Origin of the sequence: Pantoea sp. USHLN298 (assembly GCF_037149395.1) — a bacterium.
Classification (GTDB): domain Bacteria; phylum Pseudomonadota; class Gammaproteobacteria; order Enterobacterales; family Enterobacteriaceae; genus Pantoea; species Pantoea astica.
The window spans coordinates 230,686-461,371 of the sequence record NZ_JBBCRO010000004.1; the positions used below are offsets into that span (position 1 = coordinate 230,686).

General features: G+C 56.2%; 199 protein-coding genes and 7 tRNA genes (2 of these 206 running past the window's edge). 95 read left to right on the plus strand and 111 right to left on the minus strand.

Annotated elements, in window-relative coordinates; genetic code table 11:
- Window positions 1–229, minus strand: the 5' portion of a protein-coding gene (locus WFK59_RS12055; protein WP_336755877.1) for a LysR family transcriptional regulator. It extends 668 nt beyond the left edge of the window; the window shows 229 of its 897 coding nt (coding positions 1–229); the start codon lies at window positions 227–229; its stop codon lies beyond the left edge, outside the window.
- Window positions 230–324: 95 nt separating this feature from the next.
- On the opposite strand from WFK59_RS12055, the gene WFK59_RS12060 reads away from it, so the two are divergent.
- The gene (locus WFK59_RS12060; protein WP_336755878.1) at window positions 325–1,326 is read left to right on the plus strand and encodes a zinc-binding alcohol dehydrogenase family protein; all 1,002 of its coding nucleotides are present in this window, start codon (window positions 325–327) and stop codon (window positions 1,324–1,326) included.
- Window positions 1,327–1,361: 35 nt separating this feature from the next.
- Here WFK59_RS12060 and nadR read toward each other — a convergent pair whose 3' ends face one another.
- The 3 genes from nadR to serB all read right to left on the minus strand — a co-directional run bounded on the left by nadR (window position 1,362) and on the right by serB (window position 5,061).
- Window positions 1,362–2,603 carry a multifunctional transcriptional regulator/nicotinamide-nucleotide adenylyltransferase/ribosylnicotinamide kinase NadR gene (nadR, locus tag WFK59_RS12065; protein ID WP_336755879.1) on the minus strand — a complete coding sequence of 414 codons (1,242 nt, stop codon included), beginning with the start codon at window positions 2,601–2,603 and terminating at the stop codon, window positions 1,362–1,364.
- Window positions 2,604–2,687: 84 nt separating this feature from the next.
- On the minus strand, window positions 2,688–4,070 hold the full coding sequence (radA, locus tag WFK59_RS12070) for a DNA repair protein RadA (protein ID WP_031376046.1): 1,383 nt from the start codon (window positions 4,068–4,070) through the stop codon (window positions 2,688–2,690).
- A gap of 13 nt (window positions 4,071–4,083) precedes the next feature.
- On the minus strand, window positions 4,084–5,061 hold the full coding sequence (serB, locus tag WFK59_RS12075; RefSeq protein ID WP_233985369.1) for a phosphoserine phosphatase: 978 nt from the start codon (window positions 5,059–5,061) through the stop codon (window positions 4,084–4,086).
- Between the two features lie 107 nt (window positions 5,062–5,168).
- Between serB and WFK59_RS12080 the strand changes: the two genes are divergently transcribed.
- Window positions 5,169–5,819, plus strand: coding sequence for a YtjB family periplasmic protein (locus tag WFK59_RS12080; protein WP_094119192.1), 651 nt, complete (start codon window positions 5,169–5,171; stop codon window positions 5,817–5,819).
- Window positions 5,820–5,918: 99 nt separating this feature from the next.
- Here the strand turns inward: WFK59_RS12080 and yjjG are convergent, their stop codons facing one another.
- Genes yjjG through WFK59_RS12095 form a run of 3 tightly spaced genes read right to left on the minus strand, consistent with a single transcriptional unit; the run spans window position 5,919 to window position 7,440 of the window.
- On the minus strand, window positions 5,919–6,599 hold the full coding sequence (gene yjjG / locus WFK59_RS12085) for a pyrimidine 5'-nucleotidase (protein ID WP_233985370.1): 681 nt from the start codon (window positions 6,597–6,599) through the stop codon (window positions 5,919–5,921).
- Window positions 6,600–6,617: 18 nt separating this feature from the next.
- Window positions 6,618–7,058 carry a ribosomal protein S18-alanine N-acetyltransferase gene (rimI, locus tag WFK59_RS12090; RefSeq protein ID WP_336755880.1) on the minus strand — a complete coding sequence of 147 codons (441 nt, stop codon included), beginning with the start codon at window positions 7,056–7,058 and terminating at the stop codon, window positions 6,618–6,620.
- Window positions 7,030–7,440, minus strand: coding sequence for a DNA polymerase III subunit psi (locus WFK59_RS12095; protein ID WP_233985372.1), 411 nt, complete (start codon window positions 7,438–7,440; stop codon window positions 7,030–7,032). Before WFK59_RS12095 ends, rimI begins: the two co-directional genes overlap by 29 nt.
- Window positions 7,441–7,546: 106 nt before the next feature.
- Here WFK59_RS12095 and rsmC point away from each other — a divergent pair, with 106 nt between their 5' ends.
- The 4 genes from rsmC to WFK59_RS12115 all read left to right on the plus strand — a co-directional run bounded on the left by rsmC (window position 7,547) and on the right by WFK59_RS12115 (window position 9,048).
- The gene (rsmC, locus tag WFK59_RS12100) at window positions 7,547–8,578 is read left to right on the plus strand and encodes a 16S rRNA (guanine(1207)-N(2))-methyltransferase RsmC (protein WP_233985373.1); all 1,032 of its coding nucleotides are present in this window, start codon (window positions 7,547–7,549) and stop codon (window positions 8,576–8,578) included.
- Between the two features lie 151 nt (window positions 8,579–8,729).
- Window positions 8,730–8,816: transfer RNA gene (locus tag WFK59_RS12105), tRNA-Leu, on the plus strand.
- A gap of 30 nt (window positions 8,817–8,846) precedes the next feature.
- A tRNA-Leu gene (locus tag WFK59_RS12110) sits at window positions 8,847–8,933 on the plus strand.
- 28 nt (window positions 8,934–8,961) lie between these two features.
- Window positions 8,962–9,048: transfer RNA gene (locus tag WFK59_RS12115), tRNA-Leu, on the plus strand.
- Window positions 9,049–9,121: 73 nt separating this feature from the next.
- Here the strand turns inward: WFK59_RS12115 and WFK59_RS12120 are convergent.
- The gene (locus tag WFK59_RS12120) at window positions 9,122–9,406 is read right to left on the minus strand and encodes a DUF1435 domain-containing protein (RefSeq protein ID WP_233985374.1); all 285 of its coding nucleotides are present in this window, start codon (window positions 9,404–9,406) and stop codon (window positions 9,122–9,124) included.
- A gap of 221 nt (window positions 9,407–9,627) precedes the next feature.
- On the opposite strand from WFK59_RS12120, the gene WFK59_RS12125 reads away from it, so the two are divergent.
- The 3 genes from WFK59_RS12125 (at window position 9,628) to WFK59_RS12135 (ending at window position 12,261) form a co-directional block, all read left to right on the plus strand.
- Complete coding sequence (locus WFK59_RS12125; RefSeq protein ID WP_233985375.1) at window positions 9,628–10,716, plus strand: GGDEF domain-containing protein; 1,089 nt, start codon at window positions 9,628–9,630, stop codon at window positions 10,714–10,716.
- A 192-nt stretch (window positions 10,717–10,908) separates the two neighbouring features.
- Entirely contained in the window at window positions 10,909–11,700 is a 792-nt protein-coding gene (gene fhuF, locus WFK59_RS12130) for a siderophore-iron reductase FhuF (protein WP_336755881.1), read from the plus strand.
- A 96-nt stretch (window positions 11,701–11,796) separates the two neighbouring features.
- A complete protein-coding gene (locus WFK59_RS12135) occupies window positions 11,797–12,261 on the plus strand; it encodes a YbaK/EbsC family protein (protein ID WP_233985377.1) in 465 nt (154 codons plus the stop codon).
- Here the strand turns inward: WFK59_RS12135 and WFK59_RS12140 are convergent.
- From WFK59_RS12140 to WFK59_RS12155, 4 genes are all read right to left on the minus strand, one after another.
- Window positions 12,258–13,478, minus strand: coding sequence for an MFS transporter (locus tag WFK59_RS12140; RefSeq protein ID WP_336755882.1), 1,221 nt, complete (start codon window positions 13,476–13,478; stop codon window positions 12,258–12,260). The two genes, WFK59_RS12135 and WFK59_RS12140, sit on opposite strands and share 4 nt — an antisense overlap.
- Before the next feature lie 208 nt (window positions 13,479–13,686).
- Window positions 13,687–14,673: a nucleoside hydrolase gene (locus WFK59_RS12145; protein ID WP_233985379.1), complete on the minus strand. Its 987-nt coding sequence runs from the start codon at window positions 14,671–14,673 to the stop codon at window positions 13,687–13,689.
- Window positions 14,674–14,685: 12 nt separating this feature from the next.
- A complete protein-coding gene (locus WFK59_RS12150; protein ID WP_233985380.1) occupies window positions 14,686–15,708 on the minus strand; it encodes a LacI family DNA-binding transcriptional regulator in 1,023 nt (340 codons plus the stop codon).
- 66 nt (window positions 15,709–15,774) lie between these two features.
- Window positions 15,775–17,166: an MFS transporter gene (locus WFK59_RS12155; protein WP_233985381.1), complete on the minus strand. Its 1,392-nt coding sequence runs from the start codon at window positions 17,164–17,166 to the stop codon at window positions 15,775–15,777.
- Between the two features lie 589 nt (window positions 17,167–17,755).
- Between WFK59_RS12155 and WFK59_RS12160 the strand changes: the two genes are divergently transcribed.
- Complete coding sequence (locus tag WFK59_RS12160) at window positions 17,756–18,310, plus strand: histidine phosphatase family protein (RefSeq protein ID WP_233985382.1); 555 nt, start codon at window positions 17,756–17,758, stop codon at window positions 18,308–18,310.
- On the opposite strand, the gene WFK59_RS12165 is transcribed toward WFK59_RS12160, so the two are convergent.
- Complete coding sequence (locus WFK59_RS12165) at window positions 18,292–19,257, minus strand: WD40 repeat domain-containing protein (protein WP_233985383.1); 966 nt, start codon at window positions 19,255–19,257, stop codon at window positions 18,292–18,294. The genes WFK59_RS12160 and WFK59_RS12165 overlap by 19 nt on opposite strands.
- Window positions 19,258–19,760: 503 nt before the next feature.
- Here WFK59_RS12165 and WFK59_RS12170 point away from each other — a divergent pair.
- Window positions 19,761–20,774 carry a capsular polysaccharide synthesis protein gene (locus WFK59_RS12170; protein ID WP_293001897.1) on the plus strand — a complete coding sequence of 338 codons (1,014 nt, stop codon included), beginning with the start codon at window positions 19,761–19,763 and terminating at the stop codon, window positions 20,772–20,774.
- Here WFK59_RS12170 and WFK59_RS12175 read toward each other — a convergent pair.
- Window positions 20,751–21,668, minus strand: coding sequence for a LysR family transcriptional regulator (locus tag WFK59_RS12175; RefSeq protein WP_336755883.1), 918 nt, complete (start codon window positions 21,666–21,668; stop codon window positions 20,751–20,753). The two genes, WFK59_RS12170 and WFK59_RS12175, sit on opposite strands and share 24 nt — an antisense overlap.
- A gap of 111 nt (window positions 21,669–21,779) precedes the next feature.
- Here WFK59_RS12175 and WFK59_RS12180 point away from each other — a divergent pair, with 111 nt between their 5' ends.
- From WFK59_RS12180 to WFK59_RS12190, 3 genes are all read left to right on the plus strand, one after another.
- Window positions 21,780–22,169 (plus strand): tautomerase family protein, encoded by a 390-nt coding sequence (locus WFK59_RS12180; RefSeq protein WP_031376341.1) that lies wholly within the window; start codon window positions 21,780–21,782, stop codon window positions 22,167–22,169.
- Between the two features lie 223 nt (window positions 22,170–22,392).
- Window positions 22,393–24,684: a phosphatidylglycerol--membrane-oligosaccharide glycerophosphotransferase gene (gene opgB / locus WFK59_RS12185; protein WP_233985387.1), complete on the plus strand. Its 2,292-nt coding sequence runs from the start codon at window positions 22,393–22,395 to the stop codon at window positions 24,682–24,684.
- A 218-nt stretch (window positions 24,685–24,902) separates the two neighbouring features.
- Window positions 24,903–25,478, plus strand: a complete 576-nt coding sequence (locus tag WFK59_RS12190; protein ID WP_336755884.1) for a hypothetical protein — start codon at window positions 24,903–24,905, stop codon at window positions 25,476–25,478.
- Between the two features lie 15 nt (window positions 25,479–25,493).
- Here the strand turns inward: WFK59_RS12190 and WFK59_RS12195 are convergent, their stop codons facing one another.
- Window positions 25,494–26,207 (minus strand): GNAT family N-acetyltransferase, encoded by a 714-nt coding sequence (locus tag WFK59_RS12195; RefSeq protein WP_336755885.1) that lies wholly within the window; start codon window positions 26,205–26,207, stop codon window positions 25,494–25,496.
- Between the two features lie 100 nt (window positions 26,208–26,307).
- On the opposite strand from WFK59_RS12195, the gene pdxR reads away from it, so the two are divergent.
- Window positions 26,308–27,756 carry a MocR-like pyridoxine biosynthesis transcription factor PdxR gene (gene pdxR / locus WFK59_RS12200; RefSeq protein WP_336755886.1) on the plus strand — a complete coding sequence of 483 codons (1,449 nt, stop codon included), beginning with the start codon at window positions 26,308–26,310 and terminating at the stop codon, window positions 27,754–27,756.
- On the opposite strand, the gene WFK59_RS12205 is transcribed toward pdxR, so the two are convergent.
- Window positions 27,753–28,847: a LacI family DNA-binding transcriptional regulator gene (locus tag WFK59_RS12205; protein WP_336755887.1), complete on the minus strand. Its 1,095-nt coding sequence runs from the start codon at window positions 28,845–28,847 to the stop codon at window positions 27,753–27,755. The two genes, pdxR and WFK59_RS12205, sit on opposite strands and share 4 nt — an antisense overlap.
- A gap of 230 nt (window positions 28,848–29,077) precedes the next feature.
- Between WFK59_RS12205 and WFK59_RS12210 the strand changes: the two genes are divergently transcribed.
- The 4 genes from WFK59_RS12210 to WFK59_RS12225 all read left to right on the plus strand — a co-directional run bounded on the left by WFK59_RS12210 (window position 29,078) and on the right by WFK59_RS12225 (window position 32,638).
- Entirely contained in the window at window positions 29,078–29,890 is an 813-nt protein-coding gene (locus WFK59_RS12210; protein WP_336755985.1) for an ABC transporter substrate-binding protein, read from the plus strand.
- Window positions 29,891–29,951: 61 nt separating this feature from the next.
- Window positions 29,952–30,758, plus strand: a complete 807-nt coding sequence (locus WFK59_RS12215) for an amino acid ABC transporter permease (RefSeq protein ID WP_069728476.1) — start codon at window positions 29,952–29,954, stop codon at window positions 30,756–30,758.
- On the plus strand, window positions 30,751–31,506 hold the full coding sequence (locus WFK59_RS12220; protein ID WP_336755888.1) for an amino acid ABC transporter ATP-binding protein: 756 nt from the start codon (window positions 30,751–30,753) through the stop codon (window positions 31,504–31,506). Before WFK59_RS12215 ends, WFK59_RS12220 begins: the two co-directional genes overlap by 8 nt.
- A gap of 19 nt (window positions 31,507–31,525) precedes the next feature.
- Window positions 31,526–32,638, plus strand: a complete 1,113-nt coding sequence (locus tag WFK59_RS12225) for an NAD(P)/FAD-dependent oxidoreductase (protein WP_336755889.1) — start codon at window positions 31,526–31,528, stop codon at window positions 32,636–32,638.
- Window positions 32,639–32,682: 44 nt separating this feature from the next.
- Here the strand turns inward: WFK59_RS12225 and WFK59_RS12230 are convergent, their stop codons facing one another.
- Complete coding sequence (locus WFK59_RS12230; RefSeq protein WP_233985393.1) at window positions 32,683–33,186, minus strand: RcnB family protein; 504 nt, start codon at window positions 33,184–33,186, stop codon at window positions 32,683–32,685.
- An 867-nt stretch (window positions 33,187–34,053) separates the two neighbouring features.
- Here WFK59_RS12230 and WFK59_RS12240 point away from each other — a divergent pair.
- The 7 genes from WFK59_RS12240 (at window position 34,054) to WFK59_RS12270 (ending at window position 41,964) form a co-directional block, all read left to right on the plus strand.
- On the plus strand, window positions 34,054–34,722 hold the full coding sequence (locus WFK59_RS12240) for a YecA/YgfB family protein (RefSeq protein WP_336755890.1): 669 nt from the start codon (window positions 34,054–34,056) through the stop codon (window positions 34,720–34,722).
- Window positions 34,723–34,912: 190 nt separating this feature from the next.
- A complete protein-coding gene (gene uhpA / locus WFK59_RS12245; protein WP_336755891.1) occupies window positions 34,913–35,506 on the plus strand; it encodes a transcriptional regulator UhpA in 594 nt (197 codons plus the stop codon).
- A complete protein-coding gene (gene uhpB, locus WFK59_RS12250; protein WP_336755892.1) occupies window positions 35,503–37,002 on the plus strand; it encodes a signal transduction histidine-protein kinase/phosphatase UhpB in 1,500 nt (499 codons plus the stop codon). The genes uhpA and uhpB overlap by 4 nt, the downstream gene beginning before the upstream one ends.
- Window positions 37,003–37,011: 9 nt before the next feature.
- Complete coding sequence (locus WFK59_RS12255) at window positions 37,012–38,340, plus strand: MFS transporter (RefSeq protein ID WP_336755893.1); 1,329 nt, start codon at window positions 37,012–37,014, stop codon at window positions 38,338–38,340.
- A gap of 152 nt (window positions 38,341–38,492) precedes the next feature.
- Entirely contained in the window at window positions 38,493–39,884 is a 1,392-nt protein-coding gene (uhpT, locus tag WFK59_RS12260; protein ID WP_233985398.1) for a hexose-6-phosphate:phosphate antiporter, read from the plus strand.
- Window positions 39,885–40,568: 684 nt separating this feature from the next.
- Window positions 40,569–41,711, plus strand: a complete 1,143-nt coding sequence (locus WFK59_RS12265) for a PAAR domain-containing protein (RefSeq protein ID WP_336755894.1) — start codon at window positions 40,569–40,571, stop codon at window positions 41,709–41,711.
- Window positions 41,701–41,964 (plus strand): hypothetical protein, encoded by a 264-nt coding sequence (locus WFK59_RS12270; protein ID WP_336755895.1) that lies wholly within the window; start codon window positions 41,701–41,703, stop codon window positions 41,962–41,964. Before WFK59_RS12265 ends, WFK59_RS12270 begins: the two co-directional genes overlap by 11 nt.
- Window positions 41,965–42,628: 664 nt before the next feature.
- On the opposite strand, the gene WFK59_RS12275 is transcribed toward WFK59_RS12270, so the two are convergent.
- The 6 genes from WFK59_RS12275 to WFK59_RS12300 all read right to left on the minus strand — a co-directional run bounded on the left by WFK59_RS12275 (window position 42,629) and on the right by WFK59_RS12300 (window position 53,874).
- A complete protein-coding gene (locus tag WFK59_RS12275; RefSeq protein WP_336755896.1) occupies window positions 42,629–43,426 on the minus strand; it encodes a helix-turn-helix transcriptional regulator in 798 nt (265 codons plus the stop codon).
- A 439-nt stretch (window positions 43,427–43,865) separates the two neighbouring features.
- Window positions 43,866–45,953 (minus strand): GmrSD restriction endonuclease domain-containing protein, encoded by a 2,088-nt coding sequence (locus tag WFK59_RS12280; protein ID WP_336755897.1) that lies wholly within the window; start codon window positions 45,951–45,953, stop codon window positions 43,866–43,868.
- 137 nt (window positions 45,954–46,090) lie between these two features.
- Window positions 46,091–49,342, minus strand: coding sequence for a type I restriction endonuclease subunit R (locus WFK59_RS12285; protein ID WP_336755898.1), 3,252 nt, complete (start codon window positions 49,340–49,342; stop codon window positions 46,091–46,093).
- Window positions 49,339–50,724 carry a restriction endonuclease subunit S gene (locus WFK59_RS12290; protein ID WP_336755899.1) on the minus strand — a complete coding sequence of 462 codons (1,386 nt, stop codon included), beginning with the start codon at window positions 50,722–50,724 and terminating at the stop codon, window positions 49,339–49,341. Before WFK59_RS12290 ends, WFK59_RS12285 begins: the two co-directional genes overlap by 4 nt.
- Entirely contained in the window at window positions 50,724–53,090 is a 2,367-nt protein-coding gene (locus WFK59_RS12295; protein WP_336755900.1) for a type I restriction-modification system subunit M, read from the minus strand. Before WFK59_RS12295 ends, WFK59_RS12290 begins: the two co-directional genes overlap by 1 nt.
- Before the next feature lie 699 nt (window positions 53,091–53,789).
- Window positions 53,790–53,874 (minus strand) — tRNA-Leu (locus tag WFK59_RS12300).
- Window positions 53,875–55,277: 1,403 nt separating this feature from the next.
- Here WFK59_RS12300 and WFK59_RS12305 point away from each other — a divergent pair.
- A complete protein-coding gene (locus WFK59_RS12305; RefSeq protein ID WP_336755901.1) occupies window positions 55,278–58,589 on the plus strand; it encodes a DEAD/DEAH box helicase in 3,312 nt (1,103 codons plus the stop codon).
- Window positions 58,590–58,696: 107 nt separating this feature from the next.
- On the opposite strand, the gene WFK59_RS12310 is transcribed toward WFK59_RS12305, so the two are convergent.
- The 4 genes from WFK59_RS12310 to WFK59_RS12325 all read right to left on the minus strand — a co-directional run bounded on the left by WFK59_RS12310 (window position 58,697) and on the right by WFK59_RS12325 (window position 62,343).
- Window positions 58,697–59,185, minus strand: coding sequence for a hypothetical protein (locus WFK59_RS12310; RefSeq protein WP_336755902.1), 489 nt, complete (start codon window positions 59,183–59,185; stop codon window positions 58,697–58,699).
- 180 nt (window positions 59,186–59,365) lie between these two features.
- Window positions 59,366–60,295, minus strand: a complete 930-nt coding sequence (locus tag WFK59_RS12315) for a hypothetical protein (RefSeq protein ID WP_336755903.1) — start codon at window positions 60,293–60,295, stop codon at window positions 59,366–59,368.
- 22 nt (window positions 60,296–60,317) lie between these two features.
- On the minus strand, window positions 60,318–61,115 hold the full coding sequence (locus WFK59_RS12320; RefSeq protein ID WP_336755904.1) for a nucleotidyltransferase domain-containing protein: 798 nt from the start codon (window positions 61,113–61,115) through the stop codon (window positions 60,318–60,320).
- A gap of 4 nt (window positions 61,116–61,119) precedes the next feature.
- Entirely contained in the window at window positions 61,120–62,343 is a 1,224-nt protein-coding gene (locus tag WFK59_RS12325; RefSeq protein WP_336755905.1) for an RtcB family protein, read from the minus strand.
- Window positions 62,344–62,528: 185 nt separating this feature from the next.
- On the opposite strand from WFK59_RS12325, the gene rtcR reads away from it, so the two are divergent.
- A complete protein-coding gene (rtcR, locus tag WFK59_RS12330; RefSeq protein ID WP_336755906.1) occupies window positions 62,529–64,109 on the plus strand; it encodes an RNA repair transcriptional activator RtcR in 1,581 nt (526 codons plus the stop codon).
- Window positions 64,110–64,114: 5 nt separating this feature from the next.
- Here rtcR and WFK59_RS12335 read toward each other — a convergent pair whose 3' ends face one another.
- A complete protein-coding gene (locus tag WFK59_RS12335; RefSeq protein ID WP_336755907.1) occupies window positions 64,115–65,836 on the minus strand; it encodes a DUF4153 domain-containing protein in 1,722 nt (573 codons plus the stop codon).
- Between the two features lie 945 nt (window positions 65,837–66,781).
- On the opposite strand from WFK59_RS12335, the gene WFK59_RS12340 reads away from it, so the two are divergent.
- Window positions 66,782–67,795: an HNH endonuclease gene (locus WFK59_RS12340; RefSeq protein WP_336755908.1), complete on the plus strand. Its 1,014-nt coding sequence runs from the start codon at window positions 66,782–66,784 to the stop codon at window positions 67,793–67,795.
- Window positions 67,795–68,469 (plus strand): class I SAM-dependent methyltransferase, encoded by a 675-nt coding sequence (locus tag WFK59_RS12345; RefSeq protein WP_336755986.1) that lies wholly within the window; start codon window positions 67,795–67,797, stop codon window positions 68,467–68,469. Before WFK59_RS12340 ends, WFK59_RS12345 begins: the two co-directional genes overlap by 1 nt.
- 378 nt (window positions 68,470–68,847) lie before the next feature.
- Here WFK59_RS12345 and WFK59_RS12350 read toward each other — a convergent pair whose 3' ends face one another.
- Window positions 68,848–69,876 carry a YsnF/AvaK domain-containing protein gene (locus WFK59_RS12350; protein ID WP_336755909.1) on the minus strand — a complete coding sequence of 343 codons (1,029 nt, stop codon included), beginning with the start codon at window positions 69,874–69,876 and terminating at the stop codon, window positions 68,848–68,850.
- 28 nt (window positions 69,877–69,904) lie between these two features.
- Window positions 69,905–70,300, minus strand: coding sequence for a DUF2382 domain-containing protein (locus WFK59_RS12355; RefSeq protein WP_233985412.1), 396 nt, complete (start codon window positions 70,298–70,300; stop codon window positions 69,905–69,907).
- A 560-nt stretch (window positions 70,301–70,860) separates the two neighbouring features.
- On the opposite strand from WFK59_RS12355, the gene WFK59_RS12360 reads away from it, so the two are divergent.
- From WFK59_RS12360 to WFK59_RS12370, 3 genes are all read left to right on the plus strand, one after another.
- A complete protein-coding gene (locus WFK59_RS12360) occupies window positions 70,861–71,382 on the plus strand; it encodes a DUF2501 domain-containing protein (RefSeq protein ID WP_336755910.1) in 522 nt (173 codons plus the stop codon).
- A 156-nt stretch (window positions 71,383–71,538) separates the two neighbouring features.
- Window positions 71,539–72,174 carry a hypothetical protein gene (locus WFK59_RS12365; RefSeq protein WP_233985414.1) on the plus strand — a complete coding sequence of 212 codons (636 nt, stop codon included), beginning with the start codon at window positions 71,539–71,541 and terminating at the stop codon, window positions 72,172–72,174.
- Window positions 72,175–72,195: 21 nt separating this feature from the next.
- Window positions 72,196–72,864: a MarC family NAAT transporter gene (locus WFK59_RS12370; protein ID WP_233985415.1), complete on the plus strand. Its 669-nt coding sequence runs from the start codon at window positions 72,196–72,198 to the stop codon at window positions 72,862–72,864.
- Window positions 72,865–72,922: 58 nt separating this feature from the next.
- Here WFK59_RS12370 and WFK59_RS12375 read toward each other — a convergent pair whose 3' ends face one another.
- The 3 genes from WFK59_RS12375 to WFK59_RS12385 are packed head-to-tail and all read right to left on the minus strand — an operon-like array spanning window position 72,923 to window position 76,725.
- The gene (locus WFK59_RS12375; protein ID WP_336755911.1) at window positions 72,923–74,185 is read right to left on the minus strand and encodes a c-type cytochrome; all 1,263 of its coding nucleotides are present in this window, start codon (window positions 74,183–74,185) and stop codon (window positions 72,923–72,925) included.
- Window positions 74,186–74,189: 4 nt separating this feature from the next.
- Window positions 74,190–75,959, minus strand: coding sequence for a GMC family oxidoreductase (locus WFK59_RS12380; protein WP_233985417.1), 1,770 nt, complete (start codon window positions 75,957–75,959; stop codon window positions 74,190–74,192).
- Window positions 75,960–75,996: 37 nt separating this feature from the next.
- The gene (locus WFK59_RS12385) at window positions 75,997–76,725 is read right to left on the minus strand and encodes a gluconate 2-dehydrogenase subunit 3 family protein (RefSeq protein ID WP_233985418.1); all 729 of its coding nucleotides are present in this window, start codon (window positions 76,723–76,725) and stop codon (window positions 75,997–75,999) included.
- A gap of 703 nt (window positions 76,726–77,428) precedes the next feature.
- Between WFK59_RS12385 and WFK59_RS12390 the strand changes: the two genes are divergently transcribed.
- The 3 genes from WFK59_RS12390 to WFK59_RS12400 all read left to right on the plus strand — a co-directional run bounded on the left by WFK59_RS12390 (window position 77,429) and on the right by WFK59_RS12400 (window position 81,954).
- The gene (locus tag WFK59_RS12390; RefSeq protein ID WP_336755912.1) at window positions 77,429–79,000 is read left to right on the plus strand and encodes an ABC transporter substrate-binding protein; all 1,572 of its coding nucleotides are present in this window, start codon (window positions 77,429–77,431) and stop codon (window positions 78,998–79,000) included.
- 114 nt (window positions 79,001–79,114) lie between these two features.
- Window positions 79,115–80,617 carry a helicase HerA-like C-terminal domain-containing protein gene (locus WFK59_RS12395; protein WP_336755913.1) on the plus strand — a complete coding sequence of 501 codons (1,503 nt, stop codon included), beginning with the start codon at window positions 79,115–79,117 and terminating at the stop codon, window positions 80,615–80,617.
- Window positions 80,618–80,643: 26 nt separating this feature from the next.
- Window positions 80,644–81,954 (plus strand): DUF445 domain-containing protein, encoded by a 1,311-nt coding sequence (locus WFK59_RS12400; RefSeq protein ID WP_233985421.1) that lies wholly within the window; start codon window positions 80,644–80,646, stop codon window positions 81,952–81,954.
- Window positions 81,955–82,147: 193 nt separating this feature from the next.
- On the opposite strand, the gene lptG is transcribed toward WFK59_RS12400, so the two are convergent.
- On the minus strand, window positions 82,148–83,224 hold the full coding sequence (lptG, locus tag WFK59_RS12405; RefSeq protein ID WP_336755914.1) for an LPS export ABC transporter permease LptG: 1,077 nt from the start codon (window positions 83,222–83,224) through the stop codon (window positions 82,148–82,150).
- Window positions 83,224–84,324 (minus strand): LPS export ABC transporter permease LptF, encoded by a 1,101-nt coding sequence (gene lptF, locus WFK59_RS12410; RefSeq protein ID WP_336755915.1) that lies wholly within the window; start codon window positions 84,322–84,324, stop codon window positions 83,224–83,226. The genes lptG and lptF overlap by 1 nt, the downstream gene beginning before the upstream one ends.
- A 268-nt stretch (window positions 84,325–84,592) precedes the next feature.
- Here lptF and pepA point away from each other — a divergent pair, with 268 nt between their 5' ends.
- The 3 genes from pepA to WFK59_RS12425 all read left to right on the plus strand — a co-directional run bounded on the left by pepA (window position 84,593) and on the right by WFK59_RS12425 (window position 89,488).
- Entirely contained in the window at window positions 84,593–86,104 is a 1,512-nt protein-coding gene (pepA, locus tag WFK59_RS12415) for a leucyl aminopeptidase (protein ID WP_031375817.1), read from the plus strand.
- A 64-nt stretch (window positions 86,105–86,168) separates the two neighbouring features.
- Window positions 86,169–86,627 (plus strand): DNA polymerase III subunit chi, encoded by a 459-nt coding sequence (locus WFK59_RS12420; protein WP_031375818.1) that lies wholly within the window; start codon window positions 86,169–86,171, stop codon window positions 86,625–86,627.
- 5 nt (window positions 86,628–86,632) lie between these two features.
- Window positions 86,633–89,488 carry a valine--tRNA ligase gene (locus WFK59_RS12425; protein WP_336755916.1) on the plus strand — a complete coding sequence of 952 codons (2,856 nt, stop codon included), beginning with the start codon at window positions 86,633–86,635 and terminating at the stop codon, window positions 89,486–89,488.
- A 253-nt stretch (window positions 89,489–89,741) separates the two neighbouring features.
- Here the strand turns inward: WFK59_RS12425 and WFK59_RS12430 are convergent, their stop codons facing one another.
- Genes WFK59_RS12430 through WFK59_RS12440 form a run of 3 tightly spaced genes read right to left on the minus strand, consistent with a single transcriptional unit; the run spans window position 89,742 to window position 91,153 of the window.
- Window positions 89,742–90,263, minus strand: a complete 522-nt coding sequence (locus WFK59_RS12430; protein ID WP_233985425.1) for a hypothetical protein — start codon at window positions 90,261–90,263, stop codon at window positions 89,742–89,744.
- On the minus strand, window positions 90,260–90,622 hold the full coding sequence (locus WFK59_RS12435; RefSeq protein ID WP_233985426.1) for a tlde1 domain-containing protein: 363 nt from the start codon (window positions 90,620–90,622) through the stop codon (window positions 90,260–90,262). The genes WFK59_RS12430 and WFK59_RS12435 overlap by 4 nt, the downstream gene beginning before the upstream one ends.
- Window positions 90,623–90,673: 51 nt before the next feature.
- Window positions 90,674–91,153 (minus strand): Hcp family type VI secretion system effector, encoded by a 480-nt coding sequence (locus WFK59_RS12440; protein WP_233985427.1) that lies wholly within the window; start codon window positions 91,151–91,153, stop codon window positions 90,674–90,676.
- 301 nt (window positions 91,154–91,454) lie between these two features.
- Between WFK59_RS12440 and WFK59_RS12445 the strand changes: the two genes are divergently transcribed.
- A complete protein-coding gene (locus WFK59_RS12445; protein ID WP_336755917.1) occupies window positions 91,455–91,955 on the plus strand; it encodes a GNAT family N-acetyltransferase in 501 nt (166 codons plus the stop codon).
- Between the two features lie 54 nt (window positions 91,956–92,009).
- Here WFK59_RS12445 and miaE read toward each other — a convergent pair whose 3' ends face one another.
- Both miaE and rraB read right to left on the minus strand, forming a co-directional pair.
- Window positions 92,010–92,771, minus strand: coding sequence for a tRNA isopentenyl-2-thiomethyl-A-37 hydroxylase MiaE (gene miaE / locus WFK59_RS12450; RefSeq protein ID WP_336755918.1), 762 nt, complete (start codon window positions 92,769–92,771; stop codon window positions 92,010–92,012).
- 57 nt (window positions 92,772–92,828) lie between these two features.
- Window positions 92,829–93,248 carry a ribonuclease E inhibitor RraB gene (gene rraB / locus WFK59_RS12455; RefSeq protein WP_069728807.1) on the minus strand — a complete coding sequence of 140 codons (420 nt, stop codon included), beginning with the start codon at window positions 93,246–93,248 and terminating at the stop codon, window positions 92,829–92,831.
- Window positions 93,249–93,408: 160 nt separating this feature from the next.
- Between rraB and argF the strand changes: the two genes are divergently transcribed.
- The 4 genes from argF (at window position 93,409) to ridA (ending at window position 96,588) form a co-directional block, all read left to right on the plus strand.
- A complete protein-coding gene (argF, locus tag WFK59_RS12460) occupies window positions 93,409–94,416 on the plus strand; it encodes an ornithine carbamoyltransferase (RefSeq protein WP_336755919.1) in 1,008 nt (335 codons plus the stop codon).
- Between the two features lie 300 nt (window positions 94,417–94,716).
- Window positions 94,717–95,652: an aspartate carbamoyltransferase gene (gene pyrB, locus WFK59_RS12465; RefSeq protein ID WP_233985431.1), complete on the plus strand. Its 936-nt coding sequence runs from the start codon at window positions 94,717–94,719 to the stop codon at window positions 95,650–95,652.
- Between the two features lie 12 nt (window positions 95,653–95,664).
- Window positions 95,665–96,129: an aspartate carbamoyltransferase regulatory subunit gene (pyrI, locus tag WFK59_RS12470; protein WP_336755920.1), complete on the plus strand. Its 465-nt coding sequence runs from the start codon at window positions 95,665–95,667 to the stop codon at window positions 96,127–96,129.
- A 72-nt stretch (window positions 96,130–96,201) separates the two neighbouring features.
- Entirely contained in the window at window positions 96,202–96,588 is a 387-nt protein-coding gene (gene ridA / locus WFK59_RS12475; RefSeq protein ID WP_233985432.1) for a 2-iminobutanoate/2-iminopropanoate deaminase, read from the plus strand.
- 57 nt (window positions 96,589–96,645) lie between these two features.
- On the opposite strand, the gene lplT is transcribed toward ridA, so the two are convergent.
- The 8 genes from lplT to WFK59_RS12515 all read right to left on the minus strand — a co-directional run bounded on the left by lplT (window position 96,646) and on the right by WFK59_RS12515 (window position 113,733).
- Window positions 96,646–97,836: a lysophospholipid transporter LplT gene (lplT, locus tag WFK59_RS12480; protein WP_336755921.1), complete on the minus strand. Its 1,191-nt coding sequence runs from the start codon at window positions 97,834–97,836 to the stop codon at window positions 96,646–96,648.
- Complete coding sequence (gene aas / locus WFK59_RS12485) at window positions 97,833–99,983, minus strand: bifunctional acyl-ACP--phospholipid O-acyltransferase/long-chain-fatty-acid--ACP ligase (protein ID WP_336755922.1); 2,151 nt, start codon at window positions 99,981–99,983, stop codon at window positions 97,833–97,835. Before aas ends, lplT begins: the two co-directional genes overlap by 4 nt.
- A gap of 81 nt (window positions 99,984–100,064) precedes the next feature.
- A complete protein-coding gene (locus WFK59_RS12490) occupies window positions 100,065–101,453 on the minus strand; it encodes an efflux transporter outer membrane subunit (RefSeq protein WP_336755923.1) in 1,389 nt (462 codons plus the stop codon).
- Window positions 101,454–101,456: 3 nt separating this feature from the next.
- The gene (locus WFK59_RS12495) at window positions 101,457–104,558 is read right to left on the minus strand and encodes a multidrug efflux RND transporter permease subunit (RefSeq protein WP_336755924.1); all 3,102 of its coding nucleotides are present in this window, start codon (window positions 104,556–104,558) and stop codon (window positions 101,457–101,459) included.
- Window positions 104,555–107,743, minus strand: a complete 3,189-nt coding sequence (locus WFK59_RS12500; RefSeq protein WP_336755925.1) for an efflux RND transporter permease subunit — start codon at window positions 107,741–107,743, stop codon at window positions 104,555–104,557. The genes WFK59_RS12495 and WFK59_RS12500 overlap by 4 nt, the downstream gene beginning before the upstream one ends.
- Window positions 107,740–108,975 (minus strand): efflux RND transporter periplasmic adaptor subunit, encoded by a 1,236-nt coding sequence (locus WFK59_RS12505; protein ID WP_336755926.1) that lies wholly within the window; start codon window positions 108,973–108,975, stop codon window positions 107,740–107,742. Before WFK59_RS12505 ends, WFK59_RS12500 begins: the two co-directional genes overlap by 4 nt.
- Window positions 108,976–109,452: 477 nt before the next feature.
- Window positions 109,453–111,180: a penicillin-binding transpeptidase domain-containing protein gene (locus tag WFK59_RS12510; protein WP_233985439.1), complete on the minus strand. Its 1,728-nt coding sequence runs from the start codon at window positions 111,178–111,180 to the stop codon at window positions 109,453–109,455.
- Between the two features lie 279 nt (window positions 111,181–111,459).
- Window positions 111,460–113,733: a molybdopterin guanine dinucleotide-containing S/N-oxide reductase gene (locus WFK59_RS12515; protein WP_336755927.1), complete on the minus strand. Its 2,274-nt coding sequence runs from the start codon at window positions 113,731–113,733 to the stop codon at window positions 111,460–111,462.
- 192 nt (window positions 113,734–113,925) lie between these two features.
- On the opposite strand from WFK59_RS12515, the gene galR reads away from it, so the two are divergent.
- Window positions 113,926–114,930: an HTH-type transcriptional regulator GalR gene (gene galR, locus WFK59_RS12520; protein ID WP_094122292.1), complete on the plus strand. Its 1,005-nt coding sequence runs from the start codon at window positions 113,926–113,928 to the stop codon at window positions 114,928–114,930.
- 30 nt (window positions 114,931–114,960) lie between these two features.
- On the opposite strand, the gene WFK59_RS12525 is transcribed toward galR, so the two are convergent.
- Window positions 114,961–117,360, minus strand: a complete 2,400-nt coding sequence (locus WFK59_RS12525; RefSeq protein WP_336755928.1) for a beta-N-acetylhexosaminidase — start codon at window positions 117,358–117,360, stop codon at window positions 114,961–114,963.
- A 250-nt stretch (window positions 117,361–117,610) separates the two neighbouring features.
- On the opposite strand from WFK59_RS12525, the gene nrdD reads away from it, so the two are divergent.
- Together nrdD and nrdG are read left to right on the plus strand one after the other, a co-directional pair.
- A complete protein-coding gene (gene nrdD / locus WFK59_RS12530) occupies window positions 117,611–119,746 on the plus strand; it encodes an anaerobic ribonucleoside-triphosphate reductase (RefSeq protein ID WP_336755929.1) in 2,136 nt (711 codons plus the stop codon).
- Window positions 119,743–120,210: an anaerobic ribonucleoside-triphosphate reductase-activating protein gene (gene nrdG, locus WFK59_RS12535; protein WP_233985444.1), complete on the plus strand. Its 468-nt coding sequence runs from the start codon at window positions 119,743–119,745 to the stop codon at window positions 120,208–120,210. The genes nrdD and nrdG overlap by 4 nt, the downstream gene beginning before the upstream one ends.
- Here nrdG and WFK59_RS12540 read toward each other — a convergent pair.
- Window positions 120,202–120,837 (minus strand): NAD-dependent epimerase/dehydratase family protein, encoded by a 636-nt coding sequence (locus tag WFK59_RS12540; RefSeq protein ID WP_336755930.1) that lies wholly within the window; start codon window positions 120,835–120,837, stop codon window positions 120,202–120,204. The two genes, nrdG and WFK59_RS12540, sit on opposite strands and share 9 nt — an antisense overlap.
- Before the next feature lie 144 nt (window positions 120,838–120,981).
- Between WFK59_RS12540 and WFK59_RS12545 the strand changes: the two genes are divergently transcribed.
- Entirely contained in the window at window positions 120,982–121,503 is a 522-nt protein-coding gene (locus WFK59_RS12545) for a type 1 glutamine amidotransferase domain-containing protein (protein ID WP_233985446.1), read from the plus strand.
- A 34-nt stretch (window positions 121,504–121,537) separates the two neighbouring features.
- On the opposite strand, the gene WFK59_RS12550 is transcribed toward WFK59_RS12545, so the two are convergent.
- Entirely contained in the window at window positions 121,538–121,966 is a 429-nt protein-coding gene (locus WFK59_RS12550; protein WP_233988227.1) for a YhbP family protein, read from the minus strand.
- 85 nt (window positions 121,967–122,051) lie between these two features.
- Here WFK59_RS12550 and WFK59_RS12555 point away from each other — a divergent pair, with 85 nt between their 5' ends.
- Window positions 122,052–122,351, plus strand: a complete 300-nt coding sequence (locus WFK59_RS12555; protein ID WP_233985447.1) for a GIY-YIG nuclease family protein — start codon at window positions 122,052–122,054, stop codon at window positions 122,349–122,351.
- Here the strand turns inward: WFK59_RS12555 and WFK59_RS12560 are convergent.
- Both WFK59_RS12560 and ubiT read right to left on the minus strand, forming a co-directional pair.
- The gene (locus WFK59_RS12560; protein WP_233985448.1) at window positions 122,335–122,841 is read right to left on the minus strand and encodes a GNAT family N-acetyltransferase; all 507 of its coding nucleotides are present in this window, start codon (window positions 122,839–122,841) and stop codon (window positions 122,335–122,337) included. The genes WFK59_RS12555 and WFK59_RS12560 overlap by 17 nt on opposite strands.
- Window positions 122,835–123,359, minus strand: coding sequence for a ubiquinone anaerobic biosynthesis accessory factor UbiT (ubiT, locus tag WFK59_RS12565; protein WP_233985449.1), 525 nt, complete (start codon window positions 123,357–123,359; stop codon window positions 122,835–122,837). The genes WFK59_RS12560 and ubiT overlap by 7 nt, the downstream gene beginning before the upstream one ends.
- Window positions 123,360–123,563: 204 nt before the next feature.
- Here ubiT and ubiU point away from each other — a divergent pair, with 204 nt between their 5' ends.
- From ubiU to WFK59_RS12580, 3 genes are all read left to right on the plus strand, one after another.
- Entirely contained in the window at window positions 123,564–124,559 is a 996-nt protein-coding gene (gene ubiU / locus WFK59_RS12570; RefSeq protein ID WP_094122284.1) for a ubiquinone anaerobic biosynthesis protein UbiU, read from the plus strand.
- A gap of 9 nt (window positions 124,560–124,568) precedes the next feature.
- A complete protein-coding gene (locus WFK59_RS12575) occupies window positions 124,569–125,447 on the plus strand; it encodes a U32 family peptidase (RefSeq protein WP_233988228.1) in 879 nt (292 codons plus the stop codon).
- 116 nt (window positions 125,448–125,563) lie between these two features.
- Window positions 125,564–126,574, plus strand: coding sequence for a luciferase-like monooxygenase (locus WFK59_RS12580; RefSeq protein ID WP_094122282.1), 1,011 nt, complete (start codon window positions 125,564–125,566; stop codon window positions 126,572–126,574).
- On the opposite strand, the gene WFK59_RS12585 is transcribed toward WFK59_RS12580, so the two are convergent.
- The gene (locus WFK59_RS12585) at window positions 126,536–127,495 is read right to left on the minus strand and encodes an AraC family transcriptional regulator (protein ID WP_336755931.1); all 960 of its coding nucleotides are present in this window, start codon (window positions 127,493–127,495) and stop codon (window positions 126,536–126,538) included. The two genes, WFK59_RS12580 and WFK59_RS12585, sit on opposite strands and share 39 nt — an antisense overlap.
- Window positions 127,496–127,680: 185 nt before the next feature.
- On the opposite strand from WFK59_RS12585, the gene WFK59_RS12590 reads away from it, so the two are divergent.
- Complete coding sequence (locus tag WFK59_RS12590) at window positions 127,681–128,427, plus strand: SDR family NAD(P)-dependent oxidoreductase (RefSeq protein WP_233985452.1); 747 nt, start codon at window positions 127,681–127,683, stop codon at window positions 128,425–128,427.
- A 57-nt stretch (window positions 128,428–128,484) separates the two neighbouring features.
- Here the strand turns inward: WFK59_RS12590 and WFK59_RS12595 are convergent, their stop codons facing one another.
- From WFK59_RS12595 to rlmE, 17 genes are all read right to left on the minus strand, one after another.
- Entirely contained in the window at window positions 128,485–130,401 is a 1,917-nt protein-coding gene (locus WFK59_RS12595) for a DEAD/DEAH family ATP-dependent RNA helicase (RefSeq protein ID WP_233985453.1), read from the minus strand.
- Between the two features lie 16 nt (window positions 130,402–130,417).
- Window positions 130,418–130,474 (minus strand): protein YrbN, encoded by a 57-nt coding sequence (gene yrbN, locus WFK59_RS22120; RefSeq protein ID WP_098053093.1) that lies wholly within the window; start codon window positions 130,472–130,474, stop codon window positions 130,418–130,420.
- A 105-nt stretch (window positions 130,475–130,579) separates the two neighbouring features.
- Window positions 130,580–131,464 (minus strand): lipoprotein NlpI, encoded by an 885-nt coding sequence (gene nlpI / locus WFK59_RS12600; protein ID WP_233985454.1) that lies wholly within the window; start codon window positions 131,462–131,464, stop codon window positions 130,580–130,582.
- 129 nt (window positions 131,465–131,593) lie between these two features.
- Window positions 131,594–133,729 carry a polyribonucleotide nucleotidyltransferase gene (gene pnp, locus WFK59_RS12605; RefSeq protein ID WP_094122277.1) on the minus strand — a complete coding sequence of 712 codons (2,136 nt, stop codon included), beginning with the start codon at window positions 133,727–133,729 and terminating at the stop codon, window positions 131,594–131,596.
- Between the two features lie 311 nt (window positions 133,730–134,040).
- The gene (gene rpsO / locus WFK59_RS12610; protein WP_003851063.1) at window positions 134,041–134,310 is read right to left on the minus strand and encodes a 30S ribosomal protein S15; all 270 of its coding nucleotides are present in this window, start codon (window positions 134,308–134,310) and stop codon (window positions 134,041–134,043) included.
- Window positions 134,311–134,441: 131 nt separating this feature from the next.
- On the minus strand, window positions 134,442–135,386 hold the full coding sequence (gene truB / locus WFK59_RS12615) for a tRNA pseudouridine(55) synthase TruB (protein ID WP_336755932.1): 945 nt from the start codon (window positions 135,384–135,386) through the stop codon (window positions 134,442–134,444).
- Entirely contained in the window at window positions 135,386–135,793 is a 408-nt protein-coding gene (gene rbfA / locus WFK59_RS12620) for a 30S ribosome-binding factor RbfA (protein ID WP_233988229.1), read from the minus strand. Before rbfA ends, truB begins: the two co-directional genes overlap by 1 nt.
- Window positions 135,794–135,858: 65 nt before the next feature.
- Window positions 135,859–138,552, minus strand: coding sequence for a translation initiation factor IF-2 (gene infB / locus WFK59_RS12625; RefSeq protein ID WP_233985456.1), 2,694 nt, complete (start codon window positions 138,550–138,552; stop codon window positions 135,859–135,861).
- Between the two features lie 17 nt (window positions 138,553–138,569).
- The gene (nusA, locus tag WFK59_RS12630) at window positions 138,570–140,057 is read right to left on the minus strand and encodes a transcription termination factor NusA (protein WP_031375412.1); all 1,488 of its coding nucleotides are present in this window, start codon (window positions 140,055–140,057) and stop codon (window positions 138,570–138,572) included.
- Window positions 140,058–140,081: 24 nt separating this feature from the next.
- Complete coding sequence (gene rimP / locus WFK59_RS12635; RefSeq protein WP_031375413.1) at window positions 140,082–140,534, minus strand: ribosome maturation factor RimP; 453 nt, start codon at window positions 140,532–140,534, stop codon at window positions 140,082–140,084.
- A gap of 211 nt (window positions 140,535–140,745) precedes the next feature.
- Window positions 140,746–140,822, minus strand: a tRNA-Met gene (locus WFK59_RS12640).
- A 59-nt stretch (window positions 140,823–140,881) separates the two neighbouring features.
- Window positions 140,882–140,968: transfer RNA gene (locus tag WFK59_RS12645), tRNA-Leu, on the minus strand.
- A gap of 49 nt (window positions 140,969–141,017) precedes the next feature.
- The gene (gene secG / locus WFK59_RS12650) at window positions 141,018–141,356 is read right to left on the minus strand and encodes a preprotein translocase subunit SecG (protein ID WP_233985457.1); all 339 of its coding nucleotides are present in this window, start codon (window positions 141,354–141,356) and stop codon (window positions 141,018–141,020) included.
- A 217-nt stretch (window positions 141,357–141,573) separates the two neighbouring features.
- Window positions 141,574–142,908 (minus strand): phosphoglucosamine mutase, encoded by a 1,335-nt coding sequence (gene glmM / locus WFK59_RS12655; RefSeq protein WP_336755933.1) that lies wholly within the window; start codon window positions 142,906–142,908, stop codon window positions 141,574–141,576.
- The gene (gene folP, locus WFK59_RS12660; RefSeq protein ID WP_336755934.1) at window positions 142,905–143,744 is read right to left on the minus strand and encodes a dihydropteroate synthase; all 840 of its coding nucleotides are present in this window, start codon (window positions 143,742–143,744) and stop codon (window positions 142,905–142,907) included. Before folP ends, glmM begins: the two co-directional genes overlap by 4 nt.
- Before the next feature lie 80 nt (window positions 143,745–143,824).
- On the minus strand, window positions 143,825–145,753 hold the full coding sequence (gene ftsH, locus WFK59_RS12665; protein ID WP_094122268.1) for an ATP-dependent zinc metalloprotease FtsH: 1,929 nt from the start codon (window positions 145,751–145,753) through the stop codon (window positions 143,825–143,827).
- A gap of 113 nt (window positions 145,754–145,866) precedes the next feature.
- On the minus strand, window positions 145,867–146,496 hold the full coding sequence (gene rlmE / locus WFK59_RS12670; RefSeq protein ID WP_031375418.1) for a 23S rRNA (uridine(2552)-2'-O)-methyltransferase RlmE: 630 nt from the start codon (window positions 146,494–146,496) through the stop codon (window positions 145,867–145,869).
- 127 nt (window positions 146,497–146,623) lie between these two features.
- Between rlmE and yhbY the strand changes: the two genes are divergently transcribed.
- Entirely contained in the window at window positions 146,624–146,917 is a 294-nt protein-coding gene (gene yhbY, locus WFK59_RS12675; RefSeq protein ID WP_008925418.1) for a ribosome assembly RNA-binding protein YhbY, read from the plus strand.
- Between the two features lie 106 nt (window positions 146,918–147,023).
- On the opposite strand, the gene greA is transcribed toward yhbY, so the two are convergent.
- Window positions 147,024–147,500 carry a transcription elongation factor GreA gene (greA, locus tag WFK59_RS12680; protein WP_094122267.1) on the minus strand — a complete coding sequence of 159 codons (477 nt, stop codon included), beginning with the start codon at window positions 147,498–147,500 and terminating at the stop codon, window positions 147,024–147,026.
- Between the two features lie 248 nt (window positions 147,501–147,748).
- Here greA and dacB point away from each other — a divergent pair, with 248 nt between their 5' ends.
- Window positions 147,749–149,182, plus strand: a complete 1,434-nt coding sequence (gene dacB / locus WFK59_RS12685) for a serine-type D-Ala-D-Ala carboxypeptidase (protein ID WP_233985460.1) — start codon at window positions 147,749–147,751, stop codon at window positions 149,180–149,182.
- Window positions 149,183–149,421: 239 nt separating this feature from the next.
- Here the strand turns inward: dacB and WFK59_RS12690 are convergent, their stop codons facing one another.
- Window positions 149,422–151,677, minus strand: coding sequence for a TonB-dependent siderophore receptor (locus WFK59_RS12690; RefSeq protein ID WP_233985461.1), 2,256 nt, complete (start codon window positions 151,675–151,677; stop codon window positions 149,422–149,424).
- 252 nt (window positions 151,678–151,929) lie between these two features.
- On the opposite strand from WFK59_RS12690, the gene fes reads away from it, so the two are divergent.
- The 3 genes from fes to WFK59_RS12705 all read left to right on the plus strand — a co-directional run bounded on the left by fes (window position 151,930) and on the right by WFK59_RS12705 (window position 157,378).
- Window positions 151,930–153,147 carry an enterochelin esterase gene (gene fes / locus WFK59_RS12695; RefSeq protein WP_336755935.1) on the plus strand — a complete coding sequence of 406 codons (1,218 nt, stop codon included), beginning with the start codon at window positions 151,930–151,932 and terminating at the stop codon, window positions 153,145–153,147.
- Between the two features lie 102 nt (window positions 153,148–153,249).
- Window positions 153,250–153,459: an MbtH family protein gene (locus WFK59_RS12700; RefSeq protein WP_336755936.1), complete on the plus strand. Its 210-nt coding sequence runs from the start codon at window positions 153,250–153,252 to the stop codon at window positions 153,457–153,459.
- Window positions 153,452–157,378: an enterobactin synthase subunit F gene (locus WFK59_RS12705; RefSeq protein ID WP_336755937.1), complete on the plus strand. Its 3,927-nt coding sequence runs from the start codon at window positions 153,452–153,454 to the stop codon at window positions 157,376–157,378. Before WFK59_RS12700 ends, WFK59_RS12705 begins: the two co-directional genes overlap by 8 nt.
- Before the next feature lie 53 nt (window positions 157,379–157,431).
- Here WFK59_RS12705 and WFK59_RS12710 read toward each other — a convergent pair whose 3' ends face one another.
- The 3 genes from WFK59_RS12710 to fepD are packed head-to-tail and all read right to left on the minus strand — an operon-like array spanning window position 157,432 to window position 160,192.
- Complete coding sequence (locus WFK59_RS12710) at window positions 157,432–158,229, minus strand: ATP-binding cassette domain-containing protein (RefSeq protein WP_233985465.1); 798 nt, start codon at window positions 158,227–158,229, stop codon at window positions 157,432–157,434.
- Window positions 158,226–159,206, minus strand: a complete 981-nt coding sequence (gene fepG / locus WFK59_RS12715; protein ID WP_233985466.1) for an iron-enterobactin ABC transporter permease — start codon at window positions 159,204–159,206, stop codon at window positions 158,226–158,228. The genes WFK59_RS12710 and fepG overlap by 4 nt, the downstream gene beginning before the upstream one ends.
- Window positions 159,203–160,192 carry a Fe(3+)-siderophore ABC transporter permease gene (fepD, locus tag WFK59_RS12720; protein WP_336755938.1) on the minus strand — a complete coding sequence of 330 codons (990 nt, stop codon included), beginning with the start codon at window positions 160,190–160,192 and terminating at the stop codon, window positions 159,203–159,205. The genes fepG and fepD overlap by 4 nt, the downstream gene beginning before the upstream one ends.
- 145 nt (window positions 160,193–160,337) lie before the next feature.
- On the opposite strand from fepD, the gene entS reads away from it, so the two are divergent.
- Window positions 160,338–161,588, plus strand: coding sequence for an enterobactin transporter EntS (gene entS, locus WFK59_RS12725; protein ID WP_336755939.1), 1,251 nt, complete (start codon window positions 160,338–160,340; stop codon window positions 161,586–161,588).
- A gap of 30 nt (window positions 161,589–161,618) precedes the next feature.
- Here the strand turns inward: entS and fepB are convergent, their stop codons facing one another.
- Window positions 161,619–162,578, minus strand: a complete 960-nt coding sequence (gene fepB, locus WFK59_RS12730; protein ID WP_336755940.1) for a Fe2+-enterobactin ABC transporter substrate-binding protein — start codon at window positions 162,576–162,578, stop codon at window positions 161,619–161,621.
- A gap of 177 nt (window positions 162,579–162,755) precedes the next feature.
- Between fepB and WFK59_RS12735 the strand changes: the two genes are divergently transcribed.
- The 5 genes from WFK59_RS12735 to WFK59_RS12755 are packed head-to-tail and all read left to right on the plus strand — an operon-like array spanning window position 162,756 to window position 167,612.
- The gene (locus WFK59_RS12735) at window positions 162,756–163,934 is read left to right on the plus strand and encodes an isochorismate synthase (protein WP_336755941.1); all 1,179 of its coding nucleotides are present in this window, start codon (window positions 162,756–162,758) and stop codon (window positions 163,932–163,934) included.
- Window positions 163,935–163,944: 10 nt separating this feature from the next.
- Complete coding sequence (locus WFK59_RS12740; protein WP_336755942.1) at window positions 163,945–165,561, plus strand: (2,3-dihydroxybenzoyl)adenylate synthase; 1,617 nt, start codon at window positions 163,945–163,947, stop codon at window positions 165,559–165,561.
- A gap of 19 nt (window positions 165,562–165,580) precedes the next feature.
- Window positions 165,581–166,435, plus strand: coding sequence for an isochorismatase family protein (locus WFK59_RS12745; protein ID WP_094122259.1), 855 nt, complete (start codon window positions 165,581–165,583; stop codon window positions 166,433–166,435).
- The gene (gene dhbA, locus WFK59_RS12750) at window positions 166,432–167,190 is read left to right on the plus strand and encodes a 2,3-dihydro-2,3-dihydroxybenzoate dehydrogenase (RefSeq protein ID WP_233985472.1); all 759 of its coding nucleotides are present in this window, start codon (window positions 166,432–166,434) and stop codon (window positions 167,188–167,190) included. Before WFK59_RS12745 ends, dhbA begins: the two co-directional genes overlap by 4 nt.
- A gap of 2 nt (window positions 167,191–167,192) precedes the next feature.
- Window positions 167,193–167,612, plus strand: coding sequence for a hotdog fold thioesterase (locus WFK59_RS12755; RefSeq protein ID WP_233985473.1), 420 nt, complete (start codon window positions 167,193–167,195; stop codon window positions 167,610–167,612).
- Window positions 167,613–167,690: 78 nt separating this feature from the next.
- On the opposite strand, the gene cgtA is transcribed toward WFK59_RS12755, so the two are convergent.
- From cgtA to rplU, 3 genes are all read right to left on the minus strand, one after another.
- Window positions 167,691–168,863, minus strand: coding sequence for an Obg family GTPase CgtA (gene cgtA / locus WFK59_RS12760; protein ID WP_233985474.1), 1,173 nt, complete (start codon window positions 168,861–168,863; stop codon window positions 167,691–167,693).
- A gap of 242 nt (window positions 168,864–169,105) precedes the next feature.
- Window positions 169,106–169,363, minus strand: coding sequence for a 50S ribosomal protein L27 (rpmA, locus tag WFK59_RS12765; protein ID WP_031375434.1), 258 nt, complete (start codon window positions 169,361–169,363; stop codon window positions 169,106–169,108).
- A 15-nt stretch (window positions 169,364–169,378) separates the two neighbouring features.
- Window positions 169,379–169,690 carry a 50S ribosomal protein L21 gene (rplU, locus tag WFK59_RS12770; protein WP_031375435.1) on the minus strand — a complete coding sequence of 104 codons (312 nt, stop codon included), beginning with the start codon at window positions 169,688–169,690 and terminating at the stop codon, window positions 169,379–169,381.
- A gap of 256 nt (window positions 169,691–169,946) precedes the next feature.
- On the opposite strand from rplU, the gene ispB reads away from it, so the two are divergent.
- Window positions 169,947–170,918 (plus strand): octaprenyl diphosphate synthase, encoded by a 972-nt coding sequence (gene ispB, locus WFK59_RS12775; RefSeq protein WP_233985475.1) that lies wholly within the window; start codon window positions 169,947–169,949, stop codon window positions 170,916–170,918.
- A gap of 240 nt (window positions 170,919–171,158) precedes the next feature.
- Entirely contained in the window at window positions 171,159–171,452 is a 294-nt protein-coding gene (locus WFK59_RS12780) for a helix-turn-helix domain-containing protein (RefSeq protein ID WP_233985476.1), read from the plus strand.
- A 65-nt stretch (window positions 171,453–171,517) separates the two neighbouring features.
- Here WFK59_RS12780 and murA read toward each other — a convergent pair whose 3' ends face one another.
- From murA to mlaF, 7 genes are all read right to left on the minus strand, one after another.
- A complete protein-coding gene (gene murA, locus WFK59_RS12785) occupies window positions 171,518–172,780 on the minus strand; it encodes a UDP-N-acetylglucosamine 1-carboxyvinyltransferase (RefSeq protein ID WP_233985477.1) in 1,263 nt (420 codons plus the stop codon).
- Between the two features lie 67 nt (window positions 172,781–172,847).
- The gene (gene ibaG, locus WFK59_RS12790) at window positions 172,848–173,105 is read right to left on the minus strand and encodes a BolA family iron metabolism protein IbaG (RefSeq protein WP_010251880.1); all 258 of its coding nucleotides are present in this window, start codon (window positions 173,103–173,105) and stop codon (window positions 172,848–172,850) included.
- A gap of 113 nt (window positions 173,106–173,218) precedes the next feature.
- On the minus strand, window positions 173,219–173,524 hold the full coding sequence (gene mlaB, locus WFK59_RS12795) for a lipid asymmetry maintenance protein MlaB (RefSeq protein ID WP_233985478.1): 306 nt from the start codon (window positions 173,522–173,524) through the stop codon (window positions 173,219–173,221).
- Window positions 173,524–174,159 (minus strand): phospholipid-binding protein MlaC, encoded by a 636-nt coding sequence (gene mlaC / locus WFK59_RS12800; RefSeq protein WP_233985479.1) that lies wholly within the window; start codon window positions 174,157–174,159, stop codon window positions 173,524–173,526. The genes mlaB and mlaC overlap by 1 nt, the downstream gene beginning before the upstream one ends.
- A 15-nt stretch (window positions 174,160–174,174) precedes the next feature.
- Entirely contained in the window at window positions 174,175–174,720 is a 546-nt protein-coding gene (gene mlaD, locus WFK59_RS12805) for an outer membrane lipid asymmetry maintenance protein MlaD (RefSeq protein ID WP_233985480.1), read from the minus strand.
- A gap of 4 nt (window positions 174,721–174,724) precedes the next feature.
- On the minus strand, window positions 174,725–175,507 hold the full coding sequence (gene mlaE / locus WFK59_RS12810) for a lipid asymmetry maintenance ABC transporter permease subunit MlaE (RefSeq protein ID WP_233985481.1): 783 nt from the start codon (window positions 175,505–175,507) through the stop codon (window positions 174,725–174,727).
- Between the two features lie 4 nt (window positions 175,508–175,511).
- Window positions 175,512–176,327, minus strand: coding sequence for a phospholipid ABC transporter ATP-binding protein MlaF (gene mlaF, locus WFK59_RS12815; protein WP_233985482.1), 816 nt, complete (start codon window positions 176,325–176,327; stop codon window positions 175,512–175,514).
- Window positions 176,328–176,554: 227 nt separating this feature from the next.
- On the opposite strand from mlaF, the gene WFK59_RS12820 reads away from it, so the two are divergent.
- The 11 genes from WFK59_RS12820 (at window position 176,555) to npr (ending at window position 184,531) form a co-directional block, all read left to right on the plus strand.
- Window positions 176,555–177,535 carry a calcium/sodium antiporter gene (locus WFK59_RS12820; RefSeq protein WP_336755943.1) on the plus strand — a complete coding sequence of 327 codons (981 nt, stop codon included), beginning with the start codon at window positions 176,555–176,557 and terminating at the stop codon, window positions 177,533–177,535.
- Between the two features lie 16 nt (window positions 177,536–177,551).
- A complete protein-coding gene (gene kdsD / locus WFK59_RS12825) occupies window positions 177,552–178,535 on the plus strand; it encodes an arabinose-5-phosphate isomerase KdsD (protein ID WP_233985484.1) in 984 nt (327 codons plus the stop codon).
- Window positions 178,536–178,548: 13 nt separating this feature from the next.
- Window positions 178,549–179,115: a 3-deoxy-manno-octulosonate-8-phosphatase KdsC gene (kdsC, locus tag WFK59_RS12830; protein ID WP_233985485.1), complete on the plus strand. Its 567-nt coding sequence runs from the start codon at window positions 178,549–178,551 to the stop codon at window positions 179,113–179,115.
- Window positions 179,112–179,681, plus strand: a complete 570-nt coding sequence (lptC, locus tag WFK59_RS12835; protein ID WP_233985486.1) for an LPS export ABC transporter periplasmic protein LptC — start codon at window positions 179,112–179,114, stop codon at window positions 179,679–179,681. The genes kdsC and lptC overlap by 4 nt, the downstream gene beginning before the upstream one ends.
- Window positions 179,656–180,207 carry a lipopolysaccharide ABC transporter substrate-binding protein LptA gene (gene lptA / locus WFK59_RS12840; protein ID WP_233985487.1) on the plus strand — a complete coding sequence of 184 codons (552 nt, stop codon included), beginning with the start codon at window positions 179,656–179,658 and terminating at the stop codon, window positions 180,205–180,207. Before lptC ends, lptA begins: the two co-directional genes overlap by 26 nt.
- A 5-nt stretch (window positions 180,208–180,212) precedes the next feature.
- Window positions 180,213–180,938, plus strand: a complete 726-nt coding sequence (gene lptB / locus WFK59_RS12845; protein ID WP_031375449.1) for an LPS export ABC transporter ATP-binding protein — start codon at window positions 180,213–180,215, stop codon at window positions 180,936–180,938.
- A gap of 48 nt (window positions 180,939–180,986) precedes the next feature.
- Window positions 180,987–182,420, plus strand: a complete 1,434-nt coding sequence (gene rpoN, locus WFK59_RS12850; RefSeq protein WP_233985488.1) for an RNA polymerase factor sigma-54 — start codon at window positions 180,987–180,989, stop codon at window positions 182,418–182,420.
- 21 nt (window positions 182,421–182,441) lie between these two features.
- On the plus strand, window positions 182,442–182,729 hold the full coding sequence (gene hpf / locus WFK59_RS12855; RefSeq protein ID WP_031375450.1) for a ribosome hibernation promoting factor: 288 nt from the start codon (window positions 182,442–182,444) through the stop codon (window positions 182,727–182,729).
- 151 nt (window positions 182,730–182,880) lie between these two features.
- Complete coding sequence (gene ptsN, locus WFK59_RS12860) at window positions 182,881–183,360, plus strand: PTS IIA-like nitrogen regulatory protein PtsN (RefSeq protein WP_031375451.1); 480 nt, start codon at window positions 182,881–182,883, stop codon at window positions 183,358–183,360.
- A 47-nt stretch (window positions 183,361–183,407) separates the two neighbouring features.
- Window positions 183,408–184,262, plus strand: a complete 855-nt coding sequence (gene rapZ / locus WFK59_RS12865) for an RNase adapter RapZ (RefSeq protein ID WP_094122240.1) — start codon at window positions 183,408–183,410, stop codon at window positions 184,260–184,262.
- Entirely contained in the window at window positions 184,259–184,531 is a 273-nt protein-coding gene (gene npr / locus WFK59_RS12870; protein ID WP_094122239.1) for a PTS phosphocarrier protein NPr, read from the plus strand. Before rapZ ends, npr begins: the two co-directional genes overlap by 4 nt.
- Window positions 184,532–184,534: 3 nt before the next feature.
- On the opposite strand, the gene mtgA is transcribed toward npr, so the two are convergent.
- Together mtgA and arcB are read right to left on the minus strand one after the other, a co-directional pair.
- Window positions 184,535–185,254 (minus strand): monofunctional biosynthetic peptidoglycan transglycosylase, encoded by a 720-nt coding sequence (mtgA, locus tag WFK59_RS12875; RefSeq protein ID WP_336755944.1) that lies wholly within the window; start codon window positions 185,252–185,254, stop codon window positions 184,535–184,537.
- Window positions 185,255–186,124: 870 nt separating this feature from the next.
- Window positions 186,125–188,476 carry an aerobic respiration two-component sensor histidine kinase ArcB gene (gene arcB, locus WFK59_RS12880; RefSeq protein ID WP_336755945.1) on the minus strand — a complete coding sequence of 784 codons (2,352 nt, stop codon included), beginning with the start codon at window positions 188,474–188,476 and terminating at the stop codon, window positions 186,125–186,127.
- An 891-nt stretch (window positions 188,477–189,367) separates the two neighbouring features.
- Between arcB and WFK59_RS12885 the strand changes: the two genes are divergently transcribed.
- A complete protein-coding gene (locus WFK59_RS12885; protein ID WP_336755946.1) occupies window positions 189,368–194,899 on the plus strand; it encodes a glutamate synthase-related protein in 5,532 nt (1,843 codons plus the stop codon).
- 182 nt (window positions 194,900–195,081) lie between these two features.
- The gene (locus tag WFK59_RS12890; RefSeq protein ID WP_233985492.1) at window positions 195,082–196,839 is read left to right on the plus strand and encodes a sulfite reductase subunit alpha; all 1,758 of its coding nucleotides are present in this window, start codon (window positions 195,082–195,084) and stop codon (window positions 196,837–196,839) included.
- 109 nt (window positions 196,840–196,948) lie between these two features.
- Here WFK59_RS12890 and sspB read toward each other — a convergent pair whose 3' ends face one another.
- The 5 genes from sspB to zapE form a co-directional block, all read right to left on the minus strand.
- The gene (sspB, locus tag WFK59_RS12895) at window positions 196,949–197,434 is read right to left on the minus strand and encodes a ClpXP protease specificity-enhancing factor (RefSeq protein ID WP_233985493.1); all 486 of its coding nucleotides are present in this window, start codon (window positions 197,432–197,434) and stop codon (window positions 196,949–196,951) included.
- A 3-nt stretch (window positions 197,435–197,437) separates the two neighbouring features.
- Window positions 197,438–198,079 carry a stringent starvation protein SspA gene (sspA, locus tag WFK59_RS12900; protein WP_031375458.1) on the minus strand — a complete coding sequence of 214 codons (642 nt, stop codon included), beginning with the start codon at window positions 198,077–198,079 and terminating at the stop codon, window positions 197,438–197,440.
- A gap of 330 nt (window positions 198,080–198,409) precedes the next feature.
- Window positions 198,410–198,802, minus strand: coding sequence for a 30S ribosomal protein S9 (gene rpsI / locus WFK59_RS12905; protein ID WP_031375459.1), 393 nt, complete (start codon window positions 198,800–198,802; stop codon window positions 198,410–198,412).
- A 15-nt stretch (window positions 198,803–198,817) separates the two neighbouring features.
- Window positions 198,818–199,246 (minus strand): 50S ribosomal protein L13, encoded by a 429-nt coding sequence (gene rplM, locus WFK59_RS12910; RefSeq protein WP_008925400.1) that lies wholly within the window; start codon window positions 199,244–199,246, stop codon window positions 198,818–198,820.
- Between the two features lie 227 nt (window positions 199,247–199,473).
- Window positions 199,474–200,601, minus strand: a complete 1,128-nt coding sequence (gene zapE, locus WFK59_RS12915) for a cell division protein ZapE (RefSeq protein ID WP_336755947.1) — start codon at window positions 200,599–200,601, stop codon at window positions 199,474–199,476.
- Window positions 200,602–200,779: 178 nt separating this feature from the next.
- On the opposite strand from zapE, the gene zapG reads away from it, so the two are divergent.
- The 3 genes from zapG to degS all read left to right on the plus strand — a co-directional run bounded on the left by zapG (window position 200,780) and on the right by degS (window position 203,816).
- Complete coding sequence (zapG, locus tag WFK59_RS12920) at window positions 200,780–201,181, plus strand: Z-ring associated protein ZapG (RefSeq protein ID WP_233985495.1); 402 nt, start codon at window positions 200,780–200,782, stop codon at window positions 201,179–201,181.
- A 110-nt stretch (window positions 201,182–201,291) separates the two neighbouring features.
- Complete coding sequence (gene degQ / locus WFK59_RS12925) at window positions 201,292–202,665, plus strand: serine endoprotease DegQ (protein WP_233985496.1); 1,374 nt, start codon at window positions 201,292–201,294, stop codon at window positions 202,663–202,665.
- Window positions 202,666–202,754: 89 nt separating this feature from the next.
- Complete coding sequence (gene degS / locus WFK59_RS12930) at window positions 202,755–203,816, plus strand: outer membrane-stress sensor serine endopeptidase DegS (protein WP_233985497.1); 1,062 nt, start codon at window positions 202,755–202,757, stop codon at window positions 203,814–203,816.
- Between the two features lie 170 nt (window positions 203,817–203,986).
- On the opposite strand, the gene epmA is transcribed toward degS, so the two are convergent.
- Complete coding sequence (epmA, locus tag WFK59_RS12935; protein ID WP_233985498.1) at window positions 203,987–204,964, minus strand: elongation factor P--(R)-beta-lysine ligase; 978 nt, start codon at window positions 204,962–204,964, stop codon at window positions 203,987–203,989.
- 135 nt (window positions 204,965–205,099) lie between these two features.
- Between epmA and WFK59_RS12940 the strand changes: the two genes are divergently transcribed.
- The gene (locus WFK59_RS12940) at window positions 205,100–205,624 is read left to right on the plus strand and encodes a lipocalin family protein (protein ID WP_336755948.1); all 525 of its coding nucleotides are present in this window, start codon (window positions 205,100–205,102) and stop codon (window positions 205,622–205,624) included.
- 54 nt (window positions 205,625–205,678) lie between these two features.
- On the opposite strand, the gene WFK59_RS12945 is transcribed toward WFK59_RS12940, so the two are convergent.
- The 3 genes from WFK59_RS12945 to efp form a co-directional block, all read right to left on the minus strand.
- Complete coding sequence (locus WFK59_RS12945) at window positions 205,679–205,813, minus strand: entericidin A/B family lipoprotein (protein WP_233985500.1); 135 nt, start codon at window positions 205,811–205,813, stop codon at window positions 205,679–205,681.
- Between the two features lie 103 nt (window positions 205,814–205,916).
- Window positions 205,917–206,048 carry an entericidin A/B family lipoprotein gene (locus WFK59_RS12950; RefSeq protein ID WP_031375467.1) on the minus strand — a complete coding sequence of 44 codons (132 nt, stop codon included), beginning with the start codon at window positions 206,046–206,048 and terminating at the stop codon, window positions 205,917–205,919.
- A 50-nt stretch (window positions 206,049–206,098) separates the two neighbouring features.
- Window positions 206,099–206,665, minus strand: coding sequence for an elongation factor P (gene efp / locus WFK59_RS12955; RefSeq protein ID WP_233985501.1), 567 nt, complete (start codon window positions 206,663–206,665; stop codon window positions 206,099–206,101).
- A gap of 43 nt (window positions 206,666–206,708) precedes the next feature.
- On the opposite strand from efp, the gene epmB reads away from it, so the two are divergent.
- Window positions 206,709–207,737, plus strand: a complete 1,029-nt coding sequence (gene epmB / locus WFK59_RS12960; RefSeq protein WP_336755949.1) for an EF-P beta-lysylation protein EpmB — start codon at window positions 206,709–206,711, stop codon at window positions 207,735–207,737.
- A gap of 53 nt (window positions 207,738–207,790) precedes the next feature.
- Here epmB and WFK59_RS12965 read toward each other — a convergent pair whose 3' ends face one another.
- From WFK59_RS12965 to WFK59_RS12980, 4 genes are all read right to left on the minus strand, one after another.
- Complete coding sequence (locus WFK59_RS12965; RefSeq protein ID WP_233985503.1) at window positions 207,791–208,138, minus strand: DUF4156 domain-containing protein; 348 nt, start codon at window positions 208,136–208,138, stop codon at window positions 207,791–207,793.
- Between the two features lie 312 nt (window positions 208,139–208,450).
- Window positions 208,451–210,100 (minus strand): chaperonin GroEL, encoded by a 1,650-nt coding sequence (gene groL / locus WFK59_RS12970; protein ID WP_094122227.1) that lies wholly within the window; start codon window positions 210,098–210,100, stop codon window positions 208,451–208,453.
- 48 nt (window positions 210,101–210,148) lie between these two features.
- On the minus strand, window positions 210,149–210,442 hold the full coding sequence (locus WFK59_RS12975) for a co-chaperone GroES (RefSeq protein WP_003848316.1): 294 nt from the start codon (window positions 210,440–210,442) through the stop codon (window positions 210,149–210,151).
- Between the two features lie 240 nt (window positions 210,443–210,682).
- Window positions 210,683–211,144 (minus strand): FxsA family protein, encoded by a 462-nt coding sequence (locus WFK59_RS12980; RefSeq protein WP_233985505.1) that lies wholly within the window; start codon window positions 211,142–211,144, stop codon window positions 210,683–210,685.
- A gap of 328 nt (window positions 211,145–211,472) precedes the next feature.
- On the opposite strand from WFK59_RS12980, the gene aspA reads away from it, so the two are divergent.
- The 6 genes from aspA (at window position 211,473) to WFK59_RS13010 (ending at window position 217,204) form a co-directional block, all read left to right on the plus strand.
- Entirely contained in the window at window positions 211,473–212,909 is a 1,437-nt protein-coding gene (aspA, locus tag WFK59_RS12985) for an aspartate ammonia-lyase (protein ID WP_233985506.1), read from the plus strand.
- A gap of 111 nt (window positions 212,910–213,020) precedes the next feature.
- Entirely contained in the window at window positions 213,021–214,322 is a 1,302-nt protein-coding gene (locus WFK59_RS12990; RefSeq protein ID WP_233985507.1) for an anaerobic C4-dicarboxylate transporter, read from the plus strand.
- Between the two features lie 64 nt (window positions 214,323–214,386).
- The gene (gene cutA, locus WFK59_RS12995; protein ID WP_233985508.1) at window positions 214,387–214,701 is read left to right on the plus strand and encodes a divalent cation tolerance protein CutA; all 315 of its coding nucleotides are present in this window, start codon (window positions 214,387–214,389) and stop codon (window positions 214,699–214,701) included.
- Entirely contained in the window at window positions 214,677–216,377 is a 1,701-nt protein-coding gene (locus WFK59_RS13000) for a protein-disulfide reductase DsbD (protein ID WP_336755950.1), read from the plus strand. Before cutA ends, WFK59_RS13000 begins: the two co-directional genes overlap by 25 nt.
- Window positions 216,378–216,442: 65 nt before the next feature.
- Window positions 216,443–217,021, plus strand: coding sequence for a division control transcriptional repressor DicD (dicD, locus tag WFK59_RS13005; RefSeq protein WP_233985510.1), 579 nt, complete (start codon window positions 216,443–216,445; stop codon window positions 217,019–217,021).
- Window positions 217,022–217,128: 107 nt separating this feature from the next.
- Window positions 217,129–217,204 (plus strand) — tRNA-Phe (locus tag WFK59_RS13010).
- 3 nt (window positions 217,205–217,207) lie between these two features.
- On the opposite strand, the gene WFK59_RS13015 is transcribed toward WFK59_RS13010, so the two are convergent.
- The 4 genes from WFK59_RS13015 to WFK59_RS13030 all read right to left on the minus strand — a co-directional run bounded on the left by WFK59_RS13015 (window position 217,208) and on the right by WFK59_RS13030 (window position 220,729).
- A complete protein-coding gene (locus WFK59_RS13015; RefSeq protein ID WP_336755951.1) occupies window positions 217,208–217,441 on the minus strand; it encodes a hypothetical protein in 234 nt (77 codons plus the stop codon).
- An 8-nt stretch (window positions 217,442–217,449) separates the two neighbouring features.
- Window positions 217,450–218,619, minus strand: coding sequence for a Gfo/Idh/MocA family protein (locus WFK59_RS13020; RefSeq protein WP_233985515.1), 1,170 nt, complete (start codon window positions 218,617–218,619; stop codon window positions 217,450–217,452).
- A gap of 10 nt (window positions 218,620–218,629) precedes the next feature.
- On the minus strand, window positions 218,630–219,553 hold the full coding sequence (locus tag WFK59_RS13025) for a TIM barrel protein (RefSeq protein ID WP_336755952.1): 924 nt from the start codon (window positions 219,551–219,553) through the stop codon (window positions 218,630–218,632).
- Between the two features lie 150 nt (window positions 219,554–219,703).
- On the minus strand, window positions 219,704–220,729 hold the full coding sequence (locus WFK59_RS13030; protein WP_233985517.1) for a LacI family DNA-binding transcriptional regulator: 1,026 nt from the start codon (window positions 220,727–220,729) through the stop codon (window positions 219,704–219,706).
- Between the two features lie 335 nt (window positions 220,730–221,064).
- Here WFK59_RS13030 and WFK59_RS13035 point away from each other — a divergent pair, with 335 nt between their 5' ends.
- The 4 genes from WFK59_RS13035 (at window position 221,065) to WFK59_RS13050 (ending at window position 224,397) form a co-directional block, all read left to right on the plus strand.
- Window positions 221,065–222,108: a Gfo/Idh/MocA family protein gene (locus WFK59_RS13035; protein ID WP_336755953.1), complete on the plus strand. Its 1,044-nt coding sequence runs from the start codon at window positions 221,065–221,067 to the stop codon at window positions 222,106–222,108.
- An 18-nt stretch (window positions 222,109–222,126) separates the two neighbouring features.
- On the plus strand, window positions 222,127–223,011 hold the full coding sequence (locus tag WFK59_RS13040) for a sugar phosphate isomerase/epimerase family protein (protein ID WP_233985519.1): 885 nt from the start codon (window positions 222,127–222,129) through the stop codon (window positions 223,009–223,011).
- A gap of 217 nt (window positions 223,012–223,228) precedes the next feature.
- Window positions 223,229–224,092: a glutathione-dependent disulfide-bond oxidoreductase gene (yghU, locus tag WFK59_RS13045; RefSeq protein ID WP_233985520.1), complete on the plus strand. Its 864-nt coding sequence runs from the start codon at window positions 223,229–223,231 to the stop codon at window positions 224,090–224,092.
- A gap of 11 nt (window positions 224,093–224,103) precedes the next feature.
- Window positions 224,104–224,397 carry a DUF1330 domain-containing protein gene (locus tag WFK59_RS13050; protein ID WP_233985521.1) on the plus strand — a complete coding sequence of 98 codons (294 nt, stop codon included), beginning with the start codon at window positions 224,104–224,106 and terminating at the stop codon, window positions 224,395–224,397.
- 58 nt (window positions 224,398–224,455) lie between these two features.
- Here the strand turns inward: WFK59_RS13050 and WFK59_RS13055 are convergent, their stop codons facing one another.
- A complete protein-coding gene (locus tag WFK59_RS13055) occupies window positions 224,456–225,550 on the minus strand; it encodes a YncE family protein (protein WP_336755954.1) in 1,095 nt (364 codons plus the stop codon).
- A 175-nt stretch (window positions 225,551–225,725) separates the two neighbouring features.
- Window positions 225,726–226,667, minus strand: coding sequence for a LysR family transcriptional regulator (locus WFK59_RS13060; RefSeq protein ID WP_233985523.1), 942 nt, complete (start codon window positions 226,665–226,667; stop codon window positions 225,726–225,728).
- Window positions 226,668–226,731: 64 nt separating this feature from the next.
- On the opposite strand from WFK59_RS13060, the gene WFK59_RS13065 reads away from it, so the two are divergent.
- Entirely contained in the window at window positions 226,732–227,802 is a 1,071-nt protein-coding gene (locus WFK59_RS13065; protein ID WP_262287796.1) for a tartrate dehydrogenase, read from the plus strand.
- Between the two features lies 1 nt (window position 227,803).
- On the opposite strand, the gene WFK59_RS13070 is transcribed toward WFK59_RS13065, so the two are convergent.
- The 3 genes from WFK59_RS13070 to WFK59_RS13080 form a co-directional block, all read right to left on the minus strand.
- Window positions 227,804–229,135 (minus strand): glycoside hydrolase family 28 protein, encoded by a 1,332-nt coding sequence (locus tag WFK59_RS13070; RefSeq protein WP_233988231.1) that lies wholly within the window; start codon window positions 229,133–229,135, stop codon window positions 227,804–227,806.
- 103 nt (window positions 229,136–229,238) lie between these two features.
- On the minus strand, window positions 229,239–230,054 hold the full coding sequence (locus WFK59_RS13075) for a carbohydrate ABC transporter permease (protein WP_094122209.1): 816 nt from the start codon (window positions 230,052–230,054) through the stop codon (window positions 229,239–229,241).
- Window positions 230,054–230,686, minus strand: the 3' portion of a protein-coding gene (locus WFK59_RS13080) for a carbohydrate ABC transporter permease (protein ID WP_094122208.1). 240 nt of this gene lie beyond the right edge of the window; only the last 633 of its 873 coding nucleotides appear in the window; its start codon lies off the right edge, out of view; it ends in the stop codon at window positions 230,054–230,056. Before WFK59_RS13080 ends, WFK59_RS13075 begins: the two co-directional genes overlap by 1 nt.

Sequence of the window (230,686 nt, forward strand, 5' to 3'; positions counted from 1 at the left end):
CCTGCATCATCTCCTGACAGTGCAGCAGATAGCGTTCTCCGGCAAAGGTCAGATTAAGCTGGCGAGTGGTACGGTTCAGCAGCCGGATGCCAAGCCGCTGCTCCAGCTGGCTGATGCGCTGACTGACGCTCGATTTTGGCAACCCCGCGCGTTCCGCCGCAGCAGTAAAACTGCCACACTCCGCCACCAGCGCAAAAAGCGCCATGTCCTGCCACTGACGAAACGCCATTGTTCACCTCAGACGAACACTCTATGAAAGATTGTCCATCTTATCACCGCTAAATCCAGGTTCTACACTTAGCGTAATCACACAGGAGAATCACTATGTCTATTCGCGCTATTGCTATTAATCCAGAGAGTCCTGAAAACTTTATTGAAATCTTTCCTGAAACCCCAACGCCAGGCGAGTATGACCTGCGGGTTGAGGTTAAAGCCGCCTCGGTGAATCCGGTTGATACCAAGGTTCACAAAGGCGCGGTCAAAAACGGGCTGCAGGTGCCCCGTATTCTCGGCTGGGATGCCAGCGGCGTGGTGCTGGAAGTCGGCAGCAAAGTCAGCAATTTTAAGCCGGGCGATGAAGTCTACTATGCTGGCGATCTGACCCGTCCCGGCAGTAACAGCACCGAGCAGCTGATCGACGCACGCATTACCGGCCACAAGCCGAAGAGCCTCGACTGGGCGCAGTCGGCGGCGATCCCCCTGACGGCGCTGACCGCCTGGGAAGGACTGTTTGAGCGGCTGAATCTGACCGCTGCCCGCCAAGATCAAACGCTGCTGATCGTCGGTGGCGCAGGCGGTGTCGGATCGCTGGCGATCCCGCTGGCGAAGCTGCACAGCAAGGTAAAAGTCATTGCTACCGCCTCCCGGGAAGATTCGGCGCAGTGGTGCCGCGATCGCGGTGCCGATCTGGTGATCAACTATAAAGATATGCCGGGTGAACTGGAAAAACAGGGGATCAAGCAGGTCGATTATATCTTCTGCCTCAACGATACCGACGGTCACTGGGAAACCATGGCGAAGCTGATCGCGCCGCAGGGCCATATCTGCACCATCGTGGAGAACGAGCATCCGCTGTCGATGGATCAGCTGAAGCTGAAAAGCGCAGCACTGCACTTTGAGCTGATGTATACCCGCAGCATGTTTAATACGCCGGATATGGCGCGTCAGGGTGAAATTCTGGATGCCGTGGCGGCACTGCTGGATGAAGGTAAGCTGCAAACCACCCTGAGCGAGACGCTGCAGGGATTAAGCGTTGAGACGCTGAAAGCGGCCCATCAGCGGGTACTGGAAGGCCACATGTGTGGCAAAGTAGTGATGGTTTATTAATTGGCAAGGGGACCCGCCACGGTCCCCTTTTCGCTTCAGGGCTGGGCGTTCTTCTCGCCCAGCATCCCTTTCACCACTTCAATGCAGCGCAGGAAACGGGTGTCGTAGTCATCTTCCCGCACATGAACGAAATCGATATTGTTTTCACGCAGCATCGTCACCAGCATCGACTGAAATTCGCGGCGGTCGACGGAGCTGCCGAGACTGCGCAATCCGTCTGCCACCCACGGCACATTATTTTCCAGCAAAATCACTAAATCGAAGCGATATTCGTCGATCAGGGCCTGAACGAAAGGATGTTCGTGCCCTTCGTACTTCAGGCAAAACGCCTGAGTTGTGACAAAATCGGTGTCGATAAACGCCACCTTGTTGGCATATTTGACCGCAAAGTCGATGTACTGCGCCTGACCCAGTGCAATCTTGTCGTAGTCAGAATATTGCAGCGCCATTTCGTCACCACCGAGGTGCGAAAAGACATAGTCGCGGCCATATTCCCAGGCACTGGTGGTGTTGAAAATATTGGCGAGCTTATTCACCAGCGTCGATTTACCACTCGACTCGCCGCCGAGGATCGCCACGGTACGCACGAAAAACGGCTTCACTTCGGTCGGAATGTATTCCCAGAAACGGAACGGGTCCTGGCGGATCTGTGCGCCGCTGATGCTCATAAAGGATCGGTTGGGATCGACCAGTATCGTCTGAATCCCCAGATGCTGCTGATACATCTCCGCATCGGGCGCTTCACTGGTATAAATGCAATCCGGGGTGATGCCGTGCTCGTTCAGGAAGCCGCTGACGCCTTCACTCCAGACATCCCAGCCGTGCGGATAGGGCTCTATTCCCTCTTCATTGAAGGCGTGGATGCGGATGTTTTTCTGGTATTTGAAGGTTTGCAGTAGCCAGCGCAGCCGATCACTGACCGTCGGCTGCTGCGACATGGCGCTGTTATCAAACAGCTCACGATCGCGCGGCTCGTCATAGCCCATGATGATATGCAGCTCATCCACCTGGCTACAGGCGCGCTGGATCAGATAGATATGCCCGGTGTGCAGCGGATAAAACTTGCCAAACACCACGCCAACCGTTTTATCACGACGCGGAAATTCCAGCCCGAGAAAGCGATGCAGCGCTTCCAGCTTTTGCGCGCTGGGGCTTTTGATTTTGGCATTGAGCAACTGGCTCAGATAGCCTTTGGTCATGCCGCTGGCGTCAGCGACCTGTTGCAGCGTGTGACCCTGCTGGCGAATGGCCGTTTTCAGATAATCAAACGACGACATGTCGTGCCTCCTGCGTGAATGCGGTTAAGGTTGAACGCGTCTCCTCGCCCGCTGACGGCACGCCATCAGCGGGCGTCAGGCGCATTACAGGTCGTCCAGAATCGCCAGCGCATCCGCCAGCTTCTTCGCGCTGAAAACCTGCATTCCATCAATCGGTTTTTTCGGTGCATTGCCAGCCGGCACAATGGCCCGTTTAAAGCCATGCTTTGCCGCTTCGGAGATACGTTCCTGACCGCTGGGGACCGGCCGGATTTCGCCTGCCAGCCCCACTTCGCCGAAGATCACCAGATCCTGCGGCAGCGGGCGATCGCGCAGGCTCGACACCATCGACAGCATCAGTGCCAGGTCAGCACTGGTTTCGGTGACTTTGACGCCGCCGACCACGTTAACGAACACATCCTGGTCCGCCATCTGCAGCCCGCCATGACGGTGCAGCACCGCCAGCAGAATCGCCAGGCGGTTCTGTTCCAGCCCCACCGCCACGCGCCGCGGATTGCCCATCATCGAATGGTCCACCAGCGCCTGAATCTCCACCAGCAGCGGACGCGTTCCTTCCCACAGCACCATGACCGAGCTGCCGGAAGTGACCTCTTCGCCACGCGACAGGAAGATGGCCGACGGGTTGCTGACTTCACGCATCCCCTGCTCGGTCATGGCAAACACGCCTAATTCATTCACCGCGCCAAACCGGTTTTTATGGCTGCGCAGGGTGCGGAAGCGGGAATCGGCATCGCCATCCAGCAGCACTGAACAGTCGATACAGTGCTCCAGCACTTTGGGACCGGCCAGCGAACCATCTTTGGTGACGTGACCGACCATGATGATCGCCACGCCGCGCGTTTTGGCGAAGCGCGTCAGGTAGGCGGCGGTTTCTCGCACCTGCGCCACGCTGCCCGGCGAAGACTGGATCTCCGCCATGTGCATTACCTGGATCGAGTCAATCACCATCAGCTGTGGCTGCTCCTGCTCGGCGATCAGGCAGATCTGCTCGATGCTGGTTTCCGACAGCATATTGACGTTTTCGGTCGGTAATCCCAGACGATGGGCGCGCATCGCTACCTGTTGCAGCGACTCTTCCCCGGTGACGTACAGGGTTTTCATCCCTTCCGACAGGCGACACATGACCTGCAGCAGCAGCGTCGATTTACCGGCTCCCGGACTGCCGCCGATCAGTATGGCGCTGCCCGGCACTACGCCGCCGCCGAGCACCCGGTCAAACTCTTTGAAGCTGGTCGAGAAGCGCGGTAACGCCTCCAGACTGATTTCAGACAGCTTCTGTACCCGACTGGTACCGGCGCTGCCCGCGTAACCGCTCAGACGCTCGTTACGCGCCGCAGCAGGCGAGGCGGCGATCCGCACCTCGGTGATGGTGTTCCAGGCGTGACAGGCGCTGCACTGCCCCTGCCAGCGTGGATAGTCTGCGCCGCATTCGTTACAGACAAATGCGCGTTTTGCCGCTTTGGCCAAATCAATACCTCAGTTAACGCTCTTCGTGGATCAGGCTGCCGGTGAGGATGCAGAACACCCCCATTAAATCGGCATGGCGAATGGTGACCGCAGTCTGCTCATTCACCTTAGGTTTCGCATGGTAGGCAATGCCCAGCGCTGAGGCTTTAATCATCAGCAGGTCATTGGCCCCATCGCCAACCGCCACGGTCTGTTCCGGCGCGATGTCAAAACGCTGCGCCAGCTTTTTCAGCGTGTCGGCTTTGTATTGTGCGTCGACAATCGGTCCCAGCAGGTTGCCGGTGAGTTTGCCGTCGCGGATTTCCAGTTCATTGGCGACTACCGCTGAAAGATGCAGCTTGTCGCGCAGGTATTCGGCGTAATAGGTAAAGCCGCCCGAGGCGATCGCGACCTGCCAGCCCAGCGCCTGCAGTTTTTGCGTCAGCGTGGTCAGGCCCGGCATCAGCGGCAGCGCATCGCGCACCTGCTTCAGAATATTAGCATCGGCCCCTTGCAGGGTCGCCACCCGCTCACGCAGGCTGGCGGTGAAGTCGAGTTCGCCGCGCATTGCGCGTTCGGTGACGTCTGCCACCCGCTCGCCACTGCCGGCCAGTTTTGCAATCTCGTCGATGCACTCGATCTGAATCGCGGTGGAGTCCATATCCATCAGCAACAGGCCCGGCGTTTTCAGGTGCGGAATTTTACCCAGCGGCGCCACGTCCATCCCGGCATCATGCGCCAGTTTGCTGGCGAACGGCGTTAGCGAGCCCGCCAGGCGAATCACCTGATACTCATCGACGTTCCAGGCGCTGACGATCACCATCGCGGCACCCAGCTGATGCTGGTAGTCGGTCAGCCGTTGCTTATCCAGCCCGCGGCCGTACAGTAGCCAGCCAGTCCGGCCAGCGCGATAATCCAGCGGCATCACTTCATCACCGCTAAGGGAAAGGGGCAAACCCGGCCAGAGAGAGACATCGGCGGGCAGATCGCACCAGGTTAAACGATTTGGCATCACAGCTCCTGTAGGGACAACAAAACCACGCAAGAGGCTACCTTGTCTGCGCCGCTTCTGGCAACATAATCTCCAGGCTTTCTGTTGTGACGTGACACGGATTATTGATGGCTAAAACCGCACTAAAATTTCGCTTACATCGCACGGTGATTGTGCTGATCTCAATGGCGCTGCTGGTGGTCCTGATGCAGGGCGCTTCCTGGTTCAGTCTCGGCCATCAAATGGCGCGTTCCGAACAGGTCGAGGAGCTGGCGCATACCCTGACCAATCAGGTGGCGTTCAGCCTGAAGCCGTTGATGGATAACAGCGAAAATAACCGCAACCAGATTGAAGCCATTCTCAATCAGATGACCGCCAACAGCCGCATCCTCGACGCCTCGGTGTATGACGGCGACGGCAGCTTAGTGGCGCACAGCGGTGAAAATATCAATGTGCGCGACCGGCTGGCGCTGGATGGCAAACGCGCCGGCAGCTATTTCAATCATCAGATTGTCCAGCCGCTGGCCGGTAATGATGGCCCGCTCGGCTTTTTGCGCGTCACGCTCGATACCCACGTACTGGTCACCGAATCGCGCCAGGTGGATAACACCACCAACATTCTGCGCCTGATGATGCTGCTGGCGCTGGCGATCGGCATTATTCTCTCCCGCACCCTGCTGCGCCATCGCCGGACCCGCTGGCAGCAGTCGCCGTTTCTGCTCACCGCCAGTACGCCGGTGAAAGAAGATCGCGATGAGGAAGACGAGAAAAAAGAGTAGCGCCTCGTCGCTGATCCCACCGCGCGATAATACAACTGAAAAGGCCCGTCAGACGGGCCTTTTTAGCAATCAGCGTGCGGCTTTGCGAGGCATCCCGCATTAACCGGCCAGCAGGGCTTCCAGTTCACTCAGCGATTTGACCTGCCAGGTCGGATGAATATGTTCCGGCAGCGGACGGGTACCGTGATCGAGCCAGCAGGTTTTCAGACCGGCATTCATCCCGCCGAGAATGTCCGACTCCGGAGTATCCCCCACCATCAGCACCCGCTGACGATCCGGGTTGCCCATCTGCTTCAGCGCATAATCAAAGATCTCTGCGGCCGGTTTCGGCACGCCCACCTGTTCCGAGATCACCAGCGCCGAGAAGTAATCACGAAAACCGGTACGCTCCAGCCGCGTCTGTTGCAGCGCGGTGAAACCGTTGGTGATGATGCCCATCTTCACCCGGCCATGCAGCCGGTTCATCAGGCTGACCGCGCCCGGCAGCGGCGTGCAGATCTCGCCCATCGCCGTAAGAAAGCCGCTGTTGAGGATCTCCGGTGCCACGCTGAGTTTTTCGCTCCAGTGATTAAAGCGCTGGGTCTGCAGCTGTAGCGCCGAAATAGTGCCGTTCTGATAATCGACCCACAGCGGCTTATTAATCGCCTGATAATCGGCGTAATCCTGGTCGGAAAACTGCACGTCGTAGCCAGCAAACAGTCGCTGTAATCCGGCATAGGCGTCGAAATGAAAAAGGGTATCGTCAGCATCAAACAGGATGCAATCCCAGTTATCTAACATCAAAGCTCCTTAACACCACTACAGCGTCAGCGCCATGATGATGGCGTCTTCGCGACCGCTGGCGGTGGGATAATAGTTGGGACGGCGGCTGACCTGGTTAAACTGCAGTTGCTCATAGAGCGCAATTGCCGGCAGATTTGAGGCCCGCACTTCCAGCCACAGCGTCAGCACGTCGCGTTTAATCAGTTCATCAATCAGATGCTGTAACAATTGACGGCCAAATCCCCGGCGCTGCCAGGCGGGATCGACCGCAATGTTGAACAGCGAGGCTTCATCCAGTACCACCTGAGTGATAGCGAAGGCGGCCATTTGACCGTCCACATCGAGTCGCAGATTGAGAAAGCGTTCGCCCTGGTTACTGGCAAACGTCTGTTCACTCCAGGGAAAGGCGTAACTACGACGCTCAATGGCAAAGGCCTGCGCCCGATCGTCAGGGGTGAGAAAAGAGATGGCTGTCATGGTTACACATCTGTTGCCAGAGCGCGCGTTTGGCGGCGCCGCTGCTGATCAGTTCATTGAAGGAGGCGCTGGTTAATGCCACGCCGTTAAAGGTCTGTTCGCTCTCGACCCCAAGCAACCAGCCTGCGCAATTGAGCGTTTCCGGCAGCATTTGCAGCTGGTCCGGCGTCACGGTCATTACCTGAGTGGGTTGCAGATTCAGCGTATGCAGCACGTCGCGCATCAGCGGTTCGTGCAGGCCGGGCGGTGTGTCAGCCACGATAATCAGCTGCGTGTCCGGTGCCAGCGTGACCGCAATTTCGCCCTGAAGCACGCGCGGGCGGCGCAGCTGATACTGCGTAATTCCCATTTGCTGTAAAAGCCAGTCGCGCCTGGACGTCATGGTGTTACCTGTTCTGCTGCCTGAATGCGACGCTATGCTAGCAAACCCATCGAACATGCGCCAACAAACCACTATAATCGCCGCTCAGATCTTACAGGAGCCCTACATGTCTGCTTTTACCCCGGCCAGCGAAGTCATTCTGCGCCACAGTGATGAATTTACCGCCCGCCACGTTTTGTTTGCTGGCGATCTGCAGGATGACCTGCCCGCTCAGCTGGAGACCGCCTCTTCGCGCGTTCATACCCAGCAATATCATCACTGGCAAAACCTGAGCCACCGCATGGGCGAACAGGCGCGTTATGGACTGGTTGCGCAGGCGGAGGATGTGCAGGGTTGCGATACGCTGGTCTATTTCTGGACCAAGAACAAACCCGAAGTGCAGTTCCAGCTGCAGAACCTGCTGTCATTGCTGCCGGTGGGCTGCGATGTCTTTGTGGTGGGTGAAAACCGCAGCGGCGTGCGCAGCGCTGAAGGGATGCTGGAAGAGTGGGTCACGCTGGAGAAGATCGACAGCGCACGCCGCTGTGGCCTTTACCACGGTCGCCTCGACAAACAGCCTGAGTTTGATGCCAGCACCTTTGGTCATACTTATCAGCTCAACGATCTGACCATTCATACTCTGCCTGGCGTATTCAGCCGTGACGGTCTGGATAGCGGCAGTGCGCTGTTGCTGTCGACCTTTACCGCACATACCAAAGGTAAAGTGCTGGATATCGGTTGCGGTGCGGGTGTGCTTGCCGCGTCGCTGCCGGCGCGTTCGCCAAAAGTGCGTCTGTGGCTGTGCGACGTCCACGCCGCGGCGATTGAAGCGAGTAAAGCCACGCTGGCTGCCAACGGTCTGGAAGGCGAAGTGTTCGCCAGCAACGTCTTCTCTGATGTGACCGGTCGCTTCGACATGATCATCTCGAATCCGCCGTTCCATGAAGGCACTCAGACCAGCCTTGACGCCGCACAGGCGCTGATTCGTGGCGCAGTGAAGCATCTCAACACCGGCGGTGAACTGCGTATCGTTGCTAACACCTTCCTGCCCTATCCACAGGTGCTGGATGAAACGTTCGGCAGCCATGAAGTGATCGCACAAACCGGCCGCTTTAAAGTGTATCGCGCCGTCTATGGTCGCGGAGCGAAAACGCGCTAAGGCCTTTTCCCGCCGTTAACCGCTTTGCCGGGCTGAAAACGTTGCTTTTTACAGCGATCGTTTCAGCCCGACGAAATAGTTGTTGACGCAAAGAGTAAAATCTCTAGAATGCGCCTCCGTGGTTGTAACATTCTCAACGTGTTACGGGTATGCGAAGGTGGCGGAATTGGTAGACGCGCTAGCTTCAGGTGTTAGTGTCTTAACGGACGTGAGGGTTCAAGTCCCTCTCTTCGCACCAAAATCACAAGTTTCATATCGCGAGCACTGCGCGAAGGTGGCGGAATTGGTAGACGCGCTAGCTTCAGGTGTTAGTGTCTTAACGGACGTGAGGGTTCAAGTCCCTCTCTTCGCACCATTGCGGTGATATGAACAGACAACTCGATGCGAAGGTGGCGGAATTGGTAGACGCGCTAGCTTCAGGTGTTAGTGTCTTAACGGACGTGAGGGTTCAAGTCCCTCTCTTCGCACCAACGTTGTCATCTTCCTGCTGTAATCCTTTCTGTTCTGTCCATCCTGTACGCATTCTTTCGCCATTTCCTGTCGTTAATTCAGGTGAAAATTCACCGATACCGCCGCCAGTCCGCCCGCTAATGCCAGACATGATGGCAGCAGCAGATAGTGGCGTAAGCGTTGATTAAACAGCATCACAATCGTCATCAGTAGCGCAACAACCATCACCAGCCGCCACTGGCTGAAGCTCGGCCCCCACAAGGCAAATAATGGCATGGCGGCGCATGGCAGCAGCACGCCCCAGGCACTGTCCAGTTTTTTCCCCATCACCCAGCTAAATCCCCACAGGCCGCAGGCGGCAATGATAGCCATCCCCATGATCCACACCTCAAATGATAAGCATTCCCATTATCATATGACACTTCTGTGCCTTGTGCAGCCTGTTTTTGTCGGGTCCGGTCCGGAAGATGACAGACCAGTTGGAAAATGCTAGATTGCGGCCGATAACACTTTTAATAACAGCAATAATTTGCTCACCGTCCGGTAAAAGTTTTGCCGGCTTGCGCTTTGATATTTCAGGGCCGTAACGAGTATTTATAATGAAATTACACTCTTATGAAGAGCTGAAACACAGCAAATATCGACTTTCGCTCATGCTTTTGTTGTTCCTTAACGCTGTTATCTCGCTATTTTGTCTGACGCCGATAAAGCAGAGTGAAATGACGTTACCGGTAATATTGGTGGCTATCTTTAGCAGCGCCATTTTATGCCTTTGCTTAATTCGCCCTAAAGTACAATTACCGCTATTAAATCCGGTTGCCTTTATACTGGGCGTACTGTGGGCCTGGCACATTAACTATCGCTTTAATCAAATCTTTTATTTTGATGGCGGTTTTCTGATTATCAGTTTGCTCAGCGTCTTTTTTATCAGCGCCATTGCCCTCAGCGATCATCTGCTGGCCTTTTGCCTGCATATCACGCCGCCGGTGTTAACCGTGTTGCTGCTGGACAAGGGTGAACATCTGCCGCTGATCCTGCTCAACATCGCGCTGCCGCTGATCGGTTTCTCGCTCCAGCACCTGATGCGCCGCCGCGCCGATAACTTTACCCTGCGCCTGATGCACCAGCTCTATCAGGAGAAAGAGGCCTTCAGCGACCTCAGTATGCTCGATCCGCTCACCGGCCTGTATAACCGCCGCGGGCTGAAAAACCGGCTCGACAATATTCTGGAAAACCATGCAGGCAGTCATTATGTGCTGCTGCTGGATATCGATCATTTTAAAGCCTACAACGATAATTATGGTCATGCGATGGGTGACCAGGCGCTGGCGCGGGTCTCGGTGGCGATTCGTGATGCGGTGCGTTCGCGTGATGTGGTGACCCGCTATGGCGGCGAAGAGTTTCTGGTATTAATGACCAACGTTAACAGTTCCATTGCGATGAAACTGGCAGAGCGGATTCGTCAGTATGTGGTTGATTTAGAAATCCCTCATCGCTTTAACGAAAAAGTCTCGACCCATGTCACCATCAGCGCCGGTATTGCGCCTATTTATGATAATGAATTTGACCAGGCGGTGGCGAATGCGGACCGCGCATTATATGTGGCCAAAAATCAGGGAAGAAATACCATTCTGGCCTGGGAAGATTTGCCTAAAGCTCAACACCTGCCGTCCACTGAACGGGCGTAATATTCTGCGCCGGAACCGGCTATTATCGTGTCGGCGCAACGACCCGCCATTTTTCATTCTATTAGTTCTTATTCCTGACTTAATTTTTACTCCCTGTTACCGGCTATCACTTGCTGTTGTTTTGCACAGCTTGTAGAGTGAATCAATAACGATTATCATTTGCTTTCTTATCTACCCTTTTCGCGAGTCGACATGGCAACCGTAACCGCACAGGAAAATCGCTTTAGCACGCAGTCGATAATCTTCCGGCAACACGATGGTTCGCTGGCGGAAAGTTTGCAGCAGCGGCTATTACAGCAGCCCGACTACCTGCAGCAGTCGATTAAGCTCGATCGGCCTGCCCCGTCCGATTGCCTGACGCTCGCCGAATGGTCACAAACCGCCACCTTCACCCCACTGATTCAGCGCTACAGCGACTATCTCTATCGCGATCATCCTGATGCGGTGCGGGAAGCAAAGCCGGTGCTGTCACTGTGGGCGCAGTGGTATTTTGGCCTGTTGCTGCCGCCGCTGATGATAGCCTTACTGCAGGAGTCGCGCGCGCTCGACTGCTCGCCTGAACAGATCCGGGTTGAGTTTCAGCAGGGTCATCCCGCCGCGTTCTGGATTGCGGTACAGGAAGATGACGATGCGCACTATCTTAATGCGCAGCAGCGCCTCGATCGGCTGATTCAGCAGCATCTGATTCCGGTGGTCAACAGCATCACCCGCCACGGCGACATCAATGCCAGACTGATCTGGAACAACATGGGTTTTTCGTTTCAGTGGTTCCTCGGTGAGCTGAAAAGTCAGATTGGCGAGCAGCAGGTGGCGCAGCTGGAACAGGCGCTGTTCTTCAACCAGCGGCTGCTGGATGGCAGTGATAATCCGCTCTACCGCACCATGATCCCCCGCAACGGCGAACTGGTTCGTCGCAGCTGCTGCCAGCGTTATCGCATTCCCGATGTGGCGCAGTGCGGCAACTGCACATTAAGCAGCAGCTGATCGCGACGCATTCTGTCACGGAATCTCCGCTAATCTCGTTTACAGGCCCGAAGGCTTGTGGCAATTTCTACGCCTTCGATCAGCCTGGAGAGAAAGATGAGCCTGGAGTCAGTCCGCCAGTTCTTTGCCGAACACGCCCCTGAAATTGAAATTATTGAGTTGGCCGAAAGCACCGCGACGGTTGAGCTGGCCGCCCGCGCCCACGGCGTCACGCCGGGTCAGATCGCCAAAACCCTGTCGTTAAAGGTGAAAGATGAAGTGGTGCTAATCGTGACCCGCGGTGACGCCCGGCTGGATAACCGCAAGCTGAAAGCGGCGCTGGGCGCCAAAGCGCGGATGCTCAGCGTCGATGAGGTGATTAACTGGACCGGCCATCCGGTCGGCGGCGTCTGCCCGTTCGGGCTGGAAAATCCGCTGACCGTTTACTGCGATGTATCGCTGCGCAGTTTTGACGAGGTGCTGCCCGCGGCAGGCGCCATCCATAGCGCGGTGCGCATCAGCCCGCAACAGATGGCTGAACTGACCGCCGCCCGATGGATTGACGTCTGCGAGGCGCGTTAATCGGGCTGTCGGGCCACCGCGCCGGAAATTTCGATGCCGCGTGTTTCGCGGCCGAATGCCACTAACAGGCAGATCAGCACCGCCACCGTACCCGCCACCATCGCCATGCCGAGTCCGTAATTGCCGCCGTGCGCTTCTGCAATGCGCGACTGCAGCGTGGCGTTGACGGAGGCGATCAGATTCCCCAGCTGATAAACAAAGCCTGGCAACACGGCGCGCGCGTTAGCGGGTACCAGTTCGGTCAGGTAGGTCGGTACCACGCCCCACGCGCCCTGCACCATAAACTGCATCAGGAAAGCGCCAATGCCGATTGCCCAGGAGCCGCTGGAAAAAGCCCACAGCGGTAAAATCGGCAATGTCAGCAGTGACGCCAGAATAATCGCCTTTTTACGGCCGATACGTTCCGACAGTGAGCCGAAGCAGATGCCGCCCAGCATCGCCGCGATGTTGTAGCCGATGGCGATAATGCTGACGGTATGGGCATCAAACTGGTGCTGCACTTTAAGGAACGTAGGATAGAGATCCTGGGTACCGTGGCTGAAAAAGTTAAAGCAGGCCATCAGCAGCACCATGTAGAGACAGATTTTCCAGTGCTGGCGAATGATCGGCATCAGCGCCGAGCTGGTTTTACTTTGCCGTGCCGCCAGCCAGACTGGCGATTCCGGCACCTTAAAGTAGATAAACGGCAGCAGCAGAATCGGCACCGCGCCAATCAGGAACATTCCCCGCCAGCCAACGGTAGCGAAGAACAGGCCAAAGACGATCGACGCCAGCAGATAGCCACAGGGATAACCCGCCTGGAAAATGCCGGACATCAGCCCGCGAGAGCGATCCGGAATGGTTTCCATCGCCAGCGAAGAGGCCACGCCCCAGATCCCGCCCATCGCCACGCCGTAAATCACCCGGAATGCCAGAAACGCGCCAAAGGTCGGTGACCAGGCGGAGAGCAGTTCGAACAGTGAAAACAGCACAATATTCAGCATCAGAATCGGCTTACGGCCATAGCGCTCCGCCAGGCGACCAAACAGCAGCGCCCCGATTGGCCGTACCGCCAGCGTCAGCATAATTGCCAGCGAGACCTCGGAAACCGAGGTGTGAAAATAGTGCGCCAGATCGCTGAGCACAAAAACCAGAATAAAGAAGTCGAAAGCATCCAGCGTCCAGCTGGCAAAACTGGCAAAGGCCACGTTTCGCTGGGTCGGGGTCCAGTTAAGCATGTCACTATCCTGTCTGAGCGGCTTCGGCACAGTGGCCGGAAAGGGGTTAGCGCAACCCGCAGCATGGTTGCGAATTTGTTAACCACTTGTATATATCATGTCAGAAAGGTTAGCGTGCTACGCAATTGTCAGCCGCTGCTTCAGGCTGTAAATAAGCGTGTCAGAAAGGGGGTTCAGTAGCATTACGGGGCGGGTTTCGCCCCGATTTTCAGGCTGTCAGGCGATGAAACGCCTGCTCGATGATCGAGAGCAGCTGCGCGTTATCAACGCGATGCAGTACATGGACTAACGCACCACAGTTTTCCGGGATGCCGGTCGTCACGCGCAGCGGCTGACGGTAACGCCAGCTTTTGCCGCGCGTCGGCCCGGCCCGCAGTTCGATATCGACCCGATAATCGATGCCGGAGGCCACCCGCTGATTCAGCAGCCAGGCGATCACCAGTGCATCATGAATCCAGCAGCCGGCCAGATGACGGGTCTGCATCGAATAGTCGATCCACGGCCGCAGCGTGTCGCGCACAAAGTGGGTCAGCGGATGATCTACGGCGGTCAGGCGGGTCAGATCCTGCTGAGTCAGCAGAGTCTGGGTCGTGACATCCATCGGCACCAGCGTCAGGGTTGCGCCGCTGTGCAACACCTGATGCGCCGCTTCCGGATCGAGACCAAAATTGGTGTCTTTGATGTAATCATCCAGCGCGAATACCCCGCCCATGATCACAATCTCCGCCACCGATTCCGCCATTGCCGGATAACGCTGCATCGCCAGTGCCACATTGGTCAGCGGACCAATCGCCACCAGCGTAATCTCGCCTGGATTGTCGCAAATCAGTTTGCCGATGGCGTCAGCCGCCTCGCCCGCCTCTGCCGGTAGATCGGCCGGCTGACGCACATCCTGCCACAGCGCGCTGAGACCAGACGCGGTGACCCGATCATCCAGCACCTCCCGCCACGGCACCGGATCTTCCAGCAGGGCGCGCGGCGCGCCCTGAACCACCGGAATGGGCAATCCCAGCCGGGTGACCAGATCTTTGGCGACGCGCGTCCCCACCTCACAGGGCGTATTACCCGCCACGGTGGTGATCAACTCCAGCGACAGTGCAGGAGAGGCCAGAGCCAGCGCAATCGCCAGCCCGTCATCGGTGTTAGCACCCGCGATGCCGTTGCCGGGATCGCAGTCAATAATGATTCTTTTCATGGATTTGTCAGGTTAACTCTGGCTTTGCGGCTTACAGCCGCAGGATTCACCGATTTCAAGATAGTGTGGAAACTCTTCCAGTTGTGCTTCGTCATGCCCCTCTTTCAGCATCCGGATAGCGCAACGCGCCATCTCACGCAGCGGCTGGCGCACCGTGGTTAATGTCGGAACGTGAAAGGCAGCGTGTTCAGTGCCGTTGAAGCAGACCAGCGCCACATCCTGCGGGACGCGGATCTGATGTTCGGAGAAGGCGCGCAGTGCGCCCAGGGCCTGACCTTCATTACTGGTAAACAGCGCACGCGGTACGCAACGGCGTGCAATCATGGTCTGAGCCGCGGCGTAACCGCCCTGACGGCTATAGCTGGCCGGAAAGATCAGCGCTTCATCAATCGCCAGGCCGCGATCCTGCATCGCGTCACGCCAGCCCTGAATCCGATCCTGCGCATTGAGCATCTCTGTCGGGCCGCTGATCATTCCCACCTGCTGATAACCGTGGCTCAACAGGTGTGAGGTCACCTGCCAGGCGGCCTGACGCTCATTGACCCGCAGCATACTGACGCCCGGCTGCGGCTCTACCCGTTCCAGCATCACCAGCGGCGTACCGCTGGCTGTGATCATCTCAATGTAGGGATGACGATCGACGCTGTTATAAAACAGCCCATCGACCTGCCGGTTCAGCAACCCCTGAATCAACTCCAGCTCGCGCTTGCGGTCATCGCCCGCATCGCCCAGCAGCATCACATGACCGTGATTAAGTGACTCCTGAAGCAGGACGTGGGCCATCGAGGCCACAAACGGGTTGCTGATGTTGGGAACCACCAGACCAAAGGTTTTGGTATTTCCGGAGGCCAGTGCGCGCGCTGCGGCATTGGGCCGGTATCCGGTCGCCTGAATCGCAGCCAGCACCCGCTGACGTGTCGCATCGGCAACCGGACGTGGACCGTTATTAATCACATAACTGACCACCGCCACCGAGGTGCCTGCCGCTTTCGCGACCTCACTGCGGGTGACTTTTCCTGTTAACGACTTAGCCACATCCCTTTCCTCCCTAAACAAAGCAGGCCGTATTACACGGCCTGCTGCACTTTTTTATTGTCCCGGCTATATCGCATCATCGGGCAGATTGAGATCCCGCCCTCGCGTCTCTGGCGCCACAAAGGTGGTGAAGAACCCGATGGCGGCCATCACCGAGAAGTAGACCGCAATCGGCCACCAGTGACCGCTGTAGGAGAGCATCGCTGCCGCCACCAGCGGCGCGGTGCCGCCAGAGAGAATCGAACCCAGCTCTTTAGCGAACGCCATTTTGGTGTAGCGATGATGGACACCGAACATCTCTACGCCCCACGCCGCCTGCACGCCATAAATGCCCAGTGACGCCAGCGCCATCCCGACCACAATCACCGGAATGATCAAGGCCGGTTCGCGGCTATCCAGCAGCGTAAAGGCAGGCCAGGCATAGACCATCAGCAGCAGGCAGAACATGCGATAGACTATCCGACGGCCAAAACGGTCCGACAGCCAGCCTGCACAGGGGATAATGATAAAGCCTAGCAGCGACGCCAGAAAAACGGCGGTGGTCGGTACCGATTTATCCACCATCAACACCTTAGCGACGTAGCCAACAATAAATCCCTGCGCCAGATAAGAAGGGCCATTTTCGCCGATACGCAGGCCGACCATGGTCCAGAAGGCGCGGGTGCGCTGAAAGAAAGGACGCGAGTCGACCGCGGGCTGAGCCGCCATCACGCCCGCACGCTCCGCCGCCATCTGCGCTTTTTTACGCTCAAAGACCGGGGTTTCACGCAGGTTACGCCGAATCCACAGTGCCACCAGCGCAATCAGGGCACTGCTGAGGAACGGGATACGCCAGCCCCACTCCAGCAGGCTTTGCTGATCCATCTGCACCACCACCAGCCAGACCAGCGAGGCCAGCAGCGTACCGCTGTTGGAACCGAGCGCGATCACCGACGAGATCAGGCCGCGACGTTCTACCGGCGCATATTCGCCCAGCATTACGGTACCGCCCGAGAGTTCAGCACCTGCACCAAAGCCCTGCGTGAAGCGCAGCAGCACCAGACAGGCGGGTGCCCAGACGCCAATCGACGCATAGCTGGGGATTAAACCGATAAAGGTGGTAGAGACGCCCATCAGGATGATAGTGGCAATCATCACCACCTTTCGCCCTTTGCGGTCGCCGAGCCAGCCGAAGAACAGCGCACCAATCGGCCGGGCAATAAAGCCGACCGACCAGGTCGCGAAGCTGGAGAGCAGCGCCATCGCCGGGGTCGATTCCGGGAAGAAAACGTCACCAAAAATAATGCCGGCGGCAAGGCCATAGAGCGCGAAATCCGCGTACTCCATTGCCGTACCTAACCAGCATGAGAAAGTGGCGCGCCAGAAATCTTTGCGGCCTGAAGGGGTATTAAACCGCTCGTCGGCGGCTGAAGTGGAAGGCTGTGATGCCTGCTGCTTAACGGTGCTGTGTGCCGTCATAACCCGGTCCCTGAATGAGTATGCAGATCGATAAACGCCCGTCCATGGGTCGGTTCCCGGATTGTAAGCGGAACTCCCCCGGTGGCGACGTTCGGATGACTAACCATGATGAAAGGTTAAGGGATTCCCTGGTGTTGGAATCTTGTCCTCGCTCGTTTTCGCCGATCTTTTTTTGACCGGTCGCTTTAATAGAGCGAATGTAACTTCACAATCAATGGCGCCTGCCGTGCATCATGCACCGTGAGCAATCACTGGGCACATAGTGTATCTACGCGCGTAGATAAATCAATAGATCTTCAGCTAATTTGTTAGCTAAATTTCATTATCACGTTGCGTCACCAGGCATTTTTATCGCAAATTCAGCCAGTTGCACTAAACACCCTGCGCAAAAAAAAGACACCACAACCAGTAAAGTAGCATTTTCTCTTATCATTAAGCTAAATCGATAAGCGATCCCTTTCATCGCGTCCTGTTGTCGCACGGCGCTGTTACCTGAGTATGACAACCTGAGCATTCTCTTAAAAAAGTGGCGGGGATTGGCAAACGCAGGCAATGCTTTACCCTGAGGTGAAGAGAGAGAAGGAAGGTTATGACGATTATTTTAATGCGACACGGTAAGCCCGACCATCCGCCTGGCCCACGGCACAACGTGCAGGCGCTGGCGGACTGGTGCGAAGCCTACGATCTGTCACAGGTCAGCGACGGTCCACCGCCGCGTAGCCTCTCCATCGCGCGTCAGGCAACGGTGGTGGTTTGCAGCCCGTTGCCCCGCGCCCGCTCGTCACTGAGCCAGCTCGGTTTGCAGCCGCATGAGGTTGATGCGTTATTCAGTGAGGTCGCGGTGCCGCTATTACCTGGCAGCCAGCTCCAGTTGCCGACGCTGCTCTGGCTGGCGCTGCTGCGGGTTTTGTGGCTGTGTGGCTACGCCGGTCAGTCGGAATCGCTGCGGCATGCACGCCATCGCGCCTCGCTGGCCGCCGATCGCTTAATAGAACATGCCCGACAGGGAACCGTATTGCTGCTGGGGCACGGCATCATGAATAAGATGATCGCCCGCGAGCTGCGCAAACGCGGCTGGCAGGCGGAAAAACATGCCAGCAGCCGCCACTGGAGCTCGGCGATTTATCATCGGCCGTTTATCTGATCGCGCGAAAAATAGCTCAGCACTTCACACCCGGTCCCTACCCGCGGCGTGGCAATCACTTTCCGCTGTGCCAGATCGATCACGCTTAGCGTGCCATCGCCCTGGTTAGCAATCAGTAACAGCTGCTTGTCAGGGCTGAAGCAGCCATCCATCGGCGTACTGCCAACCGCAATATCGCCGAGCGGATTGAGCAGATCGTCAAACAGGGTCACCACCGGCTCACCCTCACCTATCGCCACCAGCAGTTCACCATCGGCGCTGAACCGCACCACCTGACATGAACGCTGATGACCCGGCAGCGCCAGCCGCTGACGAATCCGATGGCTCTGCCGATCGATAACGTAGAGCAGCGGCGCATCGGCGGCACTGGCTACCAGGTAAGGATGTTTGGGTGACGCGGCGATACCGGCAATCGGCCCCGGCAGCAGAATGGTATCGATGATCCGCCCTTCCGCTTCGCACAGATCGACCACCGTGATGGTCGCGTCCTCTTCGTTATCGGTGAATAATTTGCGACCGCTGGGCGACAGCGTCAGGCGATGCGCCTGATGGGAAGGGATCGGAATCACTTTTTCCAGCTGGTCAGTGATGGGATCGATCACCGCCACCGCGGCACTCTCCTCACAGCAGAGATAAACTTTGCCATCGCGGCCCAGCTGACCGCTGTGCGGTGCCCGCAGCGGCGACAGGTCAATGAAGCCGCTGATCTCCCGGCGCTGTAAATCAATAATCGCCACTTTATGGCCCGGATGCGGATTGTTACCGTGAACGCCATCGCCGTAAATCGGGACATAGGCTTTGCCCCACGCCGTTAACATCACCAGTTCGTGCGGCCGCGGCGGAAAGGCATTAAGTTCCCGCTGTACCGCAAAGGTCTCCGGGTTGAGAAACAGGACGCGGTTGCCCTGTTTATCCACCGCCAGTAAACCGTGAGATTCACTCTGCATGCGCGCTCCTTTCTCAGTAAGGTCCTTTTAAGCGTAGACAATCGTCAACGCGCGACACGCTGTGAGCGATTGATGAGCAGAGCTAACGCAGCCGTTTAAGCGCAATCCGGCAGCGGAAAGGCAACCTGGCCACGGCACAGGCTATTCCCCGGCGGCGTGATTCAGAATTTCCTTATCAGGCAATGCAGGCGAGGCGAAATAAATGATAAAGGCGGGTTAACCTATTAAATTCATCAGCTGACCGGATTATTTCCGTATTATCCGAAAGTCGAAAAAAGACATAGCTTATAGCTAAATAATGTTTTATTAAAAAGGTGCAGTGCAATTTAAAACAGCCGTGAGGAAACTATCGCGCGCTTTTTCACTGCGCCGCCATCAGGGAAACCCTTTAATAATTCCCGCACTGATTGAAATTGCAGCCAGGCTGCAACGCCCCGCTATCGCATTAATTACCGGGCGCGCTTTCTGCAATATGACGGGAAAATAAAAACAACAGGTGCACCATGAGTTTACATCGCCAACGCCCTGCGCATAAGATCTGGCGCAACTGGAAAAGAATATCATTCAGTAGTCAGATGTTATGGAATAAAAAGCGACACGGCCTCTTTAGCGCTCCGGAATATGATCCGGGCCAGGAAGAGAATGTGGTGCTGATATCGCAGCAGAAAAGCCTGCCGGAGATTCCAAAGATTGTCTGGATGTACTGGCATAACGATCAGCTGCCCACCTCAATGGCGCTGAATATCAGTAAAATCCGTCGGGATAATCCCGATCACCAGGTTTATCTGATTACCCGGCATACCCTGCCGCAGTGGCTGCCCGATCTCGACTTTATCACTGCCGATCTGACGCTGGCCCATAAAAGTGAAATTATTCGTCTTGAACTGATCCACCGCTACGGCGGCATCGGCATTGATTGCAGTACCCTGCTGTTTGAAGATCTCGGCTGGGTGCATCGTGTTCATCAGGAGCGGTCGATGGATGTGATCGGTTATTACCGCGAACAATCGACCCTGAACTTCCTCGCGCCGGTGCTCGAAAGCTGGTTTGTCGCCGCTGCGCCACAAAACCTGTTTATCCGCGAGTGGCTGAAACAGCTGGCGCCGGTTAAAAATGTCGGCATCCAGAACTATTTTCAGGATCTGAAGAAGCGCGATGATTTCCCGATGATTGTGCAGAATATGGATAATCCGTCGCGTCAGCTGCTGTCGCTGGCACAGCAGGTGGCGATGCGCGAATACCGTCGCGCCAATCTCTACCTGCGTAAAGGCGAGGCCAACGCCTACTATTATCAACGTCTTCATGCCGACAGCAGCAGCGCCTTCGCCCATTCCGTGCTGTTTCAGCAACGACCGCAAACGCCACCCCCGATCATTAAACTGACCGGTAACGAGCGGCTGCATCTCGACTTTAATCTGCGGCTGGGATTGTATAATCGCCGCAGCCTGATGGGTGAGATGATGCAGCAGACCGCACCGGCGCTGACGCTGCCGCTAAGCGTCAAAGCGCGCGCGTAACCAGTGAGCAAAGGTGGTGACGGCGCGCGGCACCTGTGCCGCCCAGGGCCGCACTATCCACAGGCGGGCGGCGAATGCCTCGACCGCCTGCCATTCTGGCAGCACCTGTTGCAGTGAACCGTCCTTCAGCGCCGCGCTGGCGCTGAAGTCGGGCAGCATCGCAATGCCTAATCCCTGTAGCGCCGCATCACGGATCGACTCACTGTTATTGGTGGCAAAACAGCCCTGAATCCGCACCTGAATCCGCTCATCATCACCGTCGCTCACAAAGCTCCAGCGTGGCGATTCCACCCCGCGTGGATAGTACAGGCAGTTATGCCGGGCCAGATCCTGTGGCACCACCGGCAGCCCGTGCGCGGCCAGATAGGCCGGTGAGGCCACCAGCAGCGTGCGTGTATCACACAGCGGCAGCGCCACATGGGTTTCCGGCAGCCGGTCGCTGTGGCGTATCGCCAGATCAAACCCTTCACTGCTCAGCGACACAATGCGATCGGTGACGTCCAGCTGCAGGCGAACCTGCGGATAGTCACGCAGAAACTCGCCGATAAGCGGCACCAGTTGCTGACGGGCAAAGGCGACCGGCGCGGTGACCCGTACCCGTCCACGCACCGGACCGGCGGTGTCACGTACGCTGAAAAAGCTCTGCTCGATGCGGGCAAACGGCTCGCGCAGCTCCTCCACCAGCTTTTCACCCGCCGCGGTCAGCCGCACGCTGCGGGTGGTGCGCTGAACCAGCAGCACGCCCGCCATCTGCTCCAGCTCTTTGATTTTCTGACTCATCGCCGCTTTGCTGACGTCAAGGCGCTCTGCAGCACGGGTAAAGCTGCCCTGCTCCGCCAGCACCGTCAGCCAGTGCAGGTGATCCCACAGCGCATCGGTCTTCATCTCTTTCATTTTCATTGTTCAATATAGTGAATAATCAGTTCAGGCTACGCGCTTTTTCCCGGCGGATAAAGCGGTCACTATAGTCGCAACAGATATCCTTTTTACCGTGAGGAACCGCCAATGCCACTGCTGCAATTTGATGTTATTCAGGGTCGTTCAGAGTCAGAACTGCGTACGCTGCTGGATGCGGCACACCGTGCCGTCCTCACTGCCTTTCAGGTGCCTGAGCGCGATCGCTACCAGATTGTTCAGGAAAACAAGCGTCATCAGATGGTGTTTCAGGACACCGGACTGGGGTTCAGCCGCAGCGATAATCTGGTGATGGTGCGGGTCTACACCAGCCCGCGCAGCAGCGAACAGAAACAGCATTTTATGGCCGAACTGGCGCGTGAACTGCGGGAGAGCTGCGGCGTGCAGGGCAACGATTTAATGATCAGCTTTATCACCAATGACAAAGGCGACTGGAGCTTCGCCGACGGTGAGGCACAATACCTGACCGGCAAACTCTGAAATTGCGCTCCCGCCAGTACGACTGACGGTGTGCGCCAGCCGCCGTCAGGCCTGATAAATGCCCCTCTGATCCCCTCTCTCATCAATATGATCCTCACCGCACAAATCTGGCTGGATGTGTTGCAGCCGGGTTACAGCCAATATAGATTGTCGAAAAACCATCCCCCCGAAGGTGGCCGGCAGTCTGAAGCGCCGCGTACTCATATCAAGAGAGGATTTGCCGTTGTCCGAATTAGCGTCACTTGGGCTGTTTCTGGCCGCTATTGCTATCTATTCCTGTAAAGCCGGGCGTAACAAATTTTGGTTCTTCGTGGTGCTAATCCTGCTGGTGTTGTTTGTGGTGCTGAATGCGACGCTCTACGCCAGCAACTACTTCACCGGCGACGGCATCAATGATGCGGTGCTCTATACCCTGACCAACAGCCTGACCGGCGCAGGGGTCAGTAAATATGTGGTGCCGGGCATCGGGCTGATCATCGTGCTTTTTCTGCTATTCTGCCTGCTGTCGTGGATACTGCGACGGCGTGAACGGCCACACCATATCGGCTGGTCGCTGCTGGCGGTCGTCTGCGCGCTGGGTTCAGTGCAGACCACGCCTGCGTTTCGTCAGGTGACGTCGCTGATCGTATCGCATACCCAACTGGCTGACTCCGACTTCGACGCCTTTTATAAGGTGCCGCGTAACCGCATTGATCAGCCTCACCTCAACGTGGTTTACATCTACGGCGAAAGTCTGGAGCGCACCTATTTTGACCAGCACGCCTTTCCCGGCCTGGCACCTGAACTCAGCCGCCTGAAAGAGCAGAGCATCGACTTCAGCCAGACCGAGCAGCTGCCGGGTACCGACTACACCATCGCCGGTATGGTCGCCTCAATGTGCGGCATTCCGCTGTTTGCGCCGTTTGACGGCAATGCCTCAGCCTCACTCTCCAGCTTCTATCCGCAGAACGTCTGCCTGGGCGACATCCTGAAAAACTCCGGTTATCAGAACTGGTTTATTCAGGGCGCTGACCTGCGTTTCGCCGGTAAAGATGTGTTTCTGAAATCGCACGGCTTCGATCCGGCCAACCTGTATGGTGCGCAGGAGCTGAAAAGCCGCGTTGCCGATCCGACCTATCGCAATAACTGGGGTTACTATGACGATACGGTGATGGATGAAGTGTTTGAAAAGTATCAGGAACTGTCACAGGCCAATAAACCTTTTGCGCTGTTTACCCTGACGGTCGATACCCATCATCCCGACGGTTTTATCTCCCGCAGTTGTGAACGTAAGAGCTACAGTTTCGACGGTAAACCGAACCAGTCATTCAGCGCGGTCGCCTGTTCGCAGGAGCACGTCGCGCGGCTGATTGAGCGGATCAAAGCCTCGCCGTGGTTTAAGCAGACGGTGATTGTGGTCACCTCCGATCACCTGGCGATGAATAACACCGCCCATCAGTATCTGATTAAGCAGCCGCGTCACGATCTCTTTATGGTGATCCGCGGCGATAAACCGCAGGCGGAAGTGATTGATGCGCGCCGCAGTACGCTGGATAACGGCGCGACGCTGCTGGATATTCTCGGCGGCGACAACGCCATTGGCCTGGGTCGCAGCAGCCTGAGCAGCGTCTCGCTCTCGACCCAGTTTGACGATATGAAAACAAAGGTGACGAGCTGGAAGCCCGACATCATCCAGCTGTGGAATTTCCCGAAGATGATGGACAGCTTTACCGTTGATCAGACGAAGCATACCTTCAGCTTCTCGGGCACCACCTTTAAATTACCGATCCTGTTCCGCATCAGCGATAAGCACGTCGAGCCGATGCCGGAAGGCGAATATTCAGCGCCGCTGCGCTATCAGCTGGCCGATTTCACCTCGACCGATAAGTTTCTCTGGGTCGATCGCTGCTTCAAAATGGCGCGCCTGTGGCAGCCATCGCTGGCGCTGTCAGGGGATTTCTGTGTGGCCATGGGCCAGCTCGGCGCAACGCCCACGGTGACGCTTATCGATCAGCCACAGTGGAAAGGCAACGTGAAATTCCCGACCGCAGCCACCAGCGATGCGGCTTATCAGCGTAATCTGGCGCAGATCCGCATTGAGGATAATGACATTCGTTACAGCGCCGACAGCTTCAGGCTCGACGTGCCGGGTGCTCCCCAGAGCATCAAACGTTTTAGCGGCATCTCCCGACCGGAAAGCTGGGGCCGCTGGTCCAATGCCAATCTGGCACCGGAAGTGAAGATTGAGTACGTCGATCCGCTCCCCGCGAAGTTTGACCTGGTGATTACCGCCCGCGCCTACGGGGCTAATGCCCATCGCCAGATCCCGGTGCGGGTCGGGGATCAGCAGCAGCTGTTGTCGCTGGGTGAAACCGTCTCGACCCATACGCTGCATTTTGAAAACCCGACCGCCACGCATGAGCTGATCATTGCGCCGCCGGAACCGCAGCTGAGTAATATCGGCAATATTACCGGCCAGGACCCGCGCAAACTGGGCATTGGCATGGTGGAAATCAGGATCGTGCCGCAGTCGTAACCTCTGCTTTTTCTGATCTCCGTTGCAACATCACGCAGCGGAGATCGTCCCGCCCTCAACCTAAAATGTTGCGAGATCGCTCGCAACTCAATGCACGTTACTTGTTGAACTAATTGATACTTTCTGGCAGATCGCGCAAAATAACACCCGCTTTGTGGCACCCTTTGCTGGACCTGTCATCATGCCGCTATCACCGTATTGCCGAAGGAGAGGCAGAGATGACCCGCGCTATGATGAATACCCACAAAGCCTTCAAAGCCCTGCAGCGGGCAGGGATCGACGACCAGCAGGCGGAGGTGATGGTGGAGATCTTTACGGAGTTGCAGCAAGGGAAGCCGGGCGAGCAGAACGATAAACAACTCAGCCGCATTGAACGCAAAGTCGACCAGATCGATGAGCGTCTCGGCAACGTTGAACGCAAAGTCGACCAGATCGATGAACGTCTCGGCAACGTTGAGCGCAAAGTTGACCAGATCGATGAACGTCTCGGCAACGTTGAGCGTAAAGTCGACCAGATCGATGAACGTCTCGGCAACGTTGAGCGCAAAGTCGACCAGATCGATGAGCGTCTCGGACACGTTGAAAGGAAGGTCGATAAGCTGGGCAGCCGGTTTAATCAGCTTGACGTCAAAACCGATAAGCTGGATGCAGGCCTCATCAGCCTGACCCGGACAACAGAGATGCTCAGGGATGAAATGGTGACCGTTAAAAACGACATGCGCTGGGTTAAACGGCTGTTTATGGTGATGACCACCACCCTGCTGGTGGCGGCCATTAAAACCCTGTTTATCTGACTCTCCGGCAACCGGTCAGGGCCGCTCGCGCAAGGTTTCCAGCTTCTCGCGCTGTTGCCCTTCGGCAGTAAAGTTGTCGCTGGCCAGCCAGCGCTGCAGCCCCTTTTTCACCTGCGGCCATTCGCCATCAATGATCGACAGCCAGCTGGTATCGCGGCTGCGGCCCTTATAAACAATCGCCTGGCGGAAATCGCCTTCGTGCCGGAAGCCGAGACGTTCCGCCGCCCGGCGTGACGGTGCATTTAAGCTATCGCATTTCCACTCATAGCGGCGATAACCCAGCGTCTCGAAGGCGTAACGCATCAGCAGGTAATGGGCTTCTGTTGCCATTCGGGTCCGCTTCAGCTGCGGTGAAAATGCCACATGTCCGACTTCGATCACCCCATGCTCCGGCTGGATCCGCATCAACGCCAGGCTGCCTGCCGCCAGTCCGGTCGCAAGATCGATCACCGCGAAATGCAGCGGATCGCGACTGGCCTCCAGCTGCGCCGCGTGATCCTGCCACGCCTGCCGGTCATCAAACGGCCCGACGAACATATAGGTCCAGTCGCGACCCTCTTCCGCGGCGGCGTAGGCTTCGAACAGCGCCTCACCATGACGCGCCACGCTGAAGGGTTCAAGGCGGCAAACCTCGCCGCTGAAAACCTGTGGCTGGGGGAAAGGACGTGGTTGCCAGTCCGGCAATGGATGTCCGACTGGCTGACCATACTGATTAGTGTGTTGTGACATACCGCCTCCTGGCTTCCGATGATGTCTGCAGATTGCCACTATCCTGGTGGGTTAAAAAGTACCACAATGTTGGAAAATGATAGATCCACGGGAGCGCGCGATGAAAGCAGAGAGCCATCCTTTGTTGCTGGCACCGTTAACGCCAGCCGCCGGCACCACGCTGCAACAGCAGCTGTATCAGCGGATAAAACAGGGCATTTTACAGGGACAGCTGGTGGCTGGCGCGCTGTTACCCGCCACCCGACAGCTGGCCGCTGAGCTACAGGTGTCACGCAATACGGTGCTTAACGTCTGGACGCAACTGCAGGCGGAAGGCTACCTGATGAGCGATCGACAGGGCAGCCGCGTCAGCCTGCTGGCGTTACCCACTGCCCGGCCGGATGACGACGAATTAGCCCAGTGGCCGCTGGCAAAACGGCTGGCTGCCCTTCAGCTCAGCCAGCGTTTCGATACCGGTACACTGCCGCTGCGTCCCGGCATCCCGGCGCTGAACCATTTCCCGCTGACCGCGTGGCGTCGGGCACTGAATCATGTGCTGAACCACACGCCACCGCGCCAGCTGGGCTATGGCGATCCGCTGGGTGATCCTGAACTGCGTGCCGCGCTGGCACAGCAGTTACGCATCACGCGCGGTGTACGATGTGACGCCGGACAGATTGTGATTACCGAAGGGGCACAGCAGGCGCTGACGCTGTGTGTCACCCTGCTGAGCGATCCGGGCGATTATGGCTGGGTTGAAGATCCGGGCTATCGCGGGGCCAAAGCGGCAATGCAGGCTGGCGATCTGCGGCTGGTTCCGATCCCGATCGATCAGCAGGGCCTGGCGCCGCAGCCGCAACACTGGCAACAGACGCCACCGCGCCTGATCTACACCACACCGACCCATCAGTACCCCACCGGCGCGGTAATGAGCGCCGCCCGGCGGCTGGCGCTGATTGCGGCCGCACGGCAGCAGCAGGCGTGGATTATCGAAGATGATTATGACGGCGATTTCCGGCACCACGGCGAGCCGATTACCGCCATGCAGGGGATGACCGATAATGCGCCGGTGATCTACCTCGGCTCCTTCAGCAAGACGCTGTTCCCTGCCCTGCGTATCGGTTTTATGGTGCTGCCCGCCCCGCTGGTCAGCAATCTGCGACCGGCGCTGCATCAGCTGCTGCGCGGTGGTAATCCGCTGGAGCAGCAGGCGCTGGCGCGCTTTATTCTCAGCGGCGACTACAGCCGACACCTGAGTAAGATGCGCCGCCTCTATCGGCAGCGTCAGACGCTGCTGCGCAGCGAGCTGCAGCAGGCGGCGGGCCAGCCGATCCCCTTACTGGGCGGCGACAGCGGGATGCATCTGGTGCTGCCGCTTGATGCGGCTCAGGACGATACAGCCATTGTCCGCCAGCTGCTTCAGGCAGGTTATGCGCCCGCCGCGCTCTCTACCTTTTATCTGACTGAACCGGCGCAGTGTGGTTTAGTGATGGGCTACGGCAACAGCAGCCGTTCGCAGATCGGCGCGGCGGTGCGTCAGCTACGCCGGTTACTGGGCTGGCCGGATTAACGTCTGGCGCGTGGCTCACTGTCGCTGGCCGGAGCAGCAATCGATTCCCGCAGTATCAGCCGGGCATCAAAGCGCGGCATCGGACCGGCCGCTTCGCCACGAATTTCGGCAATCAGCCGGCGTGCCGCTTCACGCCCCATCTCGTACACCGGTTGCGCCACCACCGTCAGCGGCGGCGTCACTATCTCGCTCCATGGAAAGTTGTCATACATCACGAAGGAGAGATCCTCCGGGATGCGCAGCCCGCGCTGCGTCACTTCACGCAGCAGCCACATCGCTACCACGCTGTCAGAGGCCACCAGCGCGCTGGGTGGCTGCGGGCGCTGCCACAGCTCAGCCACGATGCGGGCGATCTGCGCTTCATCCAGCGCATTCACTTTTACCAGCGACGGATCAAATTCCACTCCCGCCGCGGCAAACGCCTGCATCATGCCACCGACGCGCTGGGCAACCGGCGTCAGGCCAAAATCAGCTGGCGCACGGTAGTCACCGGTCAGCGCCATGCTGGTGACATAGGCGATATGACGATGGCCGGCCTGTAGTAACCTGCTGGTGGCGTCAGCCGCCACTTCGGTGAATTCACAACAGATCGCTTCGACATCAAGGCCGTTAACTGCACGATCGAACAGTTTCAGCGCCCGACCCTCTTCCAGCACCTGCATCAGATGGCTGTTTTGATCGCGCTCTGAACAACTGGGGGCCACGATAATGCCGTCGACCCGCTTCTCCAGCATCACCCGCACTGCATCCTGTTCAGCCTGCAGCTTTTCGTCGCTGTTGCTGAGCAGCAGATGATAACCGGCGGTACGCGCCACATCCGCCATGCCGCGCAGGGCGAGGCCGAAGTGGGGATTTTCAATATCCCCGACAATCACACCGATGGTGTTAGAGCGCCCGGTATTCATGCTGCGCGCCAGCTCATTCGGACGGTAGCCCAGTGCGGCAGCGGCGCTGTTTACCCGCGCCTGCACCTCATCACTGACCGCGCCATAGCCCCCTAGCGCACGCGCCGCCTGGGCCTTGGAAACCTTTGCCGCGCGCGCCACATCCGCCACGGTGGGTGCTTTAGAACGTAATTTCTGGCTGGTCATAATTATTTTGAATCACAGGTTGATGACAGGAAGATTGACGCCGAAAAAAGGCTGTGCTTAAACTCATTGTAACCCCTTGAGACCGGTCTCACAACGCCCACGTCCACAAGGTGTCACCTGCGTTGAGACCGGTCTCAAAAATAATCACCGGCTCAACAGTCTCTGATGTTTAAACCTGCAAAAACGGATGAGCTATGAAATCGCAAACCAAAACGGGCAAACGGCCTGGCATGCTGTTCGGCACTGTGTTCAGCAAGACGTTCAGCACCCTGCTCGCACTCTGTGCACTTTCGTTCTCTACGCTGGCTGCCAGCGATGACAATCCCTACGGCCTGATCGAACCGGGCCAGCTACGCGTCGCCAGCGTCGGCGATTCCAGACCTTATACCTTCACCGATGCCAGCGGTCAGTTCACCGGCTTTGACGTCGAATTCTTTAAAAATGTCGCCCATCGCATGGGAATCGATAAGGTCGATTTTGTCGGTCAGGACTTCTCCGCCATCATGCCGGCGGTCGCCAACGGTCAGTATGATGCGGCGGTCGCGGCGATCGGCATCACCCCGGCACGGGAAAAAACCGTCGATTTCTCTACTGGCTATCTGGCGGGCTTTCTCACCGTGCTGACCCGCAGCGACAGCGGCGTGAAGAATGTCGCCAGTCTGGCAAAACGGCGGCTCGGTGTAGTTCAGGGCACACTGCAGGAGAACTACGCGGTCGAACACTTCACCCAGACCGACATCGTGCGCTTCCCGGATAACAACAGCGCGGTCTCGGCGCTCAATAATGGCACGCTCGACGCCATCTTCCTCGACTATGAGGCCGCCAAAAGCTACGCCGACCGCTTCAAGCTGGTCTCTGCTGCCGATATCCCCTCTTTTGATGCCCCAGCCGGTATCGCCATCGCCAAAGGCAAACCTGCCTTTAAGGCCGCACTGGACAGCGCCATTAAAGCGGCGATGCAGGACGGCACCTGGCAGCGGCTCTATCAGAAGTGGTTCCCCGGCTCGCCAATGCCCAAACAGTATCTGCCTGGCGGTCAGTAAAGCGGCGGACGTTCGCGTCCTGAGTTAACCGGGGAATGCCCCGCACTGCATGGAGACGGCGATGGACTTGCTCACGATTCTTTCCCGCACCTTCTTTGATTTTTCCTCAATGAGGGAAGTACTGCCGCAGATGCTGACCACCGGGCTGGTGAATACGGTGATTATCTCGCTGGCGGCCACCCTGCTTGGCACATTGTTTGGCCTGCTGTTGGCGCTGATGGGCATTTCGCCCTCTCGCTGGCTGCGCCTGCCCGCCCGGCTGTATACCGATCTGTTTCGTGGTCTGCCGTCGATTCTGACCATCCTGCTGATTGGTCAGGGCCTGGCGCGATTCAGCTATCAGCTGTTCGGTCCGACGCCTTACCCGCTGGGGATCTTCGCCCTCAGCCTGATTGCCAGCGCCTACATGGGAGAGATTTTCCGCGCCGGCATTCAGAGCGTCGAACGCGGCCAGATGGAAGCCTGTCGCGCGCTGGGGATGAGCTATGGCCGGGCGATGCGGCTGGTGGTGATCCCGCAGGGGATCCGCCGGGTGCTGCCCGCCATCGTCAATCAGTTCATCGCCATCATTAAAGACTCGTCGCTGGTCTACCTGCTGGGGCTGATGACCCAGCAGCGTGAGCTGTTTCGCGTCGGTCAGGATGCGGCGGTGCTGACCGGCAATCTGTCGCCGCTGATGCTGGCCGGGCTGTTCTATCTGATCATCACCGTGCCGCTGACGCACATGGTCAACTACGTGGATGTGCGTTACCGCACCGGCCGCCGTCGCCTGACCGCGCCACAAAGTGGTTTAAAAGAGGTGGAGGAAGTCAGACGGCCCAACGGCGCGCTGGCCACTCACCCGCTGACCGGAGGCAACCATGAATAACCGCTCAACCAGCGCCAGCTGGCACGGAGCCAGCCTGGAGCTGCGCGATCTGACCCTCGCCTATGGCCCGATTGAGGTGCTGCGTAACGTCTCGCTGCGAGTCGCGCCTGGCAGCACTACCTGCATTATCGGGCCATCCGGCTCGGGCAAATCGACCCTGCTGCGCGGTATTAACCGGCTGCATGAACCGAAATCGGGCGATGTGCTGCTGGCCGACCAATCGGTACTGCGCGACAAACCGGACGCACTGCGGCTGCGGATTGGCATGGTGTTTCAGCACTTCAACCTGTTTCCCGATCACAGCGCGCTGGAGAACGTGGCGCTGGCCCCGTGGCGCGTTAAAGGCTTGCCCAAAGCGCAGGCGATGGCGATTGCCCGTCAGCGGCTGGAAGAGGTTGGTCTGGGTCCGCGCGCCGATCACCGGCCACGCGATCTCTCCGGCGGCCAGCAGCAGCGGGTGGCGATTGCCCGCGCGCTGGCGATGGATCCGGAGGTGATGCTGTTTGATGAGGCGACCTCGGCGCTCGATCCCGAACTGGTGAAAGGCGTGCTGACGCTGATGGCCGATCTCTGTCGTCGCGGCATGACGATGGTGGTGGTAACGCATGAAATGGGCTTTGCGCGCAAAGTGGCGGATCAGGTGGTGTTTATGGACGAAGGCGAGATTGTCGAAGCCGGGCCGCCAGCCGCTATTTTCGATGCGCCGCAGTCGCCGCGCCTGCAACGTTTTCTCTCTGAAGTGCTGTAACTGAGTAAGGAACCTGATAATGGCGGTAAAAACTGAAATGAAAGTGGTGGTGCTGGGCGGTGGCGTGCTGGGCGTATCGACGGCGCTCGAGCTGGCGAAACGCGGGGCAGCGGTAACCTTAGTGACCGAAGCCGCGCTCTGCTCCGGCGCCTCAGGACGCTCGCTGTCGTGGCTCAACTCAGCGGGCGAGCGGTCGAAACCTTATCATGCGCTACGCATGGCTGGCATCGATCGCTATCGCACCCTGTTTGCCCGGCATCCGACACTCGACTGGCTGCGGTTTGACGGCGGGATCTGCTGGTCGGACAGTGACGTTACCGCGACGGAGGCGCGCCACGCCTATGAAAAAGCCCACGGCTACGATTCACAGCTGATCACGGCTGAAAACGTGGCGCAGGCGGATGCCGCGGTCGATCCCGATGCGCTGGCGGCCCAGGCAATATTTAATCCCGGTGAAGGCTGGGTCAGCCTGCCGCATCTGGTGGATTATCTGGTCAATCAGTTCCGCGCACTGGGCGGCGAAGTGGTAGAACACGCAGGTAAAGCCAGCGTGATCACCGATCGGGGCCGGGCCTGCGGCATTCGTAGCGATAAAGGCGAGCTGCGCGCCGATGCGGTGCTGGTTGCCTGCGGTCCCTGGACGCCGGATGTGGTGGCACCGCTCGGTGTGACTATCCCCAACGGCTCGCCGGTTTCGATGCTGGTGATCACCGAACCATCCGCCCAGCCGCTGAAAGCGGTGCTGAACACCCCGCGCGCCGCGGTTCGTCCCAATCCTGGCAACCGTTTTGCGCTCGATCACGACTGGTATGAAGCTGATATCCAGCCGCTGGCCGACGGGGAATACCGGATTGATGAGCAGGTGGTGGCGCAGTTGGCGCAGGAAGCCAGCCGGTTACTGCGTGGCTATCGGCCGCTCAAAGCTGAGAGCTGGAAGATTGGACTCAAGCCGATTCCGGGCGATGGCGATCCGGTGCTGGGTGAACTGCAAAAGGTGCCGGGCTGTTACGTGGCGTTCAGCCACTCCGGTGCCACGCTGGCGCTGATTGTCGGGGAATTACTGGCGGACGAGATGGTCAGCGGCGAAAAACATCCGATGCTGGCCAGCTTTGGTGCGGAGCGTTTCAGCTAAAAAAAAGCCGGTCGTGCTGACCGGCTGATTTTTGATCCGCTGTTTTAACCGCGGAAGAAGATGTCGCCCGATTTCCCCATGACAATTTTGCCGGTGTCATTGGTGATCAGGATGTAATTGGCGTTGATGTAGGCCCAGTGGGTATTCTCCTGCGGCGCCGGCAGATTACGTTTTTGCCACTCAACGATGGTGTAGGTTTTATCGGTGTATTTCTCTGGCACCGTATCGCCGACTTTATACTCTTTGTAGTCGATGATGATGGTGTTGAGATCGTAGTTCGGTTGTCCGCCATTGGATGGCGACGGCGTGGTCGGCGTAATGCCATCGTTCGATTGTGAGCTGGACGGCGCCTGCGTCTGCGCCGCACCGGCATCCGGCTGAGCGTTAGCGGCATCGGGCTGCGGTTGGGTTGCAGGATTGGCGGGCTGAATCTGTGGCGGCGGCGGAACGGTATCCGTTGCTTCACCGGCGGCCTGCACTGCAGGGATCAGGCTCAGCGAGCCAACCAGTAATCCCATTGAGAAAAGTACACGTTGAGTCCTGCGCATAATGATTTCCACGTTAAATTGATTTTAGTGACAGTAGACAGGCTAAAGACACTCTTTATAGCGAGTCAGTTCCCCTCTCGTCAAAGCTAAGTGTAAGGAAAGACGACGCTATTCGCTTCACCGCGCACCGGTTACTGTCCGACCACTCTATCCTTAGTTGCCTGATCGACCAACAACGTAATGCCTGAATCGCTGCTCCATTTTGCAGCACCATAATCGCAATCCCATTGGCGCTATCGTAGCCGATAAAGCTGGCATAGCCGCCAATGTAGCCAGCGACTGGATATTCGGATGGAAGCGTTGACGCAAAATGTAGCCGGGCAGCGCCTAGCCGGAATTGGAGTAATGCGGCCACGCACCGCCGCCGCAGAGAAATCGGCGAGATAATCGAGCAGCGTATCGCTGTCGGGCGTAACCGGATAGCGGTGCAGCCGATCGGGCACGCCATAGGCGTAAATTGTGCCGGGCCGCGAGGCTCCGAATGAGAGCAGGCTACAGCAGGATCAGCGATCGGAGCCTGCGGCTGTGCGCTGTCCTCCCGCGGCGTGACGTCCTCATCTGGCGGGAGAAAAAGTCTGTTCTCATTTTTTATTATAATAATCAGTCAATTAATTTGATCAGTCGTTTAACAAACCCGATTTTGCGCAAAATGTCTTACAAAGCAGCCAGCGGCTATAGTGCACTCAACCGGTTAAAAGTGGCACTCAACGCGGATTCACAGCCGCCGCGTCGGGGTTATCGCCTGCCCGGAAAAAAGCCCGTCAGACCGCAGGTAAGCTGTGTTGCGGCGCGCAAGGGTGTACACTGCTGCGGCTTTATGGCGTGAACGCCGTGCTCACATTTTTGAAATGCCCGGGAGGCAACCGCATGAAAGAAGGCCCACTGTCCGAGAAAGAGCTGCAATGGCTGGAAGATATGCTGGAAAAATATGGCAGCGAAGCGTCGATTCTTGATGTCTCTGAACTGGATGGCCTGCTGACCGCGGTGCTGTCCGGCCCGACCACTGTCGAACCGAGCAAATGGCTGGTGGCGCTGTGGGGTGGCGAGAAGCGGATCCCAAAATGGAGCAACGAACGTGAGATGACACGTTTTATGGAGCTCTGTTTTCAGCACATGAATGACGTGGCTGACCGGCTCTCTGAGTTTCCTGAGCAGTTCGAACCGCTGTTTGGCATCCGTGAGATGGAAGGTCTGGAATTTACTGTGGTTGAAGAGTGGTGCTTCGGCTACATGCGCGGCGTGTCGCTGACCGACTGGTCTGCCCTGCCGCAGGATCTGCAACCGGCGCTGGATGCCATCGCCCTACACGGCGTGGAAGAGAACCTCGAAAAACTGGATGCGATGACGCCGGACGAGATGGAAGCCAGCATTGAGGCGATCCGCCCGGCTGCGCTGGCGCTGCACGATCATTGGATCTCCCAGCCCGAAGCGGTGCCGGAGCCTCAGAAGCCGATCTCAGTAGAAAAACTGCCTGGCCGCAACGATCCCTGCCCGTGCGGCAGCGGTAAAAAATATAAGCAGTGCTGCCTGCATTAATTCATCACTGGCCGGAGCGGGATCGCCGCCCGGCCTGCCTCGCCCGACGATCCTGCCGCTGCGCTGACGATCGCCCCGATCCCACCAGCATCAACATCCCGCCACCGCTGGCACGCCAGACTGCTCACGACTTGAACAGCCATGCGCTTATCGCTAAGGTAAGCGCGAATTTTCCCGCCAGGAACGCATTATGATTACCATCGCGCTTATTGACGATCATCTTATCGTCCGCTCCGGGTTTGCCCAGTTGCTGGGGCTGGAACCCGATTTTCAGGTTGTGGCCGAGTTTGGATCGGGCCGTGATGCGCTGGCGGGTTTACCGGGACGCGGCGTACAGGTTTGCATTTGCGACATCTCAATGCCCGATCTCTCCGGACTGGAGCTGCTGAGCCAGCTGCCCGCGGGCTTAGCCACCATCATGCTGTCGGTACACGACAGTCCGGCACTGGTCGAACAGGCGCTTAACGCCGGCGCGCGCGGTTATCTCTCCAAACGCTGTCGTCCCGATGAGCTGATCGCCGCGGTGCGCACGGTTTCCGCCGGTGGCTGTTACCTGACGCCGGAGATCGCGCTCAGGCTGGCCGCCGGTCGTCAGGACCCGCTGACCCGCCGCGAACGCCAGGTGGCCGAGAAACTATCGCAGGGGATGCCGGTAAAAACCATTGCAGCCGAGCTGGGGCTGTCGCCCAAAACCGTTCACGTTCATCGCGCCAACCTGATGGAAAAACTCGGCGTCAGCAACGACGTCGAGCTGGCGCGCCGCATGTTTGACGGCTGGCAATGACGCCGCTTCTGTCGCGGCTGATATCGGTGGCCGCCAGCGTCTGCATCTTCTCGGCGGCCTGGTTCTGCCTGTGGAGCATCAGCCTGCATCTGGTGGAACGACCCGAGCTGGCGGTGCTGCTGTTTCCGTTTGGCCTGCGGCTGGGGCTGATGCTGCAGTGTCCGCGCGGTTACTGGCCGGTACTGCTGGTCAGCGAGTGGCTGCTGCTGATCTGGCTGTCGCACGAAGTCGCGCTGGCCCATCTGCCACTGCTGATGCTCGGCGGCGTGCTGACATTGCTGCCGGTGGCGCTGATCTCCCGTTACCGCCACCAGCGCGACTGGCGCACGCTGCTGCGTCAGGGTGCCGCGCTGATCGCCGCCGCACTGCTGCAATCGCTGCCGTGGGCCGGTCAGCAGGAGGTGCTGAACGCCCTGCTGTTGACGCTCACCGGCGGGCTGACGCTGGCTCCGACCTGCCTGGTTATCTGGCACTATCTCACCCGCACCCGCTGGCAGCCCCTGGGCCCGGCGCTGGTCTCCCAGCCGGTTTACTGGCGCGCCCGGCACCTGATCGGGTATCTGCTGCTGTTTATCATCAGCCTGGGATTGCAGCTTGGCCTGCCGGCGGAGCTGTCGCGCTTTACGCCGTTTTGTCTGGCGCTGCCGATTATCGCGCTGGCGTGGCACTACGGCTGGCAGGGTGCGCTGATCGCCACCCTGATGAACGCCATTGCCCTGATTGCCAGCCAGACCTGGCATGATCATCCGGTCGATCTACTGCTGTCGCTGCTGGCGCAAAGCCTGACCGGGCTGCTGCTGGGTGCCGGTATCCAGCGGCTGCGTGAGCTTAATCAGTCGCTGCAGCATGAGCTGGCGCGCAACCGGCGGCTGGCTGAACGTCTGGTGGAGACCGAAGAGAGCGTACGCCAGGAGGTGGCGCGTGAGCTGCACGATGACATCGGCCAGACCATCACCGCGATCCGTACCCAGGCGGGCATCGTCCAGCGGCTGGCGCCCGATAATGGCCGGGTGATCCAGAGCGGCGCGCACATCGAGCAGCTGTCGCTGGGCGTGTACGATTCGGTGCGGCGGCTGCTGGGACGGTTACGACCGCGTCAGTTAGACGATCTCTCGCTGGAGCAGGCAGTCCGCTCGCTGATGCGCGAGATGGAACTCGACGATCGCGGCATCGTCAGCCATCTCGACTGGCACGTCGATGAGAGCCTGCTCAGCGAAGGCCAGCGCGTCACGCTGTTTCGCGTCTGCCAGGAAGGCCTGAACAATATCGTGAAGCACGCCAGCGCCCGTGCGGTAACGCTCAAAGGCTGGCAGCAGGATGAACGGGTGATGCTGGTGATTGAAGATGATGGCTGCGGCCTGCCGTCCGGTTCCGGCCAGCAAGGTTTTGGCCTGGCCGGGATGCGCGAACGGGTAACCGCGCTGGGCGGCACGCTGGCGATATCCTGTACCCACGGCACCCGCGTCAGCGTCCATTTGCCGCTGCGTACGGTGTGAGGAGTGAATGTGTTTAGCTTTCTGAAAACCCCGGCCAACGCCGTGCCGCTGCAGGATAAAGCGGAGATCGATCGCCGCTATCGCTACTGGCGACGACACATCATGATGACCATCTGGCTGGGCTACGCGCTGTTCTATTTTACCCGCAAAAGTTTCAACGCCGCGGCTCCGGAGATCCTCGCCAGCGGCGTGATGACCCGCACCGATATCGGCCTGCTGGCAACGCTGTTTTACATCACCTACGGCCTGTCGAAATTTTTCTCCGGCATCGTCAGCGACCGCTCCAACGCCCGCTACTTTATGGGGCTGGGGCTGATTGCCACCGGGGTGGTAAACATCCTGTTCGGCTTCTCCACCTCGCTGTGGGCCTTTGCCCTGCTGTGGGCGGTTAACGCCTTTTTCCAGGGCTGGGGTGCGCCGGTCTGCGCCCGCCTGCTGACCGCCTGGTATTCGCGTAACGAGCGCGGCGGCTGGTGGGCGTTGTGGAACACCGCGCACAACGTCGGCGGCGCCCTGATTCCGATGATGATCGGGGCGGTGGCGCTGCACTACGGCTGGCGCAGCGGGATGATGGTGGCGGGCGGATTAGCGATTCTGGCTGGTCTGTTTCTCTGCTGGCGACTGCGCGATCGGCCTCAGACCGTTGGCCTGCCGGAGGTCGGCGACTGGCGGCAGGATGAGATGGAGATGGCGCAGCAGCAGGAAGGCGCGGGCCTGAGCCGCAAAGCGATCCTCACCCACTACGTGCTGCTGAACCCTTACATCTGGCTGCTGGCGCTGTGTTACGTGCTGGTTTACGTGGTGCGCGCGGCGATCAACGACTGGGGCAACCTCTATATTTCAGAGACGCTGGGCGTCGATCTGGTGACCGCCAATTCGGCGGTGACGATGTTTGAGCTGGGCGGATTTATCGGCGCGCTGGTGGCCGGCTGGGGATCGGACAAGCTGTTTAACGGCAACCGCGGCCCGATGAACCTGATTTTCGCCGCCGGGATCCTGCTGTCGGTGGGATCGCTGTGGCTGATGCCGTTCACCAGCTACGTGATGCAGACGGCGTGCTTTTTCACCACCGGCTTCTTTGTCTCGGGTCCGCAGATGCTGATTGGCATGGCGGCGGCCGAGTGTTCTCACAAGGATGCGGCGGGTGCGGCGACCGGCTTTGTCGGACTGTTCGCCTATCTTGGCGCGTCGCTCTCCGGCTGGCCGCTGGCATGGGTGATCGACAGCTGGCACTGGAGCGGCTTCTTTGCGGTGATTGCGATTGCGGCCGGGATCTCCGCGCTGCTGCTGCTGCCATTTCTCAATGCGCAGGCACCGCGTCCGGTCGACGAAGCGTGATGCGCCTCTCTTTTTTGCCGCATATCGGGCAAAACTAAGACATTTTCCTGGTTTCGCCTGGCGGCTGTCTCAGGCCAGGCGGGCGGCTGATTTTTACAATGCCAGCCATTCGCTGCCCGTTGCAGCTTTTCCAACCAGGAGAACCCCCATCCATGCTGGCCTTTCTTAATCAGGTGCGCAAACCGACCCTGGACCTGCCGCTCGACGAGCGGCGCAAGCTGTGGTTCAGACCCTTTATGCAGTCCTATCTGGTGGTGTTTATCGGCTACCTGACCATGTATCTGATCCGCAAAAACTTCAACATTGCGCAGAACGACATGATCACCACCTACGGGCTGAGCATGACGCAGCTGGGGATGATCGGCCTCGGCTTCTCGATCACCTACGGCGTGGGTAAAACGCTGGTCTCCTATTACGCCGATGGTAAAAACACCAAGCAGTTCCTGCCGTTTATGCTGATCCTGTCGGCCATCTGTATGCTCGGCTTCAGCGCCAGCATGGGTACCGGATCGGTCAGCCTGTTTCTGATGATTGCGTTTTATGCTTTAAGCGGATTCTTCCAGAGTACCGGCGGCTCCTGCAGCTACTCCACCATCACCAAATGGACCCCGCGCCGCAAGCGTGGCACCTATCTGGGAATGTGGAACATCTCGCACAACCTCGGCGGTGCCGGTGCGGCTGGCGTGGCGCTGTTTGGTGCCAATTATCTGTTCGACGGCCATGTGATAGGGATGTTTATCTTCCCGTCGATCATCGCGCTGATTGTTGGCTTTATCGGTCTGCGTTTCGGCAGTGATTCACCGGAGTCCTATGGGCTGGGCAAAGCCGAAGAGCTGTTTGACGAAGTGCTGAGCGAAGAGGATCAGGAAGCCGAAGATGAGTCGATGACTAAATGGCAGATCTTTGTTGAGTACGTGCTGAAAAACAAAGTGATCTGGCTGCTCTGCTTCGCCAACATCTTCCTCTATGTGGTGCGCATCGGCATCGATCAGTGGTCAACCGTCTATGCGTTTCAGGAGCTGAAGCTCTCTAAAGAGGTGGCGATTCAGGGCTTTACCCTGTTTGAGGTCGGCGCGCTGGTCGGCACGCTGCTGTGGGGCTGGTTATCCGATCTGGCCAACGGTCGTCGCGGGCTGGTGGCCTGTGTGGCGCTGGCGCTGATTATCGCCACGCTGGGGATCTATCAGCATGCCAGCAACCAGTATATCTATCTGGCCTCGCTGTTCGCGCTCGGCTTTCTGGTGTTTGGTCCGCAGCTATTAATCGGCGTCGCCGCGGTCGGCTTTGTGCCGAAAAAAGCCATCGGCGCAGCGGATGGCATCAAAGGCACCTTCGCCTATCTGATTGGTGACAGCTTCGCCAAACTGGGCCTGGGCATGATCGCCGACGGCACGCCGATATTCGGCCTGACCGGCTGGGCCGGCACCTTTGCCGCGCTGGATGCTGCCGCTATCGCCTGTATCACTCTGATGGCGATGGTAGCGGTAATGGAAGAGCGCAAAATCCGCCGCGAGAAACGGCTGCAGCGGCTGAAGATGGCGTGATGTTGGGTATTTGATAGGTGCCGTATACTCTGACTTCGAGCCTGCTTTATGCAGGCTTTTTTGTCGGTTTCAGCGGGAAAGCGCTATCTATCACGATTAAAACGGGGTGACGATACCTTGTGCTACGGCCATTCGCTCTTTGCTATGCTGTATCAAACGCATCCACGCTTGTGGGCGTAGCGTTACCTCAACAGTTTTACCTCGTCGCCCTTCCCCTCAAAGAACACGCAAACAATATCCCCGACGAATGCCACACAGATCACTCTGGTATTAAGTCACAAACATGAGACAGACAACGCGGAGATAGGCATATACGAAAACGCCTCCAGAATGGAGACCGTGGAGATTAAACCGTCGCAGCAGTGCAAGCACATCTGGAGATTTGGAAAAGATTAACCGCTATTGCTGATTGTTACGCAACGCAGTTTCTCTTAAATCTGATACTTATTGCGCATGTGGTTATTGTTTGTAAAATGAACAGTGTGATTATTTTTATAACAAGTAAAGGGACTTATGAAACAGTACTCCAATAAACTTACTCCATCAGTTGCCCTCGCAGGAAGCCAGCTTGATAACGGTGATGTGATTATTAGTACCCCCTCCTTTGTCAGTCAGACAATAGCCCTGCAACACCAGCCAATTTTCTTGCTCCAGCAGCACTCGGATAAATAAGGAGTCCAGAAAATGGCTACAGGCTTTTGGATAGTAAAGGGCGATAAAACAACATGCGGGGGATCGGTACTGACTGGACACCCGAAAGGGAAGCTGATTGGCCCAAATAAAAACAGACAGGCAACAGTAGGCTGTCAGGTATCCTGTGGCAAACACCCAGGCATCTACAGTGTCGATGGTGGATACCCTGGCGAAGACATTCACGGGAAGTTAGCCGCCAGTACGCTCTACAGCCGCTCAACCTGTCCGTGTAAGGCTTTTTTCATCCCTGCCCATACTTTTATGCGGCACGGCCCTTACCAGCCACCAGCAAAAACAACATCTGCACTTGTGGCAATTAAAGCAGTATCAGAACCAGTACAGCACGCACAAGTCGCGAAGAGGCAAAATAGATTTGCTGAAACCTGTAGGCCAGAAGAAAACCAGCTACTGAACGGCGTTTACATCTGGACTGAAACGACAAGTGCAGGTCACGCTTTCGTTTCGGTGCATGAAAATAACCGCATCTACCTCTACACCTATGGTCGCTATGGACGCACTGCTAAAAGTACTTTTACCGGCGATGGAATTTTAGACTTTTTCCAGGATGAAGATGCGCGTAATTATTACCGATATGAACTTTATGAAATGGGTGCTCGCGTTTTCCACATTGATGATGCTGAGCCTAAAATAACCCGTAAATTCTTCGAAAACCTGTGGAATGGCGGTGTAACACCCATTCAAACGCTAAACATGCAAGACGCTACAAAGCGAAGGGGGCGCACGATTGATAAGTATGATGTAACTGGTAGCAACTGTACCACCCACTCAGTCGAAGGGATCAAGTATGCTGGCTCAAAGGTATTCGAAAACAGTTACACATCTATGACTACACAGCTACCAATCGAGATAAAAGAAGATTTCACTATTCCGCTATCACTGCAAAATTATCTTGTAGCAAAGAGTGCAGACTTCTCTTCAATGCTCGTTGTCGAAATGACTAACACATTCAAACAGCAGTATCCAAACAGCGAGAACAAAAGCCCTCAACCAATGGGTGACAGTGCAAAAATTCAACAAGCTGCTGCCGATTCCGCAGCTGTTGCTGGATCAATATCTCCATACTCAGGCGGTACAATAGGCGGCTCATTGGGAAGCACTTACGATGATGAATAAGAAGTTCTGGATCAGGTGGGTGAGTATCGCGCTGATCTGCGTAGCGTATTACGTTATCGTGCTTTATTTCGATCTGGTCTTCGCTCTTAACTTTTCAGAGACAATGAGCCAGGGTGGAGAATTTACACCTTCTCAATACCTCTGGTTTGTTAAGGAGCTATCGCAAAATCACTCTGATTCGGCTTCAGCCTCTATTATTGGTTTCGCTGTCTGCGTCCCTCTGATCCTGCTCATATTCAAGAAAGTGAGATGATCGCCAATGGCTGGAGAGATCCAGCCTTTCTCCTTCATCCTGGTTTCAGACAATAGAAGCCATAAAGCACCGTGATGGATATATCAACGAAAGCGCCGTAGGCGGAGCATCAAGGGTTTTAACAGTTAACCGCTCTTATAGAGTACCGTTCATTTTATAGCTCGGTGAGCACCACGGCAGAGCCAGATCTTTTCCCGCTCTGGTTAGACTTTCCAACATTTGCTCGTTTATCCCTGGCGTGTTATCACGGCAGGCTGTAACGGGATATCGCGCTAAGTGTGAAACGGTTAAAAATTTGTGGTATAGATTTCAGGGACAGGGGCACATCTTCCCGCTTCAAAGGAAAAAGCTGTACAAGGTTGAGCCAGGTAACTACTTGCACTGCGTCAGGACGTTGTGAAAGTCATTTACAAATCACAGTGGTTTCAGTAATTAATGAAGGATTGATATTTCTTACCCGTAAATTAGATAGGCTTTTCAAATTAACCTATTTATAGGAAAAAAGTGAGAAGGCCGGCCTCGCATATGATACATAACCTCACGATTTTATATGATCAGTAAAAAATACTATTCTGGTGTACCAACATAGATACCAACACGTAAATTTATTGACTTTCGGCATCGTACCCAAGCAAACATGCCAAGGTTGAGATGCCGACCTCTGTCAGACATTATCTTCCTCAACCGAATCCAGCACATCAAGTGCGATTCGGACCATCGCAACGGAGCCAATACGGATGAAAGCATCCTCTCCGTCTTCGTCGGTTATCTGGTATCGTTCTGTTGATTCCGGCTCTAACTCCAGAATATCCAACAATGCGTTCAGCTGACCAATATCGTCAAATTTATCGTTCTCTGATACCTCAGACTCACAGCATAGCTCAATGACTGGGCCGCCGTTAACCATTGTAATATGTACATTACCATAGTTTCTCTCGTTGGTATCGCTATCCTCTTCATCTGGAATAGGTGGAAAACCATCAAACAAGAATTGGTGGAAAATGACTTCTCGGGTATTTAACGCATAACGATGCTGCTCAGAGTCAAAAACAAAAAAATGTTCATGCCCTACTACGGTGCTTTCTTCAAAGTACGAGTAAAAACGACGCTTATCAGCTGGAGAAATGGGTAGCAACAAATAATCTTGCTGCCCCCGTAACCAGAGCTTTACCGTCCAAAAGCGGCCATCCATTTCAATACCGCTAGCGGCAATATCTTTCAGTTCGTCGCTACTACGACTACCTTGATTACGCAATTTTTGTAGCAGGTTGTCACTATCAGGAAAAACAGCGTTCAACGGCTTTTTTAAGACAGCGCTAATCGCTTGTGCCAGTCCTAACTTAGCCGCAACTTTCCCTGTTTCGATGCGTTGAATCTGCTGCTGGCTGGTACCAACCCTATCGGCTAACTCACGCTGAGTGATTGATAGTTGGATACGAAGTTCTTTGATTTTGTTTTGCAAGATGGCATCCCTACTGTTCAGAAGTAATGGATGCCATTAAAACACACTGTAGTGTACAAAAAACACAAAAATGAGTTTAATTTCGGTGGTTTTTATTAATTAATGTAAAGAACCCACTTCATCATCGTTCTTCTTTTGTGTGCGAAAGTTCCTGAATACAGATGGCATGTGACCCGCCCCCAGCATTAGACACAGCCTTCAGTTAGTAATATCGGTTACTTCACTCTCAAAATGCCCTTTCTCCAGCCTGCAGAAAATTCAGACGGCGTCAGATAATTTAGCGTGGAAAGGATAAGGGCGAGTCATAAGCATCATTAATAGAATGGCAGCTGTGATCTGGTAACAAACTGAAGGAAATAATCTTACTGATTAACCTTTTCTATACTCGCTTTAGAAAAATAAATGCACGAAATTTCCCATCTCGTGCATTTATTAAAAACTAGTTATCCATTTGTCGCTCGAATGCCTGCGTTACTAAAGACATGACATAAGGCAAATCTTCCAGTTTCTCGAATCCGATTTCAACATCACCATTTCCCCATCGGCCTAAGTTAGAGACATCCCGGCATAATCCACGCGGATCATTGATTTCAGCAAACGGAATATTCAGTGAAAGATGCAGTCGCTTTGCCTGCGGTACAACATCCACAAAATTTACTTCAGCCTTATAGGCAATATATAGCTTCAGGAAAACTTCTGTGACGCATGCGTCAAGTGCCAATGTTGCTTTACGGAACGCTTCAAACAATTCCAGAACATGCTTTTTTACCAGATGGGGATGGTCTTTTAAGCCATAAGAAATATTACTTTCACTCTTATGTTGGTAATTTTTTAGCGTATCAGCGGGAAGATTGGCACTTGGCCAGACACGGCTTGCCTGCTCTGCCATCTTTTTCGCTCTCGCTGTAATGGCTTCTTCATTCCATTCATCAAGATTAGCAAGCCCATCATTCAGGCGCAAATGACTGTATTTGAAACCACCATCCATGTCGCGCTTATCTGTGAATGAGCGATTGCTGTACTCGGAGTTATAGCCCGTTAATGTCAGGTTTCCAAGTGAATGACGCCATGTTTCCCAAACGCGCTGCCATTCATCTCCCAGCTCGTCCTTCCACACAGCAGGCACTTTCTCTATCTGGTTATCACACTGCGGCATGATGTGTTCAATTGTATATTCATCTACCGGAATGGGTTCTTTATGGTTATGATTTTCAAGTCTCCTAAGCCAGTAAGTCCGACTTCTGAAGTTATAAAGATCGCGTATTTGAATATCCCTTTTAAATTCCTCATCGGTCGGGAAGCGACGATAAGATGGCAACAACATAAATGCAGCCTTGAGGCTTTCCAGATAATTTTCTTTATAAAAGCTTTTACTTAACCCAGCAAAAGTTTTATTCATAGAGTTAGTAGGTATAGCACATACTGCTCGACGAAACACATAACTTTCGATCAGACGCAGCGCTTCCGCGAAATCATTTAATTTTAGAATATTCAGCTGATAGTCATCGTAGAGCTCCAGCATAAGGGGATAGGCAACATCCATCCTTAGTTCACGAATGTTATGGAATATATCTTTAAGCTGTTTATTTTTCTCAATACCTAATGCAATGGCGCAATAGTAGGTGGCATATTTATGAATCTCTGCGACTACAGATTCAACAGGTTGTCTGTTGCGACAGAAGTACTGTTTAAATGCATCATAAATGCCATCAATCCTGGGGATATCTCCCGTTTTTACCGTCAGGTAGTGCCGCATAAAAGCATCGAATTGCTCAGAGTAAGCCTCCTGACCAAACAGAAGCTCCATCTTACGCCAGTGATCATTATACAACATCGTCTGGTGCTCATTTTCCAGCCCCATGAGAATATAGTTTCGAATAAGATCGGCCTGACTTAATTTTTTACCCGTGGAGTTCATGCTTTCAAAGATAAGCTGTGGATTATCGTGATCGCGCTGAAGAGAAATATCGACCACAATTAGTTTACTCAGCCCTTTACAGACAACTTCCAGTAGTTCTTTATTTTTTAATTCTTCTCTGAAGTACTCAAAATTTTCTGAGACGCGTAAAGAAACATTCTCTGGCTGAGGTTTCCCATCAATAATAGCGCGTAATGTCTCATTGTCTGTTTTAGACAGAATGAGTTTATAACGCTTCTCGCCTGACAATAAGGGATTAGTTAAATAGAAACCACGTAACTGAGCTTGATTGAATCCTTCGATAAATTCTTGATCGCCTACAGCTTCGGCTAAAGCTGCGATTAACAAAGAGACTGTAGTGACGCGCTGTTGACCATCAATGATCAACAATGGTGACTGAGATGTCACCGAATAAAGACCATTTTCTATATATACTACGGAACCGATAAAATGCCCTTGATTATTCTCATCTCTTCCGCAGCGGAGAATATCATCCCAAAGCTGTTCACACTCTTTCAGGCTCCATGAGTAAATACGCTGATAGATTGGGATAACTAACTGCGGTGCAGTCTGCAGAAAGTTGAGCAACCTGGCTTCTTTAGCCTTCATCCTTAAATTTCCTTGTTAACAATCTGAATAACGAAAGATAGTTATAACTTATTCCTTACGGAAAATGAGACGAAAAATAACAGGGAAGCACTTTCCCATTATCAACCAAACGCCCCATTTTTCGCCGACTCAAAAACTCATGCCCCTTTCAACATATCAAACACGACGCGGGCAAAGCCTCTGGCCAGCTCCGGATTCGACAAGTACTGCATCATCATCTCCTGATGCGCATCATTGCTGTCCATCACCGCGTCATCAATCGCTTTCGGGAAATCCCCCAGCATCGCCTGCTCGCGTGTATTATTGGCAATCTGCGTCATTACCGCCTGGTTTTCTGATAACTTATCTCGCACGGCAAAGGCATAGTTGATCATATCTTTGTCACTAAGATTGTCGGTGATAAACAGGTCGTTCAGACGCGCCAGGATGTTTGAAAGGAACTCCTCTTTCGGGTTCTTAGGCTTTGCTGTGCCTATGTCATTGCCGGGTTTAAGTTTGTAGTCTTCCGCATCCTCTTGCAGCTTCAGATGCTGTTCATGGAGCTTTGACAAACGATAATGGCTCATCTCTACATTACTGAGATCAACCTCATCTTCTTCAATACGCTGTTCATGAAGCATAGGACGCAAGTGTCGGGCAAACAGGCTCAACTTCTCTAAGTTCTTGTCGTCATAGTCAACAATCTGCGACATAAACTCATAGAATCGCACAAAGCTGCCGAGATCCTTTTTGAAGATATCAAGCTTGTCTTTTTCCTGCTTGCAGGCTTTGAAGGTATTTTCTGCATTAGTCAGAAGCACTACTTCGTTGGTGCTTTTTTTGGTCAGCTCAAATATCTTTTTAGCCTGCACATAGGCATCAACGGCAGAGATATAACGTTGTTGCCAGCGTTGTACTGCAGGCTTACAAATATTGCTGATCGCCGCGCTTGATTTGTTTTTGGTGAAAAACGCATCGCAGAATTGCTCTACCTCATTCCACTGGAAAATACCACTGGTGCGCAGTTTATCGGACAGCTCAAACACCAGATGTGGATCGCTGACATCCGTGAGTTCTGCTGTCTGATAATAGGGCTGGAAAGCACTGAGGATGTCATCTGGCTCGTTCCAGAAATCGAGCACAAATGTTCCTGACTCTGCTTTGCCGGGATAAGTGCGGTTAAGCCGGGAAAGGGTCTGCACGCACTCAACCCCGCCTAACGCTTTATCAACGTACATTGCACAGAGCTTGGGCTGGTCAAAACCGGTCTGGAATTTATTTGCCACCAGCATCACCTGATAGTCGTCGCTATCAAAGGCTTTACGCATATCCCGCCCTTTCAGACCAGGATTCATATTGATTTCAGTGAATTTCTGGTTCAACAGCGCGAGCGCGTTGTGATCGCTTTCAGCAAACTCAACCTCACCCGAGAAGGCCACCATTGCGTTAATTTTCTGGTAGTTGTTTTCAGCAATGTATTTATCAAATGCCAGCTTGTAGCGCACCGCCGCTTTACGTGAGCTGGTGACCACCATCGCTTTCGCCTGTCCACCCAGCAGATGCATCACGTGCTTACGGTAATGCTCAACAATAACTTTCACCTTCTGCGAAACGTTGTGCTCATGCAGAGCAACCCACTGGGTAAGCTTTACTTTGGCTTTTTTACTGTCTACTTCGCGGTCCGGATCGTCCAGCTTTTGCAGCAGCTTATAGGCCACCTTGTAGTTGGTATAATTCTTGAGAACATCAAGAATGAAGCCTTCTTCGATAGCCTGACGCATGGAGTAGACATGAAACGCTTCTGGCTTATTGGATCTGGAGGCAGGCTCAAGCGGATTAGGACGACGACCAAACAACTCCAGCGTTTTAGCCTTCGGCGTTGCGGTGAATGCATAATAGTTAAGGTTGCTGCTGCCCTTGCGCGCGGCAACGGTTGCATCGAGAATATCTTCTGACGAGATCACGATATCGTCATCCGCCTGTTCGGTCATCAGCACTTCTTTCAGTTGACGTGCCGTGGAGCCGCTCTGAGAAGAGTGCGCTTCGTCTGCAATTACTGCGTATTTGCGTAGTTTGAGGCTGACACTGTTTTCAATCGCTTTCAGCACAAACGGGAAGGTCTGAATAGTAACGATGATAATCGGCTGAGAGTTTTCTAATGCGCTGGCGAGCTTTTCCGACTTTGAGCCATCGCCTTCTTTATTATTGATGCGCCCGACTACACCATCCTGATGCTCAAACTGATAGATGGTATCCTGTAGCTGATCGTCCAGCACGGTTCGATCGGTGACGACAATCACCGAATGGAACTGCTTCTCGCCTTGCTCATCGTAAAGCCGGGAGAGCTGGTGGGCGGTCCAGGCTATAGAATTGGATTTACCTGAACCCGCACTGTGCTGAATCAGATATTTATTACCTGTACCCTCTTCAACCGCCGCCATGATCAGTTTGTTGACCACATCCCATTGATGATATCGCGGGAAGATCAGGCTCTCTTTTTTATACTTTAGTCCCTGCCAGTCTTCTTTCTCTTCGATTTGCAGATGCACAAAGCTAGCGAGAATTTTCAGCAGATTGTCTGGGAGCAAAACCTCATTCCACAGATAGCTGGTTGCGTAGTCATTTTCATTTTCCGGGATATCGTTTCCTGCGCCTCCCTCTTTAGTACCTTTGTTAAAGGGCAGGAAGAAGGTTTTATCGCCGTCGAGCTTAGTCGCCATAAACACTTCATACTGGCTGACGGCAAAGTGCACCAGCGCACCGCGTTTGAATGTCAACAGCGGTTCCGCCTTGTTGGTGCCGGGATCTTTTGGCAGACGCGTTTTCTTATATTGGGTAATGGCGTTCTGAACTGCCTGCTTAAACTCAGACTTTAGCTCCATAGTAGCAATGGGCAGGCCATTCACAAACAGCACCAGATCGATACGCCATTTCTTCGCTTTTATGCCTGGCTCTTCAAATGCCGCTTTGGAAGCGTGCGGGCTGTAAACCAGCTCCGGCACAATACGGCAGATGTTCTGTTGGTAGCGTGCCAGCGTCTCCGGATTGAGGTTATGTTCCGGCTTAAACTGACACAACGAAAAGCGCGCGCTGTGGCTCTTGATGCCATGACGCAATACGCCGAGCGTACCGTAAGTGCGCGACAGCATATCGGTAGCGTTGATATCCGCTTTTTTCAGTTGCACCACCAGTGCATCAAGGAAGTGACGCTCGGTATCGGTGGGATAAATTTTGGCAAACTTCTCCCATTCCTGCGGCTGCGTAGCCTGTACGAAAGTCAGCGCGTCTTGTGAATAGAGTGCGCGTTCGCGATCGTAGCCGTCAGCTTTGCCGACAATCCAGCCACGCTCGACCATCTGCGCAATCATTTCATCCTGAAAAATCAGTTCCTTGGTGCTATCCATGCTCATGCGGTGGTCTCCTGTGGCTCCTCAATTTGCTGCTTCTCGGGCGCAACCCAATCGCGGACATCAATTTTTCCGGTGACAGTGGCGGAGATAAGGGCGGAGCGGCGTTCCTGGAGAAGCTCAATCGTTAACTGCGATTTCTGAAGCAAAACATCCAATTTCTCTAAGGCTTCTCTTGCATAAGAATATATCTTTCCCTGTTCTTCAATAGGGGGGACTGGAATTATGCAGTCAGATAGAGACTCTCTATTGATTTTAGGCATAGCAACTCGGTCTGCTTGATTAACAGCGAATCGAGTAAAAGCATCAGAAAGTAAATAGAGCAACAAAAAATTGTTAGTAAGCCCATTATAGGACGACATAGGATACATATCAGCACTGCATAAAACTGTATCGCTTGGTGATAAACATGCTTTTACTAACGCTGGGCGGATCTTGCTATAAATAACCTCACCTGTTCTGCAAAGGTATTTTCCGCTATCGGCACCTTGGTCTTTAGCTGTTTCTAAATTAATAATACGCCCTTCACCACTAACAATGTGATTTGGAGCGATCAACCAATAGTCACAATAAGGTAATTTCCTTGGATCAACTTGGCCACTCCTGATACTCACACAATGACTAAACTTTATAAGTTTCCAATGTTCCGGCACTTCCCCCAACCACTCAACACCAGAATCCTTCATCGGAACATCGGGCCTTAGCCCTTTAGTGACGGCATGGCTAATCACTGCCTGACGTTTTTCTTTTAGCAGTTCAATCAGTTGCTGTTGCTTCTCGATCAGGTTATCGATCTTTGCGGTTTCATGGTCAAGAAACAAAGCAACCTTTAACTGTTCTACCATCGGGGGGAAAGGAATTCTTATTTTTTTCAACTCCCCAAGATTTATTCTAATTCTAGTTGTCCCAGTAGAAACCAACTCAGCATTTATTCGAACGCAATCTGAATTGGCAGCCCAAACCAGGTAATCTTCATTTATAATTTCCTTATTTGGTGTCATTTTCACACAATCAGCAACAATGACATACTCAGGGTATTCTTCATTAACTTTTGCCGCCCTTGCCACCGGCTCAGCCATTTTCGCAAAAACAATATCTTTTGGATAAGCAATGTGCCTTGATAGTTCCATCCTTTTTTTTTCCGTTACAAATTTAGTGTTTTTTAGAAAATGTTTACCATCTCGAATATTATTCAATTGGATTAATGGAATGCCACCATCTTGGTAGTCCGTCGTTTTCAAGTCAGAACCAAATGGGCCATCAACAAATGCATTGCGATCCTGTTTTGCTAAGTATCCCAATTGCTTTTCTTCCCAGTGAGAAGGCATCTCGGTTTTGAAATACTCACTGGCGCGATATGATTCATAATGATTAAATTTAGGCATCAGGAATGCACCTCCTGCAACAGCTTCATAATCTCAGCGCTGACCGCATCCAGATCGGCATCAATCTCTTCCAGCGGGCGTGGTGGCTGATAAACATAGAAGTGCCGATTAAACGGAATTTCGTAACCGACAATACCTACTTCTCCATCTTTCGCATCACGTTTATCAGCATTAATCCACGCATCCGCCACGTGCGGTAGCACTTCCGCCTTGAAATAATTTTCAATCAAATCGCTGGTGGCAACAGATGGGTTAAGCGGTACGTTCTCGTTATCACGCAGATCGCCATCCTGCTCAAACTCCACCACTTTACCTTTGTACTCAAAGGCACCGTATAGCGGTTGAACACCCTCTTTCAGCACCTTCTTCACTACCGGCTCGGCATCTGGATTTTTAGTGGTGATAGCGTCGATAAACTGTTTGTTCTCTTTAGCATCCAGCTTCACGCCTGCAGTTTTAATTGCTCCTTTCAGGGTGAGCTGAAACTGGTTAAAGTCATTGCTGACCTGCGTTTTTCCACCGGCCTCAGCACCCAATGCAGTCTGAATTTGCTGCGCTTTATCCATTAACGTGCGTTGCGCCAGCCACAGTTTGCTGTCCAGCAGCTCTTTAATCTGCTTCTCTTTCAGTTCAGCAAACTCTGCTTTGATAATAACGCGCGCTTCAGCTTCGATTGCTGAAAAATCACCATAATTCTCATCCTGCCACTGGGCAGAAAACGCCTCGTATAAACGCTCCATCGGTGCGTTAAACGGCTTTGGTGCAAAGCGCAGAGTGGCAATGGCTTCATCGGTCACCTGTGCAGACAAACGCAAAGGGCGTTCAATAGTCAGCCGGCGATACCCGAAATCGGTAGTGTTAAAAATTTTGCTGGCGAAGGTTTTCGTCGTTTCGGTTTTAGCCGTAGCAGACTGGCGGCCGCGGTTGGATTTCTGCTCGGGTGCTTTTTCCAGCCCAAGCTCTTCCAGCGATGTCGCATCAACCACCTTAAAATCGCCGAATGTTTGTGTAATCAGCCTGATATCCTCTTCACCCATCAGGTTGCGCTTAGAGCCCAGCGATTTACGCATTTTACCGCACAGGTTGGTGCCATCAATTAGCTGTACTTTGCCTTTGCGCTCTGCTGATTTGTTATTCGATAGGATCCAGACATAGGTTGCGATACCGGTGTTGTAGAACATATCAGTTGGTAGCGCGACAATGCCTTCCAGTAAATCGGCCTCCAGAATATAACGACGAATTTCACTCTCGCCACTACCCGCGCCGCCCGTAAATAGCGGCGAGCCGTTGAGGATAATACCGATGCGCCCGCCCTGGATTTTTGCACCATCCGTATTGTTCACGTCACGCATTTTGCTAATCAGGTGCAACAGAAACAGCAGAGAGCCATCGGAGACACGCGGCAGGCCTGGCCCAAAACGACCATTGAAACCTTTCTGCTGGTGCTCGTCGTTGATCTCGCCTTCGATCTTTTTCCAGTCCACGCCAAAGGGTGGATTCGACAACATATAGTCGAACTTGTCAGCAGGGAGCTGGTCATTTGACAAGGTATTGCCCAGCTTGATACGGCTAACATCCTGCCCTTTGATCAGCATATCGGCTTTACAGATGGCATGAGATTCCGGGTTTAATTCCTGACCAAAAGCACGCATCACCGCTGCCGGGTTGAGGTCGTGCACATACTCCATCCCGGAAGATAAAAAGCCGCCGGTGCCGGCAGTGGGATCGTAAATGGTGCGAATGATACCGGGCTTACTTAACGCATCGTCATCTTCCATAAACACCAGAGAAGTAGTCAGGCGCACGATGTCACGAGGGGTAAAGTGCTCACCGGCTGTTTCATTGGAGCTTTCCGCGAAGCGGCGAATCAGCTCCTCAAACACCAATCCCATATCATGGTTAGAAATTTTTTTCGGGCTGAGATCGGTGACGGCAAACAACTTGACCACTTTAAACAGCAGGTTCGCTTGCTTTAGCTCACCCACATATTCGCTAAACTTGAACTGCTCAAATATCTGGCGCGCATCAGTAGAAAAACATTCGACATAATTCAGCAGGTTATCTGCAATGTCGTTTTGTCCCATTTTCCCAAGGTCCATGGGAGAGGTATTGAAAAACGACAAGCCATTGGTTGCGCGTAACAGGAATTTTTCCTGTGCTTCCTCTGGCAAATCTTTCATTGCCTTTAGTTTTTCAGCCTGTGCCAGAACGGCACCTTTGCTCTCTTCAAGCACACATTCCAGCCTGCGCAACAGTGTAAAAGGCAGAATGATGCGACCATAGAGAGATTGCTTGAAATCACCGCGCAGAAGATCGGCTACAGACCAAAGGAATGCGGCGGTTTGCGTGAAGTTGTTATCAGACATAATGGTTCCGCGAAAGCGTTGAATACGTAACCTGCCGTATGCGCGGTCGACAGCCTGTCGAAACGGCAAACGGGAGATGGACTAAATGAGATGGGCAAAATCATACAGCGCATGTGCGGGAGCACAAGCAACAAATTTTCCTGGCACACTCTTCCTTTATCCCAGTCATTTTATCTGCGATTCAGGCTTTTCTTTACACCGGCAGCAAGGTGCCGTCCCATATCTGACATCTCAACAGTAACGGTTAAAATGCCTGCCTTATAGTGGCTGCCTTGATTTGAGTGATATAACAAATTAAAGGGTTGCCCTGGCACTCACCAGCAACACTTCAGGGGATTTTCCCCGCGCCAGTATTTTCGCTTTACAGCCAAAGCGATAACGTAGCAGCCAGTTTGGAGCAGCTATAGTGATCCAGCAAAATTATGGCTTTATCATCACTCAGTTTATCGGGACTTGTGCTCCAGTCTTTGCCGTACGAAACTTTCCATCACGCTCAGCCATGTTGAATATCCTTTCAAGTGTTCTGTGTGGATACAACCGTTATCGAACCAGCTTATATGCCGGGTTAGGTACGCATAAGCGACCTGGCTGGGGTTGACTCAGATGGCTTCTGTTGAAAGGAAATTATTGGAAAATCTTGAAGTTACCAAACCCCAGAAACAAAAAAAGCCACCATTAGGTGACTTGATTGCATGCTATTGGTGCCGAAGGCCGGACTCGAACCGGCACATCTTTCGATGGTTGATTTTGAATCAACTGCGTCTACCGATTTCGCCACTTCGGCACTGAAGAGGATGCGGAAAACGCTGTGGATTATACCGTTACCCCCTGTTTCCGCAACCCTTATCCGCAGGCGAATGCGCAACTGCTGAAAAAAACGTCTTTTTGGTTTTCATGTGCACCTGGTGCCGTTCCTCTTTAAAATTGTACGATTACTCGCCACTGCCATAAAGCCACATTTTAGGAATAGATTTTTACTGCGTAAGGACATGGAATTATTGCTATCCAGACTTGTCTGTGGCCATGGCTTCAGGCACTGACCAGAATGGCCGTCATTGCCGCGCTTATCGCGATTCTCACTGTCTCGTTAAAAGGAGGCGTGCGCTCCTCAGCCTGTCCTGAGTTGATAACCAAGACAGTCCGATCCTGCAGGGGATTCACCTTGTGCAGTTGCTACTTACTCAGCACTTTATTTTAAAATGTGTGTGGCACGCTATAAGGGATTCGCGCTAGCGCTCATGCTCTAACTCATTATTTTTAGGACAGAAACATGAAGTTCATTATGTGAATACCTAATTAGATGTCACTGAAAGTGATAATAAGCAAATAAGCTAGATCCTGATTTATTAATCAAATATCTAACCCGAAAAATCTTCACCTCCGTTACCAGCGCGGCCAAATCCAAGACGCAGCCCGTATGGATATAACGACACATGCCGGTCATGGCGTCGCGGCTTTTGTAGAAAGCCGGAAGGGTTCGAAACCGCTTTTAACTCAACCGTACCGGTGCCTTTGACGGCCTCGATCAACGCTAGAGTTAGCGTTTCTGATGCCCCCAGCGTTTAGCCTTCTTCAGCGCTTCGCCCGCTGGTTGGCTAGCTATTCAACTACAGCGTTAATTTTCACCGGCTTCTCGTTTTCGCTGTCTTCCGCCAGGATAATTTCATCAAAGGTAGCCGTATGTGTGTCAGCAACACGCCGACCACAACCTCTTGTGCGCTATGAGCGTCGATACGGCAGATCAATGTATTGTCGCAGGCTAACGACCACGCTTTCTGATAAGAGGATACTCCGCTTTCCTGGGTGATAACCGGACGGCCACCATAGTGAATGTGCTAAAAGCCAATTTGAAAAATTCAGGCTGTCACTCAATAAGAAAACTCCTGAAGGATTTTAATAGATAATCCAAGTCGAATCTTATTTAGTTTTCGCTTCTTTCTTAATACCCACTGACAATACATCGTGCAGTCAGAGCTGCGGCAAGGTGTATTGGTCATTTTAGTACGGGAGTGAAGAACAGGATAAGGATGAACAGCTGATCACTATCAAAATGAAAATCCTGCCATCAGTTTCTCTCGATCCTCATGAATGGATCCTTTACACTGCTGATATATAAATTTTATTTGTCATTAAGCGCATATATTGCTAATGAATTTATACACAACGTCAGGAACAGGGATAGTCAAAGTGGATAAGCAACAAGCATTACGCATTCTTAGCAGCTGGCATCTTATTGAATTTTTTCAAACCTATAATGTTGAGGAAGAAGAAAACAGCATTCAGATCCCCGTATCAGAGCTGGAAAGCTGCAGCGACGCTTTATTGCCGTGGCTGAATGAAGCACAACGCGAAAGGGCCGGAATAAAAAATGCGGATGTGCGTTATGTTCTTCATCTGGGCTTGTTCCCTAAAAATGAAGCCGAGCTATTAAGCGAAAAACTGTTTGGCAAAGAGCCCTCTCCACTTGCCAGCTACGAGCAGGAACAGCGACTGGATACGGAAGGTCTGACCTGCTTCGCTAAACTGACTGTTGATAAAGAAGGATCGCCTGATTTTAAAAGCCTTTCAGTCAGTACCTTGCCATGGGCGCTTGGGCAGCTTTCGCAGGGGGCTGCGGCTAAACTCTCTCTTGAGGCTTTCCGCAGCAGGAATACGTTGTTAACAGAACAGTTGAACCGGCTTACTCTTTTGTTACCGGTTCATCCACTGTCCGGTAAATCCTATCTGAACGCCGCCGCTCTGACAGAGCTTTTACAGATTTTATGTCAGTGGGCGCAATATTCCCCCTCTTCGCCTTTTGTTTTGCAGCTTGACTGGTATCCCCTGAAAGCGTCTCGCTCAGAAGAGAAGAATGTACCTCGTTTGACACAGGAAAAAATCGAACAGAATCGAATTGAGCACAGTGAACTGGCAGTCATTGCCGAGGCAGAAGAACAGCAGGAAAATAGCGCTGAAGTCCTGCCTATCCTCAACAGCTTTTTTCTGGAAGATATTGAACGGGCTATGCTGGCCGTAGCTCAGGATCAAGGCGGCAAGGCGTTACATCAATATCTTTCAATTCGCCAGAATCGTCACAGCGATCTTTATTCCTCTAAAGGTCTGGAAACAATCGTTCGCCATCTGGCACCGCAACATACACCACATGGTCGCTGGCCTTCCGATCCCCGCTTCAGCCTGTCGCTGATGCAGCAGTTTTCCATCAATACCGTCCTTAAGGAGTTAGAAGAAGGCGGCTTGCTCTCTGTAAACGGTCCTCCGGGAACAGGGAAAACCACCATGCTGCGTGACCTGGTGGCACATAATGTAGTGGAACGTGCCAAAGGCCTGGCTTCTTTAAAACAAGCAGCCGATGCCTTTAACAAAGACGGTTTTTTGATTAAAAGCCTGACCGGTTTCGAAATGGTGGTGGCTTCGTCTAATAATGCAGCCGTTGAAAATATCTCTCGTGAACTGCCCCAGTGTAAATCCCTGGCAAAAGAGTTTAGCGAAGCGGACTATTTGCGCGCTGTCGCCAATCAGTTAAGCGCGCGGGAAAACAAAAAGGGTCAGCTTCTTCCTCTGGCGGAAGAGGAGCAGTGCTGGGGTTTAATTGCAGCGATTATGGGCAAAAAAAAGAACCGGACTAAATTCGTCAATCGGTTCTTTTTTACTACGCACTTTGATAAAGAAAGCACCGAAGAAGCCCATCGTCCGGATGAGTTTAATTTTCTCAATTACTGGCGCTGGTGCAAAACCGCCGCGCCACTTTCCTTCTCACAAGCTAAAGAAAAATTTACCGCGGCGCTTGCAGAAGTGGAACAGTCGCAACAGAAACTCCAGCAGCTGGACGAATTGACCACCTGGCTGGCGAAATACAGCGATGGCAAAATAATTAATGGCCTGCAAGTAAAACATCACGAGGCGGTTTCATATCGGCAAAAAGCCGAAAGTAAGCAAAAACAGCTTCAGCAAAACGCTGATCTCATGGAAGAAAAAGTCAGCATCCTGCATGAAGAATATCAGGCATTGCAGAAGCGTAAACCCGGCTGGCTGCAGCGTTTATTCGGTCGAACCCACTACAAGGACTTTCTTCAGCAGCTGGATGAGAAAAATCGTGAGCTGATTAACGAGCGCAAAAAGAGACTGGCTGTACGCGAGCAACTGACCGCGGCAGAGAATCATTTGGCGCAATTTGTTGAGAATGAAAAAGGCGCGAAGCAAGCATGGACAGACGCCACAACAGCACTGCATGACGCTGCTCTGCATCATGCAAGACTTAAACAGGAATTCCCAGGCGTAATTATCCCTGGCCCGGAACACAGCATTCAGGATGCAGATACACAGCGCTACGCTTTCTGGCAGAACGAAACCATCAACCGCCAGCGTTCTTTGCTATTTATTGCGGCGATGGAACTGCATCAATCCTGGCTGGCAGAAGCCACAAGACGCAGCAAGCCTTTCCGCCAGAACCTTTTTGAAATGGGCACCTTTTTGAGCACTCCCGGTTCAAAAGCCAATACTTCAGGTATGTGGCAGCTTCTGTTTATGATAGTACCCGTTGTTTCAACCACCTTTGCTTCGCTGGGTCGGATGTTTAGTGGCGTATCGGAAGCGCAACTGGGTTGGCTGATGATAGATGAAGCTGGCCAGGCGCTACCACAGGCGGCAGTCGGCGCATTATGGCGTGCCCGACGCGTACTGGTGGTGGGCGATCCTTTACAGATTGAGCCGGTGTTTGTCACGCCACCACGTCTGACAAAGTATCTGACAGAGGCAGTATTAGCTAATGATGCCGAAGAGTGGACTCCCGCTAAATGGTCGGTACAGCAGATTGCCGATCGCGCTAATCCGTATGGCTGTACATTGACGGTGATGAACAAACCAGTGTGGGTTGGTATTCCTTTATGGGTACATCGGCGCTGCATCGAACCTATGTTCAGCATCGCGAATCAGATAGCCTACGATAACCGCATGATCCATGGCCTTGAAGATCGGGCCATTATCAGCCAACCGCTGAAAAATGACCTAAGCAATTGCTGGTACTCTTCGGAAGGGGAGTGCATTCGTAAGCAATATAAATCAGAACTGGCTCGCGACACTGAAGGCCTGCTCCTCCGGCTTTCTGCCGCTGGCTATAAGCTTGCCGATATCTATGTTATTACGCCATTTAAAGCAGTGCGGACAGGGCTTCTCGATGCCCTGCAGCGGCCGGACGTGGTGGACAAACTGTCCAGAGAAACCGGATTGTCGCGAACCGAACTGAAAACGTGGCGCGGAAAAAATGTGGGAACCGTACATACTTTTCAGGGTAAAGAAAATGACATAGTCATTCTCGTGCTGGGCTGCGACATTGCACATCAGGGCGGCGCAGAATGGGCGGCCAGCAAACCCAACCTGCTGAACGTGGCACTCACCAGAGCAAAGAATAATATTTTTGTGATTGGTGACAGGAACGTATGGGCCGATAAAACCGGATTTGATGTAGTGGCGCAGACGCTTCCTGAAAGATCGCTGTTTTAAGGTGTCCAGTCAGCTCTCGGTTCTGCCGCGCCATGCTGGCCGATCCGTGCAAAAATGAGTTGTTACGGCGTTATAACGACGCGCGCTGCAAGCAGAGCGCGTCCTGTTTAACCCTTTCCCGCCAGTTTCCCGAGCAGCTGCGCCAGCCTTTCCTGAAGATCCTCTTCCGGTTCCCTGCTCTTAGCCTCTGCCAATATTGCAACGGTTTCCACCGGCAGCAAAGCCTGCGGCCAGGCTTCCAGCGCATTAAGCGCCTTATGGCGGCTAAACGTCATCGGGCTTTGTAAGCCAGTCCTGATCAGCGTCCAGCCCTGTCCGGGAAAACGGTTTAAATCCTGCAGGATAAAACTGAGCGCCGAATGCTGCTGATATAGCGGCCCCATCCCCTGAGATTTCTGCGGCCCGCAGCTGATGGCGGCCAGATCCAGCTCACTTTCCGCCAGCGCGATAACCTGAGCGATATAATCCGGGTTATCGGTCTGCATCAGCTGATACCAGAGGATGCTTTCCGACTTTTCACGGTGCCGCTGATAAATGGCCGGCCACGGATCGCCGCCCTGCTCTCTGCAAAGCTGAAGCGCAGTATGGAAAATCATGCCGTCATCATCATCCAGCCCAGCTTCAATGAGCGCAGGCCACTCGGGTAAGGCACGGATCCGCTCGCACAGCGCTGCCAGCCGTTGCCGCGCCGCCTCGTCAGCAAACTCCTCTTCACCAGCCAGCCTGCCGATTTCACCTGCAATCTGATAATGCAGCAGGTCGGCCGCAGTGCCGGGCTAGATATGCGCGAGGTAGCGCTCGCAAGCCTGCGCGGCATAGCTGTATTTATCGATGCCGGGACCGGGCTCACCGCTGATCATGCCGCGCAGGATTTCAGCGGCTCCCTTAAGCAGCTCCGCATCAACCTCGCCCTCCAGCGCTTCGTGCAACCGTCCATGCTCGGCGCAGTGCCAGGCGGTATATTCCACCATCACGTCATTGTTATAGCCTTCCCTTAACAGCCACTGACGAACGGCACTATCCAGCGCGTCCGGTAGCCGCTCGATTAGCTGGATACGTCCCCAGCCTGCCGTGCGTTTTGCCAGCGCCAGCCACGCCAGTGCGAACTCATCCGGCGGCAGGATTGTCCGCATCGCCACCACAGCATAAAGGGTGAATTCATCGTGGCTGCCTAACGTCTGCAGAAGATCAGCGCTTTGCTGATACGGGAAAAAAGCCAACAGCGCCATGGCTAATTTCACCACCTGACGATCAGGTGCCTGCGTCGCGAGGAACACCACCAGTGCCCGCAGGCGGCGGGCATCAATGGCCTGAGAAGCCCCCATCATCTTCAGCAGATCGTCGATAAAATTCAGCGGCGTATCCTGCTTTGCCAGCTGATAAAGCGCCTGCATGTTTTTACTGCTGCTGCGCCGCAGCACGCGAATTATCGCCTGCATCACCTGAGTCGCTTGTTCCTCATTGTCGCCGCGCGCGACATGATGACCGAAGGCCCCGTCCAGCGCACCGGGCGCCCAGCGTAGCGTTTCCTCATCTTCCTGCGGTGAAAACTCATCCGGCAACGTCTGCGCCGCTTCAGGCAGTACGCCTGTTTCTTCTGACCACTGTGCCAGCCAGTCATATATAGCGCGCTGCTCTGTGGGCCACACTATTGGAAAACGCTGTTCGTCAGGCTGACGGAAGATGTTGGCGATCCACTCTTTCATTTTTTATTCCTTTATTTGTCAGTTACGCCATGCTCAGCACGGTTTTCATCAGCAACGCATCCAGATCACTGCTATCGCGCCGCTCACTATCTGGCAGATCTTCGCTGACGCGGTTCTCATCAAGTTGCTGGTGGATAAATGCATGGATGCGATCCAGACGCTCACCGTATTCCGCTTCGCCTGCGCGCTGCTTGCGCGCCAGCAGCTGTTCGATTTCGGCCAGCAGCAGGGGATCCGTTACCGTCCCTGCCAGCAGATCTTCAAAACGCATCGGCGGCACGCCTTTTCCGGCCTCGATCCACTGCACCGCCAGCAGCGGACGCAGCACGTAGAAGTACTTTTTCAGCCGCACACTATCGCCCTGCAGATAACCGCGAAAGTTCTTTTTCGCCATTGAGAGATAGTGCCAGCGCGCCCGCAGCGGCGAAAACCAGTCCGGTATTCTTTCCCGTAAATCGGCGACGATGGCCGCTTCCTGCTGATAGATGACCGGCGAATCCAGCCATTCGATCAGCGTCGGGTTAGCTCGCTTTAACAAACCCAGCGCTTTTCGCCACTCCCAGCCGCATACGTCCAGCGTATCGTCGATCGGCAACTCGATGACGTCGCGCGGCAGCTCGATACGCAGATACCACTCCGGTTTATGCACATAGAGAAAGCGCACGTCGTAATCGCTGTCCGGCGAGGCAAAACCCCAGCCGCGGCTGCCCGACTCGCAGGCATACAGCACTTTTACTCCGTGCTTTTCTTCTAGCTGGCGCAGCACGCCACGGACGCGCTCGCGCATTGCGCTATCTACGCCATGCAATCCTGTTCTCATTTTTTTATCCTTTTACGCAAACTACCTGTGACAATGTGTGCACCACTTCCACCAGCGAAGACTGGGCGGCCATTACGGCATCAATGTCTTTGTAAGCCATCGGGATTTCGTCGATGACCGCTGTGTCTTTTCGGCACTCCACGTGCGCCGTAGCGCGTCGCTGATCTTCCACGGTGAAGCGGGCTTTTGCCGCCGTGCGGCTCATGGTGCGCCCCGCGCCGTGGCTGCAGGAGCAGAAACTCTCTTCGTTACCCAGGCCGCGCACGATAAAGCTCTTCGCGCCCATCGAACCGGGGATAATCCCCATCTGCCCTTTTTGCGCCGAGACCGCGCCTTTGCGCGTCACCAGCACCGACTCGCCAAAGTGAGTTTCCCGCTCCACGTAGTTGTGGTGGCAGTTCACCGCTTCCAGATGCGTGGTAAAAGGCTTGCTGATGACGCGTGACATCGCCGCCAGCACGCGTTCCATCATGACTTCACGATTATGGCGAGCGTAATCCTGCGCCCAGTTCACCGCTTCCACATAGTCGTTAAAGTGCCTGCTGCCCTCTTCAAAATAAGCGAGGTTACGATCCGGCAGACTAGCGATATGCTGCTGCATATCCTTTTGCGCCAGCGCGATAAACATATTGCCGATGGCGTTGCCTACGCCGCGCGATCCGCTGTGCAGCATCACCCAGACATGCTGGCGTTCGTCCAGGCAGACTTCAATAAAGTGATTGCCGGTCCCCAACGTTCCCAGATGCTGATAGTTGTTGGTTTTAAACAGCGACGGATGCTTTTGCGTCAGCGTTTTAAAGCGCGGTGCCAGTTCTGCCCAGTGGCGATCCACCTCCTGCGGCGGCGTTTGCCAGGCACCCTTATCGCGACCCGAACGGGTATTGGTGCGGCCGTGCGGCACCGCCTGTTCGATGGCGCTGCGCACGCCCGACAGATTGTCCGGCAGATCGCTGGCCATCAGCGAAGTGCGCACCGCAATCATGCCGCAGCCGATATCCACGCCGACCGCCGCCGGGATAATCGCGCCTTTGGTCGGGATCACGCTGCCGATGGTGGAGCCTTTGCCCAGATGCACGTCCGGCATCACCGCCAGATGGCGAAAGATAAACGGCATTTTCGCCGTGTTCAGCAGCTGCTCGCGCGCTTCTGGCTCAACCTGCACCCCGTTGGTCCACATTTTTATCGGCACGCTCTTTTCCTGCTGGACAGTCTGATAGCTATTTTTCATATTCGTTTTCCTCGTTGCTGTGGCTTTGATATTGCGAATGCCGTGCCAGAAGCCCGCCAGGCGGGGTAATAAATTTTATCATTATGATTATTAACAATATTTATTATCGTGTTGTGCATCCACATTGCCATTACATGAGCAGGAACTTATCTTATCGGATAAGTTATTTATCTTATGAGATAAGCATGAAAGCTAACGTTGTGATTGGCGTGCTGGGCACGGTGCTGGACAAACGCGGCAAGCGGGCAAATCGCTGGAGCAAATGGCGACCAACCGTCGCACTTTGCCAGCAGGAAGGTCTGCGGATCGATCGGCTGGAGCTGCTCCATCAGCCACGTGATATCAGTATGGCGCAGCATGTAGCGGAAGATATTGCTCAGGCGTCGCCCGCCACCGAAGTGGTACTGCACAGCGTTAAGCTGGAGGATCCCTGGGACTTTGAAGAGGTCTACGGCAGCTTGCTCGATTTTGTCAGCCGCTACCCTTTTAATACCGACACCGAAGAGTATCTGGTACATATCACTACCGGCACGCACGTGGCGCAAATCTGCTGGTTTTTGCTGACCGAAGCCCGCTATCTGCCCGCACGTATTTTGCAGACTTCCCCGGCCAGCAAGGGGGCCGAAACGCCAACCGCGCTCGGCCACTACTCCATTATCGATCTTGATCTGAACCGTTACGCCACGCTGACCAGCCGTTTTCAGCGCGAACAGCAGAAATCCACCTCGTTTTTAAAATCCGGCATTGAGACGCGCAACCCGACCTTCAACAGCCTGATCGAGCAGATTGAACGCGTGGCGCTGCGCTCGGCCGCCCCGATGCTGCTGACCGGCCCAACCGGCGCGGGTAAATCTTTCCTGGCGGAGCGCATCTACCAGCTGCGTCATGCCCGCCACCGGCTGGCCGGTAAATTCGTGGCAGTTAACTGCGCCACACTGCGCGGCGACAATGCAATGTCTACGCTGTTCGGCCACGTTAAGGGTGCTTTTACCGGTGCACAGCAGGCGCGCAGCGGGTTGCTGCGGGAAGCCGACGGCGGCATGCTGTTTCTGGATGAGATCGCCGAACTGGGGCTGGATGAGCAGGCAATGCTGCTGCGCGCCATCGAGGAAAAACGCTTCTTCCCTTATGGCTCAGATAAAGAAGTCAGCAGCAATTTTCAGTTGATTGCCGGCACGCATCGGGATATGCAGCAATGGGTGGCCGAAGGCCGCTTTCGCGAAGATCTGTTTGCCCGCATCAATATGTGGACGTTCCAGCTGCCGGGACTGGCCGAACGCCGCGAAGATATCGAACCCAACCTCGACTTTGAGCTGGCGCGTTACGCACGGGAGCAGCAGACGCAGGTACGCTTTGATAAAGAAGCGAGAAAGCATTTTTTGCGTTTCGCCTGCTCGTCAGAAGCCAGCTGGCGAGGCAATTTCCGCGAGCTGAGCGCTTCCGTCACGCGGATGGCAACGCTGGCGGAACAGGGAAGAATTTCGCTGGAACTGGCGGAAGAAGAGATCGCCCGGCTGCGAGCCAACTGGCGCACTGCGGCTCCGCAGGCTGTCCAGTCCGATCCTCCTTCAGCGCAGTACGATCTGTTTGATCAGTGTCAGCTACAGACGGTGCTAAGCGTCTGCCGCACGGCGGATTCGCTTTCCGAAGCGGGACGACGCCTGTTTGCCGTCTCTCGCCAGGGAAAAAAGCAGCCCAACGACGCCGATCGCCTGCGTAAGTATCTGGCACGGTTTGGGCTGAACTGGGAAGAGGTTAAAGGGTAAAACGGCTATTGGCCTTCATGGTTAAAGTACTGCACCGGATAACGCTGACCGTTGATATCCAGATCGCGCCAGGGCTTGATCGCCGTTTTTGGCATAGCTTCACGGAGAGTCTTATCCATATTTTCCGGCAGCGTTACGTTACCAATCTGTTGCCAGTCAATCCCCTGTCGGGCATAGATCGCGATCTCCGGCTGGTTACGGCTATAGAGCAGGACTTCAGCCGAGCCGTCGTTATTGAGATCCTGCATCCAGACCAGGCAGGAATCGCTATCCACCAGGCAGACGCTGATGGATGGCGCGACATACTTCGCCAGGGACTGCCACCAGCTTCGTGGCGGCGCTTCGCTGCCGGCTCGCAGCGGGATGCTGCGCTGAAGGTCGCTAATAGTTGGGTTAGCATTAGTGGCGTCGCGCTCTGCCAGCAGTTGCATCAGCAAGGCTTTTTGCCGGACAGGCTCGCGGAGCCACTGCGGATGACGGCTTACCTTCTGCAAGGCTTGTTTCCCCCGGCGTCCTGCATCACTGAACAAATAGAGATCCATGACATCCACTGTTGCTTTACCCTGCTCAAAACGCGCCAGCTGATTTTTCACCACAATGCGCCACGGATCGGCTATCGGCGTATGCAGTAAAAACCAGCCGCTGGCCGTCAGAGTCAGCATCAGCAGGATAAAAGCGTTCATGCTGCCCGCACCCTGTGACCAGCCACGGCGCTGGGACCATAACAGCAGCAGCGAGCCCGTCACCGCAAGCAGTGCAATCATAGCGGCGTAGATCCGCTCCACTGTCCAGCCATATTCCGCGACGCGCAGCCACAGCGCCCATAACGCCAGCCCGGCCAACAGCGGGGTCAGAGCCTGCGCAACCAGCACCAGACGCGCAATAGTACGCTGCCCGCGCGACAGGTCAGACGCGCTTTCGCCAGCGATGGCGCTGAATGCCTGCATCAGCAGCGTCATGGTCAACAACAGCGTAGTCGCTGAAAACGCTTTGGGGATGATAGCCAGCCCGGTAAAGGGTAAGCAGGCCAGAAACAGCAATAAGGCGACCGCGTGCAAAGGCAGCAGTACGTTTACAGCCCGCGTAACCAGATGCCGGCACAAACCGGCAGCACCCGGCAGGCGTCGGCAAAACACAATACCCGTAGCGATTACCGCGCCGGTCGCTATCGGCGGAAAAAAACGGTTATCAAAGAAAATCTGCTCAAACAGCGTGATGCCAATGATGCTGAAAAGATGGCTCCACAGCATCAATACCAGCCAGAACAGTCCGGTCATCACGCTGGTGACCGCAAGGGTAAAGGTGTTATGCCACAGCGCTTCGGTGACAGCTCTGCTCCACGCTGTTCCGCCTTGCTGTTGCTGCGATTTATTGCACAAGGCGACCAGCATTGGCATAACCAGACTGAGCATAAATATCACTGCGCAGATATTTTTAAAGTGAAATTCGCCCAGCGGCAGCGTGGGGAAATTCCAGCGATACCATCCCGTCATTAAGGCAGTGACCGGCAATGTCAGTAAGGCGCAGAGCCAGGGCTTAAGGTCGCGCAGGTGATAAAGCGTGAAGGCCAGTATGCTGGCCATCGTCATCGAGAGCGGCGGCAGATACAATGAATAACGATGGTGCAGGTTAAAACCATCCGGCAAAGCCCAAAACAACCCGGCGATCATGCCGATAACGATAATGGCCCATTTTGTACGCTGCGGAAAAACGTCCTTTTGTAGCATAGCTATTCCTTGCTGTTGAGTTAGAGTGAAATAAGTCATAAAGTCGCATTACGATACGACATTATTGATTATAAATGCCGCTAACTGGTCGCGGTTATTTGGCCGATTGTCTTTTTTCCACCCTGATGCTGGCTTTTTTCTCACGCGCACGTGACTTGAGAATTCTTCGCAGGCGGAAGCCAGTTTCATCAGGTGAAGATCGGCAAACTACGCTGAGAAGCATGGGGCAAAATTATTAACATCACTACCGTGACAGCTATGATGCTGATTAAAACATGGGATCTATCCTGTCCGAATAACAGGACCAGAGCCAACACAACATGTAGGGCAACGACCCTGCTGATTTTAGTGCTGTCTTCTGCCATTTGTGTAATGGCTTCCGGCAAATTACTACAGGCCGTTAAATCCGGATGATAGATCTTTTTTACGATCTGTATATTTCTCTGAAAGAGAAAGTAACATTTAGGGGTAAATTTATTACTGACTATTTTTCCGAATAACCGCTTTATTCCTCCATGGATTCATACCTTTTAAAATCCCTGTTCTTTTTATAGATTGCTCATCCGTCTGATAGCAGGGTAATAATAGTGGCTGCGAGCAATTGAAACCAGTTGAATTTTATAACATCTGGCATGACTTGCTGCTTATAAGCTCGTCGCATAAATGAAATCGCTAATAATCAGACAGAGAAACGGCAATCCTTTTTCCTGTGCTTTCCTCCTCTGTTTTTCTCTTAGGCTATTAATGTCTGGATCGTCGTTCAGCGCATCCCTGCCCTTATCCAGTGTGAAGACTATTTCGCGATCGTGACCGCTGCTGACGATAAACATTTTGCCGTTGAGAAGGATCGGCCACCTGTCGAGCTTTACGGTTTACATTCAGCTGCATTTGTTATGTGATCCTGTTACGTTATTTTTCGAGCTGTCTCGCAAAACAGGATGCTGCATGCGCTTTTACCAGGCCGATCCCCGCCTTGAAAACTACTGGCGCGGCGTTATTCTTTTTGGCAAAAACGTCGCTTCCTATAAATTTGCCCTTGCCCATGCGCTGTACGACCTGAAGCAGTCGGACAACGATCTGATTACGCTGGAAGCGCTGGCCGTGCCTTTTGTGCGGCATTTATGCGACCACCTACGCCATGCACCAAAGCAGATCACCAGCAAAAGCAGTGAGTTTCTGGAGGCATGTAGCCAATTCAACGCAGGCGAAATCAACGAAGAACAGTTGATTACCATTACCGTTAAGCGCGGTTTTGCTAACGTCATTGATGCTTTTCATAATGTGAATTACGCCGAGATCGACAAACGCTTTTTCCTGGATGAACGGCGAAGCCATAAAGGCATCCGGCTAACAGATAACTTTTATCAGCTGACGGAAAAGGAACAGTTTGTCAGTCTGGTAGCTGAAACGGAGGCAAGATGGCGACTGGTAGAACAAGCCTGGGCGATGAACGTTTCACGTAACCTGATTGCCGTTGATTATGACGATAATGATAAGATGCTTTTCAGCCGTCAGAGCGGTCGCCGCGTCAACATTACCAGTTGTCGCAGCAGCCTGAACGGCTATCAGAAAGGCCTGTGCTTTTATTGTTTCCGGCCAATAAACGTGACTGGTGGCGAAGAAAACCTGGCGGATGTCGATCACTTTCTGCCGCTGATGCTCAGCGAGCACATCGGCAACCTCAACGGCGTCTGGAATCTGGTGCTGGCCTGCCAGACCTGTAATCGTGGCGCTCAGGGCAAGTTTGCGCGTATTCCTTCGATATCGCTGCTTCAGCGCCTGCACGATCGGAACGAATACTTTATTAACAGCCATCTGCCATTACGAGAGACGTTAATCCGCCAGACCGGCAGTACTCCGCAGCAGCGGCACAGTTTCCTGCAAAATACCTGGAGTACGGCAAAATTTACTCTGCTCCACGAGTGGCAGCCAGCGGCACAGGGAGACAGCCTCTTTTGATAAACGAAGATTATTACCGCCAGAACGCACAGCGGTTTTTCACCGATACGGTAAGTGTGGATATGTCTGCCCTTTACCCACCTTTTATAAGCTGCCTGCCGCCGGGCGCGTGCATTCTTGATGCAGGCTGTGGTTCAGGTCGTGACGTCAACGCCTTTAGAGAAATGGGTTTTAACGTCGAAGCCTTTGATGCATCGGCGGAGCTGGTTTCGCTGGCCCGTCAATTAGCTGGAAACCCTGTAGAGCAGATGCGCTTTCAGGATGTTGATGCTGTCGAAAAATATCACGGTATCTGGTGCTGCGCATCGCTGCTGCATGTTTCCGAAGCTGAACTACCTGACGTTATGACAAAACTGGCCATAGCGTTGAAGCCTGGCGGCGTATGGTATCTCTCTTTTAAATATGGCTGCGGCGAACGAGAAAAGGACGGGCGCAGATTTACTGATATGGATCAGGCTGGATTGCAGAAACTGGTAGAAGGGGTGAATGATGTCGACGGTAAAATTTTGGCTAACAATACGTCGCAGATAAAAAATGAGGCTGGCTTAGAGGACGCAACGGGAAAAAAAATCGTTCTTGAAACTGAAAAAATCTGGCAGACCGGTGATTTACGTGTTGGACGCGGCAATGAGCTCTGGCTGAATGCAATGATCAGGAAAAAAATTATTGAGTAAGATGCTCTCTGGCTTATAAAAGCTCTGACTACAAACCTGAATATTAAAACCGCCTACTGACACTAAGTAAATCAACTGAACTCCCTGAGTCATAGTCGGTACGCGTCTTTAGACTGACTTTCTCGCCAGCATAATGTTCACCCTGGATAATGGACATTGATGGCGCTCGCTGCTGCCAGTAAAACGGCTGAAACTCCACCAGCCAGCCTGAACGCACTCACCGCCTGGCTGTTTTATGCTGAGACTAAGCACCCCGCTCTCAATCCCCGATCAACACCCCAAAACAAAAGAGCCAACCTCACGGTTGGCTCTTTTTGCATGCTCAGCATGGGGCATCAGCGATGCCCGTTAGCACTCATTGTTGACAGGATGAGCACCTCAATGCGAATGGTCGTAATCACGCTGTTTTAGCTTGTTCTCAACCTTGTCTTTCGCTTCGCTGGCTTTCTCACTCACCTTCTCAGTCAGGCCGGCTTTGTGGTCGCGCTCAGTAGCTACGCCTGGCGACTGCGTGCCTACACCTGCTGCGGTAGCGGGTTTAACCCCTGCTGCACCGGTTGGGGATAGTTCGTTATCCAGTCCGGCCCGCGCATGGTCGATGTCCACTTCCTGACGGCGCACCGTGTCATTAATGGTCTCGGTACGTTCACTGCCGTCAGTACGTACCACCACTTCTTCTTTCACATGGGTCGTTTTGTTAATTACCGGCTGCTCGTGGGTTTCAGCCACTTCGACGGTTTTCTCGGACCAGTCCACTTCACCTGCCAGTGCCGGTTCATTCACCGAACGGCGGAAGATGTCAGCGTGCTGCTCGTGCAGCGAGATATCTTCAGAGACCTGATCCGTCACGGTATAGCGGCGAACCCGGGTCGAACCTTCACTCACCAGACGCTTACCGACTTCAATCTGCTCTTCGGCCAAGCGCAGAATATCTTCTTCGCTCTCATCACCGGTCAGTGAGGTGCGTCGTGGCTCAACCTGTCGATCCTCAACCTGTCGATCGTTGATCTCACCCGCAAACTGCTTACCGGCGGTCGGATTAATACCTGCTGCAGGCGCGCCGTTCTCAACGGTGCTTTGCATCCGCGATGGCACATCAACCGAGTCATGCGAATGCAGAATAGTCATGGCACGCGCCAGCTTCTCTTCTTCGGTGCGCAGCGTCAGTACCACGCCGCCTTTATCCATCGCTCTGGTGTAAACATCCGCCTGCTCTTTATCGACGGTGTGGCCAAACAGGCGCTGCCAGATGCTCGGGTGCTTAATTGACTGGCCTTCCTGCTGCAAACGTTCTCCACTGATAAGACTGATGTCCCGATCAGAAAAGCCTGCTTTCACGAGATTTCTTTTCGCGGCCTCTGCCTGAATCGCAGAATCGAACAGTGTTACGATTTTTTCTTGTGCCATGATAGATTCCTCTCTTGTTAGCTGTTTATTACCGATCGTCGTCTCTCTCTACTTTCGCCTGCTGCTCACGTCGGGTAACCACATCCTGAAAAGGAACGCTCTCCTGCACTTTTCGGATGTGAATCTCCTCTTTAAGCACCAGTTTTCTGACTACTTCAATCTCTTCTTCTACTACCGGGACAATCAGTACACCGTTCTCTTCCCTGATTTCGGGCATCGTCTCGACGCGTTGTGCTTTCGCTACATGCTCAACCTCAACCTTCTCCCGGTTAAGCAGCGTACTGATTACCTCGTCATGCTCGGTTGTGGAACGGGTTACGCGGACATGTCCATCGACAACGGTTTGCTTTGTCAGCGCTATCTGCTCTTCCGCGAGTTTCAGCGTTACCTCAGCATCTTTATCGTGTTCTGGCTGCCCCGCCATATATTCGCTCCCGTTAAATCAATACCTTTAAATAATCGCCACAACTGCCTGACACAGTGATTAAGCATGAACACTCTCACGAATTTCGCAAGGCGGAATAAAAATTCATTGCGTAAAAATAGCGGAAAAATGAGTCATGACAGCGTTATTAAAATGCTGAAATGGCAGAGTATAACTTTAAGCAATAGATCAAAGAAAGCCATTAAAACAAAGAGTTAAGATCAAATAACTCTAACCAACAATCATAACTGCGCAAAAGCACTCACCTTAAAAATAAACATTTAAGCCCAGCGGTGAAATTTACCTTAACCAGGAATTATCCTGCGAAAGATAACAATGATATAAATGAATATTTAAAAATATTACAACCGATAAAATCATATTATCCTTCTGCGCCAGGCGAAGAAGTAAATAATCTACAAATTATCGAAAACGCTATTTAACCTGCGATTACAGAATATTCCCAAAGGCCTTGTTAATGGATAAATTCAGGAACTTTCTGCTCGCCAGTGGCTCTTAGCAAGGCTGAAGAGGCCATACAATTACAGACAGAGGTTGAGATGAAACAAGCACAACGCAGCGCGTGGGGATGGGGATTAGCGGCACTGTTGGTGGCGGGCAGTGCGTCAGCCGCCAGCTGGCAGGATCAACTGAGCAGTGCGGCATCGCAGTTCAGCCAGCAGAACAGCGGAACGAACTCCGGCACCACCACCGGGACCAGCCAGCAGAATGGCGGTCTGTCGCTCTCTTCCCTGACCGGGTTGCTGAACGGTGGTGACAAAGCGGTCAGCGCTAACAGCATGACCAACGCGGCGGGCGTGATGCAGTATTGCGTCGAGCACAACGTGGTGAAAAACAACGTGCAGTCGGTGAAAGATCAGGTGCTGAGCAAGCTCGGCCTGAACACCACCACCGCGCAGGAACAGAAAACTGACTACACCCAGGGCGTCGCGGGCCTGCTGAATACCGGCAACGGCCAGCAGCTCAACCTGCAGAGCCTGAGCAGCTCGCCGATGGGCGAGAAGCTGAAAACCAAAGCCTGTGACGTGGTGTTAAAACAGGGCAAAAACTTTATCTCCTGATAAAGCCGTCGCGCCGCTGACTCCCCTCTTGCATCGACAAAGCGGGGAGCATTGGCCGGTCCAGTCCTCGCTACATTTCACGCTGTGAACCCCGACACTCCCTTATCCGCACGTTGAGCGCTATAGTGTTGTTTTGATTTCTACAGGACAGCACGCATGAAAGGCATCAACATCGCACTTTACTTCGACCCCGATCGGATTCAGGCCTGCGTTCACGACCAGGACGACAGCTACTTCACCAAAAAATTCGAGTACGACGATGGCGTGATTGAAGAGATCTATCAGTGGCTGGATCAGTATGAGCCAAACCGAACTCACATCTGTCTGATTGAAAACGAAACCGCCGAGCTGCTGGCTGACGAACTGGTCGACAGCGGCTTCCGCGTCCACCAGATCACCATGCACCAGCTACTGAGCTGGTTCGCCTCCGAGCCACCGGCCACGCCAGACGGCACCCCGATGCGCGCCATGCTGCGCTTCCTGGAAGATGAACATCCGCGTGAATATGAATCACGCACGCCGCAAACCGAAGCGCTGATGGAGATGTTTGACGAGCTGGATGCGCTGGAGATGATCGATGATGCGGATGATGAAGATTCGCTGCCTGCCGACCTGCTGCGCGCGATGAAGAAACACAAAATCACCGCCAGCGCCGCCGCCCAGCGTCTGCTGCCGGACATCAACGAACGTATCCGTGAGCATCTGATGCAGTATCCGGAACTGATGACGCCCGAAATTCTGCAGGACTTCTTCCCGGAATTAATCGAAGCGCTGGAACGTCCGAAACACTAATCACTCACGGATGATTTTAACATGCTGGAGTTAATCAAAGCGGTCAGTCTGGGGCTGGTGGTGCTGTTGCCGCTCGCCAATCCGCTCACTACCGTGGCGCTGTTTCTTGGCCTCGCGGGTGACATGAACTTTGAGGAGCGCAACCGCCAGGCCAGACAGGCTTCCATCTACGTTTTCGCCATCATGCTGGTGGCGTGGTATGCCGGTAATGCGGTGCTGGATACCTTCGGCATCTCGATCCCTGGCCTGCGCATTGCCGGCGGGTTAATCGTGGCGTTTATCGGTTTTCGGATGCTGTTTCCGGCTAAGCCTGCCGGCCATTCTGTCGAAGCAAAGCAGAAACTGGATGAGCTGGAGGAAACCAAAGAGTCGGTGAATATCGCCTTTGTGCCACTGGCGATGCCAAGCACAGCCGGGCCGGGCACCATTGCGATGATCATCTCTTCCGCCTCGACGGTAAGAAGCGGCATCGATTTTCCGGTCTGGGTGGTGAATACCGCGCCGGTGCTGACCTTTCTGCTGGTGAGCCTGATTTTATGGATTTCGCTGCGCAGTTCGGGGGCGATCATGAGAATCGTGGGTAAAAGCGGCATTGAGGCGATTTCGCGCCTGATGGGATTTTTACTGGTCTGTATGGGCGTGCAGTTCGTGATCAACGGCGTGCTGGAAGTGGTGCGCACTTTCCACTAATCATCAATACACTGACTATTAATAAAGGGTGCCCGTGACCGGGCACCCTTTTCATCTGTTACTTCAGCGTTTTCCGCACTTCAGCAACCTGATCTTTACTCACTTCCGGTGCCTTGTTGCTCCAGCCCTGACGGATAAAGGTCGCCAGCTTCGCCACCTCTTCATCACTCAGACGCTGACCAAAGCCTGGCATCGCCAGTTTCGACGGCGCTTTCTCTGTCGATGGCTGCTGCGCACCGGCCAGGATGGTGTGGATTAATCCGGTTGGATCTTTGGCATTCACGATCGTCGCCTGATCCAGCTCCGGGAAGATCCCCGGTGCGCCTTTGCCGGTAACAAAGTGGCAGGCGCCACAGTTATCCAGATAGAGCCGCTCGCCTTCGCTCAGGTTCTTCGCCGCGGTCAGCTTCGCTTCGGTCGCCTGCTGCGCCTGGACGTTATAAGCCTGCAACGGCGGGTTACCGCCGAGGAATTTCAGGTAGGCGGCAATCGCTTTCAGGTCAGCGTCGGTCATGTGCGAACTGCTGTGCTCAATCACCGAGGTCATCTCGCCGCCCACCGCCGCTTTATCGTTGCGGCCGGTCTGCAGGTAATCCACGATTTCCTGCTCGCTCCAGCGCGGCAGTCCGCGCAGTGACGGCACATCCCAGTTATTCAGGCTACCGCCCGCCAGGAATTTGTCATCACCGCTATCCAGCGCTTTCTCGTTCATGCCCAGACCGCGCGGCGTATGGCAGCTGCCGCAGTGGCCCAGGCTTTCGACGATGTAAGCACCACGATTGATCTCGGCAGAGGCGCCGCCAATCGGCTGGAACGGTTTGTCCGAGGTGAACGCCCAGTTCCAGAAGCGCATGCCCCAGCGCTGGCTGAACGGGAAGCTCAGTTTGGTTTCCGGCGGCTGTTCCGCGCTCGGCTGTACGCCTTTCATAAAGTAGACGTACAGCGCGTGCATATCGGCATCGCTGATTTTGGCGTAATCCGGGTATGGCATTGCCGGATAGAGCCGCGATCCGTCCGGTAATACCCCTTTACGCACCGCATCAGAGAACTGCTGTTCGCTGTAGTTGCCGATGCCGTGGGTTTTATCCGGCGTGATGTTAGTGGAGAAGATAGTGCCGAGATTCGACTCAATCGCCAGCCCGCCCGAATAGTCCGGTTTGCCTGGTAATGAGTGGCACGCCATGCAATCGCCCAGCCGGGAGAGATATTCACCCTGCTTGATCAGTTGCGCCTCATCTTCAGCGTGCGCTGGCAGGGCAAAACCGCTGGCCAACAGCACTGCGTTGGCGAATAAAAAGGATGTCAGTTTCAGCTTATTCATGCGCTTATGCCTGTACCAGTGGGCCGGGATTTTTCAGATACTGATCTTTGATCGCCTGTGCCGCCATCAGCGTAATAGCGCCGATGGTGTCGGTCGGGTTCGCCTGGAAGTTCTGCGGGAAGGCGTTGCCGCCCGGCACAAAGACGTTATGCACGTCCCAGCTCTGCAGATACTTGTTCAGCGCCGAGGTTTTCGGGTTATCGCCCATCACCGCGCCGCCCACGTTGTGGGTAGAGACATACTTGGTCAGGTCAAAGTCCGCGCCCATCGGCAGGAAGCTCATGCTCATGCTGTCCGGGTTCAGCTCTTTAGCGATGTTACCGACGATGCCTTTCAGGTGCTGCTGCAGCTTGAGCTCATTCTCTTTCCAGTTAAAGGTCATGCGCAGCAGCGGCAGGCCACGATGATCGTTGTAGTTCGGATCGAGATCCAGATAGATATCGCGGTAAGACTGGCAGGTGGTGGTGATGCTGATCTTCATTGAATGACCGTACCACTCTTCCAGTCCCTCTTTGTAACCCAGACCCCAGGTTGGCGTGCCTTTTGGCAGCGCGGTGCTGATTGGCGTACCGGTCGCCTGGGAGCTGTGGATCTTCGCGCCGCCGAGGAAGCCGAGCGATGGGCCGTCGAAGTTGCCTGGCGAGATATCGTTAAACATCTGGCCGGTGGCGCCCGCGGTGGCGTACGGGTTGAAGTTTTTATCTTTGAAGAACAGGGTTGCGCCGCCGTTCGACAGGAAGGCGTAGTTACGTCCTACCACACCCTCTTCGGTGATCGGGTTATACGGCTTGCCGATGCCGGAGAGCAGCATCAGACGCACGTTGTAGAGCTGGAAGCTGCTCAGCACCACAATTTTGGCGGGCTGGAAGCACTCGTTGCCCTGTGCATCGATGTAGATCACCCCTTTCGCGGTTTTCTTATCATCGTTCAGCACCACTTTGATCACTTCCGCGTTCACTTCGTAAGAGAAGTTCGGCATCCGCTTCAGCGAATCCATGACCGCGGTTTGTGGCGAGGCTTTGGAGTAGTTGAGGCACGGATATTTACTGCAGTAGCCGCAGTAGTTGCACGGCGCGATCTGGTTGCCATACGGGTTTTTCCACGCGCGTGACACACAGGCGGACGGGTTCGGGAACGGATGGTAACCGAGCTTTTTCGCCACTTCCTTGAACATCACGTTGTTCAGCGTGTCATCCAGCGCCGGCAGCGGATAAGGCTCCGAACGCGGTCCTTCAAACGGATCGCCGCCTTCAAGAATCTGGCCGCGCAGGTTGCCGGTGTTACCCGACTGGCCGCAAATCAGTTCGAATTTGTAGTAGTAAGGCTCGATCTCTTCCCAGCTGAACGGGAAATCCATCACCCGCATATCATCCTGCAGAATGCCTGGCTTGTACGCCTCATCGACATAAGTCTTGAGTTTGATATCGGTAGGCGTTGGACGGATCAGTACCGCCGTCCAGTGCAGACCAGAACCGCCGACGCCGGTGCCGGGTGCAAACGCGCCCCATTTACGGGTTGGCAGCGCCGTCTGGCTGCTGTTGTAGCGAACGGTAACCGCCACTTCTGCCGGGGTGGCGAACACTTTGTTGCGCACCGCGTAGGCGTATTCATCCGCCGGTTTAGGGTAGGCGAACTCGTCGTAATCACGATCGCCGCCGCGCTCCAGCGCGCGCACTTCAAGTCCTGCCAGTGCCAGTTCGATGCTCATCAGCGAGCCGGCCCAGCCGAGGCCGCAGACAACGACGTCGACTTCTTTTTTAGTAACCTGTGCCATGATAATCCTGTTTCAAAACCCTGATTCGGAATGCGTCTTACGCGCGCTCGCCTTTAACACTGACCGGACCCAGCGGATACGGAACGTTGTGCTGTTTCACCCATTCGGTGAAGCTGGCACGCGCGCCCGGGAAGCCGATGGCGATCCAGGCTTTCATGCCTTTATTGCCGCCGTACATCGGGTCCGCGAGGTAACCGTGCTTGGTATCTGAAAGCAGCTGGCTGAAGAACTGAGACGCCTTGAGGTTGGGTTCGCCCAGCGCCGCAAAGTCGATGTCGTTTTTATTGACCTGGGTCAGCACCGCATCTTTCTCTTCCAGCGTCAGCGCATGAAACGCTTTCTGGTGAGTGTTCTGCGACCACTGATTAATCAGCCGGATAGCGGTCTGATACATCTGTTGTGGACGGAACGGGATCTGGTAGCCCATGGTGGCGGGCGCCTGAATATTGAACGGGCCCTGCAGGTAGATTTCGCTGCCAAACTCTTCGCTGTGCAGCTGCTGATCGATAAAGATCGGCACGTTGGTTTCCAGCGCGCCTGGCGCTTTACCTTTGCCGCCCGCCGGAATCAAACGATCGGTGGCCGCAAGGATAAACTGCCATTCATCGGCAGAGAAAAAGATGGGTTTATAGTCAGCTAATTCCGGGGCGGCCATCTCTGCAGCCTGGGCGGCAGTGATGCCTTTAAAGACCAGCTCACTTAATGGCAACGCCAGTAATGAGCCCAGCAAAAATTTACGCCTGGTGGTGGGTTTTTGTAACAGCATATCCGCACGACTCTCATCTGCTAAATACCCGACTGACAGGCTACGCAATCGTCAGGCTGGCAGCGCGAGCGGCTGGCAGATGGCCAGTCACTTCAGAGAATCAACGCGCACAGCACAGACGTCTGCAGAACCTACAGGGTGGGTATAATAATTTTTATGTGAATAACGGAACATATCGGTTAATAACCTGGCAATCTTAGGGATATAGATGTGTCTGAATGTAAAAATTGAATTTAAGATGTGTTTTAGTGAAAATTTATCATGGTGTTGCGTTGAGGTTACAGGCTGGTAAAAGTTTTAGAGCGAGGAAATTTATTCTAAAACCGCACAATCGTCGGGTAAAGGGCGGTTTTTACCGCGTATCGGCACACTATTATTTTCGGTCAGTCATCATCACGCAGAATAACCGATAAAAAAATATCATACTTCCATACAAGAGAATTATTCTTATTGGCAACATTATATTTACTTTGAGTGTCAGACAATCAGATAGCGCGCAAAATGTGATCGGTGGCGCGGAACCGGCGTTATTTAAATAATGCGCAAAATTCCGTCAGAATAATTACGGTCGGTCACTATCTTTATTTGTTCATTTGCCTGAATCACGCTGGTAATAATTGTGCAAAGCTCAGAACAAACCGGCATTTTGAGTTTTCTCCACGCCAGATAGAGTAGGTTAATCAACTACTCAGGATAACTCTTTATGCGTAAAACGCTTCTTTCACTGCTTACCGCCGTGGCGCTGGCTCACCCGGTGTTCGCCGCCACGCCCGCCGATACGCTGGTGATTGCGGTGCCACTCGATGGCATCATCAGTTTTGATCCGGCGGAAAGTTTCGAAACCATCAGTAGCAGCAGCCTGCGTAACATTTATCAAACACTGCTGGAGCCGAATCATCAGGACCCGCAGCAGTTATCGCCACTGGCGGCCAGCCGCTGGCAGCCGGGAAAAACTCCACACAGCCTGGTATTTGATCTCAATCCGCAGGCCCGTTTCGCCAGCGGCAATCCGCTGACATCCCAGGATGTAGTGTTTTCGTTAACCCGCGCGGTGAAACTCAATAAGGCACCCTCGTTCATCCTGGGTGAATTTGGCTGGACGCCCGACAACATCGACCAGCAGTTTACGGTGATTAACGACCACCAGCTTGAGCTGCGCTGGCCGGCACAAATCGGCAGCGATCTGGCACTGCGACTGCTCACCGCGCCCGTCGCCTCGCTGGTCGACAGCAAGCTGGCGCAACAGCATGCCGCAAACAACGACTACGGCAATGGCTGGCTGAAAACGCATTCCGCCGGCAGTGCCGCCTATGCCATCAAACAGTTTGTGCCGCTGCAGGCGCTGGTGCTGGAAGCCAATCCCAACAGCACGCAGCCGTCGCACCTGAAACGGGTGCTGCTGAAAGGGGTCGCCGAGCCAGGCACCCGTCGTCTGCTGATCCAGCAGGGTGATGTGGATGTTGCCTATCAGCTCGGGCCGGATCAGATCGCCGCCGTGAAAGGCACGAAAGATGTCCGGGTCGATGCCTTCCCTTCCAGCCTGATCTACTACCTCGGCTTTAACACCCAAAGCCCGCAGCAACCGGCGCTGGCTAACCCGGCATTGTGGCAGGCGGCGCGCTGGCTGGTCGATTATGACAGCCTGGCGAATCAGCTGTTAAAGGGGCAATACCGCATTCATCAGAGTTTCCTGCCGGACGGTTTTGATGGCGCGCTGAACAGCACGCCGTTCCATTACGATCTGAAAAAGGCGCAGTCGATTCTGCAACAGGCTGGCATCAAGCCTGGCACCCACATTGCCCTGACGGTGGTCAATCAGCCTCCTTACATCGATGTGGCGCAGGCGCTGCAGGCCAGCTTCGCCAAAGCGGAGGTGAATCTGGATATTCAGCCGGTGGCGGAATCGGAGCTGTGGAGCAAAATGCGCAGCCGCGATTTCCAGGCGATCTTCTCCTACTGGGGCGCGGACTACGTCGATCCCAACACCAACGCCAGCGCCTTTGCCTATAACGTGCCGGGCGGCGGCAAAACGCTGGCGTGGCGGGTCGGCTGGAGCATCCCTGAACTCAGCGCCGCCACCCGTGCCGCAGCCGGTGAGAGCGATGCGGTTAAACGTCGCAGCCGTTACCAGCAATTACAGACCCAGGTGCAGCAGTCATCACCCTTTGTCGTGATGCTGCAGGGCGCAACTCAGGTGGCGGTGCGTAGCAATATCCGCAACGTGCAGCAGGGGATCGGCGTCAGCCTGCTCAATTTCGAAGACGTGCAGAAGTAACCTGGCCCGTTGCTCTGCGGAGCAACGGCCTGCTTTTTGGTGAAAAGTTCTCCGCTTTACCCCGCCCCGCTTGCTATTCTTCAGGCATAACCCCTTGCCTGAGAGTGGAAAATCATGACTTCCCCGCTACTGATTGCCCGCACCACCGACGTTCAGCTTGCACTGTTACCGCAAATGGCCAATCGCCACGGATTGATTACCGGCGCGACCGGCACCGGTAAAACCGTCACCCTGCAAAAGCTGGCCGAATCGTTCTCGTCGATTGGCGTACCGGTGTTTATGGCCGATGTGAAAGGCGATCTGACCGGTGTGGCGATGGCGGGCCAGAGCAGCGAAAAACTCCAGCAGCGGCTGGCCAGCATTGGCGTCACCGACTGGCAGCCGCAAGGCAATCCGGTGATGCTGTGGGATATCTTTGGTGAAAAAGGCCATCCGGTGCGGGCGACCGTCTCCGATCTCGGTCCGCTGCTGCTGGCGCGCTTGCTGAACCTTAATGAAGTCCAGAGCGGCGTACTGCAGATCATTTTCCGCATCGCCGACGATCAGGGCTTACTGCTGCTCGATTTCAAAGATCTGCGCGCCATGACGCAGTACATCGGCGACAACGCCAAAAATTTTCAGACCCACTACGGCAACATTAACAGCGCCTCGGTCGGGGCGATTCAGCGCGGCTTGCTGACGCTGGAGCAGCAGGGTGCCGAGCATTTCTTCGGTGAACCGATGCTGGATATCGCCGACTGGATGCGGGTCGACGATCAGGGCAAAGGCTTTATCAATATTCTCTCGGCGGAGAAGCTCTATCAGCTGCCGAAACTCTACGCCACCAGCCTGCTGTGGCTGCTCTCTGAGCTGTATGAACACCTGCCGGAAGCGGGCGATCCCGATAAGCCGAAGCTGGTATTCTTCTTCGATGAGGCGCATCTGCTGTTTAACGACGCGCCGCTGGTGCTGCTGGAAAAGATCGAACAGGTGATGCGGCTGATTCGCTCCAAAGGCGTTGGCGTCTGGTTCGTCACCCAGAACCCGGCAGACATTCCGGATCGGGTGCTGGGACAGCTCGGCAATCGGGTACAGCACGCCCTGCGCGCCTTTACGCCAAAGGATCAGAAAGCGGTCAAAACGGCCGCCGAAAGTCTGCGCGCTAACCCGGCCTTCAGCAGCGTGGAGGCGATTCAGGCGCTGGGCACCGGCGAAGCGCTGATCTCTTTTCTCGATGCCAAAGGCAGCCCGTCGGTGGTCCAGCGGGCGATGGTGATTGCGCCCGGATCACGCATGGGACCGGTAACGGCCGATGAACGTAACGGGCTGATCAACCACTCGCCGCTGTATGGCAAATATGACAGCGAGGTCGATCGCGAATCAGCCTTTGAACGGCTGCAGCAGGGCTTTCAGGCCAGCGGCGAACAGACCAATGCGCCGCCCGCCAAAGGCAACAGCGTGGCCGTTGATGAGGGCATTCTCGGCGGACTGAAAGAGATTCTGTTTGGCCATACCGGGCCACGCGGCGGTAAGCACGATGGCGTAGTGCAGACCATGGCGAAAAGCGCCACCCGCCAGATAACTAACCAGATCATCCGCGGCGTGCTCGGCAGCCTGCTGGGTGGCCGCCGCCGCTGAACAACGCGCTCTGCTAAGATCGGGATATGGATAAACAACACGAACTGAAACGGACCAAACGTCTGGCGCTGCTGCTGCTGTTACTGGCCGCCGCCACCTTCATCATCACCCTGTTTCTGCCGCCCGGCTTCTGGGTCAGCGGCGTGAAAGCGATAGCGGAAGCGGCGATGGTCGGCGCGCTGGCTGACTGGTTTGCGGTAGTGGCGCTGTTTCGCCGGGTGCCGGTGCCTTTTATCTCGCGTCATACCGCGATTATTCCGCGCAACAAAGACCGTATCGGTGAGAATCTTGGCCGCTTCGTGCAGGAGAAGTTTCTCGATACCGATTCTCTGCTGAGCCTGATACGCCGTCACGATCCGTCGCACCTGCTGGCGCAGTGGCTGAATGCGCCCGGCAATGCCGATCGCATCGGGCGGCATCTGCTGCAGGTGATGCGCGGCTTCCTCGATCTGACCGACGACACGCGTATTCAGAACTTCATGCGCCGCGCGGTGCATCGCGCCATCGATAAGGTCGATCTGACGCAGACCAGCGCGCTGATTCTGGAGAGCCTGACCAAAAATAATCGTCATCAGGCGCTGCTGGACGCGGCGATCGAGCAGCTGCTGGCGCTGCTGCATAAGCCCTCAACCCGCGAGTTCATTGCGCAGCAACTGGTGCGCTGGCTGAAGCGTGAGCATCCGATCAAAGCCAAAATGTTGCCAACCGAGTGGCTGGGCGAGCACAGCGCTGAACTGGTGGCGAACGCGGTCGATTCGCTGCTGGATGATGTGGCGCTGGATCAGGGGCACGAGCTGCGTCTCGGCTTTAACCGGGCGGTGGAGCGCCTGATCGTTAAACTGCAAACCGACCCGGAGATGGCGGAGCGCGCCGAGGTGATCAAGAGCTGGCTGAAAGAGGATGCCACGCTTAATCGCTACATCGGCGAGCTGTGGAACGATATGCGTAACTGGCTGAAAGCGGACCTCAGCAGCGACGATTCGCGGGTGCAGGAGAAAGTGCGCGGCGCGGCGCTGTGGCTGGGCGAAACCCTGGCTGCCGATCCGGCGCTGCGTGACTCGATGAACCAGCACCTCGAACAGGCGGCGCGCAGCGTAGCGCCGGAGTTTGCCGGCTTCCTGACGCGCCATATCAGCGACACCGTGAAGAGCTGGGATGCGCGCGAGATGTCACAGCAGATCGAGCTGAATATCGGCAAAGACCTGCAGTTTATTCGCATCAACGGCACGCTGGTGGGCGGTACCATTGGTCTGATTCTCTATCTGCTGTCGCAGTTGCCAGCCGCTCTGCCCGCATTGTCTGGCTGGATAACAGGCTGGATAAATAGCGTGGCCTGAAGCCGCTTTCCGCCGCTGAAACAGCGGTTTCCGGAGAGCTCATTCGTAAAGCGATGGAAGCCTGCGCCTGCAGCCAATCATCACCGGCCACGGATGCGCTTTTGCCTCTTTGCGAAAGGCGTATGCTCCCTGAGCCGGCAGGTTAAAAACAAAAAAGGCCGCTTGCGCGGCCTTTTTCAGTTGCGGTGCTCGCTTAGCGCCGCTTGATCAGCATAAACAAGCTGATGGCGAAGAACGCGAAGCTCGGCAATATCGCCCCCAGAATCGGCGGCAAGCCGTAAACCAGGCTGAGCGGGCCGAAAATCTGGTCCAGCACGTAGAACAGGAAGCCGAAGCTGATGCCGGTGACTACCCGCACCCCCATCGACACGCTGCGCAGCGGGCCAAAGATAAACGACAGCGCCATCAGCATCATCACCGCCACCGACAGCGGCTGAAAGATCTTGCCCCACATATTCAGCAGATAACGCCCGGACTCCTGGCCGCTCTGCTTGAGATATTTGCTGTAGTTATACAGGCCGCGAATCGACAGCGCGTCCGGATCGAGTGCCACCACGCCGAGTTTGTCCGGCGTCAGGTTGGTTTTCCATTCACCACTGAGGCTTTGCGAGCCGGTAATCTGGTTAGGATCGGTCAGGTTTGACTCATCCACCTGCGACAGAATCCAGCGCTTTTTCGCCGCATCCCAGATAGCGGTCGCAGCGAAGCGTACGCTCTGCAGCCGACGCTGATCGTTGAAGCTGTAGATGCTGACACCATCAATTTCATTGTCGCCTTTGATACGCTCAATGAAGATGAAGTTGTTGCCATCTTTCGCCCACAGGCCATTTTGCGTCGACACCAGCGCGCCGCCATACAGCTGCTGCGCCCGGTAGTTACGCGCCATCTGCTCGCCCGAAGGCGCGACAAATTCGCCAATCGCCATGGTCAGCAGCACCAGCGGAATCGCGGTTTTCATCACCGACAGCGCCACCTGCATACGGGTGAAACCGGCGGCCTGCATCACCACCAGCTCACTGCGCTGCGCCAGCGTCCCCAGCCCCAGCAGTGCGCCGAGCAGCGCCGCCATCGGGAAGAAGATTTCAATGTCTTTCGGCACGCTGAGCAGGGTGTAATAACCGGCGGAGAGCGCGCTGTAGCTGCCCTGGCCGGTTTTACGCAGCTGATCGACGAACTTGATGATGCCGGAGAGCGACACCAGCATGAACAGCGTCAGCATGATGGTATTAAAGATGGTTTTGCCGATATAGCGGTCAAGTACGCGAAACATCAGACCGATCCTCCGCGTGTGAAGCGGGCACGGACCCGACGCATCGGCACCGTATCCCACAGGTTAAGCAGTACCGCCAGCAGCAGATAGCCGATATTCACCACCCACATCCAGACGGCCGGATCGAGCCGCCCTTTCGCCCCGCTCGACTTCAGCGAGCTTTGCAGCAGGAAGAAGATCAGATAGAGCAGCATCGCAGGCAGCATCGACAGCACCCGGCCCTGACGTGGATTGACCACGCTGAGCGGCACCACCATCAGCGCCATCACCAGCACCGAAAACACCAGCGTCAACCGCCAGTGCAGCTCGGCGCGGAAGGTTGGCGAATCGTTGCCGAACAGGCCGGTAAAGCTCGACTGCTCCGCATCATTCGGGTCCAGCGTCGCCTCTTTGTAGCCGACGCGCGCCTGATAGTTGGTGAAGTCAGTGATGCGGAAGTCGCGCAGCAAGGCGGTGCCCTCAAAGCGGGTGCCTTTATCCAGCGTCACCACCTGCGAACCGTCTTTATGCTGTTCCATATGACCGCTGTCAGCCAGCACCACCGACGGCCGCGCGTTGCCTTTTGGCCGTAACTGCGCCAGGAACACGTTGCCGAACTGGTTGCCTTTGACATCCTCGATGAACAGTACCGCGTTGCCATCGCTGGAGGTCTGGAACTGCCCGGCCGCCAGCGCCGCCGTACCTGGATTGGCTTTGGCGTTCTGGGTCACTTCATCCTGATAACGGGATGACCAGGGACCGAGCCAGATGACATTCACCGCCGCCACCAGCGAGGTAAACAGCATCAGGACCATCGCCGCCTTGACCAGCACGGCTTTACTCAGGCCGCAGGCGTGCATCACGGTAATTTCACTTTCCGTGTAGAGTCGTCCCAGCGTCATCAGGATCGCCAGAAACAGACTCAGGGGCAGTATAAGTTGTGCCATTTCAGGCACACCCAGTCCTAACAGAGTCAGAACGAGGTTTGTCGGCACTTCGCCATCCACCGCGGCTCCTAAAATCCTGACTAACTTCTGGCAAAAGAAGATTAATAGCAGGATGAAGAGGATAGCCAGCTGGCTTTTGAGCGTTTCCCGAACCAGATATCTAATGATGATCACGCTTAGTACGCCTGTGAAAACTTGTCTTTTTGCAGGAAAATCGCTAGTTTCAACGCTTATTTGCCATTTTTCTTCATCAATGGCCGTCATCGTAGCTAAAATTGTATGACAAACGCGCATGGGTGGTGGAAAAACAACATCTTGTCACCCTGATTCATTATGACCTCCAGCGGCAGATTGTCATGCTGCCACGATGAATAAATGGGTCATGAGCGCGCTACATTCTAGCGGCAGCAGCGGCCGTTGTCTTTAAGATTCAGGAGAGTGCATGGAGTTCAGTGTAAAAAGCGGAAGCCCGGAAAAACAGCGCAGTGCCTGCATTGTCGTTGGCGTTTTCGAACCGCGCCGTCTGTCACCGATTGCCGAACAGCTGGATAAAATCAGCGACGGCTATATCAGCGCCCTGCTGCGCCGTGGCGAGCTGGAAGGAAAAGTAGGCCAGACACTGCTGCTGCATCACGTGCCCAACATCCTCTCTGAGCGGATTCTGCTGATTGGCTGCGGCAAAGAGCGCGAGCTCGACGAGCGTCAGTATAAGCAGGTCATCCAGAAAACCATCAATACGCTGAACGATACCGGCTCAATGGAAGCGGTCTGCTTCCTGACCGAGCTGCACGTCAAAGGCCGCAACACCTACTGGAAAGTGCGTCAGGCGGTCGAAACCTCGAAAGAGGCGCTGTATAACTTCGATCAACTGAAGAGCAACAAGGCGGAACCCCGTCGTCCGCTGCGCAAGCTGGTATTTAACGTACCGACCCGCCGTGAACTGACCAGCGGTGAGCGCGCGATCCAGCACGGTCTGGCGGTCGCAGCCGGGATGAAAGCGGCGAAAGATCTCGGCAATATGCCGCCAAACATCTGTAACGCCGCCTATCTTGCCTCGCAGGCTCGCCAGCTGGCGGATGCCTTCAGCAAAAATGTCACCACCCGCGTCATCGGCGAACAGCAGATGAAAGAGCTGGGGATGAACGCCTATCTGGCGGTCGGTGCCGGTTCGCAGAACGAATCGCTGATGTCGGTGATTGAGTACAAAGGCAACCCGGATGCCGACGCACGCCCTATCGTGCTGGTCGGTAAAGGCCTGACCTTCGACTCCGGCGGTATCTCGATTAAGCCGTCCGACAGCATGGACGAAATGAAATATGATATGTGCGGCGCGGCCTCGGTCTATGGCGTGATGCGCATGGTGGCCGAGCTTAACCTGCCGCTCAACGTGGTCGGCGTGCTGGCCGGTTGTGAAAACATGCCGGATGGCCGGGCGATGCGTCCGGGCGACGTGCTGACCACCATGTCTGGTCAGACGGTGGAAGTGCTGAATACCGATGCCGAAGGCCGTCTGGTCCTGTGCGATGCGCTGACCTATGTCGAACGTTTCGATCCGGAAGTGGTGATTGACGTCGCGACCCTGACCGGTGCCTGCGTGATTGCGCTGGGCCACCACGTCAGCGGTCTGCTGTCGAACCACAATCCGCTGGCGCATGAGCTGATCAGCGCCTCTGAGCAGTCGGGTGACCGCGCCTGGCGTCTGCCGATGGCGGATGAGTATCAGGAGCAGCTGGAGTCCAATTTTGCCGACATGGCTAACATTGGCGGCCGGCCTGGCGGCGCGATTACCGCCGCCTGCTTCCTGGCGCGCTTTGCCCGCAAATATAACTGGGCGCACCTCGACATCGCCGGTACCGCATGGCGTTCAGGCAAAGCCAAAGGCGCCACCGGTCGTCCGGTGCCGATGCTGTCGCAGTTTCTGTTGAATCGGGCAGGATTGAACGGCGACGATTGATCGCCTCAATGCTGACTACAAGGGCGGATGAGATTCCGCCCTTGATCTTCTGACGAGCAAACTGATGAAAAACGCAACCTTCTACGTGCTGGAAACCGATGCACCGAGCGACGGCCTGAGCGCCATTGAAGCGCTGGTGTGCAATCTGGCGGAAACACGCTGGCGGGCCGGAAAGCGGGTGTTGATCGCCTGTGAAGATGAGCAGCAGGCAATTCGTCTCGACGAAGCACTGTGGCAACGACCGGCAAACGCCTTCGTGCCGCATAACCTTGCCGGTGAAGGCCCGCGCTACGGCGCGCCGGTTGAACTGGCCTGGCCGCAGCGTCGCGGCAGTTCGCCGCGCGACCTGTTAATTAGCCTGCTGCCACAGTTCGCAGATTTTGCTACTGCTTTCCATGAAGTGATAGACTTCGTTCCTTACGAAGAATCTCTCAAACAGCTGGCGCGCGACCGCTATAAAGCGTACCGCAGCGTTGGTTTCCAATTGAATACGGCAACGCCGCCACAGCCGCAAACGACATAGCAGAAATGGAAAAGACATATAACCCGCAAGATATCGAGCAGCCGCTTTACGAGCATTGGGAAAAGCAGGGCTACTTCAAACCGAATGGCGATACCAGCCAGGAAAGCTTTTGCATCATGATCCCGCCGCCGAACGTCACCGGTAGCTTGCACATGGGTCACGCTTTCCAGCAAACCATCATGGATACCATGATTCGTTACCAGCGTATGCAGGGGAAAAATACCCTGTGGCAGGCCGGTACCGACCATGCGGGCATCGCCACGCAGATGGTGGTTGAACGCAAGATTGCGGCTGAAGAGGGCAAAACGCGCCAGGATTATGGCCGTGATGCGTTCATCGACAAAATCTGGCAGTGGAAAGCGGAATCCGGCGGCACCATCACCCGTCAGATGCGCCGTCTCGGCAACTCCGTTGACTGGGAGCGCGAGCGCTTCACCATGGATGAAGGGCTGTCCAATGCGGTGAAAGAGGTGTTCGTCCGCCTCTACAAAGAGAACCTGATTTACCGTGGCAAGCGCCTGGTCAACTGGGACCCTAAACTGCGCACCGCCATCTCTGACCTGGAAGTGGAAAACCGCGAGAGCAAAGGCTCGATGTGGCACATCCGCTATCCGCTGGCCAACGGCGCGAAAACCGCTGACGGTAAAGATTACCTGGTGGTCGCCACCACCCGTCCGGAAACCCTGCTGGGTGATACCGGCGTGGCGGTGAACCCGGAAGATCCGCGCTACAAAGATCTGATTGGCAAATTTGTTATGCTGCCGCTGGTGAATCGTCTGATCCCGATTGTCGGCGATGAACATGCTGACATGGAAAAAGGCACCGGCTGCGTCAAAATCACGCCAGCACATGACTTTAACGACTACGAAGTCGGTCGTCGTCATAAGCTGCCGATGATCAACATTCTGACCTTTGACGGTGATATCCGCGAGCGCGCCCAGGTGTATGACACCAACGGCGAAGTCAGCGATGCCTGTTCCGATGAGATCCCGGCGGCGTTCCAGAAGATGGAGCGTTTTGCGGCGCGTAAAGCGATTGTCGCAGCCGTTGATCAGCTCGGCCTGCTCGAAGAGATCAAACCGCACGACCTGACCGTGCCTTACGGCGACCGTGGCGGCGTGGTCATTGAGCCGATGCTGACTGACCAGTGGTACGTGCGCACCGCCCCGCTGGCGAAAGTCGCGGTGGAAGCGGTTGAAAACGGCGACATTCAGTTTGTGCCGAAGCAGTACGAAAACATGTACTTCTCCTGGATGCGTGATATCCAGGACTGGTGTATCTCCCGTCAGCTGTGGTGGGGTCACCGCATTCCGGCGTGGTATGACAACAACGGTCACGTCTACGTCGGCCGCACCGAAGACGAAGTGCGCGCTGAAAACAACCTGGCCGCCGATGTGGCGCTGCGTCAGGATGATGACGTGCTGGACACCTGGTTCTCCTCAGGCCTGTGGACTTTCTCGACCCTGGGCTGGCCGGAAAACACCGAAGCGCTGCGCACCTTCCATCCGACCAGCGTGCTGGTGAGCGGCTTCGACATCATCTTCTTCTGGATTGCCCGCATGATCATGCTGACCATGCACTTCATCAAAGATGAAGATGGCAAACCGCAGGTGCCGTTTAAAACCGTCTACATGACCGGTCTGATTCGTGATGAAGAAGGCCAGAAAATGTCAAAATCCAAGGGCAACGTGATTGACCCGCTGGATATGGTTGACGGTATTTCGCTGGAAGCGCTGCTGGAAAAACGCACCGGTAACATGATGCAGCCGCAGCTGGCTGAGAAGATCCGTAAACGCACCGAGAAGCAGTTCCCGAACGGCATTGAGCCGTCAGGCACCGATGCGCTGCGTTTCACTCTCGCCGCCCTCGCCTCAACCGGTCGCGACATCAACTGGGACATGAAGCGCCTGGAAGGTTATCGCAACTTCTGTAACAAGCTGTGGAACGCCAGCCGCTTTGTGCTGATGAACACCGAAGATCAGGATTGCGGCCAGAACGGCGGCGAAATGACGCTGTCGCTGGCGGATCGCTGGATTCTGACCGAGTTCAACAGCACGGTGAAAGCCTACCGTGAGGCGCTGGATAGCTACCGTTTCGATATCGCGGCTAACCTGCTGTATGACTTCACCTGGAACCAGTTCTGTGACTGGTATCTGGAGCTGACCAAGCCGGTGATGAACAGCGGCAGTGAATCTGAACTGCGTGGTACCCGACATACGCTGGTAAACGTGCTGGAAGGCTTGCTGCGTCTGGCGCACCCGATTATTCCGTTTATCACCGAAACCATCTGGCAGCGCGTGAAGGGGCTGAAAAACATCAGCGACGACACCATCATGCTGCAGCCTTTCCCGCACTACGATGTGGCGAAAGAAGATGCCGAAGCCAAAGCGGATATCGAGTGGATGAAACAGGCGATCGTCGCGGTGCGTAATATTCGTGCTGAGATGAACATTGCGCTGAGCAAACCGCTGGACGTGCTGCTGCGCGACTGCTCACCGGCCGCACTGCGTCGGGTGGAAGCGAACCGTAACTTCCTGTCGCGCCTGGCGCGTCTGGAAAGCCTGACCATTCTGCCAGCGGGCGAGAAAGGCCCGGTCTCGGTGACCAAGATCGTTGAAGGCGCAGAGCTGCTGATCCCGATGGCGGATCTGGTGGATAAAACCGCTGAGCTGGAGCGTCTGGCGAAAGAGCTGGTTAAGCTGGATGTGGAAATCGAGAAGATCGAGACCAAGCTGGCGAACGAAGGCTTTGTCTCCCGCGCTCCGGAAGCGGTCGTGGCGAAAGAGCGTGAACGCGTGGCCGAACTGCAACAATCAAAAGCAAAACTGATTGAACAGCAGGCGGTGATTGCGGCGCTCTGATTGACAGATTGCCCTGCCCTGAACAAACCCTGCGCTCGCGCAGGGTTTTTTATTTATAAATGGTAATAAAGGTAAGCGTTTAGCAAGGTGCAGACTTAATCACAGAGTAAACCCGGCGACTGTTCTGCCCTGCCCACCTGCCGCAGACAAAAGAACCTGGCTTAGACTAGCGATTTCAGGAATGATGAAAGACTGGTTATAACGCAAAACGTTGATTAAGTAATAAATCAGGTGTGTTATTTAACAGGCATAATCATTGTTGTGATGAACCGTCCTCCGGCCTCACCTCGCCTTTTTGACCCGCATAACGCTTTTTTAATACAGCCAGGCATCTTTTTTGCCAGTATCCTCCGGTGGGTAATTTATTAAGTGCGGCACTGGTTAGTATAAAGTACGCTTCTGTTTCATTCTGGGTGGGTTCAATAAATGGCAGCCCACATATACTATTAATATTATTTTCATTAACGAACTTCAATACTTCTTCAGGGTTCTCAGGTAAGGCATAGGCCATAGAGATATTCAAACCTTCCTGAAATGATGTTATCCCTAAGAAGGGTGATTGATTAAGGATGGGATAAAGTGCTATCCAGCGTGGTCTGCCCTGAGAAAGATATTCAGATATCTGGTCATAATCAACGTCTGAGAGAGGGCTATTGTCGTTATTCATGGAGGCCGTAAGCACTTTATCTGACAAAACCTGTTCAGCAGATTGAGGGTTTCCTGATGCGCAGGCCACCGCAAACAAGGTTAAGACTACGATAATAAGCCATTTCATTTCACGATTAACTCCCTGTCGCCGCTATCTGCAATGCTCTTCCTGACATTAAAAGAGGCAACAATACAGCCATTGGAGGCAGTACCAAAGCCATTATCTCCATGAATAAGGAATCCAGCGCGACCACACATATTATTGCCTGCATAAGGCGTCAGACGGAGAACAAATCGTCCGGCTGTCGGATGCTTTGCCACCGGATGGCCAATCTTATACTTGCCCGCAGGCAAAGGGCCTTTGTTAACTTCACATGCTAATGCAGGATCGTCTTTGTATCCTTCAGCTCCGGCATATAATGCATCGAATTTATAGACACCATCTCGTGTAAAAGATCGCTTTCTCACGTCATAAACCCATGTCATACCTGCTCCTTACAATGACGCAAAGAGGTGCGACGCCATTAAATAGTTGGATTATGCGCGTTCCTTCCATGAATCGGAATGCTGAATATTACCATCGCAATACTTCCAGGTGATTTTTTCGTAGCGCAGCGTCACTGACTCAAGATGGTTCATATTTTCAATCGATTTAATGTTATGCATAAGTGGGTTAACTGACACCACTTTTACCCCTTCAATGAACATGTTGAAGTACTCTTCCTCCTGGCCTGCATGATTAATGCGATACCATTTTATTTCAGCTGATTTAAGTGTTTGTCCGGAGGATACTGCCTTGTAGAGATAAGGGCTGGATGAATCAAATTCTTTTTCGAACTCCAATGCACTGTGAATACGCGTTCCGGTGAGTTTGCCCGTGTGGGGATCAACAGGAATGCTCAACCCATGCATGAAACTAAGAACTTCGATACTTCCTTCCCGATGCTGAACATCAACTGAACCTTTGATATCTGCGCCGCCATCATCTTTTAACCAGAGGTAAGCTGGAATTGCCATGAAATTAATCCCTTAAATAGCGTTAAAGATCTTAACTTACAGCAGTAAACCCCTGGAATTTTGATTCACATCAAATAAAATAAAAGCAGCCAATTAAAAACCTGGCTAATTAAGTCAGGGGAATAATTATTATTTATTAAATGAACCAGTGACGACAACAGAGAGAATAATTAATTAAATCACCATAAAAAGGATAAATGCACATTTAATGCCTGTGTAAATTATCACAAATATTGCTTTTACATGACGATAATGTTATTTCTGGTGTATGTCTAATTGAATTGCACAATCCAATCCCAACATGATTTCTGACTCTCAGCACCTCCAGGTGCGGCCGATTACTGCCGCCGACAATCCGCATATTGCCCAGGTAATCCGCGACGTTTCAGCGGAGTTCGGCCTGACGGCGGATAAGGGATACACCGTATCCGATCCGCAACTTGACCACCTGTTTGAGTTGTACAGCGCCGAACAGAGCGCCTACTGGATTATTGAGGCTGACGGCAAGGTGGTCGGCGGCGGCGGCGTAGCGCCACTGGCCTGCAGCGCGCCCGATATCTGCGAACTGCAGAAGATGTATTTCCTGCCTGCGGTACGCGGTCAGGGACTGGCGCGCGAGCTGGCGCTGCGGGCGCTGGATCATGCCCGTCAGCACGGTTTTCGTCGCTGCTACCTCGAAACCACGGCCAGCCTGACCAGAGCGATTAAGCTGTATGAATCGCTGGGCTTTGAGCATATCGACAGCGCCATGGGCTGTACCGGTCACGTTGACTGTGAAGTGCGGATGCTGAAAAACCTGTAGCCGATGCGGGCCACTGCACCGTCAGCCCAGTCTCTTTAGCTGTAACGCTGCGGTTCAGAAGGCCGGTACGCCACTGTGAAAACGTAATTCGCCGTCCGGCTCGCTGATCAATCGCGCTTCGGTTTCGCCAATCGCCCGTACCCGTGGCGCGATATCTTTCGCTGAGATCTGCGCCGCCAGGGTTAAATAGTCCTGATAGTGGCGCGCTTCTGAGCGCAGCAGTGAGATATAAAACTTCTCCAGCTCGCCATCCAGCCACGGCGCCAGCGCCGCAAACCGCTCGCAGGAGCGCGCTTCAATGTAAGCACCGCAAATCAGCTTATCCACCAGCGTCTCCGGCTCATGGGTTGTCACTTCACGCAGCAGGGACTTCGCATAGCGGCTGGAGGTGATCTTCTGATAGACCAATCCGCGCGACTGCATAATTTCCCATACCTGATAGAAGTGATGCAGCTCTTCTTTAATCAGCAGCACCATCTTTTCCACCAGCTCATCCGCCCACGGCAGTTCATTGCGGACGATGATGCGTTTGGTGAGATTTTTATGGGCATTGATAAAGACGCTGTCGCCATCTTCGCGGAAGATAAAATCTTCGTACGGTTTCAGCCAGCCGAGGATCGCCTCACCGCTGGGTTTGTCAGCCACATATTTACGGATCAGCCAGACCGCGGTCTGCGCGGCTTTCAGTTCGCATACCAGATGGTCGGTTAACAGCAGGGTCAGATTTTCCGGTTTACGCGCCTCATCAATCCAGGCTTGTGGCGTGCGGCAGTGCAGAAACTGATAAATGGGTTCAAGTAAGGGTGCGTAGTTCATGGTGTTAAAACAGGGCTGGAAAAGAAGAGAGGCGGAGAATTCCCCGCCCTGCGCGACTTAGTGGCGAATGCCATTATCATCTTCATCGTCGATGGCGTCTTCGTCATCTTCATCTTCGGCGTCCGGGTCTTCAAAGTAGGTGCCCCAGCCGTCGTAGTCGACATTGTATTTACCGATCAGGTTCACCAGTTGCTCAACCTGCACATCAATCAGCTCTGGCTTCAGCGCCGATTCACTGATGATGTCAACGCACATCACGGTCGTCCCATCTTCCAGCTCCAGCTCTTCCGGCTCGGTCACTTCATAACCCAGCTTGAAGGCGTCAACTGCGGCCTTCTCCAGTGAATCGAAGTTGTTGCACGAGAGATGATGCTCGATGGTATAAAGCGCATCGGGATCGCTGCCATCCTCCAGCAGCTCTTCAATGATCAGGCGCGTCTCTTCACGCTGCTCTTCCAATAATGCTTCATATGCCATAACGATGTCCTCTCTGAGTTCGGCAATAAACAATTATTTTCCCACACTGCCTGTCGCGCCACTACACAAAACGAAAAGTTTATTCTCGTCGGGGTTGAAAATGCATATTCATACGGTTAGATTGAATTTTAATTCATTTTTATGGTTACCGGAGTGTTGTATGAGTCAGCTGTATCAGCGCCATTTCCTCAGGCTACTGGATTTTACCCCGGCCGAAATTAATCACCTGCTTACCCTTGCTGCGGAATTAAAACGCGCGAAAAAAAGTGGCAGTGAAGTCCCGACCCTGAAAGGCAAAAACATCGCGCTCATCTTCGAAAAAGACTCGACCCGTACCCGATGCTCTTTCGAAGTTGCCGCTTACGATCAGGGTGCTAACGTTACTTATCTCGGTCCGAGCGGCAGCCAGATCGGGCATAAAGAGTCGATGCGCGACACCGCGCGGGTACTGGGCCGGATGTATGACGGTATCCAGTATCGCGGTTACGGCCAGGAGCTGGTGGAAACCCTGGCGGAGCACGCTGGCGTGCCGGTGTGGAATGGACTGACCACGGAGTTTCATCCGACACAGCTGCTGGCCGATCTGCTGACCATGCAGGAGCATCTGCCAGGCAAAACGCTCAGCCAGATGACGCTGGTTTACGTCGGCGATGCCCGCAATAACATGGGCAACACCATGCTGGAAGCGGCGGCGCTGGTCGGGCTGGATCTGCGTCTGGTGGCACCGCAGAGCTGCTGGCCAGAGGCGCAGCTGGTGGAGCAGTGTCGCGACGTGGTACAGCAGACCGGCGGCAAAATCACCCTCACCGATAACATTGCTGACGGCGTCAAAGGTGCAGACTTTATCTACACCGACGTCTGGGTGTCGATGGGCGAAGCCAAAGCGGTGTGGGAAGAGCGTATCGCCCTGCTGCGTGACTATCAGGTTAACCGGGCGATGCTCGATCTCACCGGCAATCCGCAGGTGAAATTCCTGCACTGTCTGCCCGCTTTCCATGACGATCAGACCACGCTGGGCCGGCAGATGGCGGAACAGTACGATCTGCCGAACGGCATGGAAGTGAGCAATGAGGTATTTGAGTCCCCGCACAGCATCGTGTTCGATCAGGCGGAAAACCGGATGCACACCATCAAAGCGGTGATGGTGGCGACGCTGGGTCAACGCTGATGCAGATTCCCGGCGTCTGCCTGTACCAGCCAGGCACGGCAGCCCAATCGCCCTGCTTCAGGGCCAGCGCAAACGGTTTCCTCGCGCACGATTTTCCCTTGCTGCCCGGCAGCGAATGGGTATAATGCGCCACAATTTGCCGGAGGAAATATGCTACAGCGCAGCGGACAATTTGACGCTCAATCACGCCTGACCACAGGCGGCGCCGCTGTTTCTTTCGGTCATCGACCCGATCTTAAAAAAGCCCCTTAATCAGGGGCTTTTTTTTGTCCGCAATCCGGCCGCGCAGAGGAGAAAGCTATGGCTAACCCGCTATATCGCAAGCACATTATTTCGATCAACGACCTCAGCCGTGATGAGCTGGAACTGGTGCTGCATACCGCTGCACAGCTCAAAGCGCACCCGCAGCCGGAGCTGCTGAAGCATAACGTGATCGCCAGCTGCTTTTTTGAAGCCTCGACCCGTACCCGGTTGTCGTTTGAGACGGCGATTCATCGTCTCGGCGCATCGGTTGTGGGTTTTGCCGACGGCAGCAATACCTCGCTGGGCAAGAAAGGCGAAACCCTGGCCGATACCATCTCCGTGATCAGCACCTATGTTGATGCGATTGTGATGCGTCATCCGCAGGAGGGCGCGGCGCGGCTGGCGACGGAGTTCTCTGGCGGCATCCCGATTCTCAACGCCGGTGACGGAGCCAACCAGCATCCGACCCAGACGCTGCTCGATCTCTTCACCATTCAGGAGACCCAGAGTCGCCTGAACCAGCTCAATGTGGCGATGGTCGGCGACCTGAAATATGGCCGCACCGTGCACTCCCTGACACAGGCGCTGGCGAAGTTTGATGGCAACCGCTTCTTCTTTATCGCCCCCGATGCGCTGGCGATGCCGGCTTACATCACCGATATGCTGGATGAGAAAAACATCGCCTGGTCACGGCATGACAGCTTTGAAGAGGTGATGCCGCAGCTCGATATCCTCTACATGACGCGGGTACAGAAAGAGCGGCTCGATCCGTCGGAGTATGCCAACGTCAAAGCGCAGTTCATTCTGCGGGCCGCCGATCTGGCGACGGCGCGTGACAACATGAAGGTGCTGCATCCGCTGCCGCGCATCGACGAAATCACCACCGATGTCGATAAAACCCCCTACGCCTGGTACTTCCAGCAGGCCGGAAACGGCATCTACGCGCGTCAGGCTCTGCTGGCGCTGGTATTAAACAGCGAACCCGCCCTGTAAGGAGATCCTCAGATGACACACGACAACAAATTGCAGGTCGAAGCGATCAAGCGCGGCACGGTAATCGACCATATCCCGGCCCTGGTCGGATTCAAACTGCTCTCCCTGTTCCGTCTGACCGAGACCGATCAGCGCATCACCATCGGCCTGAATCTGCCGTCAGGCGAGATGGGCCGCAAAGATCTGATCAAGATTGAAAACACCTTTCTGACCGACGACCAGGTCAACCAGCTGGCGGTCTATGCGCCCCATGCTACGGTCAACCGCATCGACGATTACGAAGTGGTGGCGAAGATCGCCCCGACGCTGCCGGAGCACGTTGAGCGGGTGCTGACCTGCCCGAACAGCAACTGCATCAGCCGCAGCGAACCGGTCTTCTCCAGTTTTGCGGTGAAGCAGCGCGCCGATGATGTTCATCTGAAGTGCAAATATTGTGAAAAAGAGTTCGCGCGCCATGTGGTGTTGGGTCACTGGTAATCGTTCCGGCCGACCCTATAATGGTCAGCACCGGCGGGCTCACCGCCCTACTGCCTTATTCAAGGAGCAATAATGTCTCGTGAAATCAGTACTGAAAAAGCCCCTGCCGCCATCGGCCCCTATGTTCAGGGTGTCGATCTCGGCAGCATGATCATCACCTCCGGTCAGATCCCGGTCGATCCGGCCACCGGCATGGTCGCCGATGACGTGACCGCCCAGGCGCGTCAGTCGCTGGAAAACGTGAAGGCGATCGTGGAAGCGGCTGGCCTGAAGGTCGGCGATATCGTGAAAACCACGGTATTCGTTAAGGATCTGAACGATTTCGCCACGGTGAATGCAGCCTATGAGGCATTCTTCACCGAGCATCAGGCGGCATTCCCGGCCCGTTCCTGCGTTGAAGTGGCGCGCCTGCCAAAAGATGTGAAGATTGAAATTGAGGCGATTGCCGTTCGTCGCTGAGTCACGACGGATGCGTAGCCGCCTCGCTGCCTGACGCTGGCAGCGAGGCGGCCAGCCTTAGCGTTTAGCCGGTCGCCACAGCCACAGCAGGGCGATGGCCAGCGCAAACAGCACGCCAAACCCGATGCCGGTAGCGACCGCAGGCGCACCGGCTTTAATCGCCAGCGTATAGAACCCCAGCATCAGCAGCATCGCGCTGTTCTCACCGAGATTCTGCACCGCAATCGCATTGCCCGAGCCGACGCTCTCTTTACCGCGCGCCTGCAACAGCGCATTCAGCGGCACCACAAAGAAGCCCCCCAGCGCGCCAATTACCATCAGCAGCAAATAGGCATTCAGCAGCGAATGCTGCAGTGAGAAGACCACCACCATTACGCCAATCAGCACCCCGGCCGGCATACAGCGACGCACCGTTTCCAGCGTCACCAGCTTCGCCGCTGCCGCCGCACCCAGCACGATACCCATCGCCACCATCGCATTGAGGGTGGTTGGCGTGGTGTTGTCATGAATGCCCAGCGCCACCGGCACCCAGAGTACCAGCAGGAAACGCAGCGTCACGCCCGCGCCCCAGAACAGGCTGGTGCCCAGCAGCGAGAAACGCGTTTCGGCATCATGCCAGAGCACCGCCGCCGCCCGGAAGAAACTGCGCAGCATGGCGGCGATCTGCCAGCTTTGCCCCGGACGCGCCGCCTGCAGTTTCGGGATAAACAGGTTCGCGATAACCGCGACGCCGTAGGTGACCGCGCAGATGCCGAGCGCCGCCAGCAGATGCCAGTCCGCCAGCATCCCGCCCGCTACTGAGCCGAGCAGGATCGCGGCGATGGTCGACCCTTCCATCAGCCCGTTGGCTTTCACCAGCTTTTCGCCGTGGGTGATTTCACCGAGGATGCCATATTTGGCCGGTGAGTAGGCCGCAGCACCTATCCCCACCAGGGTATAGCCGAGGAACGGGTTGAAGCCGAAACAGATCGCCAGTGCGCCCAGCAGCTTCAGGCTGTTGGCGATCATCATCACCCGCCCTTTCGCCATGCTGTCGGCCATCTGCCCGACAAACGGCGCCAGCAGAATGTAGGTGGCGACAAACAGCATCTGCAACACCGGCTGGCTCCAGTCGGGATAGAACTGGCTTTTCAGCACGGCCAGCGTGGCAAACAGCAGCGCGTTATCGCCGAAGGCCGAAAAGAACTGGGCGATAATCACGGCGATCATGCCGCGTGACATCAGCGGCGCATTACGATCAAGGCTCATGCCTGCTCCTCTTCCGCCAGCTTTTTCAGCGTGACGTAATCGGGTTTACCGCTGCCGAGCTGCGGCAGCTGTTTCATCACCCGGATATCGCGCGGCAGCGCCAGCTCCGGCGCGCCCAGCTCACGGGCGGCTTTTTGCAGGCCGTCACGCGCCAGTTCGCCGTCGGTGGTGAACAGCACCAGCGCTTCGCCGCGCTGACCATCCGGCCGCAGTGAGGCGGCATGCTGCTTGTCCGGCGACGCTTTCAGGGCGATCTGCTCAACGATCTCCAGCGACACCATCTCGCCAGCGATCTTGGCGAAGCGTTTGGCGCGTCCCTGAATCTGGCAGAAGCCTGCCTCATCAAAGCTGACGATATCGCCGGTGTCATACCAGCCCGCTTCCTGATTGCCTTCGCCATCATCGGCGACCGGCACTTCCAGCACGCCGGGATTCTCGACCCGCAGATAGCCTTTCATCACGTTCGGGCCGCGCAGCTGCAGCCGTCCGCCCTGCTCAATGCCCGGCACTGACATCAGTCGCGAATCCATCCCCGGCAGAATGCGTCCAACGGTGTGCGCCTTCGCCGCCATCGGCACGTTAATCGCCACCACCGGCGCGCATTCGGTTACGCCGTAGCCTTCGAGGATGCGAATACCATATTTTTCCATGTAGATCTGGCGGGTGTTTTCCTGCAGCTTCTCAGCCCCGGCCACCACGTAGCGCAGACGGGCAAAATCATAGGGCGCGGCAAAGCGCGCGTAGTTACCGAGGAAGGTTGAGGTGCCAAACAGCACGGTGCAGTTTCGGTCGTAGACCAGCTCCGGCACGATGCGGTAGTGCAGCGGGCTGGGATAGAGGAACACCTGCGCGCCGGTCATCAGCGGCGTAAACAGGCCAACGGTCAGACCAAAGGCGTGGAACAGCGGCAGCGCCGACATAAAGCGGTCACGCGGGGTGAAGTCAGCGATGGTGCGGATCTGTTCGACATTCGCCAGCAGGCTTTTATGCGAATGCACCACCCCTTTGGGATGGCCTTCCGAGCCCGAGGTGAACAGCACCATTGCCGCATCTTCCGGCTGCTGCGGCAGCTGGGCGCGATGCGGCATCAGCAGATGGGCGACGATCCACAGTTTGTCCTTACTGGTAACGGTATCTTTCAGATCTTCCAGATAGATCCACTGCACATCATCGAGCCCCTGCGGCAGATGCCATAGGTTGCCTTTGTCGAGGAACTGCCGCGACGTGAAGACCGTTTTGATCTGCGCCGCGGTCAGTGCCGCCCGCATACCGTTGACGCCCGCGGTGTAGTTCAGCATCGCCGGAACCCGTCCGCGCAGTGATGCGCCGAGAATTGCCGCCGCCGTGACGGTAGTGTTGGGCAGCAGCAGACCGACCACTTCGCGCGGCTGGCTGTAACGTTCGAGGATGCGGCCCACGCCGAGCGATTTTTTCAGCAGGCCGTTGTAGCTGTCGGGCTTGAAATTGACATCTTCAATGCAGCGCTTAAAGGCACCGTAGCGTGAACGGGCCGCGAGAAAAGCATCAAACAAAGTTTCACGCGGGCGCACCGCCATGCGCGCTTCCATCATCACATGATGCAGATGTTCGCCCGCCAGCAGCCGGCGATCGCGCGCCCGTTTCGCTTCCGGCATCGGGATGCGGGTCGCGGGCAGAATGCTGAGAGTGATGCGCGGAAACAGACGGCGTTTGAATACGCCCGCCAGCCGGCCAAACGGCGTGAACTCCGCCCCTTCTATCCGCATTGGCACCACGTTCGCGCCAGATCGCGCCGCGACGAAACCGGCGCCGCTGTAGATTTTCATCAGCGATCCGGTGACGGTGATCCGTCCCTCCGGGAAGATCACCACCGGACGGCCGCTGTCGATCAGCCGCACCAGCTGTTTCAGCGCCATCGGCTTGGTGGGATCGAGCGGCACATAGTCGATAAAGGGTTTAACCAGCCGCATAAACCAGCTTTCGCTGATGGTCGAATAGACCGCGTAGACCGGCTTAATCGGCAAAAATAGCGCCAGCAATATGCCGTCGAGAAACGACATATGGTTCGGCGTGATCAGTACCTTCTGCTTATGCAGTTCGGCGACGTCGCCGCGCAGTTCGACCCGCCATAACAGGCGGAATACCAGACGCAATAGTGTGAATACCATGCCCGCTCCTTAGCATCGTGAAAAATAGCCCCTCACGATGCAGGATTTGACGCAGTTCGACAACAGAATTATCCACTACGCTCAGGGTGCCTGCCAGCCGCCGCCCAGCGCGGCAATCAGCGCCACGCTGCTGACCCACTGGGTGCTTTGCAGCGTCAGTAAACTCTGTTGTTCGCTCAGGCTGCTGTTTTCGGTGGTTGCCACATCGAGGTAGTCGATCATCCCGGCCTGATACTGATTGCGCGTCACCCGCGCCGAGGTCTGCGCCGCCACGGCTGCGCGCTGCTGGGCCGCTATCTCGCCCTGCAGGGTATTGAGTTCCACCAGTTGATCTTCCACCTCCTGCAACGCGGCTAATACCGTCTGACGATAGCTGGCAACGCTGGCATCCCAGCTGGCGCGTGCCTGATCGACCTGCGCTGAGGTGGCACCAAAGTCGAGCAGCGTGCCGCTCAACTCCGGCCCCAGCGACCAGACGCGGTTCGGCAATGCGAACAGCGAATGCAGCGCCGATGCACTGACGCCGCCGCTGGCGCTCAGAGTGAGATCGGGATAGTAACCGGCCACCGCCACGCCCACCGCAGCGTTTGCCGCTGCCATGTTACGTTCGGCATAGGCGATATCGGGACGGCGCTGCAACAGCTGCCCCGGCAGGCTGGCAGGTATGGCGGGCAGAGTGGCATTCAGCGGCGCGGCGGGCAGGCTGAAGTCGGCGGGCGCTTTGCCGACCAGCAGCGCGATGGCGTGCTCCAGCTGAGCGCGCTGCCACTGGTAATCCTGCGCCGAGGCGCTGGCACTCTCCAGCTGCATCTGCGCCTGCGCCTGGGTGGCGAGTGACGCGGTGCCAGCCTGATACTGGTTATTGATCACCTTCAGGTAGCGCTGATAGGCCGCCACGCTCTGCTGATAGAGCGCAATTTTCTGGTCCATAAAGCGCAGCTGGAAATAGTCCTGCGCCAGTTCAGACTGCGCGCTCAGGGTGATATTAGCCAGTTCTGCGGCGCTGGCCGCTGCGCTGGCGCGGTTCTCTTCCAGCGTCCGCCGCAGTTTGCCCCACAGATCCAGCTCCCAGCTGGCGCTGAGTTCCGCCTGATGGCTGCTGCTGGTGGTGCGGCTGCTGCCGGTGGTGGCGTGGCTGCCGCTGCGCGTCACGCTGCTGTCATAGCCCAGTGACGGAAACAGCGCGGCGCGTGACTCACTCGCCAGCGCCTGCGCCTGACGGTACTGCGCCGCATAATTCGCGACGTTCTGGTTCGAGATGCTCACCTGGCTAAGCAACCCGCTCAGGGTGGCGTCGTGATAGACCGCCCACCATTCGCCTTTGTTCTGCTGATCCAGCGGCGTCGCGGGCTGCCAGCCTTTGGCCTCTTTATAGTGAACCGGCATCGCCATCGCGGGGCGCTGGTAGTCGGGACCAACAGTACAGCCGCTCAGCAGCAGCATCAGAACAAGCGGGATAACGGGTTTCATCAATCAGGATTCCGCATGGCGCAGTCGGCGCCATTGACGTTGAGTGGCACGGCTCAGACGATCAAGCCACAGATAAATAACCGGGGTGGTGAACAGGGTCAGCAGCTGGCTGAGCGCCAGACCACCGGCGATGGCGATACCGAGCGGACTGCGCAGATCGGCATCGCCGCCGCTGCCCAGCGCCAATGGAAGCGCACCAAAAAAGGCCGCCAGCGTGGTCATCATGATCGGCCGGAAGCGCATCAGGCAGGCCTGGGTAATCGCCTGTTGCGGCGTCATGCCCTGCTCTCTTTCGGCGCTGATGGCGAAGTCAATCATCATGATGGCGTTCTTTTTCACAATGCCGATCAGCAGGATGATGCCAATCAGCGCGATCACCGTCAGCTGGGTGTTGGTCAGCAGCAGCAGTAGCAGCGCACCGACGCCCGCCGACGGCAGCGTCGACAGAATGGTCAGCGGATGGATATAGCTCTCATACAGTACGCCGAGCACGATATAGACCGCCGCCAGCGCCGCCAGAATCAGCCACGGCATCGTGGCGGTGAGCTGAGAAAAGGCCGCCGCCGTCCCGGCAAAACCGGCCTGGATGGTGGCGGGCAGGCCCAGCTTCGCCATCGCCTGCTTGATCAGGACCTGCGCCTGCTCCAGCGAGACGCCATCATTGAGGTTAAACGCCACGGTGCTGGTGGCGGACTGGCCCTGATGGGTGACGGCCAGCGGCGCGTTGCCGCCGCTGAAGCGGGTAAAGGCCGACAGCGGAACCCGATCGCCGCTGTCGTTAATCACATACAGCTGTTGCAGCATCGACGGATTGGCGGTGTCGCTATCCTGTAGCGACATCACTACGTGATACTGATTCAGGGTGTGATAAAGCGTGGCGATCTGCCGCTGGCTGAAGGCGTTATTCAGCAAGGTATCCAGCATCTGCACGTTGACCCCAAGCCGGGTAGCGCGGTCACGATCGATGGTCAGCTCAACTTCCTGACCACCGGTCTGTGAATCGGAGTCGACGCTGTTGAGCTGCGGGATCGCTGCCAGCGCCGCCTGCACTTTCGGCGTCCAACTGCGCAGCAGATCGAGATCGTCAGCCTGTAAGCTGTACTGGTAGGTGGCATTGGCGCTGCGTCCGCCTATGTGCAGATCCTGTGCCGCCATCAGGAACATCTGCGCGCCGGGGATCTGGCTGGTTTTGCGGCTCAGCCGGTTGGCCACTTCGGTAGCGGTGGCGTCACGCTGATCGAAATCTTTCAGCCGGACAAAGAAGTTGGCGCTGTTGCGTGCGCCGAACATCCCGCTGCCCATCGACGACATCACGCTCTCTACCGCCGGATCGGACTCGATGATTTTGGTGAACATCAGCATCTTCGGCTTCATCGCCTGGAATGAGATGTTCTGGTCAGCGCGTAACGCCCCCATCAGCAGCCCGGTATCCTGATTCGGGAAGAAGCCCTTCTGCACCACCGAATAGAGAAACAGGTTGAGCAGCACGGTCAGCAGCAGGCTGAGCAGCGTGAGTTTCTGATGGCGCATCACCCACTCCAGCCCGCGCGAATAGGCCGCCAGCAGCCGATTCAGCAGGTTCTCAATCGCCTGGTAGAGCGGGTGCGGCCGCTGGCTGACCGGCGGTTTCGGCTTCAGCAGCCGCGCACAGAGCATCGGCGTCAGGCTGAGAGAGACAAACAGCGAAATCAGCAGCGAGACGGTGAGCGTCACCGCGAATTCGCGGAACAGCCGCCCGACGATGCTGCCCATCAGCAGGATCGGAATGAATACCGCGATCAGCGACACGGTCATCGACAGCACGGTGAAACTGACCTCCTGCGCCCCGCGCAGCGCCGCCCGCAGCGGACTCAGCCCGCGCTCAATGTGGCGGGTAATGTTCTCCAGCACCACAATCGCATCATCAACCACAAAGCCGGTGGCGATAATCAGCGCCATCAGCGACAGGTTATCCAGGCTGTAGCCGAGCAGATACATCACCGCGCAGGTGCCGATCAGCGACACCGGCAGTGCCAGCGCCGGAATGATCACCGCCTGCAGATTACGCAGGAAGACAAACACCACCGCGATCACCAGCAGTACCGCGATCAGCAGCGTCTCTTCGGTGTCATACAGCGAGGCGCGCACGCCAGGCGAGCGGTCTACCACGATCTGTAACCGGGTATCCGCTGGCAGATCTTTTTCCAGCTGCGGTAGCTGCGCTTTAATGGCGTCGATAGTGTCGAGCATATTCGCACCCGCCTGGCGCTTGATGCCGATCATCACCGAAGGCGTGGCATTGAGAAAACCGGCCTGATAGCGATCTTCCACCGAGTCATAGACCGTGGCGACATCATGCAGCCGCACCGCTTTGCCCTGCTGATAGCTGACGATCAGATCGCGGTAGCTGGCCGCCTTCTCCAGCTGGCCGTTGCTGTCGACCAGCCATGACTGCCCGCTGCCCTGTAAGATCCCTTTCGGCAGATTGGTGGTGCTGTTGGCCACGGCGCTGCGCACCGTATCCAGCGAGATGCCGTAATGGGTCAGCTTCAGCGGTTGCAGATCGATCCGCACCGCCGGTAAGGCGCTGCCCATCAGTGAGACTTCGCCGACGCCGTTGACCTGTCCCATCGCCTGTTCGATTTTGCTCTCGGCCAGATCGTAGAGCTCGCCGGGCGTGCGGGTGGCGGAAGTCAGCGCCAGCATCACGATCGGCGCGTCTGACGGGTTGGCTTTACGGTAGGTGGGCAGCGACGCCATCGCGCTCGGCAGCAGGCTGCGCGCCGCGTTGATCGCCGCCTGCACGTCACGCGCCGCGCCGTTGATATCGCGGTCCAGCTCAAACTGCAGAATGATGCTGCTGGAGCCCTGCGAGCTGCTGGAGGTCATCTCAGTGATACCGGCAATCTGCCCGAGTGAACGCTCCAGCGGCGTGGCGACGGTCGCCGCCATGGTTTCCGGGCTGGCGCCTGCCAGGCTGGCGCTGACCATGATGGTCGGGAAATCGACCTGCGGCAGCGGCGCGACCGGCAGCAGCCGATAGCCGAGTATACCGAGCAGCAGAATCGCCAGCGTCAGCAGCAGCGTCGCCACCGGACGGAAGATAAACAGCCGGGTCAGATTCATTGTCCGCTCCGCGCCTGCTGCTGACGGCGTTTCACCCAGCGATTACCGCGCTGCGCCAGCCCATCAAACCACAGGTAGATCACCGGCGTGGAGAACAGCGTCAGCACCTGGCTGACAATCAGCCCGCCGACAATCACCAGCCCCAGCGGCTGACGCAACTCTGCGCCGGAGCCGGACGCCAGCATCAGCGGCAGCGCACCGAGCAGCGCCGCCATAGTGGTCATCAGAATCGGCCGGAAGCGCAGCAGACAGGCCTGGTGGATCGCCTCACGCGGGCTGAGGTGCTGCTGATGCTCCGCCTCCAGCGCGAAGTCGATCATCATAATGGCGTTCTTCTTGACGATGCCGATCAGCAGGATGACGCCGATCAGCGCAATCAGGCTGAACTCGGTGTCCGCCAGCAGCAGCGTCAGCAGCGCCCCGACTGCCGCCGACGGCAGCGTCGAGAGGATAGTGACCGGGTGAATAAAACTTTCATACAGAATGCCGAGCACCACATACATGGTGATCAGCGCCGCCAGAATCAGCCACAGGGTGTTGCTGGTGGCGCTCTGGAACGCTGAGGTTTCACCCTGATAGCGCAGGGTAATGCTCTGCGGCAGAGCAAGCTGCTGCTGCACCGCCGCGATCGCCTGCTGTCCCTGCTCCAGCGAATAGCCGGGATTGAGGTTGAAGGAGATCATCACTGCCGGAAACTGGTTCAGCCGCATGTGCATCAGTGAACCGGTGCGCAGGTGGATGGTGGCAATCGAGGTCAGTTTTACCATCCCGCTGCTGGCCGTGCTGCTGCTGGTTGAGGTGCTGGTCGTTGCGGTTGTCGTGCTGCTGGAGGTGGAGGTGCTGCTCTCCGTGCTGTCAGAGGGTTGCAGCCAGAGATCATCAAACGACGCCGGTCCCTGCTGCCAGGCTGGTGCCACTTCCAGCACCACCCGATACTGATTCGACTGGGTGAAGATGGTCGACACCAGCCGCTGACCGAAAGCGTTGTAGAGCGCGGTATCCACATCCGCCGCCGTGATGCCGTAGCGGGCGGCCTTGTCGCGGTTCAGCTCCACGTAGGCGACGCGCCCCTGATCCTGCAGGTTGCTCACCACGCCGTTGAACTCCGGCCGCTGCTGCAGGGCCGCTACCAGCGCAGGCGACCCTTTCACCAGGTTCTCGCTGTCGGCGTCGTCAAGGGTGAACTGATACTGGCTCGGTGAGACCTGATCGTTAACGGTCAGATCCTGCGCCGGTTGCAGATAGAGCTGAATGCCGGTTACGCCAGCGGTGGCCTGCTGCAGTTGCTTAATCACTTCGTCCGCCCTGACGTCACGCGAGGCAAACGGCTTGAGGTTGATCTGCAGGCGGCCACTGTTGAGGCTGCTGTTGGTACCGTCAATGCCGATGGTCGAGGAGACGCTCTCTACCGCCGGATTTTTCATGATCAGCGCCGACAGCGCCTGCTGCCGGGTCGCCATGGTGCTGAAGGAAACATCCTGCGACGCGACGGTGACACCCTGAATCAGGCCGGTATCCTGAGTCGGGAAGAAGCCCTTCGGCACCACCAGATAGAGCAGCGCGGTCAGGGCTACCGTCGCCAGCGCCACCAGCAGCGTCAGTTTCTGGTGGTTCAGCACCACCGTCAGCAGCCGGTCATAGCCGCCAATCAGGCGATCGAACAGCGCGCCGCCTTTGCGGGCAAAGGTGGATTGCCGTTCTGGTGGAATGTGACGCAGCAGATAAGCGCACAGCATCGGCGTCAGGGTCAGCGACACCACCATCGATACCAGAATCGCTACCGCCAGGGTGATAGCAAACTCACGGAACAGCCGCCCCACCACGTCGCCCATGAACAGCAGCGGGATCAGCACCGCAATCAGCGAAAAGGTCAGCGAGATGATGGTAAAACCAATCTGCTGTGATCCTTTCAGCGCCGCTTCCAGCGGGGTTTCGCCCTGCTCCAGCCGCCGGGAGATGTTCTCGACCACCACAATCGCGTCGTCGATGACAAAACCGGTGGCGATGGTCAGCGCCATCAGCGACAGGTTATTGAGGCTGAAGCCCGCCAGATACATCACGCCAAAGGTGCCAATCAGCGACAGCGGCACCGCCACGCTGGGGATCAGCGTCGCCGCCACGTTACGCAGGAACAGGAAGGTCACCATCACCACCAGCGCAATCGACAGCATCAGTTCAAACTGCACGTCACTGATCGAGGCGCGAATAGTCTGGGTGCGATCGGAGAGGATGGTCATCTTCACGCCATCCGGCAGCGCCGCCTGCAGCACCGGCAGCTGCGCCTTGATGTTGTCCACTACCTGAATCACGTTGGCGCCGGGCTGGCGCTGCACGTTGATCACAATCGCCGGCTGGTTGTTGGCCCACGCCGACTGGAAACTGTTTTCCGGGCCCTGCTCAATGTGGGCGATATCCCTGAGTCGCAGCGCCGCGCCCTTCTCATAGCTGATGATCAGGTTGCCGTACTCCGCGGCGGTGCGCAGCTGATCGTTGGCATCAATGGTCACCGAATGATATTTGCCGTCAAAGCCGCCTTTGGAGCCGTTGACGTTGCTGTTGCCAATCAGCGTATTGACCGCTTCCAGCGTCAGATTATGGGCAGCAAGCGCATTCGGGTTGATCTGTACCCGAATCGCCGGCTGATGTCCGCCCGCCAGCGTCACCATCCCGACGCCGGAAATCTGCGACAGCTTGAGCGCCACCCGGGTATTCACCAGATCCTGCACCTGGGTCAGCGGCAGCGTATCGGAAGTGGCCGCCAGCGTAATCACCGCGCTGTCCGCCGGATTGACCTTTTTATAGGTCGGCGGGTTGGGCAGATCGTCAGGCAGCAGGCTGTCTGCGGCGTTGATCGCGGCCTGCACCTCCTGCTCGGCGACGTCCAGCGACAGTTCGAGGCTGAATTTCAGCGTAATCACCGACGAGCCGCTGGCGCTGGCGGAGGTCATCTGACTCAGCCCGGCCATCTGGCCCAGCTGCCGCTCCAGCGGCGCGGTCACTGACGACGCCATCACATCCGGGCTGGCGCCGGGATAGAGCGTGGTGACCTGAATGGTCGGATAATCAACCTGAGGCAGCGCCGAGGTCGAGAGAAATTTATAGGCAAAAATGCCGGCAATCAGCACGCCGACCATCAGCAGGATGGTGGCGACCGGACGCAGAATAAACAGCCGTGACGGATTCATTTGGCCTCAGCGCTTGCCGGTGCGGGCGTCTCATCCGCCAGCGCGACCTTGCTGCCGTTGGTTAGCCGATCGATGCCTTCGGTGACCAGCCGATCGCCCGGCGCGACGCCGCTGAGGACCGCCTGATGATCGTCGTCAACCACCGGACCGGTGGTGACCGGTTTACGCGTGACGCTGTTGTCCTGATTGATAACAAAGACAAAGCTGCCGTCACTGCTTAACTGCAGCGCCTGGGCCGGTATCACCGTCACCCCTTTCAGCACCCGGGTTTGCAGCCGCAGGTTGACGAACTGGTTGGCAAACAGCGACTCATCCTGGTTGGCAAAAATCGCTTTCAGTTCGACGCTGCCGGTGGCGGTATCGATCTGGTTGCTGATGTATTTCACCTCGCCGCTGCCGAGAACCTGCTGGTTATCCTGATCAAACAGGGTGGCGGGCAGGCTCTGGCCCTGATGCAGGGCGCTCACCAGCGTCGGGATTTCGCTCTGCGGCACGCTGAAGGTGACCGCGGCGGGCTGCATCTGGGTGATGGTTACCAGGCCAGTGCTGCTGGAGGCCTGCACCATGTTGCCGGGATCGACCTGACGCAGGCCAACCCGACCGCTGATCGGCGCGGTAATGCGCGCATATTCGATGCTCAGCCTGGCGCTGGCGATCTGCGCCTGATCGGCGGCCACTGCGCCGCGATACTGCCCTACCGTGGCGATCTGGCTATCCAGATCCTGACGCGACAGCGAATCTTGCGCCGCCAGCTTGCGGTAGCGTGCCAGCGTCAGTTCGGCGCTTTTCAGCAGCGCCTGGTTCTGGTTGAGTTCGCCCTGAACCTGATTCAGCGTCGCCTGGTAGCTGCGCGGATCGATCTGCGCCAGCAGCTGACCGGCGCTGACCTGCTGGCCTTCAGTGAAGAAGACCTGCTGCAGTTGACCATCGACCCGGCTGGTGACCGTTACGCTGGCATTGGGGATCACCGTGCCCAGCGCATTCAGCCAGACCGGCACATCGGCGCGGGTCGCCACGCCGCTGTGTACCAGCGTCGCGCCGCCGCCCATCCTGCCGGGCGCACCGTGACCACCCGGTGGCATCATCGCCCCGCCTGGTGGCATCGCTCCGCCCGGTGCTTTACCCATCGGCAACAGACGCCAGGCCACGCCAGCGATAATCGCCGCCACAATCAATAAAAGCAGCCATTTCAGCCAGCCGGAACGCCCAGAGCGTAAGTGGTGAGTCATCATCGAACTCTTCAGATAAACAGAAAAAGACCATCCCGGAGGGTGCGGAATATGAAGTGAGTTACCGGCAGTGGCTGATGGCGCGGCGGCAAATCTGCCAGCATGAAAACCGCCCGCCGGGGCCTCACTGCGGGCATTATCGGTGAAATGTTACGCGCCTTTCTATCGGCAAAGGGTAAGGGTTTCGTTAAGAACAATGATGATGTTGACGGCACGCGCTGGCGGGAAAAATGCGGCCGGTGCGCTCTGCCCGGTACAGGCAAAAAAAAACCCACGCATCTGCGTGGGTTGGTGCAATAACAGGGTAATCACTGCCGAAGCGGTGTTGTTTTCACACCCATCAATACCTCTGGGACCTCTATCCTCGCACTGTTTCGTGCCGCAGCAACAGAGGGAAAACGCAACCGAATTCGGGGAAGTGCAACGAGGTGTGAATAATTCTCACACCTTCCTTACACTTTGATTTCATTCGGATTTATCTTACTTATTAGCGGCAACCGCGCTGTAAATCGCATCCGGCGCAATGTTCATGTGCTTCAGCACCGGTCCCATGATGTTGCCAAATACCGGCGCGGCCACCGAGCCACCGAAGTGATCGCCGGCGGTCGGATGGTTAATCATCACCACCAGCGCCACTTCCGGATGACTGGCGGGCGCGATGCCGGCCGTATAGTTGACGTAGCCGCCATCATATTTGCCGCTGTTACCCATCTTTTCGGCGGTACCGGTTTTGGTCGCCAGACGGTAGCCCGGCACCGCGGCTTTCAACCCGGTCCCGCCCGGTAACACATCACTCTCCAGCATGTGTACCACCTCTTTCACCGTTTCCGGATTCGCCACCTGCCGTCCCATCACCGGTGGCGTGACCCGGGTGATCGACAGTGGACGGTAGATGCCGTAAGAGCCGAGCGTGGCGTATTCGCGGGCAATCTGCAGCGGCGTGACGCGCAGACCATAGCCAAAGGAGAAGGTGGCGCGCTCGATATCGGCCCAGCGGGTGCGGTGCAGCGGGAAATAACCGACGCTTTCGCCGGTCAGCCCTAAGCCGGTGGGTTTGCCCAGGCCGAACGCATGATAGGTGTTTACCAGCGCTTCGGCGGGCATCGCCAGCGCGAGGTGTGATACTCCGATGTCGCTCGATTTTTGCAGAATGCCGGTCATCGTCAGGCGCGGCCAGTGTCCCACGTCGCGGATCAGGTGACCGTTAACGCTGTAAGGCGTGGTGTCGATCACCGAGTCCGGGCGCACCAGGTGGCGCTCCAGCGCTTCCATCACCACTAACGGCTTAACGGTCGAGCCCGGTTCGTAGCTGTCATTGATGGCAGAGTTACGCATCTGCGCGGGGGTGGCCCCTTCATAGTTGTTGGGGTTGAACGACGGATAGGAGGCCATCGCCAGAATTTCGCCGGTATCAATCTTCACCAGCACCGCCGCGCCCGAGTCCGCCTTGTTCAGCAGCACGCCATCGCGCAGTTTGCTGTAGAGCGTGTATTGATCGAATTTGTCGATGCTGAGCTGCACCGTCGGCGGCTGCGTCGGCGGCTGATAGTTAATCATCGCGATGATGTTGCCCGCAGCGTCCTGGCGATAAACCTCTTTGCCCGGCTCGCCCTGCAACACCTTGTCAAAGCCCTTCTCCAGCCCGTTAAGGCCGACGTTATCCGCGCCGACGATACCAATCAGCGGCGCAGAGGCCTCACTCATCGGGTAGAAACGGCTGTCGTCGTAGACCTCACTGATGCCTTTCAGCTTCAGCTCTTTAATATCTTTGGCGATACCCAGTTCGATTTTACGTCCCAGATAGAGAAAGCGACGTTTCGGATTGGCGGTGATCTGCGCAGCGAGTTGCTCCGGACGGGTATTCAGCGCGGCGGCGAGATAGGCCCATTTAGCACTGGTAAAGTCGGGGTTGCTCTCCAGCACCCGGAGCGGATCGGCGATCACATCGCGCGACGGTACGCTGAGCGCCAGCGCTTCGCCGTTACGATCCAGTAAGGTGCCGCGGCTGGTGGGCAGCGTGACGGTACGCAGCGAACGCTGATCGGCCTCGTGTTCCAGCATCGGCTGGTTAAGAAACTGCAGATCCGCAACGCGCGCCAGCAGCACCACCATGCAGGCCAGCACACCAAGGCAGATAAGACGGAAGCGAAAAGGGTTAAACGGGGCTTTGATCTGGTCTTTTCCCAGTAGTTTTTTAATCCGGGGCATGGCAATCCGCTGCGCTAAAGAGATAAAAGAGGGCTTAATTGAGCAGTTATAAAGAAAGCGCTGACCGGTTAACAGGAAAACTGTGTATCAGTTCGTTATCGGCCGCTGAATGGCGGGCAAAAAAAACCTGCGCATCTGCGCAGGTTGGTGTAATCAAGAAAATCTATTGATGTTCACCCATCAATACCTCTGGGACCCTGACTGTAGCAAGCGGGCTTAATCGGCTGCTATCGCACAAACGCAACAGTTACCGGCAAAGTGTAACCAGCCATGAGATCCTTACGCTATTTTGCAATCCTGATGTTTTTTGATTTCCACCAGGCAACTCATGGCGTTAGGTCCCTGAGTCAGTGACGAAGTGCCAATATCCAGCGTCAGCACGTTGGGGTTGCCCGCGCGATCCCAGGGCTGCCACGCCTGACCAAAACCGGGATCAAACCAGGCGCCGGTGGCGATAATCACCACGCCCTGCGTCAGTCCATCGGTCAGGCGCACGCCCGCCAGTATCACGCCGCGTGCGTTACTGACCTCAATCTCGTCACCGTCCACGATACCGCGCGCCGCCGCATCCAGCGGATGCATATAAAGCGTCTCATGACCGGCGGTTTTATTGCCCTGCACCGTTTCGGTAGCATCGAGCTGGCTGTGCAGCCGGTCCGAGGGCTGGATCGAGATCATGTGCAGCGGATAGTCGCGGCCGATCGGCGCACCCAGCCACTCCTGCGGTTCGCGCCACTCCGGATGACCGGCAAAATCATCAAGCTGGTAGTCGGCAATCGTCTGGCTGAACAGCTCGATTTTGCCGCTGGCGGTGTTGATCGGGTTGGCCTGCGGATCGGCGCGGAACGCATCCATAAAGACGTAAGGTTTGCCGCCCTGCGGGATCTCCACAAAGCCGCGCTGCCAGAACGCCTCAAACTCCGGGAAGTCGATGCCTTTGCGCTGGTGCGCCACGGCGCACTGCTGGTAGAGATGCGCAATCCACTGCATCTCGTTGCGCCCTTCGGTGAAGGTGTCGCGGTAGCCAAGCCGCTCCGCCAGATCGGCAAAGATATCGAAATCATTGCGCGCCTGATGCTGCGGTTTGATCGCCTGATGCATCGCCAGTACAAAGCGGTCGCGTGACGATCCGCCAATGTCGTTGCGCTCCAGCGTGGTGGTGGCGGGCAGCACGATATCGGCCATCTGTGCCGCCGGCGTCCAGACAATATCCTGCACCACCACGGTGTCAGGCCGCTGCCAGCCCGCCACCAGCCGGTTGAGCTGCTGATGATGGTGGAACGGATTGCCGCCCGCCCAGTGCACCATATGAATGTCAGGATAGTGCAGCGTCTCGCCCTGGAAGCTGTAGGGCTGACCGGGATTGAGCAGCATATCGCTGATACGCGCCACCGGAATCGACAGGCCCGATGGATTAGGACCGGTACTCATCATCGGTGCCGGTCCCTCCTGGCGCGGATTGCCGACGCTGTTCATCGACCCGTGACCAAAAGAGAAGCCCGCGCCCGGCAGACCGGGCTGACCCAGCATCGATGACAGCGCGATCATCATCCAGTAAGGCTGCTCGCCGCGATGGGCGCGCTGAACCGAATAGGAACAGGTGATAAAGCTGCGTTTGCCGATCAGCTGCTGCGCCAGTTGCACGATGCGGTCAGCCGGGATGCCGGTGATGCGGCTGGCCCAGCCGGCGGTTTTCGCCACGCCGTCGGTTTCGCCCAGCAGATAAGCGCGCAGCTGCGGCCAGCCGGTGCAGTGGCTGGCGAGAAAGGCCTCGTCCACCGCGCCGCGCTGGGTGATCTCATAGCCCAGCGCCAGCATCAGCGCCACGTCAGTATTCGGGCGAATCGGTATCCACTCGGCGTTGACGAACGCCGGGCAGTCGTCGCGCATCGGGCTGATATTGATCACCGGCGTGCCTTTAGCTGCCAGCTGCTCCAGCGCCGGTTTCAGGCTGTGCTGCCCGGCACCGCCCGAGGCGACCTGGGCGTTCTTCAGCGCCAGTCCGCCAAAGGCGACAAAAATTTCCGCGTGTTCCACCACTTCCGGCCAGTCGGTAACGCGACCGGTCAGTGGCATATAGGTGCCAATCACATAGGGCAGGAAAAATTGCGCTGCGCCCCAGCTGTAGTTGCCCTGCTGATCGACGCCGCCGCCGCCCTGAAAATAGAAGCGGCGAATCAGGGTGCGGGCGTGGTTCACTCGTCCGGCGGATGACCAGCCGTACGAGCCGTTGAATATGCCCGAGGCACCGTAACGTTCGCGGATGCGGCGGTTCTCTTCCGCCACCAGATCGAGCGCGGTTTCCCAGTCAACGGCAACAAAATCTTCCCGGCCACGCAGCGTGCGATCGCTGTTCTCTCGGGACTTCAGCCACGAGCGACGCACCATCGGCTGGCGAATGCGTTTATCGGAGTAGACCAGTTCAGGAATGGTGTTGATCATCGGCGAGGGATCGGCATCGGCAAAAAAGGGTTCGCACCCGATCAGGCGATCGTTTTCAGTGACGGCGGTGAAGGTGCCCCAGTGCGCCAGATGTGGCACTTTGGTTTTCATCGTTGTTTTTCACGGCAGAGAGTGAGGAATAATCAGCATACCATGCCGTGCGGTCCTGACAGAAGACGTGGCGGAGAGCCTGATTTTGCCGCCTTTTGCGACGTCGCTGACATTCTGCTGGCTTGATGTGGCGGCCCTTTTCCGTAACACTGATGCGATGTGTAAACGTTTTCCCCGGAAGCAGGTAAACGCATGGCTACCATAAAGGATGTTGCCCGACTGGCTGGCGTTTCTGTCGCCACAGTCTCCCGTGTAATCAATAATTCTCCCAAGGCCAGCGACAGCTCACGCCAGGCGGTTGGCCAGGCGATGGAGCAACTTCAGTATCACCCAAACGCCAATGCGCGCGCACTGGCGCAACAATCGACCGAAACGCTCGGGCTGATTGTCGGTGACGTGTCTGACCCGTTTTTTGGCGCGATGGTCAAAGCGGTCGATGAAGTGGCAGGTAAAACCGGCAACTTTTTGCTGATTGGTAACGGTTACCACAATGAGCAAAAAGAGCGGCAGGCGATCGAGCAGCTGATGCGTCACCGCTGCGCGGCGCTGGTGGTGCACGCCAAGAAAATCCCGGATGCTGAACTGGAGCAGTTAATGAAGCAGGTGCCGGGCATGGTGCTGCTTAACCGGCTGATTAAAGGCTTCGAAAAGCGCTGTATCGCACTCGACGATCGCTACGGCGCATGGCTGGCGACCCGTCACCTGATCCAGCAGGGTCATCAGAATATCGCCTTCATCTGTTCAACCCACACCATCTCCGATGCCGAAGATCGGTTGCAGGGCTACTACGATGCGCTGAAAGAGCACGGTCTGCCGTGCAGCGATCGGCTGGTCACCTGGGGCGAACCGGATGAAGTGGGCGGCGAAACGGCAATGACTGAACTGCTGGGACGCGGCAAAAACTTCACCGCGGTCGCCTGTTACAACGATTCGATGGCCGCCGGTGCGCTGGCGGTGCTCAGCGATAACGGTGTTCGCGTGCCGGAAGAGATGTCGCTGATTGGCTTCGACGACGTGCTGGTCTCCCGTTACGTGCGACCGCGTCTCACCACCGTGCGTTATCCGATTATCACCATGGCGCAACAGGCCGCTGAGCTGGCGCTGGCGCTGGCTAACGACCAGCCGCTGCCGGAAGTGACCCATATGTTCAGTCCGACGCTGGTGCGTCGCCATTCGGTCAGCGGTCCGGCATCCTGAAAATGTGCGGCCGGGTCCGGCCGCATGGGGCTATTTAAAGGCGCGCAGTAGCGTCTCCAGCGGCCTGACCAGCGCAATTACCGTCTCATCCTGCACCTCAGCCGCCGCGTCCAGCGTGGCGTGCATCTGTGCCACTTCGCTGGCCCCAAACGCCTGATTACGGGCATAAGCATTAACCAGTTCGATCCCCATCCGGCTCAGTGCATCCACCTGTTGCGCGCTGTGTACCAGCGGCTGCAGCAGATAGCTGGCCCTGAGCACCGGCATCACCTGCGCGCTGTTAGCCTGCCAGCGCTGCAGCTGATGGCGAAGGGCCGCTGCCGCGTCCGGGTCACTGCGATTGGCGATCAGCGCAGCGACCTGTTGCGCCAGCTGACGCACCGGCTCACTTTCGGCAGGCAGCACATCGGCCAGCCGGTTTAACGGTTCATGATAATCATAATGACCGGCCTGAAACTTCAGATGCTGACGGGTGTAATACTGCGCCGGTTCCAGCACCTCGGCCAGCACCTGCAGCGGAGTGATATCGCTGCGGTTCGCCAGTCGCATCATCTGACGCTCCGCCTGGGCATGTTGCTGCGTGCCAACAGAGATGCTGCTCCAGCGATCCATTACCGCCAGCCGCCGATACATCTCCTCGCTATCGGTGACGTTCTGAGCGGACCATAATCGCTCGGCGACCACAAAGGCGCGCGGCCAGAGTTTGGTATCAATAATCTGGCTGTTGATGTTTTCAGCCCACAGCGCCGCCTCACCGCCCAGCAGATTTTGCTGCATCTGCTGCGGTGTCGGCAGCACCGGCACCATCCCGGCCGGCACCTGCGGCAACGATTTTCCAGTGACCGGATAGCGCACGTTTCCCACCAGGAAATAGCCGCTGAGCATCTGCGGTTGCAGCGTAACCACCGGCTGCAATGGCCCCATCCAGCTGTCGACGTGAAAACGCACCTGTTGCGTTGATAACCAGTCGATCTGGCTGACCATCCGCCGGGCTTTGCCCGCAAAGTCGATAAAGCCGCGCCAGCCCTGTTGCCCCTCGATCAGCGTAAAACTGCCCTGCACCGGACTGCCTTTCAGGCGCGGCAGAGTAAACGCCCAGCTTTGCGCCTGTTCGCCCGGCTTCAGCTGATCCTCACCGTTCAGCGCCTGCGGAAAAACCTCGTTGCGGTAGTGATAACTGGCAGGCTGCGGCTGATCGAGATAGAAGCCGGTCGAGAGGATACCGCGCATGTTCTCTTTGGCGACCTCGCTCAATGCATCCTGGCCCTGCCACGACTGGATCAGAATGCTGCGCGGCAGATCGGGATGGGCGATCTCATCCCAGCCCATCATCTGACGCTGATGCTTCTCCAGAATCTTCTCCAGCCGCTGATTAAAATAAGCCTGTAGCGCATGGGCATCTTTCAGGCCGCGATCGCGCATAAATTGCTGAATGTGCGGCGATTGATTCCACTGGGTCGGATCGACCTCATCGCCGCCGATATGCAGCCAGGGATCGGGGAAGATCGCCGCCAGTTCGCCCACCAGATCGTCGATCACCTGATAAACCTGCTCATTGCTGGGATCGAGTAAGGGTTTAAACACGCCCCAGCCACGCTCCATCTGATAAGGGCCCGGCGCGCTGATCAGTTCCGGCATGGCCACCGCCAGCGCCGAGGCGTGGCCTGGCAGATCCAGCTCCGGCACCACCCGCACGCCGCGATCGGTCGCGTACTGCACGATGTCGCGCATCTGCTGCTGGGTGTAATAGCGGCCGTCGCTGGCTTTCTGCTGCAGCTGCGGATAGCGGCTGGAGGCAAAACGCCAGCCCTGATCATCGGTCAGGTGCCAGTGAAAAACGTTCATCCGGGCGGCAGCGATGCCATCAATTTGCCGTTTCAGAGTCTCCATCGGCATAAAATGACGCGCGCTGTCGATCAGTATGCCGCGCCACGGAAACCGCGGCTGGTCATCAATGGTGACGTAAGGAAGCGTGACGCCCCGGTCGCCGTTCTGAATCAGCTGTAACAGCGTTTCCATGCCGCGCATCGCACCAAACCGACTGGGGGCGGTGAGCAGCACGCCGTTGCCATCAATCTGCAGATGATAGCGCTCGTCACTGTCGGGCTGCGGCAGCGGATCAACGGCGTCAGCGATCACAATGCGGATGGTCGGTTTTGCCACCGGCTGGCTGGCGGGCAGCAGCGGCCAGCCGGTCTGATTGTCGATGCGCTCCAGCCAGCGCGCCTCGGCACCGGCCAGATGATCGCCGGTAATCTGCAGGGTTAGCTGCGGCGTCAGGGTCAGCGATCCGCCGCTGGCGGGCTGCTCAACCCGCTGTGGCCAGGGCATCAGGGGCAGCTTTTCAGCCTGGGCGGCCGGGACCAGCGCCAGATTCATCAGGCAGCTGAGCGCCCCACAACCAGCAATCAGAGAACGGGGTAACCACATTGGCGGGCATCCTTGTAGAGTCAATGACTTATCACGGGCAAACCCTGATTAAAGTTGTTTCGCGCTGTTAAGCAAGTTAATCCATTAAGAAATTTGAACTAAAGGCGGAAATAGTTAACATCCGACGCTTTTTTCTGCCGCTCTCGTCCTTCCTTGTTGCAGGTCAAAATCCGATCGATTAATTCACAACAATCACTACATGTTGGGACTAGAATCCTGCAAATACCCATATATAGTCTCTGGAGGGATAATGGCGACGGTAGTAATTAAGCGTGACGGATGCCGCACAGGCTTTGATGCACAACGGATTCAGCAGGCCGTGGCTGCTGCTGCACGCGCGGCAGCAGTGGATGATGCGGCCTGGTGCGAGCAGGTGGCGCAACGCGTCAGTGCGCAACTGACCGATCGCCAGGAAGTAGATATCCGCGAGATCCAGTGCGCCGTTGAAGAGACGCTGATGGCCGGTCCTTATCCCCAGCTGGCCCGGACCTATATCGAATATCGCCACGATCGCGACGTTGCGCGCGATCGCCAGAGCCAGTTACATCACGCCATTCGCGGGCTGGTCGATCAGACCAACGCCGCCCTGCTGAATGAAAATGCCAATAAAGACAGCAAAGTGATCCCGACCCAGCGCGATCTGCTGGCCGGGATCGTGGCGAAGCACTATGCGCAGCAGCAGATCCTGCCTCGTGACGTGGTGCTGGCCCATGAGCGCGGCGAGATCCACTACCACGATCTCGACTACTCGCCCTTCTTCCCGATGTTTAACTGCATGTTGATCGATCTGAAAGGGATGCTGACCAACGGCTTTAAAATGGGCAATGCTGAGATTGAACCACCTAAGTCGATCGCCACTGCGACCGCTGTGACTGCGCAGATCATCGCCCAGGTCGCCAGCCATATTTATGGCGGCACCACCATCAACCGGATTGATGAGGTGCTGGCACCTTTTGTTGAGCTGAGTTATCAGCGTCATCACGCCATCGCCGTGGAGTGGCAGATCCCGCAGGCGGAGCAGTATGCGCAGCAGCGCACCGAAAAAGAGTGCTACGACGCCTTTCAGTCGCTGGAGTATGAGGTCAATACTCTGCACACCGCCAACGGTCAGACGCCGTTTGTCACCTTTGGCTTCGGGCTGGGCACCGACTGGGCGGCCCGACTGATCCAGCAGTCGATTCTGCGCAACCGGCTGGCCGGCCTGGGCAAGAACCGTAAAACCGCGGTATTCCCGAAACTGGTGTTCAGCATTCGTGAAGGGGTCAACCGTCGCGCCGGCGATGTTAACTACGACATCAAGCAGCTGGCGCTGGAATGCGCCAGTAAGCGTATGTATCCCGACATCCTCAATTACGATCAGGTGGTCAAGGTCACCGGATCGTTTAAGACCCCAATGGGCTGTCGCAGCTTCCTTGGCGTCTATGAAGAGAATGGCGAGCAGATCCACGAAGGCCGCAACAACATCGGCGTAATCAGCCTCAACCTGCCGCGTATTGCGCTGGAGGCGGCGGGTGACGACGCACGCTTCTGGGCCCTGCTGGATGAACGTCTGCTGCTGGCGAAGCGGGCCCTGATGACCCGCGTGGCGCGGCTGGAGAAGACGAAAGCGCGGGTAGCGCCGATCCTCTATATGGAAGGGGCCTGCGGCGTTCGGCTGAATGCCGATGATGAGGTCGGACCGATCTTCCGCAACGGGCGGGCGTCGCTGTCGCTGGGCTATATCGGCCTGCATGAAACCCTGAATGCACTGAGCGGCGGCGAGCGTCATCCCTACGATGATCCGGCCCTGCGCGCCAAAGGCGTGGAGATTATCGCCCATCTGCGCGCCGCCACCGACCGCTGGAAAGAGGAGACCGGCTACGGCTTCAGCCTCTACAGTACCCCGAGTGAAAACCTATGCGATCGCTTCTGCCGGCTGGATGCGGCGGAGTTTGGCGTGGTGCCCGGCGTCACCGACAAAGGCTACTACACCAACAGCTTCCATCTCGACGTTGAGAAGAAGGTGAATCCATACGACAAAATTGACTTTGAAGCGCCCTATCCGCCGCTGGCGAATGGCGGTTTCATCTGTTACGGCGAGTACCCCAACATTCAGCACAACCTCAAAGCGCTGGAAGATGTCTGGGATTACAGCTATGACCGCGTGCCTTATTACGGCACCAATACCCCGATTGATGAGTGCTACGAGTGCGGTTTCAACGGCGAATTTACCTGCACCAGCCGCGGCTTTACCTGCCCGCAGTGCGGCAATCACGATCCGGCGCGCGTCTCGGTGACCCGGCGAGTCTGTGGCTATCTCGGCAGCCCGGATGCACGACCGTTTAACGCCGGTAAGCAGCAGGAAGTGCAGCGCCGGGTGAAACATCTTGAGGGTCCGCTGGGATGATGCATATCCATCGCTATTACGATGTGGATATCGTTAACGGGCCGGGCACGCGCTGTACCCTGTTTGTCGCCGGCTGCGAGCATCAGTGTCGCGGCTGCTACAACCAGAGCACCTGGCGGCTCGACTCTGGCGTGCCGTTCACCGTGGCGATGGAAGAGCAGCTGCTGGCCGATTTGCAGGATACCCGCATCCCGCGTCAGGGACTGTCGCTGAGCGGCGGCGATCCGCTGCATCCGCATAACGTGCCGCACATTCGCCGGCTGGTGAAACGGGTACGGCAGATGTGCGACGGCAAAGATATCTGGCTCTGGACCGGTTACCGGATGCAGGAGCTCAATGCGGCGCAGCGCGAGGTGCTGGATTATCTCGACGTGCTGATTGATGGCCGCTTCGTTGAAGCAGAAAAAGATCTCACTCTGCCCTGGCGCGGCAGCCGCAATCAGCGCATCTGGCAGTTACGCTGAGTGCCGGGGAATATCACCCGACTCGATAACGGTCACGCTGTCGCCGCCCGGCGTAAAGGCCTGCTGATGCAGGCAGCGCGCCACGTCGCGCGCGGTCACGGAACGCCAGTTGCCTGGCAGCAGCCTGAACAGCGGCGCCATCAGATTCTCTCCGGGGCGCGTCTGCGCCCGATCCCCCAGTAACAACGAAGGCCGCACCAGCGTCAGGCGCGGCCAGCCCTGATGCCGCAGCGCATTCTCCATTTCGCCTTTAACCCGATTGTAGAAAAACGGTGAGTGTCGGTTCGCACCGTGTGCGCTGACCACCAGCATCTGCTTTGCCCCCAGCCTTAATCCGCTCAGGCCGCTGTCGACCACCAACGTGTAATCGACATGGATAAAGGCCTGCTTGCTGCCCGCCTGTTTGCGCGTCGTTCCCAGACAGCAAAACACCGTGTCCAGCGAGGTCTGCAACGGGCCAAGCACGTCGGTGAGATCGGCTTCAACCGGATTGACCACCTTGCGCATCGCGGGCAGCGCCCGTCGGGTCGGCGCAATGATTTCATCCACCCGCGGGTCGTCAATCAGTAAGCGCAGCAGATGCGATCCGACTAATCCGGTGGCACCAGTCAGTAATACGCGATTCATCTCAGATTCATCCTTATTTCACTGCTCACAGGTTAAAAGATAGCTGATCTACACGGCTCGGCTTGCGTTCTGGCGGTGAGCGGCCAGGCTTAACAGGTTATTGAGGAAAGCGCATCCTGCGCTCCACCGTTTAAGGAGGAAAAGATGAGCAAGAAAGTTGCGGTGTTAATTACCGATGAATTTGAAGACTCAGAATTTACCTCACCGGCCGAAAGTTACAAAGGCGCTGGCTTTGAGGTGATCACCATCGAGAAGCAAGCGGGTAACGTCGTCAAAGGTAAACAGGGCGAAGCGGAAGTGACCATCGATCGCGGTATTGATGAGGTCAGCCCGGCCGAGTTTGACGCACTGCTGCTGCCAGGCGGTCATTCGCCCGACGCGCTGCGCGGCGACGATCGTTTTGTCGCCTTTACCAAAGAATTTGTTGCCAGCGGCAAACCGATCTTTGCGATCTGCCACGGCCCACAGCTGCTGATCAGCGCCAATGGCGTGCGCGGCCGCAAGATGACCAGTGTCAAAGCAATTGCTATTGACCTGATCAATGCCGGTGCTGACTTCCACGATAAAGAAGTCGTGGTGGATGACGATAAGCTGGTGACCAGCCGGACGCCAGACGATCTGCCCGCATTTAATCGCGAATCCCTGCGGATCCTCGAAGCGATTTAAGCCGCTACGCCCTTCTCCGGCCGGAGAGGGGCGCTTATCCTTGCCGCACCCAGGCAATCTTCTTGCCGAAGCCCAACGCGTTATCCGTCATCTTCACCTCATCCAGCTGGATCTCCCACAACGGGGCTGACACTTTGCGTGCAATCGGGAATCGTCGCTGATAGGCGCTGCGTGCCGCGCTTTCCGCTTCGCCCTCTAACTGCACGATCTGGCCGCGATACTGCACCCCTTTAATCAGCAGCACGCTTCTGGGCTGGCCATTAACCGTGCCAGCTACCTGCGGGTTTTTCATCACCAGCAGCCCGTGGCGGGTATCCGATTCGGTCATGATCCAGAACGCCATGCGTGTTTCATCGAAAACGTAATAACAGTTGGCGCACCACAGCTCATCATCGGCGGTACAGCAGAGAGAAAGGACGTGCTGCTTTCTGAGATAGCGGACAAGATGGGCATGGTCGGACAAGGTGATCTCCTGGCTGCGTACCGGATAGCGGCAGGCGGCGAAGCGCGCTACACTGCCCGGCACTGTTTTTCTGGAATCGATTGCGATGAGTCAGCACTGGCAACTCTACATCGTCCGCACGGCGAAAGGGAGCCTTTACACCGGTATCACCACCGACGTTCCGCGCCGGGTGGATCAGCATCAGCGTGGGCGCGGTGCCCGCGCGCTACGCGGCAAAGGCCCGCTGGATCTGGTCTTTCACTGTGAGGCGGGCGATCGTGCCAGCGCCTCCAGACTGGAGTACCGGGTTAAACAACTGACGCGCCAGCAGAAGTTGCGGTTAGTGGCGAGCCAGCCGGTCAGTCTGGAAAGCTGGCTGGGTGAGCCGGTTAAGGCTGACGGTTAAACGGCTCCGCGAAGTCGATGCGCCCTTCGGCATCCTCGAAAGCATTATCCGCCAGCCGATAAACCTGAAAAGCCGCTTCGCTGCCGGGCCAGCGGCTGTGCAGGCCATAGCGTGCCGCAGGCTCAAAGCCGAAACGGTTAAACAGCGCCGGATCGCCCAGCACCACAACCGCGCTATAGCCAAACTCATTCAGCGTATCCAGCCCTTCATAAATCAGCTGCTTAGCGATGCCCTGACCGCGCAGACTTTCGTCCACCGCCAGCGGTGCCAGCGCCACCCAGCCGCGATCTTCGCCCTGCACGCTGACCGGACTGAAAGCCGCATAGCCCAGCACCTGGCCCTCTTCATCAGTCGCAACCACGCCTAAGGTCAGCAGGCCATCCTCACGCAGCGCCTGGGTCAGCTCAGCTTCGGCTGAACGGTCAAAACAGCGTCGGAGTAAGCTGTCGATGCCAGCGGCATCCACGCCAATCTCGGTACGAATCAACATACAGCACCCGCGCGCGCCTGTGCGGCTTTCGCGTCCTGTTTCATTCCGGCTTCGGCGAACGTCGCCATCTGCTGAATCGCCGTGCGTAATGCGGTGGGCATGGCGTCGAGTTCAATTGCATCCATTACGTTCTTCACCTCCAGTCCCAGCTCGGTGTCACCTTCAATCGCCAGACGGCGCTGAAAGAACAGCATGTCAGGATCTGCTTTGCGTGCTGCCACCAGCAATAAGTCGTTGGCATTGCCCCGAAACCAGACATCCGCTTCGGCGTGCTGCAATACCGCCAGTCGGCCATCCTGCATCGTGGTGATCCATCGCAGATTGACATCCGCAATCTCAATGCCGAGCAGGCGTCCTTCCAGAAAGTCTAACTCACCTTCAGCCAAAGCATGACGAAATTGCCAGTTCAGGAGTTGTTGCAAAAGCAACTTCTTAACCGGGAATGGGGTTAGCGCTACAGGTAAGCCTAAGATTTCAGGCGCCTTTTTCACAATTGTGGCATGTAACCGCTCTAACACTCTCTTCACTCCCTTCAGAAAATTTTACGTATATTGCCATATCCTTTTCTGCGCGCCTCCTCTGAGATCAATAAAAACTGCTGAGCGATGATGAAAAAATCATCACCAGCGAGGATCAATTGGAATTTCACTGCCTCAAATCAACGTTTGCCCGCAGGCAGATGCCTAGACTCGACGCCCATCTGCATGTCGAGAGGATTACCGATGGAACTGCTCTGCCCGGCAGGAAATTTACCCGCAGTGCGCACCGCCGTAGAGAATGGCGCTGATGCGGTCTATGTGGGACTGAAAGATGATACCAATGCCCGCCACTTTGCGGGCCTCAACTTCACCGATAAAAAGCTGGCAGAAGCCGCACGCTATCTGCATCAGCATCGCCGCAAACTGCATGTGGCCATCAATACCTTTGCCCATCCGGATGGCATGGGACGCTGGCAGCGGGCGATTGACGTGGCGGCGCAAAACGGCGCAGACGCGCTGATCCTGGCTGATATTGCCACGCTGGAGTATGCCGCGACGCGCTATCCAGAGGTTGAACGCCATCTGTCGGTGCAGGCTTCCGCCACTAACCTTGAGGCCATTCGCTTTTATCACCGTCACTTCAATTTACACCGGGTCGTGCTGCCACGGGTGTTGTCGATTCATCAGGTGAAACAGCTTGCCCGCTCAACGCCGGTGCCGCTGGAGGTGTTCGCTTTCGGCAGCCTGTGCATTATGGCGGAAGGCCGTTGCTATCTCTCATCATGGCTGACCGGTGAATCACCCAACAGCGCCGGCGCCTGCTCGCCCGCGAAGTTTGTGCGCTGGCAGCAGACGCCGCAGGGCATGGAGTCACGGCTGAATGAAGTACTGATTGACCGCTATGCGCCCGACGAAAGCGCAGGCTATCCCACCTTATGTAAAGGGCGCTATCAGGTTAACGATCAGCGCTATCACGTGCTGGAAGAACCCACCAGCCTCAATACGCTGGAACTGCTGCCGGAACTGCTGCGGGCCGGCATCGCCTCGGTGAAAATCGAAGGCCGTCAGCGCAGCCCGGCCTACGTGGCTGACGTGGCGCGCGTCTGGCGTCAGGCGATCGATCGCTGTCAGGCGCAGCCGGAACAGTTTGGGGTCACGCCGGAGTGGATGCAGACGCTGGGCGATCTGTCCGAAGGCACCCAGACCACGCTGGGCGCCTATCACCGTGAATGGCAATAAGGAGTCATGATGCAATATGCCCTGGGACCGGTGCTCTGGTACTGGCCAACTGACACGCTGGAGCAGTTTTACCAGCAGGCCGCGCGCAGCAGTGCGGATATCATCTACCTTGGCGAAGCGGTATGCAGCAAACGGCGCGCCACCGCCTATGCGGACTGGATGGCACTGGCACGTGAACTGGCGGCCAGTGGTAAACAGGTGGTGCTCAGCACGCTGGCGCTGCTGCAGTCGCCATCAGAACTGAAAGAGCTACAGCGCTACGTCGAAAATGGCGAGTTTCTGATTGAAGCCAATGATATCGGCACGGTGAACATGGCTGCCGAACGTCATCTGCCGTTCGTCGCCGGGCCGACGCTGAATGTCTATAACGCCGAAACGCTGCAGCTGCTGGTCAAAGAAGGCATGACCCGCTGGTGCATGCCGGTCGAGATGTCGCGTGACTGGCTGTTGCAGTTGCTGCAGCAGTGCGAAGAGCGCGGTATCCGCCAGCAGTTTGAGGTGGAGGTGCTGGGCTATGGTCATCTGCCGCTGGCGCTGTCGGCACGCTGCTTCACCGCGCGTTCAGAGAATCGGGCTAAAGATGCCTGTGAAACCTGCTGCATCAACTATCCCACAGGTCGTCGTGTCTTATCGCAGGAAGGTCAGCAGGTCTTCGTGCTCAACGGCATTCAGACCATGAGCGGCTACTGCTATAACCTCGGCAACGATCTGGTGGGCATGCACAACCGGGTCGATTGCGTACGGCTCTCACCGCAGGATTGCACCACCCTGGCGGAGATCGATCGCTTCCGCGCCAATGAAAATGGTCAGGCACCGCTGATGATGGCCAAAGGCAACGACTGCAACGGCTACTGGCGCAAACTGGCGGGCATGACGCTGGCATCCTGAGTGGAAAGCACATACCGACTATATTCCTGCCGGGGTTAGCAGTTTTAATATAAGGAATGATGCGTAATACTAAAAGGTGCAGATTTTAACGTCTGCACCTTATAACGGGAGTAGCCATGTCTGAGAAAAAACCTATTCGTTTGTCCGTGCTGGATCTGGCGCCGATTCCCCAGGGGCTGACCGCGCGTGAGGCGTTCCATACCTCGCTGGCGCTGGCGCGTCAGGCTGAAAAGCTGGGATATCAGCGTTACTGGCTGGCTGAACATCACAACATGACGGGCATTGCCAGCGCCGCGACCTCGGTGCTGATAGGTTATCTGGCGGCGAACACCGACACGCTGCAGCTGGGCTCGGGCGGTATTATGCTGCCTAATCATGCGCCGCTGGTGATTGCCGAGCAGTTTGGCACCCTGGCCTCGCTCTATCCCGGCCGTATCGATCTGGGTTTAGGCCGGGCGCCAGGCTCCGACCAGCGCACCATGATGGCCTTACGCCGCCATCTCTCCAGTATGCATGCCGATACCTTCCCGGACGATGTGGCTGAGCTGATTAGCTGGTTCGATGCCGAACCGGGCGATCAGCCGCCGGTGCAACCGGTGCCGGGTCTGGGTCTGAAGATTCCGGTCTGGCTGCTGGGCTCCAGCCTTTACAGCGCTCAGCTGTCAGCCCGAATGGGGCTGCCGTTCGCCTTTGCCTCGCATTTCGCCCCGGACCAGTTGTTCCAGGCGCTGCATGTCTATCGTGAGAATTTCCAGCCTTCGGCGCGCCTCGAAAAACCGTACGCGATGGTCTGCATCAACGTAGTGGCCGCCGACAGCGAGCGCGATGCGCGCTTCCTGTTTACCTCGCAGCAGCAGCAGTTTATTAATCTGCGCCGCGGTAAGCCAGGCCCGTTACCGGCACCGGTAGAGAACATGGATAATCTCTGGTCACCTTCTGAGCAGTATGGCGTACAGCAGGCGCTCAGCATGTCACTGGTCGGTGACACCGATAAAGTGCGTCACGGACTGGCCTCACTGATGCGCGAAACCCAGGCTGACGAGATCATGGTCAACGGCCAGATTTTTGATACTGAAGCGCGTCTGCGTTCATTCGCCATTGCGATGGAAGCGGCCCGCAGTCTGTAATCCGGTTTGCGGCGGACGCAACGCCTCTGCGCCCGCCGCCAGCTGCCGACTGTCACGCGCCGGTGAGCAGCCATAAAACCGGCTGTATTCCCGGCTGAACTGCGATGCACTCTGATACCCCACCCGATAGCCCGCCGTACCGGCATCCAGCTTCTCCACCCGCATCAGCCGTCTTGCCTCATTCAGCCGCAGCTGTTTCTGATACTGCATCGGTGTCATGGCGGTGACCGCCTTGAAGTGATGATGCAGCGACGAGACGCTCATCCCCACGCTGCTGGCGAGTTGATCGATCTTCAGAGGCTGATGAAAGTTTTCCCGTAGCCAGCGCGCTGCCTGCGCCACACGGTTGCCGGGTCGCTCAGCCAGCGCCATATTCAGGATGCGCGACCCTTCCGGTCCGGTCAGTAACCGGTAAAAGATCTCCTGCTCAATTAGCGGTGCCAGTGCGGCGATATCCTGCGGCTGGTCCAGTAAACGCACCAGCCGAATCACCGCATCGACCAGCAGCGGGGACATCTTATGTACCGTAATGCCACGTTCGCTGCCCGCCTGTGCCAGCGGCAGCGTGGGCGGAAACTGTTCGAGATAGCGCATCAGCCGCGATTCATTGATGGCAATACCAATGCCGAGATTAGGCTTTTCCGGCGTGGCAACGGTCACGCAGGAGCGCACCGGCATATCCAGTGTCACCAGCAAGAGATCGCCCGGTCCGTAATGCAGCACCTCATCGCCGATATGCAGCGCCTTGCCGCCCTGCGCCACCAACGCGAAGCTGGCCCATTGGGCAATGTGCATCGGTTCGCTGGGCGCAGAGCTTCGGCCAAAAAACAGGCAATCAATGGCGCTGTTGTGCCGCCCGTCAGTGGGTGCGTGGCGGTCAATCAACTGCGCCAGCGCCTGCCATCTATCATTTTCTGTCATCAATCTTCCCGCTTCTGCCAGCCGCTACATCAGGCTATCGATATTACCTGAAGTTATTTCCAACGCCCGCCTCGCGCCATCACTTTTGCAGGATTGTGCAAAAAGCTTGCAGGATTGCGCTACCCACATCCGGGGGTCAGCGCGCATAGTCTGGCTACGCGATCATTACGGCAGAGAACAAAATTATGAAAGCACTGGAAAACAGCGTCGCGCTGGTGACGGGTGCGTCAAAAGGGATTGGCGCGGCGATCGCCATCGCTTTTGCCGCCGCTGGCGCGCGCGTGATAGTGAACTATCGACAGGACGAGCCAGGTGCCGCCGATGTGGTGAGTGATATCCGCTCACTGGGCAGCGAAGCCGTGGCGGTTCAGGCGGATGTCTCACAGCCGCGGGATGTGGAGCGGCTGTTTGCCTCCACCGTGGCGCAGTTCGGCGCACCCGATATTGTGGTTAACAATGCCGGCAGTTTTCATCACGGTGATTTTGCCGCCCTGACGCTGGAGGCGATGCGCCAGCAGCTCGACGTCAATCTGCTCGGCACTCTGCTGGTGTGTCAGCAGGCGATTCACCACTTTCCGCCGCACGGCGGCAGCATTATCAATCTCAGCGCCCTGAACAGCAAAAACAGTACGCCGGGCTCGGTGCTGTGGGCCGCCACCAAAGGGGCTATCGATACCCTGACTCAAGGTCTGGCGCGTGAACTGGGTCCGAAAAATATCCGGGTCAACGCATTAGCGCCGGGCATGATTCTGACCGAAGGTTTGCTGGCAGCGAAGAAATTCAGCCCGCAGCTAAAGGCGCAAATGCTGGCGGCGACGCCGCTGGGACGTTTTGGTCTGCCGGAGGATGTTGCGCAGGTAGCGCTGTTTCTGGCGTCTGAGGAGTCTGCTTATGTCAGCGGCGAGCGCGTGATGATCAGCGGCGGCGCCTGACAGAGACAAAAAAAGGGAAGCCCGAAGGCTTCCCTTTTTATCACGACTTAGCGTCTGTTATGCGTCACGACGACGTGGTGCTGCGGCACCGCCATCTTCACGACGTGGACCACGACCGCCTTCACGGTTGAAGCTGCGTCCACCTTCACGACCACCTTCACGGCGTTCAGAAGAGAAGCGACGACCACCTTCACGGTTTGCGCCCGCGCCTGCACCTGCAGGACCACGACGCTCACCACCACCGGCTGGACGACGATCGCCACGGCCTTCGTTCGGCTGTGCATCACCCAGTAACTGCATATTCATCGGCTTGTTCAGAATACGGGTACGGGTGAAGTGCTGCAGCACATCGCCTGGCATGCCTTTCGGCAGCTCGATGGTTGAGTGGGTGCCGAACAGCTTGATGTTACCGATGTAACGGCTGCTGATGTCGCCTTCATTAGCGATAGCGCCAACGATGTGACGAACTTCAACACCATCATCGCGACCCACTTCAATGCGGTAGAGCTGCATTTCACCAACGTCACGACGTTCGCGACGTGGACGGTCGCCATCACGGCTTTCACGTGGACCACGTGAGTCACGCGCTTCACGGCTGTCACGACGGCCATCACGCTCGTCACGATCGCGGTATTCGCGGCGTGCCGGACGCGGTGCTTCTGGTGGCAGAATCAGAGGACGTTCGCCCTGTGCCATCTTCAGCAGTGCAGCTGCCAGCGTTTCCAGATCCATCTCTTCTTCTGGCTGCATTTTAGCCAGCAGCGCACGGTACTGATCCAGATCGCTGCTTTCCAGCTGCTGCTGAACTTTAGCGGCAAACTTGGCCAGACGACGCTCACCCAGCAGTTCTGCGTTTGGCAGCTCAACTTCAGGGATAGTCAGCTTCATGGTACGTTCGATGTTACGCAGCAGACGACGCTCGCGGTTCTCAACGAACAGCAGGGCGCGACCCGCACGACCCGCACGACCGGTACGGCCGATACGGTGAACGTAAGATTCTGCATCCATCGGGATGTCGTAGTTAACGACCAGGCTGATACGCTCAACGTCCAGGCCACGGGCCGCAACGTCAGTCGCAATCAGGATGTCGAGACGACCATCTTTCAGGCGCTCCAGCGTCTGCTCACGCAGTGCCTGGTTCATGTCACCGTTCAGCGCGGCGCTGTTATAGCCACTGCGCTCCAGCGCTTCAGCCACTTCCATCGTTGCGTTTTTAGTCCGCACGAAGATGATGGCAGCATCAAAGTCTTCCGCTTCAAGGAAGCGAACCAGCGCATCTGTTTTACGACCGTAAGCGGTCCAGTAGCTCTGGCTGATATCAGGACGCGTCGTCATGCTTGACTGAATGCGCACTTCCTGAGGATCTTTCATGAAACGTTTAGTAATGCGGCGAATCGCTTCCGGCATGGTAGCCGAGAACAGCGCCGTCTGATGATCGGCTGGGATCTGCGCCATGATGGTTTCAACGTCTTCGATGAAGCCCATACGCAGCATTTCATCCGCTTCGTCCAGCACCAGGCCGCGCAGGTTAGAGAGATCTAACGTGCCGCGTTTCAGGTGGTCAAGCAGACGACCAGGCGTACCCACGACAACCTGAGGTCCCTGGCGCAGTGCGCGCAGCTGGACGTCATAACGCTGGCCGCCGTACAGGGCAACCACGTTCAGGCCACGCATATGTTTAGAGAATTCGGTAACTGCTTCAGCAACCTGTACCGCCAGTTCGCGGGTCGGTGCCAGCACCAGGATTTGTGGCGCTTTAACAGTAGGATCAATGTTGTGTAACAGCGGCAGCGAGAAGGCCGCAGTTTTACCACTCCCGGTCTGCGCCATGCCTAACACGTCACGGCCCGCCAGCAGGTGAGGAATACACTCAGCCTGGATTGGGGATGGCTTAACGTAGCCCATGCCATTCAGTGATTCAAGGATGTCGGCGTTCAGGCCAAGGTCAGCAAAAGTGGTTTGAATATCAGTCATGTAGTACACGTGCCTCTTAGATTGCGGCGGCCAGTCTACATAACTCGTCGTGAAAACTTTCAGTCATTTTCATCAAAAAGTGTGAACCGGCTCAAATTAGAAGTTTTGACGAACAGAAAAGCCCTCATCCCTGAAGATGATGACTTGACAGGTTTTACAGGCAATTAAAGTTCGTCAGCTATTGCTGGTCAGATTCTGATAAATCGTCTTGTGCCTGGCCGAGTTGCGCCAGTTCCAACAATGCGTATCGGTGTTCAACAAAGTTATTGACGTTGTTGGCCACCGCCAGTTTGAACAACGCTTTCGCGTCGTCCTTCTCCCCCAGACTTAGGTAGTACTTACCTAAATAGAAGTTGGTTTCACTGAGATGTTCAGCGAGCGAGGTGTTATCCGTTGCGTCCGCCTGGAGACTTTCCATCAACGACTTTTCGTTGATGTCACCCAGGTAGAACTCGACAATATTCCATCCCCATTGGTCTCTGACCGCTTTGTCGTGACGCTGTTGAAGCGCGACTTTTGCCTTGTCGACATCCATCTCACGTTCAACGAGATAGAGCCACAGACTGCGGAAAGGATCGTTAGGATCGTCTTGATAAAACGCCAGCAGATCATCTTGCGCTAACTTGTATCGACCGCCGTAATAGAGGGCGATACCACGGTTTAAATGCGCATAGTTGTAAGTTGGATCAAGCTCAAGTACAGAATCAAACGCTTCATAGGCGGCATCAAAGTTGCCCGCCTGCGTTAAATATATGCCTAAGTAGTTAAACACTTCTGGCATATCTGGTCTTATAGACAGCGCTTGCGAAAAATCGTTCCGCGCTAATGCCCGCAGACCTAAACTATCATACAACACTCCGCGCTCATATAACAGCTGTGCGCGTTCATCATCGGTGAGGGCGCGACTGGCAAGAATTTGTTCCATGCGCGCCAGAATCACTTCCTGCTGCAGTGTGGGCTGTAGAGGTACTGCAAGAACTTCGTTCTTACGCCAATTGGAGTTGCTGCATCCTGCCAGCGTCAAAGCTGTCGCAACAAAACACCAGCGCAGAAAAGGCTTCATTTCCCACTCCCGAATACAAACATTGGGATAACCATCCTGTTACCCGCCTGCTGTGCACAAGGATTCCCGCCCTCGCGATGACACAAACGCCTCTCCCTGCCAGGCAAGGAGAGGCAAATCAGCAACGACTTATTCCGCGTCAGGTGTGCTCACCGCTGCAGCTTCTTCAGTCTGCGGCTTAGATTCTGTCGCTTCTTTGATGCTCAGACGGACACGGCCCTGGCGATCAACTTCCATCACCTTAACCGGAACTTCCTGACCCATCTGCAGATAGTCAGTCACTTTCTCAACGCGCTTATCAGCGATCTGAGAAATGTGAACCAGACCTTCTTTACCGCCGCCGATAGCAACGAAGGCACCGAAGTCAACGATGCGGGTCACTTTACCACTGTAAATGCGGCCCACTTCGATCTCTGCGGTGATCTCTTCGATACGACGAATGGCTTCTTTCGCTTTCAGACCATCGGTCGCAGCAATTTTCACTGTGCCATCATCTTCGATTTCGATCGTAGTGCCAGTCTCTTCGGTCAGTGCACGAATCACTGAGCCGCCTTTACCGATCACATCTTTGATCTTGTCAGAGCTGATTTTGATGGTGTAAATGCGTGGCGCAAATTCAGAAATCTCAGTACGCGGCGTGCTGATAGCCTGTTCCATAACGCCGAGAATGTGCAGACGCGCACCCCTGGCCTGGTTCAGCGCTTCCTGCATGATTTCACGCGTGATGCCTTCGATTTTGATGTCCATCTGCAGCGCGGTGATACCTTCACGGCTACCGGCTACTTTGAAGTCCATGTCGCCAAGGTGATCTTCGTCGCCGAGGATGTCAGACAGAACCACAAACTTCTCGTCTTCTTTAACCAGACCCATCGCGATACCGGCAACAGCAGCCTTGATCGGAACGCCTGCATCCATCAGCGCCAGTGAGGCACCACAGACAGAGGCCATTGATGAGGAGCCGTTTGACTCGGTGATTTCAGACACCACACGAACGGTGTACGGGAATTCTTCCGCTTTTGGCATCACGGCCAACACGCCGCGCTTCGCCAGACGACCGTGACCAATTTCACGACGCTTAGGCGAGCCAACCATACCGGTCTCACCAACAGAGTACGGAGGGAAGTTGTAGTGGAACAGGAAGCTGTCGGTACGTTCACCCATCAGCTCATCCAGGTTCTGCGCATCGCGGGTGGTACCCAGCGTTGCGGTGACCAGCGCCTGCGTTTCACCACGGGTGAACAGCGAAGAACCGTGAGTACGTGGCAGCACGCCTGTACGCACATCCAGACCACGGATCATGTCTTTCTCACGACCGTCGATGCGCGGCTCGCCGTTCAGGATGCGGGTACGAACCACATTCTTTTCAAGGCTGTGAACGATATCGCCAATTTCAGCGCTATCCAGTGTTTCATCTTCAGCCAGCAGCGCAGCGATAGTTTCATCTTTGATCACGCCAACCTGGGTATAACGCTCCTGCTTATCCGTGATGCGGTAAGCATCGCTGATACGCGATTCAGCCAGCGCAGCCACGCGAGAAATCAGCGCGGTGTTGGCGGCTTCTGGCTGCCAGTCCCAGCGTGGTTTGCCCGCTTCAGCAACCAGTGCATTAATGTTTTCGATAACAACCTGCTGCTGATCGTGGCCAAAGACCACGGCGCCCAGCATCTGCTCTTCTGACAGGATCTCAGCTTCAGATTCCACCATCAGAACGGCATTCTGCGTACCGGCTACCACCAGATCCAGACGAGACTGTTTCAGTTCATCGGCCGTTGGGTTCAGCACATATTGATCGTTGATATAGCCGACGCGCGCCGAGCCGATTGGGCCGTTAAATGGCAGGCCAGAAAGTGCCAGCGCAGCAGACGCACCGATCATGGCCACGATGTCCGGGTGAACCTGTGGGTTTACGGAAACCACGGTTGCAATAACCTGAACTTCGTTAACAAAGCCTTCCGGGAACAGCGGGCGAATCGGGCGGTCAATCAGACGCGCAATCAGAGTTTCGCCTTCGCTTGGGCGGCCTTCGCGACGGAAGAAGCTACCCGGGATACGACCAGCAGCGTAAGTACGCTCCTGATAGTTTACGGTCAGTGGGAAGAAGTCCTGACCTGGTTTAGATTTTTTCTGACCTACAACGGTGACGAACACCGCGGTATCGTCCATGCTCACCATAACAGCGGCAGTCGCCTGGCGAGCCATCATGCCGGTTTCCAGCGTGACGGTATGTTGACCATATTGGAATTTGCGTACGATCGGATTCAGCAAAATCAAAGTCCTTAACTTCGGGGCACGGCTATCTGAAGCCTGCCATTGATCACCGATCTTCAGTTGCATCCCTCGCGACTAATGACAACCCTTAACCGCCCCTGCGGTAAAGCCTCTCATTAGCCGCGCGAAACTCTGCAAACAAAGATCACACTAAGCAACAATACATGAGTTTGGTCCGGATTGCTGCCGATTGCTCGAAAAAAGGGGCCATAAAGGCCCCCTCTTCACGAAACTCGCACAAATCCGATCGCAAGACACGTCTGGTGCAGAAACTCTGCATAACGCCCCGGCGACCCGATTTTTCAGACTTAGCGACGCAGACCGAGACTTTCGATCAGGCTGCTGTAGCGTGCAACGTCTTTACGCTTCAGGTAGTCCAGCAGCTTACGACGCTGAGATACCATGCGCAGCAGACCGCGGCGGCTGTGGTGGTCTTTTTTGTGCTCAGAGAAGTGACCCTGCAGATGGGTAATCTGCGCGGTCAACAGGGCAACCTGAACTTCAGTTGAACCGCTGTCGTTAGCACCACGGCCATATTTAGCAACGATCTCTGCTTTAGCTTCTACGCTTAGAGACATAATAAACTCCAGTAAAAAATGAATGTATGGGTGCCGATCTCTAATTCAGCATCCCGCTTTAAAGCCGCGCTATTCTACTCTTCGGCTGATAGCAACGCAAATGCGCTATCAGCGAAAAAGCGACACGCCGCTTAATCCTGATATTCAACCACTAAACGCCGCGGTGCCACGCGGCCATCGTCGGCGATTTCCGCCATACCGATAAATTTACGCGCTTCACCTTCAGTGACACGCACCAGCCCCTGTGCCGGCACATTGCTGGCCTGCACCGGCTGTCCCTGTTTGAAGTATGCCGCAACCGCAGACAACAAATTCACTTCAGGGAAATCTGCGGCAGGACTGTCCATCGGCAACAGCAGCGGGTCCAGCTGGGTTTCCAGCGGAATCCCGGCTTCGGTCGCCTCAGCCAGTAAGCTATGGAGCTGTTCCAGCGTCACCATCCGCTCATAGGGATAGCGTGCAACCTGCACCCGACGCAGCATGATAACGTGCGCACCACAGCCGAGTTTCTCGCCCAGATCATCAATGATAGTGCGGATATAGGTCCCTTTGGAGCAGTGGATTTCCAGCTCCAGCTCATCACCTTCCCAGCGAATAAATTGCAATTCGTAGACGGTGATGGGACGCGGCTCGCGCGCAATCTCAATGCCCTGGCGCGCATATTCATACAGCGGCCGACCCTGATGCTTTAACGCGGAAAACATCGACGGCACCTGCAGCGTTTCGCCGCGGAAACCTTCCAGCGCCGTATCCAGTTCTGCCTGGGTAAAGCTCACCGGACGCGTCTGCACCACGTTGCCATCGGCATCAGAGGTATCGGTACGCTCACCAAGGCGAGCGATGACCCGATAACGCTTGTCGGAGTCCAGCAGATACTGCGAAAACTTAGTCGCTTCACCCAGGCAAATCGGCAGCATGCCGGTGGCCAGCGGATCAAGCGCGCCGGTATGTCCTGCGCGGTTGGCGTTAAAAATACGCTTCACTTTCTGCAGCACATCATTCGACGAAACGCCTTGTGGCTTATCCAGCAACAACACGCCATGGACGTCGCGACCGCGACGACGCGGACGACTCATTACGCCTCCTCGTCGTCACCGGTGGCGTCAGGGCCACGGCGCTCGGCATCGTTTTTCACGACGCTGCTGACGAGGTTAGACATGCGCATCCCTTCGATCAACGAGTTGTCGTAGAAGAAGGTCAGCTCAGGCACGATACGCAGGCGCATCGCTTTGCCGAGCAGAATGCGGATATAACCTGACGCTTCTTTCAGCGCTTTCAGGCCATTTTTAACCGCTTCTTCATCTTTATCATTCAGGAAGGTCACGAACACTTTGGCGTAGGCCAGGTCACGTGAGACTTCAACACCGGAGACGGTAACCATCATGCCAAGACGCGGATCTTTAATCTCGCGTTGCAGGATCATCGCAATCTCTTTTTGCAGCTCTTGTGAAACGCGCTGCGGGCGACCAAATTCTTTCGCCATCATTATTTCTCCCAAATAATTCGGGAGGCCAGTGGCCTCCCAAATTGCATCACATCAGCAGTGACTTACGCGATGGTGCGTTTAACTTCAATCACTTCAAAGACTTCGATCATGTCGCCAACGCGGACATCGTTGTAGTTCTTCACGCCGATACCGCACTCCATGCCGTTACGCACTTCGTTGACGTCATCTTTAAAGCGACGGAGTGACTCCAGCTCGCCTTCGTAAATCACCACGTTGTCACGCAGGACGCGGATTGGATTGTGACGCTTGATGTTACCTTCGGTCACCATACAACCTGCCACGGCACCGAATTTCGGTGACTTGAACACGTCGCGGACTTCAGCCAGACCAATGATCTGCTGTTTGTATTCCGGTGCCAGCATACCGCTCATCGCCGCTTTCACTTCGTCAATCAGGTTATAGATGACGGAGTAGTAGCGCAGATCCAGGCTTTCGGCATCGATGACGCGACGCGCAGAGGCATCGGCACGGACGTTAAAGCCCAGAAGGATGGCGTTGGAGGCCGCAGCCAGCGTCGCATCGGTTTCGGTGATCCCGCCCACGCCTGAACCGACAATCTTCACCTTCACTTCGTCGGTGGAGAGTTTCAGCAGGGAGTCGGAGATCGCTTCCACAGAACCCTGAACGTCAGCTTTCAGCACGATGTTCAGTTCAGACACTTCGCCTTCGGTCATGTTAGCAAACATGTTCTCCAGCTTAGATTTCTGCTGGCGAGCCAGTTTAACTTCGCGGAATTTGCCCTGACGATAAAGTGCCACTTCACGCGCTTTCTTCTCGTCACGGACCACGGTCGCTTCATCACCGGCAGCCGGCACGCCGGACAGACCCAGGATCTCAACCGGGATAGATGGACCCGCTTCCATGACTTCGCGACCCAGTTCGTCACGCATAGCACGAACGCGGCCATACTCGAAACCACACAGCACGATATCGCCTTTGTTCAGCGTACCTTCACGCACCAGCACGGTTGCCACCGGACCACGACCTTTGTCGAGGAACGATTCGATCACCACGCCGCTCGCCATACCTTCACGGATAGCGGTCAGTTCCAGTACTTCCGCCTGCAGCAGGATAGCGTTAAGCAGATCGTCAATGCCGGTACCCGCTTTCGCAGAGACGTTAACGAACATGTTTTCGCCGCCCCACTCTTCCGGAATGATACCGTACTGAGTCAGTTCGTTTTTAACGCGATCCGGATCGGCTTCAGGCTTATCACACTTGTTCACCGCAACCACAACCGGCACTTTGGCCGCTTTGGCGTGCTGAATAGCTTCGACAGTCTGTGGCATCACGCCATCGTCTGCTGCCACCACCAGGATAACGATGTCCGTTGCCTGCGCACCACGTGCACGCATCGCGGTAAACGCGGCGTGGCCTGGGGTGTCGAGGAAGGTGACCATGCCGTTATCGGTTTCAACGTGGTAAGCACCGATGTGCTGGGTAATGCCGCCCGCTTCGCCAGAGGCGATTTTGGTTGAGCGGATGTAATCCAGCAGGGAGGTTTTACCGTGGTCGACGTGGCCCATGATGGTCACAACCGGCGCGCGGGATTCCTGCGCTGCATCGGTATCACGATCGTCCATTACCGCTTCTTCCAGCTCGTTTTCACGACGCAGGGTCACTTTGTGGCCCATCTCTTCGGCAACGAGTTGTGCAGTTTCCTGATCGATAACCTGGTTGATGGTCGCCATAGCGCCCATCTTCATCATCGCTTTGATGACCAGAGAACCTTTCACCGCCATTTTGTTCGCCAGTTCGGCTACGGTGATGGTTTCGCCAATCACGACATCGCGGTTAACCGCTTGTGCCGGCTTGTTAAAGCCCTGCTGCAAGGCGCTTGGTTTGCGATGCTTACCGCCTTTACCACCACGAATCTGCGCACGCGCTTCTTCACGGTCAGTTTTGGCTTCAGAATGTTTGTTGCCTTTTTTCGCCGGACGCGCCGCTTTAGCGGTGGTGCGCGCACGCGCACGACCCGCTTCAACCTGACGGTCGTTTTCATCTTCAGCCTGACGGGCATGGGTGGAAGTGGTGACGTGATAGTCGCCTTTATCTTCTTCTTCCGGTTTTTCCCATTCCGCTGATTTCTCTTCGGCCAGACGGCGGGCTTCTTCTGCTACGAGGCGGGCAGCCTCTTCAAGCTTACGGCGGGCTTCTTCTTCAGCTTTACGCTTCAGTTCGGCAGCTTCAGCTTCGCGACGGGCTTTATCGGACTGCGCAGCCTTGGTCACTTCGTCGGTAGGTTGATTTGTCACTTTCTCATTTTCCGCTGCTGCACGTTTGGCCTTGTCAGCGGCTTCGCGCTTGGCTTTCTCTTCGGCTTCACGTTGCGCTTTCTGTTCAGCTTCGCGACGGGCTTTTTCTTCAGCCTCGCGTTGCGCCTGCTCTTCCGCTTCACGCTGCGCCTCGGCTTCTGCTTCGGCCTGAGCTTGCTCAGACTCTGCATCACCTTTCACGTATGTGCGCTTTTTGCGGACTTCGATTTGCACCGACTTACTTTTACCCCCGGTGCCTGGAATATTCAAGGTGCTGCGCGTTTTACGCTGCAGCGTCAGCTTAGCTGAACCGACCTGACCGTGCTCACGATTCAGGTGAGACAATAAGGTTTCTTTCTCGTGCTGGGTCACTGCGTCATTTTCAGACTTAGGGATCCCCGCATCAGCAAATTGCTGTACCAGGCGATCGACCGGAGTCTGAATTTCTGCGGCCAGCGATTTTACGGTTACATCTGTCATGCTGTTCCTTCCTGTTATTACGCGTCATCGCCGAACCAGCAGATATTACGGGCGGCCATAATCAGCGCGCCGGCTTGCTCATCAGACATGCCTTCAATATCCGTCAGATCGTCAACACCTTGCTCAGCGAGATCTTCCAGCGTGCAAACGCCTTTCGACGCCAGGCGGAAAGCCAGAGCACGATCCAGACCTTCAAGATTCAGAAGATCCTCAGCGGGCTGCTGGTTACCAAGGCTCTCTTCTTTCGCCAGTGCCAGGGTGGTTAACGCATTTTTTGCTCGTTCACGCAGGGCTTCAATGGTCTCTTCGTCGAGGCCGTCAATTTCCAACAGCTCGTTGATTGGCACGTAGGCCAGTTCTTCCAGCGAAGAGAAGCCCTCTTCCACCAGTACGGTGGCGAACTCTTCGTCGATGTCGAGATGTTTGGTGAACATATCGATTGCTGCATGGGCTTCAGCCTGATGTTTGGCCTGCAGATCATCGACGGTCATTACGTTCAGCTCCCAGCCACTCAGCTGTGAAGCGAGACGCACGTTTTGGCCGTTACGGCCGATCGCCTGAGCCAGATTGCCAGCTTCTACGGCGATATCCATGGTGTGGTTATCTTCATCAACCACGATTGACGCCACATCAGCCGGCGCCATAGCGTTGATAACAAACTGCGCCGGGTTGTCGTCCCACAGCACGATATCGATACGCTCGCCACCCAGTTCACTGGAAACCGCCTGGACACGCGCGCCGCGCATACCCACACAGGCACCGACCGGATCGATACGTTTGTCGTTGGTCTTGACTGCAATTTTAGCGCGCGAGCCCGGATCACGAGCAGCGGCTTTAATTTCAATCACTTCTTCGCCAATTTCTGGCACTTCAATGCGGAACAGTTCAATCAGCATTTCCGGTTTGGAACGCGTCACGAACAGTTGCGCGCCACGCGCTTCCGGGCGAACAGAATAGAGCACGCCACGAATACGGTCGCCTGGGCGGAAGTTTTCACGCGGCAGCATATCTTCGCGCAGAATCACGGCTTCGGCATTGCTGCCTAAGTCGAGGGAAATATTGTCGCGGTTAACTTTCTTCACCACGCCAGTAATAATTTCGCCTTCCTGCTCACGGAACTGATCAACCACCATAGCGCGCTCAGCTTCACGCACTTTTTGCACGATAACCTGTTTAGCGGTCTGGGTGGTGATACGGTCAAAAGTGACCGATTCAATCTGATCTTCGACATATTCGCCCAGATTGAATGCTTCATCTTCGAAGCGGGCCGCATCCAGCGTGATCTCGCGCGTCGGCTGCGTCACCTCTTCTACGATTTCCCAACGGCGGAACGTATCGAAATCGCCACTTCTGCGATCAATGCTGACGCGTACGTCAATTTCTTGCTCGTACTTTTTCTTGGTCGCAGTCGCCAGCGCGCTCTCCAGCGCTTCGAAGATTTTCTCACGCGGCAGGGCTTTTTCGTTAGAAACGGCTTCTACAACAGCTAAGATCTCTTTGTTCATCCTGGTTAGCCTCAATCCGGACTTTTAAAAGTGGGGGACCAGGTTCGCTTTCTGAATATTACTCAGCGCGAACACTTCATCGTTACCCTCAACGTTCACCGTGATCATCTCGCCATCAACGGACTTGATGATTCCCTGCCATTTACGGCGGTTCTGAACGGCCATACGCAGCACCAGACTCACTTCATCGCCCATAAAACGGACATAGTGTTCTGCAGTGAACAGAGGACGATCGAGTCCCGGTGAGGAGACTTCAAGGTTGTAAGGCACGGTAATGGGATCTTCCACATCCATTACGGCACTTACCTGGTGGCTGACATCGGCGCAATCATCGACATTGATGCCATCTTCACTATCAATATAGATGCGCAGGGTTGATGTGCGACCACGAACGAATTCAATTCCAACCAGTTCGTAGCCCAGCGCTTCTACCGGAGCCGATACCAACTCTGTCAATTTTTGCTCTAATGTGGACAAGCCCACCCCCAAGACATAAAAAAAGGGCCTATAGCCCAGTATTACGATTCGCTAATAACAAAAAACCCCGAATATTCGGGGCTTTTAATCACTGGACCCTGTACGCCGCGATGCGGCCCGGACTCCATCCAAAGAATTTTCTTTCAAAAATGAGCCGTGAATGCGTCCGTCGATGCACACAGTATATTTGAAAAAGAACTCAAAGGGAAAGTGGTTGCGGGGGCCGGATTTGAACCGACGACCTTCGGGTTATGAGCCCGACGAGCTACCAGGCTGCTCCACCCCGCGTCCGAAAACGTGGCGAATAATACGCCAAACCTGCATAAAATGCAAGTAATACTAAGATTTGGTACCGAGGACGGGACTTGAACCCGTAAGCCCAATCGGGCACTACCACCTCAAGGTAGCGTGTCTACCAATTCCACCACCACGGCACTGCTTCTGACACTTCACTGACCACAACGATTCGTTGTGCTGACGATCTTACTTAGGAATATCGCTGCCCGGCGTAACCGGTTGAGCTGGCTTTTCAGTCTGTTGAGAAGACTGCGCCGGCGCAGAAAGATTTTCCCACTCGCTTCCTTTCGACGCTTTATTACTGTTCAGGTTACCGAGAACCAGGCTGATGATGAAGAACAATGCCGCTAAGATGCCGGTAGTACGCGTCATGAAATTGCCTGAACCCGTAGAACCAAACAGCGTACCGGATGCGCCTGCACCGAATGAGGCTCCCATATCAGCGCCTTTGCCTTGCTGCAGCATGATCATACCCACGAGGGCGATAGCTACAATAAGGAAAACAACTAAAAGAGCTTCGTACATATTCAACCTGTTCCTTGCACGATAATCGTACAGTTAAAGCTTCAACCAGTATTGATGGGGAGTCTCGTCATCACCCATCAGAAGCGGGTGTGAATACTAACCAAAGGCGGATACCTCTGCAAGCGCAATTTTCATCACCCCAACCGATTGCAGAAAAAAACGCCATCCCGGTGATTTTACAGGCGGTTCGGTAACCTGCGAACCGCCTGTCAGCGCATTAAAACGCCTTTACCTGGTCGGCAATCCGGTTGGCCAGCTCGGTGACCTGCGCTTCGTTTTCGCCTTCCACCATCACCCGAATCAACGGTTCAGTGCCTGACTTGCGCAGTAACACCCGACCACGACCCGCCAGCGCTTTTTCCACTTCAGCCGTTGCGGTCTTCACCGCTTCGCTCTGCAGCGGATCGCCTTCGCCGGTAAAACGCACGTTGACCAGCACCTGAGGCAGCATTTTCATGCCGCTGCACAAGTCATGCAGGCTCATGTGGTTGCGCACCATCGCAGTAAGTACTTGCAAACTTGCCACGATACCGTCGCCGGTGGTGGTTTTATCCAGCAGAATCACATGACCGGAGTTCTCTGCGCCCAGCCGCCAGCCTTTCTCCTGCATCTTCTCCAGCACATAGCGGTCACCCACTTTTGCCCTGGCAAACGGAATACCGAGCTGCTTCAGTGCTAACTCCAGGCCCATATTGCTCATCAGCGTGCCGACGACGCCGCCGCGCAGCTGGCCCTGACGTAGCCCTTCACGCGCGATGATGTAGAGAATCTGGTCGCCATCGACCTTTTCGCCCAGGTGGTCAATCATCATGATGCGATCGCCATCACCATCATAGGCCAGCCCGATATCCGCTTTTTCCGCCAGCACCCGCTGTTGCAGCATTTTCAGATCGGTCGCGCCGCACTCTTTGTTGATGTTCATCCCATCTGGCTGAGTGGCAATAGCGATGACCGTGGCACCGAGCTCACGCAGCACATTGGGTGCAATGTGGTAGGTCGCGCCGTTGGCACAGTCGACCACGATTTTCAGGCCGTTGAGGTTAAGCTCGCTGGGAAAAGTGCCCTTACAAAACTCAATGTAGCGTCCGGCGGCATCAACGATACGGCTGGCACGGCCCAGCAAGGCGGATTCGACACAGGTAATCGGTTTTTCCATCTCCAGTTCGATCGCCTCTTCAACATCGTCCGGCAACTTGGTGCCTTCAGAGGAGAAGAATTTAATGCCGTTATCGTCGAACGGATTATGCGAGGCCGAAATCACGATCCCCGCTTCTGCGCGGAAGGTCCGGGTCAGATAGGCGATAGCTGGCGTCGGCATCGGCCCGGTAAAGGCCGCGGTCAGGCCAGCGGCAGCCAGACCGGCTTCTAAGGCTGACTCCAGCATGTAGCCGGAGATGCGCGTGTCCTTACCGATAATGATCTTTTTCGAACCGTGACGCGCCAGCACTTTCCCTGCGGCCCAGCCCAGCTTCAGGACGAAATCAGGGGTGATTGGCGCTTCACCGACTTTGCCACGAATGCCATCTGTACCGAAATATTTACGATTACTCATGATGCTCCTTTTGCTCTTCGGGTCGCTTCGACCACGCGCATCGCTTCGGCCGTCTCTTTAACATCATGAGCACGGATAATCTGTGCTCCCTGCATGGCAGCAATGACCGCGCAGCTCAGGCTACCGGTTAAACGCTGTGACGGACCGACATTCAACAACTGACCTATCATCGATTTGCGCGACATGCCTACCAGCAGAGGCAGGCCGAAATGGTGAAAATCGCTGAGGTGAGCCAGCAGTTCATAGTTGTGGCTAAGATTTTTACCGAAACCGAAGCCCGGGTCGAGTATCAGCCGCTCTTTTTTGATTCCTGCCGCTTCGCAACGCGCAATCTGCTGTGCGAAGTAAGTGTCCACTTCGCTCAGGATGTTTTCATAGTGCGGCGCCTGCTGCATGGTGCGGGGTTCGCCCTGCATATGCATTAAACAGACCGGCAGATCGGTCGCAGCGGCAGCTTCCAGCGCACCTGGCTCGGAGAGCGAGCGAACGTCATTAATGATGTGAGCACCCACTCGCGCTGATTCACGAATCACCTCAGCTTTGGAGGTATCAACCGAGATCCAGACCTCGAAACGCTGGGCAATCGCTTCGACCACCGGAATGACGCGCTCCAGCTCCTGCTCGACGCTGACCTCATCTGCCCCCGGACGGGTCGATTCACCGCCGACATCGATGATGGTCGCGCCAGCATTGACCATCTCATTGGTGTGCGTCAGCGCATCGACCAGCGCGTTATGTTTACCGCCATCGGAAAAGGAGTCGGGCGTGACATTTAAAATACCCATCACATGGGGAAAGGATAAATCGAGATGGGAATCACCGGCGAACAACTTCATGGCGAATCACTCCTTGCTGATCAATATCTGGATGTAAAAAACCCCGGACCAGCCGGGGTTTTGTCTGACGAGGTGACGTCTTATTTATCGAACTGCTCTGACATGGTGTTGCCTGGGTTTGGCGTACGCGGTTCATCGACCGGACGCGGCGCCTTTGGCGTGCCGTTGCTGTCAGAGTTGCTGCTGCCTGGGTCTTCCCAGCCCGCTGGCGGACGCACTTCGCGGCGCGCCATCAGGTCGTCGATCTGTGGTGCATCAATGGTTTCATACTTCATCAGCGCGTCTTTCATCGCGTGAAGGATGTCCATGTTCTCACCCAGAATGCGGCGAGCACGCTGGTAGTTGCTGTCGATCAGGTGTTTAACTTCCTGGTCGATAATGCGGGCGGTTTCATCGGACATATGTTTCGCTTTCGCGACGGAACGTCCAAGGAACACTTCACCCTCTTCTTCAGCATACAGCAGTGGACCCAGTTTCTCTGAGAAGCCCCACTGCGTCACCATGTTACGCGCCAGGTTAGTCGCGACTTTGATGTCGTTCGACGCACCGGTAGAAACACGTTCCGCACCGTAGATGATCTCTTCGGCCAGACGACCGCCGTACAGCGTTGAAATCTGGCTTTCCAGTTTCTGACGGCTGGCGCTGATCGCGTCGCCTTCAGGCAGGAAGAAGGTCACACCCAGCGCACGACCGCGCGGAATGATGGTCACTTTGTGCACCGGATCGTGCTCTGGCACCAGGCGTCCGATAATGGCATGGCCTGCTTCGTGATACGCGGTTGACTCTTTCTGCGCTTCCGTCATCACCATGGAGCGACGTTCCGCACCCATCATGATTTTGTCTTTCGCTTTCTCAAACTCAACCATCGACACCACACGCTTGTTCGAACGGGCAGCAAACAGCGCCGCTTCGTTGACAAGGTTAGCCAGGTCAGCACCGGAGAAGCCCGGCGTACCACGCGCAATGATTGCTGCATCGATATCGGTCGCCAGCGGCACACGGCGCATATGCACTTTCAGAATCTGCTCACGGCCACGTACGTCTGGCAAGCCCACCACAACCTGACGGTCGAAGCGGCCTGGACGCAGCAGCGCCGGGTCAAGCACGTCAGGACGGTTAGTTGCGGCGATAACGATAATGCCTTCGTTACCTTCGAAACCATCCATCTCAACCAGCATCTGGTTCAGCGTCTGCTCACGTTCATCATGACCACCGCCTAAACCTGCACCACGCTGACGGCCTACCGCATCGATCTCATCGATAAAGATGATGCACGGCGCGGCTTTTTTGGCCTGTTCGAACATGTCACGCACACGGGATGCGCCGACACCGACAAACATTTCAACGAAGTCAGAACCGGAGATGGTAAAGAAAGGCACCTTCGCTTCACCGGCAATTGCTTTCGCCAGCAGGGTTTTACCGGTACCCGGAGGACCGACCATCAGCACGCCTTTCGGAATCTTACCGCCCAGCTTCTGGAAGCGGCTCGGTTCACGCAGATATTCCACCAGCTCGGCGACTTCCTCTTTCGCTTCGTCACACCCGGCAACGTCGGCGAAAGTGGTTTTAATCTGGTCTTCCGTCAGCATGCGGGCTTTGCTCTTGCCGAAGGACATCGCGCCCTTGCCGCCGCCGCCCTGCATTTGACGCATAAAGAAGATCCACACACCGATCAGCAGCAGCATCGGGAACCACGAAATGAAGATCGAGGCCAGCAGGCTTGGCTCTTCCGGTGGTTCGCCAACCACTTTGACGTTTTTGGTCAAGAGGTTATCGAGCAACTTGGGATCATTGACAGGAATGTAGGTGGTATATTTATTGCTGTCTTTTTTAATAACGTTAATTTCACGCCCGTTAATACGTGCCTCGCGGACCTGATCCTGGTTCACTTCCGACAGGAAGGTTGAATAATCAACCCTACGGCCATTCGACTCGCTGGGCCCAAAGCTCTGGAATACTGACATCAGCACGACCGCGATGACTAACCAGAGAATCAGGTTTTTCGCCATGTCACTCAAGGGATTAACCTCATATTACAACGGTGTTAACAGATAGCGTAGGGTACTATAGATCCTTCATACATGGAATCGCAGCAAAACTGCGGACTTCTCCAGCAATTTGGTTATAGTTTGCGCCCAGTCGCCACAATGTACACTTCACGTGAACGTGACCGTGAAGCGTCCGGCTTACGAATTTTCACTTTCGTAAACAGGGAGCGAATTTCCCGCAGGTATTCATCGAAGCCATCTCCCTGAAACACTTTCACTACAAAGCTGCCGCCAGGTGCCAGGATATCCCGACACATTTCCAGCGCCAGCTCGACTAAATACATCGACCGGGGAATATCTACGGCAGGTGTACCACTCATGTTCGGTGCCATATCGGACATGACAACCTGAACTTTCTGATCGCCGACGCGCTCAAGCAGCGCATTGATCACCGATTCTTCACGAAAATCGCCCTGAAGGAAATCGACACCGACAATCGGATCCATAGGCAGGATATCACAGGCAATAACGCGCCCTTTGTTCCCAATTTGCTGTACCACATATTGTGACCAGCCACCGGGTGCAGCACCCAGATCTACCACGGTCATGCCGGGTTTGAAAAGCTTGTCACCCTGTTGTATTTCATCAAGTTTAAACCAGGCGCGCGAACGCAACCCTTTTTTCTGCGCCTGAAGCACATATTTATCGCTAAAGTGTTCCTGGAGCCAGCGGCTGGAGCTGGCCGAACGCTTTTTACCCGTCATAATATTTCCAACTAAATCGTCATCGTAGCGATAAACCTGCACGCAATGGGTTGCGTCGATTTGGTGATATACCCGAGATGGCGGTAGAATGAACCGTTTTCAATCCCTGAGTAAGTAAAAAACTACGATGAATCTAAGTACCAAACAAAAACAGCACCTCAAGGGCCTCGCCCATCCGCTCAAGCCAGTGGTTATGCTGGGTGGTAATGGCCTGACCGAAGGCGTGCTGGCCGAAATCGAGCAGGCTCTGGCCCATCACGAACTGATCAAGGTGAAAATTGCCTCAGAAGATCGTGAAACAAAGCAGCTGATCGTTGAGGCTATCGTGCGTGAAACCGGCGCCAGCAACGTACAGGTGATCGGCAAAACGCTGGTGCTGTATCGCCCTTCTAAAGAGAGCAAAATTTCTCTGCCACGTTAAGTGGGCAAAGAAAGTGCCATGCTCTTACCTCAGATAAAAGGCCGCAATGCGGCCTTTTTCCTTTCTTTACATTGTGCTTTAACGCTTTTCAAAGCGTAGCAACATCTTAAAGGTATTCCACCTTCAGGATTTCATATTCAACATCGCCGCCAGGGGTTTTGATAATGGCCACATCATCAGCCTCTTTACCCACCAGGCCACGTGCCATCGGTGAATTGACCGAAATCAGATTTTGCTTAAAATCCGCTTCGTCATCACCCACGATACGATAGGTCGACTCTTCATCGGTCTCGATATTCAGCACGGTAACCGTCGCGCCGAAAATCACGCGGCCGGTTTTTGGCATCTGGGTCACGTCAATGACCTGCGCATTGGAGAGTTTGGCTTCAATCTCCTGAATGCGGCCTTCACAGAAACCCTGTTCTTCACGTGCGGCATGGTATTCCGCATTCTCTTTCAGGTCGCCATGCTCGCGCGCGTCAGCGATAGAGGCAATAATGCGCGGACGCTTCACGGTTTTCAGCTCGTTCAGCTCTTCGCGCAATCTTTCAGCGCCTCTTAACGTCATCGGAATCTGATTCATTTAAGCTCCTCGTCATCTATCCTGTTTAACGGTGTCATCCTGACCGGTGACTGCAGAAAAAAGCGTTCTGCGACGCATTAGCCCGTTTTGCAAACAAAAGAATCCTGACCCAGAAAGCATTCCGGGCCAGAAAAGGGTTTTGCAATTTGATACGTATTTTACCCCAGAGTTCACTGCGGGTCATCGTTTACTTTCCACCGTCCAGCGACGTAGTATTGACGGCTTCACCTGCCAGTTACCGCGAGATTATGCGATTTTCACGACTTGTTACCGGATTAACCTGTGCATTTATGCTGCAGGCACAAGCAGCGCCAGTTGATGAATACATGCAGTATCTGCCAGACGGCGCCAATCTGGCGCTGATGGTGCAGAAAGTGGGTGCATCAACGCCGATTATTGATTACCACGGAAAACAGATGGCGTTACCCGCCAGTACCATGAAGGTGGTGACAGCGCTGGCGGCCTTACTGGAACTGGGCGGAGATTACCGTTTTCAGACCACCTTTGAGACCAAAGGCGCGCTGGTCGATGGCACGCTGAACGGCGATTTAGTGGCGCGTTTTGCCGGCGATCCCACATTAAGTCGCCAGGATCTGCGCAACATGGTGGCAGCGTTAAAGAAACAGGGCATCACCCATATTAAAGGCAATCTGGTGATTGATACCTCGGTTTTTGCCAGCCATGACATGGCGCCAGGCTGGCCGTGGAACGACCTGACCCAGTGCTTTAGCGCGCCGCCAGGTGCCGCTATCGTGGATAAAAACTGTTTTTCTGTCTCGCTCTACAGCGCGAATACGCCGGGCGAGAATGCGTTTGTTCGTATCGCCTCCTATTATCCGGCGCACATGTACAGCCAGGTACGCACCATCGGCCGCAACAGCGGCGAAGGACAATATTGCGAACTGGACGTGGTGCCGGGCGAACTCAATCGCTACACCCTGACCGGCTGTATGCGTCAACGCGCCGAACCGTTGCCGCTGGCCTTTGCCGTACAGGATGGCGCGGCCTGGGCGGGCGAAATCCTGAAAGCGGAACTGCGGGCGGCGGAGATCGATTACAGCGGGCATCTGGTACGTCAGTCGCAGGCCACCGAGCCAGGCACGGTGCTGGCCTCGACCCAGTCGGCGCCGCTGCATACTCTGTTGCACACCATGCTGAAGAAGTCGGACAACATGATTGCGGATACGGTGTTCCGTACCATTGGTCATCACTACTTCAACGTGCCGGGGACGTTCCGTGCCGGACAGGACGCGATTCGTCGTATCCTGAAAGCCAAAGCCAATATCGACATGGGTAATAGCATTCAGGTTGACGGTTCGGGCCTGTCGCGTCACGACCTGATTTCGCCGCAAACCATGATGCAGGTGTTGCAATACATTGCAAAGAATGACAGCACGCTGGATTACATCTCGATGCTGCCGCTGGCCGGTTATGACGGCACGCTGCAGTACCGTGGCGGTCTGCATGAGGCGGGACTGGATGGCAAAGTGTCGGCGAAAACCGGTTCACTGCAGGGGGTTTATAACCTGGCGGGCTTTATCACCACCTCCAGCGGCGCGCGGGTGGCCTTTGTGCAGTTCCTTTCCGGTTATGCGGTCCCGCCGGAAGATCAGCGTACCCGCCGTATTCCGCTGGTGCGATTTGAGAGCCGGCTCTACCGCGATATCAATCAGAACAACTGATAAAGCAGAGATAAAAAATGCAGCAGGCGATCGACCTGCTGCATTTTTTTGATAAAGTCCGGTCACGTCAGCGATAAGACCGAGCCTGCACGGGAAACAGCGGCAGTTCGGAAAGACGTTTAAGCCAATTCCTGGCCGCTCAGCCCGTGCCGTCCGTGGCGCGGGACGCTTCCCTTCCCTGCCCCTGTTCCCTGCGCGTGGAGCATATTAACTGCGGCAGAGTCATCCGGCTAACTCCATCAGAAGCGGGTGTTGACACTCATATAGTAAGTGCGGCCCGATTCGTTAAAGGTATTGGCACCGGCACCGTAGAGATAAGCGCCCGTCGTGGCGTTACCGGTGGTCTGCGCATTGCCTTCGCGGAAGTGGCGTTTATCGAACAGGTTGTCGATCCCGACGGTGACGCTGGCATATTTATTAACGTCATAGGTGCCGCTCATGCCCACTACTGAGTAAGGGCTGACTTCATCGGTGGCGCTGCCAGTGACCGGATTGCCTTTGTAGTCATACTTTTTCGGCGTCTGTTTGCCATACCAGGTCAGCGTGGTTTGCAGCGACAGATCCTGCGTTGCCTGCCAGCTCAGCGTCGAGTTAAGCGTATATTCCGGGATCACCGACAGCCGATCGCCGGTCTCTTTGTTCTTGCTTTGCAGCATGTAGGTGAAGTTATTGTTCCAGCTTACGCTCTCTGAGAACGGCACGTTGACCGTCCCTTCCAGCCCTTCCACCACCGCTTTCGGCACGTTTTCCCATTTATAGATGTCGGTTTTACCGTTCGAAGCGGTACCGGTTGGCAGCGTGCCCGCCTCAATCTTATTGCGGTAGTCGTTGCGGAACCAGGTCAGACCGGCCTGATAACCCTCATGCTTCCACTCCAGCCCAATCTCTTTATTGATGCTGTTTTCCGCTTTTAAATCGTCGTTGCCCATCAGATAACAGGCGCCGGTGCTGGCGGCGCAGCCCTGGCCGTTGCTGTAAAGCAGGTAGTTAGGGTTGGTCTGATACAGACTCGGTGCTTTGTAGGCGCGGGCTATCCCCATTTTCAGCGTGAAGTCATCGCCTAATCCTTGTGACAGGTTAAGTGACGGGCTCCAGTTATTGCCCACGATGGAGTGATGATCGAAACGCAGCGCTGGCGTCAGCATGGTGCTGTCGGTCAGTTCAATGTTGTCTTCAGCAAACAGCGAGAAGATTTCCGCCTGCGAATAGGGGCTGCGTCCGGTGGTAGCGACGCCGGGGATTGAACCGTAATTGGCCGCCTGGGTCGTCGAGGAGGGGTCCTTCATCCGCTGCTGGTTCCACTCGGTGCCGAGAGTCGCGGTCTGGTTGACCAGCCATTCGAACGGAATACTGATTTCGCTGTGCAGCAGCACATCATCCAGCTGGATGGTATTAAAGTTGCTGTTGGAGAAGATCCCTTCGGTGCCGCCCGCCAGCCCTTCATTCAGGCGCGAGTTACGGGTGTTCTCGTACTGCGCATAGGTATCGGTGCTGATGCCGTTATCCCACGCGCCGGTCCACTTCAGCGAGAAGTTCTGACGATAGAGGCGGTTGGTCTCTTCACCATATTTACTTTTCACCAGCGCATTGGTGTTGGTGTTCTGGGTATCACCGGCGTACAGGTTGCCCTGACGGCTATAGCCAGCGCCAAACTCCAGCGCCTGCATCGGCGCAAAGGCCCAGCGCAGTAAGGCGTGAACATCTTTATTCACCGAACCTTCACGGCCTGACGGGTAAGAACCGGCATAGTTGCCAGTACGCTCGGCGGCATGACCTTCATTAATGTCGTAAGCATCAGCCTGGGTTTTTGCCAGCCCGCCATACAGCCGGAAGCTAAAGTCGTCGCCTAACGGCCCTTCGAGGCTAAAGTTTGTACGCCTGGTTGCGCCTTCATCCTTATGCTGCGGCACGTTGTAATAGCCGCTCCAGGAGCCGTGCCATTGATTATCCATCTGTTTTTTGGTGATGATGTTCACTACCCCGCCTGCGGCACCGTTACCGTAACGGGCGGCGGCCGGACCGCGAATGACATCAATCCGCTCAATAAGCTCTGGCGGAACCCAGTTCGTGTCGCCGCGCGTATCACGCTCGCCCCGCCAGCCAAGACGCACCGAGTTGCGGCTGGTGACCGGCAGGCCATCGATTAAAATCAGGGTATTTTCCGGGCCCATGCCGCGAATATCGATCTGGCGATTGTTACCGCGCTGGCCACTGGTGGAGTTCCCGGTCAGGTTAACGCCGGGCATGGTACGAATGATTTCAGAGACGTCGCGCGCAGGCGGATGTTTTTTAATTTCGTCCGCGGTGATGGTGGAGACACCGGGCGCCTGAAGCGTCTGCTGAGCGGCCGTCACCGTCATGGTGGTTTCGCTGGCGGTATCGGAGGCGTTGCTGGTTATGCCTGGCTCAGCGGCTGCTGCACCGGTAGAAATGAGAGAGGTGGTGAAACCCAGTTCAATCATAATGGCTAAAGAAAGCCGGGATAACGTTTTCATTTTTTTATTCCTGGATTGCCAGCGAAAGGCTACTGCCGGCGCGCCGGTGAAAAGGTAAGTACCTTGCCTGCAACGCATTCCAGTTCTCTGCGGACCCTTATCAGGCGACCTTACACCTGGTCCAAAGCCCGATACGGCAGAGAGGATGCGCGCGCTCCCTGTAGAGCGGAAACACCCTATTGCAAATGAAAATAATTATCAATACTATTATTCCTAACATGCATGACCCTAATCAAGTGCAGTGATCAACTGATGGCGCGTATGACGTGGTTAAACGAAGTGACCGGCAGTGACGCCTGGTGGCAACAGCAGCAGCAACAGGGCATTCCCCTGATTGAACCCGGTGAAGAAGGCACCTGCCAGGTCACCTTCTTCTGGCGTGATCCGCAGGGCGATGAGTCACACTCAGCCACGCGCCGCGTCTGGATCAATATCACCGGCGTGACCGATCATCATCAATCCGCTGCGCCCTCCTCCTTAATACGCGTTCCCCATACCGATGTATGGTGGTGGCAAACCACTCTGCCCGCTGACTGGCGCGGCAGCTACTGCCTGATGCCCGATAGCCAGGCGCAGACCTTCGACGGTCAGACCGATATGCAGGCGCTGCGGCAATGGTGGCGCGAAAAATTCCCAGCGGCACAGGCTGATCCGCTTAATCCACTGCGCGGCTGGGCAGGCGGCCGTGGGATGGCGGTTTCACCGCTGCATCTGCCGCAGGCGCCCGATCAGTCGCTGTGGCGCGATGTTGATCGCGGCCATCCGGCGGATATTCCGCTGCAATCACTGTTGTGGCGCAGCGAACGGCTGGGCAATCAGCGTAACGTCTGGATTTACTGTAGCGGTGAGGCGCATCCCGCTGAACGTCCACTGGCGTTACTGCTGGATGGTCAGTTCTGGGCGCAAACCATGCCGGTTGCCGGTCCGCTCCGGCAGCTCACCGCCGCCGGCGAACTGCCACCAGCGGTCTATGTGATGATCGATATCATCGATCGCGAACACCGCAGTCGTGAACTGCCCTGCAATCCCGATTTCTGGCTGGCGGTTCAGCACGAGCTGCTGCCGCTGATTCAGCAAACCCTCTCCTGTCGGGTGGCGGACGGCAGCACGCTGGTGGCGGGACAGAGTTTTGGCGGGCTCTCCGCAGCCTACGCCACCTTAAACTGGCCGGAGACCTTTGGTGCCGCCATCAGCCTTTCCGGCTCCTTCTGGTGGCCGGAACGCGGTAACCCCAACGGCTGGCTACCGCAACAACTACAACAAGGTTTGCTGCAGGCAGCGCCGCGCCGCTTTTACCTCGAAGCAGGACGGCGTGAGCGGCTGATTCTGTCAGCGAATCAACAATTTGAGCGTGATTTAATCGCGGCCGGACATCAGGTCAGCTATCACCCGGTTGAAGGGGGACACGATGCGCTGTGCTGGCGCGGCGGCCTGCTGGCCGGACTTAAAGCAATGTGGCAATACCCCTGATTCGCTTATCTCCCCGCCTGCACGCAGCAGACCGATCGCGGTCAGCGGCGGCGTGCAGGACGAGGCGAGATCTCGCCCGCACTGCATGGGCAGGAGACCGATATGCAACAACTCAACCCCTTTGACGATCCGCTGCAGGAATGTCGCGTACTGATCAATAATCAGCAGCAGTACAGCCTGTGGCCCGCCTTCCGGGCCGTTCCGGCAGGCTGGCAGCCGGTGTTTGGACCGCAGCCCCAGGCGCTTTGCCTGAGCTGGCTGAATGAAAACTGGCACGATATTCGCCCGAAGCGCGGGAGCGACGATGTCTGAGATCACCATGACCCCAAATCTGACTGAACAGAAAACGTTACCGCTGGTGGCCGCTCAGCCTGGCATCTGGATAACAGACCAGCTCTCACCGCACGCCAATGCCTACGCGGTGGCGCACTTTGTCGAGCTGCGCGGGGCGATCAACAGCGCGCTGCTGGCCAAAGCCATCGTTGCCGGTATGCAGGAAGCGGACACGCTGAATATGGCGTTCGGCGAGCAGGAGGGCGAACCCCTGCAGTGGCCTGCGCCGCAGCGCTTTGCTGAGCCGCAGGTGATTGACCTGCGCAGTTCAGCCGATCCAGCAGCTGCGGCACGGGCGCTGATGCAGCAGGATATGTCCGGTGACCTGCGGGTGCTGAGCGGCGCGCCGCTTTATCATCACAGCCTGCTGCGGTTAAGTGACGATCACTGGTACTGGTATCAGCGTTATCACCATCTGGTGGTCGATGGCTTCAGTTTTACCGCCCTGACCCGCCGTATCGCCAATCTCTACAGCGCCTGGCAGCGCGATGAAGCGCCGGAGCCGACGCCCTTTACCCCGTTCAGTGAGGTGGTTGACGAGTACCTGCGCTATCAGCAATCCACCGGATGGCAGCGTGATGCGCAGTTCTGGCGTGAAAAAGGCGCACAGCTCCCCGCGCCCGCCTCGCTGTCCGATCTGCCGCTGGCCGGTCAGAGCGCCAGTACCGATCTGCTGCGACATACCTTTGCGCTGGATCGCAGCGCATTTCAGACGTTGCTGACGCATACCCGACAGCAGCAGCTCAGCGCGGCGGACACCGCCATTGCGCTGGTCTCGCTGTGGCTGGCGCGTCTCAGCGGGCAAAACGACTTTGCGGCAGGTTTCATCTTTATGCGCCGCATCGGTTCCGCGGCACTGTGCGCCACCGGTCCGGTGATCAATGTGCTGCCGATGGCGGTACACAGCGACCCGGCCCAGCCGCTGAGCGTACTGGCAGCGCAGTTGGCGGGCGAAATAAAGAAAATGCGTCGTCATCAGCGCTATGATGCCGAGCAGGTGCAGCGTGATCTTGGCCGCTCCGGCGACAGCGATCCGCTCTACGGGCCGGTCATCAACCTCAAGATGTTCGATTACCAGCTCGATTTTGCCGGTATTGAAGGCGTAACCCACCAGCTCGCCTCCGGCCCGGTGCGCGATCTGGAAATTGCTATCTACCTCAGCGAGCAGGGCGATGTGACGCTGGAGCTGCTGGCAAACGCCGAGCGCTACCGCGAAACGACCCTGAAGCAGCACGCCAGCCGCTTTGCGCTGATGCTGTCACAGCTGGCCGCCAGTCCCGACGCTCCGTGCGGCGAACTGGATATGCTGACGCCCGCTGAACATCAGCAGTTAGCGGCTCTCAATAACACCACGATGCCATTGCCGGCGGAGACGCTGAGCAGCCTGCTGTTCAGCCAGGCACAGCGTACTCCGCTGGCACCGGCGCTGGCGGATGAGGCGCATCAGCTCAGTTATCAGCAGATGCAGCAGCAGGTCGCGGCGCTGGCGCAGCAGTTGGTTGCGCAGGGCGTGGCGCCGGGCGATATCGTCGCCGTCGCACTGCCGCGCTCGATCTTCCTGTCGCTGGCGCTGCAGGCCATCGTCAGCGCGGGTGCCACTTATCTGCCGCTCGACACCGGCTATCCCGACGACCGCCTGCAGATGATGCTGGAAGATGCCGCGCCGAAAACCCTGATCACCTGCCGTGAACTGGCTGACCGGCTGGCGGCCCTTTCACCGGTCACGCCGCTGTTTTACGACGCGCTGCTCACGCCGGTCCGGACGGCAATCGGACAGCAGCCGCATCCCCAGGATGGCGCTTACCTGATCTATACCTCCGGCTCCACCGGTCGGCCAAAAGGAGTGCTGGTCAGCCATCAGGCGATCGTCAACCGCCTGCTGTGGATGCAGGATCACTATCCACTCAGCAACGATGATGTGGTATTGCAGAAAACCCCGAGCAGCTTCGACGTGTCGGTCTGGGAATTTTTCTGGCCGCTGATAGCTGGCGCACAACTGGTGATGGCCCCGCCAGACGCGCATCGCGATCCGGAGGCGCTGCAACAGCTGTTCGCCCGCCACCGCGTTACGACGACCCATTTTGTTCCGTCGATGCTGGCTGCCTTTGTCGCCACGCTGCAGGATGATGATGCCGTGGCGCGCTGCGCGACGCTGCGCCAGGTATTCTGCAGCGGCGAAGCGTTACCGGCCGATCTGTCACGTCAGTGGCAAACGCTGACCCAGGTCGCCCTGCACAATCTCTACGGTCCGACCGAAGCAGCGGTGGATGTCAGCTACTACCCGGCATCGGGTGAGGAACTGGCGGCGGTCGAAGGTGCCAGCGTGCCGATTGGCTTCCCGGTGTGGAATACCGGCTTACGGATTCTGGATGCCGGTCTGCAACCGGTGCCGCCTGGCGTGGCCGGCGATCTCTATCTGACCGGCGTACAGCTGGCACACGGTTATCTGGATCGTCCCGACCTGACCGCCAGCCGTTTTGTTGCTGACCCATATGGCGACGGCAGCCGGATGTATCGCACCGGTGATGTTGCTCGCTGGCTGAGTAACGGTGCCGTTGAATACCTTGGCCGCAGCGATGATCAGCTCAAAATTCGCGGCCAGCGCATTGAACTGAATGAGATCGATCACGCCCTGGCTGCCCTGCCCGGCGTGGCGCAGGCGGTAACGCACGCACGGGTGCTGGGCGGCGGAAACGATCAGCAGGGTGATGCCCGTCAGCTGGTGGGCTATGTGGTGGCAGATCAGCCGATTGATGCCGCAGCGATGCGGCAGGCACTGGCGACGCAGTTACCGGCACATATGGTGCCGGTCGCCATCGTCCAGCTGGCCGCGTTACCGCTCAGCAGCAACGGCAAGCTGGATCGTAAAGCGCTGCCGCTGCCAGCAACGCAAACCGCAGACGCCGGGCGCGCCCCGCATCCGGGGCTGGAAACCACGCTGGCGCAGGCGTTTGCCACCCTGCTGGAGCGGGAGTCGGTCAGCGCCCAGGATGATTTCTTCGCTCTCGGCGGCCATTCGTTACTGGCGATGCGGCTGGCGGCACAGTTGCGGCGTCGCCTCAATCAGCCGGTTTCGGTCGGCCAGATTATGGTCGCCGCCACGGTGGAAAAACTGGCGGCCTTGCTGAGCAGTGAAGCGGCGGAGGCCAGCCGTGCCGGTTTTGAAGCGGTGCTGCCGCTGCGGCGCGGCAACGGGCCAACGCTGTTCTGCTTCCATCCGGCCTCCGGCTTTGCCTGGCAGTTCAGCGTGCTGCAACGCTATCTCGATGCGCGCTGGTCGCTGCTGGGTATTCAGTCGCCAGACCTCGCCAGTCCGCTCAACCAGGCACCGCATCTCGATGCGGTGTGTGAAGCGCACCTGGCAACGATTCGTCAGCAGCAGCCGCACGGTCCTTACTATTTCCTCGGCTATTCGCTGGGCGGAACGCTGGCGCAGGGTATCGCGGCGCGGCTGGAAGCAGCAGGTGAAACCGTCGCCTTCCTCGGCTTGCTGGACACCTGGCCACCGGAGACGCAGAACTGGGATGAGAAACGCGGGGAAAACGTGCTGGACCCGGCGGTACTGGAAGAGGTGAACCGGGAGCGCGAACAGTTTATCGCCGCGCAGCGCCAGCAGGCGGGCGAAGGGATGGAGGCGCTGTTTACCACCATCGAAGCCAACTACGCCAGCTCGGTGCGACTGCTGGCCACCGCCCGCAGCGCGCACTTTACCGGTCGTGCCACCCTGTTCCTGGCGCAGCAGACGCAGCAGCCCGGTCAGGATGCCCGTCGCGCCTGGTCGCCCTACGTCGCCGAACTGGAGATCTGGCCGCTGGATTGCGCCCACGTCGAGATCATTTCGCCGCGGATGTTTGAGCAGATTGGGCCACGTCTGCAGCAGTTGCTGTCAGCGTTTTAATCTGTCGGCGCGCGGCTGAGTGCTGCGCGCCTTCCCAACGGCTGAAGGCCGGATCAGCGGGCTGCGCGTCCCAGCGGCACAATCATTGGGGTATGCGCCACCGGATCGTCAACAATCATGCAGCGCAGGCCGTAAATGGCCTCAATCAGCGCCGGCGTCACGATATCAGCCGGTTTGCCTTCCGCGATAATCTCTCCATCACGCATGGCGATCAAATGGCTGGCGTAGCGACACGCCTGATTAAGGTCGTGCAGCACCACCACCAGCGTACGACCATGCTGCTGATTAAGATCCTGCATGAGTTCCAGCAGCTCAATCTGATGGGCGATATCCAGCCAGGTGGTCGGTTCATCCAGTAACAGCAGCGGCGTTTGCTGCGCCAGCACCATCGCAATCCAGACCCGCTGCCGCTGCCCGCCAGACAGCGTATCGACCTGCTGCTGTGCCAGATCGGCCACGCCGGTCGCCAGCATCGCCTGCTGCACCGCCGCTTCATCTTCCTGACGCCAGCGGCCAAACAGCGGCTGATGCGGATAACGCCCGCGCGCCACCAGTTCACTGACGCTGATGCCGGCAGGCGCATTCGAGCTTTGCGGCAGCAACCCGAGACGGCGCGCTACCTCTTTGGTGGAGTAACGGGCGATTGCATTGCCATCCAGCAGTACCTCACCCCGTAACGGCGCGGCCAGCCGGCTCAGAGTGCGCAACAGCGTCGATTTCCCGCAGGCGTTGGGGCCAATAATTACCGTCAGTTCTCCGTCAGGGATGGTGACCGACAGATTCTCCGCCACGATCTTTTTGTCGTAACCGAGCGTCAGCGCGTCGCCCTGCAAACGTGTTGTCACTGTCATTGGCGTCGCGCCTCCCGCACCAGTAGAGCAATCAGATAAAGTCCGCCCAGGCTGACCGTGATGACGCCAACCGGCAGCTGATAGGGCAGGAAAAAGTGCTGCGCGGCGTAGTCAGCAGCGGTGAGCAGCAGCGCGCCGCACAGCGCCGCCAGCGGCAAGGCACCTTTGATGCCGCCGCACAACCGGCGGGCGATCTGCGGTGCCAGCAGGGCGATAAACGAAATCGGCCCGACCAGCGCGGTTGACGCCGCCGTCAGGATCACCCCGACCAGCATCAGCAAAATACGACTGCGCTCAACCGGAACGCCCAGCGCGCAGGCGGTATCATCGCCCATCTCCAGCAGCCGCATGCGCCGCGCCAGCAGCGCCGTCGCCAGCAGCGCCAGCAGCAGCACGCTGATCACCGGCGTGGTTTTCGCCCAGCTGATGCCGTTCAGCGAGCCAGCACTCCACAGCCCGGCGCTCAGTGCCGCTTCCAGTGAAGCGCTGATAATCAGCCAGCTATTCAGCGCCATCAGCAATGCCCGCACGCTGATACCCACAATAATCAGGCGAAAAGTCTCAACACCGTTGCGCCAGCTAAACAGCCAGACCACCCCCGCGGTCAGCAAGCCGCCAGTCAATGCCGCCAGCGTCATACCTTCCATATTCTGCTGAAACAGCACCAGCGCCACCAGCACACCGCTGTAAGCCCCGGTGTTAAAACCCAGAATGTCCGGACTGCCGAGCGGGTTGCGCAGCAGCGACTGAAAAATAGCGCCGCTGACGCCCAGCGCACCACCAATCAGCAGTGCCATCATCACCCGCGGCAGACGCCATTCCAGTACGATCAGCTGAATATTGCGTGCCGCCTCACCGTTGATCACCTGCCAAAGCTGAGCCGCCGGGATCGGCAGGGTGCCGCGCGTCACGCCGAGAAAGGCCAGCGCCAGACAGGCCAGCAGCAGCCAGGTGCCATTAAGTACGACGCGTTTCATACCGCACCTCTGCCAGCCTTGCGGCGCACCAGCACAATCAGCATCGGGGCACCGAGAATCGCCGTCACAATCGACACGCGCAGCTCGCCCGGCACCAGCACCCGGCCGAGAATATCGGCGGCCAGCAGCAGACAGGGCGTGATAAGAAGGGTACCCGTCAGCATCCAGCGATGATCGTTGCCGAGCAGCCAGCGTGCCAGATGCGGCGTCATTAATCCGACAAAGGCAATCGGGCCTACCGCGGCCGTCGCGGCCCCGCTCAGCAAGGCAATCGCCAGCAGTCCGATCAGTTGGGTGCGGACAACGCGGGTCCCGAGCGCCGTCGCCATATCACCGCCCATGCTGAGGCTGTTGAGCGACCGGGCCAGCAGCAGCGCCAGCAGAGAGCCGACCACCACCGCGGGAAACGTCGTGCGCAGAATGGCAAAATTGCGGATATCCAGCGACCCGCTGTGCCAGAAACGCAGGTGGTCGTAGATGTCAGGATTAAGCAGCGACAAGCCGGAGGTTAAGCCTTCCAGCACCGCGCCCAGCGCGACCCCGGCCAGCGTCAGCCGTACCGGATTGACCCGCCCGCCACCGACCGCCCCGGTCAGCGCCACCAGCAACGACGCCAGCAGCGCGCCGCCAAAGGCAAAACCGAGCCAGTCAATTGGGGAATCCGCACCATAGAGCGCAATGCCGATCACTACCGCAAAACCTGCACCGGCATTAATCCCCAGGATTCCGGGATCGGCCAGCGGGTTGCGTGTCAGGCTCTGCATCAGCGCGCCCGCCACGCCCAGACCTGCGCCCGCCAGCAGCCCGGCCAGGGTACGCGGCAGCCGGGCATCACGCACAATGATGCAGTCTGCGCTGGAGCAGTTGGTCAGCAGTGCCTGGGTGACATCATGGAAGGCTATGGATTTGGCCCCCAGCATCAGGCTGAGCGCGAGGAGCAGCAACAGCAGCATCCCTGAGCCTGCTATTACATGGAATTGACGCATCACAGTTAAACCTTTACGGATTCAATGGCATCGGGATAGAAACCATTATGATAATGATACTTGTTATCGTTATTACGCATTTTTTGTATGTTACCATGACTCGCAAACTCAATGATGAGGAAAATGGGTGCAAAAAGGCGACGTTATGAACAAACCCTCCCACTTTATCGATCTCAGCCTGCTGAAAACCCATCCTGCTTTTCGCGCCGTGTTTATTGCTCGCTTCATCTCGATTGTCGCGCTCGGTATGCTGGCGGTCGCCGTCCCGGTGCAGATTCAGCAGTTAACGCAATCGCCGTTGCTGGTGGGTCTGGCGGTCACGCTGGCCGGTGCCGGTATGTTTATTGGCCTGCTCACCGGTGGCGTACTGGCCGATCGCTATGAGCGCCGCCGCCTGATCCTGTTTGCCCGTTCAACCTGCGGCCTCGGTTTTGTCGCCCTGTGTGTGAATGCGCTGCTGCCTGCTCCGTCGGTGATCGCGGTGTTTGTGCTGGGCCTGTGGGATGGCTTTTTTGGGGCGATCGGCGTGACCGCGCTGCTGGCCGCCACGCCAGCGCTGGTCGGCCGCGAAAACATTATGAAAGCGGGCGCGATCACCATGCTGACGGTGCGCTTTGGCGCCATTCTGTCACCGGCGATTGCCGGGCTGGTGATCGCCCACGGCGGCGTGGCCTGGAACTACGGTCTGGCGGCGCTCGGCACCTTGCTGACGGTACTCACTCTGCTGCGCCTGCCGACGCTGGCCCCACCGCCACAGCCGCGTGAACATCCGCTGACCGCCTTATCCGCCGGGATGGGTTTCCTGTTTGCCAGCCCGATAGTCGGTATGGCGGCGCTGGTTGGCGCGCTGATGACCTTAGCCAGTGCGGTACGCGTACTCTATCCGGCACTGGCGCCACACTGGCAGGTCGGGCTGGAGCAGCTGGGGCTGATGTATGCCGCCGTGCCGCTCGGGGCCGCGGTCGGAGCCTTAACCAGCGGCCGGCTGGCGCAGTCAGCGCAGCCGGGCCGCCTGATTCTGGCCAGCGCCATTGCCGCCTTTATTGCCCTTACCCTGTTCAGCCTGATGCCGTGGTTCAGCCTGAGCCTGGTCTGCCTCGCCGCGTTTGGCTATTTCAGCGCCATCAACAGCCTGGTGCAATATGCTCTGATCCAGACGCTGACCCCGGATGCGCTGCTTGGCCGGATCAACAGCCTGTGGACAGCGCAGAACGTCACCGGTGACGCGATTGGCGCGGCGATGATTGGGGCGATGGGTTCACTGCTGCTGCCGCAACAGGCGGCAGGCCTGTTGGGACTGGCCGCCACCGTGCTGGGGATGGTGATGTGGCTACTGATGGCGCGTTTGCGCCGCTATCAGCCGCCTGCTGCTGAGCAGGCGGAATCCACCGGTTAGAAGCCGCCTGCCCTGCGCAGACGGCGGATATCAGGATTTAACGAACAGCGTTTCCAGCCGCGTCAGCAAATTACTGGCGCTGTAGAAATCAAGCCGGAAGGTATCCAGCCCCAGCGCATAAACCGCGTTGGCACGCACCGCTGGGGTCTGCGCCAGGAAAGGGTTATTCATCACCTGCTCTGCGGTCTGCGGCTCAGCGGCAAACAGCAGATAGGTGTGACCATTCAGTCCCGCCGCCAGATTTTCCCCTGACAGCTGAATAATGTCTTTACGCTGCCCCATGCTGTGACCGTGCTGCATGTCGGCTGGCGGCGTGGCCAGGGTGAATCCCAGTTGCTGCAGCAATTTTCCCTGCGCCGATGCCTCGGTCCAGAGATTAACGGCGCGACCGTCACCGTTCCAGACCATGGCGGAAACCGGCTGCGGCGGCAGCGTTAAGGCGGATTTAAGCGCTTTTTCCTGCGCATCAAACGCGCTGATGCGGGCGGCGGCGTCAGATTCATGACCGGTTGCCTCACCCAGTAGCGTCACCAGCTGCTGCCAGCTCTTATCGTCATAGTTGATCACCAGAACCGGTGCGATAGCGGTCAGCTGATCGACCAGTTTGATCGCCGAATCATTGCCGGTGGCGCTGACCACAATCAGGTCCGGTGCTTCCGCCGCAATCGCTTCAGCATTGGGCTCGCCAATATAGAGACGTTTTACGCCGCGCTGTTTTGCCACCTCGCCCCACTGACGGAAGAACCCCTGCCCATCGGCCAGCCGGCTGTTGGGTGCCGTTGCGCCACTGGCGATCACCGGAGCATTAATCGCCAGCAGCGATCCGGTCAGGGTGACGCTGGTCGAGACAATGCGGGTTGGCGCCTGGGATAAGGTCACACTGCCTTTTGCGCCGGCTATCGTGCGCGGCCAGCCGTTCTGAGCCGCCGCCGCGAAACTGATACAGAAGAAAAACAGCGCGATTGCCGCCTTTACACCACGTTTAGTCATAAATTTCAGTCCACTTTTCTGCTGGCAATTTGCCCTGCTGTTTGTGCTGATTTAACAGGAAAACGCAGCCGAAACACCGCGTATTTATTGACACTTCCGGCTAATCAACGTAGGTTACTGGGCCACAATACAAATGATAATCATTATTAATTATCTTATCATTTATAGGTGAAAATTATGGTGGAATCGTTGACGTTTGAACATCCCTTGTTGCAGGATTTCTCCGCGTTGTGCCGCGGTTTCCTGTTTACCTCTCCCTGGCAAAGCCTGACCACGCAAGGCTGTTTCACCACGCTGACCACCCCGGTCAACGATGGCGATGCGCTGACAGGGGATTTTCAGCAACAATTGCAGCACCATTTCGCCTCGGCCAGAAAACAGGGCATTACCCATCCGATTCTGGTAGGTGCGATTCCGTTTGACGTCAATCAGCCCTCGGCGCTGTTTATCCCTGAGTCCTGGCAAACCTTTAACCGCGCCGATCTGCACGCGGCAACCGCAATCCGTGAAAACGATCTGCCGCAGGTGCGCCGCCGCACGGCGGTACCGGATCATGACATTTTCACCGATATGGTGGCGCAGGCGGTCTCTGCCACGCAGCGTGGCGAGCTGGATAAAGTAGTGCTGTCGCGGCTGATGGATATCACCGCTGAACAGCCGGTGGATACCGCGGCCCTGATGCAACGCATTGTGGCGCAGAACCCGAACAGCTACCACTTTCATCTGCCGCTGCCGGAAGGCGGTGCGCTGGTCGGAGCCAGCCCGGAACTGATGATCCGCAAACAGGGCCACAGTTTCAGCTCCTGTCCGCTGGCCGGTTCGGCCCGCCGTGATGCCGACCCACAGCTGGACCAGGCGGCAGGCGATAGCCTGATGCGCTCAGACAAAGATCGCCATGAGCATAAGCTGGTGACCGATGCGATGCGCAATACGCTGCAAGCGCGCAGCCGGGTGCTGTCGGTGCCAGAGGTGCCGTCGCTGATCACCACCGCAACCCTATGGCATCTCGCCACCCTGATTGAGGGCGAGGTGCTCGACTCTCGTGAAAATGCGCTGTCGCTGGCCTGTCTGCTTCATCCGACCCCCGCCCTGAGCGGCTTCCCGCATCAGCGCGCCCAACAGCTGATTCAGCAACTCGAACCGTTCGAACGTCAGCTGTTTGGCGGCATTGTCGGCTGGTGCGACGATCAGGGCAATGGCGAATGGGTCGTGACCATTCGCTGCGGCACGGTGCATGGCCCGCGCGTGCGACTGTTTGCTGGCGCTGGCATCGTAGCTGACTCACAACCCGAATCAGAATGGCGCGAAACCGGCGTCAAACTCGACACCATGCTTCGCGCTTTTGGACTGCAATAAAGGAACCTGTATGACCCTTTCCTACAGCCGCTGGCCTGACGATCTGGCCGCGCGTTACCGCGAAAAAGGTTACTGGCTGGATCTGCCGATGACCGACATCCTCGAACGCCACCAGCAGCGCGACAGCGTGGCGGTTATTGATGGCGATCGACAGCTCACTTACCGCCAGCTGGCCTGTTTAAGTGACAACCTGGCGGCGGCGTTGCAGCGTCGTGGCCTGAAACCGGGTGATACCGCGCTGGTGCAACTCGGCAACGTGGCGGAGTTTTACCTGACGCTGTTTGCGCTGTTTAAAATTGGTGTTGCGCCGGTTAACGCGCTGTTCAGTCATCAGCGTACTGAGCTGACGGCGTACGCCAGCCAGATTGCGCCCCGCCTGCTGATTGCCGATCGCAGCCACGCGCTGTTCGCCGATGATGCGTTTATTGACCAGCTGTGCCGCGATCATAACGGGCTACAGCAGGTGATCCTGCGCGGCAACGGCCAGGCTGAAAACAGCCTTGAAGCGCTGCTGGCCGAACCGGTGGGTGATTTTGTCGCTACGCCGACTGCGGGCGATGAAGTGGCCTTTTTCCAGCTGTCAGGCGGCAGCACCGGCACGCCAAAACTGATCCCGCGCACCCATAACGATTACTATTACAGCATCCGCGAAAGTGACGTGATCTGTGGCGTGACCGCTGACACCCGTTATCTGATCGCCCTGCCCGCAGCGCATAATTTTCCAATGAGCTCTCCGGGCGCGCTGGGGGTGTTTTACGCAGGCGGACAGGTGATTCTGGCCGCCGATCCCAGCGCCACGCTCTGCTTCCCGCTGATTGAAAAGCATCAGGTGACCGATACCGGTCTGGTTCCGCCCGCCGTGAGTCTGTGGCTGCAGGCGATTCAGGAATGGGGCAGCAATGCCGCACTGGCGTCGCTGCAACGCATTCAGGTTGGCGGCGCGAAGCTGGGCGAGACGCTGGCGGCGCGTATTCAGACCGAGATCGGCTGCAAGCTGCAGCAGGTGTTCGGCATGGCGGAAGGCCTGGTGAACTACACCCGGCTTGATGATGATGAAACCACCATTCTGACCACCCAAGGTCGCCCGATCTCGCCGGATGATGAAGTGTGGGTCGCCGATGAACAGGGTAATCCGCTGCCGACCGGTGCCATTGGTCGTCTGATGACGCGCGGGCCTTATACCTTCCGCGGCTACTACAACAGCCCGGAACATAACGCCGCCAGCTTTGATCAACAGGGTTTTTACTGCTCCGGCGATCTGATTGAGATCACCCCGCAAGGTAACATCATCGTTCAGGGCCGGGAGAAAGATCAGATCAACCGCGGCGGCGAGAAGATCGCGGCAGAAGAGATCGAGAATCTGCTGCAACGTCATCCGGATGTGATCCACGCGGCGCTGGTGTCGATGAACGATGAGCTGATGGGTGAGAAAAGCTGCGCCTTTATTGTGGCCCGTCAGCCGGTTAAACCGGTGGCGCTGCGTCGTCACCTGCGTGAATTAGGGGTAGCAGAATTCAAACTGCCCGACCGTATAACCTGCGTAGATGCCCTGCCGCTGACCCACGTCGGCAAGGTGGATAAAAAACGTCTGCGCCAACAACTTGCCGATCAACAAGCGCAAGCCTGATCTGTCCGGAGATTTTTCTATGGCTATTCCAAAACTGACCTCTTATCCGCTGCCAGCCGCCACTGAGTTGCCGACCAACAAGGTAAAATGGGCGCTGGAGTCCGGTCGCGCCGCGCTGCTGATCCACGATATGCAGCGTTATTTCCTGAATTTCTGGGGCGAAAACAGCCCGCTGGTGGAGCAGGTGGTCGACAATATTGCCCGCCTGCGTCGTTACTGCAAAGCACAGGGGATTCCGGTGTTTTACACCGCCCAGCCCAATGCGCAGAGCGATGAAGATCGTGCGCTGCTCAACGATATGTGGGGACCAGGACTGAATAAGCATCCCGATCAGCAGAAGATCGTGGACGCGCTGGCACCGGATGCCGACGATCAGGTGCTGACCAAATGGCGCTACAGCGCCTTCCATCGCTCGCCGCTGGAGTCGATCCTGCAGGAGATGGGCCGCGATCAGCTGATTATCACCGGCGTTTATGCCCACATCGGCTGCCTGACCACCGCCACCGATGCGTTTATGCGCAACATTCAGCCGTTTATGGTGGCCGATGCGCTGGCAGATTTCAGCCGCGAAGAGCACATGATGGCGCTGACCTACACCGCAGGCCGCAGTGGCAAAGTGGTGATGACCGCCGACCTGATGCCGCTGCCGCTGAGCAAAGACGATTTGCGGGCGCTGATTCTGCCGCTGCTGGAAGATGACGACGTGCCGGAAGATGATGAAAACCTGATCGATTACGGTCTGGATTCGGTGCGGGTCATGGCGCTGGCGGCCCGCTGGCGTCAGGTGCACGGCGATATCGACTTTGTCAGCCTTGCCAAAAACCCCAGCATTGATGGCTGGTGGGCGCTGCTGTCACGGGAGCCTGCACAATGAGCCACGCATTCGACTTCAGCGGAAAAATTGTCTGGATAACCGGTGCCGGCCAGGGAATTGGTTATCATACCGCGCTGGCGTTTCATCAGGCGGGCGCGCAGGTTGAAGCCTTCGATCAACGTTTTCACGGCCACGACTACCCGTTTCCCTGTCATACGCTGGACGTCTCCGAGCCGGAGCAGGTGAAAACCCTTTGCCAGCGTTTGCTGGCGGTTCAGCCGCGCATTGATGTGCTGGTTAACGCCGCCGGTATTCTGCGGATTGGTGCCACCGATGAGCTGTCGTTTACCGACTGGCAGGCCTGTCTTAACGTCAATGCCGGTGGCGCATTTAACCTGTTCCAGCAGACCCTGCCAGTGTTCCGGCAGCAGCGGGCGGGCGCGATTGTCACCGTCGCCTCAAACTCAGCGCACGCGCCGCGGATTGGCATGTCCGCCTACGGCGCATCAAAAGCGGCGCTGCGCAGCCTCTGCCTGACCGTGGGTCTGGAGATGGCGCCATATGGCGTGCGCTGCAACATCGTCTCACCCGGCTCCACCGACACAGAGATGCAGCGCAGCCTGTGGCATACGCCGACCGGTGAGCAGGAGATGATCGCGGGCTTCCCGGATCAGTTTAAGCTCGGCATCCCGCTCGGAAAGATTGCGCAGCCGCAGGAAATTGCCGCCAGCGTGCTGTTTCTTGCCTCCGATCTCGCCAGCCATGTGACCTTACAGGATATCGTGGTGGATGGCGGCGCAACGCTGGGAGCCTGAAGATGTCAGCGATCTGGAAACGATCTATCGATCTTGCGGAGCTGAATGCGCTGGGTGAGAACTCGCTGGTGGCGCATCTGGGGATCATTTTTACCCTGATCGGTGATGATTATCTGGAAGCGACCATGCCGGTCGATGCCCGAACGCATCAGCCTTTTGGCCTGCTGCACGGCGGCGCGTCGGTGGTACTGGCGGAATCGATGGGTTCAATTGCGGGCTATCTGGCAACAGAGGAAGGCAGCAGCGTGGTGGGCGTGGAAGTGAATGCCAGCCATCATCGTGCGGTATCAAGCGGTGTGGTGCGCGGGATTTGTCGTCCGTTACATCTGGGTAAGCGCAGCCAGAGCTGGCAGATAGAGATTCGTAATAGTCGGGATCAGTTGTGTTGCAGTGCCCGTCTGGGCGTGGCGGTGATGCGCTAACGCCGGTGTGATGCTCCCTTTTCAGCCCGAAAAGGGAGCATCACGCATCAGCTATTGTCTGCTGATGCGCACAGAGGGTTAGCGCTGATAAATGATTTCGACGCCTTCGTCGTCTTCATCATCCCACTCCTCATCCCACTCTTCATCTTCCACTTCAACCGCGTTTTCAATGGCTTCTTTGTGGTAATCGTCCCACATGAACTCCACTTTCTCCGGCTGTTTCTCTTCGAGCTCGGCTTCTTTCGGATTCGCGTTGATGAAGCTCATCACGTCCCAGCAGAGTTCGTTGACGCCGGTACGGCTGGCGGCAGAGATCAGGTAATACTTCCCTTCCCAGCCCAGCGCATCAGCAACGGCTTTAGCACGCGACTGCGCCTCTTCTTCACTGATCAGATCAATTTTGTTGAACACCAGCCAGCGTGGCTTGTTGAACAGCTTCTCGCTGTACTTTTCCAGCTCGCCGAGAATGATGCGGGCATTTTCAACCGGATCGCTTTCATCAATCGGGTCGATGTCGATCAGGTGCAGTAATACGCGGCAGCGCTCAAGGTGCTTCAGGAAGCGAATACCGAGGCCTGCGCCATCAGCTGCGCCTTCGATCAGGCCAGGGATATCGGCCACCACGAAGCTCTGCTCACTGTCCATACGCACCACGCCCAGGCTTGGTACCAGGGTGGTAAACGGATAGTCTGCCACTTTCGGTTTGGCTGCCGAGACGGCGCGGATAAAGGTCGATTTACCGGCGTTTGGCAAGCCCAGCATACCGACGTCAGCCAGCAGCATCAGCTCCAGTTGCAGGTCGCGTTTTTCACCGGGCGTACCCATGGTTTTCTGACGCGGACTACGGTTAACCGACGATTTGAAACGGGTGTTGCCCAGGCCATGCCAGCCGCCCTTGCCGACCATCAGTTTCTGGCCGTGACGCGTCATGTCGCCTAAGGTCTCACCGGTACCCTGGTCGATAACCCGGGTGCCGACCGGCACTTTCACCACAATGTCTTTACCGCGTTTGCCGGTACAGTCACGGCTCTGGCCGTTCTGTCCACGCTCGGCGCGGAAGGATTTCTCGAAACGATAATCGATCAGGGTGTTAAGGTTTTCGTCAGCGATCAGATAAACGTCACCGCCGTCACCGCCATCACCGCCGTCCGGGCCGCCTTTCGGGATATATTTTTCGCGGCGGAAGCTAACGCAACCATTACCGCCATCACCGGCGACGACCAATATTGTCGCTTCATCAACAAACTTCATTTTCTATCTCCGTCACACAATCGTCTGCAGCACTCTGCAAACGGGTCCGCCAGGGTCTTCTGCGCTGACCAGCGGCGGATAAATCAGGATTGGCTTTCGCCAGTGCGTACATAAAGTGTACAGCAAACTTTTGTGATGCGTCGCCTTTACGGCAACCGAGCGCAGAATGTAAAAAGCCCCGCAGCAGTTGCGGGGCCTTTAATTCGTGCGTTCAGACGTTAAACGTCTGCGTCACGACAACCTTACTCAGCAACGATGCTGATGTATTTACGGTTGTTCGGACCTTTAATTTCGAATTTTACTTTGCCGTCTGCGGTAGCAAACAGGGTGTGGTCACGACCACAACCTACGTTGTTACCGGCGTGGAATTTGGTGCCACGCTGACGAACGATGATGCTACCTGCCAGAACAGATTCGCCACCGAAACGTTTTACACCCAGACGTTTTGCGTTGGAGTCACGACCATTTCGAGTCGAACCACCAGCCTTTTTATGTGCCATTTGTCAGATCTCCTCTTAGGCAGTGATGCCAGTGATTTTCACATCAGTGAACCACTGACGGTGGCCCTGCTGCTTACGGTAGTGTTTACGACGACGAAACTTAACGATCTTAATTTTCTCGCCACGACCATGAGCAACAACTTCCGCCTTGATCATACCGCCTGAAACCAGTGGCGCGCCGATTTTCACGTCTTCGCCATTGGCAATCATCAGAACCTGGTCAAACTCAATGGTTTCACCGGTTGCGATGTCCAGCTTTTCCAGGCGAACGGTCTGACCTTCGCTTACTCGGTGTTGTTTACCACCACTTTGGAAAACCGCGTACATATAAAACTCCGCTTCTGCGCTTGCCTTTTAGTTCATCAGGCGGCGCGCTAAATATTCACAATAGGGCGCGAATTCTACGCAAAACTCCAGGAGAAGACAAGAGCACTTTGCACTCTCTTGCAGAAAAAAAACACAGGCTGAACGCAAACGTTCCTCAACCAGAAAATTCAAGTACAATCAGTAACAGATTACCTGAACGCTGGCTGGGTAAAAGCACTTACCATGGCAGAGAAACGAGTCATAGCTGAAAAGACGAATGAACTTAGAACAGATTAATGAATTAACCGCACAGGATATGGCTGCCGTTAACCAGACCATCCTCGACCAGCTGAATTCAGATGTCTCGCTCATCAACCAGTTGGGCTATTACATCATCAGTGGTGGGGGCAAGCGTATCCGCCCCATGATCGCCGTGCTTTCCGCACGCGCCATGGGTTACAAGGGCGATCTGCACGTCACCAATGCGGCGCTAATCGAATTTATCCATACCGCCACGCTGTTGCATGACGATGTGGTGGATGAATCCGATATGCGTCGTGGCAAAGCGACCGCCAATGCGGCGTTCGGCAATGCGGCGAGCGTGCTGGTCGGTGATTTTATTTATACCCGTGCTTTCCAGATGATGACCAGCATGGGCTCATTGCGCATTCTGGCGCTGATGTCGGAAGCGGTGAACGTGATCGCGGAAGGCGAAGTCCTGCAGCTGATGAACGTAAACGATCCGGACATCACCGAAGAGAGCTACATGCGGGTGATTTACAGTAAAACCGCGCGCCTGTTCGAAGCCGCCTCACAGGCCTCTGCGATTCTGGCTGAGGCGACGCCTGAAGAAGAGAAAGCGCTGCAGGATTATGGGCGCTATCTGGGCACGGCTTTCCAGTTAATTGACGATTTACTGGATTACAGCGCCGACGGTGAAACGCTGGGTAAGAATACCGGCGATGACCTGAGCGAAGGGAAACCGACGCTGCCGCTGCTGCATGCCATGCAGCATGGCTCGCCCGATCAGGCAAAGATGATCAGAGAAGCGATTGAACAAGGCAATGGCCGGCATCTGCTGGAACCGGTGCTGGAAGCAATGAATCAGTGTGGTTCGCTGGAATGGACGCGCAAGCGCGCGGAACAGGAAGCGGATAAAGCGATTGCAGCCCTGAAGATTCTGCCGGAAACACCGTGGCGCAGCGCGCTGGAATCACTGGCGCATATGTCTGTTCAGCGCGATTTTTAACCCCTGACGGAGCCAGCTCTGGCTCCGTTTTGTTTATCTGCCTCACTTCCTTCTCCCCTGTTTCTGTTGTTGCATCGCTTTTGCGTGGGTTCACGCAGATCTGGATTAAGATCCAAATTTTACTGGAAACATACGGAACCTATTTGCTATAAAAACCGTCAACTTTCCAGATAATACTGAAAAAAGGAAAGTCAGCGCCCGCCTGGGTGACGCAATAACAAGGACAAGGAGAACAGGTTTATGCAGAAAAGGATTGAGGACTGGCATCCCGCCGATATTATCGCCGCCTTGCACAAACGCGGTACCACGCTGGCCGCTCTGTCACGGGCGGCAGGCCTGAGTTCATCAACGCTGGCGAATGCACTGTCGCGGCCCTGGCCCAAAGGTGAATGGCTGATCGCGGAGGCGATCAAGGTACATCCTTCGGAGATCTGGCCCAGCCGCTACTACGATCCCGATACACACTGCCTGCTGGATCGTAAGCAGCGGATTCGATCCTCGCTCGATCAACCCGATGACCACAACGATCTCTAGCCTTCACCCGGCAAAAAAACCAGCCCTGTTATGGGGCTGGCTCTTTTCCGGACCGTTCAGCAGACTTACTCTTCGCCGCTGACGCGCTCAATATTGGCGCCCATCGCTTTCAGTTTATCTTCGATGTGTTCGTAGCCACGATCGATATGATAAATACGATCGACCAGCGTGGTGCCTTCCGCGATGCAACCCGCCAGTACCAGGCTGGCAGAGGCGCGTAAATCGGTTGCCATCACCTGGGCGCCAGACAGCGTTTCTACGCCGTGGCAGATTGCGGTATTGCTCTCGATTTCCGCGTGCGCACCCATACGAATTAATTCCGGGATGTGCATAAAGCGGTTTTCAAAGATGGTTTCAGTGATCAGGCCAGTACCTTCCGCGACCAGGTTAAGCAGCGTGAACTGCGCCTGCATATCGGTTGGGAAACCCGGATGCGGTGCGGTGCGGACATTGACCGCTTTCGGTCGCTTGCCGTGCATATCCAGGCTGATCCAGTCTTCACCGGTTTCGATATCTGCACCGGCATCACGCAGCTTGGCCAGTACGGCATCCAGCGTATCGGGCTGCGTTTTGTGACAGACCACTTTGCCACCTGAAATGGCTGCCGCCACCAGGAAGGTGCCGGTTTCAATACGGTCCGGCAGCACACGGTAAACCCCACCGCCCAGACGCTCAACGCCTTCGATGGTAATTTTATCGGTGCCTGCGCCGCTGATTTTCGCGCCGAGGGTATTCAGGAAGTTGGCGGTATCGACAATTTCTGGCTCACGGGCAGCATTCTCAATCACCGTGGTACCGGTCGCCAGGGTCGCAGCGCTCATGATCGTCACGGTCGCACCGACGCTGATTTTATCCATCACGATCAGCGCGCCTTTCAGACGGCCATTGACGGAGGCTTTAACATAGCCCTCTTCCAGCTTGATCTCGGCACCCAGTTGCTCAAGGCCGGTAATATGGAGATCGACCGGACGCGCGCCAATCGCACAGCCACCCGGCAGTGAAACCTGACCCTGACCAAAACGCGCCACCAGCGGACCCAGCGCCCAGATCGAAGCACGCATGGTTTTGACCAGATCGTAAGGGGCACAGAAGACATCCACCGCGCTGGCATCGACATGCACAGAACCGTTACGCTCCACCTTCGCACCCAGCTGGCTCAGCAGCTTCATGGTGGTATCGATATCGCGCAGCTTGGGCACATTCTGGATCTCGACCGGCTCTTCAGCCAGCAGGGCAGCAAACAGAATAGGCAGCGCGGCGTTCTTCGCCCCGGAAATGGTTACTTCACCACTTAAGCGGGTGGGGCCTTGCACACGAAATTTGTCCATTAACACGGCTCTCAATTAACTAGCTAAAGGTCGGACTCGCGCACGGCGAGTTCACCAGGCTGACGGATCAGAAACCGTTGAGTTTACGGTCACGCGCCCATTCAGCGGGAGTATAGGTTTTGATGGAGACAGCATGAATGCGGTTATCCGCGATGAATTCCATCAGCGGCGCGTAAACAGCCTGCTGCTTCTTAACGCGGCTCAGCTCACCAAACAGTTCGCCTACGGCGATCACCTGAAAATGGCTGCCATCATTGCTCATCACATGCACTTCATCTAAAGGCAATGCTGCCATCAGCACGGCCTGAATTTCACTGTTTTCCATTGCGCTTAACTTCACCTGATAATAATAAGGGGGACATCTTAGAGGAAAGCGGCTGACTCTTAAATACGCAAAAGCCCCTGTGTAAAACAGGGGCTTAGCATAACAACCGGAAATCAGGCGCTTTTATCCGCAGAAACAATAATCTGTTGCAGATTGTAAAGGGTAATCAGCGACTGCAGTTTGTCGCTGATACCGGCAAACCTTGGGGTAATGCCCTGCGCCCGGGCGATTTCACGCAGATGCACCAGCAGGGCTAATCCGGAAGAGTCGACCCGCTCCAGCGCCGCGACGTCAATAATATCCACGTCTTTGATCAGCGTGTCACGCTGCTGCCACAGGCTCAGCAGCGTATCGCGGTCCAGCTCACCTTTCAGTGACAGTGTGCTGGCTTCACGCTGCCAGCTTAACGATTCGCGCATTATTGCTGTTTATCCAGCGTGATCGGCTGCGCGGCGGAGGATTTCAGCTGCGCCGTCAGGCCGTCGATCCCTTTAGTGCGTAACAGATCGCTCCACTCATTTTGCTTGGTGGTGATCATGCTGACGCCTTCGGCGATCATGTCATACGCCTGCCAGTTGCCACTCTGGCTGTTCTTACGCCACTGGAAATCGAGGCGAACCGGCGGACGGCCATTCGGATCGATAATTGAGACGCGAATCGCGATAATTTTCGCATCGCCTAGCGGCTGCTCAGGCTGAATCTGATAGGTCTGACCGTGATAGAGCGCCAGGGCCTGGCCGTAAGCCTGTGCCAGATAGTCACCGAACGCGCTGAAATAGGCCTCGCGCTGCGCAGGCGTTGAGTCACGGTAGTAGCGTCCCAGCACCAGAGCACCGGCATATTTAATCTGCACATACGGCAGCAGTTCCTGACGCACAATCTCACGCAGGTAATTCGGGTCCTGCTTGATTTTCGGCTGCTCATTTTTAAGACGGGTAAAGGTCTTCTGCGCCGCTTCGTTCATCAGTTTGTAGGGATTGCTCTGATCGGCCGCATTCGCCGTCAATGGCACTGCCACGACCAGCATGGCAATCATCAGTAAACGTTTAAACATATATACCCTCTTGTTTTAAGGTTGAGCCGGTGCCGCAGGGGCAGCGTTGCTGTCCTCCTGCGCATCCTTACTGTCATTATTCTGTTTATTATCGCCGCTCTTGTAGAGGAACTGACCAATCAGGTCTTCCAGTACCATTGCCGACTTGGTATCACGTAAGGTGTCGCCATCTTTCAGCATTGCCGATCCCAGCTCGGGATCGTCAAAACCTAAGTTTAGCGCCAGAAATTGTTCGCCCAGCAATCCCTGGGTGCGGATCGCCAGCGAACTGGTGTCTGAAATCTTATTGGCGTACTGATCGCTGATCTCCATAGTGACGCGTGGCAGCAGCGTTTTTGGCTCCAGCTCAATGTCGGTCACCCGGCCAATCACCACGCCGCCAATTTTTACCGGCGAACTGGCTTTCAGGCCGCCAATATTGTCAAAGGTGGCGTAGAGCTTCCACGTCGGTTCCGTGCCCATCGACTTCAAATCGGCGACGCGCAGCGCGAGAAACAGCGCTGCCAGTAACGCCATAATCATGAAAATGCCAACCCAGATTTCGCTTTTTTTGCTTTGCATTGCATCAGTTCCCAAACATCAGTGCTGTCAGCACAAAATCCAATCCGAGCACCGCCAGTGACGCGTGCACCACGGTACGCGTCGTCGCGCGACTGATCCCTTCAGAAGTTGGAATCGCATCGTAGCCGTTAAACAGCGCAATCCACGTTACGGTAACGGCAAATACCGCGCTTTTAATCAGGCAGTTCACTACATCGGAACGAAAATCAACGGCATTCTGCATCGCCGACCAGAAGAAACCGGGATCGATCCCTTTCCAGCTCACGCCGACCAGCGCTCCGCCAGCGATACCCACCGCGGTAAAAATCAGCGCCAGCAACGGCATGCTGATAAACCCCGCCCAGAAGCGCGGCGATACCACCCGGCGTAACGGGTCAACCGCCATCATCTCCATGCTGGAGAGCTGTTCGGTCGCTTTCATCAGGCCGATTTCGGCGGTCAGTGCGGAGCCTGCCCGTCCGGCGAACAACAGCGCGGTCACTACCGGCCCCAGTTCGCGCAGCAACGACAGCGCCACCAGCATACCCAGACTGGTTTCAGCCCCGTAAGTGGTTAAGACCAGATACCCCTGAAGGCCAAGCACCATGCCGATAAACAGACCGGAAACCACGATGATCAGCAGCGACAGCACGCCGACGCTATACAGTTGTTTAATCAGTAGCGGCGTGTGTCTGCGGAACGCTGGTTTGCCGACCAGCGCATGAAACAGCATGAGTCCTGCGCGTCCAAAACTGGCGCACGTTTCAATTCCCTGACGACCTAATGCCGCCAGCGCCTTCAACACCATCAGTTTAGTTACTCCCTGAGCCGGTTAAATCCGCGAGATAGTCGCCGGCAGGAAAACGGAATGGAACCGGACCATCCGCTTCTCCATCAATAAACTGGCGGACACGCGGATCGTTGTTTTCTCGCAGTTCCGGCGTGGTGCCGTGTGCGATAATTTTCTGTCCGGCCACGATATAGGCGTAGTCCGCAATACTTAATACTTCCGGTACGTCGTGCGACACCACAATACAGGTCAGCCCCAGCGCGTGGTTAAGTTCATCAATCAGTTTAACCAGCACGCCCATGGTAATCGGGTCCTGTCCGACAAAGGGTTCGTCGAACATAATCAGTTCTGGTTCCAGTGCTATAGCGCGTGCCAGCGCCACGCGACGCGCCATCCCGCCCGACAGCTCAGCCGGTTTCAGCTGCGCCGCGCCGCGCAGGCCGACCGCTTCCAGCTTCATTAATACCGTGCTGTGCAGTAACGGGGCTGGCAGTTGGGTGTGTTCACGCAGCGGCCAGGCAACATTTTCATACACCGTTAAGTCAGTAAACAGCGCGCCAGACTGGAACAGCATGCTCATTTTTTTACGCGCTTCATACAACTTAGCGCGTGATAGTGACGGGATGTTTTCGCCACGAAAAAAGATTTCGCCGCGGGTCGGCTGAAGCTGACCCCCAATCAAGCGTAGCAGAGTGGTTTTGCCGATCCCGGAGGGTCCCATTATCGCCGTCACCTTGCCTTTCGGTACGGTCAGCGAAATGTCATCGAAGATTTGGCGATCTCCGCGCGCGAAACTCACGCCACGAACCTCAACCAGATTCGTCTGCTGCTGGATCATTATTACCTCTTGTAAGGATCGGGCGTAAACATGGGTTACGATGGTAGCCTGTTCGGTCCTGATTCACGATAGCTTTACAGAAACTTATCGGTAAGATTTGGCGAAAACGGCCATTAAATTTACTTTTGCCTTTCAGACGGTCAAAATCAGCGCCTGATTCATCGCACAGAACCTGAAACCCGTCAGATAAGGCGTGCCGGCCTGGGGTTTTTACGCAAGGATTTTTCATGTTCGTAGCTTCTGCACTGCTGATTATCGGTTTGCTTTTACTGGCTTATGGTGCCGATCGTCTGGTGTTTAGCGCCTCGATACTCTGTCGATCATTTGGCATTCCGCCGTTAATCATCGGTATGACGGTGGTCAGCATCGGCACGTCGCTGCCCGAGATGATCCTCTCCTTCTCCGCCGCGCAGCATGGCCAGATGGATCTTGCTGTCGGCACCGCGCTCGGCTCGAATATTACCAACATTTTACTGATTCTGGGTGCCGCTGCGTTAATGCATCCGCTCAGCGTACACTCAAACCTGATTCGCCGGGAACTGCCATTAATGCTACTGGTGACGCTGCTCAGTGGTTTTATGCTGTTTGATAATCAGCTAAGCCGACTGGATGGCATCGGGTTGATCGCCATCGCCGCCATTTATCTGATGGTGGTGATCCGCATCGCGCGCAAAGCGGAACGGGATAACAACGATACCCTGACCCGTGAACAGCTGGCGGAACTGCCGCGCGATGAAGGCGGTAATACGGTGGCCTTCCTCTGGCTGGCGGTCGCACTGATTATCCTGCCGATGTCGACGCGGATGGTGATCGACAACGCCACGGTGTTTGCCGACTATTTTGGCGTCAGCGAGCTGGTGATGGGCCTGACGCTGATTGCGGTTGGCACCAGTCTGCCCGAACTGGCGACGGTGATTGCCGGCGCGCTGAAGGGCGAAGATGATATCGCGATCGGTAACCTGATCGGCGCCAACATTTATAATATTGCTATCGTACTGGGCCTGCCGGCGCTGATGCACCCTGGCAGCATCGACTACCACGCTTTCGCCCGCGATTACTGGGTGATGCTGGGCGTCAGCGCCCTGTTCGCCCTGCTCTGCCTGTTACGCCGCCGACGCGTGGGCCGCCGGGCAGGCGCACTTTTACTCTGTGGTTTCTTCGTCTGGGTGACGCTGCTGTGGATGCAGCCCGCGTTTATGGACGGCTAACAAGGACAGACTGACCATGTCATATCAGCAACCGGCAGTTTTTGATTTCCAGCGCGCAGGCAAAGCGGTATTGCGCATTGAGCGTGAAGGCCTTGAGCAGCTCGATCAGTACATTAACGACGATTTTACCCGCGCCTGTAGCCTGATCTACGGCTGCAAAGGGAAAGTGGTGGTAATGGGGATGGGCAAGTCAGGACACATCGGTAAAAAAATGGCGGCCACCTTTGCCAGTACCGGTACGCCAGCCTTTTTCGTCCATCCGGCTGAAGCCAGCCACGGCGATCTCGGTATGGTAAGCCAGAATGATGTGGTGATCGCCATCTCCAACAGCGGCGAGTCGAATGAAATTCTCGCGTTGATTCCGGTGCTGAAGCGGCAGAAGATCACGCTGATCTGCATGACTGGCCGGCCTGAAAGCGCGATGGGTCGGGCGGCCGATGTCCACTTGTGCGTCAGCGTCCCGCAGGAAGCCTGCCCGCTCGGCCTGGCACCCACCAGCAGCACCACCGCCACGCTGGTGATGGGTGATGCGCTGGCCGTTTCGCTGCTGGAAGCGCGCGGTTTTACCGCCGAAGATTTTGCGCTCTCGCATCCCGGCGGCGCGCTGGGGCGTAAACTGCTGCTGCATGTCGCCGATATCATGCACAGCGGCGATGAACTGCCTCACGTCACTCGTGACGCGTCGCTACGCGATGCCCTGCTGGAAATTACCCGCAAAAACCTCGGACTGACGGTCATCGTCGATGATCTGATGAAGATTGAAGGCATTTTTACCGATGGTGACCTGCGCCGCATCTTCGATATGGGTATCGATTTCCAGCACGCTACCATTGGCGAAGTGATGACGCCTGGCGGCATTCGGGTGCGACCTAATATGCTGGCGGTTGAAGCGCTGAACCTGATGCAAACCAAAAACATTACCTCGATCCTGGTCGCCGATGACGACCATCTGCTCGGTGTGGTACATATGCATGACATGCTACGCGCTGGCGTGGTCTGAACAGGAAATGAAAATGCAACAGGCAACTCCCCCGATTGATACCTGCTACGGACCGGTCAGCGCCGAGGTCATGGCCCGCGCCAGCCAGATTCGTCTGCTGATTTGCGACGTCGATGGCGTGATGTCCGACGGGGTGATTTACATGGGCAATAACGGTGAAGAGCTGAAAGCCTTTAATGTGCGGGACGGCTACGGCATACGTTGCCTGCTGACCTCCGATGTGGAAGTGGCTATTATTACAGGCCGTAATGCGCGTCTGATGGAAGATCGCTGTAAAACGCTCGGCATTCGTCATCTTTATCAGGGACAATCGGATAAGCTTTTGGCCTATGGCGAACTTCTGGATAAACTGTCTCTTTCCGATCGGCAGGTCGCCTATATCGGTGATGACCTGATCGACTGGCCGGTGATGGCAAAAGTGGGATTAAGCGTGGCGGTGGCGGATGCACATCCGGTGCTGTTGCCGCGTGCGCACTACGTGACGCGCATTGCTGGCGGACGCGGCGCGGTGCGTGAACTGTGCGATCTTATCTTAATGTCGCAGAACAAATTTGAGGATGCCAAAGGGCAATCAGTATGAGTAAAAGCAGGCGTTGGATGACGCTGATTCTGACCTTGATTGCACTGGTTTTAATCGGCTGGAATCTTACCAATCAGGATGAGAGTACGCCGGTTGCCACCGATGATCAGGCACCGACCTATACCAGTGCGGATTCACACACCGTGGTCTACAACCCACAGGGTGCGCTGTCGTATAAGTTGATCTCCGATAAAGTGACCTATTTTTCGGATCAGGAGATCAGCTGGTTTGATAATCCGGTCATGACGACTTACGACGAAAATAAAGTGCCGACCTGGAAACTCCGTGCGGACAAAGCAAAGCTCACTAAAGATCGTATGCTCTATCTGTATGGTCATGTTGAACTGAACACGCTGACGCAGGATTCTCAGCTTGAACGGGTCAAAACCGACAATGCCCAGATCAATCTTGTCACTCAGGATGTAACCTCTGACGACCAGGTGACGTTATATGGCCGTAGTTTTAACTCCACCGGCATGAAAATGCGCGGCAATTTACGGACAAAAAACGCCGAGTTAATCGAAAAGGTCAAAACTTCTTATGAAATTCAAAATGAACAAAAATAGCCTCAGGTTTTTACTGGCCAGCATGCTGCTGGCGAGCAGCGTACCTGCGCTGGCCCTGACCGGTGACTCGGATAAGCCCGTCAATATTGACTCACAGAACCAGGCGCTGGATCTGCAGGGCAATGTCGCGACCTTTACCGGCAACGTTATCGTCACCCAGGGTTCGATCAAAATCACCGCTGATAAAGTGGTCGTGACCCGTCCGGGCGGCGACAGCAAGAAAACCATCGTCGATGCCTACGGCAATCCGGCTACCTTTTACCAGATGCAGGACAGCGGCAAACCCGTTCAGGGCCACGCGGCAAAACTGCATTATGAACTGGCTAACGACTTTGTAGAGCTGACCGGCAACGCCTTCATTGAGCAGCAGGACAGCAACATCAAAGGCGATCGCATTACCTATCTGGTGAAAGAGCAGAAAATGCAGGCGTACAGCCAGGGCCAGAACAAGCGCGTCACTACAGTGCTGGTGCCATCGCAACTGCAGGATAAAGGTTCGTCCAACAGCGGAAAGAAGAGTAACTGATAGCTATGGCCACATTAATCGCAGAAAACCTGGCGAAGGCATATAAAGGCCGTCGCGTGGTAGAAGATGTCAGTCTGCAGGTAAAGTCCGGCGAGATTGTCGGCCTGCTGGGCCCGAACGGCGCCGGTAAAACCACCACTTTTTACATGGTGGTCGGTATTGTGCCGCGCGACGCAGGCCGCATTATTATTGATGATGAAGATATCAGTATCCTGCCGCTGCACGCCCGCGCGCGCCGCGGTATCGGCTATCTGCCGCAGGAGGCCTCGATTTTCCGTCGCCTCAGCGTCTACGATAACCTGATGGCGGTCCTGCAAATCCGTGACGATCTCACTGAAGAGCAGCGTCAGGATCGCGCCAACGAACTGATGGAAGAGTTTCACATCGAGCACCTGCGCGACAGCATGGGCCAGGCGCTATCCGGCGGTGAACGCCGCCGGGTCGAGATCGCCCGCGCGCTGGCAGCGAACCCCAAATTTATCCTGCTGGATGAGCCGTTTGCCGGTGTTGACCCGATCTCGGTCATCGACATCAAGAAAATCATCGAGCACCTGCGTGACAGCGGTCTGGGCGTATTGATCACCGACCATAACGTGCGCGAAACCTTAGCGGTGTGCGAACGGGCTTATATCGTGAGTCAGGGTCACCTGATCGCGCACGGCACGCCGAATGAAATTCTGGCAGATGAGCAGGTTAAGCGGGTTTATTTGGGTGAAGAGTTCAGACTCTGATAAGGTGTCGTAAATACTGATGTTTACCTGGGAACTACCATCCTGTCTATGAAGCAAGGTTTGCAACTCAGGCTCAGCCAACAGCTGGCGATGACACCGCAGTTGCAGCAGGCGATTCGCCTGCTGCAACTCTCTACGCTTGAACTCCAGCAGGAGTTACAGCTGGCACTGGAAAGTAATCCGCTGCTTGAACAGACCGATCTGCATGAAGAAATCGACTCTCGTGAGGCTCAGGAAGGCGAAGCGCTGGATACCCGTGAAGCGCTTGAGCAGAAAGAGATGCCTGATGAGCTGCCGCTGGATGCGACCTGGGATGAGATTTACACTGCCGGCACGCCGTCAGGCACCGGTACCGATTACCAGGATGATGAATTACCGGTTTATCAGGGTGAGACGACCCAGTCACTGCAGGATTACCTGATGTGGCAGGTTGAACTGACGCCGTTCAGCGATACCGACCGCGCCATTGCCACCTCGATCGTGGATGCGATCGATGACACCGGATACCTCACCGTTTCGCTTGAAGAGATTCTCGACAGCATCGGCAACGATGAGCTTGAGGCCGATGAAGTGGAAGCGGTGCTGAAACGCATTCAGCGCTTTGATCCGATTGGCGTTGGCGCACGCGATCTGCGTGACTGCCTGCTGGTTCAGCTGTCGCAATATGCGCCCGAAACGCCGATGCTGGCGGAAGCCCGGCTAATCGTCAGTGAACATCTGGATCTGCTGGCTAACCACGATTTTCGCAGCCTGATGCGGGTTACGCGCCTTAAAGAAGAGGTGCTGAAAGAGGCGATGCTGTTAATTCAGTCGCTGGACCCGCGTCCCGGTCAGTCGATTAATACCGGCGAACCGGAATATGTCATTCCCGACGTGCTGGTGCGTAAAGTCGGCAACCGCTGGACGGTTGAGCTTAACGCCGACAGCGTTCCGCGCCTGAAAATCAATCAGCAGTATGCCGCCATGAGCGGGGCGACGCGCAACGACAGCGACAGCCAGTTCATTCGCAGTAACCTGCAGGAAGCGCGCTGGCTGATTAAAAGCCTGGAAAGCCGCAACGACACACTGCTGAAGGTGACGCGCTGTATCGTCGAGCAGCAGCAGGCGTTTTTTGAGCAGGGCGAAGAGTACATGCGCCCGATGGTGCTGGCTGATATCGCACAGGCGGTAGAGATGCACGAGTCGACCATTTCCCGCGTGACCACGCAAAAGTATCTGCACAGTCCGCGTGGCATTTTTGAACTGAAGTACTTTTTCTCCAGTCATGTGAATACTGAAGGTGGCGGCGAAGCCTCATCGACGGCGATTCGCGCGCTGGTGAAAAAATTAATCTCGGCGGAAAATCCAGCCAAACCCTTGAGCGACAGTAAACTCACCTCCATGTTATCTGATCAAGGGATCATGGTGGCACGTCGTACCGTCGCCAAATACCGCGAGTCTTTATCCATCCCGCCATCGAACCAGCGTAAACAGCTGGTTTGACAGAAATGAGAAGGAAGACCTATGCAGCTGAACCTTACCGGGCAAAATGTTGAAATCACCGCACCACTGCGCGATTTCGTCAGCGGTAAATTTGCCAAACTGGAACACTATTTCGAACATATCAATCAGGTCTATATTGTCCTGAAGGTCGAGAAGGTCACGCAGGTGGCCGACGCAACGCTTCACATCAACGGTGGCGAGCTGCACGCCACGTCGGAAGCGGAAGATATGTATGCGGCCATCGATGGGCTAATCGACAAGCTTGCCCGTCAGCTGACCAAACACAAAGACAAACTGAAAAAACACTAACCTTCACGCTCGCTAAGCGCGCTCTGCGTGCAGAGCCGACAGTATGGGGCGGATATCCGCCCCGTTTTGTCATCTAAGCAAGCGCCATTCGCTCTCAGCATCATGACAGGCTGAGGGTTAATGACCAGGTTAACTCGCAAGTGAAACGATAATGAACAACGATCTAACACTGGAATTGAGCACAGTGCTTTCGCCCGACTGCACCCGCAGCGGCGTACACTGCCAGAGCAAAAAACGCGCGCTGGAAATTATCAGCGAACTGGCCGCTAAGCAGCTCAACCTGCCGCACCAGACGCTTTTCGAAGCGATCCTCACCCGTGAGCGCATGGGCAGTACCGGCATTGGTAACGGCATTGCCATTCCGCACGGTAAGCTGGAAGAGGATACGCTGCGCGCTGTCGGGGTGTTTATCAGCCTTGAGCAGCCGATAGCGTTTGATGCCGTTGATAATCAGCCGGTAGATCTGTTGTTTGCCCTGCTGGTGCCGGCTGACCAGTGCAAAACTCACCTGCACACCCTTTCACTGGTGGCGAAGCGTCTGGCGGATAAAACCGTCTGCCGCCGTCTGCGCGCCGCGCAGAGTGATGAAGAGCTTTATGCCATTATCACAGAAGGCCAGTCAGAGCAGTAACGCGTCTTTACCGGCTGCGAGCCGGTTTTAAAACGGGAGAGAAGGTCATGGTGCTGATGATCGTGAGCGGTCGGTCAGGCTCGGGGAAGTCAGTGGCGCTGCGCGCGCTGGAAGATATGGGTTTTTACTGCGTCGATAACCTGCCGGTGGTGCTGTTGCCCGAGTTAGCGAACTCGCTGGCGGAACGCAACATCTCGGCAGCGGTGAGTATCGATGTCCGCAACATGCCTGAATCCCCTGAAGTTTTTGAAACCGCGCTGAATAATCTGCCCGACACATTTTCGCCTCAGCTGCTGTTTCTTGATGCCGATCGTAATACCCTGATTCGCCGCTACAGCGATACCCGCCGTCTGCATCCGCTCTCCAGTAAAAACTTATCGCTGGAAAGTGCCATTGATGAAGAGAGCGATCTGCTGGAGCCGCTGCGTTCGCGTGCTGACCTGATCATTGATACCTCAGAGATGTCGGTGCACGAACTGGCGGAGATGCTGCGTACCCGACTGCTGGGCAAGCGTGAACGCGAGCTGACGATGGTGTTTGAGTCGTTTGGCTTCAAGCACGGTATCCCGATTGATGCCGATTATGTGTTTGACGTGCGCTTTCTGCCGAACCCGCACTGGGACCCTAAGCTGCGCCCGATGACGGGCCTCGATCGGCCGGTTGCCGCCTTTCTCGATCGCCATACCGAGGTGCATAACTTCATTTACCAGACCCGCAGTTATCTGGAACTGTGGCTACCGATGCTGGAAACCAACAACCGCAGTTACCTTACTGTCGCTATCGGCTGTACCGGCGGGAAACATCGTTCGGTCTACATTGCCGAGCAGCTGGCGGACTACTTCCGTTCACGCGGCAAGAATGTCCAGTCACGCCACCGTACGTTGGAAAAGCGTAAATCATGACCGTCAGACAAACCGTTGAAATCAAAAATAAGCTGGGCATGCATGCCCGGCCAGCTATGAAATTGTTTGAACTGGTGCAGAGCTTTGATGCTGAAGTGCTGCTACGCAACGAAGCCGGCACCGAAGCCGAAGCCAGCAGCGTGATTGCGCTGCTGATGCTCGATTCGGCACAGGGCGGACATATTGAAATCGAAGCCAGCGGACCGGAAGAGATCCCGGCGCTGGCTGCGGTTATTGAGCTGTTTGAAGCGGGCTTTGATGAAGATTAAGGCTTAATCCAGCCGGTTACGCTGCAGGAAGCCCTCGCCGCCCAGCTGGCGCATCTGACGCAAAATCCACTGCTGGCGCTGCCGTACGTAGCCCGACGGTGCCGCCGCACGGAAACGGATAGGATTAGGCAGCACCGCCGCCAGCAACGCCGCTTCAGCGGCCGTCAGCCGACTGGCTGGCTTGTGGAAATAGCGCTGTGACGCTGCCTCCACGCCAAACACCCCTGGCCCGAACTCGGCGATATTCAGATAGACGGTTAAAATACGTCGCTTGGTCCAGACCGTCTCAATGCCCACCGTCAGGCCCGCCTCCAGCCCTTTACGAATCCAGCTGCGTCCATCCCACAGAAACAGATTTTTAGCCGTTTGCTGCGACAGGGTTGAGGCACCACGCATCCGGCTATCACTGTTATCCAGTACCGACTCAATCGCCGCGACATCAAAACCCCAGTGAGTCGGGAATTTTTGATCTTCAGAAGCAATCACCGCTAATTCCATCCAGGGAGAAATATCATCGTGCCCGACCCAGTCCGAATGGGCCACATAGCTGAAGTCTCCGCGCAACCAGGCGCCCAGCTGACGCTCAACCATCACTGCCGAGAACGGCACTGGCAAAAATGAAAACAGCAAAATGCCCGCCAGCCAAATCCCCAGCCACGCCAGAATGAGTCGGATAGCAATCCGCTTAATACGTTGCCCGACGCTTCCTTTATGCTTACTCATGCAATCTTCCCATACTTGTTTCAGGCGTTAATCAATTACTCGCGTAATCAGTGCGTAGTAAAACCATTTATCGCCGTTTTCGGTGAAAATGGCCGTGCGGTTTCCAGACTTCGGGCCGCTATTTTGCATTAAAAAGCTGCAACAGATCGAAATAGTTCAAGCACTTCCGTAAAAAAGGAATCGGTTCCATTCCTCAGCATTGCTTAGCACCTTTCCAGATAAACGCTTATTAATTGGTGATAAGCATTAATTTGAATCATTTACCATGCTTAACTATCCTGTTTTTCTGGCTTCGATATTTTTCATTGATTGCCTACGATTATTCGCATAATGCATCAATTTTTCGCCACTACCTCCCGGCTGGCATGGCTGAGTTGCTTAACTTATGACCCGCCCTGACGGTCGGGGATGGCGGTCAGCAGCCTGAAGAAGCGAAATCTTTTTTTCCTTTCCAAAACGTTTTGGATAAATCGCGCCATTTTGCACCCCCGCCGAGTAATATCAGCGCGTTAGCAGTGCAGATCCGCCTGACAGAGCGGCGGCTTCGCCTGACCCCTTCCCCCGGTCTGTCGCTGCCGTCCGGGCGCGTTAAAAGCGCGCAAAAAGCGGGAGAACTGATTAAAATTACCGCAATGCAACGCAGAAAATGATTCCTTACTTGACTGTGTTGCCAAATTAATGTTTTCTGTATTTAAACGCTGCTCAACATCACACATTTTAATGAATCTTGTAACACGTTAAGATGAATTTGCTAAGGTGATGGCAGAGTTAACCAATACCATGCGGCTGCATTTATTACTCAAAGCATAGCAGCCGCTACTTTTTCCCTGGTGTTGGCGCAGTATTCGCGCACCCCGGCCTCGGCTGGGGTCATTTTTTTCTGGCGGATGAAACTTCCTGTTCCGCTACCCAGTCGCGCAGCACCTGCACATCATGTCGCCACTCCTGCTTCAGCTCATCAATCCATTCGACGACGTTATCCCACCAGGCTGGCAGTTCCGGGCTCTGGATCTGTTTTGCCAGCAGTTGCAGATGCTGTAACCCCACCGATCCCGCCGCGCCTTTGATTTTGTGACCCTCTTCAGCGATGCCTTTCTGGTCGCGCGCCATCAGATTAGATTCCAGCACCTCCAGGTAACCCGGCATCATCTTTTCAAACATCGTCAGGCTTTGGGTAATCAGGCTCGGCCCGACCAGTTCGAGATACTGTTCCAGCATCGGGATATCCAGCAGCATCTGACTGTTATCCGCCTCGTCGAGGACTGTCTCATCCTCCGGCTCCGCCTGGTAGTCCCAGAACTTTTTGATCATCGCCGTCAGCGCCGGCACGGCCAGCGGCTTGCTGAGCACATCATCCATTCCGGCATCGAAATACTCTTTTTTGTCCTTCAGCACGTTGGCGGTCAGCGCCACCAGCGGCGGCAGATGCACACCCAGATGCTGCTGGCGAATCGCCCGTGACACATCCAGCCCGGTCATGTCGGGTAGCTGAATATCCAGCAGCACCAGATCAAACTCCAGCGGGTCAAACATCGCCAGCGCGTCGCTGCCGGTCATCGCCACCTCTACGCTGCAGCCCAGCTTCTCCAGCACCGAGCGCGCCACAATGACGTTCAGTTCAATATCTTCGACCAGCAGAACGTGCAGCGCCGGTAAAGGCAGGCTGTCATCTACGCCTTCATCTTCGACCTCTTCCGCAATGCGTGGTGCTTTAACCTCTACGGTGAAGCATGAGCCCTGCCCCGGCGCACTTTGCACCCGGATATCGCCGCCCATCGCCTGTGCCAGCCGGCGTGATACCGCCAGACCAATACCGGTGCCGGTCGCCGGTTTGCCGCCGTGCTGATCCTTGACCTGGTAATACATGGCGAAAATCTTGTCCTGCTCCTCCTGGCGGATACCCATGCCGGAATCCTGTACCTCAAAGCGCAGCATCTCATCCTGCCCATACGCCACCCGCACCACGATCTCGCCCTGCTGGGTAAACTTCACGGCGTTGCCAATCAGGTTCCACAGGATCTGTCGCAGTCGGGTGCCGTCGGTGGAGATCATGTGCGGCAGCGGCAGCGCCGGCGCGAGCACAAACTTCAGCCCTTTTGGTTGCGCCAGCAGCCCGGACAGGTTCTCTAAATCGGCGAGGAAGCTGGTGAAGTCGAGCGGCTGATTGTCCAGCTGCACTTTACGCCGCTCAATTTTGTCGACCTCAATCACGTCATTGAAGATGTTGCCCAGCGTGATGGCCGAAACATGAATGGTTTTCAGGTACTTCAGCTGTTCCTGATTCAGATCGGTATCGAGCAGAATGCGGCTCAGCCCGACTATGCCGTTAAGCGGCGTACGCAGCTCGTGGCTGATGGTTGAGATAAAGGTGGTCTTTTCCCGGCTGGCGTTCTCTAACGCGTCCTGGTAGCGCTTACGCTCGGTAATATCGCGGCCAAACCCCATCAGTCCACTGCGTTTGCCAACGCGGTCGTAATAAGGCACTTTGCGGATCTCAAAACAGGCTTTGCGCCCGTCAGGGTATTGCAGCCACTGTTCATAAGTCAGCGAGACGTTATGACGGAACACTTTCTCATCGGTTTCCAGCACTTTGGTGGCCGCTTCATCATCGTAGATATCGCGCGGCGTCAGGCCAATCAGCTGCTTTTCGCTTTTGCCGGTCAGCAGTTCCATCGCGCGGTTACAGCCTGAGAACTGCTTGTCGATGTTGCGGTAGAAGACCAGATCCGGCGAGGCATCGAGGAATGAGCGCAGAAAAGAGGATTGCTGCTCCAGCTCTATCTGTGCCTGTTCGCGCCGCGTCACTTCCTCGCGCAGCTTGTCCATCACCTGTTCACGCGCCTGCTCCGCCTTTTTACGGTCGGTGATCTCCTGATTGAGCTGCGTGATGGTCTCTTTCATCTGCTGATTCAGTTCCAGGTCGCGGGTACGCATCTCTTCCAGCTTGTCCACCAGCCGCGCCAGCCGCTGTCGCGACTCTTCCAGTTGATCGACCACCACCGACAGAAAATAGACCGCCCACGGCGTGATCAGCAGCCCGAAGAACACCGATCGCACCATATCGATGCTCTCGACGTGGCCGCGCAGCACCATGGTGACTGCCATCTGGACAATCATCGCCAGCACCACCAGTGCCGAGGCCAGCAGCAGCGAGAACCGCACCAGGCCGAGCTTCACCATCAAATCAACGTAATATTGCGCCAACAGCCGAATTTGTTTCATAAAAACTCCCTGGAAGAGAAACAGGCTCATGATAGCGTAATTCGGGCTGCGCCGTCGCAGCCGCGCAAGGGAAGATAAGCGATGTAGTGCGCTTTTATGGTGCATCGGCCTTACCGATCGACGACGTTTATGACAACAGGATTAAAACCCTTGACTGATTGTGCCAAATGAATAATCTGTAAGGCCGCCGCTGAAACGGCAAATCCTCCGCACGGTGTTTTTTCAATCTCCTGGCAACGCTCAGTTGTACAGGCTGACCCCATTTAATGAATACTCATTCATCTTTAATGATGTTTTAAGCATATCCATCCTGATTAATTTTTCTTATAACCCTGCGCTGTTTCATTCAAATATACGGACATAAGAAAAACAGATACATCCTGCGCATCAGCGGTACTGAACAGCATTTAATGCTGTTAAAGACCGACTCACCAGCATGGTGCAGAGATTGGACGGCTGCACTACAGTGAGTCAGTTCACATTTATCGACCGATCGCGAGGGGCTAAAGTAAGACAATTTAAACCCTATAACCCTTTAAATTCATATAGTTATCGTGATAAACGGCACAATAAGCCCGTCTGCCCGCCTCATTTGACCTGATTACGCTTTCCCGATAAGTTGGAAATCCGCTGAAAGCTTTCCTGACGGGCCAGTGTCTCGGCATATCTATGCAACAAGAAGACTCCCGCGTGGTTTAAGTCATCTCCTTTAAGAGACCGGAAATCGAAGAGCAGCTCAATTAAGGACGTTTCACCGATGTCTGGAGAGAAATGCTCAGGGTTATGACGCGCGCTCGACAGAGCATGGCGATGAAAATGAAGTGCGCCTCAGTTGCGCTAAGACCCTGAAACAGTGCAGGTAATGTCAAAAGCAGTTTAAGGAGACCCTCAATGTCCACTAACAAACCTCATTCCTATGGCTTGTATGACCCAACAGCAGGCAGTGATAGCTGTGGTGTAGGTTTCATAACGCGTAAGGACGGCGAGCAGACCCATGAGATTCTGCAGATGGCGCATAGCGCCCTCTGTACCGTACCGCATCGTGGCGGCATGTCGGCGGAAGGCGTAGGCGATGGCGCCGGCGTTAACGTCGATCTCTCCCTGCATTTCTTCCGTAAAATCACCGGCCAGCCGCTGGAAGCGGGCCGCTTTGGCGTCGGCAACTTCTTTGTGCCGAAAGATGCCGAACTGCGTGCGAATGCAGAACGTCTGGTCGATGAAACGCTGAGCAGCTTTAACCTGCCGGTGATCATGAAACGTGACATGCCGCTCGACAGCAGCGTGACGCGTCCGGCGGCAGTGCAGTTCCAGCTACCGATTCTGCAGTGGATTTTCACCGCACCTCAGGACGTGGTCGATCAAAACGACTTCGAACAACGCATTTACCGCGCCCTGTTAACCATCGAAGCGCGTGCCTTTACCGAAAGCGAATTTGGCGGTCTCTATCCGCTGTCGCTCTCCTCGCGCACTCAGGTATTCAAAGCGCGTCTGAATTCCAATGAAGTCATCCCTTACTTCAAAGATCTGACCGATCCCGATCATCAGGTGCGCGGGCTGTTTTTCCATACCCGCTTCTCGACCAACACCGATCCGCATACCACCATGGCGCAGCCGTTCCGCCTGATGGCGCACAACGGTGAACTGAATACCGACCGTAAAAACCGCATCGCCGAGTCGGCACTGGCGCTGGCGCGCGGCAAGAAAATTGTGCGGCCGAAAGGCCAGTCGGACAGCTCGCGTCTCGACCAGAGCATCCATAGCCGTCTGATGGAAGATAACCTTGACCTGATCACCGCCGTAGTCTCGATGATGCCGCCCGCCTGGGAAAACGACAGCTCGCTGTCGCCACAGGTGCGCGACATGCTGGAATACTTCTCGCTGTATGAAGAGAAGAACGACGGCCCGGCGGCATTAATCTTCGGTAATGGCGAAGTGATTGGCGCGCGTCTCGACCGTCTTGGCCTGCGTCCGCTGCGCTCGGTGGAAACCGCGGAATATATCGGCGCGATGTCCGAAGCGGGCCAGATCGCCTTCCCACCGGAAAGCGTGCTGCGTCGCGGCCGTATCGAAGCGGGCGGAATGCTCTATTTCGATCATCGCGAAAAACGCAGCTACACCACGGTGCAGGCGCTGGAAAAACTGGCGGCCGAAAAAGATTATCCGGCGCTGCTGCGTGAAGCGCGCGTCGGACTGGAAGATCTGCCAGAGATCCCGGCCGAGCAGCAGGGTTCGCCGCTGCGCTATCGCGGTGACCTGAAAACCTATCAGCGCTTTGTGGCCTACTACTACAACCAGGAAAGCTTCAAGTTCATGATGGACCCGATGCTGAACACCGGCGCCGAGAAGATCTCAGCGATGGGTTACGGCAACGCGATTAACGGTCTGTCCGATCATGAAGGCGGCATGGCGCACTATTTCTCTCAGCGCTTCGCCCAGGTGACTAACCCGCCGCTCGACTCTATCCGTGAAGTGGATGGCATGACGCTGCGGGTCGCGCTGGGTGCTAAACCGCATCTCGGCCGCAGCAAAGGTCGTCAGATCGTGGTGCCTTCGCCAATTCTCAGCCACCTCGATATGCTGCGTTTACGCGAGCAGACCATCGCACCTTATGCCCGCTTTGAGATGCTCTATGAGCCGGTGATTGGCAAAGATCTGTTGAGCACCACGGCTAACGCCAACGCGCTGGAAAAGGCGATTGACGATCTGGCGCAGCAGGTGGTCGATTTCGCCCGCAGCCAGGGCGGCATCGCGGTCCTGACCGATCGCCACATCTCCTCTAAGCAGGCGGCGATTCCGATGCTGCTGGTGGTCTCTGCCATCAACCAGCGTCTGGTGCAGGAAGGCCTGCGTCTGGATGTTTCGCTGGTAGTTGAGAGCGGCCAGAGCATTTCGTCGCACCACATTGCCGCCACGCTGGGCTTCGGTGCCTCGGCTATCTATCCACTCGGTGTGCAGATGCGCGCCGAAGAGAAGTTCGGTGAAGGCGAAGAAGGCAACAAAGCTTTTAAACGCTATGCCAAAGCGGCTGAAAAAGCGCTGATGAAAACCATGGGCAAAGTGGGTCTCTGTACCGTTGAAAGCTACAGCAGCGGTGAGTTCTTTGAGCCAAACTTCCTCAACACTGACGATCCGGTGCTGAAAAAGTATTTCCCGAATATCAAAACCCCGGTTGGCGGCGCTGGTTTCGCCACCATCGCTCAGATGGCGGTCGACTGGCATCAGAGCGCGCTGAAGATTCAGGGCGAATCTGAAGTGCCGTTGCTTGGTCTGTTTAAAGAGCGTGCCGAAGGCGCGGGCCACTCGTATGGCACCATCGCGGTACGTACCTTTATTGATATGACCGAAGAGCCGATCCGCTTTGCCAATAAAGCGCGTGAAGAGGATAACTTTATCCGCCTGATGACGCTGGCGAAGCTCGACAATGCCTTTGGCATCAAGCCAGAAACCTTTAAAGACAGCAGCTTCGAGCGCATCCCGGATGAGGTGATCAACAATTTCGCCATCACCGCCGATTACCGTCAGTTCTCCAGCCTGATGTACGAAGAACGTAAGCGTCGCCCGGCGGCACTGCGCGATATTCTGACTTTCCCGGCTGACCTGACCCACATCGACAGTGAAGCGGAGTTCCGCCGCAAGCTGGGCCGTTATTCACTGACCAACAACGGCTTTGCGATCCGCGGCCTGGTCTGTGAAGCGGTGGATGGCAGCCTGAATCACTTTATGCTGCGCCTGACCGATGCGATCGCCGGCCTGAAGCCAGAGCCAGAGCGTCTGCAGAACCTGTCGCGCGCGCTGAAATTCCGCTTTAACGACGATATCGAGAGCAGTGAAGTGGTCGACGGTGGTCTGAAAGTGACCGCTTACGGCAAAGCGGCCGATTATCTGTCGCGTATTTTCACTACCCTGCCGTCACTGCCGCTGAGTGAGGTGCAGCCCGCCTGTGAAATCACCCGGACCTTTGCGTCCGGTGCGATGAGTCACGGTGCGCTGGTCGCGCCAGCCCATGAAGCCGTCGCGCATGGCACCAACATGGTTGGCGGCATGAGTAACTGCGGTGAAGGTGGCGAACACTACTCACGTCACGGCACCATCCGCGCATCACGCATCAAACAGCTGGCGTCGGGTCGCTTCGGCGTCTGGGCAGCCTATCTGGCCGATCCAATGCTGGAAGAGCTGGAGATTAAAATTGGTCAGGGCGCGAAGCCTGGCGAAGGCGGCCAGTTACCGGCTGCTAAAGTCACGGTGGAAATTGCCGCCGCCCGTGGCGGTACGCCTGGCGTCGAGCTGGTCTCGCCGCCACCGCATCACGACACCTATTCGATTGAAGATCTGGCGCAGCTGATCCATGACTGTAAAGCCGCTCGAGTACGGGTCATCGTTAAGCTGGTCTCGTCGGAAGGCATCGGCACCATCGCGGTTGGCGTGGCCAAAGCGGGCGCAGACATCATCAACGTGGCTGGCAACACCGGCGGCACCGGTGCCGCTTCCGTTACCAGCCTGAAATATACCGGCCGCGTGGCGGAAATCGGCATCGCGGAAGTGCATCAGGCGCTGTGCGCCAATGGCCTGCGTGACAAAGTGCTGCTGCGTTGTTCGGGTGCCCAGCAAACCGGCAGCGACGTGGTGAAATCCGCGCTGCTGGGCGGCGACAGTTTTGAATTTGGCACCACTGCCCTGATGATGCTGAAATGCGTGATGGCGAAAAACTGTAACGTCAAATGCCCGGCAGGCTTAACCACTAACGCCGAAGCCTTTGATGGCGATCCACGCCAGCTGGCGCAGTATTTCCTCAATGTTGCGCATGAAGTGCGTGAGATTCTGGCCCGTATGGGCCTGCGTTCGCTGCGTGAAGCCCGTGGCCGCTCTGACCTGCTGCACCTGATGGATCACCCGCTGGAAGTGGGCAAGCTCGATTTACGCGCCATGCTGACCGTGGTGCCGGAGCTGAAAATCGAACATCCGGTTTATCTGGAAAAAGATTTCGAGCTGGATGATGGCTGGGTTGAGCAGCTGAAACTGGTGCTGGTTGAACAGCGTCAGCCAGAGATTACGCTGGGCGATAACGTGGTGCTCAACAACCGCAATAAGAGCGTGGGCGGCCAGCTGGCGATCGATATTGAGCGGATGCTGAACCATCAGCTGAGCGCAGAGCAACTGCAGGCGATGCCAGCGGTGCTGGCGGACGATCGTGGCCGTCACTATCTGGCACCGGAAAGCGTGAAAATTTCCACTTCCGGTTCTGCCGGTCAGTCGTTTGGTGCCTTCTGCAACGATGGTATGCAGATGCGGCACTACGGCACCTGTAACGACGGCGTCGGCAAAGGACAGTGTGGCGGTGAACTGGTGGTGATGTCGCCAGGCGGCGGCGCACAGGATGGCGATGGCAACGTGCTGATCGGCAACTTCGCCCTGTTTGGTGCCACCGGTGGACGTCTGTTTGTCCAGGGTCAGGCGGGTGACCGTTTCGCGGTGCGTAACTCCGGTGCCACAGCAGTGGTTGAAGGGGTTGGCGATTTCTGCTGCGAATACATGACCAACGGTGCCATCCTTAACCTGGGTACCTTCGGTAAAGGATTTGGTAACGGCATGAGCGGCGGGTTCGCCTATCAGTACGATCCCTATGGCTCACTGGCCAGCCACGCTGCCGGCGATTCGGTGCTGTTTGGTTCGATTGCCGATCAGGATGAGATGGCCCAGGTCCACAAGCAGGCGGTGCTGACCATGCTGAACTGGCATCTGGAAGCGACCCAATCGCCGCGTGCGGCGTGGCTGCTGGAGAACTGGGAAACCGAGTGTCACCACTTCGTCTATGTTATGCCGCGCTCGCTGCTGCTCTACCAGGATGGCGGTGAAATCCTGAAAGCGAAAACGCGCAAAGATCTGCTGGAAGAGCTGTCGACAGCGCTGGCGGGTCATCAGGTGGCGAAGTTTAAAGCCGCATGGCGTCAGGGGAAAACCATCGCCAACGGCGCGGTACCGGCTTACGGTGCCACCGACACGCTGGAAATGTATGTCCTGCTCAACAACTACACCGTGCTGAGCTTCGCGCAGCAACTGGCGCTGGGCAAATTGCCGAAAGGGACACCGGTTGAAGATCCGGCGGTTGAAAAAGCCGTGCGCAACCTGCTGATGACCGAAGATTTTTCACTGGTCAGCAAGCTGCAACGCCATGCCCGTTCAGCCATTGAAAGCTACACCGACGATGAGCTGGCCAGCCTGATCGGTACCAAACGGATGTCAGATTACAAAGCCGCGTTAACGCAGCGTAACATCCGTTCGATGGACAGCCTGGCGACCTATGGCTGGATTATGTATCAGGATGCCTGTAACCGTGAAGTGCTGGGACATCTGCCTGATTTTGAAGAGCTGTTTGCCCGTGCGGCACTGCCTGAAATTGCCGCAGCGGTGGGTAAACTGTCCTGACAGGACGGCCGACCTGAGTGAACGTGAATATTATTAATTGATATTATCCGGATTAAGCGTGGTAACGCGCAGCAGAAGGTCCGCCCTCTCCGCCGCCGACTCTGGCGGTGGAGAAACCGGACCGGCTTCCTGCGAACGGCGTGGCTTATGACGGGTGAAAACGGGATTGAGTAAAAGTACCCATGAAAATTCCTTATATTCCAGAAGATGCACCCTTTAATGGCGATCAGAAATACTGGCTGGCGGGCTTCCTCGCCGGTCTTCACTCCCGTTTACTGGTGTTAGAAGACAAGCAGCAGCCTGCGGCCGGAACGGGCGCCGCGGCCACTACCCAACTGCATATTCTCTACGGCTCACAAACCGGCAACGCGGAAGCGCTGGCGCAAACTGCCGCCAAATCAGCGCGTGCCAAAGGGCTGGTGCCGGTGGTTCAGGCGCTGGGCGATGTCGATCTGGATGTGTTCGCCACCATGCGTCACGTGTTGATCGTCACCTCCACCTACGGCGAAGGCGAAATGCCGGACAACGCTCAGTTGTTCTGGGATGCGATCTCCGCCAGTACCGCGCCGCGGCTGGAGCAGATGCACTTTGCCGTGCTGGCGATTGGTGATACCGGCTACGATGGCTTCTGCCAGGCGGGTAAATTCATTGATATGCGTCTGGAGCAGCTGGGCGCGAAACGCGTGGTCGATCGTATTGATTGCGATATCGATTATGAAGAGCCGTCCAGCGAATGGCTGAACAGTTCGATGCCACAGTTTGCCGCCAGCGCGGGCAGTAGCGGCACGGTGCTGGAGAGCGCGCCAGAAGCGCCGGTAATCCCGGGCAGCAACAAGTCGAATCCTTACGCTGCAGCGCTGATCACCAATAAGCGCCTGTCGGGCGAGCAGTCCGCGAAAGACATTCGCCACTTTGAATTTGATCTCAGCGACAGCGGCCTGAAATATGAAGCGGGCGATGCGCTGGGCGTGATTCCGGTCAATGAACCGTCGCTGGTCAGCCTGCTGCTGACCCAGCTGAATGCCGATTACCAGACGCCGGTACCCGGTTTTGACCGCAGCCTCGGCGATCTGCTGACCTATCAGTTTGAAATTTCAGAACCGTCACGCAAGCTGATTGAGTGGGTGGGACAGAACACCACCAACCAGGAACTGCGCCACGTATTGCAGCACGACGATAAAGATGCGCTCGGCGTGTGGCTGTGGGGCAAAGATACGCTCGACCTGCTGCAGCTTGAGCTGACCCGTTCGCTGCCGGTGCCGGAATTTGTCGCGCTGCTGCGTCCGTTACAGCATCGTGCTTACTCTATCTCGTCAAGCTCAAAGGCGCACCCTAACCAGGTTCACCTGACGGTGGCGTCGGTACGTTATCACAGCGGTGGCCGTAATCGTGGCGGCGTCTGCTCGACCTATCTGGCCGAGCGCGTGCGTCGTGGTGAAAAGCCCGCCATTTTCATCTCGCCAAACAAAGCGTTTCGCGTACCGGCGAATAACAGCGCCCCGCTGATCATGGTCGGACCGGGCACCGGTATCGCGCCATTCCGCGCCTTTTTGCAGGAGCGCCAGGCGACCGGCGCGCAGGGTAAAAACTGGCTGTTCTTTGGCGATCAGCATCAGGAACATGACTTCATCTATCGTGACGAGCTCACCGGCTGGCACGACAGCGGTTTACTGACCCGGCTGGATCTGGCGTTCTCACGCGATCAGGAGAAGAAGATCTACGTGCAGACCCGTATGCTGGAACAGGGCGCAGAGCTCTATGCCTGGCTGCAGGAAGGCGCTTATTTCTACGTCTGTGGTGATGCCTCACGCATGGCGAAAGATGTCGACAGCGCGCTGTATGAAGTGGTGCGTCAGTTCGGCGGACTTTCCAGCGAACGTGCCGCGGACTACATCGATCAGCTGAAGAAAGAGAAGCGTTACCTGCGCGACGTCTATTAATCGGCGCCCGCGTTAACGCATAAAAAATCCGGCTTGCGCAGGCAGCCGGATTTTTTTATGCCCGATCGGCAGGCAAAAAAATACCCGTCGTGATGACGGGTATCTGATGTTATTTAACGACGCGCAGTGAAGGCCGTCCGCCACGCGGTGGTGGATCGTCGTCAGGTGGCGTCTCGTCATCGCCGGCATCGTCAGGACGATCACCATCAATCACGGACATCATCGTCTCTTCCTGACCGTCTGACGTCTCCTGAGAGGCCAGCTCGTAAGCCGGTTCAGGTTCAAACATGGTTCCTGCACCGTTTTCGCGGGCATAGATCGCCAGAATCGCCGCCATCGGCACATTAACCTGGCGAGGAACGCCGCCGAAACGGGCGTTGAACGACACCTGATCGTTAGCCAGATCGAGATTGCCGACTGCGCGCGGCGCAATGTTCAATACGATCTGACCATCGCGCGCATACTCAAGCGGCACCTGCACGCCAGGCAGATTGATGTCGACCACCAGATGCGGCGTTAACTGGTTGTCGAGCAACCAGTCATAGAAAGCGCGCAGCAGATAGGGACGACGTGCGGTAAGTTGCGACATTTCCATAAATCAGCCCCGGGCTTGCAGGCGCATTTCACGTTCAGCTTCAGTTAATGAAGCAAGGAAAGAGTCACGCTCAAACACGCGATTCATATAGCCTTTCAGCTCTTTTGAACCGGAGCCGATCAAATCGATGCCCATTGACGGCAGACGCCACAACAGCGGTGCCAGATAGCAGTCGACCAGGCTAAACTCTTCGCTCATGAAGAACGGTGTGCGACCAAACAGCGGTGCAATCGCCAGCAGCTCTTCACGCAGTTGCTTGCGAGCCGCTTCAGCTTCCTGACCGCTGCTGTTCTCAACGGTTCTCATCAGGCTGTACCAGTCCTGCTCAATGCGGTGCATCATCAGACGGCTTTCACCACGGGCAACCGGATAAACCGGCATCAGCGGTGGATGCGGGAAACGCTCATCTAAATATTCCATGATGATGCGTGATTCATACAGCGTCAGCTCACGATCTACCAGCGTCGGCACCGTGCGATACGGGTTGAGGTCAATCAGATCCTGCGGCAGGTTATCCATTTCGACCTGCTCGATCTCTACGCTGACACCCTTCTCCGCCAGGACGATACGTACCTGATGGCTGAAAATGTCAGTAGGACCAGAAAACAGCGTCATTACCGAACGTTTGTTGGCAGCGACAGCCATGAAAACCTCCAAGTTTGTTCACAAAAAGTTACTGCGAATAGCCAACCATCCGGCGACTCACTTGCTCATAGAACTCGCACGCAACCCACGTTAGCTGCGTCGTATACTGATATCCCGACGGCGGGGAGACGCATAACGCACCGGCCTGCGGGCGCAAAGTGACACAGAGTTTACCAGATTTTAGGCAGCTTGTGGGCGTGGAATGAATCTTTGCGGGGAAATTGCGAGCGCCGTTAACGTTTTCCGCCAGCACCGGTACGGCGGCAGAAAGCAAAAAACCCGCCGAAGCGGGTTTTTTGTGCCAATTGTCGCAGCCAGAGCTGCAAACAATTAACGCTTGGAGAACTGAGGACGACGACGTGCTTTACGCAGGCCGACTTTCTTACGTTCAACCTGACGCGCATCACGGGTAACGAAGCCAGCTTTACGCAGCTCCGCACGCAGAGATTCGTCATATTCCATCAGAGCGCGGGTGATACCGTGACGGATCGCACCAGCCTGACCAGAAATACCACCACCTTTAACGGTGACGTACAGATCGAATTTACCAACCAGATCCAGCAGCTCAAGCGGCTGACGAACTACCATGCGGGCAGTTTCGCGACCGAAGTACTGTTCCAGAGAACGTTGGTTGATAACGATGTTACCGCTACCCGGCTTAATAAATACGCGAGCGGTAGAGCTTTTGCGGCGACCAGTGCCGTAGTTTTGAGTTTCAGCCATTGCCTTTAATCCCGATTAAATGTCAAGAACTTGCGGTTGCTGTGCCGCATGGGTGTGCTCGTTGCCTGCGTAAACTTTCAGTTTACGGTACATAGCACGACCCAGCGGGCCCTTCGGCAGCATGCCTTTAACCGCGATCTCAATCACACGCTCAGGACGGCGAGCAATCATCTCTTCAAAGGTCGCCTGTTTGATACCACCGATGTGGCCAGTGTGGTGATAGTAGATCTTGTCAGTACGCTTGTTGCCGGTTACAGCAACTTTTTCTGCGTTCAGAACGATGATGTAATCACCCGTATCAACGTGCGGAGTGTATTCCGCTTTATGCTTACCACGCAGACGGCGCGCCAGTTCAGTCGCCAGGCGACCCAAAGTTTTGCCCGTTGCGTCAACTACAAACCAGTCACGTTGGACGGTTTCTGGTTTAGCTGTAAAAGTTTTCATCGAAAAGCTTACCCAAATTAAGTTACACGTTGGTGAAATCCCAAACGCTTAAGTAAACGAATGAGGCTCACACGACCATTTTGACCAGCAAGCCACCCCTTCGGATAGAGTTACTGGAACACAGAGGATTTGGGAAAAAAATCCTTTGCTGTAACGTGGGGTCGCAAGATTATAGAGAAGTCGGTTACAAAAATCGAACCCTATTTCACTATTTATCCGCTTTATTCTCACGGCAGGTGCGGCAGACGCAGGTACTCTTCGCTCTGCATCTCCTGCAGGCGGGATAAGCAGCGCTGGTACTCAAATTTCAGCCGCGTCCCCTGATAAATCTCGGTCAGCGAGGTTTCCGCCGCCACCACCAGCTTCACATGACGCTCATAAAATTCATCAACCAGTGCGAGGAAGCGGCGCGCCTGATCCTCGGTTTTATAAATCATCACCGGTACATCATGCAGCAGCACGCTGTGGAAACGGCGCGACAGGGCAATGTAGTCATGCTGGCTGCGCCCTTCCCCGCACAGGGTCGTGAAGTTGATCGCCAGCACACCCTCACTGACGCCCAGCGTCGGCATCTGACGGTGGTTAATCTCCAGCACCGGTGCCTGCTCTGGTTTACCGCCCGCCAGCGCCTGGAACATGCGCGCCATCTCCGCATGGGTCGCCGCGTTCAGTGGATAGTTCCACAGATGGGCCGAGGTCAGCGTGCGTAACCGGTAATCGATACCCGCATCAACGTTCATCACATCACAGTGGGTTTTAATCTGCTCAATCGCTGGCAGGAAGCGCGCACGCTGCAGCCCGTTGCGGTAGAGATCGTCCGGCGGAATGTTTGAGGTCGCGACCAGCGCGATACCGCGTTCAAACAGCGCCTCCATCAGGGTACCCAGCAGCATCGCATCGGTAATGTCAGAAACGAAAAATTCGTCGAAACAGAGGATATCGGTTTCGGCTTTGAAGCGGTCGGCGATGATCAGCAGCGGATCGCTCTGGCCCTGCAGTTGGGTCAGCTCTTCGTGTACCCGCAGCATAAAGCGGTGAAAGTGCAGCCGCAGTTTGCGCTCGCCAGGAATAGACTGAAAAAACAGATCCATGACCCAGGTTTTTCCCCGACCCACACCGCCCCACATGTACAAGCCACGCAGCGGGGCGAGCGTCTCATTTTTCTCTTTGCCGATCAGCTTCGACAGGCGGCCCAGCAGGCCAGATGTGGCAGGCGCAGCAGATTGCTGACGGGCGACCAGAGCGTGCTGGAGCGCGTCTAAACGGGTAATGGCTTCACGTTGTACGTCATCGGGCTTAAATTCGCCCTGCGACAGCGCCTGCTCATAACGAGCAAGCGGAGATGAGGTTTGCATTGTTCTCTCAGAGTCCCTGAATTTTGTCTGATTCATACAGCGGTTGTCGAAAAAAAGGCCGCTCTACACTAAGCCATGCCGCTCCAGAGTTCCACATCCATAAGATTAACGGGTATAGTGACTACTATTGAAATGGTGCAATGCCCTACGGAACAACGGAAATAACACGGGAGTCATTATGACCTGGGAATACGGGCTAATTGGTTTAGTGGTAGGCATTATTGTCGGCGCAGTCGCGATGCGTTTTGGCAACAGGAAATTGCGTGAGCAGCGCAGCATGCAGTACGAACTGGAAAAAACCAAAGCGGAACTGTCAGATTATCGCGAAGAGCTGACCAATCACTTCGCGCAGAGTGCGGAGCTGCTGGACAACATGGCACGCGACTATCGTCAGCTCTATCAGCATATGGCGAAAGGTTCTAACGACCTGCTGCCTAATCTGCCGGGTGAGAAAAACCCGTTTGCCTATCAGCTGACCGAGGCGGAAGCCGATAACGATCAGGTCCCGGTACAGATGCCGCGTGACTACTCTGAAGGGGCATCCGGTTTACTGCGCGGCGAGCGCCCTGCCCGCGACTAATCTTTATGGGGCGCAGCCGGTCTGCGCCCACGTTTTTTGCGAACCCTGACCTCAAACGACTGTCACACTGATTTATTCCTCCCACTTTTTGCAGCGAGAGCGTTGTAGCAATGAAAAAACAAGCCCGACTGTTTAGCGCATTAGCCTTGAGTATTGGGATGAGCCTTGCCGCCGCGCCAGACGCGATGGCAACGCTACCGGCACAAATCGCCGGTCAACCGCTGCCAAGCCTGGCGCCGATGCTGGAGAAAGTGCTGCCCGCCGTGGTCAGCGTTCACGTTGAAGGCACCGAGTCAGCGTCTCAGGGCCAGGATATTCCTGAACCACTGAAACGCTTCTTCGGCCAGATGCCTGGCGGAAATAATCAGCCCCAGCCCTTTGAAGGACTCGGCTCAGGGGTAATCATCGACGCCGCCAAAGGTTACGTGCTGACCAATAACCATGTGGTCAACGGCGCGGATAAGATTAATGTGCAGTTGGGCGACGGCAGCGAATATGAAGCCAAACTGATCGGCCATGATGAGCAGACCGATATCGCCTTAATTCAGATCCAGGGTGCAAAAAACCTGACTCAGGTAAAAGTGGCCGATTCCGATCAGCTGAAGGTGGGTGATTTCGCCGTGGCGATCGGTAACCCGTTTGGTCTGGGTCAGACCGCAACCTCCGGTATTATCTCGGCGCTGGGGCGTAGCGGCCTGAATCTGGAAGGACTGGAAAACTTTATCCAGACCGATGCGGCGATTAACCGCGGTAACTCAGGCGGTGCGCTGGTCAATCTGAATGGCGAACTGATCGGCATTAACACGGCGATTCTGGCCTCAAGCGGCGGTAACATCGGCATCGGCTTTGCCATTCCCAGCGATATGGCGATGAATCTCGCTCAGCAGCTGATCAAATATGGCGAAGTGAAGCGCGGCCAGCTCGGCATTAAAGGCACTGAAATGACCGCGGATATGGCCAAGGCGTTTAACGTCGATGCGCAGCGCGGTGCCTTTGTCTCAGAAGTGCTGCCGCAGTCAGCAGCCCAGAAAGCGGGCGTGAAGTCCGGCGATATCATCACCTCCGTGAATGACAAACCGATTACCAGCTTCGCCGAACTGCGGGTGAAGATCGGCACCACCGCGCCAGGCGAGCAGGTGAAGCTCGGCTTGCTGCGTGAAGGTAAGCCGGTCACGGTGACCGTCACGCTGGAGCAAAGCGCACAAACCACTGCCAGTGCCCAATTGATGTCGCCGGCACTTCAGGGTGCCACGCTGAGTGATGGCCAGACCAAAACCGGTGATAAAGGGGTGAAGGTCGATACCATCGAGAAAGGCACGCCGGCGGAACAGGTTGGCCTGCAAAAAGATGACGTGATTGTTGGCGTTAACCGCAACCGCGTTCAGTCGATCGCGGAAATGCGTAAAGTGCTGGAAGGCAAACCGCCGGTACTGGCGCTGAATGTGGTACGCGGCGACGAAAGTATCTATCTGTTGTTGAGATAAACCTCGCATTATGGCGGACACAAGCGCGTGTGTGTCCGCCGCTCTCATGTTATTCTGCCCAGCGATCTCCCCTGGCGTAATTTAACACCATGTTTCTTAAACTTTTGCGTGCCGTGGTGCTGGGCCTGATTGTGGCGGGTATTTTGCTCGCAGCACTGCCTGCACTGCGTATGGGCAGCGACGCCCTCTATAACCACGAAGACAGTAACGACGAAACTCCCTTTAGCTTTAACCAGGGGGTGCGCCGCGCTGTGCCTGCAGTCGTGAACGTCTACAACCGTAGCGCGCATGGCAATAACAATCGCGGCATCACTACCCTGGGTTCAGGGGTGATCATGAACGCAAAAGGCTACATCCTCACCAATAAGCATGTCATCAACAATGCCGACCAGATTATTGTGGCGCTGCAGGATGGCCGTTTCTTTGAAGCGACGCTGGTGGGCTCAGACGCCATGACCGATCTGGCGGTGTTGAAAATCACCGCCTCCAGCCTGCCTGTTATCCCGATCAATCCTAAACGTCTGGCCCATATCGGCGACGTGGTGATGGCGATCGGCAACCCCTATAACCTCGGCCAGACGGTCACCCAGGGAATTATCAGCGCCACCGGCCGGGTAGGATTAAGTTCTTCGGGCCGGCAAAACTTCCTGCAAACCGACGCCTCGATTAACCAGGGCAACTCTGGCGGTGCGCTGATCAACTCGCTGGGCGAACTGATGGGCATCAATACCCTGACCTTCGACAAAAGCAATGATGGCGAAACGCCGGAAGGCATTGGATTCGCTATTCCGACTGCGCTGGCCTCGAAGATCATGGATAAGCTGATTCGTGATGGCCGGGTGATTCGTGGCTACATTGGTATCACCGGGCGCGAACTGCCGCCACTGCATGGTCAGGGCAGCAGTCTGGATCGGGTACAGGGCATTATCGTTAGCGTGGTGACCCCGGACGGTCCGGCCGATAAAGCCGGTATTCAGGCCAATGATGTGTTGCTGAGCGTCAACGGCAAGCCAGCGGTTTCCGCGCAGGAGACGATGGACCAGGTGGCTGAGATTCGCCCGGGTTCAGTGATTGATGTGCAGGTATTGCGTAACGATCAGACGCTGACGCTGCCGGTCACCATTCAGGAGTTTCCTGACAGCAGCCAGTAGCACAGCACGCGGCATGCCAGCCGCCATGATTTAGCCTGACAGGCAGGGCTGGCCCAGCTGAAGAGCAAAGCGTCCGAGCCAGGAAGGTGAGGCCGACCTATAGGGAAGTAGGTCTCCTTTGCGATCGGCTGGGCCATCCCTGCCCTTTCCACCTTTTTCCCGCCAGATGGTTAGCAACGATCCACCGGAAACGCGATTACATCACTCAATGACTCCGCTTTCAGCGCCAGCATAATCAGCCGATCCACGCCGAGCGCGACGCCGGAACAGGCGGGCATCCCATGCGCCAGCGCATCCAGCAGATGAGTATCGATGGGATGTTGCGGCAGGCCACGCGCCGCACGACGGCGATTATCCTGCTCGAAGCGCTGACGCTGTTCACGGCTGTCCGTCAGTTCACGGAAACCGTTCGCCAGTTCGATGCCCTTGTAATAGACCTCGAAGCGCTCAGCGACGCGGTGATCCTCGGTACTGATCTCCGCCAGTGCCGCCTGGCTGGCCGGGAAATGATAAACGAAGCAAGGCTTATCCTGGCCAATCTTCGGTTCCACGCCCAGCATAAACAGCAGCATCAGCAGGGTATCGCGATCGTCTTCCGCCCGCGCCAGTTCGCCTTCGCCCAGCTTTTCTGCCACTTCACGCAGCTGCGCCTTGTCCGCAGAGAGCGGATCGATTTCAAGATGACGAATAAACGCCTGCTGATAGGAGAGGGATTCCGCGCTGTCGCACTCCAGCACCTGTTGCATCAGATCGTCGACTTCATTCATCAGACGATACATGTCGTAGTGCGGCCGATACCACTCCAGCATGGTAAATTCCGGGTTATGGTGACGGCCCGCTTCCTCATTACGGAAACTGCGCGCCATCTGGTAAATCGGCCCGCTGCCAGCAGCCAGCAGGCGCTTCATGTGATATTCCGGGCTGGTCATCAGCCAGAGATCGCGCCCCTGCGCGGCACCCGGCCCGACAAACCGCGTCTGGAACGGCACCAGATGGATATCGGTAATCGTCGCCTGACTCATCGCCGGCGTATCCACTTCCAGTACGCCACGATCGGCAAAGAAACGACGCACTTCGGCTAAAATCGCCGCGCGTTTTAACAAATTGGCGATGGATGCGCTTGGTTGCCAGCTTGCCGTTTCGCTCATGGTGATGACTCCTGATACAAATAAGGGGTGGAAGTCTACCTGCAATACCTGCGGCAAACAATCTCGCGCCCGCGCTGCCAAAAACAGCGTTTCGGCTTCTATACTTAAACAGTTAAATCACAAAGGAATCCCACTATGTCTCCATGGAAAACCGTTATTGCCAGCCTGAGCGCCTTTCTCTCCGTCGCCTGTAGCACCACGCCGCCAAAGAACGTCACCGTGATTGAAAACTTTGACAGCCAGCGCTACCTCGGCCAGTGGTATGAGATTGCCCGTCTGAATCACCCTTTTGAACGCGGCCTTGAACAGGTGACGGCGAACTACAGTCCGCGCGACGATGGCGGTCTGAAGGTGATCAATCGTGGCTACAACGTGAAGAAACAGCGCTGGCAGGAGAGCATCGGCAAGGCGTACTTTACCGGCGATCCGCAACGCGCGGCGTTGAAAGTTTCCTTCTTTGGCCCCTTTTACGGCGGCTATAACGTTATCGCCCTCGACCCGGACTACCGCTATGCGCTGGTGTGCGGACCGAATCGTCACTATCTGTGGATTCTTTCGCGGACTCCGCAACTGGAGCCAGGCGTGAAAGAGAAGCTGGTCGATCAGGCACGCCGGGATGGATTCCCGGTTGACGAGTTAATCTGGGTAAAACAGAAATAGTGCGGAAACGAACAGCCGGTACGAAACGTGTTTCGTACCGGTTGGAATAGCGGTTTACTTAGTGCTGTTTTGAATCGCCTGACCACCCGCTTCGACGTCTTCACCCACGCCACGCGTGGTATTACAGGCCGTCAGCAGTGAAGAGAGAAACAGTACAGATAAGAGTGTGACAATACTTTTCTTTAACATAACAATGTCCTTTTTGATGGATGTAAAAGTACAGCGCTTTAAGCATAGCCGGATTTCCGACGACTGCCGCTGGCGAGTCCACAAAATAGACGATGTTTAACAGTCAGTTTGCCGCACGCGAAATGGCACCACCTAAGTGGGAGACATCTTCGCCAAAACCGTGGAAAGTGTTGCAGGCGCTCAGCGCAGAGGAGACCAGCAACGCGAATGCGATTAATTTTGCCAGCTTTTTCATTTTTTCACTCACACAAGAAAAAGGCGCATCTGAGGATGCGCCTGCGGCACTTATTTTACGCGTGACACGTATTCGCCAGAGCGGGTGTCAACTTTCACCACTTCGCCCTCTTGTACGAACAATGGCACTTTCACCACTGCGCCAGTTGAGAGCTTGGCTGGCTTACCGCCGGTACCTGCGGTGTCACCTTTCAGGCCTGGATCGGTTTCGATGATTTCAGCTTCGATAAAGTTCGGCGGCTGAACGGCGATCGGACGGCCATTCCACAGCGTAACGATACATTCAGCGTTATCCTGCAGCCATTTGGCGGCATCGCTGACGGTCTTCTCTTCAACCTGGAACTGCTCGAAGCTTTCCGGGTGCATGAAGTGGTAGAACTCACCGTCGTTGTACAGGTAGTTCAGGTTAGTATCCATAACGTCTGCGCCTTCGGCGGAGTCGGTGGATTTGAAAGTTTTCTCAACGCGAGAACCCGTCAGCAGGCGACGCATTTTAACGCGCGCGAATGCCTGACCTTTACCCGGTTTAACGAACTCACTGGATTCGATGGCATACGGCTCGCCTTCGAACATGATTTTAAGACCGGGACGGAAATCGTTGCTAGAATAAGTCGCCATGAAGGCCCTCTACGAAAATTGATACTGGTACTAAGCCAAAAAAATGGCACACATTGTAACCCTAAAAACACCTTCCAGAGAAGATTGGTTGCAGCAACTTGCTGATGTTGTCACTGAACCTGATGAATTACTGCGGATTTTAGCGCTGGATCAGCATACCGAGCTGGCCGAAGGTGCGGACGCGCGGCGTCTTTTCGCCTTGCGCGTTCCTCATGCGTTTATCAACCGGATGAAGAAAGGTGATGCGCACGACCCGCTGCTGCTTCAGGTACTGACCCGTCGCCAGGAATTCATCGATGCGCCAGGTTATAGCACCGATCCGCTGGATGAACAAAGCAACGTTGTCCCTGGCTTGCTGCATAAATACCGAAACCGCGCTTTATTGCTGGTGAAAGGCGGCTGCGCGGTCAACTGTCGCTACTGTTTCCGTCGTCATTTTCCTTATCAGGATAATCAGGGAAATAAACGTAACTGGCAGGCGGCGCTGGACTATATCGCTGCTCATCCGGAGCTGGATGAGATCATTTTCTCTGGCGGCGATCCGCTGATGGCAAAAGATCATGAGCTCGCCTGGCTGATTGCGGCGCTGGAGAAAATCCCGCACCTGAAACGGCTGCGTATCCATAGTCGTTTACCGGTGGTGATCCCGGCGCGGATTACCGACGCACTCTGTCAGCTGCTGAGCGAAACGCGGCTGCAGGTGCTGATGGTCACGCACATTAACCATGCGCAGGAGATTGACGACGCGCTGCGTGAGGCGATGGGTGACCTGAAACGTGCGGGCGTCACGCTGCTTAACCAGAGCGTGCTGCTGCGTGGCGTCAACGACAATGCACAGACCCTGGCGACGCTGAGTAATGCGCTGTTCGATGCGGGCATTCTGCCCTATTACCTGCACGTGCTGGATAAGGTACAGGGTGCCGCGCATTTTTACGTCTCTGATGACGAGGCGCGTCAGCTGGTGCGGGCTCTGCTGTCGCAGGTCTCCGGTTATCTGGTGCCAAAGCTGGCGCGGGAAATTGGCGGCGAACCGAGTAAAACACCACTCGATCTGCAGTTGCGGCAGGAATAAAAACGGCCGGCGCAAGGCCGGCCGTCGGAAGAAGGCATCATGCCGGATTTACATTACGGGCACTTATAAACCTGGCCGGTCATTTTGCTGTCGAGTGGCGCGAAGGCAGACAGCAGGTTCTGCGTCGGGCTGGTCGCACCGTAGATCACGTTGCCGCCCATTTCCGCTGCCCGGTTGCGCAGATCATTTGCCGCACCGCGCAGGGCGCTGCTCTCTCCACCTGCACCGCTCAGCCAGTTACTCTGTGAGCCGGTAAGATTCCCCAGAAGCTGACACTCACTGCCGGGCTGCTGATCGGTAAAAGTCACGCGCTGGCCTGCCGAGGAGAGTTGAGTAGAGCTGCTACAGCCCGCCAGCAATAACGCGCCAGCCGTCAGTCCGAGCAAGAGGTTAATCCGCATTGTAATCCCCATTTATTATCATCAGAGTCGGGTGGCAGCGTAGCAGAAAGCGATGTTTTCTTTCTGCACATTCATTGCCCTATCCCGTTATATCGTCTCAATATTTCATGCCGCCAGCAGCCTGGCAAGCGTGCCGATCCTGATGAACTGATTTTAACCAGTAGATCCAGCGATGCCCTCGCAGACAGCGTGACATATCAAGAGAAAAGACGAACGATTGCGCCACTACTTATACTATTTTCCGCCCCAAAAGAAAAACCCCCGACCGTTTCCGATCGGGGGTTCCTGATGACTTAAGCAGTCAACGGCAGATTACATCATGCCGCCCATACCGCCCATGCCACCCATACCGCCAGCGCCGCCGCCTAAATCAGGTGCGTCGCCTTTTGGCAGGTCAGTGACCATACATTCGGTGGTGATCATCAGACCCGCAACAGAGGCCGCGTACTGCAGAGCAGAACGGGTCACTTTGGTTGGGTCCAGGATACCGAAGTCGATCATGTTGCCGTACTCTTCAGTCTGTGCGTTGTAACCGTAGTTACCGTCGCCCGCTTTCACGTTGTTAGCGACGACAGATGGCTCTTCACCGGCGTTAGAAACGATCTGACGCAGTGGAGATTCCATTGCGCGCAGCGCAACTTTGATACCGACGTTCTGATCTTCGTTCTGACCACGCAGATCGGCCAGCTGTGCAGCAACGCGAACCAGCGCCACACCACCACCAGCAACCACGCCTTCTTCTACCGCAGCACGGGTTGCGTGCAGGGCATCTTCAACGCGGGCTTTCTTCTCTTTCATTTCAACTTCAGTCGCTGCGCCCACTTTCAGAACGGCAACGCCGCCTGCCAGTTTCGCTACGCGCTCCTGCAGTTTTTCTTTATCGTAGTCAGAGGTTGCTTCTTCGATCTGCTGACGAATCTGGGTTACACGGCCCTGAATCGTCGCTTCTTCACCCACACCGTCGATGATGGTGGTGGTGTCTTTGTTGATCACAACGCGTTTTGCCTGACCCAGATCTTCCAGAGCCGCTTTTTCCAGCTCCATACCGATCTCTTCAGAAATCACGGTACCGCCGGTCAGGATAGCGATATCCTGCAGCATGGCTTTACGACGGTCGCCGAAGCCTGGTGCTTTAACCGCAGCCACTTTCACGATGCCGCGCATGGTGTTAACCACCAGCGTTGCCAGCGCTTCGCCTTCTACGTCTTCCGCGATGATCAGCAGAGGTTTGCCCGCTTTCGCCACGGCTTCCAGTACTGGCAGCATTTCACGGATGTTAGAGATTTTCTTGTCAGCCAGCAGGATGAATGGAGATTCCAGTTCAACCGCACCGGTTTCTGGCTTGTTGATGAAGTAAGGTGACAGGTAGCCGCGATCAAACTGCATACCTTCAACCACATCCAGCTCGTCCTGCAGGCCGGTGCCTTCTTCAACGGTGATCACGCCTTCTTTACCCACTTTCTCCATCGCCTGAGCAATCAGCTGGCCCACGGTTTCATCGGAGTTAGCAGAGATCGTACCCACCTGCGCAATTGCTTTAGAGTCTGAGCAAGGTACAGACAGCGCTTTCAGTTTCTCAACCGCAGCGATAACTGCCTGGTCGATACCGCGCTTCAGGTCCATCGGGTTCATACCCGCGGCAACCGCTTTCAGGCCTTCGGTGATGATAGACTGCGCCAGAACGGTCGCTGTGGTGGTACCGTCGCCCGCAGCGTCGTTCGCTTTAGAGGCCACTTCTTTCACCATCTGCGCGCCCATGTTCTCGAACTTGTCTTCCAGTTCGATTTCACGTGCCACAGAAACACCATCTTTAGTGATGGTCGGTGCACCAAAAGATTTATCCAGAACCACGTTACGGCCTTTCGGGCCCAGGGTAACTTTTACTGCATCTGCCAGTACGTTCACGCCACGCAGCATTTTTACGCGTGCGTCATTACCGAATTTTACGTCTTTAGCTGCCATTTTAAATATCCCTTAAATTCGTTTCGTTCAGTGAATTACGCGAAAAAATTACGCTTCAACAACGGCCAGAATGTCGCTCTCAGAGATGATCAGCACCTCTTCGTTGTCGATTTTCTCGGTTTTCGCGCCATAACCTTCGTTGAAGATCACGACGTCACCCACTTTCACGTCCAGCGGCTTAACGTCACCACTCTCAAGGATGCGGCCGTTGCCGACAGCCAGCACTTCACCACGAGTGGATTTGCCGGCTGCAGAACCGGTCAGCACGATGCCGCCAGCTGATTTAGCTTCAACTTCTTTACGCTTGACGATAACGCGATCGTGCAATGGACGAATTTTCATTTGATAGCTCTCCTTTGAGAAGTCCAATCATTCAGTTTTGGGGTTGAACACCGGGCTGCATGGCTTCCGGCCTCGTGACCTGAGAGATAGGGCCGCCGCCACCCTCTTTCAAGGGGGCGGACAACAAATTTTTTACGCAGATGTGATAAGTGATGGCTTTTTGAGCAACCGGCGCAAAGATCGCCGCCGGAAATAAAAAACGCAACCCGAAGGTTGCGTTTTACCGTGCTGATAACGGCATCAGCGATCTTTGGGATCGTCATGGTGCTCAAGGCGATCGCTGTTTTTGCGCTCGAACTCGCCATCCATGGTATAGCCGCTGTCCGGTCCGGCGCCCGGACCGCGCCAGACGCGCAGATGCGGCATCAGCTTCAGGGTCAGATGCTTTTGCACCGGCGGCAACAGCAACAGCAGGCCCAGCAGATCGGTAAAGAAGCCGGGCAGCAGCAGCAGGAAACCGGCGATGATCAGCGACACGCTTTTGATCATCTCTTTGGCCGGGCTTTCGTTACGCGCCAGCTTCTCCTGCATCAGCATGAAGTTTTTCATGCCCTGATTTTTGACCAGCGAGACCCCGATGCATGAGGTAAAGATCACCAGCAGCATGGTGAGCAGCACGCCCATGACGTGTGCGACCTGAATAAACAGCGAAATTTCGATCCAGGCCAGGACAAAAAAGACTAATAACGGTATCCAGCGCACCGTACTCTCCTGTAAGTGAGGGCTGACCGGCAGCGTGCCGATCAGCAGAAAGCGTTCATCTCAGTGATGATAAGAAAAGAGATGGGCACCCGTGCCGCCTTTTTCAACCGATCCTGTCAAATTTATCCCGCAGGGTTAATTTTGTAACCAACTTCACATATCGTTAACCTGACGGCAGCGTTAAGTGATCTGCATGCGTGCTTTTCTGATGCATCAGAATATGATCGTGCTCACCAGTATGAAGACGGATAAAATGTCGGTACGGGTACACCACGACGAAATAAACACATCCTCTGTGATGGTTAGCGGCAACAACAAGAAGGTTATCATGGCGAACAACATTCGTATCGAAGAAGACCTGTTAGGTATGCGCGAAGTGCCGGCGGATGCCTATTATGGCGTTCATACTCTGCGTGCGATTGAGAATTTTTACATCAGCAATAGTAAAATCAGCGACATACCTGAATTTGTCCGCGGTATGGTGATGGTCAAAAAAGCGGCAGCAATGGCCAACAAAGAGCTGCAAACCATCCCGCGTAACATCGCCAATACCATCATTCAGGCCTGTGACGAAGTGCTTAACAACGGTCGCTGCATGGATCAGTTCCCGGTCGATGTCTATCAGGGCGGCGCCGGAACCTCGGTTAACATGAATACTAATGAGGTGCTGGCGAACATCGGGCTGGAGCTGATGGGACACCAGAAAGGGGAATATCAGTACCTCAACCCTAACGATCACGTCAATAAATGCCAGTCAACCAACGACGCCTACCCGACCGGTTTCCGTATCGCGGTCTACAGTTCCCTGCTGAAGCTGCTGGATGGCATCAGTCAGCTGGCCGAAGGTTTCCAGCGCAAAGCTGACGAGTTCCAGACCATCCTGAAAATGGGCCGTACCCAGTTGCAGGATGCGGTGCCGATGACGCTGGGTCAGGAATTTCACGCCTTCAGCGTGCTGCTGAATGAAGAGACCAAAAGCATTCTGCGCACCGGCGAGCTGCTGCTGGAAGTGAACCTCGGCGCCACCGCTATCGGTACTCGCCTGAACACGCCAGATGGCTATCAGCACCTTGCGGTGCAGCGTCTGGCGGAAGTCAGCAACCTGCCGGTGGTGCCGGCGGAAGATCTGATCGAAGCGACCTCCGACTGTGGCGCCTACGTAATGGTGCATTCGTCACTGAAACGCCTGGCAGTGAAACTCTCTAAGATCTGTAATGACCTGCGCCTGCTCTCCTCAGGTCCGCGTGCTGGCCTGAATGAAATTAACCTGCCGGAATTGCAGGCGGGTTCGTCGATCATGCCAGCCAAAGTCAATCCGGTGGTGCCGGAAGTGGTGAATCAGGTCTGCTTCAAAGTGATTGGCAACGACATCACCGTGACGATGGCCTCTGAAGCGGGCCAGCTGCAGCTCAACGTGATGGAGCCGGTTATCGGCCAGGCGCTGTTTGAATCGATCAGCATCCTGACCAACGCCTGCTACAACCTGCTGGAAAAGTGCGTCAACGGCATTACCGCCAACCGCGCGGTGTGCGAAGCCTATGTCTTCAACTCGATCGGCATTGTCACTTACCTCAATCCTTACATCGGCCACCACAACGGCGATATCGTCGGCAAAATCTGCGCGGAAACCGGTAAGAGCGTGCGTGAAGTGGTGCTGGAACGCGGACTGCTGACCGAAAGCGAACTGGACGATATTTTCTCGGTACAGAACCTGATGTATCCGGTTTATAAAGCGAAACGTTATACCGACGAAAACGAGCAGTAAGGTTTAACCCACGCTGGTTAACTAAAGGCACACCGCGATCAACACGGTGTGCCTTTTTCTTTGGTAAACAGCACAACAGATTCTCGCAGGTTAAATATTCAGGAGTGATGCATGTTTGTGGTTGAGCTGCTTGTCGTGTTGCTGGCGATCTGGTTGGGTGCGCGTCTCGGCGGCATCGGCATCGGGTTCGCAGGCGGAATGGGCGTACTGATCCTGACGCTGGGCTTCGGCCTGCCGCCAGGCACCATCCCGTTCGACGTGATCGAAATTATCATGGCGGTGATCGCCGCCATCGCCGCCATGCAGGTCGCAGGCGGAATGGATTATCTGGTGAGCCTGGCCGAACGGCTGCTGCGCCGGCATCCGCGTCACGTCACGCTGCTGGCCCCGCTGGTCACCTACCTGATGACGCTGCTGGCCGGCACCGGCCATACCGCCTTCTCGACATTGCCGGTGATTGCGGAAGTGGCGAAAGAGCAAGGCGTGCGTCCTTCCCGTCCGCTCTCCATCGCCGTGGTCGCCTCACAGATTGCCATCACCGCCTCGCCGCTTTCCGCTGCGGTGGTATTCTTCGCGACCCTGCTTGAACCGCGCGGCGTCAGCTACATTACGCTGCTGGCTATCGCGATTCCCTCAACCATGGTCGGCCTGTTTCTGGCGGCGCTGGTCACCAACTTCCTTGGCAAAGAGCTTAAAGATGATGAGGTTTATCAGGCGCGTCTTGCCAAAGGCGAAGTCAGACTTCGCGGTGCCAGCGTCTATCAGCCGAAACCGGGCGCAAAAAAATCGGTGCTGCTGTTTCTGGTTGGCATCATCGCCGTGGTGCTTTACGCCACCGCTACCAGCCCCAGCGTTGGGCTGATCGTTAATCCGCCGCTGCCGCGCAATGAAGCGATTGTGGTGTTTATGCTGACCATCGCCACGCTGATCAGCCTTAGCTGCAAACTGGATACCGGCGAGATCCTCAGCGCCAGCACCTTTAAGTCTGGCATGAGCGCCTGTATCTGCGTGATGGGCGTCGCCTGGCTGGGCGATACCTTCGTTAAAGCCCATCTGGCGGATATTCAGATGCTGGCCGGCGATGCCCTGAAAACCTATCCCTGGATGCTGGCGCTGGTGCTGTTCTTCGCCTCGATGCTGCTCTATTCGCAGGCTGCGACCACCAAAGCGCTGATGCCAGCCGCCCTGCTGCTCGGCGTCTCGCCGCTTACCGCCATCGCCTCCTTTGCGGCGGCTTCGGCGCTGTTCGTGCTGCCGACTTACCCTACCTTACTGGCGGCGGTGGAGATGGACGACACCGGATCGACCCGGATTGGCAAGTTTGTTTTCAACCATGCCTTTATTATTCCCGGCGTGATCGCCATTACGCTGTCGGTGATGGCTGGCTTTATCTTCGGCGGGATGCTGCTATAGCCCGATAACGGCATCGCTGTCTGAGCGTGCTATCATCGGCGCTCTTTGAAACAGGAGCATTGCGATGAATGCCGTCGTTATCCTTTGTACCGCGCCCGATCAGGCGACGGCGCAACGTCTGGCCACCCTGGCGCTTGAGGCCAGACTGGCGGCCTGCGTCACGCTGCTGCCGGGCGCGACCTCGCTTTACCTCTGGCAGGGCCAGCTCGAACAGAGCAGCGAAGTGCAGATGCTGCTGAAATGCGATAGCGATCACCAGCAGGCATTGTTCGATCTGATCAAACAGGCGCATCCCTACGAGGTGCCGGAACTGCTGGCGCTACCGGTTCAACATGGAGACAGTGAATACTTGTCATGGCTGCACGCATCTCTCGCTTAATTACGCTGCTGCTGGCGCTGTTTATCAGCCTGCAGGCGCACGCTTCCCTTTTTTCCAACACCGCCAGTAGTCGTTTTGTGCCGGTCGATCAGGCGTTTGGTTTTGACTTCGACCAGCAGGGCGCGCAGCTCAATCTGCACTGGAAAGTCAAATCGGGCTACTACCTCTATCGTCAGCAGATTCACCTCACGCCAGCCAATGCCACGCTGGCACCGCTGACGCTGCCCGCCGGACAGCCGCATGAAGATGAATTTTATGGCAAGAGTGAGATCTATCCGCAGGATCTGACGGTGCCGGTGACGCTGCTACAGGCCGCCAGCGGTGCCACGCTGAGCGTCACTTATCAGGGCTGTGCCGCTGCCGGGTTCTGCTATCCGCCTGAAACCCGCACCGTTCCGCTGAGTCCGGTCACGGCCAGTAGCGCCCCGCCGGTGGTAAGCCTGCCGCCTGCACCCGCCACGCCGCTGCCCTTTTCACCGCTGTGGGCGCTGCTGATTGGTATTGGCGTCGCCTTCACGCCCTGTGTGTTGCCCATGTATCCGCTAATTTCCGGCATTATTCTCGGCGGCCAGCGCCACTATTCGTTTGGCCGGCTGTTTGCACTGGCGATGGTCTATGTGCAGGGCATGGCGCTGACCTACACCCTGCTGGGTCTGGTGGTGGCCGCTGCCGGTCTGCGTTTCCAGGCGGCGTTGCAGCATCCCTGGGTGCTGTCGGCGCTGTCGCTGCTGTTTATCGTGCTGGCGCTGTCGATGTTCGGCCTGTTTACGCTGCAGTTGCCCGCCAGCCTGCAAACCCGCTTAACCCTGTGGAGTAATCGCCAGCAGGGCGGCTCGCTGCCCGGCGTATTTTTGATGGGCGCGCTGGCCGGTTTAATCTGCTCCCCCTGCACTACCGCGCCGCTCAGCGCCATTCTGCTCTATATCGCGCAGAGCGGTAATCTGTGGGCCGGTGCCGGTACCCTGTGGCTCTATGCGGTTGGCATGGGCTTACCGCTGATTGCCGTCACCCTGTTTGGCAATAAGCTATTGCCGAAGAGCGGGCCGTGGATGCAGACGGTTAAAGAGGGGTTTGGTTTCGTCATCCTTGCGCTACCGGTTTTCCTGATGGAACGGGTGCTGGGCGAGCTATGGGGATTGCGGCTGTGGAGCCTGCTGGGCGTGGCGTTCTTTGGCTGGGCGTTCAGCGTCAGCCTGCGCGCCAGCAGCGGCAAGTGGCGCGTGGTGCAGATTATCGTGCTGGCTGCGGCCCTGATCAGCGCCCGTCCGCTACAGGACTGGGCCTTTGGTGGCCCGACCGCGCAGCAGACGGTGGCACACCTGCCGTTCCAGACCATCCAGACGCCGCAACAGTTACAGACAGCGCTGCAACAGGCCAATGGCCGCATCACCATGGTCGATCTCTATGCCGACTGGTGTGTCGCCTGCAAAGAGTTTGAAAAATACACCTTTAGCGACAGCGCGGTACGCGATAGCCTGAGCCAGGTGCAGCTATTACAGGCTAATGTCACCGCCAATAGCGCCAGCGATAATGCGCTGTTGCAGCATCTTCAGGTGCTGGGATTACCGACCATTTTATTCTTTGATGCGCAGGGTCATGAGATTGCTGATTCGCGCATCACCGGGTTTCTCAATGCTGCCGATTTCCAGGCGCATTTGCAGAAACTCACCCGATAAACAACACTGGAGTCAGGCAATTGCCCGGTGTAAAACGCCGGGCCTGCATACCAGAGGAGAGTCACTTGCAGCGTGAACAAATACTCGAGCATGCATTGAATGTGCTTGAACAGAACGGCCTCGCCGCCACCCTCTCATTGGAAACCCTGGCGGGCCAGACCGACCTTTCGCTCGAACAGCTCCGGCTGTTCTGGCCCGATCGTGACGCCCTGCTCTACGATGCGCTGCGCTATCACGCCCAGCAGATTGATACCTGGCGGCGTCAGATCCTGCTGGATGAGGCACTGTCGCCGGAACAGAAGCTGATGGCGCGCTATGAAGTGTTAAGCGAACACGTCAGCAAAGGCCGTTTCCCTGGCTGTCTGTTTATTGCCGCCTGCAGTTTCTATCCGCAGCCGGACCAGCCGATTCATCAGCTGGCGGAGCAGCAGAAGCGCGCCTCCTGGCAGTTCACCCATGAGATTCTGCTGGAACAGGCGCTGGATAACCCGAGCATGGTGGCCGATCAGATGGAGCTGATTCTGGAAGGCTGTCTCAGCAAACTGCTGGTGAAGCGCAACGTGCAGGATGTCGCTACCGCTCAGCGGCTGGCGGAAGATGTTTACAGCATTGCGCTGTGCCGTAAAAACGGCGCGCTGGCCTGAGGTTTTACCCGCTTTGACTGAAAAGCAGGCAATCAGTCACGTTTCCCGTGGTTTTTTGGTGAAAGCCGTTGACGCCCGGCGGCCTTTACGGTTTAATGCGCCCCGTTGCCCGAATAGCTCAGTCGGTAGAGCAGGGGATTGAAAATCCCCGTGTCCCTGGTTCGATTCCGGGTTCGGGCACCATCTTTAAAGAACCCGCCTCTGGCGGGTTTTTGCGTTTCCGGGCGACGAACCCGTCATCGAAGGTTCGATGACCTCGCCACATCCCTGTGGCTCGCCCTGCGGGTTCGCGCGCAGGCGCGCGATGCAAAAATGCTCCCGGCATTTTTGTCCGGGTTCGGGCACCATCTTTAAAGAACCCGCCTCTGGCGGGTTTTTGCGTTTCCGGGCGGCGAACCCGTCATCGACGGTGCGATCCACGCCTCACTTCAGCAATCGACCCACACCGCGCCGGCATCCGCGGATTTCACACACTGCGCCACCCAGCGCACGCCCATTAATCCGGCATGCACATCGGGATACCAGAAATCCTGCAGGAAGGCGCTGTCACGCCGATCGGTGGCATCCATCGCCAGCGCGAAGCGCCGATAGAGATTCGACCAGGCCTCAAATAAACCTTCAGTATGCCCTCCGCCGATGCGGTCCTCTTCCAGCGCGCGCGGACTGAGATAGCCCATGCCGCGCTCCAGAATCCGCACCGGCTCGCCCTGCACTTCGTAACGTAGCTGGTTCGGCTGCTCATCCCACCACTCCAGGCTGGCTTTTGAGCCGACAACCCGAATTTTCTGTCCGTGCATTGAGCCAGCATTCACCGCTGAGGCCCAGAGCGTACCAACCGCCCCGTTGTCATATTCCATCATCACAAAGGCATTATCCTCCAGTGGTGCGCGGCTAGCGACAAAGCTCTGACGTGAACAGAGCAGCCGTGTCACTTTCAGCTGCGGCAGCATCGTTTCCGCGATAAACAGCGGATGCGTGGCGAGATCGCCCAGCACATAACTTGGCCCGACAAAGCGCGGATCGACCCGCCAGCGGGTACTTTCGCTTTGCAACTCGACTGCCTCATTGTGGAAGCCATGCGCAAACTGCATATTGACGATGCGGATCTCACCCAGCGCACCGGCAGCGATCATCTCGCGCGCCTGATGGACCAGCTGATGTCCGGCATAGCCGTAGGTCACGCCGACCACCTTCTGCTTCTCCCGGCTCAGCCGTTCCAGCTCATCCGCCTCTTCGACGGTGAAGCAGAGCGGCTTCTCGCACACCACATGCAGTCCGGCGTTCAGCGCTGCCCGACAAATGGCGAAATGGGTATTGTTGGGTGTGGCAATCGAGACCGCTTCAATGCCATCTTCCCGTTCCGCTTCTGCGGTAAACAGGCTGGCGTAATCGGGATAACAGCGTTCAGATGCCACACCAAGCGCATTGCCAAATTCACGCCCGCGCGCGGCGTCGATATCAAAGGCGCCCGCCAGCAGCGAGAAGTTGCCATCGCGCTGCGCCGCAGAACGGTGGATATAGCCAATCTGGCTGGTTCCGCCGCCGCCGACCATGCCCCAGCGCAGTGAGCGATTCAGTGCTTTTTTACCGTTAATCATGATGTTGTCCTCAGAATCCGATTGAGCGCAGGTAGTTCAGGCTGGCGGTGACATCAGCCAGGCTGGTGTCGGCCTGGCGTGGGTCACGTTCCTGTTCGATGGTGATCCAGCCCTGATAGTCACGTTCGGCCAGCAGCGCGCGCACCGCCGGATAGTCAATCGTGCCCTGCCCCAGCGGACACAGCACGCCTTCAGCGCAGGCGCTAAAAAAGTCGAGCCCGCGCGTAATCGCGTCGCGCCAGCGCGCATGATTAACGTCTTTGAAATGCAGGTAGTCGATACGCGTCCAGTAACGTTGCAGTGCTTCAATCGGGTCCATACCGGCATAGTAGAGATGGCCGGTATCAAGGCATAAACCAGCGACCTGATGCGGAATATCATTCACCAGCCGCGCCAGTTCATCAGCAAACTCGATATAACCGCCGACGTGCGGATGGATCACCGGCCGCACGCCATACTCCTGCCAGGCGATCTGACTCAGCGTGGTGATGTGCTGCATCATGCGTTGCCACGCCTCATCGGAGAGTCGCGGCGCTTTGTCTGACTGACCAGCATATTTCGCCCGCAGCGGATTGCCGAAATCGATAATCACCAGGTAAGGCGCTGGCGCATTGGTTGAGTGGCTTTTCGCGGCGGTCGGCACCCGCGCCAGGTTGCGGCACAGGTTATGCGTCAGCGTCACCAGCGAGGGAAAATGCGCTTCGCTGACTAAGTCATCAAAAAGCGTGCCCGCCACCAGCGACAGCTGATGGTCATTAAGCTGCCGGGTCAGTTCTTCGGGATCGGTGGGCAAATAGCCCCAGGGTCCCAGCTCGATACTGCGGTAACCCGCCTGGGCGGCTTCGGTCAGCACTTTCTGCCAGGGCGGCAGAAACGGATTATTCGGATCGTCAACGCCCCAGCTGCAGGGCGCGTTTGCAATATGTAGGGTCATGATATCTGCCTTTATGGTAAGGATCGCAGGCAGTATCAAATAAAAATTTCATCCCAGACAACAATGAAAGTTTCATTTTTTGATAGAGATCGCGTTTAAATATTTCATTTCATGATAGTTTTTTATCATAACCGCTCTATCTGGCGGATTTTACAGGTTTTCCCGCGTCACCACCTCAAACGGCAGCGTGACCTGAGCAAAGTGATCGCGCTGTTCCGTACCGCCGTTCAGGCATGTGGCGATCACCACATCGGCCATCACATCAAGCCGATGGCGCAGCATCAGCGATATCGTGCCGTCAATCAGCGCCAGTTCATCGCCGGGTAGCGGACCGTGGCACAGCAGATCAATCTGGCGACGTCCACTGTCACGCAGGGCCTGTACCACGCCCTCAATGCCGCCGCAGGGCGCATAGATCATCACCAGATCGTCATGCGCCGCCAGTAACTGCCGGGTTGCCTGATAGCCGCCCTCATTGGATTCGTGGGTTTTTAACGGTTCGAGTACCCGCTGACTGACGCCCGACTCGCGCAGGTAAGAGCGGAAGCTGATCTCACAGCGCTCCTGGCAGGTAAAGCGATGGTCGCCCAGCAGCACGCCGACGCATCCCGGCTGCCGCAACAGGTGCTGTGCCATCCATCCGGCGGTGCGCCCCGCTTTCTGGTTATCAATGCCGATAAAACCGGCGTGCTCACAGGGCGAGAAATCTGACAACAGCGCGTAAACCCGCACGCCCAGCCGCGACACATCCTGAATCGCGTGACGAATCAGCGGATGATCCAGCGCCACCAGACCAATCACATCACAACACTGAGCCAGCTGGCGCAGAGAGCGAGCCACCGCCTCCACTTCGTGAATATCGTGCCAGCGAAATTCGGTTTCGCTGCCCGGCGGCTGATGCCCGCGCGCCCGCTGTTGCAGCGCTTCACTCAATTGCTGATAAAACGAATAACGGGCCGGCAGCAGGATAAAACCAAAGCGCAACTGAACCGCTGCCGATTGCGCCGCCGGCAGGCTGTACGCCGCAGGCAGCCGATAACCAAGCTGCCGGGCCGCCGCCAGCACCTTCTGCTCGGTTGCGCTTCGCACCGGCGCACGGCGGTTCAGCACCCGATCGACCGTCGCAACCCCCACGCCTGCCGCGTGAGCAATTGCCGTCATGGTGACTTTTGACATCCATCCTCTCCCTGTATCACTTCTCGTTTACCGTCACGGGATAACTCCCTGACAATATCTGCGCTGCTCTGGCACCAGAAAGTCACGGCTGCCGCAAGCCCGATCATTTTCTCTCATTTATTTGATAGGAAACACCTCATTATTTTGATCCCCTTCGCAAAATGAAATATTTATTCCTTTTTGGATTCTGTTTAAAACGGGCATTTGCTAAAACGGGGATCAATCTGACGCTAAACCGCATGATGGAATCCCATCATCGAAACAATAGAGCGGTGGCAGCAGGCTTCCTATAGTGGGGTTCTGACTGGACCCTGCACCGATAACAAGGACTGGCTATGTTTCCTTCAACGCTTCCTGCCCCACGCTTACCTGACGCCCGAACCCTGCCGCCGCTACGCTGGGGAATTATCGGGCCCGGCTGGATTGCCGATCACTTTGCCCATGCGCTGCGTCATCACACCGATCAGCAACTGACGGCGGTGGCAGCACGCAACCCGGCCAAAGCGCAGGCGTTTGCCGAAAAATGGTCGATCGCTTATGCGGCCAGCAGCATGGATGCGCTGCTGGCACGGGATGATGTCGACGCGGTGTATATCGCTACGCCACATAACCACCATTTTCCGGATGGCCTGCGCGCTATCGCGGCGGGAAAGCATCTGCTGATTGAGAAGCCGCTGGCGCTGAATGCGCAGCAGGCGACTCAGCTGAAGCAGGCGGCGGCGGCCCGTAATCTGTTGTGCATCGAAGCGATGTGGTGCAACTTCGCGCCAAAATATGACGTGATCCGTCAGTTGCTGGCGGATGGCGTGCTTGGCGATGTTCATACGCTGATCGCCGATCATGGCGAATATTTTACCGCGGATCACCGCATCTTTAATCACGATCTGGCTGGCGGACCGATGCTGGATCTCGGCAGCTATCTGGTGGCTCTTAGCGTATTTATCGGTGGCGGCGCACCCGACAGCATCATCGCCCAGGGCCAGCCGGTGCCGGGCGGCAGCGTAAACGGCCAGACCTCAATGTTGCTGACCCATCATCACGGTATGCAGTCACTGCTGAATACCACGCTGTTCAGCAACACGCCAGGCGGTGCGGTGATTGCCGGGCGCGATGCCAGCCTGGTGCTGGACGGTCAGTTCTACGCGCCGGGTCACTTTCGCCTGACCTCCAGCGATCGACGCCATAGCCTGCAGTGGCAAGAGCCTGCCAACCGCTATCAGCAACTGTGCCATGAAATCAACCACTTCGCCTGGTGTATCGGGCAGAACCTGATCGACTCACCGAACCATCCGCTCGATCAGGCAATCACCACCTTAGCCATCATGGATAACGTCAGACAGCAGATCGGCGTCACGTTTAATGAAGAACAGCAACCTTAATGTTTCCGGAGCAGACAGATGAAAATCGCTTTTGATGTGGATGTGATCAAAGACCTGGGCATCACCCGCATGGTCCATCAGGTGGCTGACTGGGGATATAAATATATCGAACAGTCGCCGCATCCGCAGATCAACCCGTTCTATAAGCATCCCAAAGCCAGCCGTGAAATCATGACGGAATATAAGAATGCGCTCAACGCCACCGGGCTGGAGATCTCCTCGTTTATCGTGGTCTATCGCTGGTCCGGTCCGGACGAACTCCGCCGTCAGGCCGCGGTGAAGAACTGGAAACGGATGATTGAGATTGCGGTTGAGATGGGTGTGCAGGTGATCAACACCGAACTCTCCGGCACGCCTAACGAGCCGGAAATTTGTGAAGAGATGTTTTATCGTTCAATGGATGAACTGCTGCCGATTATCGAACGTGAAGGTATCCGCATCGAGATTCAGGCGCACCCGTGGGATTTCTGCGAAGAGAACAACGAAACGGTGGATATCGTGAAGTCGTTCCGCAGTGATAACGTCAAGTATATCTACAGTGCGCCGCACACCTTCTTCTATGACAAAGGCAAAGGCGATGTGAAACCGATGCTGGAGTATGCCGGTGATGACCTGTCACACATGCTGATCGCGGACACCATGAACCACACCAAACATTGCCGCTACATCGTTAACCCGCCTGGCGTTGATGCCACGATTCACCAGCATGTCGGTGTCGGCGAAGGTGAAGTCGACTTCGATACGCTATTCCAGACGCTGCGCGACACTCACTTTGCCACACGCAGTTACAAAGTCGGTGGCGAGCCGATCATCGCCGCCTCGCTGTTTGGTTATCCGGAGAAAATGAAGGTGCAGGCGGTACAAACCCGTGAACTGATTGAGCGCGAATTACTGAGCAAATAACCTCGCTGGCCGCCACTGGCCGCGCTTTGCCTCTTCTCTGCCCGCCTCGCCGTCCGCGCGGCGGGCACTATTTGCCCGTCGTCTCTCACTTCTCCCCCAGCCGATAACCCGGACGACAGACAATTTGTCAGACCGCGATCACCGCCAGCAGAGTTAAACCGGCTTTTTTTCACCTGCTACACTCCAGACAAACATCACACAAAGGCGAACCTTCACTATGTCGGAAAATGCATATCAGCCCGCAAAAGTCTGGAACTGGGACCCTGAAGCAAAGGGCAACGGCGCGAAAACCAATCGTCCGTTCGCTGGCCCTACCCATGAAAAAGCGTTGCCGGTCGGCAAGCACCCTTTGCAGCTCTATTCGCTCGGCACCCCGAACGGCCAGAAAGTGACTATCCTGCTGGAAGAGTTGCTGGCGCTGAACGTGATTGATGCCGAATATGATGCCTGGCTGATCCGCATTGGCGAAGGCGATCAGTTCTCCAGTGGTTTTGTTGAAGTAAATCCCAACTCCAAAATTCCGGCGCTGAGTGACCACTCCGCCACGCCGCCGATTCGGGTATTCGAGTCGGGCAATATCCTGCTCTATCTGGCGGAAAAGTTTGGCTACTTCCTGCCAAAAGATCTGGCGCAACGCACCGAAACGCTGAACTGGCTGTTCTGGCTGCAAGGCTCCGCGCCTTATCTGGGCGGCGGTTTCGGCCATTTCTATCACTATGCGCCAGAGAAAATTGAATACGCCATCAACCGCTTTACCCTGGAAGCCAAACGTCAGCTCGACGTGCTGGATCGCCAGCTGGCGGACCATCGCTACCTCGCCGGTGACGATTACACCATCGCCGACATCGCGACCTGGCCGTGGTACGGCAATCTGGTGCTGAACGACCAGTATGGTGGCGCTGAGTTCCTCGATGTGCAGTCCTATAAAAATGTGGTGCGTTGGGCGAAAGAGATTGCCCAGCGACCTGCCGTGATCCGTGGCCGCAAGGTTAACCGTGTGATGGGCGACCCGGCCGATCAGCTGCATGAGCGTCATGATGCATCTGACTTTGATACCCAGACCCAGGATAAAAAAGCTTAAGGAGACACCCTGTGAGTGCTTACGTCGTATTTATTCGTGATAACACCCTGAACGATGATGAAATGGCGATCTACGCCGAGAAAGCGGGCCAGGCACGCGGCGATCATCCGATCACCCCGCTGGCTTTTTATGGCGAGCTGGAAACGCTGGAAGGTCAGGAAGCAGAAGGCGTGGTGATTCTGGAATTTCCAACCCGCGAAGCGGCACACGCCTGGTATGACAGCCCGGAATATCAGGCAGCCAAAGTGCATCGCCTGAAAGGGGCCAACTACCGCGCGATCCTGGTTCAGGGTGTCGAGAAATAAAAAAGGGACGCCGTCGCGTCCCTGAATGTGCAGGCGGCAACGCTGCCGCCTGCATCCGTTACTCCAGTCCGATCCGTACCACGCTGTCCAGCCCCTGACTGCTGTGATCCGGGTTAACGCCCTGTTTCACCGTGACATACAGTGTCTGACCATCAGGCGACACCAGCAGACTGTTGGGATGGCCGTCGAACGACCAGCTATTTTTCACTGCATAGGTGGTGCCATCCAGTTGCAGCACTTTCTTCGACTCACGCTGACTGATGTAGATCTCATTGCGCTTGCCGTTGAATTTAATTCCCAGCGAATCCCCCAGATCCAGCCGCTTAATCACCTTACCGCTGCGCTCATCGAACACCAGCGTATTTTTTGCCTTTGAATTATCGGTGACAAACAGCCGGCCGGTCGCCGGATCTTCCGCCATATTGAGGAACAGATACTCTTTGCCGTCACCTGCGGTCAGCCGCTGTTCAATTTTGTTATTCCGCGGGTTGATCACCAGGATTTCGCCGCTGCCGTTGGCGGCATAAATTCTATCGCTGACCGGGGAATAGATGATGCCGGTGACCCATTTTCCGGCATTTTTGATGCGGGTTTTCAGCGTCAGGGTTTTTGCATCGACCACCCAGATGAGACCGGGATCGCCTACGCCGCCGACATACAGCAGCCCATCGTGCAGGAAAATTTCCCGCGTCCCGAACGGCAACCCTTTTTCATTTTTCTCACTGAACATCAGGCGCTTCAGCACCTTACCGCTTTCCGGATCGATTTGTGAGATGCCGCCATCGAGCGAATTGGTGGTATAGAGCGCGCTGCCGTCGGGTGCGCTAATCAGACCGAAGTTTTTCAGGTCGTAATGCCCTTCGCCGGTGGTCTTCAGGGTCGTGGCATCCAGCCGATAAATCATGCCGCCGCTGACCTCTTTGAAGCCCTGCGCGCTGGCCACATAGAGTGCATTTTTGGCGGGCAGATAAGCCATTTCGTACAGGCCTTCACCCAGTTCGCGTTGCGTCAGTTTGCCCTGACCTGAGGTTTCCAGCGTGACAGGCGTGCTGGTGTCTGCTTTTCGCGCCGGGAACTGACAGGCCGTCAGGCTGAACGTGGTGGCAATCGCCAGAACGAGTGCCGCTTTACGCGGGCTGAACAAGGTTTTCATTCTTAACTCCAGTAAGAGGCGAACGGCTTCCGTCAGACCGCGGCGCGGCGGGAAGGCTCAGAACAAAAAGAATGAGAATCATACGCATTAGAAAAAAAGATGTAAACGCAGCGGCACTACCGTCGCCATTGCGGATTTTGCACTGTATGCCGGTAGCGGGTCCGCCATCGCAGCGTCACGCTCCGACCGGCAGCAGTTGCTGTTGCAGAAACGCAACGAAGGCGCTGATGCGCGCAGGCAGCTGGCGTTGCGCCTGCCAGACCGCGAAAATATCGCCATCTGGTGCCTGCCAGTCTGGCAGCACCGGCAGCAGATCGCCCGCATCAATGCTGTGCTGCGCATCCCACCACGAACGCAGCAGAATGCCGTGTCCATCCATCGCCAGCCGCATCGCTACTTCACCATCATTGGTCACCAGGCTGCCGCGCACTTTCTGGCTGAGGCTCTGCTCACCGCACGTCAGCCGCCACAGAGTGAAATCGCTGTCGTGCTGGCGCAGCAGAATACAGTTGTGCTGCGCCAGATCGCGTACCGTCTCTGGCAGGCCGTGTCGGGCAGCGTAGGCCGGAGAGCAGCAGAGAATGCGCGGATTGGTGCGGAGCTTTCGCGCCACCAGCCGCGAGTCGGGCGGTTCGCCGACCCGGATATCAATGTCCATGTGCGCATCGAGAAAATTGAGCGGCTGACTGGTGAGCTGCAGTGACAGTGAGAGTTGCGGATGTAGCGCGGCAAACGCCGACACGCAGGGAGCGATATGGCGACGGCCAAATCCAAACGAGGCGTTAATGTTGAGCGTGCCGCGCAGTTGCGCCGTCTCGCCGCTCACCGCCTCTTCCAGCGCCGCCAGCTGATCCAGCAACGGACGCGCGCCCGCCAGATAACGGCGTCCTTCCGGCGTCAGCTCCAGCCGTCGGGTGGTGCGACGCAGCAGTTGTACCCCGAGCCGCTGCTCCAGCTGGCTCAGTCGTTTACTGACGGCAGCCAGCGATAGCCCGAGTTCACGGGCGGCGGCGGTCAGGCTGTCCAGCGCGGCAAGCCGCACGAAGAAAGCCAGGTCGTCGGTTGAGGTGCGGGATTCTCTACTTTGATTCAACACTGGATTGCGTTTCAGGCTCATTATTTCCCCGGAATCGACAGTTATACTGCGTACACAATTCGAACATCAACCGGAAAGGTGCCCTGTGACTGACAAAATCCATCGTATTGCCGTAATTCCTGGCGACGGTATCGGCAAAGAAGTGATGCCGGAAGGCATCCGCGTGATGAATGCGGCGGCGGAAAAATTCAATATTCCGCTGCGCTGGGAGTGGTTTGATTACGCCAGCGCCGACTACTGGCAGCAGCATGGCAAGATGCTGCCCGACGACTGGTTTCCGCAGCTGAAAGCGTTTGATGCCATCTACTTTGGCGCGGTCGGCTGGCCGGAGGTGGTGCCTGACCACGTTTCGCTGTGGGGATCGCTGTTGCAGTTCCGCCGCGAGTTCGATCAATACGTCAATCTGCGTCCGGTGCGCCTGATGCCGGGCGTTAAAGCGCCGCTGGCCAACCGTCAGCCGGGTGATATCGACTTCTATGTGGTGCGCGAAAATACCGAAGGTGAATACTCCAGCGTCGGCGGCACTATGTTCCCCGGCACCGATCGCGAGGTGGTGATCCAGGAGACGGTGATGACCCGCACCGGGGTCGATCGCATCCTGAAATTTGCTTACCAGCTGGCGCAGAGCCGCCCGAAAAAACACCTGACTTCCGCCACCAAATCGAACGGCATTGCCATCACTATGCCTTACTGGGATAGCCGGGTTGAGGCGATGGCCGGTCAGTTCCCCGAGGTTCGCGTCGATAAGTATCACATCGATATTCTCACCGCTAATTTCGTGCTGCATCCGGACTGGTTTGATGTGGTGGTCGCCAGCAACCTGTTTGGCGATATCCTCTCCGATCTCGGTCCGGCCTGTACCGGCACCATCGGTATCGCGCCGTCGGCCAATATCAACCCGGAAGGCCACTTCCCGAGCCTGTTTGAACCGGTACACGGGTCTGCGCCGGATATCGCCGGTAAAGGCATCGCCAACCCGATTGGGCAGATCTGGTGCGGGGCAATGATGCTGGAGCATCTGGGCTACAAGGCGGCGGGTGACGCGGTGTTAGACGCGATTGAACGCACGCTGGCCGCCGGTGAGCATCTGACGCGCGATCTCGGCGGCAGCGCCAGCACCGAACAGCTCGGCAGTGCCATCGCCGCCGCGCTGTGAGTTAGTCCGGCAGCTGCACCACGCTGTCGGGATGCCAGCCTGGCGGTAACGGCTCCGGCCGCACGATCGCCAGGTTGTGCAGTTGCAGGTTCTCCACGCCGCGCGCAAACAGTCCCGGCAGACCGCCGGGATAGCGCTCTACGCCAAAGGCTTCGCCGGTTTTCGGATCGAGCTTATAGGCGTTATCCAGCCCCATGCCGGTCGGTGAATCGGGATTACACGGCGGCCGGATGTCATACTGACCCTGCGCCACCTGCGCCACGCTTTGCCGCAGTTGCACCTGGCTGATTAGCACATCGCGGATCCAGCCCGGCTGCGCCGCATGCAGGTTAATCGCCCCTTCTGCTACGCCCGTCAGATTACTGAACTGCACCTGCTCCACGATACCGGGCGCAATCGCCGGATCGCGACTCCGCACCGAGATAAACAGCGGGTCGGCTTTACCCCAGTGGCACGGCGGCGCATGGTGACAGGCAAAAGTGAGATTGCTGAACAGCAGACGCCGCATCGCCCCGCCGTCGCGTGACAGAATGCCAATCGCCCGATTGGAATCGAAAATGGTGCAGCCGGTCACCGTCACATCCTCCACATCATCCCAGGTTTCGGTGCCGATCTTAAAGGCGCAGCTGTAACTGCGCAGCAGGCAGTTGGTGATCATAATCTGCCGCGCCGGACGCCGCAGCGCCGCAGGCTTGTGGGTGGTCTTGATGCAGATGGCATCATCGGCGGCGCTGAGGTAGCTGTTACTGACAAACACCGCTTCGCAGCTGTCGATATCGAGCGCATCAGTGTTCGGCATGGTCATGGCGTTGTCGATGGTGAGATGATCGATATGCACATGGCGGCAGCTCACCAGATGCACCGTCCACATCGGGGCCTGCACGATGGTGAAATCTTCCAGCCTCACCTGCTCACAATCTTCAAAAACGAGGATACGCGGGCGGTCGGCACGCGGCAGACGATAGCCCTGCTCATCACGTTCGGCGGCAAACCAGGCTTCGCCATCGCCATCAATGCGACCGGTGCCGCTGATAGTAATGTTGCGCTGGCCCAGGGCGTAGAGCAGCACGTTGTGTGACTTCTCAGCGCTGCTCAGCGCCTGTACCGGCTGATAATCGGCCAGCCGCTGGCTGGCGATCAACACCGCACCCGCTTCGAGGTGCAGTTCAAAATCAGAGGGCAGCGTCAGACAGCCGCTGCGATAACGTCCGGCAGGCAGCGTCAGGCGGCCACCACCGGCCGCGGCAATCTGATCCATGGCGCGTTGCAGCCGCGCGGTATCCAGCGTTTCGCCGTCGGCGGCAGGATGAAAATCGGCAAGGGAAAGGTGCATCATGCGTCTCCCGCAGGATTGAGGAGGAGGAATTGCAGCACGTTGCGGCGCAGTAAACCTTTGTCTGGTCGCCATTGCGCCGTTCCGTGCCGACGCTCACAAATTACTTCACGGCACCTTCGGTCACACCGCTGATAAATTTGCGCTGGAAAATCAGGAACACCGCCACCAGCGGCATAATCACAATCATCGCGCCCGCCATCAGCACCGGAATGTCGATGGTGTTTTTATTCTGAAAGAACATCATGCCAATCGGCAGGGTACGCAGCTCATCTTTGTTGACCAGAATCAGCGGGATCAGGAACTCGTTCCAGGTCCAGATAAACAGCAGCAGACCCAGCGTGGAGAGCGTTGGCCAGATCGCCGGAACCAGGATGCCCCACAGAATTTTGACCCGCGAAGCCCCATCCATCACCGCCGCTTCCACCAGCTCTTTCGGCACCTGCTGAAAGGCACTGGCGATCATCAGGGTGGTAAAGGGTAGCGACAGCGCAATCTGCGGCAGGATCAGCGCCAGATAGGTGTTGGTCAGCCCCATCCAGCGCAGCTCGTGATAGAGCGGGATGATAAACGCCTCGCTCGGCAGCACCATGCCCAGCGCCAGCATCGCCGCGATCGCCTTTTTACCGGGGATCTTCAGCCAGGCAAAGCCAAATCCGGCCAGAATCCCCAGCAGCACGCTGCACAGCACCACCGGGATCACCACCAGCACCGAGTTGAGGAAGTAGACGTTAAAATGTCCCTGCTGCCAGGCGGTGAGATAGTTTTTAAAATTAAGCGAGGCGGGCAGCGTGAAGACGCCCTGAAACAACTCCATCTGGGTTTTGAACGAGGTCATCAGCGCCATCAGAAACGGCAGAATGGTCATCAGCGCCACGATCCAGATCAGCGCGCGTGAAATCACCGGCGTACTACGCATCAGTACCGCTCCTTTAAGGCCAGGTGAATCAGGTAGTTAATCCCTAATACAATCAGCATGCTGAACACCGCCACCGACGAGGCATAGCCAAAGTAGTGCAGGTCAAACCCCTGCTTGTACATAAAGATATTGGTCACCATGGTCGACGTACCCGGTCCGCCCTGCGTCATGACATAGACCAGGTCAAAGGCTTTCAGGCTGGCGATCACCGTCAGCAACAGGGCAATCCGCACCTCAGGCCGCAGGCCAGGCAGGGTAATGCGCATAAACTTCTGGCGACGCGACGAGCCATCCAGATCGGCCGCTTCCAGCAGCGAAGGGTCCATTCGTTGCAGGCCCGCCATAAACAGCACCAGACAGAAACCGAAGAAGTACCAGGTGGCGACCAACCCGACCGCCGGCAGCGCCCAGGTAAAATCGCCGAGCCACGACATCGCCAGCTGCGGCAAACCGATAGCCCGCAGTAGCTGATCGATCGGGCCAAACGCCGGGTTATAGAGCCAGCGCCATACCACGCCCAGCACCGCCATTGGCATGATATAGGGCAGGAAGAAGAGGATGCGCAGCACGCTGCGTTCGCTGTTGTTGCGGGTGTCATACAAAAAGCTACACAGCAGCAGACCGATGCTAAT

What these genes read in the sequence shown, in the direction of transcription:
- WFK59_RS12190 (WP_336755884.1), top strand. Translation starts at nt 24,903, where the DNA reads ATGACCCGCGCTATGATGAATACCCACAAAGCCTTCAAAGCCCTGCAG.
- WFK59_RS12280 (WP_336755897.1), bottom strand. Translation starts at nt 45,953, where the DNA reads ATGAAGGCTAAAGAAGCCAGGTTGCTCAACTTTCTGCAGACTGCACCG.
- WFK59_RS12575 (WP_233988228.1), top strand. Translation starts at nt 124,569, where the DNA reads ATGCAATATGCCCTGGGACCGGTGCTCTGGTACTGGCCAACTGACACG.
- WFK59_RS12965 (WP_233985503.1), bottom strand. Translation starts at nt 208,138, where the DNA reads ATGCGGATTAACCTCTTGCTCGGACTGACGGCTGGCGCGTTATTGCTG.
- nlpI (WP_233985454.1), bottom strand. Translation starts at nt 131,464, where the DNA reads ATGAAGCCTTTTCTGCGCTGGTGTTTTGTTGCGACAGCTTTGACGCTG.
- aspA (WP_233985506.1), top strand. Translation starts at nt 211,473, where the DNA reads ATGGCGAACAACATTCGTATCGAAGAAGACCTGTTAGGTATGCGCGAA.
- WFK59_RS12540 (WP_336755930.1), bottom strand. Translation starts at nt 120,837, where the DNA reads ATGAATCGCGTATTACTGACTGGTGCCACCGGATTAGTCGGATCGCAT.
- ptsN (WP_031375451.1), top strand. Translation starts at nt 182,881, where the DNA reads ATGAACAACGATCTAACACTGGAATTGAGCACAGTGCTTTCGCCCGAC.
- mlaD (WP_233985480.1), bottom strand. Translation starts at nt 174,720, where the DNA reads ATGCAAAGCAAAAAAAGCGAAATCTGGGTTGGCATTTTCATGATTATG.
- efp (WP_233985501.1), bottom strand. Translation starts at nt 206,665, where the DNA reads ATGGCGACTTATTCTAGCAACGATTTCCGTCCCGGTCTTAAAATCATG.
- uhpA (WP_336755891.1), top strand. Translation starts at nt 34,913, where the DNA reads ATGATTACCATCGCGCTTATTGACGATCATCTTATCGTCCGCTCCGGG.
- WFK59_RS12195 (WP_336755885.1), bottom strand. Translation starts at nt 26,207, where the DNA reads ATGTCACAACACACTAATCAGTATGGTCAGCCAGTCGGACATCCATTG.
- uhpB (WP_336755892.1), top strand. Translation starts at nt 35,503, where the DNA reads ATGACGCCGCTTCTGTCGCGGCTGATATCGGTGGCCGCCAGCGTCTGC.
- WFK59_RS12990 (WP_233985507.1), top strand. Translation starts at nt 213,021, where the DNA reads ATGTTTGTGGTTGAGCTGCTTGTCGTGTTGCTGGCGATCTGGTTGGGT.
- WFK59_RS12370 (WP_233985415.1), top strand. Translation starts at nt 72,196, where the DNA reads ATGCTGGAGTTAATCAAAGCGGTCAGTCTGGGGCTGGTGGTGCTGTTG.
- kdsD (WP_233985484.1), top strand. Translation starts at nt 177,552, where the DNA reads ATGTCATATCAGCAACCGGCAGTTTTTGATTTCCAGCGCGCAGGCAAA.
- WFK59_RS12395 (WP_336755913.1), top strand. Translation starts at nt 79,115, where the DNA reads ATGACTTCCCCGCTACTGATTGCCCGCACCACCGACGTTCAGCTTGCA.
- truB (WP_336755932.1), bottom strand. Translation starts at nt 135,386, where the DNA reads ATGAGTCGTCCGCGTCGTCGCGGTCGCGACGTCCATGGCGTGTTGTTG.
- rpoN (WP_233985488.1), top strand. Translation starts at nt 180,987, where the DNA reads ATGAAGCAAGGTTTGCAACTCAGGCTCAGCCAACAGCTGGCGATGACA.
- WFK59_RS12555 (WP_233985447.1), top strand. Translation starts at nt 122,052, where the DNA reads ATGAGTCAGCACTGGCAACTCTACATCGTCCGCACGGCGAAAGGGAGC.
- hpf (WP_031375450.1), top strand. Translation starts at nt 182,442, where the DNA reads ATGCAGCTGAACCTTACCGGGCAAAATGTTGAAATCACCGCACCACTG.
- greA (WP_094122267.1), bottom strand. Translation starts at nt 147,500, where the DNA reads ATGAATCAGATTCCGATGACGTTAAGAGGCGCTGAAAGATTGCGCGAA.
- rplU (WP_031375435.1), bottom strand. Translation starts at nt 169,690, where the DNA reads ATGTACGCGGTTTTCCAAAGTGGTGGTAAACAACACCGAGTAAGCGAA.
- WFK59_RS12210 (WP_336755985.1), top strand. Translation starts at nt 29,078, where the DNA reads ATGCTGTTCGGCACTGTGTTCAGCAAGACGTTCAGCACCCTGCTCGCA.
- mlaC (WP_233985479.1), bottom strand. Translation starts at nt 174,159, where the DNA reads ATGTTTAAACGTTTACTGATGATTGCCATGCTGGTCGTGGCAGTGCCA.
- WFK59_RS12435 (WP_233985426.1), bottom strand. Translation starts at nt 90,622, where the DNA reads ATGACATGGGTTTATGACGTGAGAAAGCGATCTTTTACACGAGATGGT.
- WFK59_RS12060 (WP_336755878.1), top strand. Translation starts at nt 325, where the DNA reads ATGTCTATTCGCGCTATTGCTATTAATCCAGAGAGTCCTGAAAACTTT.
- mlaE (WP_233985481.1), bottom strand. Translation starts at nt 175,507, where the DNA reads ATGGTGTTGAAGGCGCTGGCGGCATTAGGTCGTCAGGGAATTGAAACG.
- WFK59_RS12160 (WP_233985382.1), top strand. Translation starts at nt 17,756, where the DNA reads ATGACGATTATTTTAATGCGACACGGTAAGCCCGACCATCCGCCTGGC.
- WFK59_RS12705 (WP_336755937.1), top strand. Translation starts at nt 153,452, where the DNA reads ATGTCTGAGATCACCATGACCCCAAATCTGACTGAACAGAAAACGTTA.
- WFK59_RS12560 (WP_233985448.1), bottom strand. Translation starts at nt 122,841, where the DNA reads ATGTTGATTCGTACCGAGATTGGCGTGGATGCCGCTGGCATCGACAGC.
- kdsC (WP_233985485.1), top strand. Translation starts at nt 178,549, where the DNA reads ATGCAACAGGCAACTCCCCCGATTGATACCTGCTACGGACCGGTCAGC.
- WFK59_RS12335 (WP_336755907.1), bottom strand. Translation starts at nt 65,836, where the DNA reads ATGCTACAAAAGGACGTTTTTCCGCAGCGTACAAAATGGGCCATTATC.
- WFK59_RS12735 (WP_336755941.1), top strand. Translation starts at nt 162,756, where the DNA reads ATGGTGGAATCGTTGACGTTTGAACATCCCTTGTTGCAGGATTTCTCC.
- lptB (WP_031375449.1), top strand. Translation starts at nt 180,213, where the DNA reads ATGGCCACATTAATCGCAGAAAACCTGGCGAAGGCATATAAAGGCCGT.
- WFK59_RS12270 (WP_336755895.1), top strand. Translation starts at nt 41,701, where the DNA reads ATGATGAATAAGAAGTTCTGGATCAGGTGGGTGAGTATCGCGCTGATC.
- WFK59_RS13025 (WP_336755952.1), bottom strand. Translation starts at nt 219,553, where the DNA reads ATGACCCTACATATTGCAAACGCGCCCTGCAGCTGGGGCGTTGACGAT.
- WFK59_RS12745 (WP_094122259.1), top strand. Translation starts at nt 165,581, where the DNA reads ATGGCTATTCCAAAACTGACCTCTTATCCGCTGCCAGCCGCCACTGAG.
- yjjG (WP_233985370.1), bottom strand. Translation starts at nt 6,599, where the DNA reads ATGTTAGATAACTGGGATTGCATCCTGTTTGATGCTGACGATACCCTT.
- murA (WP_233985477.1), bottom strand. Translation starts at nt 172,780, where the DNA reads ATGGACAAATTTCGTGTGCAAGGCCCCACCCGCTTAAGTGGTGAAGTA.
- WFK59_RS12740 (WP_336755942.1), top strand. Translation starts at nt 163,945, where the DNA reads ATGACCCTTTCCTACAGCCGCTGGCCTGACGATCTGGCCGCGCGTTAC.
- WFK59_RS12425 (WP_336755916.1), top strand. Translation starts at nt 86,633, where the DNA reads ATGGAAAAGACATATAACCCGCAAGATATCGAGCAGCCGCTTTACGAG.
- pyrI (WP_336755920.1), top strand. Translation starts at nt 95,665, where the DNA reads ATGACACACGACAACAAATTGCAGGTCGAAGCGATCAAGCGCGGCACG.
- zapE (WP_336755947.1), bottom strand. Translation starts at nt 200,601, where the DNA reads ATGCAAACCTCATCTCCGCTTGCTCGTTATGAGCAGGCGCTGTCGCAG.
- secG (WP_233985457.1), bottom strand. Translation starts at nt 141,356, where the DNA reads ATGTACGAAGCTCTTTTAGTTGTTTTCCTTATTGTAGCTATCGCCCTC.
- nusA (WP_031375412.1), bottom strand. Translation starts at nt 140,057, where the DNA reads ATGAACAAAGAGATCTTAGCTGTTGTAGAAGCCGTTTCTAACGAAAAA.
- cutA (WP_233985508.1), top strand. Translation starts at nt 214,387, where the DNA reads ATGAATGCCGTCGTTATCCTTTGTACCGCGCCCGATCAGGCGACGGCG.
- WFK59_RS12355 (WP_233985412.1), bottom strand. Translation starts at nt 70,300, where the DNA reads ATGGCGGGGCAGCCAGAACACGATAAAGATGCTGAGGTAACGCTGAAA.
- WFK59_RS13040 (WP_233985519.1), top strand. Translation starts at nt 222,127, where the DNA reads ATGAAAATCGCTTTTGATGTGGATGTGATCAAAGACCTGGGCATCACC.
- WFK59_RS12385 (WP_233985418.1), bottom strand. Translation starts at nt 76,725, where the DNA reads ATGCTGTTACAAAAACCCACCACCAGGCGTAAATTTTTGCTGGGCTCA.
- pepA (WP_031375817.1), top strand. Translation starts at nt 84,593, where the DNA reads ATGGAGTTCAGTGTAAAAAGCGGAAGCCCGGAAAAACAGCGCAGTGCC.
- WFK59_RS12230 (WP_233985393.1), bottom strand. Translation starts at nt 33,186, where the DNA reads ATGCGCAGGACTCAACGTGTACTTTTCTCAATGGGATTACTGGTTGGC.
- rpmA (WP_031375434.1), bottom strand. Translation starts at nt 169,363, where the DNA reads ATGGCACATAAAAAGGCTGGTGGTTCGACTCGAAATGGTCGTGACTCC.
- ridA (WP_233985432.1), top strand. Translation starts at nt 96,202, where the DNA reads ATGTCTCGTGAAATCAGTACTGAAAAAGCCCCTGCCGCCATCGGCCCC.
- mlaF (WP_233985482.1), bottom strand. Translation starts at nt 176,327, where the DNA reads ATGATCCAGCAGCAGACGAATCTGGTTGAGGTTCGTGGCGTGAGTTTC.
- epmB (WP_336755949.1), top strand. Translation starts at nt 206,709, where the DNA reads ATGGCACACATTGTAACCCTAAAAACACCTTCCAGAGAAGATTGGTTG.
- folP (WP_336755934.1), bottom strand. Translation starts at nt 143,744, where the DNA reads ATGAAGTTGTTCGCCGGTGATTCCCATCTCGATTTATCCTTTCCCCAT.
- ibaG (WP_010251880.1), bottom strand. Translation starts at nt 173,105, where the DNA reads ATGGAAAACAGTGAAATTCAGGCCGTGCTGATGGCAGCATTGCCTTTA.
- WFK59_RS12595 (WP_233985453.1), bottom strand. Translation starts at nt 130,401, where the DNA reads ATGACTGATATTCAAACCACTTTTGCTGACCTTGGCCTGAACGCCGAC.
- nrdD (WP_336755929.1), top strand. Translation starts at nt 117,611, where the DNA reads ATGGCGACGGTAGTAATTAAGCGTGACGGATGCCGCACAGGCTTTGAT.
- rapZ (WP_094122240.1), top strand. Translation starts at nt 183,408, where the DNA reads ATGGTGCTGATGATCGTGAGCGGTCGGTCAGGCTCGGGGAAGTCAGTG.
- WFK59_RS12315 (WP_336755903.1), bottom strand. Translation starts at nt 60,295, where the DNA reads ATGAAAGAGTGGATCGCCAACATCTTCCGTCAGCCTGACGAACAGCGT.
- WFK59_RS12240 (WP_336755890.1), top strand. Translation starts at nt 34,054, where the DNA reads ATGAAAGAAGGCCCACTGTCCGAGAAAGAGCTGCAATGGCTGGAAGAT.
- WFK59_RS12490 (WP_336755923.1), bottom strand. Translation starts at nt 101,453, where the DNA reads ATGAAACCCGTTATCCCGCTTGTTCTGATGCTGCTGCTGAGCGGCTGT.
- WFK59_RS12285 (WP_336755898.1), bottom strand. Translation starts at nt 49,342, where the DNA reads ATGAGCATGGATAGCACCAAGGAACTGATTTTTCAGGATGAAATGATT.
- aas (WP_336755922.1), bottom strand. Translation starts at nt 99,983, where the DNA reads ATGGTATTCACACTATTGCGTCTGGTATTCCGCCTGTTATGGCGGGTC.
- WFK59_RS13070 (WP_233988231.1), bottom strand. Translation starts at nt 229,135, where the DNA reads ATGCACCTTTCCCTTGCCGATTTTCATCCTGCCGCCGACGGCGAAACG.
- WFK59_RS13035 (WP_336755953.1), top strand. Translation starts at nt 221,065, where the DNA reads ATGTTTCCTTCAACGCTTCCTGCCCCACGCTTACCTGACGCCCGAACC.
- rlmE (WP_031375418.1), bottom strand. Translation starts at nt 146,496, where the DNA reads ATGACGGGTAAAAAGCGTTCGGCCAGCTCCAGCCGCTGGCTCCAGGAA.
- WFK59_RS12180 (WP_031376341.1), top strand. Translation starts at nt 21,780, where the DNA reads ATGCCACTGCTGCAATTTGATGTTATTCAGGGTCGTTCAGAGTCAGAA.
- WFK59_RS12525 (WP_336755928.1), bottom strand. Translation starts at nt 117,360, where the DNA reads ATGTGGTTACCCCGTTCTCTGATTGCTGGTTGTGGGGCGCTCAGCTGC.
- pyrB (WP_233985431.1), top strand. Translation starts at nt 94,717, where the DNA reads ATGGCTAACCCGCTATATCGCAAGCACATTATTTCGATCAACGACCTC.
- WFK59_RS12135 (WP_233985377.1), top strand. Translation starts at nt 11,797, where the DNA reads ATGAGCCTGGAGTCAGTCCGCCAGTTCTTTGCCGAACACGCCCCTGAA.
- dhbA (WP_233985472.1), top strand. Translation starts at nt 166,432, where the DNA reads ATGAGCCACGCATTCGACTTCAGCGGAAAAATTGTCTGGATAACCGGT.
- fepD (WP_336755938.1), bottom strand. Translation starts at nt 160,192, where the DNA reads ATGCGTCAATTCCATGTAATAGCAGGCTCAGGGATGCTGCTGTTGCTG.
- rbfA (WP_233988229.1), bottom strand. Translation starts at nt 135,793, where the DNA reads ATGGCGAAAGAATTTGGTCGCCCGCAGCGCGTTTCACAAGAGCTGCAA.
- WFK59_RS13075 (WP_094122209.1), bottom strand. Translation starts at nt 230,054, where the DNA reads ATGCGTAGTACGCCGGTGATTTCACGCGCGCTGATCTGGATCGTGGCG.
- WFK59_RS13030 (WP_233985517.1), bottom strand. Translation starts at nt 220,729, where the DNA reads ATGTCAAAAGTCACCATGACGGCAATTGCTCACGCGGCAGGCGTGGGG.
- WFK59_RS12700 (WP_336755936.1), top strand. Translation starts at nt 153,250, where the DNA reads ATGCAACAACTCAACCCCTTTGACGATCCGCTGCAGGAATGTCGCGTA.
- pdxR (WP_336755886.1), top strand. Translation starts at nt 26,308, where the DNA reads ATGAAAGCAGAGAGCCATCCTTTGTTGCTGGCACCGTTAACGCCAGCC.
- WFK59_RS12495 (WP_336755924.1), bottom strand. Translation starts at nt 104,558, where the DNA reads ATGAATCTGACCCGGCTGTTTATCTTCCGTCCGGTGGCGACGCTGCTG.
- WFK59_RS12375 (WP_336755911.1), bottom strand. Translation starts at nt 74,185, where the DNA reads ATGAATAAGCTGAAACTGACATCCTTTTTATTCGCCAACGCAGTGCTG.
- nadR (WP_336755879.1), bottom strand. Translation starts at nt 2,603, where the DNA reads ATGTCGTCGTTTGATTATCTGAAAACGGCCATTCGCCAGCAGGGTCAC.
- rimI (WP_336755880.1), bottom strand. Translation starts at nt 7,058, where the DNA reads ATGACAGCCATCTCTTTTCTCACCCCTGACGATCGGGCGCAGGCCTTT.
- ftsH (WP_094122268.1), bottom strand. Translation starts at nt 145,753, where the DNA reads ATGGCGAAAAACCTGATTCTCTGGTTAGTCATCGCGGTCGTGCTGATG.
- yhbY (WP_008925418.1), top strand. Translation starts at nt 146,624, where the DNA reads ATGAATCTAAGTACCAAACAAAAACAGCACCTCAAGGGCCTCGCCCAT.
- WFK59_RS12585 (WP_336755931.1), bottom strand. Translation starts at nt 127,495, where the DNA reads ATGACAGAAAATGATAGATGGCAGGCGCTGGCGCAGTTGATTGACCGC.
- sspB (WP_233985493.1), bottom strand. Translation starts at nt 197,434, where the DNA reads ATGGAAATGTCGCAACTTACCGCACGTCGTCCCTATCTGCTGCGCGCT.
- WFK59_RS12220 (WP_336755888.1), top strand. Translation starts at nt 30,751, where the DNA reads ATGAATAACCGCTCAACCAGCGCCAGCTGGCACGGAGCCAGCCTGGAG.
- WFK59_RS12225 (WP_336755889.1), top strand. Translation starts at nt 31,526, where the DNA reads ATGGCGGTAAAAACTGAAATGAAAGTGGTGGTGCTGGGCGGTGGCGTG.
- degQ (WP_233985496.1), top strand. Translation starts at nt 201,292, where the DNA reads ATGAAAAAACAAGCCCGACTGTTTAGCGCATTAGCCTTGAGTATTGGG.
- WFK59_RS12390 (WP_336755912.1), top strand. Translation starts at nt 77,429, where the DNA reads ATGCGTAAAACGCTTCTTTCACTGCTTACCGCCGTGGCGCTGGCTCAC.
- WFK59_RS12590 (WP_233985452.1), top strand. Translation starts at nt 127,681, where the DNA reads ATGAAAGCACTGGAAAACAGCGTCGCGCTGGTGACGGGTGCGTCAAAA.
- WFK59_RS12400 (WP_233985421.1), top strand. Translation starts at nt 80,644, where the DNA reads ATGGATAAACAACACGAACTGAAACGGACCAAACGTCTGGCGCTGCTG.
- uhpT (WP_233985398.1), top strand. Translation starts at nt 38,493, where the DNA reads ATGCTGGCCTTTCTTAATCAGGTGCGCAAACCGACCCTGGACCTGCCG.
- cgtA (WP_233985474.1), bottom strand. Translation starts at nt 168,863, where the DNA reads ATGAAGTTTGTTGATGAAGCGACAATATTGGTCGTCGCCGGTGATGGC.
- npr (WP_094122239.1), top strand. Translation starts at nt 184,259, where the DNA reads ATGACCGTCAGACAAACCGTTGAAATCAAAAATAAGCTGGGCATGCAT.
- degS (WP_233985497.1), top strand. Translation starts at nt 202,755, where the DNA reads ATGTTTCTTAAACTTTTGCGTGCCGTGGTGCTGGGCCTGATTGTGGCG.
- WFK59_RS12380 (WP_233985417.1), bottom strand. Translation starts at nt 75,959, where the DNA reads ATGGCACAGGTTACTAAAAAAGAAGTCGACGTCGTTGTCTGCGGCCTC.
- WFK59_RS13060 (WP_233985523.1), bottom strand. Translation starts at nt 226,667, where the DNA reads ATGAGCCTGAAACGCAATCCAGTGTTGAATCAAAGTAGAGAATCCCGC.
- mtgA (WP_336755944.1), bottom strand. Translation starts at nt 185,254, where the DNA reads ATGAGTAAGCATAAAGGAAGCGTCGGGCAACGTATTAAGCGGATTGCT.
- WFK59_RS12170 (WP_293001897.1), top strand. Translation starts at nt 19,761, where the DNA reads ATGAGTTTACATCGCCAACGCCCTGCGCATAAGATCTGGCGCAACTGG.
- WFK59_RS12265 (WP_336755894.1), top strand. Translation starts at nt 40,569, where the DNA reads ATGGCTACAGGCTTTTGGATAGTAAAGGGCGATAAAACAACATGCGGG.
- sspA (WP_031375458.1), bottom strand. Translation starts at nt 198,079, where the DNA reads ATGGCTGTCGCTGCCAACAAACGTTCGGTAATGACGCTGTTTTCTGGT.
- WFK59_RS12145 (WP_233985379.1), bottom strand. Translation starts at nt 14,673, where the DNA reads ATGAAAAGAATCATTATTGACTGCGATCCCGGCAACGGCATCGCGGGT.
- WFK59_RS12885 (WP_336755946.1), top strand. Translation starts at nt 189,368, where the DNA reads ATGTCCACTAACAAACCTCATTCCTATGGCTTGTATGACCCAACAGCA.
- rplM (WP_008925400.1), bottom strand. Translation starts at nt 199,246, where the DNA reads ATGAAAACTTTTACAGCTAAACCAGAAACCGTCCAACGTGACTGGTTT.
- rpsI (WP_031375459.1), bottom strand. Translation starts at nt 198,802, where the DNA reads ATGGCTGAAACTCAAAACTACGGCACTGGTCGCCGCAAAAGCTCTACC.
- WFK59_RS12290 (WP_336755899.1), bottom strand. Translation starts at nt 50,724, where the DNA reads ATGCCTAAATTTAATCATTATGAATCATATCGCGCCAGTGAGTATTTC.
- fhuF (WP_336755881.1), top strand. Translation starts at nt 10,909, where the DNA reads ATGGCAACCGTAACCGCACAGGAAAATCGCTTTAGCACGCAGTCGATA.
- miaE (WP_336755918.1), bottom strand. Translation starts at nt 92,771, where the DNA reads ATGAACTACGCACCCTTACTTGAACCCATTTATCAGTTTCTGCACTGC.
- lptC (WP_233985486.1), top strand. Translation starts at nt 179,112, where the DNA reads ATGAGTAAAAGCAGGCGTTGGATGACGCTGATTCTGACCTTGATTGCA.
- nrdG (WP_233985444.1), top strand. Translation starts at nt 119,743, where the DNA reads ATGATGCATATCCATCGCTATTACGATGTGGATATCGTTAACGGGCCG.
- WFK59_RS12545 (WP_233985446.1), top strand. Translation starts at nt 120,982, where the DNA reads ATGAGCAAGAAAGTTGCGGTGTTAATTACCGATGAATTTGAAGACTCA.
- WFK59_RS12710 (WP_233985465.1), bottom strand. Translation starts at nt 158,229, where the DNA reads ATGACAGTGACAACACGTTTGCAGGGCGACGCGCTGACGCTCGGTTAC.
- WFK59_RS12205 (WP_336755887.1), bottom strand. Translation starts at nt 28,847, where the DNA reads ATGACCAGCCAGAAATTACGTTCTAAAGCACCCACCGTGGCGGATGTG.
- WFK59_RS12365 (WP_233985414.1), top strand. Translation starts at nt 71,539, where the DNA reads ATGAAAGGCATCAACATCGCACTTTACTTCGACCCCGATCGGATTCAG.
- epmA (WP_233985498.1), bottom strand. Translation starts at nt 204,964, where the DNA reads ATGAGCGAAACGGCAAGCTGGCAACCAAGCGCATCCATCGCCAATTTG.
- WFK59_RS12175 (WP_336755883.1), bottom strand. Translation starts at nt 21,668, where the DNA reads ATGAAAGAGATGAAGACCGATGCGCTGTGGGATCACCTGCACTGGCTG.
- dacB (WP_233985460.1), top strand. Translation starts at nt 147,749, where the DNA reads ATGCGATTTTCACGACTTGTTACCGGATTAACCTGTGCATTTATGCTG.
- WFK59_RS13055 (WP_336755954.1), bottom strand. Translation starts at nt 225,550, where the DNA reads ATGAAAACCTTGTTCAGCCCGCGTAAAGCGGCACTCGTTCTGGCGATT.
- WFK59_RS12325 (WP_336755905.1), bottom strand. Translation starts at nt 62,343, where the DNA reads ATGAAAAATAGCTATCAGACTGTCCAGCAGGAAAAGAGCGTGCCGATA.
- groL (WP_094122227.1), bottom strand. Translation starts at nt 210,100, where the DNA reads ATGGCAGCTAAAGACGTAAAATTCGGTAATGACGCACGCGTAAAAATG.
- WFK59_RS12120 (WP_233985374.1), bottom strand. Translation starts at nt 9,406, where the DNA reads ATGGGGATGGCTATCATTGCCGCCTGCGGCCTGTGGGGATTTAGCTGG.
- mlaB (WP_233985478.1), bottom strand. Translation starts at nt 173,524, where the DNA reads ATGCGCGAATCGTTAAGCTGGCAGCGTGAAGCCAGCACACTGTCACTG.
- WFK59_RS12165 (WP_233985383.1), bottom strand. Translation starts at nt 19,257, where the DNA reads ATGCAGAGTGAATCTCACGGTTTACTGGCGGTGGATAAACAGGGCAAC.
- lplT (WP_336755921.1), bottom strand. Translation starts at nt 97,836, where the DNA reads ATGAGCCTTGATCGTAATGCGCCGCTGATGTCACGCGGCATGATCGCC.
- fepG (WP_233985466.1), bottom strand. Translation starts at nt 159,206, where the DNA reads ATGAAACGCGTCGTACTTAATGGCACCTGGCTGCTGCTGGCCTGTCTG.
- WFK59_RS12310 (WP_336755902.1), bottom strand. Translation starts at nt 59,185, where the DNA reads ATGATTTTCCATACTGCGCTTCAGCTTTGCAGAGAGCAGGGCGGCGAT.
- WFK59_RS12505 (WP_336755926.1), bottom strand. Translation starts at nt 108,975, where the DNA reads ATGATGACTCACCACTTACGCTCTGGGCGTTCCGGCTGGCTGAAATGG.
- WFK59_RS12690 (WP_233985461.1), bottom strand. Translation starts at nt 151,677, where the DNA reads ATGAAAACGTTATCCCGGCTTTCTTTAGCCATTATGATTGAACTGGGT.
- WFK59_RS12360 (WP_336755910.1), top strand. Translation starts at nt 70,861, where the DNA reads ATGAAACAAGCACAACGCAGCGCGTGGGGATGGGGATTAGCGGCACTG.
- zapG (WP_233985495.1), top strand. Translation starts at nt 200,780, where the DNA reads ATGACCTGGGAATACGGGCTAATTGGTTTAGTGGTAGGCATTATTGTC.
- WFK59_RS12975 (WP_003848316.1), bottom strand. Translation starts at nt 210,442, where the DNA reads ATGAAAATTCGTCCATTGCACGATCGCGTTATCGTCAAGCGTAAAGAA.
- WFK59_RS12510 (WP_233985439.1), bottom strand. Translation starts at nt 111,180, where the DNA reads ATGCCCCGGATTAAAAAACTACTGGGAAAAGACCAGATCAAAGCCCCG.
- WFK59_RS12890 (WP_233985492.1), top strand. Translation starts at nt 195,082, where the DNA reads ATGAAAATTCCTTATATTCCAGAAGATGCACCCTTTAATGGCGATCAG.
- ispB (WP_233985475.1), top strand. Translation starts at nt 169,947, where the DNA reads ATGAACTTAGAACAGATTAATGAATTAACCGCACAGGATATGGCTGCC.
- serB (WP_233985369.1), bottom strand. Translation starts at nt 5,061, where the DNA reads ATGCCAAATCGTTTAACCTGGTGCGATCTGCCCGCCGATGTCTCTCTC.
- WFK59_RS12780 (WP_233985476.1), top strand. Translation starts at nt 171,159, where the DNA reads ATGCAGAAAAGGATTGAGGACTGGCATCCCGCCGATATTATCGCCGCC.
- galR (WP_094122292.1), top strand. Translation starts at nt 113,926, where the DNA reads ATGGCTACCATAAAGGATGTTGCCCGACTGGCTGGCGTTTCTGTCGCC.
- WFK59_RS12095 (WP_233985372.1), bottom strand. Translation starts at nt 7,440, where the DNA reads ATGACGTCCAGGCGCGACTGGCTTTTACAGCAAATGGGAATTACGCAG.
- lptA (WP_233985487.1), top strand. Translation starts at nt 179,656, where the DNA reads ATGAAATTCAAAATGAACAAAAATAGCCTCAGGTTTTTACTGGCCAGC.
- WFK59_RS12420 (WP_031375818.1), top strand. Translation starts at nt 86,169, where the DNA reads ATGAAAAACGCAACCTTCTACGTGCTGGAAACCGATGCACCGAGCGAC.
- rraB (WP_069728807.1), bottom strand. Translation starts at nt 93,248, where the DNA reads ATGGCATATGAAGCATTATTGGAAGAGCAGCGTGAAGAGACGCGCCTG.
- WFK59_RS12445 (WP_336755917.1), top strand. Translation starts at nt 91,455, where the DNA reads ATGATTTCTGACTCTCAGCACCTCCAGGTGCGGCCGATTACTGCCGCC.
- fepB (WP_336755940.1), bottom strand. Translation starts at nt 162,578, where the DNA reads ATGACTAAACGTGGTGTAAAGGCGGCAATCGCGCTGTTTTTCTTCTGT.
- rpsO (WP_003851063.1), bottom strand. Translation starts at nt 134,310, where the DNA reads ATGTCTCTAAGCGTAGAAGCTAAAGCAGAGATCGTTGCTAAATATGGC.
- WFK59_RS12820 (WP_336755943.1), top strand. Translation starts at nt 176,555, where the DNA reads ATGTTCGTAGCTTCTGCACTGCTGATTATCGGTTTGCTTTTACTGGCT.
- WFK59_RS12350 (WP_336755909.1), bottom strand. Translation starts at nt 69,876, where the DNA reads ATGGCACAAGAAAAAATCGTAACACTGTTCGATTCTGCGATTCAGGCA.
- WFK59_RS12580 (WP_094122282.1), top strand. Translation starts at nt 125,564, where the DNA reads ATGTCTGAGAAAAAACCTATTCGTTTGTCCGTGCTGGATCTGGCGCCG.
- infB (WP_233985456.1), bottom strand. Translation starts at nt 138,552, where the DNA reads ATGACAGATGTAACCGTAAAATCGCTGGCCGCAGAAATTCAGACTCCG.
- ubiU (WP_094122284.1), top strand. Translation starts at nt 123,564, where the DNA reads ATGGAACTGCTCTGCCCGGCAGGAAATTTACCCGCAGTGCGCACCGCC.
- argF (WP_336755919.1), top strand. Translation starts at nt 93,409, where the DNA reads ATGAGTCAGCTGTATCAGCGCCATTTCCTCAGGCTACTGGATTTTACC.
- WFK59_RS12945 (WP_233985500.1), bottom strand. Translation starts at nt 205,813, where the DNA reads ATGTTAAAGAAAAGTATTGTCACACTCTTATCTGTACTGTTTCTCTCT.
- WFK59_RS12125 (WP_233985375.1), top strand. Translation starts at nt 9,628, where the DNA reads ATGAAATTACACTCTTATGAAGAGCTGAAACACAGCAAATATCGACTT.
- WFK59_RS12155 (WP_233985381.1), bottom strand. Translation starts at nt 17,166, where the DNA reads ATGACGGCACACAGCACCGTTAAGCAGCAGGCATCACAGCCTTCCACT.
- WFK59_RS12295 (WP_336755900.1), bottom strand. Translation starts at nt 53,090, where the DNA reads ATGTCTGATAACAACTTCACGCAAACCGCCGCATTCCTTTGGTCTGTA.
- WFK59_RS12950 (WP_031375467.1), bottom strand. Translation starts at nt 206,048, where the DNA reads ATGAAAAAGCTGGCAAAATTAATCGCATTCGCGTTGCTGGTCTCCTCT.
- WFK59_RS12215 (WP_069728476.1), top strand. Translation starts at nt 29,952, where the DNA reads ATGGACTTGCTCACGATTCTTTCCCGCACCTTCTTTGATTTTTCCTCA.
- WFK59_RS12430 (WP_233985425.1), bottom strand. Translation starts at nt 90,263, where the DNA reads ATGAAATGGCTTATTATCGTAGTCTTAACCTTGTTTGCGGTGGCCTGC.
- WFK59_RS12320 (WP_336755904.1), bottom strand. Translation starts at nt 61,115, where the DNA reads ATGAGAACAGGATTGCATGGCGTAGATAGCGCAATGCGCGAGCGCGTC.
- WFK59_RS12500 (WP_336755925.1), bottom strand. Translation starts at nt 107,743, where the DNA reads ATGAATCCGTCACGGCTGTTTATTCTGCGTCCGGTCGCCACCATCCTG.
- WFK59_RS13000 (WP_336755950.1), top strand. Translation starts at nt 214,677, where the DNA reads ATGGCTGCACGCATCTCTCGCTTAATTACGCTGCTGCTGGCGCTGTTT.
- WFK59_RS13020 (WP_233985515.1), bottom strand. Translation starts at nt 218,619, where the DNA reads ATGATTAACGGTAAAAAAGCACTGAATCGCTCACTGCGCTGGGGCATG.
- entS (WP_336755939.1), top strand. Translation starts at nt 160,338, where the DNA reads ATGAACAAACCCTCCCACTTTATCGATCTCAGCCTGCTGAAAACCCAT.
- fes (WP_336755935.1), top strand. Translation starts at nt 151,930, where the DNA reads ATGGCGCGTATGACGTGGTTAAACGAAGTGACCGGCAGTGACGCCTGG.
- WFK59_RS12080 (WP_094119192.1), top strand. Translation starts at nt 5,169, where the DNA reads ATGGCTAAAACCGCACTAAAATTTCGCTTACATCGCACGGTGATTGTG.
- WFK59_RS12140 (WP_336755882.1), bottom strand. Translation starts at nt 13,478, where the DNA reads ATGCTTAACTGGACCCCGACCCAGCGAAACGTGGCCTTTGCCAGTTTT.
- WFK59_RS12340 (WP_336755908.1), top strand. Translation starts at nt 66,782, where the DNA reads ATGCGCTTTTACCAGGCCGATCCCCGCCTTGAAAACTACTGGCGCGGC.
- yghU (WP_233985520.1), top strand. Translation starts at nt 223,229, where the DNA reads ATGTCGGAAAATGCATATCAGCCCGCAAAAGTCTGGAACTGGGACCCT.
- glmM (WP_336755933.1), bottom strand. Translation starts at nt 142,908, where the DNA reads ATGAGTAATCGTAAATATTTCGGTACAGATGGCATTCGTGGCAAAGTC.
- lptG (WP_336755914.1), bottom strand. Translation starts at nt 83,224, where the DNA reads ATGTTTCGCGTACTTGACCGCTATATCGGCAAAACCATCTTTAATACC.
- WFK59_RS12515 (WP_336755927.1), bottom strand. Translation starts at nt 113,733, where the DNA reads ATGAAAACCAAAGTGCCACATCTGGCGCACTGGGGCACCTTCACCGCC.
- WFK59_RS12440 (WP_233985427.1), bottom strand. Translation starts at nt 91,153, where the DNA reads ATGGCAATTCCAGCTTACCTCTGGTTAAAAGATGATGGCGGCGCAGAT.
- WFK59_RS12755 (WP_233985473.1), top strand. Translation starts at nt 167,193, where the DNA reads ATGTCAGCGATCTGGAAACGATCTATCGATCTTGCGGAGCTGAATGCG.
- rtcR (WP_336755906.1), top strand. Translation starts at nt 62,529, where the DNA reads ATGAAAGCTAACGTTGTGATTGGCGTGCTGGGCACGGTGCTGGACAAA.
- rsmC (WP_233985373.1), top strand. Translation starts at nt 7,547, where the DNA reads ATGTCTGCTTTTACCCCGGCCAGCGAAGTCATTCTGCGCCACAGTGAT.
- arcB (WP_336755945.1), bottom strand. Translation starts at nt 188,476, where the DNA reads ATGAAACAAATTCGGCTGTTGGCGCAATATTACGTTGATTTGATGGTG.
- WFK59_RS12940 (WP_336755948.1), top strand. Translation starts at nt 205,100, where the DNA reads ATGTCTCCATGGAAAACCGTTATTGCCAGCCTGAGCGCCTTTCTCTCC.